The sequence below is a fragment of the Cellulosimicrobium sp. KWT-B genome, assembly GCF_002127155.1.
Taxonomy (GTDB): Bacteria; Actinomycetota; Actinomycetes; order Actinomycetales; family Cellulomonadaceae; genus Cellulosimicrobium; species Cellulosimicrobium funkei.
The window spans coordinates 1,141,969-1,372,654 of record NZ_NEDO01000001.1; the positions used below are offsets into that span (position 1 = coordinate 1,141,969).

General features: G+C 75.1%; 193 protein-coding genes and 1 pseudogene (2 of these 194 running past the window's edge). 78 read left to right on the forward strand and 116 right to left on the reverse strand.

The annotated features are described in order from the left end of the window. Window positions 1-708 carry the end of a hypothetical protein gene (locus B9L22_RS04990; protein ID WP_086149412.1) on the forward strand. 1,098 nt of this gene lie to the left of the window's left edge, so 708 of the gene's 1,806 nt are visible here — the last part of the coding sequence; the start codon falls outside the window, past its left edge; it ends in the stop codon at window positions 706-708. 37 nt (window positions 709-745) lie between these two features. Here B9L22_RS04990 and B9L22_RS20675 read toward each other — a convergent pair whose 3' ends face one another. Continuing rightward, the gene (locus tag B9L22_RS20675) at window positions 746-1,996 is read right to left on the reverse strand and encodes an SH3 domain-containing protein (protein WP_158097147.1); all 1,251 of its coding nucleotides are present in this window, start codon (window positions 1,994-1,996) and stop codon (window positions 746-748) included. 179 nt (window positions 1,997-2,175) lie between these two features. On the opposite strand from B9L22_RS20675, the gene B9L22_RS05000 reads away from it, so the two are divergent. Continuing rightward, window positions 2,176-3,543 carry a CoA transferase gene (locus tag B9L22_RS05000; protein WP_086149414.1) on the forward strand — a complete coding sequence of 456 codons (1,368 nt, stop codon included), beginning with the start codon at window positions 2,176-2,178 and terminating at the stop codon, window positions 3,541-3,543. Between the two features lie 15 nt (window positions 3,544-3,558). Here B9L22_RS05000 and B9L22_RS05005 read toward each other — a convergent pair whose 3' ends face one another. From B9L22_RS05005 to B9L22_RS05015, 3 genes are all read right to left on the reverse strand, one after another. After that, window positions 3,559-4,494, reverse strand: a complete 936-nt coding sequence (locus B9L22_RS05005) for a Ppx/GppA phosphatase family protein (protein WP_076403882.1) — start codon at window positions 4,492-4,494, stop codon at window positions 3,559-3,561. A gap of 98 nt (window positions 4,495-4,592) precedes the next feature. Continuing rightward, window positions 4,593-7,295: a GH92 family glycosyl hydrolase gene (locus B9L22_RS05010; protein WP_086149415.1), complete on the reverse strand. Its 2,703-nt coding sequence runs from the start codon at window positions 7,293-7,295 to the stop codon at window positions 4,593-4,595. Window positions 7,296-7,495: 200 nt separating this feature from the next. Next, window positions 7,496-8,869: a glutamyl-tRNA reductase gene (locus B9L22_RS05015; protein ID WP_086149416.1), complete on the reverse strand. Its 1,374-nt coding sequence runs from the start codon at window positions 8,867-8,869 to the stop codon at window positions 7,496-7,498. Between the two features lie 176 nt (window positions 8,870-9,045). Between B9L22_RS05015 and hemE the strand changes: the two genes are divergently transcribed. The 6 genes from hemE (at window position 9,046) to hemL (ending at window position 16,380) form a co-directional block, all read left to right on the forward strand. After that, window positions 9,046-10,086, forward strand: a complete 1,041-nt coding sequence (gene hemE / locus B9L22_RS05020; RefSeq protein WP_369824807.1) for a uroporphyrinogen decarboxylase — start codon at window positions 9,046-9,048, stop codon at window positions 10,084-10,086. Continuing rightward, window positions 10,083-11,555, forward strand: a complete 1,473-nt coding sequence (locus B9L22_RS05025) for an NAD(P)/FAD-dependent oxidoreductase (RefSeq protein WP_086149418.1) — start codon at window positions 10,083-10,085, stop codon at window positions 11,553-11,555. Before hemE ends, B9L22_RS05025 begins: the two co-directional genes overlap by 4 nt. Window positions 11,556-11,703: 148 nt before the next feature. Continuing rightward, window positions 11,704-12,831: a hydroxymethylbilane synthase gene (gene hemC / locus B9L22_RS05030; RefSeq protein ID WP_085386774.1), complete on the forward strand. Its 1,128-nt coding sequence runs from the start codon at window positions 11,704-11,706 to the stop codon at window positions 12,829-12,831. Continuing rightward, the gene (locus tag B9L22_RS05035; protein ID WP_086149419.1) at window positions 12,828-13,937 is read left to right on the forward strand and encodes a uroporphyrinogen-III synthase; all 1,110 of its coding nucleotides are present in this window, start codon (window positions 12,828-12,830) and stop codon (window positions 13,935-13,937) included. The genes hemC and B9L22_RS05035 overlap by 4 nt, the downstream gene beginning before the upstream one ends. Beyond that, window positions 13,934-14,968, forward strand: a complete 1,035-nt coding sequence (gene hemB, locus B9L22_RS05040; protein ID WP_086149420.1) for a porphobilinogen synthase — start codon at window positions 13,934-13,936, stop codon at window positions 14,966-14,968. The genes B9L22_RS05035 and hemB overlap by 4 nt, the downstream gene beginning before the upstream one ends. After that, entirely contained in the window at window positions 14,965-16,380 is a 1,416-nt protein-coding gene (gene hemL / locus B9L22_RS05045; RefSeq protein WP_081600255.1) for a glutamate-1-semialdehyde 2,1-aminomutase, read from the forward strand. Before hemB ends, hemL begins: the two co-directional genes overlap by 4 nt. Window positions 16,381-16,501: 121 nt before the next feature. On the opposite strand, the gene B9L22_RS05050 is transcribed toward hemL, so the two are convergent. The 4 genes from B9L22_RS05050 to B9L22_RS05065 all read right to left on the reverse strand — a co-directional run bounded on the left by B9L22_RS05050 (window position 16,502) and on the right by B9L22_RS05065 (window position 19,930). Next, window positions 16,502-17,146 (reverse strand): Abi family protein, encoded by a 645-nt coding sequence (locus B9L22_RS05050; RefSeq protein WP_158097148.1) that lies wholly within the window; start codon window positions 17,144-17,146, stop codon window positions 16,502-16,504. 357 nt (window positions 17,147-17,503) lie between these two features. Further along, window positions 17,504-18,106, reverse strand: coding sequence for an HdeD family acid-resistance protein (locus B9L22_RS05055; RefSeq protein ID WP_086149422.1), 603 nt, complete (start codon window positions 18,104-18,106; stop codon window positions 17,504-17,506). Window positions 18,107-18,265: 159 nt separating this feature from the next. Beyond that, a complete protein-coding gene (locus B9L22_RS05060; RefSeq protein WP_086149423.1) occupies window positions 18,266-19,363 on the reverse strand; it encodes a DUF2330 domain-containing protein in 1,098 nt (365 codons plus the stop codon). Window positions 19,364-19,447: 84 nt separating this feature from the next. Then, complete coding sequence (locus tag B9L22_RS05065; protein ID WP_021483345.1) at window positions 19,448-19,930, reverse strand: hypothetical protein; 483 nt, start codon at window positions 19,928-19,930, stop codon at window positions 19,448-19,450. A gap of 247 nt (window positions 19,931-20,177) precedes the next feature. Here B9L22_RS05065 and B9L22_RS05070 point away from each other — a divergent pair, with 247 nt between their 5' ends. The 3 genes from B9L22_RS05070 (at window position 20,178) to B9L22_RS05080 (ending at window position 23,781) form a co-directional block, all read left to right on the forward strand. Continuing rightward, window positions 20,178-20,516, forward strand: a complete 339-nt coding sequence (locus tag B9L22_RS05070; RefSeq protein WP_034654885.1) for a metal-sensitive transcriptional regulator — start codon at window positions 20,178-20,180, stop codon at window positions 20,514-20,516. A 24-nt stretch (window positions 20,517-20,540) separates the two neighbouring features. Beyond that, window positions 20,541-20,915, forward strand: coding sequence for a heavy-metal-associated domain-containing protein (locus B9L22_RS05075; RefSeq protein ID WP_021483343.1), 375 nt, complete (start codon window positions 20,541-20,543; stop codon window positions 20,913-20,915). A gap of 208 nt (window positions 20,916-21,123) precedes the next feature. Next, complete coding sequence (locus B9L22_RS05080) at window positions 21,124-23,781, forward strand: cation-translocating P-type ATPase (protein ID WP_086149424.1); 2,658 nt, start codon at window positions 21,124-21,126, stop codon at window positions 23,779-23,781. Between the two features lie 110 nt (window positions 23,782-23,891). Here B9L22_RS05080 and B9L22_RS05085 read toward each other — a convergent pair whose 3' ends face one another. Genes B9L22_RS05085 through B9L22_RS05100 form a run of 4 tightly spaced genes read right to left on the reverse strand, consistent with a single transcriptional unit; the run spans window position 23,892 to window position 26,737 of the window. After that, a complete protein-coding gene (locus B9L22_RS05085; RefSeq protein ID WP_086149425.1) occupies window positions 23,892-24,683 on the reverse strand; it encodes an ABC transporter permease in 792 nt (263 codons plus the stop codon). Continuing rightward, window positions 24,680-25,672 (reverse strand): ABC transporter ATP-binding protein, encoded by a 993-nt coding sequence (locus tag B9L22_RS05090; protein WP_086149426.1) that lies wholly within the window; start codon window positions 25,670-25,672, stop codon window positions 24,680-24,682. The genes B9L22_RS05085 and B9L22_RS05090 overlap by 4 nt, the downstream gene beginning before the upstream one ends. Next, window positions 25,669-25,974 (reverse strand): transcriptional regulator, encoded by a 306-nt coding sequence (locus tag B9L22_RS05095; RefSeq protein WP_021482836.1) that lies wholly within the window; start codon window positions 25,972-25,974, stop codon window positions 25,669-25,671. The genes B9L22_RS05090 and B9L22_RS05095 overlap by 4 nt, the downstream gene beginning before the upstream one ends. Then, the gene (locus tag B9L22_RS05100) at window positions 25,967-26,737 is read right to left on the reverse strand and encodes a hypothetical protein (RefSeq protein WP_086149427.1); all 771 of its coding nucleotides are present in this window, start codon (window positions 26,735-26,737) and stop codon (window positions 25,967-25,969) included. Before B9L22_RS05100 ends, B9L22_RS05095 begins: the two co-directional genes overlap by 8 nt. Window positions 26,738-26,918: 181 nt before the next feature. On the opposite strand from B9L22_RS05100, the gene B9L22_RS05105 reads away from it, so the two are divergent. The 3 genes from B9L22_RS05105 to B9L22_RS05115 all read left to right on the forward strand — a co-directional run bounded on the left by B9L22_RS05105 (window position 26,919) and on the right by B9L22_RS05115 (window position 29,327). Then, window positions 26,919-27,887, forward strand: coding sequence for an SPFH domain-containing protein (locus B9L22_RS05105; RefSeq protein ID WP_021482834.1), 969 nt, complete (start codon window positions 26,919-26,921; stop codon window positions 27,885-27,887). Beyond that, on the forward strand, window positions 27,884-28,303 hold the full coding sequence (locus tag B9L22_RS05110; protein WP_086149428.1) for a hypothetical protein: 420 nt from the start codon (window positions 27,884-27,886) through the stop codon (window positions 28,301-28,303). The genes B9L22_RS05105 and B9L22_RS05110 overlap by 4 nt, the downstream gene beginning before the upstream one ends. A 163-nt stretch (window positions 28,304-28,466) precedes the next feature. Next, a complete protein-coding gene (locus B9L22_RS05115) occupies window positions 28,467-29,327 on the forward strand; it encodes a CPBP family intramembrane glutamic endopeptidase (RefSeq protein WP_369824808.1) in 861 nt (286 codons plus the stop codon). A gap of 150 nt (window positions 29,328-29,477) precedes the next feature. Here the strand turns inward: B9L22_RS05115 and B9L22_RS05120 are convergent, their stop codons facing one another. The 5 genes from B9L22_RS05120 to B9L22_RS20680 form a co-directional block, all read right to left on the reverse strand. Then, window positions 29,478-31,208: an ABC transporter ATP-binding protein gene (locus tag B9L22_RS05120; RefSeq protein ID WP_086149429.1), complete on the reverse strand. Its 1,731-nt coding sequence runs from the start codon at window positions 31,206-31,208 to the stop codon at window positions 29,478-29,480. Beyond that, window positions 31,205-32,461, reverse strand: coding sequence for an ABC transporter permease (locus B9L22_RS05125; protein ID WP_086149430.1), 1,257 nt, complete (start codon window positions 32,459-32,461; stop codon window positions 31,205-31,207). The genes B9L22_RS05120 and B9L22_RS05125 overlap by 4 nt, the downstream gene beginning before the upstream one ends. Window position 32,462: 1 nt before the next feature. Continuing rightward, entirely contained in the window at window positions 32,463-33,584 is a 1,122-nt protein-coding gene (locus B9L22_RS05130) for an ABC transporter permease (protein WP_085386785.1), read from the reverse strand. Between the two features lie 114 nt (window positions 33,585-33,698). Next, window positions 33,699-35,345, reverse strand: a complete 1,647-nt coding sequence (locus tag B9L22_RS05135) for an ABC transporter substrate-binding protein (RefSeq protein ID WP_086149431.1) — start codon at window positions 35,343-35,345, stop codon at window positions 33,699-33,701. Between the two features lie 294 nt (window positions 35,346-35,639). Then, the gene (locus B9L22_RS20680; protein WP_086149432.1) at window positions 35,640-36,554 is read right to left on the reverse strand and encodes an HdeD family acid-resistance protein; all 915 of its coding nucleotides are present in this window, start codon (window positions 36,552-36,554) and stop codon (window positions 35,640-35,642) included. Window positions 36,555-36,724: 170 nt separating this feature from the next. Here B9L22_RS20680 and B9L22_RS05145 point away from each other — a divergent pair, with 170 nt between their 5' ends. The 3 genes from B9L22_RS05145 (at window position 36,725) to pntB (ending at window position 42,705) form a co-directional block, all read left to right on the forward strand. Continuing rightward, on the forward strand, window positions 36,725-39,529 hold the full coding sequence (locus B9L22_RS05145) for a lysylphosphatidylglycerol synthase domain-containing protein (RefSeq protein WP_233139728.1): 2,805 nt from the start codon (window positions 36,725-36,727) through the stop codon (window positions 39,527-39,529). 171 nt (window positions 39,530-39,700) lie between these two features. Then, window positions 39,701-41,299 (forward strand): Re/Si-specific NAD(P)(+) transhydrogenase subunit alpha, encoded by a 1,599-nt coding sequence (locus tag B9L22_RS05150; protein WP_086149688.1) that lies wholly within the window; start codon window positions 39,701-39,703, stop codon window positions 41,297-41,299. Continuing rightward, the gene (gene pntB / locus B9L22_RS05155) at window positions 41,296-42,705 is read left to right on the forward strand and encodes a Re/Si-specific NAD(P)(+) transhydrogenase subunit beta (RefSeq protein ID WP_086149433.1); all 1,410 of its coding nucleotides are present in this window, start codon (window positions 41,296-41,298) and stop codon (window positions 42,703-42,705) included. Before B9L22_RS05150 ends, pntB begins: the two co-directional genes overlap by 4 nt. 52 nt (window positions 42,706-42,757) lie before the next feature. On the opposite strand, the gene B9L22_RS05160 is transcribed toward pntB, so the two are convergent. The 9 genes and pseudogenes from B9L22_RS05160 to B9L22_RS05200 all read right to left on the reverse strand — a co-directional run bounded on the left by B9L22_RS05160 (window position 42,758) and on the right by B9L22_RS05200 (window position 54,388). Continuing rightward, window positions 42,758-43,345 (reverse strand): hypothetical protein, encoded by a 588-nt coding sequence (locus tag B9L22_RS05160; RefSeq protein WP_051028391.1) that lies wholly within the window; start codon window positions 43,343-43,345, stop codon window positions 42,758-42,760. A gap of 115 nt (window positions 43,346-43,460) precedes the next feature. Further along, window positions 43,461-44,363, reverse strand: a complete 903-nt coding sequence (locus B9L22_RS05165) for a CoA ester lyase (protein WP_304441580.1) — start codon at window positions 44,361-44,363, stop codon at window positions 43,461-43,463. A gap of 191 nt (window positions 44,364-44,554) precedes the next feature. Further along, window positions 44,555-45,028, reverse strand: a pseudogene (locus B9L22_RS05170) (MaoC family dehydratase); the annotation flags it as partial. A 105-nt stretch (window positions 45,029-45,133) separates the two neighbouring features. Next, window positions 45,134-46,309, reverse strand: coding sequence for an acyl-CoA dehydrogenase family protein (locus B9L22_RS05175; protein WP_085386792.1), 1,176 nt, complete (start codon window positions 46,307-46,309; stop codon window positions 45,134-45,136). Further along, window positions 46,306-48,693 carry a biotin carboxylase N-terminal domain-containing protein gene (locus tag B9L22_RS05180; RefSeq protein ID WP_086149435.1) on the reverse strand — a complete coding sequence of 796 codons (2,388 nt, stop codon included), beginning with the start codon at window positions 48,691-48,693 and terminating at the stop codon, window positions 46,306-46,308. Before B9L22_RS05180 ends, B9L22_RS05175 begins: the two co-directional genes overlap by 4 nt. Before the next feature lie 4 nt (window positions 48,694-48,697). Continuing rightward, the gene (locus B9L22_RS05185) at window positions 48,698-50,338 is read right to left on the reverse strand and encodes a carboxyl transferase domain-containing protein (RefSeq protein WP_086149436.1); all 1,641 of its coding nucleotides are present in this window, start codon (window positions 50,336-50,338) and stop codon (window positions 48,698-48,700) included. Then, a complete protein-coding gene (locus B9L22_RS05190; RefSeq protein ID WP_086149437.1) occupies window positions 50,335-52,053 on the reverse strand; it encodes a dihydrolipoamide acetyltransferase family protein in 1,719 nt (572 codons plus the stop codon). The genes B9L22_RS05185 and B9L22_RS05190 overlap by 4 nt, the downstream gene beginning before the upstream one ends. Further along, window positions 52,050-53,078: an alpha-ketoacid dehydrogenase subunit beta gene (locus tag B9L22_RS05195; protein WP_086149438.1), complete on the reverse strand. Its 1,029-nt coding sequence runs from the start codon at window positions 53,076-53,078 to the stop codon at window positions 52,050-52,052. The genes B9L22_RS05190 and B9L22_RS05195 overlap by 4 nt, the downstream gene beginning before the upstream one ends. After that, window positions 53,075-54,388: a thiamine pyrophosphate-dependent dehydrogenase E1 component subunit alpha gene (locus B9L22_RS05200; RefSeq protein ID WP_086149690.1), complete on the reverse strand. Its 1,314-nt coding sequence runs from the start codon at window positions 54,386-54,388 to the stop codon at window positions 53,075-53,077. The genes B9L22_RS05195 and B9L22_RS05200 overlap by 4 nt, the downstream gene beginning before the upstream one ends. Window positions 54,389-54,530: 142 nt before the next feature. On the opposite strand from B9L22_RS05200, the gene B9L22_RS05205 reads away from it, so the two are divergent. Beyond that, on the forward strand, window positions 54,531-55,007 hold the full coding sequence (locus tag B9L22_RS05205; protein WP_021482549.1) for an Lrp/AsnC family transcriptional regulator: 477 nt from the start codon (window positions 54,531-54,533) through the stop codon (window positions 55,005-55,007). 9 nt (window positions 55,008-55,016) lie between these two features. Here the strand turns inward: B9L22_RS05205 and B9L22_RS05210 are convergent, their stop codons facing one another. The 10 genes from B9L22_RS05210 to B9L22_RS05255 all read right to left on the reverse strand — a co-directional run bounded on the left by B9L22_RS05210 (window position 55,017) and on the right by B9L22_RS05255 (window position 73,144). Further along, on the reverse strand, window positions 55,017-56,060 hold the full coding sequence (locus tag B9L22_RS05210) for a glycosyltransferase family 2 protein (protein ID WP_043658914.1): 1,044 nt from the start codon (window positions 56,058-56,060) through the stop codon (window positions 55,017-55,019). After that, on the reverse strand, window positions 56,057-56,695 hold the full coding sequence (locus B9L22_RS05215) for a hypothetical protein (protein ID WP_043658912.1): 639 nt from the start codon (window positions 56,693-56,695) through the stop codon (window positions 56,057-56,059). The genes B9L22_RS05210 and B9L22_RS05215 overlap by 4 nt, the downstream gene beginning before the upstream one ends. Window positions 56,696-56,716: 21 nt before the next feature. Beyond that, window positions 56,717-59,236, reverse strand: coding sequence for a glycoside hydrolase family 3 C-terminal domain-containing protein (locus B9L22_RS05220; protein WP_086149439.1), 2,520 nt, complete (start codon window positions 59,234-59,236; stop codon window positions 56,717-56,719). A 216-nt stretch (window positions 59,237-59,452) separates the two neighbouring features. Continuing rightward, the gene (locus tag B9L22_RS05225) at window positions 59,453-62,446 is read right to left on the reverse strand and encodes a glycoside hydrolase family 3 C-terminal domain-containing protein (protein WP_233139732.1); all 2,994 of its coding nucleotides are present in this window, start codon (window positions 62,444-62,446) and stop codon (window positions 59,453-59,455) included. Window positions 62,447-62,644: 198 nt separating this feature from the next. After that, entirely contained in the window at window positions 62,645-63,061 is a 417-nt protein-coding gene (locus tag B9L22_RS05230) for a hypothetical protein (RefSeq protein WP_086149441.1), read from the reverse strand. A gap of 128 nt (window positions 63,062-63,189) precedes the next feature. Next, entirely contained in the window at window positions 63,190-65,589 is a 2,400-nt protein-coding gene (locus B9L22_RS05235) for a glycoside hydrolase family 3 N-terminal domain-containing protein (RefSeq protein ID WP_086149442.1), read from the reverse strand. 345 nt (window positions 65,590-65,934) lie between these two features. Then, a complete protein-coding gene (locus tag B9L22_RS05240; RefSeq protein ID WP_086149443.1) occupies window positions 65,935-67,317 on the reverse strand; it encodes an ATP-binding protein in 1,383 nt (460 codons plus the stop codon). Further along, a complete protein-coding gene (locus tag B9L22_RS05245) occupies window positions 67,314-68,027 on the reverse strand; it encodes a LytTR family DNA-binding domain-containing protein (RefSeq protein WP_031317155.1) in 714 nt (237 codons plus the stop codon). Before B9L22_RS05245 ends, B9L22_RS05240 begins: the two co-directional genes overlap by 4 nt. Before the next feature lie 174 nt (window positions 68,028-68,201). After that, window positions 68,202-72,446, reverse strand: a complete 4,245-nt coding sequence (locus B9L22_RS05250; protein ID WP_143317076.1) for an SCO7613 C-terminal domain-containing membrane protein — start codon at window positions 72,444-72,446, stop codon at window positions 68,202-68,204. 104 nt (window positions 72,447-72,550) lie between these two features. Further along, the gene (locus B9L22_RS05255; protein WP_086149445.1) at window positions 72,551-73,144 is read right to left on the reverse strand and encodes a TetR/AcrR family transcriptional regulator; all 594 of its coding nucleotides are present in this window, start codon (window positions 73,142-73,144) and stop codon (window positions 72,551-72,553) included. A gap of 112 nt (window positions 73,145-73,256) precedes the next feature. On the opposite strand from B9L22_RS05255, the gene B9L22_RS05260 reads away from it, so the two are divergent. Further along, the gene (locus B9L22_RS05260) at window positions 73,257-74,117 is read left to right on the forward strand and encodes an SDR family oxidoreductase (protein WP_086149446.1); all 861 of its coding nucleotides are present in this window, start codon (window positions 73,257-73,259) and stop codon (window positions 74,115-74,117) included. A gap of 19 nt (window positions 74,118-74,136) precedes the next feature. Here B9L22_RS05260 and B9L22_RS05265 read toward each other — a convergent pair whose 3' ends face one another. From B9L22_RS05265 to rpmF, 3 genes are all read right to left on the reverse strand, one after another. After that, window positions 74,137-75,069 (reverse strand): ketopantoate reductase family protein, encoded by a 933-nt coding sequence (locus B9L22_RS05265; protein ID WP_198947201.1) that lies wholly within the window; start codon window positions 75,067-75,069, stop codon window positions 74,137-74,139. Between the two features lie 69 nt (window positions 75,070-75,138). Beyond that, complete coding sequence (locus B9L22_RS05270) at window positions 75,139-76,449, reverse strand: YibE/F family protein (protein ID WP_233139734.1); 1,311 nt, start codon at window positions 76,447-76,449, stop codon at window positions 75,139-75,141. 94 nt (window positions 76,450-76,543) lie between these two features. Next, window positions 76,544-76,714 carry a 50S ribosomal protein L32 gene (gene rpmF, locus B9L22_RS05275; protein ID WP_009864893.1) on the reverse strand — a complete coding sequence of 57 codons (171 nt, stop codon included), beginning with the start codon at window positions 76,712-76,714 and terminating at the stop codon, window positions 76,544-76,546. A 167-nt stretch (window positions 76,715-76,881) separates the two neighbouring features. Here rpmF and B9L22_RS20170 point away from each other — a divergent pair, with 167 nt between their 5' ends. Further along, the gene (locus tag B9L22_RS20170; protein WP_021482679.1) at window positions 76,882-77,253 is read left to right on the forward strand and encodes a hypothetical protein; all 372 of its coding nucleotides are present in this window, start codon (window positions 76,882-76,884) and stop codon (window positions 77,251-77,253) included. Between the two features lie 188 nt (window positions 77,254-77,441). Here the strand turns inward: B9L22_RS20170 and B9L22_RS05285 are convergent, their stop codons facing one another. From B9L22_RS05285 to rpmB, 7 genes are all read right to left on the reverse strand, one after another. Continuing rightward, a complete protein-coding gene (locus B9L22_RS05285) occupies window positions 77,442-77,723 on the reverse strand; it encodes an HU family DNA-binding protein (RefSeq protein WP_086149447.1) in 282 nt (93 codons plus the stop codon). A 154-nt stretch (window positions 77,724-77,877) separates the two neighbouring features. Beyond that, window positions 77,878-79,293 (reverse strand): zinc metallochaperone AztD, encoded by a 1,416-nt coding sequence (aztD, locus tag B9L22_RS05290; protein WP_086149693.1) that lies wholly within the window; start codon window positions 79,291-79,293, stop codon window positions 77,878-77,880. 112 nt (window positions 79,294-79,405) lie between these two features. Further along, window positions 79,406-79,528 (reverse strand): type B 50S ribosomal protein L36, encoded by a 123-nt coding sequence (gene ykgO / locus B9L22_RS05295; RefSeq protein WP_021483271.1) that lies wholly within the window; start codon window positions 79,526-79,528, stop codon window positions 79,406-79,408. Continuing rightward, window positions 79,525-79,824: a type B 50S ribosomal protein L31 gene (locus B9L22_RS05300; protein WP_021483270.1), complete on the reverse strand. Its 300-nt coding sequence runs from the start codon at window positions 79,822-79,824 to the stop codon at window positions 79,525-79,527. Before B9L22_RS05300 ends, ykgO begins: the two co-directional genes overlap by 4 nt. Before the next feature lie 47 nt (window positions 79,825-79,871). Beyond that, window positions 79,872-80,177, reverse strand: a complete 306-nt coding sequence (gene rpsN, locus B9L22_RS05305; RefSeq protein WP_086149448.1) for a 30S ribosomal protein S14 — start codon at window positions 80,175-80,177, stop codon at window positions 79,872-79,874. Further along, on the reverse strand, window positions 80,177-80,344 hold the full coding sequence (gene rpmG / locus B9L22_RS05310) for a 50S ribosomal protein L33 (protein ID WP_021483268.1): 168 nt from the start codon (window positions 80,342-80,344) through the stop codon (window positions 80,177-80,179). The genes rpsN and rpmG overlap by 1 nt, the downstream gene beginning before the upstream one ends. Next, window positions 80,344-80,580, reverse strand: coding sequence for a 50S ribosomal protein L28 (gene rpmB, locus B9L22_RS05315; protein ID WP_021483267.1), 237 nt, complete (start codon window positions 80,578-80,580; stop codon window positions 80,344-80,346). Before rpmB ends, rpmG begins: the two co-directional genes overlap by 1 nt. 173 nt (window positions 80,581-80,753) lie before the next feature. Here rpmB and B9L22_RS05320 point away from each other — a divergent pair, with 173 nt between their 5' ends. From B9L22_RS05320 to B9L22_RS05330, 3 genes are all read left to right on the forward strand, one after another. Continuing rightward, a complete protein-coding gene (locus B9L22_RS05320) occupies window positions 80,754-81,974 on the forward strand; it encodes a GTP-binding protein (protein ID WP_086149449.1) in 1,221 nt (406 codons plus the stop codon). Between the two features lie 326 nt (window positions 81,975-82,300). Then, window positions 82,301-89,641: a DUF5979 domain-containing protein gene (locus tag B9L22_RS19925; protein WP_086149450.1), complete on the forward strand. Its 7,341-nt coding sequence runs from the start codon at window positions 82,301-82,303 to the stop codon at window positions 89,639-89,641. Window positions 89,642-89,808: 167 nt separating this feature from the next. Then, on the forward strand, window positions 89,809-91,716 hold the full coding sequence (locus tag B9L22_RS05330; RefSeq protein WP_086149451.1) for a sigma-70 family RNA polymerase sigma factor: 1,908 nt from the start codon (window positions 89,809-89,811) through the stop codon (window positions 91,714-91,716). A 27-nt stretch (window positions 91,717-91,743) separates the two neighbouring features. Here B9L22_RS05330 and B9L22_RS05335 read toward each other — a convergent pair whose 3' ends face one another. The 8 genes from B9L22_RS05335 to B9L22_RS05370 form a co-directional block, all read right to left on the reverse strand. Continuing rightward, entirely contained in the window at window positions 91,744-92,361 is a 618-nt protein-coding gene (locus B9L22_RS05335; protein ID WP_086149452.1) for a DUF1775 domain-containing protein, read from the reverse strand. Continuing rightward, window positions 92,358-94,070, reverse strand: coding sequence for a copper resistance protein CopC (locus B9L22_RS05340; RefSeq protein ID WP_086149453.1), 1,713 nt, complete (start codon window positions 94,068-94,070; stop codon window positions 92,358-92,360). The genes B9L22_RS05335 and B9L22_RS05340 overlap by 4 nt, the downstream gene beginning before the upstream one ends. A gap of 3 nt (window positions 94,071-94,073) precedes the next feature. After that, complete coding sequence (locus tag B9L22_RS05345) at window positions 94,074-94,808, reverse strand: YcnI family protein (RefSeq protein WP_086149454.1); 735 nt, start codon at window positions 94,806-94,808, stop codon at window positions 94,074-94,076. 181 nt (window positions 94,809-94,989) lie between these two features. Continuing rightward, on the reverse strand, window positions 94,990-95,526 hold the full coding sequence (locus tag B9L22_RS05350; protein ID WP_137279932.1) for a hypothetical protein: 537 nt from the start codon (window positions 95,524-95,526) through the stop codon (window positions 94,990-94,992). Between the two features lie 88 nt (window positions 95,527-95,614). Further along, the gene (locus B9L22_RS05355; RefSeq protein ID WP_086149455.1) at window positions 95,615-96,322 is read right to left on the reverse strand and encodes a copper resistance CopC family protein; all 708 of its coding nucleotides are present in this window, start codon (window positions 96,320-96,322) and stop codon (window positions 95,615-95,617) included. An 89-nt stretch (window positions 96,323-96,411) separates the two neighbouring features. Next, complete coding sequence (locus B9L22_RS05360) at window positions 96,412-97,083, reverse strand: hypothetical protein (RefSeq protein WP_143317078.1); 672 nt, start codon at window positions 97,081-97,083, stop codon at window positions 96,412-96,414. 10 nt (window positions 97,084-97,093) lie between these two features. Continuing rightward, on the reverse strand, window positions 97,094-97,780 hold the full coding sequence (locus tag B9L22_RS05365; RefSeq protein ID WP_198947202.1) for a Pr6Pr family membrane protein: 687 nt from the start codon (window positions 97,778-97,780) through the stop codon (window positions 97,094-97,096). A gap of 184 nt (window positions 97,781-97,964) precedes the next feature. After that, window positions 97,965-98,168, reverse strand: a complete 204-nt coding sequence (locus B9L22_RS05370; RefSeq protein WP_034655341.1) for a cold-shock protein — start codon at window positions 98,166-98,168, stop codon at window positions 97,965-97,967. 542 nt (window positions 98,169-98,710) lie between these two features. On the opposite strand from B9L22_RS05370, the gene B9L22_RS05375 reads away from it, so the two are divergent. From B9L22_RS05375 to B9L22_RS05385, 3 genes are all read left to right on the forward strand, one after another. Beyond that, a complete protein-coding gene (locus B9L22_RS05375) occupies window positions 98,711-99,985 on the forward strand; it encodes an amidohydrolase (protein ID WP_086149457.1) in 1,275 nt (424 codons plus the stop codon). Between the two features lie 78 nt (window positions 99,986-100,063). After that, window positions 100,064-101,578 (forward strand): putative glutamine/gamma-aminobutyrate antiporter GadC, encoded by a 1,515-nt coding sequence (gene gadC, locus B9L22_RS05380; RefSeq protein WP_086149458.1) that lies wholly within the window; start codon window positions 100,064-100,066, stop codon window positions 101,576-101,578. A 50-nt stretch (window positions 101,579-101,628) separates the two neighbouring features. Continuing rightward, window positions 101,629-102,051, forward strand: a complete 423-nt coding sequence (locus B9L22_RS05385) for a hypothetical protein (protein WP_086149459.1) — start codon at window positions 101,629-101,631, stop codon at window positions 102,049-102,051. 7 nt (window positions 102,052-102,058) lie between these two features. Here the strand turns inward: B9L22_RS05385 and B9L22_RS05390 are convergent, their stop codons facing one another. The 4 genes from B9L22_RS05390 to B9L22_RS05405 are packed head-to-tail and all read right to left on the reverse strand — an operon-like array spanning window position 102,059 to window position 109,670. Further along, window positions 102,059-103,252 (reverse strand): esterase family protein, encoded by a 1,194-nt coding sequence (locus B9L22_RS05390; protein WP_158097149.1) that lies wholly within the window; start codon window positions 103,250-103,252, stop codon window positions 102,059-102,061. A gap of 2 nt (window positions 103,253-103,254) precedes the next feature. Further along, window positions 103,255-106,596: a bifunctional lysylphosphatidylglycerol synthetase/lysine--tRNA ligase LysX gene (lysX, locus tag B9L22_RS05395; RefSeq protein ID WP_086149461.1), complete on the reverse strand. Its 3,342-nt coding sequence runs from the start codon at window positions 106,594-106,596 to the stop codon at window positions 103,255-103,257. Then, window positions 106,593-108,236 carry an APC family permease gene (locus tag B9L22_RS05400; RefSeq protein ID WP_086149462.1) on the reverse strand — a complete coding sequence of 548 codons (1,644 nt, stop codon included), beginning with the start codon at window positions 108,234-108,236 and terminating at the stop codon, window positions 106,593-106,595. Before B9L22_RS05400 ends, lysX begins: the two co-directional genes overlap by 4 nt. Before the next feature lie 27 nt (window positions 108,237-108,263). After that, on the reverse strand, window positions 108,264-109,670 hold the full coding sequence (locus B9L22_RS05405) for a glutamate decarboxylase (RefSeq protein WP_086149463.1): 1,407 nt from the start codon (window positions 109,668-109,670) through the stop codon (window positions 108,264-108,266). Window positions 109,671-109,846: 176 nt separating this feature from the next. Between B9L22_RS05405 and B9L22_RS05410 the strand changes: the two genes are divergently transcribed. Both B9L22_RS05410 and B9L22_RS05415 read left to right on the forward strand, forming a co-directional pair. Then, a complete protein-coding gene (locus B9L22_RS05410; protein WP_158097150.1) occupies window positions 109,847-110,521 on the forward strand; it encodes a TetR/AcrR family transcriptional regulator in 675 nt (224 codons plus the stop codon). Between the two features lie 127 nt (window positions 110,522-110,648). Further along, on the forward strand, window positions 110,649-111,413 hold the full coding sequence (locus B9L22_RS05415; protein ID WP_061269402.1) for a glucose 1-dehydrogenase: 765 nt from the start codon (window positions 110,649-110,651) through the stop codon (window positions 111,411-111,413). Window positions 111,414-111,452: 39 nt separating this feature from the next. Here B9L22_RS05415 and B9L22_RS05420 read toward each other — a convergent pair whose 3' ends face one another. Then, window positions 111,453-111,836, reverse strand: a complete 384-nt coding sequence (locus tag B9L22_RS05420) for a TraR/DksA C4-type zinc finger protein (protein ID WP_086149465.1) — start codon at window positions 111,834-111,836, stop codon at window positions 111,453-111,455. Window positions 111,837-112,013: 177 nt separating this feature from the next. On the opposite strand from B9L22_RS05420, the gene B9L22_RS05425 reads away from it, so the two are divergent. From B9L22_RS05425 to B9L22_RS05450, 6 genes are all read left to right on the forward strand, one after another. Next, window positions 112,014-112,943, forward strand: a complete 930-nt coding sequence (locus B9L22_RS05425; protein WP_086149466.1) for an NADP-dependent oxidoreductase — start codon at window positions 112,014-112,016, stop codon at window positions 112,941-112,943. A gap of 127 nt (window positions 112,944-113,070) precedes the next feature. Next, the gene (locus tag B9L22_RS05430; RefSeq protein WP_086149467.1) at window positions 113,071-113,535 is read left to right on the forward strand and encodes a hypothetical protein; all 465 of its coding nucleotides are present in this window, start codon (window positions 113,071-113,073) and stop codon (window positions 113,533-113,535) included. Window positions 113,536-113,689: 154 nt separating this feature from the next. Then, a complete protein-coding gene (locus B9L22_RS05435) occupies window positions 113,690-114,169 on the forward strand; it encodes an SRPBCC family protein (protein WP_061268360.1) in 480 nt (159 codons plus the stop codon). A gap of 126 nt (window positions 114,170-114,295) precedes the next feature. Further along, the gene (locus B9L22_RS05440; RefSeq protein ID WP_086149468.1) at window positions 114,296-115,540 is read left to right on the forward strand and encodes a sensor histidine kinase; all 1,245 of its coding nucleotides are present in this window, start codon (window positions 114,296-114,298) and stop codon (window positions 115,538-115,540) included. Further along, entirely contained in the window at window positions 115,537-116,202 is a 666-nt protein-coding gene (locus B9L22_RS05445) for a response regulator transcription factor (RefSeq protein WP_034656233.1), read from the forward strand. Before B9L22_RS05440 ends, B9L22_RS05445 begins: the two co-directional genes overlap by 4 nt. Before the next feature lie 151 nt (window positions 116,203-116,353). After that, entirely contained in the window at window positions 116,354-116,668 is a 315-nt protein-coding gene (locus tag B9L22_RS05450) for an SHOCT domain-containing protein (protein ID WP_086149469.1), read from the forward strand. Between the two features lie 83 nt (window positions 116,669-116,751). Here the strand turns inward: B9L22_RS05450 and B9L22_RS05455 are convergent, their stop codons facing one another. Together B9L22_RS05455 and B9L22_RS05460 are read right to left on the reverse strand one after the other, a co-directional pair. Then, a complete protein-coding gene (locus B9L22_RS05455; RefSeq protein WP_086149470.1) occupies window positions 116,752-118,272 on the reverse strand; it encodes a dicarboxylate/amino acid:cation symporter in 1,521 nt (506 codons plus the stop codon). Between the two features lie 443 nt (window positions 118,273-118,715). Beyond that, entirely contained in the window at window positions 118,716-120,701 is a 1,986-nt protein-coding gene (locus tag B9L22_RS05460; RefSeq protein ID WP_233139735.1) for a penicillin-binding transpeptidase domain-containing protein, read from the reverse strand. 295 nt (window positions 120,702-120,996) lie between these two features. Here B9L22_RS05460 and B9L22_RS05465 point away from each other — a divergent pair, with 295 nt between their 5' ends. Genes B9L22_RS05465 through B9L22_RS05475 form a run of 3 tightly spaced genes read left to right on the forward strand, consistent with a single transcriptional unit; the run spans window position 120,997 to window position 122,658 of the window. Further along, a complete protein-coding gene (locus B9L22_RS05465) occupies window positions 120,997-121,539 on the forward strand; it encodes a hypothetical protein (protein WP_085386826.1) in 543 nt (180 codons plus the stop codon). A gap of 34 nt (window positions 121,540-121,573) precedes the next feature. Continuing rightward, window positions 121,574-122,086 (forward strand): signal peptidase I, encoded by a 513-nt coding sequence (locus tag B9L22_RS05470; protein ID WP_051027640.1) that lies wholly within the window; start codon window positions 121,574-121,576, stop codon window positions 122,084-122,086. Beyond that, window positions 122,083-122,658 carry a hypothetical protein gene (locus B9L22_RS05475; RefSeq protein WP_086149471.1) on the forward strand — a complete coding sequence of 192 codons (576 nt, stop codon included), beginning with the start codon at window positions 122,083-122,085 and terminating at the stop codon, window positions 122,656-122,658. The genes B9L22_RS05470 and B9L22_RS05475 overlap by 4 nt, the downstream gene beginning before the upstream one ends. A gap of 21 nt (window positions 122,659-122,679) precedes the next feature. Here the strand turns inward: B9L22_RS05475 and B9L22_RS05480 are convergent, their stop codons facing one another. From B9L22_RS05480 to B9L22_RS05510, 7 genes are all read right to left on the reverse strand, one after another. Next, window positions 122,680-123,432, reverse strand: coding sequence for a hypothetical protein (locus tag B9L22_RS05480; RefSeq protein ID WP_086149472.1), 753 nt, complete (start codon window positions 123,430-123,432; stop codon window positions 122,680-122,682). Beyond that, window positions 123,429-124,925 carry a WXG100 family type VII secretion target gene (locus B9L22_RS05485; RefSeq protein ID WP_143317080.1) on the reverse strand — a complete coding sequence of 499 codons (1,497 nt, stop codon included), beginning with the start codon at window positions 124,923-124,925 and terminating at the stop codon, window positions 123,429-123,431. Before B9L22_RS05485 ends, B9L22_RS05480 begins: the two co-directional genes overlap by 4 nt. Window positions 124,926-125,076: 151 nt before the next feature. Continuing rightward, the gene (locus tag B9L22_RS05490) at window positions 125,077-125,367 is read right to left on the reverse strand and encodes a DUF1905 domain-containing protein (protein WP_086149474.1); all 291 of its coding nucleotides are present in this window, start codon (window positions 125,365-125,367) and stop codon (window positions 125,077-125,079) included. Window positions 125,368-125,453: 86 nt separating this feature from the next. Continuing rightward, window positions 125,454-126,656 carry a MalY/PatB family protein gene (locus tag B9L22_RS05495; RefSeq protein WP_086149475.1) on the reverse strand — a complete coding sequence of 401 codons (1,203 nt, stop codon included), beginning with the start codon at window positions 126,654-126,656 and terminating at the stop codon, window positions 125,454-125,456. Window positions 126,657-126,736: 80 nt separating this feature from the next. Then, complete coding sequence (locus tag B9L22_RS05500) at window positions 126,737-127,570, reverse strand: hypothetical protein (protein ID WP_086149476.1); 834 nt, start codon at window positions 127,568-127,570, stop codon at window positions 126,737-126,739. Window positions 127,571-127,760: 190 nt separating this feature from the next. Beyond that, complete coding sequence (locus B9L22_RS05505) at window positions 127,761-128,495, reverse strand: DedA family protein (RefSeq protein ID WP_086149477.1); 735 nt, start codon at window positions 128,493-128,495, stop codon at window positions 127,761-127,763. 104 nt (window positions 128,496-128,599) lie between these two features. Then, window positions 128,600-129,751, reverse strand: a complete 1,152-nt coding sequence (locus tag B9L22_RS05510; protein WP_021482721.1) for a serine hydrolase — start codon at window positions 129,749-129,751, stop codon at window positions 128,600-128,602. A gap of 101 nt (window positions 129,752-129,852) precedes the next feature. Between B9L22_RS05510 and B9L22_RS05515 the strand changes: the two genes are divergently transcribed. The 3 genes from B9L22_RS05515 to B9L22_RS05525 are packed head-to-tail and all read left to right on the forward strand — an operon-like array spanning window position 129,853 to window position 133,769. Next, window positions 129,853-130,872, forward strand: coding sequence for an LLM class flavin-dependent oxidoreductase (locus tag B9L22_RS05515; protein WP_086149478.1), 1,020 nt, complete (start codon window positions 129,853-129,855; stop codon window positions 130,870-130,872). 49 nt (window positions 130,873-130,921) lie between these two features. After that, window positions 130,922-131,149 (forward strand): hypothetical protein, encoded by a 228-nt coding sequence (locus tag B9L22_RS05520; RefSeq protein WP_086149479.1) that lies wholly within the window; start codon window positions 130,922-130,924, stop codon window positions 131,147-131,149. A 7-nt stretch (window positions 131,150-131,156) separates the two neighbouring features. Next, window positions 131,157-133,769 carry a LuxR C-terminal-related transcriptional regulator gene (locus B9L22_RS05525; protein ID WP_086149480.1) on the forward strand — a complete coding sequence of 871 codons (2,613 nt, stop codon included), beginning with the start codon at window positions 131,157-131,159 and terminating at the stop codon, window positions 133,767-133,769. Between the two features lie 28 nt (window positions 133,770-133,797). Here B9L22_RS05525 and B9L22_RS05530 read toward each other — a convergent pair whose 3' ends face one another. The 4 genes from B9L22_RS05530 to B9L22_RS05545 all read right to left on the reverse strand — a co-directional run bounded on the left by B9L22_RS05530 (window position 133,798) and on the right by B9L22_RS05545 (window position 136,823). Continuing rightward, window positions 133,798-135,411 carry a polyamine aminopropyltransferase gene (locus tag B9L22_RS05530; RefSeq protein WP_086149481.1) on the reverse strand — a complete coding sequence of 538 codons (1,614 nt, stop codon included), beginning with the start codon at window positions 135,409-135,411 and terminating at the stop codon, window positions 133,798-133,800. Window positions 135,412-135,413: 2 nt separating this feature from the next. After that, window positions 135,414-135,644, reverse strand: a complete 231-nt coding sequence (locus B9L22_RS05535; RefSeq protein ID WP_034656213.1) for a DUF350 domain-containing protein — start codon at window positions 135,642-135,644, stop codon at window positions 135,414-135,416. A gap of 79 nt (window positions 135,645-135,723) precedes the next feature. Next, complete coding sequence (locus B9L22_RS05540) at window positions 135,724-136,479, reverse strand: DUF4178 domain-containing protein (RefSeq protein WP_143317082.1); 756 nt, start codon at window positions 136,477-136,479, stop codon at window positions 135,724-135,726. Beyond that, window positions 136,476-136,823 (reverse strand): S-adenosylmethionine decarboxylase family protein, encoded by a 348-nt coding sequence (locus B9L22_RS05545; protein ID WP_061268374.1) that lies wholly within the window; start codon window positions 136,821-136,823, stop codon window positions 136,476-136,478. The genes B9L22_RS05540 and B9L22_RS05545 overlap by 4 nt, the downstream gene beginning before the upstream one ends. A gap of 196 nt (window positions 136,824-137,019) precedes the next feature. Here B9L22_RS05545 and B9L22_RS05550 point away from each other — a divergent pair, with 196 nt between their 5' ends. Further along, on the forward strand, window positions 137,020-138,792 hold the full coding sequence (locus tag B9L22_RS05550; protein ID WP_086149484.1) for a SpoIIE family protein phosphatase: 1,773 nt from the start codon (window positions 137,020-137,022) through the stop codon (window positions 138,790-138,792). Between the two features lie 137 nt (window positions 138,793-138,929). Here B9L22_RS05550 and B9L22_RS05555 read toward each other — a convergent pair whose 3' ends face one another. The 3 genes from B9L22_RS05555 to B9L22_RS05565 form a co-directional block, all read right to left on the reverse strand. Then, window positions 138,930-142,457, reverse strand: coding sequence for a LamG-like jellyroll fold domain-containing protein (locus B9L22_RS05555; protein WP_198947203.1), 3,528 nt, complete (start codon window positions 142,455-142,457; stop codon window positions 138,930-138,932). 315 nt (window positions 142,458-142,772) lie between these two features. Next, window positions 142,773-143,132 (reverse strand): UBP-type zinc finger domain-containing protein, encoded by a 360-nt coding sequence (locus B9L22_RS05560; protein ID WP_086149696.1) that lies wholly within the window; start codon window positions 143,130-143,132, stop codon window positions 142,773-142,775. A 47-nt stretch (window positions 143,133-143,179) separates the two neighbouring features. Continuing rightward, the gene (locus B9L22_RS05565; RefSeq protein WP_233139737.1) at window positions 143,180-143,872 is read right to left on the reverse strand and encodes a hypothetical protein; all 693 of its coding nucleotides are present in this window, start codon (window positions 143,870-143,872) and stop codon (window positions 143,180-143,182) included. A 241-nt stretch (window positions 143,873-144,113) separates the two neighbouring features. Between B9L22_RS05565 and B9L22_RS05570 the strand changes: the two genes are divergently transcribed. Continuing rightward, window positions 144,114-144,923: a carbonic anhydrase gene (locus tag B9L22_RS05570; RefSeq protein ID WP_086149485.1), complete on the forward strand. Its 810-nt coding sequence runs from the start codon at window positions 144,114-144,116 to the stop codon at window positions 144,921-144,923. A gap of 48 nt (window positions 144,924-144,971) precedes the next feature. On the opposite strand, the gene B9L22_RS05575 is transcribed toward B9L22_RS05570, so the two are convergent. After that, a complete protein-coding gene (locus tag B9L22_RS05575) occupies window positions 144,972-145,598 on the reverse strand; it encodes a hypothetical protein (protein WP_233139739.1) in 627 nt (208 codons plus the stop codon). A gap of 11 nt (window positions 145,599-145,609) precedes the next feature. Beyond that, complete coding sequence (locus B9L22_RS05580; protein ID WP_086149486.1) at window positions 145,610-146,758, reverse strand: zinc-dependent alcohol dehydrogenase; 1,149 nt, start codon at window positions 146,756-146,758, stop codon at window positions 145,610-145,612. Window positions 146,759-147,036: 278 nt separating this feature from the next. On the opposite strand from B9L22_RS05580, the gene B9L22_RS19930 reads away from it, so the two are divergent. From B9L22_RS19930 to B9L22_RS05590, 3 genes are all read left to right on the forward strand, one after another. Then, entirely contained in the window at window positions 147,037-147,180 is a 144-nt protein-coding gene (locus tag B9L22_RS19930; protein WP_158097151.1) for a hypothetical protein, read from the forward strand. Between the two features lie 131 nt (window positions 147,181-147,311). After that, the gene (locus B9L22_RS20685; protein ID WP_304441582.1) at window positions 147,312-150,257 is read left to right on the forward strand and encodes a helix-turn-helix transcriptional regulator; all 2,946 of its coding nucleotides are present in this window, start codon (window positions 147,312-147,314) and stop codon (window positions 150,255-150,257) included. Window positions 150,258-150,260: 3 nt separating this feature from the next. Continuing rightward, entirely contained in the window at window positions 150,261-151,052 is a 792-nt protein-coding gene (locus B9L22_RS05590) for a 2,3-bisphosphoglycerate-dependent phosphoglycerate mutase (RefSeq protein ID WP_086149487.1), read from the forward strand. Window positions 151,053-151,109: 57 nt separating this feature from the next. Here the strand turns inward: B9L22_RS05590 and B9L22_RS05595 are convergent, their stop codons facing one another. Both B9L22_RS05595 and B9L22_RS05600 read right to left on the reverse strand, forming a co-directional pair. Further along, window positions 151,110-152,303 carry a hypothetical protein gene (locus tag B9L22_RS05595; protein ID WP_086149488.1) on the reverse strand — a complete coding sequence of 398 codons (1,194 nt, stop codon included), beginning with the start codon at window positions 152,301-152,303 and terminating at the stop codon, window positions 151,110-151,112. Next, entirely contained in the window at window positions 152,300-152,983 is a 684-nt protein-coding gene (locus B9L22_RS05600) for a SigE family RNA polymerase sigma factor (RefSeq protein ID WP_233139741.1), read from the reverse strand. The genes B9L22_RS05595 and B9L22_RS05600 overlap by 4 nt, the downstream gene beginning before the upstream one ends. Before the next feature lie 165 nt (window positions 152,984-153,148). Between B9L22_RS05600 and B9L22_RS05605 the strand changes: the two genes are divergently transcribed. Together B9L22_RS05605 and B9L22_RS05610 are read left to right on the forward strand one after the other, a co-directional pair. Then, window positions 153,149-155,383 (forward strand): SpoIIE family protein phosphatase, encoded by a 2,235-nt coding sequence (locus tag B9L22_RS05605; RefSeq protein WP_086149489.1) that lies wholly within the window; start codon window positions 153,149-153,151, stop codon window positions 155,381-155,383. Window positions 155,384-155,525: 142 nt separating this feature from the next. Next, complete coding sequence (locus tag B9L22_RS05610) at window positions 155,526-156,635, forward strand: sigma-70 family RNA polymerase sigma factor (RefSeq protein ID WP_086149490.1); 1,110 nt, start codon at window positions 155,526-155,528, stop codon at window positions 156,633-156,635. An 11-nt stretch (window positions 156,636-156,646) separates the two neighbouring features. Here B9L22_RS05610 and B9L22_RS05615 read toward each other — a convergent pair whose 3' ends face one another. From B9L22_RS05615 to B9L22_RS05630, 4 genes are all read right to left on the reverse strand, one after another. Further along, window positions 156,647-157,129, reverse strand: a complete 483-nt coding sequence (locus B9L22_RS05615) for a DUF1269 domain-containing protein (RefSeq protein WP_021479816.1) — start codon at window positions 157,127-157,129, stop codon at window positions 156,647-156,649. Window positions 157,130-157,146: 17 nt separating this feature from the next. Continuing rightward, on the reverse strand, window positions 157,147-157,482 hold the full coding sequence (locus tag B9L22_RS05620; RefSeq protein WP_086149491.1) for an SHOCT domain-containing protein: 336 nt from the start codon (window positions 157,480-157,482) through the stop codon (window positions 157,147-157,149). Window positions 157,483-157,543: 61 nt separating this feature from the next. Then, window positions 157,544-157,975, reverse strand: coding sequence for a DUF6325 family protein (locus B9L22_RS05625; RefSeq protein ID WP_086149492.1), 432 nt, complete (start codon window positions 157,973-157,975; stop codon window positions 157,544-157,546). Window positions 157,976-158,024: 49 nt separating this feature from the next. Further along, on the reverse strand, window positions 158,025-158,432 hold the full coding sequence (locus tag B9L22_RS05630; protein ID WP_086149493.1) for a hypothetical protein: 408 nt from the start codon (window positions 158,430-158,432) through the stop codon (window positions 158,025-158,027). A 136-nt stretch (window positions 158,433-158,568) separates the two neighbouring features. Between B9L22_RS05630 and B9L22_RS05635 the strand changes: the two genes are divergently transcribed. Next, window positions 158,569-159,852 carry an AI-2E family transporter gene (locus B9L22_RS05635; RefSeq protein ID WP_233139742.1) on the forward strand — a complete coding sequence of 428 codons (1,284 nt, stop codon included), beginning with the start codon at window positions 158,569-158,571 and terminating at the stop codon, window positions 159,850-159,852. A gap of 45 nt (window positions 159,853-159,897) precedes the next feature. Here B9L22_RS05635 and B9L22_RS05640 read toward each other — a convergent pair whose 3' ends face one another. Together B9L22_RS05640 and B9L22_RS05645 are read right to left on the reverse strand one after the other, a co-directional pair. After that, window positions 159,898-160,569 (reverse strand): GAP family protein, encoded by a 672-nt coding sequence (locus B9L22_RS05640; RefSeq protein ID WP_086149494.1) that lies wholly within the window; start codon window positions 160,567-160,569, stop codon window positions 159,898-159,900. Window positions 160,570-160,728: 159 nt separating this feature from the next. Beyond that, window positions 160,729-161,226 carry a DUF1269 domain-containing protein gene (locus B9L22_RS05645; RefSeq protein WP_086149495.1) on the reverse strand — a complete coding sequence of 166 codons (498 nt, stop codon included), beginning with the start codon at window positions 161,224-161,226 and terminating at the stop codon, window positions 160,729-160,731. A gap of 179 nt (window positions 161,227-161,405) precedes the next feature. Between B9L22_RS05645 and B9L22_RS05650 the strand changes: the two genes are divergently transcribed. Together B9L22_RS05650 and B9L22_RS05655 are read left to right on the forward strand one after the other, a co-directional pair. Then, the gene (locus B9L22_RS05650) at window positions 161,406-162,743 is read left to right on the forward strand and encodes an ion channel protein (RefSeq protein WP_198947204.1); all 1,338 of its coding nucleotides are present in this window, start codon (window positions 161,406-161,408) and stop codon (window positions 162,741-162,743) included. Further along, window positions 162,727-164,514: a SulP family inorganic anion transporter gene (locus B9L22_RS05655; RefSeq protein ID WP_198947205.1), complete on the forward strand. Its 1,788-nt coding sequence runs from the start codon at window positions 162,727-162,729 to the stop codon at window positions 164,512-164,514. Before B9L22_RS05650 ends, B9L22_RS05655 begins: the two co-directional genes overlap by 17 nt. Window positions 164,515-164,609: 95 nt before the next feature. Here B9L22_RS05655 and B9L22_RS05660 read toward each other — a convergent pair whose 3' ends face one another. After that, a complete protein-coding gene (locus B9L22_RS05660; protein WP_086149496.1) occupies window positions 164,610-165,029 on the reverse strand; it encodes a phage holin family protein in 420 nt (139 codons plus the stop codon). 196 nt (window positions 165,030-165,225) lie between these two features. Here B9L22_RS05660 and B9L22_RS05665 point away from each other — a divergent pair, with 196 nt between their 5' ends. From B9L22_RS05665 to B9L22_RS05675, 3 genes are all read left to right on the forward strand, one after another. Next, window positions 165,226-165,921 carry a hypothetical protein gene (locus tag B9L22_RS05665; RefSeq protein WP_061268382.1) on the forward strand — a complete coding sequence of 232 codons (696 nt, stop codon included), beginning with the start codon at window positions 165,226-165,228 and terminating at the stop codon, window positions 165,919-165,921. 170 nt (window positions 165,922-166,091) lie between these two features. Continuing rightward, window positions 166,092-168,098, forward strand: a complete 2,007-nt coding sequence (locus B9L22_RS05670; RefSeq protein ID WP_233139748.1) for a histidine kinase — start codon at window positions 166,092-166,094, stop codon at window positions 168,096-168,098. After that, window positions 168,095-168,763, forward strand: a complete 669-nt coding sequence (locus B9L22_RS05675; protein ID WP_034655973.1) for a response regulator transcription factor — start codon at window positions 168,095-168,097, stop codon at window positions 168,761-168,763. The genes B9L22_RS05670 and B9L22_RS05675 overlap by 4 nt, the downstream gene beginning before the upstream one ends. 4 nt (window positions 168,764-168,767) lie before the next feature. Here the strand turns inward: B9L22_RS05675 and B9L22_RS05680 are convergent, their stop codons facing one another. The 3 genes from B9L22_RS05680 to B9L22_RS05690 all read right to left on the reverse strand — a co-directional run bounded on the left by B9L22_RS05680 (window position 168,768) and on the right by B9L22_RS05690 (window position 170,189). Next, window positions 168,768-169,145, reverse strand: a complete 378-nt coding sequence (locus tag B9L22_RS05680; RefSeq protein ID WP_086149497.1) for a VOC family protein — start codon at window positions 169,143-169,145, stop codon at window positions 168,768-168,770. A gap of 85 nt (window positions 169,146-169,230) precedes the next feature. Next, window positions 169,231-169,674, reverse strand: a complete 444-nt coding sequence (locus B9L22_RS05685; protein WP_086149498.1) for an acetyltransferase — start codon at window positions 169,672-169,674, stop codon at window positions 169,231-169,233. Between the two features lie 32 nt (window positions 169,675-169,706). Beyond that, the gene (locus B9L22_RS05690; protein WP_086149499.1) at window positions 169,707-170,189 is read right to left on the reverse strand and encodes an arsenate reductase ArsC; all 483 of its coding nucleotides are present in this window, start codon (window positions 170,187-170,189) and stop codon (window positions 169,707-169,709) included. Between the two features lie 135 nt (window positions 170,190-170,324). On the opposite strand from B9L22_RS05690, the gene B9L22_RS05695 reads away from it, so the two are divergent. After that, window positions 170,325-171,188, forward strand: coding sequence for a CPBP family intramembrane glutamic endopeptidase (locus tag B9L22_RS05695; protein ID WP_086149500.1), 864 nt, complete (start codon window positions 170,325-170,327; stop codon window positions 171,186-171,188). A gap of 10 nt (window positions 171,189-171,198) precedes the next feature. Here B9L22_RS05695 and B9L22_RS05700 read toward each other — a convergent pair whose 3' ends face one another. Next, entirely contained in the window at window positions 171,199-171,492 is a 294-nt protein-coding gene (locus B9L22_RS05700; RefSeq protein ID WP_086149501.1) for a hypothetical protein, read from the reverse strand. 109 nt (window positions 171,493-171,601) lie between these two features. Here B9L22_RS05700 and B9L22_RS05705 point away from each other — a divergent pair, with 109 nt between their 5' ends. From B9L22_RS05705 to B9L22_RS05715, 3 genes are all read left to right on the forward strand, one after another. Continuing rightward, a complete protein-coding gene (locus tag B9L22_RS05705; protein ID WP_233139749.1) occupies window positions 171,602-172,618 on the forward strand; it encodes a 5'-3' exonuclease in 1,017 nt (338 codons plus the stop codon). A gap of 84 nt (window positions 172,619-172,702) precedes the next feature. After that, the gene (locus tag B9L22_RS05710; protein WP_043656406.1) at window positions 172,703-173,500 is read left to right on the forward strand and encodes an alpha/beta hydrolase family protein; all 798 of its coding nucleotides are present in this window, start codon (window positions 172,703-172,705) and stop codon (window positions 173,498-173,500) included. A gap of 118 nt (window positions 173,501-173,618) precedes the next feature. Then, window positions 173,619-175,004, forward strand: coding sequence for an FAD-binding oxidoreductase (locus B9L22_RS05715; RefSeq protein WP_086149502.1), 1,386 nt, complete (start codon window positions 173,619-173,621; stop codon window positions 175,002-175,004). A 39-nt stretch (window positions 175,005-175,043) separates the two neighbouring features. Here B9L22_RS05715 and B9L22_RS05720 read toward each other — a convergent pair whose 3' ends face one another. The 4 genes from B9L22_RS05720 to B9L22_RS05735 all read right to left on the reverse strand — a co-directional run bounded on the left by B9L22_RS05720 (window position 175,044) and on the right by B9L22_RS05735 (window position 178,826). Beyond that, entirely contained in the window at window positions 175,044-175,619 is a 576-nt protein-coding gene (locus tag B9L22_RS05720) for a DUF4240 domain-containing protein (protein WP_086149503.1), read from the reverse strand. 69 nt (window positions 175,620-175,688) lie between these two features. Beyond that, the gene (locus B9L22_RS05725) at window positions 175,689-176,159 is read right to left on the reverse strand and encodes a protein-tyrosine phosphatase family protein (RefSeq protein ID WP_233139751.1); all 471 of its coding nucleotides are present in this window, start codon (window positions 176,157-176,159) and stop codon (window positions 175,689-175,691) included. Between the two features lie 117 nt (window positions 176,160-176,276). Continuing rightward, window positions 176,277-178,043, reverse strand: a complete 1,767-nt coding sequence (locus B9L22_RS05730) for an acyl-CoA dehydrogenase family protein (RefSeq protein ID WP_086149504.1) — start codon at window positions 178,041-178,043, stop codon at window positions 176,277-176,279. 102 nt (window positions 178,044-178,145) lie between these two features. Further along, window positions 178,146-178,826 carry a TetR/AcrR family transcriptional regulator gene (locus B9L22_RS05735; protein ID WP_086149505.1) on the reverse strand — a complete coding sequence of 227 codons (681 nt, stop codon included), beginning with the start codon at window positions 178,824-178,826 and terminating at the stop codon, window positions 178,146-178,148. A gap of 139 nt (window positions 178,827-178,965) precedes the next feature. On the opposite strand from B9L22_RS05735, the gene B9L22_RS05740 reads away from it, so the two are divergent. Next, window positions 178,966-180,531 carry a class I adenylate-forming enzyme family protein gene (locus B9L22_RS05740; protein ID WP_086149506.1) on the forward strand — a complete coding sequence of 522 codons (1,566 nt, stop codon included), beginning with the start codon at window positions 178,966-178,968 and terminating at the stop codon, window positions 180,529-180,531. A gap of 10 nt (window positions 180,532-180,541) precedes the next feature. Here B9L22_RS05740 and B9L22_RS05745 read toward each other — a convergent pair whose 3' ends face one another. After that, a complete protein-coding gene (locus B9L22_RS05745) occupies window positions 180,542-181,003 on the reverse strand; it encodes an Lrp/AsnC family transcriptional regulator (protein WP_021482652.1) in 462 nt (153 codons plus the stop codon). Between the two features lie 191 nt (window positions 181,004-181,194). On the opposite strand from B9L22_RS05745, the gene B9L22_RS05750 reads away from it, so the two are divergent. From B9L22_RS05750 to B9L22_RS05760, 3 genes are all read left to right on the forward strand, one after another. Then, window positions 181,195-182,631, forward strand: a complete 1,437-nt coding sequence (locus tag B9L22_RS05750; RefSeq protein ID WP_143317084.1) for an FAD-binding oxidoreductase — start codon at window positions 181,195-181,197, stop codon at window positions 182,629-182,631. Between the two features lie 116 nt (window positions 182,632-182,747). After that, complete coding sequence (locus B9L22_RS05755) at window positions 182,748-183,473, forward strand: HEAT repeat domain-containing protein (RefSeq protein WP_086149707.1); 726 nt, start codon at window positions 182,748-182,750, stop codon at window positions 183,471-183,473. Between the two features lie 161 nt (window positions 183,474-183,634). After that, window positions 183,635-184,270, forward strand: a complete 636-nt coding sequence (locus B9L22_RS05760; RefSeq protein ID WP_086149509.1) for a sugar O-acetyltransferase — start codon at window positions 183,635-183,637, stop codon at window positions 184,268-184,270. Between the two features lie 427 nt (window positions 184,271-184,697). Here B9L22_RS05760 and B9L22_RS05770 read toward each other — a convergent pair whose 3' ends face one another. The 6 genes from B9L22_RS05770 to B9L22_RS05795 form a co-directional block, all read right to left on the reverse strand. Beyond that, window positions 184,698-187,601, reverse strand: coding sequence for a hypothetical protein (locus tag B9L22_RS05770; RefSeq protein ID WP_198947206.1), 2,904 nt, complete (start codon window positions 187,599-187,601; stop codon window positions 184,698-184,700). A gap of 102 nt (window positions 187,602-187,703) precedes the next feature. After that, window positions 187,704-189,044, reverse strand: a complete 1,341-nt coding sequence (locus tag B9L22_RS05775; protein ID WP_086149511.1) for an ABC transporter substrate-binding protein — start codon at window positions 189,042-189,044, stop codon at window positions 187,704-187,706. Window positions 189,045-189,135: 91 nt separating this feature from the next. Continuing rightward, window positions 189,136-190,089, reverse strand: coding sequence for a carbohydrate ABC transporter permease (locus B9L22_RS05780; protein ID WP_086149512.1), 954 nt, complete (start codon window positions 190,087-190,089; stop codon window positions 189,136-189,138). Window positions 190,090-190,096: 7 nt separating this feature from the next. After that, window positions 190,097-191,032 (reverse strand): carbohydrate ABC transporter permease, encoded by a 936-nt coding sequence (locus B9L22_RS05785; RefSeq protein WP_086149513.1) that lies wholly within the window; start codon window positions 191,030-191,032, stop codon window positions 190,097-190,099. Further along, window positions 191,029-193,203: an alpha-galactosidase gene (locus B9L22_RS05790; protein ID WP_086149514.1), complete on the reverse strand. Its 2,175-nt coding sequence runs from the start codon at window positions 193,201-193,203 to the stop codon at window positions 191,029-191,031. Before B9L22_RS05790 ends, B9L22_RS05785 begins: the two co-directional genes overlap by 4 nt. A gap of 332 nt (window positions 193,204-193,535) precedes the next feature. Then, window positions 193,536-194,552 (reverse strand): LacI family DNA-binding transcriptional regulator, encoded by a 1,017-nt coding sequence (locus B9L22_RS05795; RefSeq protein WP_076403988.1) that lies wholly within the window; start codon window positions 194,550-194,552, stop codon window positions 193,536-193,538. 84 nt (window positions 194,553-194,636) lie between these two features. On the opposite strand from B9L22_RS05795, the gene B9L22_RS05800 reads away from it, so the two are divergent. Then, window positions 194,637-194,972: a YnfA family protein gene (locus B9L22_RS05800; protein WP_086149515.1), complete on the forward strand. Its 336-nt coding sequence runs from the start codon at window positions 194,637-194,639 to the stop codon at window positions 194,970-194,972. Window positions 194,973-195,029: 57 nt separating this feature from the next. Here the strand turns inward: B9L22_RS05800 and B9L22_RS05805 are convergent, their stop codons facing one another. After that, window positions 195,030-195,461, reverse strand: a complete 432-nt coding sequence (locus B9L22_RS05805) for a MerR family transcriptional regulator (RefSeq protein WP_021483088.1) — start codon at window positions 195,459-195,461, stop codon at window positions 195,030-195,032. 66 nt (window positions 195,462-195,527) lie between these two features. Here B9L22_RS05805 and B9L22_RS05810 point away from each other — a divergent pair, with 66 nt between their 5' ends. From B9L22_RS05810 to B9L22_RS05830, 5 genes are all read left to right on the forward strand, one after another. After that, window positions 195,528-196,796 carry an MFS transporter gene (locus tag B9L22_RS05810; protein WP_198947207.1) on the forward strand — a complete coding sequence of 423 codons (1,269 nt, stop codon included), beginning with the start codon at window positions 195,528-195,530 and terminating at the stop codon, window positions 196,794-196,796. A 132-nt stretch (window positions 196,797-196,928) separates the two neighbouring features. After that, window positions 196,929-198,068 (forward strand): RDD family protein, encoded by a 1,140-nt coding sequence (locus B9L22_RS05815; RefSeq protein ID WP_158097152.1) that lies wholly within the window; start codon window positions 196,929-196,931, stop codon window positions 198,066-198,068. 232 nt (window positions 198,069-198,300) lie between these two features. Then, window positions 198,301-198,549, forward strand: a complete 249-nt coding sequence (locus tag B9L22_RS05820) for a hypothetical protein (protein ID WP_086149518.1) — start codon at window positions 198,301-198,303, stop codon at window positions 198,547-198,549. Window positions 198,550-198,592: 43 nt separating this feature from the next. Beyond that, window positions 198,593-199,375 (forward strand): deoxyribonuclease IV, encoded by a 783-nt coding sequence (locus B9L22_RS05825; protein ID WP_086149519.1) that lies wholly within the window; start codon window positions 198,593-198,595, stop codon window positions 199,373-199,375. 3 nt (window positions 199,376-199,378) lie between these two features. Then, entirely contained in the window at window positions 199,379-199,792 is a 414-nt protein-coding gene (locus B9L22_RS05830; RefSeq protein WP_198947208.1) for a VOC family protein, read from the forward strand. 76 nt (window positions 199,793-199,868) lie between these two features. Here B9L22_RS05830 and B9L22_RS05835 read toward each other — a convergent pair whose 3' ends face one another. Beyond that, entirely contained in the window at window positions 199,869-200,450 is a 582-nt protein-coding gene (locus B9L22_RS05835) for a hypothetical protein (protein WP_086149520.1), read from the reverse strand. Between the two features lie 235 nt (window positions 200,451-200,685). Between B9L22_RS05835 and B9L22_RS20450 the strand changes: the two genes are divergently transcribed. The 5 genes from B9L22_RS20450 (at window position 200,686) to B9L22_RS19935 (ending at window position 204,163) form a co-directional block, all read left to right on the forward strand. Beyond that, window positions 200,686-201,372 (forward strand): YceI family protein, encoded by a 687-nt coding sequence (locus tag B9L22_RS20450; RefSeq protein WP_233139753.1) that lies wholly within the window; start codon window positions 200,686-200,688, stop codon window positions 201,370-201,372. Window positions 201,373-201,392: 20 nt separating this feature from the next. After that, on the forward strand, window positions 201,393-201,899 hold the full coding sequence (locus B9L22_RS20455; RefSeq protein WP_269467723.1) for a sigma-70 family RNA polymerase sigma factor: 507 nt from the start codon (window positions 201,393-201,395) through the stop codon (window positions 201,897-201,899). Further along, the gene (locus B9L22_RS05845) at window positions 201,896-202,615 is read left to right on the forward strand and encodes an anti-sigma factor (protein ID WP_086149521.1); all 720 of its coding nucleotides are present in this window, start codon (window positions 201,896-201,898) and stop codon (window positions 202,613-202,615) included. The genes B9L22_RS20455 and B9L22_RS05845 overlap by 4 nt, the downstream gene beginning before the upstream one ends. A 173-nt stretch (window positions 202,616-202,788) precedes the next feature. Continuing rightward, entirely contained in the window at window positions 202,789-203,907 is a 1,119-nt protein-coding gene (locus B9L22_RS05850; protein WP_051028347.1) for a glycosyltransferase, read from the forward strand. Between the two features lie 91 nt (window positions 203,908-203,998). After that, window positions 203,999-204,163 carry a hypothetical protein gene (locus tag B9L22_RS19935; RefSeq protein ID WP_158097153.1) on the forward strand — a complete coding sequence of 55 codons (165 nt, stop codon included), beginning with the start codon at window positions 203,999-204,001 and terminating at the stop codon, window positions 204,161-204,163. Between the two features lie 72 nt (window positions 204,164-204,235). On the opposite strand, the gene B9L22_RS05860 is transcribed toward B9L22_RS19935, so the two are convergent. Continuing rightward, entirely contained in the window at window positions 204,236-211,819 is a 7,584-nt protein-coding gene (locus tag B9L22_RS05860; protein WP_143317086.1) for a hypothetical protein, read from the reverse strand. Between the two features lie 388 nt (window positions 211,820-212,207). Between B9L22_RS05860 and B9L22_RS05865 the strand changes: the two genes are divergently transcribed. Further along, window positions 212,208-213,941 (forward strand): helix-turn-helix transcriptional regulator, encoded by a 1,734-nt coding sequence (locus B9L22_RS05865; RefSeq protein ID WP_086149524.1) that lies wholly within the window; start codon window positions 212,208-212,210, stop codon window positions 213,939-213,941. On the opposite strand, the gene B9L22_RS05870 is transcribed toward B9L22_RS05865, so the two are convergent. From B9L22_RS05870 to B9L22_RS05895, 6 genes are read right to left on the reverse strand one after another with little or no spacing between them, the layout of a single operon-like run. Then, window positions 213,857-214,675, reverse strand: a complete 819-nt coding sequence (locus B9L22_RS05870; protein ID WP_086149525.1) for a MerR family transcriptional regulator — start codon at window positions 214,673-214,675, stop codon at window positions 213,857-213,859. The two genes, B9L22_RS05865 and B9L22_RS05870, sit on opposite strands and share 85 nt — an antisense overlap. Window positions 214,676-214,722: 47 nt before the next feature. Beyond that, window positions 214,723-216,579, reverse strand: a complete 1,857-nt coding sequence (locus B9L22_RS05875; protein ID WP_086149526.1) for a sodium:proton antiporter — start codon at window positions 216,577-216,579, stop codon at window positions 214,723-214,725. A gap of 57 nt (window positions 216,580-216,636) precedes the next feature. Further along, window positions 216,637-217,083 (reverse strand): ATP-binding protein, encoded by a 447-nt coding sequence (locus B9L22_RS05880; protein WP_061268410.1) that lies wholly within the window; start codon window positions 217,081-217,083, stop codon window positions 216,637-216,639. 7 nt (window positions 217,084-217,090) lie between these two features. After that, window positions 217,091-217,426, reverse strand: a complete 336-nt coding sequence (locus tag B9L22_RS05885) for an STAS domain-containing protein (protein WP_051028350.1) — start codon at window positions 217,424-217,426, stop codon at window positions 217,091-217,093. Then, a complete protein-coding gene (locus B9L22_RS05890; protein WP_086149527.1) occupies window positions 217,423-219,438 on the reverse strand; it encodes a glycosyltransferase in 2,016 nt (671 codons plus the stop codon). The genes B9L22_RS05885 and B9L22_RS05890 overlap by 4 nt, the downstream gene beginning before the upstream one ends. Next, window positions 219,435-220,673, reverse strand: a complete 1,239-nt coding sequence (locus tag B9L22_RS05895; protein WP_158097154.1) for a PP2C family protein-serine/threonine phosphatase — start codon at window positions 220,671-220,673, stop codon at window positions 219,435-219,437. Before B9L22_RS05895 ends, B9L22_RS05890 begins: the two co-directional genes overlap by 4 nt. Window positions 220,674-220,904: 231 nt before the next feature. Between B9L22_RS05895 and B9L22_RS05900 the strand changes: the two genes are divergently transcribed. Both B9L22_RS05900 and B9L22_RS05905 read left to right on the forward strand, forming a co-directional pair. After that, the gene (locus tag B9L22_RS05900; protein ID WP_021483452.1) at window positions 220,905-221,420 is read left to right on the forward strand and encodes a DUF664 domain-containing protein; all 516 of its coding nucleotides are present in this window, start codon (window positions 220,905-220,907) and stop codon (window positions 221,418-221,420) included. A gap of 68 nt (window positions 221,421-221,488) precedes the next feature. Continuing rightward, window positions 221,489-221,824, forward strand: a complete 336-nt coding sequence (locus tag B9L22_RS05905; RefSeq protein WP_143317088.1) for a bifunctional 2-polyprenyl-6-hydroxyphenol methylase/3-demethylubiquinol 3-O-methyltransferase UbiG — start codon at window positions 221,489-221,491, stop codon at window positions 221,822-221,824. 290 nt (window positions 221,825-222,114) lie between these two features. Here the strand turns inward: B9L22_RS05905 and B9L22_RS19595 are convergent, their stop codons facing one another. After that, window positions 222,115-222,930, reverse strand: coding sequence for a hypothetical protein (locus B9L22_RS19595; RefSeq protein WP_143317090.1), 816 nt, complete (start codon window positions 222,928-222,930; stop codon window positions 222,115-222,117). Window positions 222,931-223,207: 277 nt separating this feature from the next. Between B9L22_RS19595 and B9L22_RS05910 the strand changes: the two genes are divergently transcribed. From B9L22_RS05910 to B9L22_RS05920, 3 genes are all read left to right on the forward strand, one after another. Next, window positions 223,208-223,639 carry a hypothetical protein gene (locus B9L22_RS05910; protein ID WP_086149530.1) on the forward strand — a complete coding sequence of 144 codons (432 nt, stop codon included), beginning with the start codon at window positions 223,208-223,210 and terminating at the stop codon, window positions 223,637-223,639. 100 nt (window positions 223,640-223,739) lie between these two features. Further along, a complete protein-coding gene (locus tag B9L22_RS05915) occupies window positions 223,740-224,111 on the forward strand; it encodes a hypothetical protein (protein WP_086149531.1) in 372 nt (123 codons plus the stop codon). 436 nt (window positions 224,112-224,547) lie between these two features. Next, window positions 224,548-224,916, forward strand: coding sequence for a PDDEXK nuclease domain-containing protein (locus tag B9L22_RS05920; RefSeq protein ID WP_076404009.1), 369 nt, complete (start codon window positions 224,548-224,550; stop codon window positions 224,914-224,916). Between the two features lie 172 nt (window positions 224,917-225,088). Here the strand turns inward: B9L22_RS05920 and B9L22_RS05925 are convergent, their stop codons facing one another. The 5 genes from B9L22_RS05925 to B9L22_RS05945 form a co-directional block, all read right to left on the reverse strand. Continuing rightward, window positions 225,089-225,805 (reverse strand): N-acetylmannosamine-6-phosphate 2-epimerase, encoded by a 717-nt coding sequence (locus B9L22_RS05925; protein ID WP_086149532.1) that lies wholly within the window; start codon window positions 225,803-225,805, stop codon window positions 225,089-225,091. Beyond that, complete coding sequence (locus tag B9L22_RS05930; RefSeq protein WP_086149533.1) at window positions 225,802-226,803, reverse strand: ROK family protein; 1,002 nt, start codon at window positions 226,801-226,803, stop codon at window positions 225,802-225,804. The genes B9L22_RS05925 and B9L22_RS05930 overlap by 4 nt, the downstream gene beginning before the upstream one ends. After that, a complete protein-coding gene (locus B9L22_RS05935) occupies window positions 226,796-227,719 on the reverse strand; it encodes a dihydrodipicolinate synthase family protein (protein ID WP_086149534.1) in 924 nt (307 codons plus the stop codon). Before B9L22_RS05935 ends, B9L22_RS05930 begins: the two co-directional genes overlap by 8 nt. Window positions 227,720-227,793: 74 nt before the next feature. Further along, window positions 227,794-228,636, reverse strand: a complete 843-nt coding sequence (locus tag B9L22_RS05940; RefSeq protein WP_086149535.1) for an ABC transporter ATP-binding protein — start codon at window positions 228,634-228,636, stop codon at window positions 227,794-227,796. Then, on the reverse strand, window positions 228,633-230,686 hold the 3' portion of the coding sequence (locus B9L22_RS05945; protein WP_086149536.1) for a dipeptide/oligopeptide/nickel ABC transporter permease/ATP-binding protein. It continues 46 nt past the right edge of the window; the window shows 2,054 of its 2,100 coding nt (coding positions 47-2,100); the start codon falls outside the window, past its right edge — the gene reads right to left on this strand; its stop codon occupies window positions 228,633-228,635. The genes B9L22_RS05940 and B9L22_RS05945 overlap by 4 nt, the downstream gene beginning before the upstream one ends.

The following is a 230,686-nucleotide window of genomic DNA, read 5'->3' on the forward strand; positions in this document are numbered from 1 at the left end:
TTCGACCTGTCGACGCCCGAGGGCCAGGCCGCCTACGACACCTACCTCGTCACCGGCGAGATCCCCGGCGACCCGTCGACCGGGATCTCCGGCACGACGACCATCCAGCGCGTCAACTACGACTCGACGTCGACCGTCGGCTTCGACACGCCCGTGGGCGGGGCCGAGTGGCAGATCGGCCAGAACACCGGGTCGCTCGTCGCGACGACCTACCCCGACGGCAGCACCGAGCAGCTCATGACCGCGACGTACGGCGACCGGGGCGACTTCCGCCTGTCGCAGTCGTTCGACGCCTCCGGCACGGAGGACCTCTCGGCGCGCACGTACTCGTTCGACGTCACGGCCGACGACATGTCGTCGCAGTACTTCAACACGCGCGACTTCTCCGGCTTCGCGCCGTCCGGCGAGGTGTCGCCCGGCCAGCAGGTGACGATGACGCTCACCGAGTCGCAGATGAACCGCCTCGCCGACAGCGTGCGGACCGCCGTCGAGAACGACGCCCTCGGCATGCAGACGCGGGCCGTCGTCACCGACTACGACATGAAGCCGCTCTCGGACCCGTACCAGCTCGCCACGAGCCTGGCCCGGGCGGCCGACTCCGACCTGGACCTCGTCATGATGATCAGCGAGATCAACGCCGCGGGCGACGGCTCGGTCACGGACCGCTCCGCCGCCCGGTTCCCCGGCACGGTGACGCCGGGGGGCTGACGCCGCGCCGCCCGGAGGGGCGCGGCGCCGGGTCGTCTCAGCGGGGCTTCTGCGCCGAGAGGTACGCGGTCGAGACGAAGCCCGTCCGGCCTCCGGCGGTCACCTTGAGCCACCCCTTCGAGGCGGTGCCCGCGTGCGTCACCGCGGAGCCGCGCGCGAGCCGCGCGACGACCTTGGACGAGGTCGACGCCGACGCCCGCAGGTTGAGGCTCGACGCGGTGACGTACGACGTCGCGGCCTGGGGCGGTGCCGGGGCGGGCTTCGCGGGCGCCGCCGGTGCGCTCGTCGAGGTGTACTGGGCGGAGACCCAGCCGGTCCGTCCGTTCGCGGTGACCTTGAGCCAGCCGCCCGAGGTCGACGCGACCGCGAGCTTCGTGCCCTTCGGGAGGCGGGCGACCACGGCCGAGGACGTCGTCGCCGACGCCCGCAGGTTGAGCGACGCAGCCGTGACGTACCGCGTCGCCGGCTGGGGCGCCGACGGCTTCGGCGCCGGCTGGGGTGCCGGCGGCTTCGCCGCCGGGGGCGTGCTGACCGGCGCGGGCTTCGTCGGCCCGATGCTCGCGGCCGGGACCCAGCCCGTCGTCCGCCCCGACGTGACCCGGCGCCACGTGCCGCTCTCGTCCCCGGGCTTGCCGACGACGGTCGCCCCGCGCGCGACCCGGGCGACGACGGCGCCGGTGCCCGCCCCGGCGCGCACGTCCACGTCGGCGTTCGTGTAGTAGGTGCACGACGTCGCGGTCGACCGGGCGGCCACGCGTGTCGCGTCGCGCCCGAGGTCGACGCCCTTGCCCTTGAGGTAGGCGAGCGGGTCGGTGTGCGACGCGCCCGACCCGTAGGTGCCGTTCCAGACCTCCAGGTGCAGGTGCGGCGAGGTGGAGATGCCGGTGGAGCCGACGTCGGCGATGCGCTGGCCGGCCTTGACCGTCTGCCCGGCCTTGACGTACTTGTCGCCGTCGATGACGTGCCCGTAGACGCTCGAGACCGTCTTCCCGCCGATGGTGTGCCGCAGGACGACCCACTGCCCGAACCCGCTGACGCTGCCCGCGCGCAGGACGGTGCCGTCGGCGATCGCGTTGATCCGCGTGCCGGAGGTCGCGCCGAGGTCCTGCCCGAGGTGCCAGGTCGACGCGCTGGCGACCGGCATGCAGCGCGGGCCGTAGTAGGAGGAGACCGAGTAGGTGCGCGCCCCCAGCGGCGCCACGACGGCGGCCGCCGCGCTCGCGCTCGGGGCGACGAGCAGCGCGCCGAGCCCCGTGGCGAGCGCCGTCGCCATCGCCACGCTCGCCACGCCCGACCAGCGCCTCGCGTTCCGAACCATCCTCTGCCCCCTGAAAAGAAATCAGACATACCCGGCGTGTCGGGTTGACACGCCTCAGGAACGGTAAGGCCAGTCCGCGGGGACCGCCAGATGGACGACCGTCCAACAGCGCCGAGGGCTCGACGGCGCGCGGGGCGTACCGTCGTGCCATGACCGTCGGGACGGGACGCGCGGACGACGACCTCCTCGCTGCGACGCTGCCCGTGCTCGGCCTCGCGCTCGCGTCGGTCGCGGCCGTGCGCGACGCCGCGGCGCGGGCGGGCGGGTTCGACCCCGGACCGGCCCCGGACCCCGAGCGCGTCGCGGCGGCGTTCGCGAGCGACCGGCTGCTGCGGGTCGACGGCGCTCCGGTGGACGGGTTCGCGCCGCTGTCCGGCTTCTTCCGCACGGCGGACGGCTGGGTCCGCACGCACGCGAACTACCCGCACCACCGCGCGCGGCTGCTCGCGCTCCTTGACCTGCCCGCCACGGTCGCGGACCCCCCGTCCCGGGACGACGTCGCGACGGCGCTCGCCGCGCGGTCGGCGCAGGAGGTCGAGGACCTCGCGGCCTCGGTCGGCGCGATCGCCGTGCGCGTGCGCTCTGCGGACGAGTGGCGCGCGTCCGCGCCGGGCCGGGCCGCGGCGTCGGGCCCTGGCGTGCGGACCGCGGTGCGCGACGACGCCGCTCCCCCGCGCCCGCTCGCCGTCGGGCCCCGGCCGCTCGCCGGCCTCCGGGTCCTGGATCTCACCCGCGTCATCGCCGGGCCCGTCGCGACCCGGACGCTCGCGCTGCTCGGCGCGGACGTCCTGCGCGTCGACCCGCCGGGCCTGCCCGAGATCGAGGTCCAGCACCTCGACACCGGGCAGGGCAAGCGGTCCGCGCTGCTCGACCTCGCGACCCCCGACGGCCGGGCCCGGGCCCAGGAGCTGCTCGACGCCGCCGACGTCCTCGTGACGGGCTACCGCCCGGGCGCGGTCGAGGCGTTCGGCCTGCGCCTGCCGGGTGGCGCGGTGCACGCGCGCGTCAGCGCGTGGGGCGACGACGGCCCGTGGGCCCCGCGCCGCGGCTTCGACTCGATCGTGCAGGCGGCCAGCGGGATCGCGCTCGTGGAGGGCACGCGGGACGGGACCGTGGGCGACACCTCGACCGCCGCGCCCGGCGCCCTGCCCGCCCAGGCCCTCGACCACGCGACGGGCTACCTCCTGGCCGCGGCCGTCGTCGACGCCCTCGCCGACCGCGCGGCCGACGGCCGCGGGCGCGACGTCGACGCCGCGCTCGCCCGCACCGCGCACGCGCTGCTCGTCGCCCCCGGGCGCGACCCCGCGCACGGGCCGCCGCGGACGCCGGGGGCGCGGTGCGTCGTCGGGCACCGGGTGCGCCTCGACGGCCGGGACGTCGAGGCGACGACGACCCGGCCCGCGCTCGACCGCCTCGCGGGCGAGCCCGTCGACGACTACCCGGCGCCGGCCCGGCCGTGGAGCGCGGACGCGCCGCGGTGGGCGACCCCGCGCGGCGCGTCCGGAGCCGGCGGCTGAGCGGGTCGCCGGACGTCAGGCGTGGTCGAGGCGGCGCAGGATCGCGCCCTCGCGCAGCGCCCACGGGCAGATCTCGACCTCGTCCACGCCGAGCGCGCGCATCGTCTCGACCGCGACTACCCCGCCCGCGACGATCTGGAACGTGCGCTCCGGCGTGATGCCCGGCAGCGCGGTGCGGCCCTCGGCCGTGATGCGCGCGAGCCGCGGCACCCAGTCCGCGAGCTGCGCGCGGCGCATCCGCCACCGGTCGTCAGGGCCGACGGCCTCGGTCTGCATGCCCGCGAGCCGCGCGAGCGAGCGGAACGTCTTGGACGTCGCGACGACGTGGTCCGGGCGCGGGAGCCGGGCGAACCGCGCGACGGCGGGCGCGAGCGTCGTGCGCACGTGCTCGCGCAGCGCCTCGACGTGCTCGGGCGCGGGCGGGTCGTCGGGCAGGAAGGCCATGGTCATGCGGCCCGCGCCGAGCGGGAGGGACACGGCGAGGTCGGGCTCCTCGTCGACGCCCGACGCGATCTCGAGCGACCCGCCCCCGATGTCGAGGACGAGCAGCCGACCCGCGGCCCAGCCGTGCCAGCGGCGCGCGGCGAGGAAGGTCAGGCGCGACTCGTCCTCGCCGGAGAGCACGTGGACCGGCTGCCCGACGCGCTCGCCGATCGCCGCGAGCACCTCGGGCCCGTTGGTCGCGTCCCGCAGCGCCGACGTCGCCATGGGCAGCATCTCGTCGACGGCCGACTCGCGCGCGAGCGCCATCGCGTCGTCGACGGCGGCGAGCATCGCCGCGACACCCTCCGGGGACAGCGACCCGTCGGGCCGGAGGTAGCGCATGATGCGCACGACCGTGCGCGCCCCCGCGGCCTGCACGGGACGCGCCGCGTACGCGGCGTCGACGACGGCGAGGTGCACGGTGTTCGAGCCGATGTCGAGGACGCCCAGGCGCGTGGTGGTGCTCACGCGGCGAGCCTAGCGGCGCGGCGAGGGCCGCCGTCGGGTGTCCTGCCCGACGACGACCCTCGTCCGGTGCGCGGCGCGCACCCGCGGTGGGGTGGCGGTCAGCCGCAGGCCAGCGCGTCGTACGCCGCGTCGACCGTCGTCGTCGTGCCGTCCGCGGCGACGACCGTGACGGTCGCCGTCCCGGCCTCGACGGACGCCGCGCGCGTCGTGAACGACTGGTAGGCACTCCTGCCCGGCTGCACGCCCCGGGCCGTCCGCTCGCCGAACGGCGTCGTGAGGGTCACGTCGAGCCGCGCGTCGGCCGTGCTGGTCGCGCGGACCGCGACGAACGCCCGGCCGCCGAGGCAGCGCGCGCTCGCCTCGACCTCGACCGGCGCGGGCGGGACGACGGCGGAGACCGACGGGATGCGGTCGGCCGCGCCGGTGCCCCACGTCAGGCCCGCGCTCGTGTCGGACAGGTCGAAGTCGAGCGTGCCGCCGTCCTGCAGCGCCGCGACGTCGAGCCACGCGGCGGTGTGCGTGACGCCGTCGACCTCCAGCCCGGCGACGTAGCTCGGGAGCTTCTCGTTCGCGCCCGCCGCGTCGATGCGGAGCGTCGCCCCGGCGTCGGTCGTGAGCGTCGCGGCCTGCACCTTCGGCGCGTTGAGCGCGAGGATCCCCGAGCCCGGCATGACGGGCTCGAACCCGAGCGACGCCATGACGTACCAGGCGGCGAGCGTGCCGAGGTCGTCGTTCCCGACGCCGCCGCCCGGGGTGTCCGGGAAGCGGTTGAGGTTGGCGGCGAGGACGTCGTTCGTCTTCCACGGCTGGCCCACGTAGCCGTAGAGCCACGCGTTCATGATCGTCGGCTCGTTGCCCGGGTTGTAGCGGATGGTCGTGTAGTACGAGCTTCCGCCCTTGGCCCACGTGCTCGGCGAGACGCCGGGGTTCGCGGCGAGCGCCGGCCGGTCGAAGTAGTAGTCGAGACGCTCGACGAAGCCGTCCTCGCCGCCCATGACCTCCTGGAGGCCCGCGACGTCCTGCGGCACCATCCACTGGTACTGCCACGGCACGCCCTCGTGGAAGCCGGAGCGCGTGACGTCCGTCAGCTCGGGCAGCGTGACGAACTCGCCCGTCGGGCGCTTCGCGTTGACCATGCCCTGGAAGCCGCCGGAGAGCTGGACGTCCGGGTTCCAGAGGTTGCGCCAGGTGCGACCCCTGTCGAGGAACGCCTGGCCGCCCTCGCGGCCCGTGCGCTCGGCCGCGGCGCCGAGGCTCGCGTCGGCGAGCGCGAGCTCGAGCGTGGCCGAGCCGCCGTGGCGGTACTCCTCGAACTGGCCGCCGAGGCCGCCCTCGTTCTCGGGGTAGAACGGCACGTGGCCGTGCTCGGCGTAGAACTCGGTGCTGCGCCGCCCGACGGACGCGACGTCGTCCGGCGGGGTCGTCGTGGCGTTCTCCACGAGGTAGTCCCACAGCTCGTCCGCGATGTCGTCGGGGACGGTGCCGAGCGCGAAGTTCTCGGCGAGCCAGGGCGTGACGGGGTCGCCCGCCATGATGTTGGTCTCCAGCGCGCCGAGCGACCAGCGCGGCAGCCAGCCGCCCTCGACGCGGTGCTGGTACATCGAGCGCACGATGTCCTGCGCGCGCTCCGGCAGCAGGAGCGCGTGCAGCGTCGCCTGCGTGCGGTACGTGTCCCAGAGCGAGAAGTTCTGGTAGTAGTCCCAGCCGTCGGCCTGGTGGACCTCGAGGTCCATGCCCCGGTACCGGCCGTCGACGTCGCTGCCGATCGTCGGAGACAGCAGGGTCTTGTAGAGCTGGGTGTAGAAGATCCGGCGCTGGTCGGGCGACGCGTCGATCGCGGCACGGCCCAGCTCCGCGTTCCACGCGTCGCGGGCCTCCTCGCGCACGGTGTCGAACGCGGCCTGCCCGCCCTCGTCGGTGGCCTCGGCCTCGCGGTTGGCGCGCGCGCCGTCGACGCTCACGAACGACACGCCCACGCTCACCTCGACGTCGCGGTCGGTCGTGGTGTCGAACACCGCGACGGCGCCGTTGTTGCCGCCCGCGACCTCGCTCGTCGTGGAGCCCGCGACGTAGCGCGCGTCGGTGCCCCACGTGCCGCTCGACGCGACCGGGCGGTCGAACGTCGCGCTGAAGAAGTACCGCTGCTTGTCCGGCGTGCCGCCGCAGAAGCCGCCGTTGTCGACCCAGCCCTCGAGCGTGCGGTCGTCGACCCACGTCACCGAGCTCGCGCCGGCGTCGCGCAGGGTCTGGCCCACGTTGAACGACAGGTGCGACGTCGTCGACGCGGGGAACGTGTAGCGGTGCGCGCCGACGCGCGTGGTCGCGGTGAGCTCGGCGTGCACGTCGTTCGCGAGCGTCACCTCGTAGAACCCGGCCGACGCGCGCTCGGTGCTCTTCTGGTCCTTGATCGCGATGAAGGAGCGCGACGTGCGCGGGGTCGCGCTCGTGTCCGGCGTGACGAGCAGCTCGCCCGCCGCGGGGCAGCCCGCGCTGTTCACGTGCCGGTGGCTGAAGCCCCACACGCGCCCGGCGTTCGTGCTGTACGACGTCGAGGCGTAGGAGTTCGTGTTGTCCGGGCTGAGCTGGACCATGCCGAACGGCACGGTCGCGCCGGGGTAGGCGTTGCCCTCGCTCTCGGTGCCGACGAACGGGTTGACCTCGAGCGTGAGGTCGTCGCCCGCGGCGGCGGTGACGGTGCCCTCGTCGGCGGGGGCGGCGCCCGCGGCGGCGGGCAGCAGGGTGCCCGGCGCGACGGCGAGCGCGAGCCCCGCGGCGAGCAGGGCGAGTCGTGGTCGTCTCATGCCATGTCCTCTTCGACGTGCGACCGGGCGTCGTCGCCCGGGGCGCCCCGGGGCCGTTCGGTCAGGTGCCGCCCGGGCCGCTCGTGGCGGGGCGACGGTGCTCCTGGTCGACGACGGGCGTCCGTCGGCCACCCTCTCCCGGCTATGACTGCGCTGTCAATCGGATGCCCGGGGCAGCGGGTCCGTCGAGCGGACGGGGCTCAGCGTGCGGCGGCGGCCTCGTGGACGAGCGCCTGGGCGTCCGCGACGACCGCGCGCTCCTCGGCCTGCGCCGCCGCGACGGCCTCCGCGCGGGCCGCGACGATCGCGCGGTGCAGGTCGGCGTGCACGCGGCGCCGCACGCCGCGCGCGATCTCGTCGGCCTCGTCCGGCTCCACCGGGTCGCCGTCCGCCTCGCGCAGCGCGACGACGTCGGCCACCTCGAGCGCGACGCGCCGCTCGGCGTCGGCCAGCAGGGCGACGACCGCCGTGTCCGCCGCTCGCCCGAGGCGCGTCTCCTCGAACGCCCGCGTCGCCTCGTCGACGATCGTGCGGGCCTGCGTCACGAGCTCGGACGCGATCGACGGCGAGTGCGCCGCGAGCGTCGCGAGGTCGTACAGGAGCACGCCCTCGACGTCGGCCACGCGCGGGTCGACGTCGCGGTGCAGCGCGAGGTCGAGCACGACCGTGGGGCGCGCGACGGGCTCGTCGCCCGCCCGCACCGCAGCCCGCTCGCGCGCTCGCACCACCGCGGCGGCGTCGAGCACGTGCTCGATCGCCTGCTCGCGCCGCTCGGAGCCCGGGCGCGCGGCGTCCGCCGCGAGCGCCCGCCCGCGCGCGCCGCTGCACGACACCACGAGGTCCGCGTCCTCGAGCGCCGCGACGAGGTCCGTCACGGCCTCGACGCCGCGCGCGGCCGCGAACTCCTCGGCGCGGCCGGACTGCGAGTAGACCCGCACGTCGTCGCACCCGAGCGCCCGCAGCGCGGCGAGGCTCGCGCCCGCGTACGACCCGGTGCCGATGAGGACGGCGCGGACCTGCGGCCACGGCGGCAGCTCGGCGGCGGCGAGGTCGAGCCCGAGCGCGACGACGGAGCGACCGGCCCCGCCGAGCGTCGTGTGCGTGCTGACCTTCTTGGAGGTGCGCGACGCCGTCTGGAAGAGGAGCTCGAGCGTCGAGGACGTCACGCCGTCGGCGTGCGCGGTCTCCAGCGCCCGCTTGACCTGGCCGGCGATCTCGCGCTCCCCCACGACCATCGAGTCCAGGCCCGACGCGACGGCGAACAGGTGCTCGGCGACCTCGGTCCCGGCGCGCGTGCGGAACGACGCGAGCGCCTCCGCCACCTCCACGCCCGACGCCTCGGCGACCATGCGCGCGACGTGCTCGGTCGCGTGCTGCACGCCGGTGCCGTCGAGGGGGGCGTCCACGTCGAGGTACAGCTCGAACCGGTTGCACGTCGCGAGGACGACCGCACCGGTGATCACGTCGCACGCCGCGACCGCGGAGCCGCCGATCGAGTGGGCCCCGGTGGAGAGTCGTTCCAGGGCGTCGAGGTCCAGCTCGTGGTGGCTGGCCGTGAGGGAGAGAAGAGCCACAGTGCCTCCGATTTAATCATTCCCCCGGGAGAGAGGCAGAATCGGTAGCTGTGATTCCTGTCGCCCTTTCCCCGGGCCATCCCCTGACCGACGGCCGCACGGACCGTTCCCCGCTCGTGCAGGCCCTGCGCGCGGGCACGACCGGAAAGCGCCCGGAAATCACACCCGTGTGGTTCATGCGCCAGGCCGGCCGCTCGCTGCCGGAGTACCGCGCCGCGCGCGAGGGCGTGACCATGCTCGACTCGTGCCTGCGCCCCGACCTCGCGTCCGAGATCACGCTCCAGCCGGTGCGCCGGCACCGCGTGGACGCGGGCATCTTCTTCTCGGACATCGTGGTCCCGCTGCGGCTCGCGGGCGTCGAGGTGGAGATCGCGCCGGGCGTCGGCCCCGTCATGGGCCAGGCGTACCGCACGCCCGACGACGTCGCCCGGCTCGTGGAGAGCGAGCTCACCGAGGACGCGCTCGCCCCGGTCCGCGAGGCCGTCGCGCTGACCGTCGACGCGCTCGGCACGACGCCCCTCATCGGGTTCGCCGGGGCGCCGTTCACCCTCGCCGCCTACCTCGTGGAGGGTCGGCCGTCGCGCGACCACCTCGCGGCGCGCACCCTGCTGCGCGGCGACCCGGAGACGTGGCAGCGCCTCGTCGACTGGGCGGCCGACCTCACCGGCACGTTCCTGCGGACGCAGGTCGAGGCGGGCGCGAGCGCGGCGCAGCTCTTCGACTCGTGGGCCGGCTCGCTCTCGCTCGCGGACTACGCGGCCGGCGCCGCCCCGGCGAGCACGCGCGCGCTCACCCACGTCGCAGACCTCGGCGTGCCCGTCGTCCACTTCGGCACGGGCACGGGGCACCTGCTCCCCGCCATGCGCGACGCCGTCGCCGCGGCCGGGGTGCAGGACGTCGCCGTGGGCGTCGACTACCGCACGCCGCTCGACGACGCCGCCCGACTCCTCGCCGAGGGCCACGCCCCCGTGCCGGTGCAGGGCAACATCGACCCCGCGCTGCTCGCCGCGCCCTGGGACGTGCTCGAGGCGCACGTCCGGGACGTCGTGCGCCGCGGGCGCACGGCCCCGGGGCACGTGGTCAACCTCGGCCACGGCGTCCCACCGGACACCGACCCCGACGTGCTGACGCGCGTCGTCGCGCTCGTCCACGCGCTCGCGGACGACGCTCCCGACAGCGCCCCCGACGCCGCCACCGAGGAGGCGACCCGACGGTGAGCACCGAGCCGACGACGCCCCGTCCGTCCGGACCCGCCGCACCGGAGGGGGTCGAGACCGCGGACGCGGTCGTCGTCGGCGCGGGCGTCGCCGGGCTCACCGCCGCACGGACGCTGCGCGCGCAGGGGTTGCGCGTCGTCGTGCTGGACGCCGCCGAGGTGCCCGGCGGGCCCGTCCGCGGCGGGGACCTGCCCGGCCTCGACGGCGTGCGCGTCGACCTCGGGGCCGAGTCGTTCGCGGCCCGGGGCACCGCCGTCGGCGACCTCGTGCGCGAGCTGGGTCTCGACGTCGTCGAGCCGTCGGGCGCGGGCGCGTGGGGCTACGCCGCCGGGCACGCCTACCCCCTGCCGCGCGCGGGCGTCCTCGGCATCCCCGCGGACCCGTGGTCGCGCGACGTGCGCCGCGCCGTCGGCCTCGGCGGGTCGCTGCGCGCGAGCCTCGACCGGGTGCTGCCCCGCCGGTTCACCGACCTGCGGACGCTCGAGACGTTCGCGCGGTCCCGCATGGGGGCGCGCGTGACCGAGCGGCTCGTCGCGCCGGTCGCCTCCGGTGTGCACTCCGCCCCGCTCGACCGGCTGGACGTCGCCGCGGTCGCGCCCGGGCTGCGCGAGGCGTTCGAGCGCGAGGGGTCGCTCGCGCGCGCCGTCGCGTCGATGCGCGCCCTCGCCCCCGCGGGGTCGGCCGTGCGCGGCATCGACGGCGGGATGCACCGGCTCGTCGAGGGGCTCGTGGCGGGGACCGACGTCCGGCTGCGCCACGAGGTCACGGGGATCTCGCGAGCCGCGGCCCCGGACGGCGGCCCCGGAACCTGGATGGTGCGCGCCGAGACCCCGAGCGGCCCGGTCGACCTCGCCGCGCCGCGCCTCGTCGTGACGACCCCGGCGCTCGTCGACGCGCTCGGCCCGCTCGTCGGGACGGCGGCCGACCTCCTGCCCGACCCGGAGCCCGGCGCGGACGTGCGGCTCGTCACGCTCCTGCTGCGCGCGCCCGAGCTCGACGACGCCCCGCGCGGGACCGGGCTGCTCGTCGCCCCGCCGCACCGCGACGCCGGGCGCGCGGCGCCGCCGTCGGACGTCGAGGCCAAGGCGCTCACGCACTCGACCGCCAAGTGGCCCTGGCTGCGCGACCGCGTCCGCGCCGCCGCCGGGCCGGGGCACCACGTGGTGCGCCTGAGCTACGGGCGCATCGGCGCGACGACGGAGCCGGACCTCGACCGGGTCGTCGTGGACGCGTCGCGCCTCTTCGGCGTCGACCTGCACGGGCGCGTCCTCGGCCACGTCGTCACGCGGTGGAACGGCGCGCTGCCCCCGCCCACGCCCGCGTTCCGGCGCGAGGTCGCGGCGTTCGTCGCGCGCGTGGACGCCGTGCCCGGGCTGGCCGTGACCGGTGGCTGGATCGCCGGGACGGGGCTCGCGTCGATCGTCGGCCACGCGCAGGAATGTGCCCGCGGCCTCGCGCCCGCGGGGTGAGGGAATCCCCACCGGATTGCGCGCCGGAATAGTCCCGAGAATTCCGCGCGAAATGACCTGACACATTGTCCGAAACTTCCTGACCGGGCGTCAGGACCACGTCACTCCCCGCGTCATTCCCGCGCCGTGACGTGCACATTTTCGTGGAATGCCGAAGTGGGGAGAGACTGGTTCCGTGAGTCCTGCAGGTACGACGCCCCTCCGCGTGGGCACGCGCGGCAGCGCCCTCGCGACGACCCAGACCGGCCACGTCGCCCGCCGCCTCGAAGAGCTGACCGGCCGCGACGTCGAGATCGTGCGCATCCGCACCGACGGCGACGTGCTCACCGGCTCGCTCGCCCAGATGGGCGGGACGGGCGTCTTCGTGACCGCGCTCCGCGAGGCGCTGCTCGACGGCCGGTGCGACGTCGCGGTGCACTCCCTCAAGGACCTCCCGACCGAACCCGCACCGGGGCTCACCGTCGTCACGCCCGAGCGCGAGAACCCGCGCGACGTCCTGTGCGCGCGCGACGGCCTGACCATCACGACGCTCCGGCGCGGCGCCCGCGTCGGCACCGGGTCGCCGCGGCGCGCCGCGCAGCTCCGGTCCGTCCGGCCCGACCTCGACGTCGTCGACATCCGCGGCAACGTCGACACGCGCCTCGCCCGGGCGCTCGGCGAGGAGGCCGACCTCGACGCCGTCGTGCTCGCGTACGCGGGGCTCGCCCGCCTCGGCCGGCTCGAGGCCGTGTCCGAGGTGATCGACACCGCGATCATGGCGCCCGCCGCCGGGCAGGGCGCGCTCGCCGTCGAGGTGCGCACGTCGTCGCTCGACGACCCGGTCCTCGCCCGCGCCCTGCACGACCTCGACCACGAGCCCACGCGCCTCGCCGTGCTCGCCGAGCGTGCGCTCCTCGGCCGGCTCGAGGCCGGGTGCGCGGCCCCCGTCGGCGCGCACGCCGTCGTGGAGGACGGCGACGTGGCCCTGACGGCCGTCGTCGCGCGGGTCGACGGCGCCGAGCAGCTCACGCACTCCGCGCGGGCCGCGCTCCCCCCGAGCACCGGGTCGCTCGCCGCCGCCGCGACCGCCCGGGACGACGTCGCGCGCGGGCTGGGCGCCCGCGTCGCCGACGCGCTCCTCGCCGACGGCGCCGCGCGCCTCGCGCCGCTGCGCGAGACCGGGGCGGGCACCCCTGTCCTCGACGCCCCGGCCGCGGAGGCCCCGGCGACCGACCGCGCCGTGGAGGCTGCCCGCGAGCAGCTCCGCGACGGCGGCTACCGCGGCGCGGCGGAATGAGCCCGGGACCGCTGCGCGACCCGTCGCGGGGACCCGCGCCCGTGGTGCCCCCGCTCCCGGCGCGCGGCACGGCGGGCGCGGTGGGCGCTGGGGACGCCGTGGAGACCGTGGACGCCGTGGGGCCGGTGGACGACCTGGACGCGGCCCGCCGGGCCGACGCGCTCGCCGGTCGGACCGTCCTGGTCCCGCGTGCGCCCGAGCGCGCCGCGGGCCTCGCGGCGACGCTCCGCGGCGCGGGCGCCCGCGTCCTCGTCAGCCCGGCGATCGAGCGCGCGCCCGTCGAGGACACCGCGCCCGTCGACGGTGCCCTCGCCCGCCTGGCCCACGGCGACTTCGCGTGGGTCGTCGTGACGAGCGTCAACGCGATCGACGAGCTCCTCGCGGGCGCCGCCCGCCAGGGCGTCGACCTCGGCGACGCGGCCCGCCGGGCCCGCTGGGCCGCCGTCGGGCCCGCGACGCGCCGCGCCCTGGAGGCGGTCGGCGTCACCGTCGAGCTCGAGCCCGACGAGAACTCCGCCCGCGGCCTCGTCGCCGCGTTCGCGACCCTCTCCCCGTCGGACCAGACCTCTACCCCGGCGGACCACGGCTCCACCTCGGGGGACCAGGGCTCTACCTCGGGGGACCAGGGCTCTACCTCGCGAGGTAGAGGTGTGGTCCTGCTGTCGCAGGGGGACCTCGCCGCGCCGACCATGCACGACGGCCTGCACGACCTCGGGTACGTCCCGCACGTCGTCACCGTCTACCGCACCGTCACGCACACGCTCGCGCCGGACGTCGTCGCGGCGTGGCGCGCGGGCGCGGTGGACGCCGTCGTGCTCACCTCGGGGAGCGTCGCGCGCGAGGTCGCGCGGCAGCTCGGCCCGCGCGACGACGTCGTGGGCGTCGCGATCGGCGACCCGACCGCCCGGGCCGCGCGCGACGTCGGGCTGCGGCTCGACGCCGTCGCGGAGCGCCCGACCGACGCCGCGCTGGCCGCCGCGCTCGTCGGCGCGCTCGCCGCCACCGGTCCCTCCACCCGCACGACCGCCGAGCCCGACGACCCGGCCGCTCCCCCGGCCGCCGGCACGACCGGCGTCGACCCGACTCCCGAAGGAGACCCCTCGTGACCCACCAGCTCCCCGCCGGGCACCACCGGCCGCGCCGCCTGCGCACGAGCCCGCGCGTGCGGCGGCTCGTCAGCGAGACGCGCGTGCACGCGTCCGACCTCGTGCTCCCCCTGTTCGTCAAGGAGGGCCTCGACGCGCCGCGCCCCATCTCGTCGATGCCGGGCGTCGTGCAGCACACCGAGGCGACGCTCGCGGACGCCGTGCGCGACGCCGCGCGCGCCGGGGTCGGCGGCGTCATGCTCTTCGGCATCCCGGCCGAGCGCGACGCGACCGGCACGCAGGCGGACGCCGAGGACGGCATCCTGCAGCGCGGCATCAAGATCGCGGTCGAGGCGGCGCGCGAGCACGCGAACGGCGGGCCGGTCGTCATGGCGGACACGTGCCTCGACGAGTTCACCGACCACGGGCACTGCGGCGTGCTGGCCGAGGGCCGGGACGGGGGCGTCGTCGTCGACAACGACGCGACGCTCGACCGCTACGCCTCGATGGCCGTCGCGCAGGCGCGGGCGGGCGCGGACGTCGTCGCGCCGTCGGGCATGATGGACGGCCAGGTCGCGGTGATCCGCGAGGCGCTCGACGCCGCCGGCTTCGACGACGTGGGCATCCTCGCGTACTCCGCGAAGTACGCGAGCGCGTTCTACGGGCCGTTCCGCGAGGCCGTGGACTCGGCGCTCCAGGGCGACCGCCGCACCTACCAGATGGACGCGGGCAACGCCCGCGAGGGCCTGCGCGAGGCCGACCTCGACCTCGCCGAGGGCGCGGACATGGTCATGGTGAAGCCCGCCGGGTCGTACCTCGACGTGCTCGCGGCGGTCGCGGAGATGTCGGCGGTGCCCGTCGCGGCGTACCAGGTGTCGGGCGAGTACGCGATGATCGAGGCGGCCGCGGCGAACGGCTGGATCGACCGGCGCGCCGCCGTCACGGAGTCGGTGCTCGGCATCAAGCGCGCCGGCGCGGACGTGATCCTCACCTACTGGGCGACGGAGCTCGCGGGCTGGCTGGACGAGAACGACGGAAGGACGCGGGCATGACGGACACGGGCGGTTTCGGGACGGCGGAGGCCGTGCAGGCGCAGGACGCCGCGCTGTTCGGCGCGCCGGGCGCGGGCGGGGCGGACAACCACGCCGCGTTCGTGCGCGCGCAGGGCGTGCTCCCGGGCGGCGTCAGCTCGCCCGTGCGCGCCTACGGGTCCGTGGGCGGCGACCCGCGGTTCCTCGCCTCGGCGCGCGGTCCGTACGTGACCGACGTCGCGGGCCGCGAGTACGTCGACCTCGTGTGCTCGTGGGGCCCGGCCCTGCTCGGGCACGCGCACCCCGACGTCGTCGCCGCGGTCCAGGAGGCGGCGGCCCGCGGGCTGTCGTTCGGCGCGCCGACGCTCGGCGAGGTCGAGCTCGGGGAGGAGATCCGCCGTCGGGTGCCCGCCGCGGAGCGCGTGCGCCTCGTGTCCACCGGCACGGAGGCCACGATGACCGCGATCCGCCTCGCGCGCGGCGTGACCGGGCGCGACGTCGTCGTGAAGTTCGCCGGCTGCTACCACGGGCACGTGGACGCGCTGCTCGCCGAGGCGGGGTCCGGCGTCGCGACGCTCGCCCTGCCCGGCTCGGCCGGGGTCACGGAGGCGACGGCGGCCGAGACGCTCGTGCTCCCGTACAACGACCTCGCGGCCGTCGAGGCGGCGTTCGCGGAGCGCGGCTCCGAGATCGCGGCCGTCATCACCGAGGCGTCGCCCGCGAACATGGGCGTCGTCCCGCCCGCGGAGGGCTTCAACGAGGGCCTGCGCCGCATCACGGCGGCGCACGGCGCGCTGCTGATCCTCGACGAGGTGCTCACGGGCTTCCGCGTCGGGCCGAGCGGCTGGTGGGGCCTCGAGAACGCGGTGCTGCGCGGCCAGGGCGCGGACGGCTACACGCCCGACCTGTTCACCTTCGGCAAGGTCGTGGGCGGCGGGATGCCCGTCGCCGCGGTCGGCGGGCCGGCGAGCGTGATGGACCAGCTCGCGCCGCTCGGCCCCGTCTACCAGGCGGGCACGCTCTCGGGGAACCCCGTCGCGGTCGCGGCGGGCCTCGCGACGCTGCGGCTCGCCGACGAGACGGTGTACGCGCGCGTGGACGAGGTCGCGGGCGTGCTGTCGGCGGCGGTGAGCTCCGCGCTCGACGCCGCGGGCGTGCCGCACCGCGTGCAGCGCGCGGGCTCGCTCTTCTCCGTGATGTTCGGCGAGCTCGCCGCGACCGCGGGGGTGCGCGACTACGCACAGGCCCAGGCGCAGGAGTCGTTCCGGTACCGCGCGTTCTTCCACGCGATGCTCGACGCCGGGGTCAGCCTGCCGCCGTCGGTGTTCGAGGCGTGGTTCGTCTCGGCCGCCCACGACGACACCGCCGTCGCCCGCATCCTCGACGCGTTCCCCGCCGCCGCGCGCGCGGCCGCGGAGGCCCGCCCCGCCTGACGCGTCCGGCCGGAGCGTCCCACCCGCCGAGCACGGGGTTGCTGTCGTTCTGACGCTCAGAACGACAGCAACCCCGTGGTCGGCGGGGCGGTGGCGACGTCTGAGACCGCCTGTCGCCGCGTCAGAGGCGGGGATCGGCGCGACGCACCGCGTCGACGCGCGACGTCGTGTCGATCCACCACCCCAGCCGCGGCTCGACGAGCTCCGCGAGCGAGATGATCCCCTGGTACTCGCGAGGGATGTCCAGGCCGAGCAGCGGCTCGTGGTGCGCGATCCGGTTGCGCAGGTCGCTCACGGCCGTCAGCTGCGCGTGGAGCGCGGTCCGCTGCGCCGTGGGAAAGGCTCTCTTCAGCGCGGGCTGCCACAGCGTGCGGTTGTAGTTGTCGGCGAACAGGTACGGCCAGAAGCCGAACGTGATCTCCGCGATGACGTGACCGTGCGTGGGCACCCTGCCGTTCCGGGACGCGAACTCTCGCGCCCTGGCGATCCTGGCCCTCGTCCCCCCGTTGAGCGGCACGGTGGGCGGTGAGTCGAGCCAGTCCACCCCGGCTCCTGCACGCTGCGTCAGCGCGTCGTCGATCCTGTTGCGGACCGCGACCTCCAGGTAGTGGATCGCCTCGAACAGCGCCATCGAGATGTCCAGGTTCCACCTGTACAGGTCGACCGCGGCCGGCACGTCACCCCCGGACGCCTGCTCGTACGTGGACGTCCGTGGTCGTGACAGCAGCCCGACCATCGTGCGTTGGACGGGCGGGTACATCGACATCCGTGGGCCCCCTGTTGAGCGACGTGCGTGCGAGTCGCTAGACTGTAGCCAACAGAGAGCCCCGGGAATCATGGCGACTCACTTCGGTGAGAGACCCCCCGGGGCCTTGTTGTCTCCCGGCACGGACAGTCGCTCGCGATGCGGCCCTCCACCCCGCCTCCGCAGGACGAGCCTCTGCGATCGCGCCTGATCCGGTCGACGCGAGCGCGTCAGCAGGCCTGCCGACGGCGAGCCACCCGGCGCGCTCACCCGCGGGAAACCGCCCGATCGCGACGACCGGCGCAGCGGTCGTGAGACACGCGGCCGCTCTTGCCGCCACGACGCCCGCTCGACCGGAGCGCGCCTGGGCCGGTCGGGTCAGTACGTGCCGGGTGTGGCCGCGCGTCCGGCCTGTCGGCCGAGCGAGCGGATCTGGACGCCGAACGCGATGAGCATGACGCCCCAGACGATCGCGAAGAGCGCGAGCAGCCACACGATCGACACGAGGCCGGCGTTGACGTTGAACAGCACGAGCAGACCGAACACGATGCCGAGCAGGCCGGCGACGACGCCCCAGCCCCACCCGCTCCCGGGCACCTTGCGCAGGTCGAGGCTCGCGACCGTCTGGAACAGGCCGTAGACCACGGCCCAGAACCCGACGATCCAGGTGAGCACGATCGCGGTCTTGCCCGGCCAGACGAGCAGCACGACGCCGACCGCGAGGCTCAGGACGCCCATCGTCACGAGCAGCGCCGTGCCGCTGCCCGTGCCGCGGCGCCGGACGCCCTCGACGATCTCGACGATGCCGTCGACGACGGCGAAGATGCCGATCACCCAGATGACGACGGCCGCCGTCTTGTCCGGCCATGCGAGCGCGATGATGCCGAAGAGGATGGCGAGCACGCCGCGGATCACCGGCCAGTACCAGACCTGCTTCGCGGTGCGCGAGAAGGCGGTGAGGATCGGGTCCTGGATCGTCATGGTCACTCCCCTGCCGAGGTGACGGGCCGGCTCCCGACGGCCTGGGCCCGGGCGCCTCCCGCTTCGCCTCCATGGAACACCCGGCGGTGCCGCATGTCGCGGCGAACCGCGCGTCTCGCCCGTACGGGGTGACCCGGGCAGCGGGCCGGGTCGCGTCGCTCAGGCGCGCGCGGGGTGCGGCGCGAGGGCGGGCGAGGGCGCGCGGCGTCGTCGGCCTCGCCAGACGACGAGCGCCGCGAGCGCGAGCACGCCGGCGAACGCGAGGACGGGCCCGGCGAAGAACGGCCCGATCCGCTTCTCGGCGACCACGGCGTACGTCGGGGTGAAGGCGACGTCCGCGGCGGCGGGGGCGAAGGAGAAGTCCGAGACGATCTGCGTCGCGGGCTCGGTGAACACCTGCTCGTGGGCCGTGACGAAGCCGCCGGCGGCGAGCAGCGCGGCGAGCTCCTGCGACGTGACGTCCGCCGGGTCGAGGCGCCCAGCGAAGCGCACGGTCGGCTCCTGCGCCTCGGCGGTCGGGTCGACGCGGTCGACGCGGTGGTCGGCCAGGACGTACGTGCGTGTGCTCTGGGTGTCCTCGGCGGCGGCGGACATGCGCATCGGGTAGACGAGCGAGCCGCTCGGGAACGTGACCCGGAGCGGCTGGAGCGTGCCGTCGAACGCGGCCGCCTCCTCGGGCGCGAGCCGGGCCGCGACGAACGACCAGCCCTCGCCGACGTAGGGGGCGAGGGCCGTCCGGATCGTCTCGGGGAGCTGGAACCCGCGCTCGGTGAGCCAGGCGTCGAGCGCCCCCGCGTCGGTCGCGCCGAGCGTCGTGACGTCGAGCGGCCCGAGCCGGACCTCGTCGAGCACCGTGACGCCCGCGCCCGCCACGGCGTCCGCCCCGCTCCCGAAGCCGAGCTCGGGCCACCACCGGGTGTCGGAGACGACGGCGCGCGGCCGGGTGAGCTCGTCGAGCTCGCGGAACACCTGCGGGTCGGCGAGCGCGACCTCCGCGGGTGCGGGCGTGGGCAGCAGCAGGCCGACCTCGGGCGCGTTCGACAGCGTGGAGAGCTCGACGAGCATCGTCTCGGTGGTCCCGTCCCACTGGAGGACCGCGGTCTCGTGGGAGACCGCCGTGTCGTACGCGGGCCCGTCGACGAGGCCGCCGCACGCGCACGCGCCCGCGGGCGGCGCGGCGACCACGCCGGTTCCCGCGAGCGCGACCGACACCACCGCCACGCGCAGCGCGCGTCGTGCTCCGGCTCCCCTGCCCATGCTTGGGAGGGTAGGTGCGTGCCCGGGGCACCGCGCGGCGGGCGCCGAATCGTGATGCCGTCGTGACGGCGTCGTGACCGGCCGTCAGCCCACGGCGGCGCTCACCCCGAGGTGCACGACGACGCCCAGCACCAGGGCCCAGGCCGCGACGGCCACGACGCCCCACGTGAAGACGCGGGCGCGCGGGGCCCCGAACCCGACCATCGCCGCGGCGGTGACGTGGCTCGGCAGGAGCAGCGGCCCGAGGAGGCTGACGCCGGGCACGCCGTAGCGGTCGAACACCTGCCGCATCCGCTGGCGCTTGGGCGTGGTCTCGACGGTCCGTCCGCGCGTGATCCCGCTGCGCGCGGCGCCGATGACCCAGACGACCAGGGCGAGCGCGATCGCGTTGCCGACGATCGCGACCGGGATGGCGACGAACGGGTTGACGCCCGCCACGACCCCGAGGACCGCCGCGCCCTCGGCCTCGACGTAGGGGATCGCGCCGGCGAGCAGGACCCCGACCCAGCGCAGGAAGGGCGGCAGGCCCTGCGTGAGGTCCTGGAGCCCGGTGACGATGTCGGTCATGGTGCGCCTCTCGTTGGTGGTGCCTCCAGCCTCGCGGCGGCACGGCGCCTGCGGCAGTGCGGCCCGTCACCGGACGGGGTGGAGTCCTCACCCGACGGGCATGACACGTGTCATGCGCCCGGTGGGGACCGTCGACCCTCCCGACGGATACCTCACGGGGGTATGATGGGCCGTACCCTGACGGGGTATCACCGCCGAACCACCCGCGCGGCGGGCGCGCTACCGCGTCCTGGACGAGGAGGAGAGCATGACCGACACGACCGAGGCGACGGCCGTCGAGCAGGAGCAGGCGGTCCACACCGGTCCGCACGGCTACGCGTCCGACAAGGAGGCGTACCTCAAGCGCATGCGCCGCATCGAGGGCCAGGTGCGCGGCATCGCTCGCATGATCGACGAGGACGTCTACTGCATCGACATCCTCACGCAGGTCTCCGCCGTCACCAAGGCGCTCCAGGCCGTGAGCATCGGCCTCGTCGAGGACCACCTGGGCCACTGCGTCGTGGACGCGGCCCGCCAGTCCGAGACGGAGGGCGCGGCCAAGGTCAAGGAGGCCGCCGACGCCATCGCCCGCCTCGTCCGCAGCTGACCACCCCACCACCCGAGGAGCACCATGAGCACCGTCACGACCCTGGGCGTCACCGGCATGACCTGCGGCAACTGCGTCGCCCACGTCACGAAGGACCTCGAGGCCGTCGCCGGCGTCGAGAACGTGAGCGTCGAGCTCCGCGTCGGCAGCACGTCCGAGGTCACGGTCTTCTCCGACGACCCGCTCGACGAGGCCGCGCTGCGCGAGGCCGTCGACGAGGCCGGGTACGAGGTCGCGTCGGTCGAGGTCCAGCAGGACGCGCTCGCCGCCCAGTACGCCGAGCAGGCGGCCGACAAGCAGGAGGCGCACGACTGCGCGTGCGGCTGCGGCACCGAGCCCGCCGCCGACGCTGCCCCCGCGACGAAGACGTACGACCTCCAGGTCCCGCCCCGCGCCTGACCGTCCCCGGTCCGCACCTCCCGGTGCCCGACGGCGGGACGCGCCTCGACCGCACGAGGCCGCGACCGTCGTCGGGCACCCCGGGTCCCGGTCGCCACCGCGACCCGACCCCCCCGCGCGCACCAGCAGCGCCGCGCACGCCGCGACGGCCACCACGCCGGACCACCGCGGCGACCTCGCCCCGCACCCCGTCGAGGAGCCCCACCCGATGACCGCACAGCCCGCGCCCACGTCGACCGCCGCACCCGGCGGAGCCGCGGAGGCCCGGCCCGTCGCCGAGGTCGACCTCGCGATCGGCGGCATGACGTGCGCGTCGTGCGTCGCGCGCGTCGAGAAGCGCCTCAACCGCGTCGAGGGCGTCACGGCGACGGTCAACCTCCCGCTGGAGACCGCGCACGTCGTCCTGGCGGCCGACGTCACCGACGCCGACCTCGTCGACGCCGTCGAGAAGGCCGGCTACACGGCCCGCGTCACGACCCGCCGCGCAGCCGCCGCGACCGACCGGGGCACTCCCCCGGCGGACCAGGGCGAGACGACCGCCGTAGCGACCGCCGAGGCGGCGGCGCGGCCGAACGACCCGGAGGCGGGCCCGCGCACCTCCGCCGACGACCCCGCCACCGAGCCGGCACCCGCCATCGGGCCCGACCGCACCGCCGGGCCTGACCGCGCCACCGCCGCACCCGACGACGGCGCCGCCCCGACCGACCGCGGCCTCGTGCTCGCGCAGCGCCTGCGCGTCGCGGCGGTGCTCACCGTGCCGGTCGTCGCGCTGTCGATGGTCCCGGCGCTGCAGTTCACCGGCTGGCAGTGGGTCGTCGCGGCGCTCTCGCTGCCCGTCGTCACGTGGGCCGCGTGGCCGTTCCACGCGGCGGCGTTCCGCGCGGCCCGGCACGGCGCGTCGACGATGGACACGCTCGTGTCGCTCGGCGTGGTCGCCGCGACGCTCTGGTCGCTGTGGGCGCTGCTGCTGGGCGGCGCGGGCGAGCTCGGGATGCGCATGGAGCCGACGCTCGTCCCGTCGCGCGGCCACGCGGGCGCCGCCCCGGAGCTCTACTTCGAGGTCGCGGCCGTCGTCACGACGTTCCTGCTCGCGGGCCGGTACGCCGAGCACCGCTCGAAGCGGCGCGCGGGCGACGCGCTGAGGTCGCTGCTCGAGCTGGGCGCGAAGGACGCGGAGCGCGTGCTGCTCGCCCCCGACGGCACCCCGCGCACCGGGCCCGACGGCGCGCGCGTCACCGAGCGTGTGCCCGTCGCCGACCTCGCGGTGGGCGACGTGTTCCTCGTGCGGCCGGGCGACAAGGTCGCGACGGACGGCGTCGTGCTCGAGGGGTCGAGCGCCGTCGACACGTCGCTGCTCACGGGCGAGCCGGTGCCGGTCGACGTCGGCCCCGGCGACGCCGTGACCGGCGCGACGGTGAACGCGGCGGGCGCGCTCCTGGTGCGGGCGACGCGCGTGGGCGAGGAGACGACGCTCGCGCAGATCGGCCGCCTCGTCACGCAGGCCCAGACGGGCAAGGCACCGGTGCAGCGGCTCGCGGACCGCATCTCCGCGGTCTTCGTGCCCGTCGTGCTCGTGCTCGCGGTGGGGACCCTGGCCGCGTGGCTCCTCGCGGGCGCCGGGACGCAGCTCGCGTTCACCGCCGCGGTCGCAGTCCTCATCATCGCGTGCCCGTGCGCGCTGGGGCTCGCGACGCCGACGGCCCTGCTCGTCGGGACAGGCCGGGGCGCGCAGCTCGGCGTCCTCATCAAGGGACCGGAGATCCTCGAGTCGACGCGCCGCGTCGACACGGTCGTGCTCGACAAGACGGGCACGATCACCCAGGGCGCGATGGCGCTCGAGGCGGTCGTCACGCCGTCGGGCCGCGCGCCGCTCGACCGGCTCGTGGCCGACGACCCGACGGCCGCGGACGCGCGCGACGCCCTGCGGCACGCGGGCGCGGTCGAGGCCCTCAGCGAGCACCCGATCGCCCGCGCGATCACCGCGGCCGCGCGCGACCTGCCCGCGGGCCCCCGGGCGTCGGACGACGGTCCGCGGGTCGGGGCCGACGGCGTCGCGGTGGGCTCGCTGCAGGCGTTCGACTTCCGCAGCGCCCCCGGCGGCGGGGTCGAGGCCGTCGTCCGGACCGCGCACTCGGGCCTCTCGGTGGGCACGGGCGCCGCGGGGCTCACCGCGCGCCGGGTGCTCGTCGGGCAGCCCGCGTGGCTCGCGCGCGAGGGCGTGACCCCGGAGCCGGCCCTCGACGACGCGTTCGCGACGGCCGAGGCGTCGGGGGCGAGCGCCGTCGTCGTCGCGTGGGACGGCCGGGCGCGCGCGGTGCTCGTGCTGCGGGACCCGGTGAAGCCCACGTCGGCCGAGGCCGTGCGCGAGCTCCGGGAGCTCGGCCTGCGGCCCTACCTGCTCACGGGCGACGGCGAGGGTGCGGCCCTCGAGGCGGCGCGCGCCGTCGGCATCGCGGAGACGGACGTCGTCGCGCGCGTCCTCCCCGACGAGAAGGTCGACGTCGTCGCCCGGCTCCAGCACGAGGGGCGCGTCGTCGCGATGGTCGGGGACGGCGTGAACGACGCCGCCGCGCTCGCGACGGCCGACCTCGGGCTCGCGATGGGGACCGGCACGGACGTCGCGATCGAGGCGAGCGACCTCACGCTCGTCCGCGGCGACCTGCGCAGCGCGGCGACCGCGATCCGGCTGTCGCGCCGCACGCTGCGCGTCATCCAGCAGAACCTCTTCTGGGCCTTCGCGTACAACGTCGCGGCGATCCCGCTCGCGGCGGCCGGCCTGCTCAACCCGATGATCGCGGGCGCGGCGATGGCCGCGAGCTCGGTGCTCGTCGTCGGCAACTCCCTCCGCCTCCGCCGCGCTGCCTGATACCCGGAACCGACACCCGCCGAGCACGGGGACGGCGACCGGAATCGCTCGGATCCGGTCGCCGACCCCGTGCTCGGCGGGAGGGGTGGGGGTCAGCAGGGGCGCGAGGGTCAGCGGAAGCGGCGGCCCTCGTCGCGGCGGTAGGCGCCGACCGCGAGGACGGCGAACAGCACCGTCCAGCCCAGGAGCACGAACCACGCCGCGCCGTACGCCGGCTCGCCCGTGAGGGCCTGGACGAGCAGGTCGCGGCCCGCGCGGGTCGGAGTGGCCTTCGAGATGGCGTCGAGCCAGTCGGGGAAGAGGAACGGCGGCAGGAACAGGCCGCCCGCGAACGCGAGCGGGAAGAGGATCACCTGCACGACCGGGAGCGCCGCCTTCGCCGAGAGCGAGTAGCCGATCGCCATGCCGAGCAGCACGAACGGCACGGAGACGAGCAGCACCGTCCCGACGCCCGCGAGGAGCTGGGTCGCGGTGACGCTCGCGTCGGTGAACAGCCAGCCGATGAGGATGAGCGGCACGAGGCCGAACAGCGAGAAGATCCCGCCGTTGAGCACGCGCGCCGCCATGCGCGGCGCGGGCCCTGCGGGCAGCGTGCGGACGAACGGGTCGAACGGCAGCTGCCGGTCCTCCGCGACGCCGAGCCCGTACGTGAACAGGCTCGCCGAGCAGATCGCGAACAGACCGAGCGACGCGACGGCCATGGTCGCCGCCACCGGGTCCTGGGCCACGGCCTTCTGCGGCACGACGAAGAAGAACATCGCGAGCGCCGGGAACAGCAGGTTGCCGAGCACCGCGACGGGCACGCGCACGGTCTCGAGGAACTGGTACTTGAGGTGCAGCCACGTGAGGCGCAGCGGCCCGGGCAGCGCCGCCGCCCCCGGGGTGGTGGTCGTGGTGGTCATCGGGCCCGTGCCTCCGTCGTCGGGGCCGCGTCGCGCGCGACCATCTGCTCGAACGCCTCCTCGAGGCTCGCGCCCCGGATCTCGAGGTCGTGGAAGTCGACGCCCGAGGTGACGAGCTCGCGGACGAGCGCGTCGGCGTCGGGCGTGTACAGCTCCTGGCGGCCGTCGCCGAGGCGGTCGGCACGCACGACGCCCGGGCGGTCGCGCAGGTCGACGGCCGACCCGACGACGACGCGCCGCAGGGACACGCGCCGCAGGATCGCGTCGAGCGAGTCGTCGGCCTTCACGACGCCCTGGTCGATGACGACGACGCGCTGGGCGAGCGCCTGCACCTCCTCGAGGTAGTGGCTCGTGAGCAGCACCGTCCCGCCGCTCGCGTGGTACGCGCGGATCGCGTCCCACAGCGCCTGCCGCGCGCCGACGTCGAGCCCCGTCGTCGGCTCGTCGAGCAGCACGACGCGCGGGCGGCCCACGAGCGAGAGCGCGACGGCGAGGCGGCGCTTCTGCCCGCCGGACATCGCGCCCGTCTGGCGGCCCGCGAGCTCGGTGAGGCCGAACTGCTCGAGCAGCTCCGCCGTCGGGACCGGGTCGGGGTAGTGGCCGCCGACGAAGTCCACGACCTCCCGCACCTTGAGCGTCGCGGGCAGGCCCGTCTCCTGCGGCGTGAGGCCGAGGCCGACGCGGCTGCGCGCGTCGCGCGGGTCGCCCCCGAGGAGCCGCACCGTCCCGGAGTCGGGCCGCCGCTGCCCGCTGACCAGGGACAGCAGCGTCGACTTCCCGGCGCCGTTCGGGCCGAGCAGCCCGACGAGCTCACCACCCCCGACGGTGAGGGAGACGTCGTCGAGCGCGACGACCGCGCCGAAGCGACGCGTCACGCGGTCGACGGCGACCACGGGCGGGGTGCGGTCCGTGCCCGACGGCGCGGGCTCGGCTCGGGCGGTCCGGACCGGGCCGGTGCGCGGGGCGCGCTCGGTGCGCTCGTCGCTCATGGTCGGGCTCCCTTCAGGAGGGCGTCGAGGGCGGTCGTGTAGTCCTCGAAGGCGACGCGACCGCGGGCGGTGAGGGACAGGTAGGTGGCGGGCGTGCGGCCCTCGTGCGTCTTGGTGACGGTCACGTAGCCGGCGTCCTCGAGCTTGCGCAGGTGCGTCGAGAGGTTGCCCGCGGTCATGTCGAGGAGCTTCTGGAGCTTGGGGAAGGACAGCTCGTCGCCCGTCGGGAGGGTGGCGAGCGTCGCGACCACGCGCAGCCGCGCGGGCGCGTGGATGACGGGGTCGAGCTCGGTCTCAGGCATCGGCCGCACCCTCCGCCGCCCGGGCGGGCACGGGGCGGGACGCGCGCCGCCGTCGTCGGACGCGCACGACCTGCTCGATCCCGGCCATGACGAGGAAGCCGCCGCCGCCCGCGAGCGCCATGACGAGGTAGGTGAGCGGCAGCCCGGCGAACGTCGCGACGGCCGCGGTGAGGAGGATCCACACGCCGAGGACGAACAGCCCGCGGTCGCCGAACGCGGCCGCGCCGCCGAGGTAGAGGAGGCCGACGACGACGCACGCGAACGCGTTGCTCGCGAGCGCCATGACCTCCTCGGACGCCCCGGCGCGGGCCAGCCCGCCGAGCACCAGGCCGAAGCAGACGAACCCGAGCATCCACGACCACCCGTACATCGCCCCGGTGCGGGCGCTCACGCCGCGCGTCCCGGCGGTGCGCGTGACGCTGTGGACGATCGTGAACGCGACGGCGGCCGCGATGAGGCTGAAGAAGACCCAGAAGGCCCACGGCTCGGGCTGGGCGCCCATGACCTGACCGGCGCCGCTCGTGACGCGGACCGTCGCGGTCCCGTCCGCGACCCGGACCGCGCTCGTCCACAGGCACAGGTAGCCGACGAGCCACGCGACGCCCCACGCGAGGAACAGCAGCCGGGAGTCGGGCTCGGTCGCCTGGCGCGCGCGCTCCTGCTGCTCGCGGATGAGGCGGAGCGTCTCGGCGGCGCCGAGGGACGGCGCGTCGGGCTCGCCGACGGCTCCGTCGTGGACGGTGTCGCCGTGGTCGGTCGTCATGGTGGCCTCTCGGTGGTGCGGGACGTTCCGGAAACTACTTTGCGCTGCAAACCTGTTTGTAGGTTCCCACACGCGGGCGCCATCGCGCAAGACCCGGGGGGACGGATGGCGGCGCTCCTCCGAAATGTGATATCACTTTGCTATACACGACGCGGCCCCGCCGCAGGAGAGGACGACCACCGTGACCGAGAGCGCAGCACCCCCGCAGGAGTCCGTCGGCGGCGAACCGACCGGCCGCCCCGTCGGCCACGACGGCACGCGCGTCGACGTCACAGAGCGGCCCGCCTGGTCCCTCGGCGCGGGCGGCGCGGCCGCCGTCATCGCGCTGAGCATCGTCCTGCTCCTCGGCGGCACGGGGCTCGTCGTGGCCGCCGCGGCGGAGGCCGGCAACCCCGCCGTGCTCATCACGCTCGGCGTCCTCGCGTTCCTCGCGGGCGTGCTCGTCCCGACCGGCGTCGCCGTCATCAACCCCGGCGAGACGGTCGTCGTCCAGTTCTTCGGCCGCTACCTCGGCACCGTCCGCACCACGGGTCTCGTCGCGACGGTGCCGCTCAGCACCCGCCGCCGCGTGTCCGTGCGCGTGCGGAACTTCGAGACGAGCGAGCTCAAGGTCAACGACGCCGACGGCAACCCCATTAACATCGCCGCGATCGTCGTCTGGCAGGTCGCCGACACCGCCAAGGCGTCGTTCGCGGTCGAGGACTACGACGACTTCGTCGTGGTCCAGGCCGAGTCCGCGCTGCGCCACGTCGCGATGTCCCACCCCTACGACGACGCCGAGGCCGGCGAGGAGTCGCTGCGCGGCGCGACGGAGGTCGTCTCGGCGGAGATCGCGGCGGAGGTCGCGGAGCGCGTCGTCGTGGCGGGCGTCGAGGTCATCGAGGCCCGCATCTCCAACCTCGCCTACGCGCCCGAGATCGCGCAGGCGATGCTCCAGCGCCAGCAGGCCGGGGCGATCATCGCGGCGCGCTCGCGCATCGTCGAGGGCGCGGTGTCCATGGTCGAGGACGCCCTGTCCCGCCTCGAGGCCGAGGACATCGTCACGCTCGACGACGAGCGCCGCGCGACGATGGTCTCCAACCTCCTCGTGGTGCTCTGCGGCGACAGCCGCGTGACGCCCGTCGTCAACACGGGGTCCCTGTACCAGTGACGCCCGTCGGGCCCACGCCGCCCGAGAAGCGCGACGCGCCCGACGACGGCGACCAGCCGTCGTCGGGCCGCGGCGTGCCCGCGGGCGGGCAGCAGGCCACGCCGGAGGGCGACGCACCCTCGCCGGGCGAGCAGGCGTCGTCGGGCACGGGCACAGCGCCCGGCGCGGGCGCAGACGCGGGCACGGGCACGGGCACGGGCACGGGCACGGGCCGAGCGCAGCGGCCGCAGCGCAAGTCGGTCCTCCTGCGCCTCGACCCCGCCGTGCACGACGCCCTCGCGCGCTGGGCCGGCGACGACCTGCGCAGCGTCAACGCGCAGATCGAGATGCTCCTGCGCCGCGCGCTCGACGACGCGGGCCGCCTCCCCCGCGACGTCCGCCCACCCCGCCGCCCGGGCCGCCCACCCCGCCAATAGCCCTTCCACCCGCCGAGCACGGGGTCCGCGACCGCTCTCGTCCCGATCCGGTCGCGGATCGCGTGCTCGCGGGGCGCTCCGCTCGTGGTCGGCGGACAGGTTTCGTTCAGGGGGCACCGAGGTGGGTTCCGGTGAGCGGTGCTATAACCGGACGGTGCCCGACCTGACCGCTCCCGGCTCGCCCGCCGCGCCCGTGCCCGGCCCGACGGCCGCCGTCGTGCCCGGCACCGCCGACGGCGCTCCCGCGCGCCCGGACCGCGCCACGCGCCGTCGTATCGGCGCGGAGATCTGGATCGTGCTCGGGCTCAGCCTCGGCAAGTCCGCGGTCTACGCGATCATCAACATCGTCGCGCGGCTCACCGCCGGGACCCCGCTCGGCGAGCAGTCCGCGAGCCTCAACGTGAGCCGGTCGGCCCGCCCGTACCTCGACCTCACCTACCAGCTCGTCGGGATCTTCTTCGCCGTGCTGCCCGTCGCGCTCGCGCTCTACCTGCTCAGCGCGCGCGGCCGGTCGGCCGTCCGCGCCATCGGGCTCGACGGCGCCCGGCCCCTGCGCGACGTCGGCTGGGGGTTCGCCCTCGCCGCGGCCATCGGCATCCCCGGCCTCGGGTTCTACGCGCTCGGCCGCGTCCTCGGCATCACGGTCGAGGTCCAGGCGTCGGCGCTCAACGCCGCGTGGTGGACGGTGCCCGTGCTCATCCTCGCCGCGCTGCAGAACGGCCTGCTCGAGGAGGTCATCGCGGTCGGCTACCTGTTCGAGCGCACGCGCGACCTCGGGTGGGGCCGCGTGAAGTTCGTCGTGTGGAGCTCGCTCCTGCGCGGGTCCTACCACCTGTACCAGGGCTTCGGGCCGTTCCTCGGGAACGTCGTCATGGGCGTCGTGTTCTCGTGGTTCTACACGTCCCGCTGGGGCCGGCACCGCGTCATGCCGCTCGTGATCGCGCACACCCTGCTCGACGTCGTCGCGTTCGTCGGGTACGCGCTGCTCCCCCTGGAGTGGAAGCAGTCCCTGGGCCTCGCCTGACGCCCGCCGAGCGAGAGCCGAGGTCGTCCGGAGCAGAGCCCCGGCCTCGTCCGCGGACCAGGGCCCTCCCCCACCAGACCAGGGCTCTCCCTCGGCAGACCACGGCTCTCCCCCGGCGGGCCACGGCTCTCCCCCCGGCGGGCCGGGGCGTCAGGCGCCGCGGAGCGCGCGGAGCTGCTCGCGGCGCTCCGCCTGGAGCACCGGGTCGGGCACGGGCAGGGACGCGAGGAGACGCTGCGTGTACTCCTCGCGCGGGCTGCCCAGCACCTCGGCGCCCGTGCCCTCCTCGACCAGCCGCCCGCGGTAGAGCACCGCGATGCGGTCGGACAGCAGGTCCACGACGGCGAGGTCGTGGGACACGAACAGGCTCGCGAAGCCCAGCTCGCGCTGGAGCTCGGCGAACAGCTCGAGCACGCGCGCCTGCACGGAGACGTCGAGCGCCGACGTCGGCTCGTCGGCCACGAGCAGCTCCGGGTCGAGCGCGAGGGCCCGGGCGAGCGACGCGCGCTGGCGCTGCCCGCCGGAGAGCTCGTGCGGGAACCGGTCGCCGTACGACCGCGGGAGCTGCACGGCCTCCAGGAGCTCGTCGACGCGCCCGCGCGCCGCCTGGGGCGACTCCGCGCGCCCGTGCACGACGAGCGGCTCCGCGACGCAGTCCGCGATCGTGAGCAGCGGGTTGAAGCTCGTCGCGGGGTCCTGGAACACGAACCCGATGCGCGGCCGCGCGGGGCGCAGCTCGCGCTCCTTCACGCCGTTCATCTCGACGCCGAGCACGCGCAGCGACCCGCCCGTCACCCGGGTGAGGCCGGCGACGGCGCGCGCGAACGTCGTCTTGCCGGAGCCGGACTCGCCCACGAGGCCGAGCACCTCGCCGGGCCGGATGGTGAGCGAGACGTCGTCGACCGCGGTGAAGCCGGGACGGCGCAGGCGGCCCGGGTAGGTGACGGTCAGTCCCTGCGCGGCCACCACGGGCTCCGCGTCCGCCCACCCGGCGTCGCGGGCCGACGCGCGGGCCTCGGCCCGCGCGGTCCCCTCGCCGACGCGCGGCACGGAGTCGAGCAGCGCGCGCGTGTACGCGGCCTGCGGGGCGGCGAAGAGCTCGCGCGCGGGCGCCTGCTCGACGACCTTCCCCTGGTACATGACCGCGACCCGGTCGGCGAGGTCCGCGACGACGCCCATGTTGTGCGTGATGAGCACGATGGCCGTGCCGAACTCGTCGCGGCACCGGCGCAGGAGGTCGAGGATCTCGGCCTGGACGGTCACGTCGAGCGCGGTCGTGGGCTCGTCCGCGACGATGAGCCCCGGGTCGAGCACGAGGGCCATGGCGATGACGATGCGCTGCTTCTGCCCGCCGGAGAACTGGTGCGGGTAGTGGTCGACGCGCGTCTCCGGGTCCGGGATGCCGACGCGCCGCAGCACGTCGACCGCGCGCCGGCGCGCCTCGCGCCGCGACACCTTCGTGTGCGCGCGGATGCCCTCGACGATCTGCCAGCCCACCGTGTACACGGGGTTGAGCGCGGCGGACGGCTCCTGGAAGACCATCGCGACGTCGGTCCCGCGGACCTGGCGCAGCCGCTCCCCGCCCAGCGTGACGACGTCGTGGTCGGCCGTCCCGGCCTTGTTCGTCAGCACGACGGCGCCGCGCGCCGTCGCGGTCGACGGCAGCAGGCCGAGGATCGTCTTCGCGGTCACCGTCTTGCCGGAGCCCGACTCGCCGACGACGGCCAGCACCTCCCCGGGCGCGACCTCCAGGTCGACGCCGTCGACGGCGCGCACGGCCCCGGCGTCGGTCGCGAACGACACCGCGAGGTCGCGGATCGTCACGACGGGGCGTGCGGCGTCACCGCTCTCGCGGCGGGTCGTCTCGGTCACGGCGCTCATCGCCGGTCCTCCGTCTCGTCGTGGGGCGCGTCCGCCGGAGCAGACGCAGTGCCTGTCGCCGAACCTGCCGCGGGGCTGTCGTCGTCCGGCGTGCCGCCGGGCCGCCCGTCGAGCCCGACGGCGTCGGGGTCGCGCTGCCCGGGGACGGCGGCGAGCTCGTCGGAGCGCGAGCCCGCGCCCTCGATCGCGTCGAGACCTCCGGGGCCGGCGGTGAGCGTGCCGCCCGGCACGACCGACGTCTCCGCGACGTCGCCCGACACCTCGGCGGACGCGCGGCGCGAGCGCAGCCGGGGGTCGGCGAGGTCGTTGAGGCTCTCGCCGACGAGCGTGATGCCGAGCACCACGAGCACGATCGCGAGGCCCGGGAAGAGGGCGGTCCACCAGATGCCGCTCGTCACGTCGGACACGGCCTTGTTGAGGTCGTAGCCCCACTCGGCGGCCGCCGTCGGCTCGATGCCGAACCCGAGGAACCCGAGCCCGGCGAGCGTGAGGATCGCCTCGGACGCGTTGAGCGTGACGATGAGCGGCAGCGTGCGGGTCGAGTTCCGCAGGACGTGGCGCACCATGATGCGCCGGTGCGGCGTGCCGAGCACGCGCGCCGAGTCGACGAACGCCTCGCCCTTGATCCGCACGACCTCCGCGCGCGTGACGCGGAAGTACTGCGGCACGAACACCACGGTGATCGAGAACGCCGCGGCGAGGATGCCGCCCCACATGCTCGACTGGCCGCCGGAGATGACGATCGCCATGAGGATCGCGAGGAGCAGGGACGGGAACGCGTAGATCGCGTCGCAGACCACGACGAGCAGGCGGTCGGCCCAGCCGCCGAAGTACCCGGAGACGAGCCCGAGCAGCACCCCGACGACGATCGAGGCGAGGATCGCCACGACGATGACGAGGAGCGCCGTCTGCGCGCCCCAGATGACGCGCGACAGGACGTCGTAGCCGCCGACGGTCGTGCCGAGCAGGTGCGCGGCGGACGGCGGCTGCTGCGCGCCGAACGGCCCGTCCGCGGTGCGGAGCTGGCTGTACCCGTAGGGCGCGAGCACGGGCGCGAGCGCGGCGGTGAGCAGGAAGAGGCCCGTGATGACGAGGCCCGTGACGAGCATGCCGCGCTGCAGCCCGACGCTCTGCCGGAGCTGGTGGACGACGGGCAGGCGCTTCCACCACGCGACGCGCCCGCGCTCGGGGACGACGGCGGGGACGGGGCCCCCGGTGCCCGGACCGGCCGGGACGACGGTCTCCGCGACCATGTCAGTACCTCACCCTCGGGTCGATGAGCGCCGCGATGATGTCGACGAGGAAGTTCGTGACCGCGACGATCACGGCCATGAGCACGACGATCCCCTGCACGGCGACGAAGTCGCGCGCCTGGAGGTACTCGGCGAGCTGGAAGCCGAGCCCCTTCCACTCGAACGTCGTCTCGGTGAGCACGGCGCCCGCGAGGAGCATCGCGACCTGGAGCCCGATGACGGTGATGATGGGGATGAGCGCGGGGCGCCACGCGTGCGCGCGCACGAGCCGGGACTCGCGCACGCCGCGCGACCGCGCCGCGACGACGTAGTCGGTGGAGAGCGTCCCGATGACGTTGGTGCGCACCAGCCGCAGGAACACGCCCGCCGTGAGCAGCCCGAGCGCGAGCGCCGGGAGGACGGCGTGCTGGAGCACGTCACCGACGATCGCCGGGTCGCCCGTCCGGATCGCGTCGATCAGGTAGAAGCCGGTCGGGTCGTCGAGGAACTGCAGCTCGATCTCCGCGTCGGTGGACGCGCGCCCGGACACGGGCAGCCAGCCGAGCCACACCGAGAAGACGAGCTTGAGCATGAGGCCGGCGAAGAACACGGGCGTCGCGTAGGCGAGGATCGCGGAGACGCGCAGGATCGCGTCGGGCACGCGGTCGCGCAGGTAGCCCGCGAGCATGCCCAGCGGGATGCCGACGACGAACGCGACGAGCAGGGCGTAGACCGCGAGCTCGAGCGTCGCGGTGCCGTACGTCGCGAGCACCTCGGTGACCGGGCGGTTGTCGCTGATCGTCGTGCCGAAGTCGCCGCGCACGATGCCGCCGAGGTACTCGAGGTACTGCACGACCACCGGGCGGTCGTACCCGGCCTCGTGGATGCGCTCGGCGAGCTGGTCCGGCGTGAGCCGGCCGCCGAGCGCCGCGGTGATCGGGTCGCCCGTGGCCCGCATGACCACGAAGACCGTGGTCACGAGGATGAAGACCGTCGGGATGATGAGCAGCGCGCGGACCAGGATGTAGCTCCCGAGCCCGCCGCCGCGACGGCGGGTCGTGCGCGGGGTGCGCACCCGCCCCGCGCGGCCGGGGCCGCGGGGCGCGTCCTCGCCGACGGGCACGTCGGTGGTGGTGGTCGTCATGTCGTCTCTTCCTCAGGTGCCCGGGCGTCGGCGTGGTCGCCGGTCCGGACGAGCGGTGCCCGGCCCTCCCCGCGGGTCGCGCGGGGAGGGCCGGGCGGCTGGGGCGGCTGCCGGTCAGCCCTTGGACAGCGCCGCGTAGCGGAACTTGAAGGACGGGTCCAGCGTGTCCTCGGCCCCCTCCACGTCCGTCCCGACGACCGCGACCTGCGCGCCCTGGAGGTACGGGAGCGTGGACAGGTCCGCCGCGACCTTGCTCTGGATCTCCTCGATGAGCGCGGTGCGCTCGTCGGCGTCGGGCGTCGCCGCCTGCTGGAGGATGAGGTCGTTGACCTCCTGGTTGGCGTAGTGGTTCACCAGGAAGTTCTCCGTGAGGAAGAACGGCGTGAGGTAGTTGTCCGCGTCGGAGTAGTCCGGGAACCAGCCGAGCTGGTACGCCGGGTAGACGTCGGACGTGCGCTCCTTGGCGTACGTGACCCACTCGGTGGTCTGCAGGTTGACCGTGAAGAGGCCGTCCTTCTCGAGCTGGTCCTTGATGAGCGCGTACTCGTCGGCCGACGACGGGCCGTAGTGGTCGTTCGAGTACTGCAGGTTGAGCGTCACGGGCGTCTCGACGCCGGCGTCGGTCAGGAGCTGCTGCGCCTTCGCGGCGTCGGGCTTGCCCGCGCCGTCGCCGTACATCTCCTTGAGCGGCTCGGCGGCGCCGGTGAGGCCCGCGGGCACGTAGGAGTACAGCGGGGTGTAGGTGCCCTTGTAGACCTGGTCCGAGAGCTCGTCGCGGTCGATGAGCGACGCGGCGGCCTGGCGCACGGCCAGCGCCTTGGCCGGGTCGGCCTCCGGCGTCTTCGCACCGAACGGCTGGGTGTCGAAGTTGAACGTGATGTAGCGGATCTCGCCGCCGGGGCCGTCCACGACCTTGACGTCGTCGTTGCCGCGCAGGTCCTCGATGTCCGTCGCGGACAGGCTGCGCCACGCGACGTCGATCTTGCCCTGCTGGATCTCGAGCTTCATGTTCGACGCCTCGGCGAAGTACTTCACCGCGACCTTGTCGGTCTTCGCCGGGCCGAGGAGGCCCTCGTAGCCGTCGTACGCCTCGTAGGAGACGAGCTCGTTGAACTTGTAGCCCGTGATCGTGTACTGGCCGGCGAACGCCTTGCCGTCGACGATGTCCTGGTCCGAGGTGAGCGCGTCGGCCGCGAAGACGTCCTCGTCGACGATCGGGCCCGCCGGGCTGGACAGGATCTGCGGGAAGAGCTGGTCGTTCTCGCTCTTCAGGTGGAAGACGACGGTCGTGTCGTCGGGCGTCTCGACGCTGTCGAGGTTGTAGAGCAGCGACGCCGGCCCGTTCTCGTCGTTGATCGCGACCTGGCGGTCGAACGAGAACTTCACGTCGGACGACGTGAGGTCGTTGCCGTTGGCCCACTTGAGGCCCGGCTTGAGCTTGACCGTGTACTCGGTCGGCGAGGTGAACTCGGCCGACTCCGCGATGTCGGGCTCGACGTCGGGGCTGCCGTACGGGGTGTTCATGAGGAACGGGAAGACCTGGTTCATCACGGCGAACGAGCCGTTGTCGTACGAGCCGGCCGGGTCGAGCACCGTGATCTTGTCGGTGGTGCCGATGACGAGCGAGCCGCTCGCCGAACCGCCGCCGTCCCCGTCGCCCTCGCCGTCGCTCGAGCCCCCGCCGCACGCGGTCAGGGTCAGCGTCACCGCCGTGATGCCGGCGGCCGCGGCGAGGAGCCGCTTCCTGGACACCGCTGTCATGTGTCTACCTCTTTCTCGGGTTTCTCGGGGTGCGAGACACCGGTGGCGCGACCTTGCACGCACCAGGACCCCGACCTGTCGGCGGAGTGCCGTGATTTCTAGCACAGTGCCGTGTCGCACAGGTGTCAGGATCGACAGAAACCCGGACAGAACGCCAGCGTTGTTACCCGGTCGTAACCCTGCGCCTCGGGCAACGGTCGTGACGTGAGACACACTCACGGCGGTCACGCCGTGGGTGTAAAGTCCCGCCCCTCTCGGGGCGCCCGGCCCTGGCGGACGACGGCCGAACGGCCCTCAGGAGCCCGCGCGGTCCTCCGGCCCTGCCGCCCCGGGACCACCCGCTGCCGGGCCGTCCGGAGCAGGCTCGACCGGGGCAGGCTCCACCGGGGCGGGGTCGGCCGGGGCGAGGTCGCTCGTCGGGGACGCGTCGGGTGCGGGAGCCGCCGGGTCGGCCGCAGGAGTCCCGGCGGGCGCCCCGCCCACGGCCGACGGCGGGGCGACGCCCGGGTGCACCGCGGCGGCGCCCAGCACCGACCCGCCCGTCACGACGACGCCGGCCGCGACCGCCTGTGCGCGCAGGTCGGCGAGCTCGCGCGCGACCGCCCGCACCGCGAAGCCGGACACCACGTGGATCGCCCCCGACACGAACGCGTACAGGGCGAACACCACCGTGACGAGGCGCAGCACGTCGAACGCGTCGAGCGGGCGCGTGACGAGGAGGATCCCGAAGAGCACCGACACGATCCCCACGGCGAGCATCCACGCCCAGCCGAGGTCGCGGTTGCGCACGAGCGCCGCCGCCCCGGCGATCGTCGTGATGCCGAGGACGAGCACCCAGACGGCGAGGACGTAGTACAGCGCCGTCGCGCCGAGGTCCGGCCACAGCGCCACCACGACGCCGAACACGACGTTGACCCCGGCCTGCGCGAGCCACCACGCCGACCCGACCTGCTTGCGGTGCACGAACCCCTGGACGGCGACCAGCACGCCGTCGGCCACGAGGAACGCCCCCAGCACGACCCGCAGGGTCCCCAGCTGCTCGAGGGGCTCGATCATGAGGAGCAGGCCCAGGACGACGAGGAGCGTGCCCCGGACGACGGGGAGCCACCACACCCGGCGGAAGGGGTTGCGCTCCTGCCCGCTCTCGTCCGGCGTCGCGGGTGCGGCGCCTCCGGCCTCGTCGCGCTGCGTCGTCGTGCCACGTGCCATGCCGACCTCCCCAGGGGTGCTCGCACCCCCATGCTAGGGAGGCCTTCCTCACACCCGCCCGTCGAACAACCCCCCACGTGCGTCGGACAAGCGGTCGAACCGGGCGAATCACCCGGAGGAATCGGCCAAATACCGCGCCTGCCGGGACCCCCGGACCTAGACTCGCAGGCATGTCCTCCCCCGCGCCCGAGCCGACGACGGGCGACACGCCCCACGGGGGCGCGGTCGTCGAGGTCGGGTCGCTCGCCGCGTCGGGCCGGCGTGACGCCCGTCCCCAGACCGGCGCGCTCGAGGCGCTGCTCGCCCCGCGCGACGCCGACGACGAGGGCACGGTCCGGGTCGTCGACACCGCCGAGCAGAGGGTCCGGCACCCGATCGACTTCGTCAACCTCGTGCTGTGCGCGGTGGGCGTCGCGGTCGTCATGCTCATGTCGGTGTACGCGCACGGCACCACCGAGGGCGTCGCGGAGGACGTGCAGAACTTCTCGGACGTGCTCGCCCGCGTGCTCTTCCTCCCGGTCACCGTGCTCGAAGGGCTCATCACGCTCTTCGTGCCGCTCGCGGTGCTGGTCGAGCTCGGTCTGCGCCGGCTGGGGCGGCAGGTCGTCGAGTCCATCGTCGCCGCGGCGCTCGGCCTGCTCCTCGGGGTGCTGGTCGTGCTCGCGCTGCGCACCTGGGGCTCCGACGACCTGATCCGCGGGCTCTCCGCGTTCATCGACGGGTCGTGGCAGCTCACCATCCCCGACTACCTGTACGTCGCCGCGATCGCCGGCCTCCTCACGGCCGCGGGCACGCGCACCCGGCGGCGCACCGTCAAGTGGTCGTGGAACCTGCTGTTCGTCGCGATCGGCGTCGTGCTCATCACCGGCCAGGTCTCGCTGCCGGGCATCATCATCACGCTGCTGCTCGGGCGCATCGCCGGGCTGGCCGTGCGGTACGTCTCGGGCGTCCGCAGCGAGCGCGCCTACGGGCCCGACCTCGTGGCCGGGGTCCGGCGCGCGGGGTTCTCCCCCGTGGCGCTCGTCCGCGTGCGCGACGTCACCGACGACGACGAGCTCGCCGAGGCGGCGGACGACCCGATCACGGAGGTCGACGCCGAGGGCCGGATCACGGCCGAGGTGCACGTGGGCGTGCTGCGCGCGCCGGGCGCGAGCGACGACGGTGGGACCGTCCTCACCGCCGACGCGGCCCTCGCGGCGCACCACCTCGGGGCCGCGCACCCCGACGAGAGCGAGGCCCCGCAAGGCACGGACGCCGCCCCCGAGCCGCAGGACGCCCCGTCCGACCCGGCCGCGATCGCGCTGACGCGCGCGGGCGACAACCGCGTCTACGCGATGCTCGCGGAGGACGACGTGCGCCGCGACGTCGTCGTGCTCGACGGCGACCGCCAGGTCGTCGGCTTCCTCACCCGCTTCTGGCGGTCGCTGCGCCTGCGCGGCAGCGAGGGTCGCGCCGCGATCTCGCTGCGCGCCGCCGCGGAGCGCACGGCCCTCCTGTCCTACGCCGCCCGGGCGGCCGGCGTCCGCACGCCGCGGCTCCTGGGCGTCGCCGAGTCCGCCGACTCGATGGTGCTGGTCCAGGAGCACGCGACGGGCGCCGTGTCGCTGCGCGACCTGCCCGTCGAGGACGTCACCGGCTCGGTGCTCAACGAGGCGTGGCGCCAGCTCCGCCTCGCCCACTCCGCGGGGATCGCGCACCGCGCCCTGACCTCCGACGTCGTGCTCGTCTCGCACGACCCGGCGACGGGCGCCCCGGAGGTGTGGCTCACCGGGTGGGAGCAGGGCGACATCGCGTCGTCCGAGCTCGCGCGCCGCATGGACCTCGCCCAGATGGTCGCGCTGCTCGCGCTGCGCGTCGGGGCGCAGCGCGCCGTCGAGTCCGCGGTGAGCGTGCTGCCCGACGACGACATCGCGGCCATCGGCCCGCTGCTCCAGTCGGTCGCCCTGCCGCCGAGCACGCGCGAGGAGATCCGGCAGGACAAGGAGCTGCTCAAGGAGCTGCGCGCCGCGCTCGTGGAGCGGCTGCCCGAGGCGGACGTCGAGCCGCAGCGGATCACGCGGTTCGGCGCCCGCACGGTGCTGACGATCGCGCTCGTGATCGCCGCGGTGACCGCGCTCGTCACGTCGTTCAACTTCGAGCAGATCGCCGAGGCCGTCACCGAGGCGAACCCGTGGTGGGCCGTCCTGTCGTTCGTCCTCGGCATCCTCACGTGGGTCGGCGCCGCGATGACGCTCACGGCGTTCTCGCCGAAGCGCCTGCCGTTCTGGCGCGTCAACCTGACCCAGGCGGCCGGCTCCTACGTCGCGCTCGCCGCGCCGGCGGGGATCGGCCCGGCGGCGCTCAACCTCCGGCTGCTCACGAAGCGCGGCATCTCGACGCCGATGGCCGTGGCCACCGTCGCGCTCGTCCAGGTGTCGCAGTTCGTCGTGACGATCCTCATCCTCGTGGTGCTGTCGGTCTTCACCGGCGAGGGCGGCCTCGTCCAGCTCCCCTCGACGACCGTGCTGCTCGCCATCGGCGGCGTCGCGCTCGCCGTGCTCGCGACGCTCCTCGTGCCCGCGGTGCGGACCTGGGCGCTCGCCAAGCTCCGGCCGACCGTCCAGCAGGTGTGGCCGCGGCTCTCGGAGATGCTCGGCCAGCCGGGGCGGCTCGCCGTCGGCCTCGCGGGGAACATCGTCATGACGCTCGGCTACGTGCTGGCCTTCGACGCCGCGCTCGCGGCGTTCGGGCAGGAGCTCGACCTCGTCGACGTCGCCGTGATCTACCTGGTCGGCAACGCGGCCGGCGCCGCCGTCCCGACGCCGGGCGGCCTGGGCACCATCGAGCTCGCGCTGACCGCGGGGCTCACCGCGGCCGGCGTCCCGGTCGCGCTCGCCACGTCGGCCACCCTCCTCTTCCGCGTCGCGACGTACTGGGCGCGCATCCCCATCGGCTGGTTCGCCATGCGCTTCCTGCAGAAGAAGGGCGACCTCTAGCCGCCACGCCCGGCCCGGGTGCGGTCGGCGCACCGCGCGGGCCGACGCCGCGGCCCCGGGGACGTTCGACCCGGGACGGCGCGGGCGGCCCCCGATAGGCTCGCCGCGCACCCGCCGTCCCCACCGGTCGCGCGCGTGCCGACGACGCCCGACGAGGTGAGGAGCCCGCACGTGAGGATCGGTGTCCCCCGCGAGGTGAGGGACGGGGAGCGGCTGGTCGCCGCCACCCCGCGCACGGTCGAGCGCCTGCGGGCGCTCGGGTACGAGGTGGTCGTCGAGCACGACGCGGGCGCGGGGGCCACGTTCTCCGACGCGGCGTACGAGGCCGCGGGCGCCGCGGTGGTCGACGCCGCGACGGCGTGGGGGGCCGACGTCGTCACCGCCGTGAACGCGCCCACCGACGCGCAGGTGGCGCTCCTGCGCCCGGGCGCGACCCTCGTCGCGATGCTCGGTCCCGCGAACGACCCGGACCTCGTGCGGCGCCTCGCCGACCACGGCGTGACCGCGCTCGCGCTCGACGCCGTGCCCCGCATCTCGCGCGCCCAGGCCCTCGACGTCCTCAGCACGCTGTCGAACGTCGCGGGCTACCGCGCCGTCGTCGAGGCCGCTGCCGAGTACGGCGGCATGTTCGCCGGGCAGGTCACCGCCGCGGGCAAGACGCCGCCCGCGAAGGTCTTCGTCATCGGCGGTGGGGTCGCGGGGCTCGCCGCGGTCGGCGCGGCCGCGAGCCTCGGCGCGCAGGTCCGCGCGTTCGACGTCCGGTCGGAGGCGGCCGAGCAGATCGAGTCCATGGGCGGCACCGCCGTGCGCGAGCCCGCGGCGCAGCAGGGCATGTCGGCCGACGGCTACGCGAAGCCGCTCACGCCCGAGCAGGAGGCGGCGGCCCTCGCCGTCTACGCGCGCGAGGCGGCCGACGCGGACGTCGTCGTCACGACGGCGCTCGTGCGCGGCCGGGCGCCGCGCACCCTCACGGCCGAGGCGGTCGCCGGGATGCGGCCCGGGAGCGTCGTCGTCGACCTCGCGGCCTCGGGCGGCGGCAACTGCGCGCTCACCGTGCCGGGCGAGCGTGTCGTGACCGAGAACGGCGTCGTGGTCGTCGGCTGGACCGACCTCGCGGGCCGGCTCCCGCAGCACACGTCGCAGCTCCTGGGGACGAACGTCGTGCACCTGCTCGAGCTGCTCACGCCCGGCAAGGACGGCGTGCCCGTCCTCGACCTCGACGACCCGGTCCAGCGTGGCATGACCGTCGCGCGCGACGGCGAGGTGCTCTGGCCGCCGCCGCCCGTCGCGGTGAGCGCCGCGCCGTCCCCCGCCGCGCCACCACCGCCGGACCCCGCCCAGGAGGCCGCGGACCGCGAGCGGGCCGCCGCGGAGGCCGCCGCCGCCGCGAGCCTGCGCCGCCGTCGTCGGACCGTCGGCGCCGCGCTCGCCGCGGTGCTCGTCACGCTCGCGCTGTCGTTCGCGCCGCCGTCGCTCGTCGGGCACGTCACGGTGTTCACGCTCGCGGTGATCGTCGGGTACTACGTCATCTCGAACGTCACGCACTCCCTGCACACGCCGCTCATGGCCCAGACGAACGCGATCTCCGGCATCATCCTCGTCGGCGCGCTCCTGCAGCTCGGCTCCGACGACTGGGCCGTCACGACGCTCGCGCTCGTCGCGGCGACGCTCGCGAGCATCAACGTGTTCGGTGGCTTCCTCGTCGCGAACCGCATGATCGGCATGTTCCGCACGGACGTCCCCGCCCGCGCGCAGGGGGTGGCCCGATGACCGCCACGTCCGTCGCCCAGGCCGTCTACGTCCTCGCGGCCGTCCTGTTCGTGCTGAGCCTCGCAGGCCTGTCGAAGCAGGAGTCCGCGCGCCGCGGCAACGTCCTCGGCATGGTCGGCATGGTCCTCGCGCTCGCCGCGACGATCGTCCTCGCGCTCGGCACGAGCGCCCGACCCGTCCTCGTCACCGCGCTGCTCGTCGCGGTCGTGCTCCTCGTGGGCGCCGCCGTCGGGACGTGGCGGGCCCGCCGCGTCGAGATGACGCAGATGCCCGAGCTCATCGCGATCCTGCACAGCTTCGTCGGGGCCGCGGCCGTGCTCGTCGGCTTCAACTCCTACCTCACCGCGCAGGCCGCGGGGCACGACGACGTCGCGCACCTCGTCGAGGTCTCGCTCGGCGTGCTCGTGGGCGCCGTGACGTTCACCGGCTCCGTCGTCGCGTTCCTCAAGCTGTCCGGTCGCACGCGGTCGGCGCCGCTCCAGCTCCCCGGCCGGAACCTGCTCAACCTCGGGGCGCTCGTGGCGAGCCTCGGGCTCGTCGCGTGGTTCGTCGTCGCGCCGTCCGTGTGGCCGCTGCTCCTGCTCACCGTCGTGTCGCTCGCGCTGGGCTGGCACCTCGTCGCATCGATCGGGGGCGGCGACATGCCCGTCGTCGTCTCGATGCTCAACTCGTACTCCGGCTGGGCCGCCGCCGCGGCGGGCTTCATGCTCGGCAACGACCTGCTCATCGTCACGGGCGCGCTCGTCGGGTCCTCCGGTGCGATCCTCAGCTACATCATGTGCCGGGCCATGAACCGGTCGTTCGTGTCCGTCATCCTCGGCGGCTTCGGGGCCGAGGAGGGCGCGGCCCCCGCGGGCGGCGAGGGACCGCAGGGCGAGCACCGCGAGGTGAGCGCCGACGACGTCGCGGCCCTCCTGCGCGACGCGCGGAGCGTCGTCATCACGCCGGGCTACGGCATGGCGGTCGCCAAGGCGCAGTACCCCGTCGCCGACCTCGTGCAGATCCTGCGCGACGGCGGCGCGCAGGTCCGCTTCGGCGTCCACCCGGTCGCGGGCAGGCTCCCCGGGCACATGAACGTGCTGCTCGCGGAGGCGCGCGTCCCGTACGACATCGTGCTCGAGATGGACGAGATCAACGACGACCTGGCGGGGACGGACGTCGTGCTCGTCATCGGGGCGAACGACACCGTGAACCCGGCCGCCCTCGACGACCCGGGATCGCCCATCGCGGGGATGCCCGTGCTGCACGTGTGGGAGGCGGAGCAGGTCGTCGTCTTCAAGCGGTCCATGGCGGCGGGCTACGCCGGGGTGCAGAACCCGCTGTTCTTCCGCGAGAACACCGGGATGCTCTTCGGGGACGCCAAGCAACGGGTCGAGGACATCGTGGCGGCGCTCCGCGCGGGCTGAGGGGCCGCGGGCGACGGGGACGGCGCGGGGCCCGCGGAGCGCGCGTCGGCGATCAGCCGGGCACGCGCTCCCGGGCAGGGGCGAACGTCAGCGACGGCAGCGTCTCGAGCGTCCGGTGCGCGGCGACGTAGTCCTTGAGGTCCCCGCGGAAGACGACGCGGCCCGGCAGGTCGAGCAGCGTCTGGGGCCGCACCTGCCACCGCTCGACCCCGAGGTCCCACACGCCCGCGCCGTGCAGCACGTGGTAGACGAACTCCGAGCAGAAGAACCGGTCCTCGGCCTCGTGCCCGCGGCCGAACCGCGCGCCGACGAGGCCGCGCACGTTGTACGAGAACGCGTGCGAGTCGAGCAGGAACTCGGTGATCCGGACGCGGATCGCCTCGTGCTGCTCGGGGGTCACGGGCACCGCGAGCACGACCCCCGGCACGACGTCCATGCCGCGGTACAGGCCGTCGTCGAACCGCTCGCGGCGGAAGCAGCCGACGAACGGGTTGCCCGCGCGGCGTCGGCCGAAGCTGAACATGAGGTCGAGCCCCTGGTCGAGCGCCAGGGAGGAGTGCGTGAACTCGTCGCGCGTCGCCAGCGCGATCGTCCGGGACAGGACCGTACGACTGCGGGACAGGACGACGTAGACGTTCACGCGAGTGACCATACGATGCCCGAGCCCGCAAGCGGAACGGGCGGAGCGGGGTATTTGTCCGGTCAGCCGTGACGAGGCGCCGTCGGCCGGGCCTGCGAGCGCGAGATCCCCGCGCTCACCCGTCCGACGGCGCCCGGTCGAGAACCACCCGGTCGAGGACCGCCCGCGCGTGCCGGAGGACCGGCTCGTCGACCATACGACCCTCGAACGTGAAGACGGCGCCCGCGCCGCCCGGGTTCGCGGCCGCGGCGTCGAGCAGCGCGCGGGCGTCGGCCACCTGCTCGGCGGTCGGCGCGTAGGCGGCGCGGATCACGGGGACGTGGCTCGGGTGGATGCACGCCGTCGCGGCGAACCCCGACGCGGCGGCGTCCTCGGCCTCGGCACGCAGCCCGTCGAGGTCGCCCACGTCGAGGTGCACCGCGTCGACCGCAGCCTTCCCCGCCGCACCGGCGGCGAGCAGCACCGCAGCGCGGGCGTGCCGCGCCACGTCGCGGTACGTGCCGTCGGGGCGCCGGCTCGACGTCCCCCCGAGGGACGCGACGAGGTCCTCCGCGCCCCACATCAGGGCGACGACCTCGGGCCTCCGGGCGAGCTCCGGCGCCGCGACGACGCCGGCCGCCGTCTCGCACAGCGCGAGGACCCGGACGCCCGGGAGGCTGGTCGCGAGCGCTCCGAGCGAGCCGAGCAGCTCCGGGCCCGACTTCGCGACCATCACCGTCCGCAGGCGCGTGTCCGCGAGCGCCGCCACGTCGAGCGCGTGCTCGGGCGTCCCGACGGGGTTCACGCGCACGACCGTGCGCGCCGGGTCGAGCGTCGCGGACGCCTCGACGACGGCGCGCCGCGCGGCGTCCTTGGCGTGCGGGGCGACGGCGTCCTCGAGGTCGAGGATCACGGCGTCCGCGCGGTCCGCGGCCTTGGCGAACCGGTCGGGCCGGTCGCCGGGGCAGAACAGCAGCGCGGGCCCGAGCCCGAACCCTGGCGGCGAGGCGGCGCGGTGCCCGACGCCGTCGGTCACCACGCGCTCTCCTCGTCGCCGCGTTCGAGGACGGGCTCGTGCACCCCCGCCGCGTGCTCGCCGAGCCCGGGGCCGTCGTCGCGCCCGGTGCCGGGCCCGGAGCTGTCGCCGGGATCGGCACCCGCCGTGCCCACAGCCGCGGGTCCGGTGGACGCCCCGGGGGACCGGGCGCCCGCGGGCACCGCCGCGGACGCCGCCTCGTGGGCGGCGCGCGTCCAGAAGAGCGCGGTGCGGACGGCGCGCGCGACGAGCACGCCGTCCTGGTTGAGGCCGCGGTGCTCGAGGGTCACGACGCCCTGTCCCGGCCGCGACGCGGAGAGCCGCTTCTCCACGACCTCCGTCTCGGCGTAGAGGGTGTCGCCGTGGAACAGCGGCTTGGGGAACTCGACCTCGCGGAACCCGAGGTTCGCGACGATCGTGCCCTGCGTGACCTGCCCGACGGAGAGCCCGACGAGCGTCGACAGCGTCATCATCGAGTTGACGAGCCGCTGCCCGAACGGCTGGGTCGCGGCCCACGCGGCGTCGAGGTGCAGCGCCTGGTGGTTCATCGTGAGCGTGGAGAAGACGATGTCGTCCGCCTCCGTGAGCGTGCGGCCGGGCCGGTGGCGGTAGACCACGCCCGTCTCCAGCTCGTCGTAGTACAGGCCCCGCTGGACCACCTCGCGCATGCTGCTCCTCCCCTCGTCCCTGACGTCGTCAGCCGCCGACCACGAGGTTGCTGTCGCGATGACCGTGAGGACGACAGCAACGTCGTGGTCGGCGTCGGTCCCGCGCTAGCCGTCCAGTCCCAGGCTCCTCGCGATGACCATGAGCTGCACCTCGGTCGTGCCCTCGCCGACCTCGAGCACCTTCGCGTCGCGGTAGTGCCGCGCGACGGGGTTCTCGTTGAGGAACCCGTAGCCGCCGAAGATCTGCGACGCGTCGCGCGCGTTCGCCATCGCGGCCTCGCCGCCCACGAGCTTCGCGACCGACGCCTCCGCCTTGAACGGCTTGCCGCGCACGAGCTTCTGCGCGGCGTCGAGCCACGCGAGGCGCGCGGTGTGGACGCGCGCCTGCATGCGGGCGAGCGTGAACGCGACGTGCTGGTTCTCCCCGATCGACCGACCGAACACGACGCGCTCGCGCGCGTACCGCAGCGCCTCCTCGAGGCAGCCCTGCGCGGCGCCGGTCGCGAGGGCGGCGAACGCGATGCGGCCCTCGTCGAGCGCGCGGAGGAAGTTCGCGTACCCGCGGCCGCGCTCGCCGAGCAGGTTCCCGGCGGGCACGCGGACGTCGGTCAGCGTGAGGGGGTGCGTGTCCGAGGTGTGCCAGCCGACCTTGTCGTACGACGGCCCCACCTCGAGCCCGGGGGTCCCCGCCGGGACGATGATGCTCGACAGCTCCTTGCGCACCTCGCCGTCCGGGCCGACCGTCTCGCCCGTGACGGCGGTGATCGTCACGAGGCTCGTGATGGGCGTCCCCGAGTTGGTGATGAACTGCTTGGACCCGTCGATCACCCACTCGTCGCCGTCGAGCCGCGCGGTCGTGCGGGTGCCGCCCGCGTCGGACCCGGCCCCGGCCTCGGTGAGCCCGAACGCCGCGAGCGCCCGCCCGGCGAGCAGGTCGGGCAGCCACCGCTCCTGCTGCTCGCGCGAGCCGTGCCGGTAGAGCGGGACGATCCCCAGCCCGACCCCGGCCTCGAGCGTCACCGCGATCGACTGGTCGACGCGCGCGAGCGCCTCGACGGCGAGGCACAGCGACACGTAGTCCTGGCCCTGGCCGCCGACGTCGCGCGGGAACGGCAGCCCGAACAGCCCGAGCTCCCCCATCTGCGCGATGATCTCCATCGGCAGGCGGCGTTCCGTGTCGTAGCGGTAGGCGGCGGGCGCGACGACGCTGTCCGCGAAGTCGCGCACCACCTGGCTGAGCTTCCGCTGCTCGTCGTCGAGCAGGACGTCGGCCTCGATCATGATGCTCCCTGGGTGTCGGGTTGCGGGACCGGGGCGGCGGGTTGTGCCGCCCCGGAGTCGTGAGGGTGGACGACGGCGACCACCTGGTCCCGGCGCACGAGGTCGCCGGGGCGCACGCGCACGTCGGCGACGCCGTCGTGCGGGGCGAGGAGCGGGTGCTCCATCTTCATGGCCTCGACGGTGACGAGGACGTCCCCGGCGGTGACGGGCTCGCCGTCCGCGGCGGCCGTGACGACCGTGCCGGGCATCGCGGCGCGCACCTCGGGGTCGGTCGCGCCGGGCGCGTCACCCCGTGCCCGACGGCGGTCGGCCCGCGCCCGGGCGGCGCGCTGCTCCCGGTCCGGGGCGGCCAGGGCGACGGTCCGCCCGTCGCGCCACACCCACACCGTCGCGGGCTCGCCGTCGGCGGGGGGTGCGTCGAGGGCGAGCCGCACGCGCTCCCGGACCCCGTCGACGGTGAGCCACCACGCGCCGTCGGCCCCGGGGTCGCGGGCGAGCGACGCCCGCACCGCGCGCGTCGTCGAGCCGGGCCACGCGCCGTCGTCGGGTGCCGGCACGTGCACGACGGCGTCCCCCACCACCCCGGACACCCGCACCTCGTGCGCGCCCCCGGCCGCATCGACGAGCAGGACCCGCCGCGCCGCCGCGTCCCCGTTGAGCCGCCACCCGTCCCCCACCCGCCAGGGATCGCCATCGGCAGCCACTCCGACGCCGAGCAGGCGGTCGTGGCCCGTCCCGCCCCCCGGACGAGCCACAACCACCTGCTCGACGAGGAACAGGGCTGCGGCGACGAGGTCGACCCAGTCCGGGCCGTCGGTCGGCGAGCCGACCTCCGAGGCGAGGGGGCGGGGGGTGTGCGCGCCGTCGTGGTCGGGCCTGGCGGGAGCGCCCGAGGAACGAGGGCGCGGAGGGTAGACGGCGCGCGCACCCCCCGGCCCCTCGCCGGACCCGGCCACAGACCCCGACCCCGACGCCACGAGCCGGTCGATCAGGCCGGTGTCGAGCCGGCCCGCACGGACGTCGTCGTCCGCGAGCAGGGACCGCAGGAACGCCGTGTTCGTCTCGACGCCCAGCACGACCGTCCGCGCGAGCAGGCCGTCGAGGCGCTCCACGGCCTCGTCGCGCGTCTCTCCCCAGGCGACGGCCTTCGCGAGCATCGGGTCGTAGTGCCCACCCACCACGGCACCGCCGGAGATCCCGGAGTCGAGGCGCAGCGGCGAGGCGCCCGGCCCGGCAGCGACGCCGCCGTCGTCGTAGACCAGGACCGACCCGGTGGCCGGGAGGAAGCCGCGGTCGGGCGACTCGGCGTAGAGGCGCGCCTCGACGGCGTGGCCGCGGAGCACGACGTCGTCCTGGGCCAGGCCCAGCGGCTCGCCCGCCGCGACGCGCAGCTGGAGCGCGACGAGGTCGAGGCCGGTGACCATCTCGGTCACGGGGTGCTCGACCTGGAGGCGCGTGTTCATCTCGATGAAGAAGAAATCGTCCGGGCTCGCGGCAGGGACGAGGAACTCGACCGTCCCGGCGCCGACGTACCCGACGGACCGCGCGACCTCGCACGCGGCCTTGCCCATGCGGGCGCGCTGCTCCGCGGTGAGGAGCGGCGACGGCGCCTCCTCGACCACCTTCTGGTGGCGGCGCTGGAGCGAGCACTCGCGCTCGCCGAGGTGGACCACGGTTCCGTGCGTGTCGGCGAGCACCTGCACCTCGATGTGGCGCGGCGCCTCGACGAGCCGTTCGAGCAGGAGCGTGTCGTCGCCGAACGACGACGCCGCGACCCGCCGCGCCGACGCGAGCGCGCCCGACAGGTCGGCCTCGGCGCGCACGACGACCATGCCCTTGCCCCCGCCCCCGGCGGACGGCTTGACGAGCAGCGGGAACCCGACGGCGCCCGCGGCGGCGAGGAGGTCGTCGTCGGACATCCCGGGCTCGCCGGCGCCGGGCACGACGGGCACGCCCCGGGCGCCGACGATGCTCTTCGCGGCGAGCTTGTCGGCCATCGCCTCGAGCGCGTCGACGCCCGGCCCGACGAACGCGATCCCCGCGCGCTCGCACGCCCGGGCGAGCGCCGGGTTCTCCGAGAGGAAGCCGTAGCCGGGGTGGACCGCCTCGGCCCCGGTCGCGACGGCCGCGGCAACGACGGCGTCGACGTCGAGGTAGCTCTGCGCGGCGGGCGCGGGCCCGAGCCGGACCGCGACGTCGGCCTCGCGCACGTGGCGCGCGTCGGCGTCGGCGTCGGAGAAGACGGCGACGGACCGCACGCCGAGGCGGCGCAGCGTGCCGATCACGCGGCACGCGATCTCGCCGCGGTTCGCGACGAGGACCGTGCGGAACCCGGGACCGTCGGCCTGTCGGGGCGTCGCGTCGTGGGGGCTGTGGGAGGTCATCGGCTCACATCCGGAAGAGGCCGAACCGGTCACCGGTCCAGGTCTCGGCGAGGGGCGTGCGCGCGCACACGCCGAGGGCGAGGCCGAGCACGCGGCGCGTGTCGGCGGGGTCGATCACGCCGTCGTCCCACAGCCGCGCGGTCGCGTAGTAGGGGCTGCCGTGCTCGTCGTAGTCGGCGCGGATGCCGGCGGAGAACGCGGCCTCCTCGTCGGGGTCCCACGTCTCGCCGCGCGCCGCGAGCTGGTCGCGCTTGACGGTCGACAGCACGGACGCGGCCTGCGGGCCGCCCATCACGGAGATGCGGCTCGCGGGCCACGACCACAGGAAGCGTGGCGAGTACGCGCGGCCGCACATCGAGTAGTTCCCCGCCCCGAACGACCCGCCGACGATCACCGTGAGCTTCGGGACGCGCGTCGTCGCGACGGCCGTGACCATCTTGGCGCCGTCCTTCGCGATCCCGCCCGCCTCGGCGTCGGTGCCGACCATGAAGCCGGAGATGTTCTGCAGGAACAGCAGCGGGATGCCGCGCTGGTCGCACAGCTCGACGAAGTGCGCCCCCTTGAGCGCGGACGCCGAGAACAGCACGCCCTGGTTCGCGAGGATCCCCACCGGGTGCCCGTGGATGCGCGCGAAGCCCGTCACGAGCGTGTCGCCGTACTCGCGCTTGAACTCGTCGAACCGGCTCCCGTCGACGAGCCGGGCGATGACCTCGCGCGGGTTGTAGAGGGCTTGGACGTCGGCCGGGACGGCGGCGTACAGATCCTCCCCCGGGTCCTGTACGGCAGCACCCGCCACGCGCGGAGGCTCGCTGGTCGCGACGTCCCACGCGGGCTCCGGGTCGGGCGGGAGCGTCGCGACGATGCGCCGCACGGTGTCGAGCGCGTCCTCGTCGTCGTCGGCGAGGTGGTCGACGACGCCGCTGCGGCGCGCGTGCAGCTCACCGCCGCCGAGCTCCTCGGCCGTGACCAACTCGCCGATCGCCGCCTTCACGAGCGGGGGCCCGCCGAGGAAGATCGTGCCCTGCCCGCGCACGATGACGGTCTCGTCGCTCATCGCGGGCACGTAGGCGCCGCCAGCGGTGCACGACCCGAGCACCGCGGAGATCTGCGGGATCCCCGCCGCCGAGAGGCGCGCCTGGTGGTAGAAGATCCGGCCGAAGTGGTCGCGGTCCGGGAACACCTCGGCCTGCCGGGGCAGGAACGCGCCGCCCGAGTCGACGAGGTAGACGCACGGCAGCCGGTTCTCGAGCGCGATCTCCTGCGCCCGCAGGTGCTTCTTCACCGTGAGCGGGTGGTACGTGCCGCCCTTCACGGTCGCGTCGTTGCACACGACCATGACCTGCCGCCCGCTCACGACGCCGATCCCGGCGACGACGCCCGCGGCCGGCCACGCGCCGTCGTCCACGCCGTACCCGGCGAGGGGCGCGATCTCCAGGAACGGGCTGCCCTCGTCGAGCAGGCGGTCGACGCGGTCGCGCGGGAGCAGCTTGCCGCGCGCCACGTGCCGGTCGCGCGCCGACGCCGGGCCGCCGCGCGCGACGTCCGCCGTGCGCTCGCGCAGCTCCCGCGCGAGCCCGCGCTGCGCGGCGTCGTTCGCCCGGGCCGCGTCCGACCCGGGCTCGACGGCGCTCGTCAGGACGGTCACGCGACCACCTCCTGCCGGTTCCCGGCGAGGAGCGCGAGCGCCGGGTCCTCCAGCAGCGCGCCCAGGTCGGCGAGGAAGCGCGCGCCCTGCTCGCCGTCGACCACGCGGTGGTCGAACGACAGGCTGAGCGTGACGACGTCGCGCAGCGCGACCTCGCCGTCGTGCTCCCAGGGCCGACGCCGCACCGCCCCCAGGCCGAGGATCGCCGCCTCGCCGGGGACGAGGATCGGGGTGCCCGCGTCGACGCCGAACACCCCGACGTTGGTGATCGAGATCGTCCCGCCGGTCAGGCGCTCGGGCGTCGTACGGCCGTCGCGCGCGGTGGTCGTGAGGTCGGTCAGCGCGACGGCGAGGTCGGGCAGGTCGAGCGCCTGCGCGTCGGGCACGTGCGGCACGACGAGCCCCCGGTCGGTCGCGACCGCGATCCCCAGGTGCACCCGTCGGTGCCGCACGATCTCCGCCGAGCCGTCGGGGAGGTCGCGCCACGCGCTGTTGAGCGCGGGGTGGCGCGGCAGCACGAGGCACAGCGCACGGGCCGCGAGCGCCAGCACGGTGATCCGCGCGCCGCGCGCGAGGCGATGGGTGCGCAGCCGTTCCAGGAGCTCGACGCTCCGCGTGACGTCCACCGTGAGGAACACCGTCGCGTGGGGCGCCGTGAACGCGCTCGCCACCATCGCCGCCGCAGTGTGCTTGCGCACGCCCCGCACGGGCACGACCTCCGCCTCGAGGCCGGCCGCGCGGCCGACGGCCACGCCCGTCACTGCACCCGGCGCCGAGAGGGGAGAAGTGGCCCCTCGGCCGCGGTCCGGAGGGGCCAGTTCTCGCTTCTCGCCGCTCGGTGCCCCCGGGCCGGCGGACGTCGCAGGGTGCTCGGGGTGCTCGTCGCGCGGTCGGCGTGCGACGTCGCGGTGGCAGCTCACCGCCGCGAGGACGTCCTCGCGCGTGATGAGCCCGTCGCGGCCGGAGCCCTCGACGCGGTCGATCCGCACGCCGAGCTTCTTCGCGAGCGCGCGCACCGGCGGCGTCGACCGGGGCCGCTCGCCGGTCACGGTGGTGCGGCGTGGCGCCTCGGCGAGGTCGGGCGGTGAAACCTGGGTCTCAGTCACCGCCCGCCGGGGTCGACGCGCGGGCCGCCCGACCCGGTCGGGTCGGGCCCCGTAGCCGACGAGGTTCGGCTCGGGCGCGTCGGTGGGGTCGGCCTGGGCGGCGGCCGGGTCGACAACCGGGTCACCGCCCGAGCGGGCCGGGCCGTCGGACAGGCCTCCCGCCGGGGCGGTCCCCATCCCGGCCACCGCCCCGGCGACCGCCCCGACCAGGGCGGGGACGGCGTCGGGCACCCGGGCCCGGACCCCGGCGGACGCGCGCTCCGGCCCGCCGACGGACGCGCCCACCGCGCCCTCGGCGGACCCGGGCGCCGCGGCGCCGTCCGCCACCGGGGCGGCACCGCCGCCGGACGCGGGGGCCGCGCCGTCGTCGACCTCGAAGGTGACGAGCGGCTCGCCGACGCTCACCGTCTGGCCCTCCTGCGCGTGGAGGGACGCGACGACGCCCGCGTACGGGGACGGGAGGTCGACGAGGGCCTTCGCGGTCTCGACCTCGGCGATGACCTGGTTGAGCTCGACGCGGTCGCCCGCGTGGACGTGCCAGCTGACGATGTCGGACTCGGTGAGGCCCTCGCCCAGGTCGGGGAGGCGGAACTCGCGCAGCGCCGTCATCGGGCCACCTCCGCGACGGGGCGCCCGGACGACGGCATGAACGGCTCGACGCGCCCCAGGACGCGGTCGACGCCGTCGAGGATGCGGTCGAGGTCGGGCAGGTAGTGGCCCTCGAGCTTCGCGGGCGGGTACGGCATGCCGTGGCCCGTGACCCGCACGGGCGGGGCCTCGAGGTACTCGAAGCAGCGGTCCGTCACGGTCGCGGCGATCTCCGCGCCGAGCCCGGCCTGGCGCGGGGCCTCGTGCGTGACGACGACCCGCCCGGTCTTGCGGACCGACGCCGCGACGGTGTCGTGGTCGATCGGCGACAGCGAGCGCAGGTCGACCACCTCGACGGACACGCCGTCGTCCGACGCGGCGACGGCGGCGTCGAGCGCGGTCCCGACGAGGCCGCCCCACGTGACGAGCGTGACGTCGTGGCCCTCGCGCACGACGCGGGCCCGGTCCATGGGCGGCGGGTCGACGGGGTCGAGGTCGACCTCGCCCTTGAGGTGGTAGCGCCGCTTGGGCTCGAAGAAGATCACCGGGTCGTCGCACGCGACGGCCTGGCGGAGCACGGTGTACGCGTCCTGCGGGTTCGCGACCGACACGACGCGCAGCCCGGCCGTGTGCGCGAACAGCGCCTCGGGCGACTCCGAGTGGTGCTCGGCCGCGCCGATGCCGCCGCCCACGGGGATGCGGATCGTGATCGGCAGGCGCACCTTCCCGCCGGTGCGGGCGTGCATCTTCGCGAGCTGGGACAGGATCTGGTCGAACGCGACGAACACGAAGCCGTCGAACTGGATCTCGCACACCGGCCGGTAGCCGCGGTACGCGAGCCCGACGGCCGTCCCGATGATCCCGGACTCCGCGAGCGGGGTGTCGAGCACGCGCCGCGGTCCGAACTCCGCCTGGAGCCCGTCCGTGACGCGGTAGACGCCGCCCAGGCGTCCGACGTCCTCGCCCATGACGACCACGCGGTCGTCGTCCGTCATCGCGCGGTGCAGCCCGGCGCCGAGCGCCTTCGCGAGCGTGAGGGTCGTCATCGCGCCTCCTCCCGGTCGAAGCCGGCGAGATAGTGCGCGTACTCCGCGCGCTCGCGGTCGAGCGCGTGGTGCGGCTCCGCGTAGACGTGGTCGAAGAGCGAGAGCGGCGGCGGGTCGGTGAGCGCGACGCACCCGGCGCGCAGCTCGGCGGCCGCCGCGTCGGCGACCTCCTGCACGTGCGCCGCGCCCGCGTCGTCGAGCACCCCGACGGCGCGCAGGTACGCCTCGAAGCGCGCGATCGGGTCGCGGCGCGTCCACTCCTCCACCTCGGCCGCGTCGCGGTAGCGCTTCGGGTCGTCGGCCGTGGTGTGCGGGCCCATGCGGTAGGTGACGGCCTCGATCAACGTGGGGCCGCCGTCGTGCCGGGCGCGGTCGAGGGCCGCGCGCGTCACGGCGAGCACGGCGAGGACGTCGTTGCCGTCGACGCGCACGCCCGGCAGGCCGAACCCGCGGGCGCGCTCCGCGAGCGGGACGCGCGACTGGAGCGCGACCGGCTCGGAGATGGCCCACTGGTTGTTCTGGCAGAAGAACACCACCGGCGAGCGGTACGTGGACGCGAAGACGAACGCCTCGTTGACGTCGCCCTGGCTCATCGCGCCGTCGCCGAAGTACGACACCCCGACCGGCAGCCCGGCGGCGGCGTCGACGCGGCCGGCGTCGACGTCGTTCTGCACGCCCATCGCCCAGCCCGTCGCGTGCAGCGCCTGGGCGCCGATGATGACCTGCGGCGACGCCATGCCGATCGCGTACGGGTCCCAGCCGGAGACCGCCACGCCGCGCCACACGCGCACGAGGTCGACGAGCGCCGCACCGCGCACCCGCGCGACGGCGTGCTCGCGGTAGGAGGAGAAGACGAAGTCGTCGTCGCGCAGCGCGCGCGCCGAGCCGACCTGCGCCGCCTCCTGGCCGAGGAGCGGCGGCCAGAGCGCGAGCTCGCCCTGCCGCTGGAGCGCCGTGGCCTCCGCGTCGATGCGGCGCGCCACGACCATGTCCTCGTGGAGCCGCAGCAGCGCCGAGCGGGCCGACGCGCGCGCGGCGTCGTCGGGCGCCGTGGGGTCGAGGTCCGCGAGCCACCGGTCGAGGTCCGGGTCGCGGTGGCGGGCGCCGTCCTCGTCGAGCACGCGCAGGGTCGGCGTCGACCCGGGGCCCGGGTCGGGCGGGTCCTGCCGCGGCGCGTCCTTGCGCACGTCGCGCACCACGTTCTTCCGGTCTGCTCGTGCGTCGCGCGGGGTTGCCGCCCGGTGACCGTCGTACGCCTTCGGCGGGGTCGCCGCCGTCGGTCCGGTCCGCACCGCAGGTTCGCTGGGCATCGTCGCCACCTCACCTCGGGGAGCCGGTCCTCTCCGTCGAGGACCGAGGTAGGGGGAACGTAACCCGCGTCACGCACATGGCTCCACCGACGCCTGACGCACCGTGCACTGTGACCGCTGTCACTCGGTTAGGGTGAGCACCATGCACAGCGCCGACGCTGTCGACCTCGACCTCCTGCTCGCGCTCGCCGACGACCCGCGGGCCACGATCGTCGCGCTCGCCGACCGGCTGCGGCTCTCCCGCAACACGGTCGCCGCGCGGCTCGCCCGCCTCGAGGCCGAGGGCGCGTTCCTCGACCTCGACCGGCGCATCGACCCGCACGTCCTGGGGCACCCCCTCACGGCGTTCGTCGAGGTGCAGCTCCGGCAGAAGGAGCTCGCGCGCATCGTCGACGACCTCGCGCGCATCCCCGAGGTCGTGCAGGCGTTCGGGCGCAGCGGCACCGCGGACCTGCGCGTCACCGTCGCGTGCCGCGACACGGACCACCTGTTCCGCATCGACGCCGCGATCCTCGCGATCGACGGCGTCGAGCGCACCGAGACGTCGCTCTCCATGGGCGAGCTCATCCCCTACCGGCTGCGGCCGCTCATCGAGAAGCAGCGCCGCGGACCGCGCTGACGGGGACGGTCAGCTGAAGCCGATCGCGCGCTGCGCGACCCGGTAGGCCAGGACCGTCACGCGCCGTCCCGCCGGACCGGGGAGGTTGGCGATCTGCCCGAGGCCCGACCAGCGCACCTGGTGGTAGAGCTGGGGGTCCTGGGCGCGCAGGCGCGACCAGAGCCGCTCCTTCTCCACGAGGCACGCGGGAGTCCCCGCGCGCACGAGCAGGATCGACGACACCGCGCAGATGATCTCCACGTAGTGCAGCAGGTAGCGGCGCAGGCGCCGGTCGGTCACCGGGGTCCGGGAGACGTGCTCGAGCATGAGCCAGTTGACGCGGAGCTGCTGGTCGAGCCGCTTGAGCATGACCGCCTCGTGCACGGACTGGTCCTCGCGGCCGATGAAGTACCGGTAGAGGTCGACGTCGAGGTAGTACAGCGTGCGGACGTGCGCGAGCGGCACCAGCGCGTACAGGTTGTCCACGTAGAACGTGTGCTCGGGGAGCCGCAGGCCCGCGTCGCGCAGCACCTGGGTCCGGTACATCAGCGCGTGCATCATCATGTACTGGCGCTTGGCGAAGCGGCGGGTCTGCGACCACGTGAGCACGCGCCCGCGCGGCAGCGCGCCGCGGTACCGGACGGCCGTCTTCACGCGCTTGCCGACCTTCTCGTACACGAAGTTGCTCACCAGCAGGTCGACGGGCTCCCCGCCGGGGGTGCCGGCGTCCACGAACCGGCGCACGAACCCGCGCAGCGTCGCGAGCACCTGGGCGAGCGCGGCACGGTCCACCCAGTCGTCGGCGTCCACGACCTTGAGGTACTCCCCGCGCGCGTGGTCGAGGCCGGTGTTGATCGCCGACCCGTGCCCGCCGTTGGCCTTGCGCAGCACGTGCACCTCGCCCGGGAACCGGTCCGCGTAGCCCTGGGCGAGCGCCGCCGTCCCGTCGGTGGAGCCGTCGTCGACGACGAGCACCTCCACCTCGGGACCGAACCCGACGAGCGAGTCGAGGGCGCGCGCCAGGTACGGCTCGGCGTTGAACGCCGGGACCACGACGGTCAGGAGCGGGGTCACGACGCACGCACCTCTCCGGCGTGCTCCGCCTCCGGCGCGGCCGGCGTCTCGGGCACCTGCTTGAAGATGACCTTGAAGATCGGGAAGAACACCCAGAACGAGATCGCGGCGTTGATGATCATCGTCGTGAAGTCCGCGAGGGTCTCGCCGGCGCCGCCCAGGCCCCACGTGTCGATGAACAGCTCGTAGATCGGCGTCTTGTACAGGCCCTGCGCGGCGGCCGCCGCGATCGAGATCACGACGTACGCGATGGTGTACCAGAGCGCGGCCTTCGCGACGGACGAGTTGGACTTGAACGTGATGGTGCGCTGAGCGAAGAAGTTGATCACCTGCGCCACCAGCAAGGTGATCTGCACGGCGAGGAAGTATGCCAGCCCCCCGCCACCGCCCGGGAGCGGGCCGGCGGCGTAGTCGAACACGTAGAACGTCGACCCGTCCGGGTTCGTCCCGACCGGCCAGACCTGGAACGCGACGTCGACCAGGGCGGTCATGCCGAAGACCCACTTGATGAGGGGCATGAGCGCGAGCTGCAGCACGGTGATGCCGTTGCTCAGCACGAGGAACACGACGAACTGCGCGGTCCCCGGTCGCTTCTCGGAGAACCGGCGCCAGGCGTCGCGGAGGCGGGTGAGCATGGGTGTTCCCTTTCGAGCGGGTCAGGCGTCGCCGCGCAGCGTGCGGGCGGTACGACGGTCGGCACGGCGGTTGCGGACGAACCCGCGCACGACGGCGCCGGTGCCGCGGAAGAAGTGGCCGTTGACGATGCGGACGATGCCGTCGACCATCGCGTCGTCGACCATGCCGCCGGTCATCTTCCCGATGGCCCGGAACGGCATGTTGAGCAGGAAGAGGACGTTGAGGTCCGGCGCGCCCTTGCGGTCCGCCGCGTCGCGCCGCCAGGACAGGACGCGGAACGCGAGCCGGGCGAGGGGCGAGCGCGCGTCGGCGAGGCGCGAGAGCGGGTCGTTCACGCCGAGCACCCCGGACCACGCCGCGGTCGGGACCGGTCGGCCGAGGAGCGCCGCGAACTGCGCGTCCGACACGTCGTGGACGCGTCCGGTGCGGTACGGCTCGGGCAGGTCGTCCTCGGTGCGCGGAGGCACCGTGCCGTCGAGCTCGACCGTCGCGCACAGCGGGAGGTCGTCGACGTGGGAGCCGACGAGCACCGACCAGGCACCCTGCTCGACCTGCCACGCCCCGGTCGCCACGTCCCAGTGCCGGAACGCCGCGTCCCCGAGGGGGACGGTGACCGTGCGCGACTCGCCCGGGTCGAGCTCGACGCGCGCGAACCCCGCGAGCGTGCGGTCCGGGCGGTGGACGCCCGGCGTCTCCCGGCGCACGTAGACCTGCACGACGTCCGCCCCCGCGACGGGCCCGGTGTTGGTGACCGTGACCGTCACGCCGACGGCTCCCGCGTCCGCGTCGACCACGAGGTCGGAGTGCGCGAACGTCGTGTACGACAGCCCGAAGCCGAAGGGGAACGCGACCGGGACGTCGGCGCTCGTGTAGTACCGGTAGCCGACGTACAGGCCCTCGCGGTAGACGGCGGTGCGCCCGGTCGCGGGGAACGACGCGGCGGTCGGGGTGTCCGCGAGCCGCACGGGCAGCGTCTCGGCGAGCCGCGCCGACGGGTTGACGGCGCCGGTGAGCACGTCGAGGACGCCCCCGGCCCCGGCCTGCCCCCCGAGGTAGCCGTGCACGAGCGCGCGAGCCGCGCCGAGCCACGGGGTGGAGATCGCGCCCCCGCCCGCGAGGACCACGACGGTCGCGGGGTTGACCGCGGCCACGGCCTCGAGGACCTCGACCTGCGCCGGGTGCAGCGCGAGCGTCGTGCGGTCCAGGCCCTCCGACTCGGCGATCTCGTCGAGACCGAGGAACAGCAGCACCGCGTCCGCGCCCTGCGCTGCCGCGACCGCCTCCTCGCGCAGCGCGGCGTCGGGCGTGCCGTCCCGGCGGAAGCCGGGCGCGAACGTCGTCAGCTCGAGCCCCGAGCCCTCGATCACGTCGAGCACGCTGTCGAGGCGCGTCGGGTTGACCGCGGAAGACCCGGAGCCCTGGTAGCGCGGGGTGCGCGCGAAGTCGCCGACGACCGCGACCCGGGTCCCCGCGGCGAGCGGCAGGATCGCGTCCTCGTTCTTGAGCAGCACCGCCGAGCGTGCCGCGACCTCGCGGGCGAGCACGTGGTGGGCGTCGGCGTCGACGGCCGGGGCGGTGCCCGGCTCGCGGGCCGCGGCGACGAGCCGCAGCACCTCCTCGGCGCGCGCGTCGAGGTCGGCCGCGTCGAGGCGGCCCGACCGCACGGCGTCGACGAGCCGGCGCGCCGAGCCCAGGCCGGCCGCCGGCATCTCGAGGGTGCCACCGGCCGCCGCGGCGGCGACGACGTCGTTCGAGCCGCCCCAGTCGGAGACGACGGCGCCGTCGAAACCCCACTCCCGGCGCAGGACCTGGGTGAGGAGGAACGGGTCCTCGTGGGCGTAGACGCCGTTGACGAGGTTGTACGACGACATGACCGTCCGGGGCCGGGCCTCCGCGACGACGATCCCGAACGCCGAGAGGTAGACCTCCCGGAGCGTGCGCTCGTCGACCACGGAGTCCGAGACCATGCGGCGCAGCTCCTGGGAGTTCACCGCGAAGTGCTTGGGGCACGCGGCGACGCCGTGGGACTGGATCCCGCGCACGTAGCCGGCGGCCATCCGGCCCGCGAGCAGCGGGTCCTCGGAGAAGTACTCGAAGTTGCGCCCGCCGAGCGGCGACCGCTTGATGTTGAGGCCCGGGCCGAGCAGCACGTCGACGTCCTGCGCCGCGGCCTCGGCGCCGAGCGCGGAGCCCACGCGCTCGGCCAGCTCGACGTCCCACGTGTTCGCCACGGCGGCCGCCGTCGGGAAGCACGTGGCCTCCTGCGAGGCCGCGATGCCGAGGTGGTCGGCCGCCCCGAGCTGCTTGCGGACGCCGTGCGGGCCGTCGGCCAGCCAGAGGGAGCGGACGCCGAGCCGCGGGAGGTCGTGCGTCTCCCACACGGTCTTCCCCGTCAGCAGGGCCGCCTTCTCCAGGAGCGTCAGGCTCGCGGTCGGGACGACGGCGGTCGTCGGCCCCGGGGTCGCGGCCGTCTCGCCGGCCGCGGCGGTGGTCTCGCCGTGGAGCTGCACGGTGCTCTCCTTGCGTGGTCGTGGGGTCATGCGGGGTGCGTCGGGCCGGTCCCGGGCAGGCCGGGGCCGGCCGTCGGCGGGTGCGCCGCGGACGGCGACTGGTCGGACGTGCGGGGCGGGGCCCGGGGCCGGACGGCCGTCCGGGCCCTGGCGTCGGGCCGGCGGTGGTGGGCGCCACCGGCCCGACGGCGCCGGGTGCCGGGTCTCCCGGGCGGTCGCCCGCCCGGGAGGCCCGGTGGTCACCGGCTACCGGGCGGCGGGGACCGCCGGCTCGGAGGCGGGTGCGGCGACCTCCTCGGCCGCCGACCGGTGCCGGCGGACGCGCCGGACCACGAGGAAGGCGCCGACCAGGACGAGCAGCCCGAGCAGGACGGACACGCCGATCTGGACGTAGACCCAGGTGGGCGGCGTGTACGTGACCGTCGCGCCGGGGGCGAGCCCGTTCATGGCGTTCGAGTTGGCCACCGTGAACAGGATGTTGTGGGTCGCGTTCCGGATGTCCGTGACGGCCTTCGCGGACGTCGTGTCGCCGAACGACTTCGACGGCTGGAAGGTGAGCGTCAGGTCCGTGCCCCCGTCGAGGCCCTCGTTGGGGTTCATGTACGGGTACAGGTTGAAGTCCGTGATCGCGAAGCCCTCGAAGCCCCACTCCCCGCGCAGCACGTCCGTCATGAGCGGCTTCGAGCCGCCCGTCCACGTCGCGCCGATGCGGTTGAAGGAGCTCATGATGCCGAGCGCCCCGACCGTCGTCTCCTCGATCGTGCCCTCGTCGTCCGCGATGTAGCGGACGTCCAGGGAGACGTCCTTGATCGCGAGCTCGAACGGCTTGAGGTAGATCTCGCGGATCGTCTGCTCGGTCGCCCAGGTCGCCGGGCCGTTGTCGACGCGGTTCGTCTCCTGCTCGTTGAGCGCGAAGTGCTTGAGCATCGTGTAGACGCCCTTGCTCGCCGCGCCGTTCGACACGGCGGCGGCCATGCGGCCCGAGAGGAGCGGGTCCTCCGAGTAGTACTCGAAGTTGCGGCCGCCGAACGGCGAGCGGTGCAGGTTCACCGCGGGCGCGTACCAGCCGTTGAGGCCCTTCTGCAGGGCCTCCTCGCCGATCATCGTGCCCATCGCGGTGCCGAGGTCGACGTCCCACGTCTGCGCGATGAGCACCTCGGACGGGTAGGCGACGCCGTTGATCGACGAGTTGATGAAGGACGAGAAGCCTGCCGGGCCGTCCGGCTCGACCGTCTGCGGCTTGGCGATCGAGGCGATCGCGGCCGTCTGGTACGCGCCGTTGAGGAGCATGTCCGTCATGTCGCCGACCGTCAGGGAGTCGAGCAGCTCCTCCCACCGCGGGTCGTCCTTGGGCAGGCCGCGCAGGTCGACGAGCGTCAGGTCGGAGCGCTCGCCCGTCGCCGGCATCTCGCCGTCGAACGCGGCGGCCTCGGCCTCGTGGTCCCAGGCGGCGAAGCCCTCCTGGGTGGCCTCGTCCGCGACCGACTGCTCGGCCGTCGGGGCCTGCGGGAACGTGCCCGCGAAGTCGGCGCGGGACATCGGGACGACCGTGCCGTCCGCGCCGTCGGCGCTGAAACGCGCGGAGACGTCGTCGAACCGGTTCGTCACCTCGGCGAGGTCCGACGCGCGGTGCTCCTCGCCCGTGTACACGACGTCGGACGCGACCGCGTAGGTGATCGGCTCGGTGCCCGCCGCGACGGTGTGGGAGTCGGTGCGCAGGCTGAGCGTGTAGTCGCCCGCCTCCAGGACGTACGCCTTCGCGCCCAGGTGGTCGTAGGACGCCATGTCCTCGACGGCGAGCTCGAGGGTCACCGTCTCGCTCGCGCCCGGCGCGATCGTCCCGGTCTTGGCGAAGTCGCCGAGGACGACCTCGGACTTCTCGATCCCGCCGGGCGTGTACGGCGCGGAGTAGTAGAGCTCGACGACGTCGCGGCCGGCGACCGTGCCCGTGTTCGTCACCTCGACCGTGACCGCGACGGTCCCGTCGACGTCGCCCGCCTCGGTGGCCGTGACCGCCCACGCGAAGTCGGTGTAGCTCAGGCCGTAGCCGAACGGGTAGACCACCGCGTCGTCGTAATCGATGAAGCCCTCGGCCGCAGCGGTCTCGTAGTAGCGGTACCCGACGTAGATGCCCTCGCTGTAGTTCACGAACGGCGCGTTGCTCGTGACGGTCGCGTTGGACGTCGCCTTCTCGACCGCCGAGACGGGGTAGGACGCCTCGACGTTCGAGTAGAAGAAGCTCCCGAAGTTGGCGAACGTCGGGTCGGCCGTGAAGTCGGCGGCCCACACGTCGACCGTGCGGCCGGACGGGTTGACCTCGCCCGTGAGGACCGACCCCAGGGCGTTGAAGCCGGTGGCGCCGGGCGAGCCCGCGAGGAGGATCGCGTCGACCTCCGGGTCGGCCTGCAGCTCGCCGAGCTCCAGCGTCGTGGACGCGTTGACGACCACGACGACCGTCTCGAAGCTCGACTTCGCGAGCGCGATCAGGTCCTTCTCGTCCTTGTTCAGCTCGAGCTGGTGCTGACCGGGCTCGGCGTGGTCGTCCCAGCCGGTCATGTCGCGCGTGAGGTCGCCGCCCTCGCCGCCGGGGCGGCCGATCGTGACGATCGCGGCGTCGCCGAACTCGGCGAACGTCCCGGACCGCGCCTCGTAGTCGCCGACGGGCAGCTCGCCGACGGTGTAGCTCGACGCGTCGGGGTTGTCCATCTCGATGTGGCCGCGCGGGTTCTCCGCCGCGAACGCCTCGATCGTGGCGTAGACCTCGTCGTTGACCGTGAGGCCCGCGTTCTCGAGGCCCCCGCGGACGGTCACGGCCGAGTTCGTGTCGACCGAGCCGGAGCCCGAGCCGCCGAACACCGGGTCCGCGGACGCGCGGCCCAGCATGGTCACGCGGGCGTCGGGCGTGAGGGGCAGCGCGCCGGCCTCGTTCTTCGCGAGGACGATGCCGCCGGCCGCGATCTCCTCGACGAGGGTCTTCGCGGCCTCGTCGACGGACTCCTGGCTGTCGTGCTCGGCCGTGTAGTACGCGGTGTCCCAGCCCGAGGACTCCTCGGAGTTGGTGAACGTGTAGGTGCCGGACCCGAGCTGGGACGCGACCCAGCCGCCTGCGACGTTGAGCGCGACGTTCGCGACGACGACGAGCACGGTCACCGTCGCGAGCACGGGGACCCAGATCCACAGGAACTTCTTGTTCGACATCGGTGTCCTGGCACCGTCGGCGTTCTTCGCCCTGGCGTTCACTGCATTCCTCCTCGAGTGCGGCCCGTTCCTCAGGCTAGGAGCGGGGTACGGCGCCGCCCGCCGCGGCTGCACGATCGGTCGTTTCTGCGGCACGGACGGTCGTCCGTGCTCGACCCGTGCCGTCCGGTGCCCCCGCCGCCCGCCTCGCCGTCCGCCCGGCGAGGCGGGCGGGGAGGCGGACGGCGGGGAGCGGTGCGGCTACTCCCCGGCCGGGGTGATGGTGCCGTCCTGGTCGATCTGCCACGTCTCGCCGGTCTCGGCGGAGTCGGCCTCGATCGTGTACTTCCCGTCCTTGATGTCGACCGTGCCCTGGACGCGCGAGGCGGCGTCGGAGGGGACGAACGGCACCACGAGGAGGCCGTACTTGACCGTCGGCTCCTTGACGTCGCTGGCGAGCATGATCTGCGCCCAGCTGTCGTCCTCCGCGAGCGCGTCGGCGACCGCCGTGCGCGCGTTCTCCAGGTCGGTCGCCACGTCGACGTCGGTCGCCTGGCTCTCGGACGACGACGGCCCGGCGGCGGAGTCGTCGCCGTTCCCGCACGCCGTCAGCCCGAAGGCCCCCGTGACGGCGACGAGCAGCCCGATCCCCGTGGTCAGCGCCTTGTTCCGCTTCACTTCCAGCTCCTTGGTTCGTTCGTGCCGCGGGCCCACCCCGCGGCCTGGTCGGGGTCGGACGGCGCCGGACGGGCGCCGTCCGCCCCGGGCGGGCGGCCGCTCGTGCGACCGCCCGCCCGTGCGGTCCGTCAGTCCGTGATCGGCCCGCCGTAGCTCAGCCCGAAGCCGTAGTCGTAGGCGTTGCCCGCGGCGTCGGTGTAGGGCGTCATGTCCTTCGCGACGTCCTCCTGCTGCGCCTCGACCGTGTCCATGTCCTTCGGGAGCTGGACGGGCAGGCGGCCCTGGGGCTCGTGGAGGCCGAGCACGACCTCGAGGAGCGCCTGGTCGCTCGTGCCGAAGCCGACGACGATCGCGTCGGACGCGGCCTCGAACTCGGCCGGGACGACCGGGTTGGTCGCCTTGAGGACGGTGACGACCGGGATGTCCTTGCCGGTCGCCTCGACGGCCGCCACGGCGCGCTCGAACGCGTCGAGGTCCGACTCGTTCGCGATCTTCGACGTGCTCCCGAAGTAGGAGCGGTTCTGGCGCGTGCCGTCCGGGAGCAGGTCGCCGGAGATCGAGGTCTGGCGCACGTTCGGGCCGTCCGCGGTGTACGGGCGGTACTGCAGCGACAGCGGGTACCAGGTGTCGTTCTCGAGGTCGTGCCCGATGTTCGAGAACGTGCCGCCGTTGTCCGGGCTGTCCATGCCGACGAGCACGAGGTCGACGTCCGACAGGTCGGGAGCGGTGTAGCTCGTGACCTTGTCGTCGGCGTCCGTGACGGCCTCGTCGGTGAGCACGGTGCCGAAGTACTGCTCGGCCACCTCGAGGTCGATCCCGGCGCCCTCGGTGTACTCGCCCGGACCGAACGAGCTCGCGAAGCCGGTGTTGTAGCTGCGCGGGATGTAGACGGTCTTGTCCTTCCACGCCTCGGCGTCCGCGGCGGTGACCGTCTCGCCGTCGTTCTTCAGCAGGACCACGGAGTCGAGCTGCGCCGCGTAGCCCGCGTCGACCTTGTCGTCGCTCGCCAGGACCGCCGTGGACTCGTCGAGGTCCAGGTACGCGTTCTCGTACAGGCCCGGGTTGAAGAACATCGTGAGGATGCGCGCGCCGGACTCGCGGAAGCGCGTGTCGGCGTCGACGTCGTTCGTGCCGGCCTCGAAGTCGGCCTGCCACATCTCGTGGGCCGCGAGGACCGGCGCGACGTCGTTGTTGCCGCCGAACATGTCGTGCCCGGTCTTGAGGATCTCGTAGTGGCGCTGCTCCTTGGTGAGGTCCTCGGCGCCCCAGCCGGTCGCGATGACCGCGCCCTCGTCGTTCATCCCGGTCGTGACGCCCCAGTCGGTGACGACGACGCCCTGGTAGCCGTTCTCCTCGCGGAGCAGGTTCATGCGCGTGTCGTCGTACGCCGTGCCGACGCGCTCGCCGAACAGCGGCTCGCCCTCGCCGTCGAGCGCGATCGAGTACGCCGACATGACGGCCGCGGAGTCGAGCGACCCGAGGAACGCCTCGGTGTGCGCGTCGAAGTTGCCGCCGGGGTAGACGCCGTACTTGCCGGCGTCGGTGTGGGCCTCGCGGCCGCCCTCGCCGGGGCCGTCGCCCGCCCAGTGCTTGATCATCGCGTTGACGGACTCGGGGCCCCAGCCGTCCTGGCCGGTCGTGCTCTGGTAGCCGTCCACGTAGGCGGCGGCCAGCTCCGTGTTCTGCTCGACGTCCTCGCCGAACGTGCCGCCGACGCGCAGCCACCGCGGCTCGGTCGCGAGGTCGATCTGCGGGCTGAGGGCCGTCGTGATCCCCAGCGCGCGGTACTCCGCGGAGGACATCTCGGCGAAGTTGTCCATGTGCTCGACGTCGAACGTCGCGGCGAGGCCGAGGTTCGACGGCCACCGCGAGATGTCGGCGCCCTCGGCGTTGTAGCCGCCGGAGCCCGCGGTCGAGCGCGGGTCGGAGGCGAAGTTCACCGGGACGTAGGGCTCGTCGGCGGTCGCGAGCGACTCGGCGTAGGCCTGCATCTCGTTGGCCCACGTGACGGTCGCCTCGACGTCGCTCGGGCCCGCGTGCAGGACGTTGCGCAGGTGGGAGTCCGTCAGGTACTCCTTCTGGGCGTCCGTGAGGCCGTCGGCCTGCGACCGCTCGTGCGAGCTGAAGAGCATGAGCCCCGCGATCTGCTCGATCGTGAGCTCCTCGGCGAGGGCCGCCGCGCGCTCCTCCGCCGGCTCGCGCCAGTCCTCCCACGTGTCGAGCGTCCCGTTCGCGTTCATGTCCTTGAACGCGAGCTCCTGGCCGTCGACCTCCTCGGTGAGGAGCTCGACCGCGCTGTCCTTGCCGTAGGAGAGCGTGGGCCCGTCGCCCGGGTTGTCGACGACCACGAAGGACGTGGTCCCGTCCGTGACCTCCCGGGTCGTGAACGCGTCGGCCGCGCTCTCGTCGTCCGTGGTGCCCGCCGTGCATCCCGCCGCGGCCACGAGCGCGAGGCTCGCGAGCGCCGCCGCTCCCTTGACGCGGCCCGCCCGGTTGTCGCGGTGTCCCGCCGTTGTCGTTGTCTTCATCGACCTTCCCTTGTCGTCTCCGCGCCCACCCGCTCCGCACCGACCCCGGCGACCCACCCGGAGGCGCGTGCGTGGCGCAGCGAGCTCTGCGAACCCGTCGAGGCCCGGGACGTCGTGGTCCCTGAGCCGCGCCGTCACGCTATGGACGCGGCGGACGGCGGGGGCGGCCTGGTGCACGAACCGTCGCTTTGCGTCCACGAACGGTCGTCGAGGTCACGGCCGGGTCACGGTGAGCGGGTCGCAAGTCCCGCCCGGAGGGGCCGTCCGGCGGCCTCCGACGCGGCGGTGCGTGGCCGCGCGGCGGTCCGTGACCCCGGCCGGGGTCCGTGGCCGCGGGGCGCGGGTCTACGCCGGGTGCGTGGCCGACGCCGCCTGCCGGGGCGAGCCCGAGGGCGGGCGGTCCTCCGGCATGGGCAGCAGGACGCGCAGGAGGAACCAGCGGTCCTCGGTGTTCACGGTCATCGACCCGCCGTACTTCTCCGCGGTGTACCGGATGGACTTGAGCCCGTACCCGTGCCGGGTGCGGTCGGCGCGCCGGGTGACGATGTCCCCGCCCTCGGTGCGGAGCTCGCCGGAGAAGTAGTTCTCGACCGTGAGCAGCACGAAGCGGTCGCGCGCGTAGACCGCGACCTTGATGATCCGCCGCTCCGGGTCGGGGACGGCCATGACGCCGTCGATCGCGTTGTCCAGGGCGTTGCCGAACACCGCGGCGACGTCCATCGCGGACATGAAGTCGAGCAGGGCGCCGTCGACCACGCACGTGAGGTCGATGTCCCGCTCCGCGCACTCCTGGCTCTTGGTCGTGAGGATCACGTCGAGCACGCCGTTGCCGGTGTCGGCCTGCCGGGCGTGGCCGGAGATGCTGGCCTCCAGGTGGTCGAGGTAGGACGCGCGCCGGCCCGGGTCCGCCTCGGCGCGGATCACCCCGATCTGGTGCTTGAGGTCGTGGTACTTGCGGTGGACGATCTGCATGTTCCGCTTCGACTGCAGGTACTGCTCGTGCTGCCGGCGCAGCATCTCGTCGATGGCGCGCACCTCGGACCGCGCCTGGTGCTGGAGCCGCTGGCCCTGCTGGGCGTAGAGGGCCACGAACCCGCACAGGTCGACGAGCGTGCGGATGTAGAAGATCTCGAGCCCGAGGCGTCCGCTGAACGGCGTGTTCGCGTTGAGGAAGCTGATGTTGCTCATGAAGAACGTGACGAGCGCGATCGCGACCGCCGACGCGAGCTCGCCGACCGTGACGTCGAGCTCCTGGTCGGGGCGGAAGTGGCGGGACTCGACGACGTACGCGACCCCGTACCCCACCGCGTACACGAGGACGAAGAACGCGACCTGCCAGGCGGTGCCGGGTCGGCCGTCGGGCAGGAAGAAGAAGCAGTGGACCTGCCAGTGCAGCGCCGCCACGAGCTCGGCGAGCACGAGCGCGCGCGCCGCGAAGTACCCCGCGTCGCGCGCCGAGACGCGGGCCGCCGCGACGATGAACCCGTACATGCACGCGACCGCGGCGGCCATCCCGACGGTCCACAGCTGGCGCGGGAGCAGGTCGGCGAGCGCCTGGACCCCGACCTGCGCGGCGAGGGCGGCGACGGCGAGCGCCACGAGCCGGGCCCGCGGCAGGCGCGGTCGGCGCAGGAGCACGTAGACCAGGCACGCGAGCCACTCCGCGAGGCCGGTCAGCGCGCGCGGGATGTCGGGCAGGGTCGCCATGAGGTCGGTCGCGGCGCTCATGCCCGTCGCGCCCCGAGGTAGTCGGTCAGCGCCGCGAGGAACGCCTTCTTCCGCGCCCGGCTGATGAGCAGGTCGTGCCCGCCGACCAGGAGCACGCTGCTGCCCTGGACCGCGAGCACGTGCCGCAGGTTCACGAGGTAGCCGCTGTTGCTCCGGAAGAAGTCCCGGCCCTCCAGCTGGGCCTCGAGCGCCTTGAGCGGCCCGACGACGGAGTGCCTCCCGTCCACCGTGTGCACGGTGGTGCGGTGCTTCGCGCTCTCGAGGAAGACGATGTCGTCGGTCGCGACGCGGGCCAGGCCGCCGTCGACCGCGAGCAGGAGGTAGTCGGCCGACCGCCGTCGGAGCCGGGCCACGGACCGCTTGAGCTCCTGGGAGAACGCGAAGTACCGCAGCGGCTTGAGCATGTAGCTCAGCGCGTCGACCTCGTACCCCTTGATCGCGTGCTGGGTCATGTTGGTGATGAAGATCAGGACGACGTCCGCGTCGACCTGGCGGATGCGGCGGGCGGCGCTGAAGCCGTCGAGGTTCGGCATCTCGACGTCGAGCAGCAGGATGTCGAAGTCCGGCCGGTACCCGGTGACCACCTGCTCGCCGTCGGCGAAGAGCGCGACGGCGAACTGCTCGCCGTGCTCCTGCTCGTAGCGTCGCAGGTACTCCACGAGCAGCGCGCTGCTCGCGGGGTCGTCCTCCACGATGCCGATCCTGATCACGATGCCGTTCTCCAGGGACTGCGCCCCCGGGGCGTGGCCCGACGACCGGACACCTCCGTGCGCCGTCGCGGCCTCGCCCCCGCCTACGTTGCCGATGAGCCCGCCGTCGTGCGGCGGATCCCGAACATTATGGGCCACCCGGCGGAGAAACGGGCCACCCGGTAGGGATTTCGGTCAGCGCAGGTCCCGGACGTACGCGGCGGCGCCGTCGTACGCAGCGATCCGCCGCTCGTAGTACGTCGCGATGATGAGCAGCAGGCCGCCCGCCGCGGCGAGCGTGAGCATCCACGGCCCGGCGGAGATACGCGTGCCGAGCTGCGAGACGAAGACCACGAGGATCTCGACCGGCAGCACCGCGACGCCCAGCAGGAACGGTGCCGCGAGGTGCTTGCGCGTCCCGACGAGGACCGCCGCGAGCGCGAGCACGACGACGAGCATCGCGCGCCACGTGCGCGCGTCGGTGTACGTCGCGAGCACCGACGGCCCGACGAGCGCGAGGAGCCCGGGCGCGAGGGTGCGCCACGACCCGACGACGCCGACGGGCCAGCCGCCGAGGGGCCGGGCCGTGCGCGCGGGCGCGGCCGGGAGACCGCTCGGTCCGCCCGCGGCGGTGCCCGCCGTGCCCGCGATTCCCGCCGTGCTCGTCGTGCTCGTCGTGCCCGCGGTGCCCGCCGCGAGCGCGAGGTAGCCCGCGACGAGGAGCCCGGCGCCGAGCGGGAGGGAGAAGACCTCGACGCGCAGCTCGCGCGGCGACCACGCGCCGATCGCGGCGACGAGGGCGAGCAGCCACAGGAACCACGCGGGCGGGAGGTCGAGCCGCCCGCGCACGGCGCGACGCACTCCCACCACGAGCACCGCGAGCAGCGCGACCTCGACGAGCCAGACCGTCGCGATGACGCCCCACACGGGCCGCACGTTCGCGACGGCGCCGACCACCACGAGCGTCAGGGCGGGCGCGACGGCCCAGCGCCGCGCCGCCGCAGCGCCGCGACCCGACGCCGCGCGCGCCGCGACGAGCCCGGCACCGAGCGCCACGCCGCCCGCCGCGAGCGCCCACGCGAACCCGAGGACGAACAGCGCGCCACCGCCGGGCACGTGGGCGACGTGCACCGACTCCACCGTCCCGGCGACCGCGGCGAGCACCGCGGCTCCGGCGAGCCGGAGTGCACCGGCCCGCCGCCACGCGCTGCGGGTCGTCGCGGCCGGGGCGACGCCGCCCGCCGTCGTGCCCTGCCGGAGCAGCACCGCACCGGCCACCGCCACCGCACCGGCGACGACGAGCAGCGACGCGCGGACGTCGCCCGCGCCCGGGGCCGCGCCCAGGACGAGCACCGACGGCACGACGAGCAGCACGAGACCCGCGCCCGCGAGCTCCCACCAGCGCCGCGCACGGCGAGCGAGGAGCGCGCCCACGACGACGGCGGCGAGCGCGGGCGGCGCGGTGTACGCCTCGACGAGCCCGACCTCGGCGGCAGCGAGCGCCGTCCACAGCGCCGCGGTGCCCAGGACGGCGGCGAGCCACCACTCCCCTCGCCGATCGCGGTCGCGGGCGGCGAGCCCTGCACCGACGGCGAGCAGGAGCAGCACGGCGACGGCGATCGTCGGCCCCGCGGCGGGGCGCCCGTAGGCGAGCCCGACCGCGATGGCCCCCGTCACGGCCGCGCTCGCCTCGACGGCGACGCGACCCGCGCCGAGGTCGAGCCGTGCCGCGAGCGGCCGGGCCCCCGCGAGGGCCGCCGCGACGAGGACGGCGACGACGGGCAGGACGACGGGCGAGCCGCTGCCCGAGAGCACGAGCGCGCCCGCGCTCACCACGGCGACCGCCGCCGTCGGGAGCACGAGGGCCGCGGCGAGGACGCGCAGCGCCGTCACCGAGCCCGGGCGCCGGGAGCCGACCAGCACGACCTCGAGAGCGAGCATCGCGAGGCACGCCGCGACGGACCAGGTGCTGCGCTCGTCGACGACGGTGAGCACGCCGAGCCCGAACGGCACGGCCGTCACGCCGAGGACCGCCCACCACGAGTCCCGGTCGACGCGCGGGGCGAGCGTCACCGCGAGCGCCGCGAGCGAGGCGACGCCGGACACCCCGCACAGCACGGCGACCGTCCCGGCGCCGCTCCACGCGAGCGTCACCCCGAGCACGAGCAGCGCGTACCCGTACGCGACCCCGACGAGGGGCGCGTGCAGGGCGCGCGGCGCGGCGGCGCGCGCCGCGAGCAGGAGCAGGCCGACGACGACGGCCCCGGCGGTCGCCGTCGGGCGCGCGACCCACGACCCGGCGACGAGGAGGACGAGCGCGAGGACCGTGCCCGCGACGGCGGCGGCGTGCGCGGCCCGCCGCTCGGACCGGCCGACGGGCAGCAGACCGTGGCGGACGGCGGTCCGCGGGCCGGGCACGACGCGCGCGACGGGGCGCAGGGCGCGTCCCAGCCCGCGCCGGACGGCGCGCACGACGGCCCCGGGAAACGGGGCGTCCGCGGCGGCCGTCGCCGAGCGGTCGGTCCCGGCGGGCGCGGCGGCCGGGGCCGGCCGCGCCGTCGCGACGAGCAGCACCGCGACGAGCAGCGCGAGCAGGACGAGCGACGTGACCCCTGCGAGGCGCGGGTCGAGCACGAGGGTGAGGACGAGCGCGAGCGCCGCCCAGGGCGCGAGCGCGCGCCCGGTCACGACGAGCGGCGCCGTCCCGAGCCGCGGCGCCCCACCGAGGAGGGGCGGCGCGGTCCGCGACGTGCGCAGCGGGAGCCGGGCCGCGACGAGCAGGACGACGAGCACGGAGAGGAGACCGACGAGCGTGCCGTCGAGCAGCGTCGCGCCGACGGTCCCGGGCGCCGTGCCCTCGCCCGCCAGCCCGGCGGACAGGACACCCACGCCCAGCGGCGCGGCGTCGAGCACGGTGCTCGTCCCCGCGGTCGGGGTCACGAGCACCTCGGCGGCCCGCAGGCCCGCGAGCGCGAGGGCGGGGCCCGCCATGACGAGCACGACGACGGCGGCCCCGAGCAGCGCGTCGGAGCGGCCGACCGCGGGGACGGGTGTCCGGAGCACCCCCGCCGACACGCGGCGGCCGGTGAGCACCAGCACGACGACCCACGCGAGCGCGCCGAGCGCGGGCGCGAGACCCACGAAGCCGACGCCGTCGCCCGTGCCGAGCAGCGCGCCGGCGAGCACCGCCGCGGCGCCGCCGACCGCGTACCAGCGCCGCTCGCCCGTCGTGACCCGGAGCAGCGTCGCGACGAGCGCCGCCCCGAGCGCGACGAGCGCCGCACCCGCTCCCCCGGGCAGCCCCGGCGGCGCGGCGACGGTGAGCCCGACGAGGACCGCGAGGAGCACGGCGACCGTGCGCACGACGCCCAGGAACCCGCGCTCCGCGCCGAGGGTGCCGCCCACGCGCGCGCCGGCCGCCGCGGCGACGGGGCCCGCGACCGCCGTCAGGCACGCCGTCACGAGGAGCGCGACGGCCCAGCCCCACGACGCCTGCGCCGCGGGCGCGGCGACCAGCGGCACGAGCGGACCGAGCACGACGGCGCCCGTCACCCAGGCCCGGACGCGCGCCCGCTCGCCCACGACGCCGAGGCCGACGAGCACGACGGCGAGCAGCGTCGCACGCGCCGCGGCGGCACCCACCGGGTCGAGCGCCCAGGCGCTGAGCGCGAGCTCGACGTCGACCAGCGCGAGCACCACGGCCAGCGCCGCGACGGCCTCCGCGGACGACCGCAGGCCGCGCGACCGCAGGAGCACCGCGGCGCCGACCGTGAGGGCGGTGACCACCCCGGTGACGAGGGCGCGCAGGGCCAGGTCGTCGGCGAACGTGAAGAACACGAAGACGACGGCGGCCACGGCGAGCAGCCCGGCCCCCGCCCCGGCGAGCACGGGCTGGAGGCCGACGGACCGCGCGGGCGCCGCACCCGGACCGACGCCACCGGCGCGCGCGCCCGCAGGCCCCAGCACAGGTACTGGCACAGGCACGACCGGGCCGGCCGTTCCGGGACGCGCCGGTCCACCCCGTCCGGCCACGGGCGACAGGGTCGACGAGCGAGGCCCCGCCGCGCCGCGCCCGGCCGTGTCGAGCGGGCGCATCGGCGGCGGGCCCGCCGGGGCACCCCAGCCGCCGCCCGCTGCTGCGCCGGGTCGGCCACCGCGCAGGGCGCCGGGGAGCGTGCCGGGCGGGGCCGCGACGGCGGCACGGGCGGCCCACGCGGCCGCCTCGGGCTGGGCGGCCCGGAGCGTGTCGAGGGCGGTCTGGCGCCGCCGGAGCGCGTCGGCCGCCTCGGTCGACGCCGCCGCCACCTCGAACGCGAGCGGCCCGACGAGGTCGAGCAGGCACCGGTCGCACCGCGACGACCGCAACGGCGCGGCGCACGCGGGGCAGGAACGCGTCTCGGGGAGTCGCGCCAGCGCGACGTCGACCCACGGCTCTCTCATGACGGACATCCTGGCGAACCTGTGAGGCGCCTGGGGACACGTCCACAGGGGGTCGCGTGGCGGTCCGGTGAAGAGCTCGGCCGTGGTCGAGGAAGAGGCGCGGGTCAGCGCGGGCGCAGCCCGCCCAGCGCCGTGTCGAGGACGCGGTCGACGTACTCGACGGTGAGCGGGCCCGTCCGCTGGAGCCAGCGGTTGAGCACCGGGCCCCAGACGAGGTCGACGGCGACGTCCAGGTCGAGGTCGGGGGCCAGCTCCCCGGACTCCTGCGCGCTGCGGAGCCGCTGCCGCTTGGCCTCGCGGAGCGGCTCGTCGAGGCGCTCGCGGTAGAGGTCCGCGAGCGCCGGGTCGTGCGCCGCCTCCGTGGCGAGCGCGCGCATGGGCGCGGCGAGACGCGGGTCCTCCAGCTCGGCGACGGTCGCGTGCAGCACGTGCCGCAGGTCGGCGACGAGGTCTCCGGTGTCGGGCAGGACCGGCGCTCCCCCGTCCTCGCCCTCGCTGAGCGTGAGGAACGCGTCGAGGACGATCGCGGCCTTCGAGGGCCACCACCGGTAGATCGTCTGCTTCCCCACGCGGGCGCGGGCCGCGATGCCCTCGATGCTCAGCTGCGGGTACGGGATCTCCTGGAGGAGGTCGAGCGCGGCGGCGAGGACGGCGCGGCGGGAGGACTCGCTGCGGCGCGAGGGATCGGGTGCGGCCATGGCGGCAGCCTACCCCGGCGAGACGAACCGTTTCGTCTTGGCGGCGGTCCTGCAACCCTCTACGGTCGGCATAACGAGACGGACCGTCTCGTCTCACTCGAAAGGAACCGTCATGCGACACACCTCCCCGCCGGTCCGGACCTGGTTCGTCACCGGCGCGAGCCGCGGCATCGGGCACGCGATCGCCGTCGCGGCGCTGGAGCGCGGCGACCGCGTCGTGGCCGCCGCACGCACCGCGTCCCGGGACGCCTTCGCCCCGGAGCACCACGACCGCGTGCTCGCGCTCCCCCTCGACGTCACCGACCGCGACGCGGTGGTGGCCGCGGTCGACACCGCCATCGAGCACCTCGGCAGGCTCGACGTCGTCGTGAACAACGCCGGGACGATGTCGATGGGCATGGTCGAGGAGTTCACCGAGGCGCAGGCGCGCGCGCAGCTCGAGGTGAACTTCTTCGGGGCGCTGTGGGTCAGCCAGGCCGCGCTGCCGCACCTGCGGCGCCAGGGCTCGGGCCACGTGCTCCAGATGTCGAGCATCGCCGCGCTCGCCGGCTTCCCGAGCACGGGCCTGTACAGCGCGAGCAAGTTCGCGCTCGAAGGGATGAGCGAGGCGCTCGCCCTGGAGGCGGCGCCCTTCGGGGTCTCGGTCACCGTCGTCCAGCCGGGCGGGTACTGGACGGACCTGTACGCGAGCATGACGACGACGACCCCGCTCGACGCCTACGCGCCCCTGCGCGCGGAGCTCGAGAAGCAGTGGGCGGACGGCTCGGTCGACAGCGACCCGCGGCTCGCCGCCGACGCGGTGCTCACGCTCGTCGACAGCGACGACCCGCCGCTGCGCCTCCTGCTCGGCAGCATGGTCTACGACCTCGCCCAGGGGATCTCGCGACAGCGTCAGGACACGTGGGCGGCCTGGGAGGACGTGAGCCGCGCCGCCGAGCACGCCGTCGCGGCGCCCGGCCCGGCCGCGGGATGAGCCCGCGCGCCGGGAGACCTCACGACGGTCGCGCTGAGCCCCCGAGACGCTCGACGAGCTCGCGCGTCAGGGGCGCGTCGACCCCCGCGCGGTCGGCGGCGCGCACGATCGCGCCGCCGATCGCGTCGGTCTCGAGCGGCCGGCCCGCCTCGGCGTCGCGCAGCATCGAGGACTTCGCGTCGGCCCCGAAGCGGTCGTAGAACGTCAGGGTGCGATCGGGGTCCGACGGCGCGCCGCTCGCCGCCGCGACGGCGGCGACCTCGCGGACGAGCGCCTCGAGCTCGGCCCGGTGCGTGGTCCGCACCTCGCCGATCGGGGCGCGGTGCGCCGTCGTGAGCAGCGCGAACGGCGCGAGGAAGCCGAGCTTCGCCCACATCAGCGCCGTCTCGTCGTCGTGCACGGTGGTGGGGATGCCCGCACCCTCCAGGAGCGCGCGCACGGCCTCGACCCGCTCCGGGGCCACCCCGCCCGGCGCGACGTCGACCTCGACGAACGCGCTCGTGTGCTCGATCTCGCCCGGCGCGACGCGCGTGGACTCGACGCGGACCGTCGCGGGGAGCACGCGCGCGGTGCCGTACCGCGCGCGCAGCGCGCCGAGGTGGTCGAGGCCGTTGAGCATCGGGACGAGCACCCCGTCACCGAGCACCTCCGGCGGCACGCGGTCGAGCGCGTCGTCGAGCGCGGTCTGCTTGACCGCCACCACGACGACGTCGACCGGGGCGTCGAGGCGCGTGGTCGCGCGCGCCGGCACGTGGAGGTCGCCCACCTGGCGGCTGCGCACGTGGATGCCGCGCTCCGTGAGGGTGGCCGCCGTCGTCTCGCCCGCGAGGAACGTCACCCGGGCGCCCGACCGGACGAGCAGCGCGCCGACCAGCCCGCCGACCCCGCCCGGCCCGAGCACCGCCACGTCCCGGCCGTCCCGGCCGCTCAGGCCGTCCGTCGTCTCCGTCACCGGTTGTCCTCTCGTCGTGCCGCCGGGTCACCCCGGTCGTCGTGCCCGCGCGGGCGGGCGACCCCGCCGTCAGGTCGCGGGGACCTCGACCCTACCCACGGGGACCGACCGCGCCGAGCCGGCGCCGGGCACGGTGAGCGCCGCGATGCCCGTGGTGATGGGGATCGCGAGGACGAGCCCGATCGAGCCGACGAGGGTGCGCACGACCTCCTCCGCGATCTCGCCCGACGTGAGGCTGGTCGCGAGGTTCTGGTCGGAGAGGTAGACCGCCATGAGGAGCGGCAGCGCGGCGCCGACGTACGCGAACGCGATCGTGTAGACGGTCGAGGCGATGTGGTCGCGCCCGATGCGCATGGCGCGCGCGTACAGCTCGCGCCGGGTCGCGAGCGGCGCGACGGCGCGCAGCTCCCACACCGCGGACGCCTGCGTGATCGTCACGTCGTTGAGCACGCCCATGCCGGCGAGCACGATCCCGCACAGCACGACCCCGCGGATCGAGAGCTCGGGCGCGTACTGCGGGATCCACAGGGACTCCTCCGACGTGAGGCCCGTGATGTTGGCCGCCCCGGATCCCCACCAGCCCAGCACGGCCGTGAGCACCAGACCGACGAGGGTGCCGAGCAGCGCCGTCGACGTCCGCGCGGTGAACCCGTGCGCGACGTACAGCACGACGAACATGACGAGCGACGACGTCACGAGCGCGACGCCCAGCGCGTCCTGCCCGGTGAGGAGCGCGGGCAGCGTGAACGACGTGATGACGACGAACGCCCCCGCGAGCCCCGCGAGCGCCGCGAGCCCTCGCCACCGTGCGACGGCGAGCACCACGACGGCGTACGCGACCGCGAGGACGCCGATGGGCAGCCCGCGCTCGAAGTCCATGAAGACGTAGGGCGTGCCGCCCGCGCCCGCGGCCTCGGCGATGTACAGGACGCGCAGGCGGTCGCCCTCGTCGAACCCGTAGGCGACGTACTCGGGCGGCGCGTTGACGGTGATCGCGTCGCCGCCCACGTCCTCGCCGCCCGCGCGGGAGCCCGCGTCGAGCCGGGCGGGCACCTCGCTCGTCGCCTCGTCGACCGGCCCGGTGACTGTCGCGCGCAGGACCGTGCTGCCCTCCGCGGCGACGGGGATGCGGGCGGGCACGTCCGCCGCGGCGGGCCACAGCGCGACGAGCCCGGCGAGCGTGACGAGCAGCGCGGGCACCAGGAGCGCGGCGAGCGTGAGCCGCACGCGCCGGGTCGCGGGCGCGGCCGGGCCGTGCGCGTGGGCGTGGGCGTGCGCCGGGGTGCGTGCGGTGCCGCGCGCCAGGACGTCGGGCACCCGCCGGGACCGCGTGCGGCGCTCGCCGCGCCCGGGCGTCTCGGGAGGGGTCGGTGCGCTCACGCGAGGATGCTGCCACGGCGGCCCGACGACGCCCGGCGGCACGCGCCGTCGGGCACCGATCGCGCGGGCCGGGCCGCCCGGGGCCCCCTCCGGCTCACTCGGGGAGCGTCACGTGGCCGCGGCGCACGCCGGCGACGAGGCGGCGCGGGAGGGTGACCTCGCGGCCGTCGACGACGACGGTCACGAGCTCGGGCACCTGCGCCTTCCACTGCGAGCGACGGGCGCGGGTGTTCGAGCGGGAGAGCTTGCGCTTGGGCACGGCCATGAGGGGTCCTTCCGGTGGGCGAGCGCCCAGCCTACCGGTTCGTGAGAACGATTCTCAAGACAGTCGGGCCGTCGGCCCGGCCCGGCGGTAGCATCCCCGGGGCCGCGCGCCCTGCCACGACCCGGCGCGACCGCCGCACCCGCCACCACGACGCACGAGGAGCCCTCATGGCCACGGTCGACTACTTCCTCTCCGGTGACCCGGAGGTCGCCAAGCAGCACCTGCACGCCGCGCTCCAGGAGCAGGGCTTCACGGTGACCACGCGCCCCACGGGCCAGTGGGCCGCCGAGCGCGGCAGCAAGCAGAAGACGTTCTGGCTCGGCGCGTTCGCCGGCAAGGCCCAGCACCTCGTCTTCACGGTCGACTTCATGGTCCACGGCGACCAGCTCGTCGCGCGCATCGACCGCCCCACCGGGCACGGCGCGATGGCCGGCGCCGTCGGCGTCGCGCGCTCGAACAAGGCGTTCGGCGAGGTCGACCAGGCGATCGGCACGCGCCTCACGCAGCACGGCATCCTCGCGAACGTCGTGCACGCCTGAGAACACGCAGGTCGCCGATCACGAGCCTCCTCGCGGTCGAGCACGTCGTTGGTGGCGCCATCACGCCGATGACGACGTCAACCCCGTGCTCGGCGCCGGGGGTGCGACGCACGAAGGCCCGGATCCCCTCACGGGGGTCCGGGCCTTCGTGCTGCTGACCGGGCCGGCGACGGCCGGTCAGCGGGACGTCACTTGGCGACGGCCTTCTTGAGCAGGCTGCCGGCGCTGATCTTCACGCCGTAACCGGCCGGGATCGAGATCTCCTCGCCCGTACGGGGGTTGCGGCCCGTGCGGGCGGCACGCTCGACGCGCTCGACGGACAGGAGGCCCGTGACCTTGACGGCCTCGCCGTTGCCCAGCGACTCGATGAGCACCTCCTGGAAGGCGTTGAGAGCCTTCTCGGCGTCCGCCTTCGACAGGTCGGCCTTGCTGGCGATGGCCGAGACGAGCTCGGACTTGTTGAGCGACATGCGAATCCCTTCTTCGGTTCACGACGCGCGGTGGTCACCACCCGTCGTCACGGTCTCAGTGTGCCAGCCGCGGGGCCGTGCACCGGGGACAACACTAGGGAACACGCGGAGTTTCGCGCGACTTCTCGCGGCTCTCGTCGTCGCGTGTCCTCGCTCAGCCGTCCTCGTGCTCGTGGTCGTGGTCCTCGTGCTCGTGGTCGTGGCCCTCGTGCTCGTCGTGCGCGGGCTCGTCGTGACCGTGGTCGCCGTCCTCGTGGGCGTGCTCGTCGGCCTCGTGGCCCCCCGTGGTGGCCGGCTTGCCGGTGACCCCGTTGAGCTCGTTCGGGACGACGTCGAGCTCCGCGCTCTTCCACACCTCGCCGCCCACGTAGTCGACCGCGTGGATCGCGCGACCGGCCGGGTCCGTGACGTAGGCGATGCCGTCCTGGACGAACAGCGTCGGTCGCGGCTCCTGCCACTCCTCGGGCTCCTCCCACGCGTCGACGACGGGGACGGACCGCACGACCGTGCCCGACTCCGGGTCGATGACGTGCAGCGAGCCGTCGGTGCCGAGCACGAGCGCCTCGCCCGCGTCGCCCCGCCCGAGCGAGCGGAAGGTGTAGCTCGCGGGCAGGTCGACGAGGCGCAGGCTCGCGTCGCGCGTGTCCACGAGGGAGACGCGCGTGGGCCGCTCGAGCTCCGCGTCGGGGTCGGACTTGTAGTCGCCGAGCACGACGGGCGACGCCTCGCTGCCCGCCTGGTTGCCGATGCGCCCGTAGGCGTCCGGGGCCGCGACCTTGGTGATCGCGCCGCCCGCGACGACGAGCACGCCGTCCTCGCAGCCGATGACGACGGCCTCGCCCGCGGCGACGGCCTCGCCGTGCACGCCGGGGCACTGGTCGTTCGCCGCGATCTCGTCGCCCGCGGCGTCGAGGAGCCGGACGCCGGTGCGCGCGTCCTCGGTGCCCTCGGAGACGACGAGCGAGCCGTCGGACAGCTCGACCGCGACGCCGTGGTGCGCCGCAGGGGTCGTCAGGGTGCGCGCGTCGTCGATGCCGTGCGGGTCGGCCACCGTGGCCGAGTCGAGCACGGTGATCTCGCCCGTGCCGTCGTCGAACAGCGCGGTGCGGCCGTCGTGCACGACGACGTGGCCCGGCTTCTCGGCCGCGTACGTCACGTCCGTGAGGACCGGGTCGGCCGTGTAGTAGTGCGCGTGGTCGCCGTGCGGCTCGGCCCAGGTGCCGGCGTCGAGCACCTGGAACCCGCCGGACGTCGAGACGAGCAGGTGCCGCCCGTCGCCCGCGGGGTTGAGGCGGTTGAAGCCGTCGAGCTCGAGGTCGTCGACGACCTCGAGCGTCGTCGCGTCGAGGACCTGGACGCCGCCGTCGTAGGTGATCGCGAGGCGGGGGGTGAGCGCCGCGGCCTCGCTCACGTCGGACGTGGCCGACGGCGCGGGCTCCGCCGCGTCGCCCTGCTCGCCCTCGGCGCCCGTGCCCTGCGCGCACGCCGCGACGAGCGTGAGCGAGAGGGCGAGGCCGAGCGCGAGGGCGAGCGGGCGGCGTCGGGCACGGGCGCCGGGAGGGGCCGTCACCCGGGCGGGATCGGCAGCGGCGTCGGTCGGGTCGGGTGCGGTGTGGTGCATGCGTGGTCGGCCGCCCGGACACCCGGGCGGCCGCTCCTCTCCGGTGGTGGTGGTGCGCTGGTCAGCCCTGACGGGCCTTCCAGCGCGGGTTGGCCTTGTTGAGGACGAAGGTCTTGCCGTGCCGGCGCACGACCTTCGCCCCGGGCTTGTCCTTGAGCGAGCGGAGCGAGGCGCGGACCTTCATCGCGCGCCCCCGCCCTGCGCGCCGCCGCGGGCGCCGTAGCGCTGGCGGAACTTCTCGACGCGCCCGGCCGTGTCCACGACGCGCTGCGTGCCCGTGTAGAACGGGTGGCTCGCGCTCGAGATCTCGACGTCGACGACCGGGTAGGTGTTCCCGTCCGTCCACGTCACGGTCTCGCGCGGGACGCCCGGGCCCTGCGGGTGGTCGCCCGCGAGGGTCGAGCGGGTCAGGAACGAGAAGTCGGCGGACTTGTCGCGGTAGACGACGGGCCCGTAGACGGGGTGGATGTCCTTCTTCATGGTGGTCTCCTTGCTGAGCCAGGGCCGGCCGCCGCCCGGGGCGGCGGTCACCAGCTCGACTTCGTGACTCCGGGCAGCTCGCCGCGGTGCGCCTGCTGGCGCAGGCGGACGCGGGAGAGCCCGAACTTCCTCAGGTAGCCGCGCGGGCGGCCGTCGACGACGTCGCGGTTCCGCGTGCGGGTGGCGCTCGCGTCGCGGGGCTGGCGCTGGAGCTCGCGCACCGCGTCCGCCTTCTCCTCGGGCGAGGACGACGGCGACGCGACGATGCGCTTCAGCTCGGCGCGACGCTCGGCGTAGCGGGCGACGACGGCCGCCCGCTGCTCGTTGCGCGCGATCTTCGACCGCTTCGCCATCAGCGCTCCTCACGGAAGTCGACGTGGCGGCGGACGACGGGGTCGAACTTGCGCAGGACCATGCGGTCCGGGTCGTTGCGGCGGTTCTTGCGGGTCACGTAGGTGAACCCGGTGCCCGCGGTGGACCGGAGCTTGATCACGGGACGGAGGTCGGTGCGGGTAGCCATCAGAGCTTCTCCCCTCGGGCGAGGATCCGCGCCACGACGGCGTCGATCCCCTGGCGGTCGATGGTCTTGATGCCCCGGGCGCTGACGCGCAGGGTCACGTGGCGACCCAGCGACGGCACCCAGTAGCGCTTCTTCTGGATGTTCGGGTCGAAGCGACGCTTGGTCCGCACGTGGGAGTGCGAGATCGCGTGGCCGAACCCGGGAGCGGTGCCGAGCACCTGGCAGACGGCGGACATGGCGGTTCCTCTCGGGGTCGGTCGGGGGGACGGGGACGACACTAGATAGTGAGAATCATTCCCGTCAAGACGCTATGCTGACCCGCTGTCGAGAACAGTTCTCAGGAGCAGGTTGTTCCCGAGCCGGCCGCCGCGCCTCCCGGGACGCCCCAGACCACGGATCGGAGCGCTTCATGCCCTTCTCGTCGCACCCCTCGCCGCACCCGTCGCCGGACCCCTCGCCAGACTCCTCGCCCGACGACACCCGCGTCGCCCTCAGCGTCCTCGCGACCATCGACCCCGTGCTGCGCGACAGCGCGGTGTTCGGGCTCGTCGTCGGCGCACCGCGGGTCGTCGCGCTCCGCCACGACATCCGGGCCGCCGAGGGCGCGCTGCGCCGGGTCGTCGTCGACGCGAGCGGCGTCGTCGAGGACGAGGTCGTGCCGCTCGAGCACGCGTGCCTGTCGTGCGCGGTCCGGGAGGACGCCGTCCCGACGCTGCGGCGGCTCGCGGACGACGGGCGCTGGGACCACGTCGTGCTCGCGCTCCCCGTGGCGGCCGAGTCGCTGCCCGTCGTGCGCGCCCTCGCCGCGCAGACCACCCCCGGCGGCGAGCTCGAGCGGCTGCGCCTCGCGACCGTGCTCGCCGTCGCCGACGTGGACACGCTCGAGCACGACCTGCTCGACGACGACCTCGTCGCCGAGCGCGGCGTCGGGCTCACGGAGGACGACCAGCGGGCCGTCGGGGAGGTGCTCGCCGCGCAGCTCGAGCACGCCGACCTCGTCGTGACGACCGGGGACCCCGTCGCCGCCGCGACCGGGGCGGGGCTCGTCGACCGGCTGCGCGGCGTCGGGACCCGCCGGGTCGACGGCCTCCACGCGCTCGCCGCCGCGGACCTCGCGAGGCGCACGCACGACCCGGTAGCCGGCGAGCGCCGGGCGCACCCGCTCGGCGTGCGGGGCCCGCTCCCCCGGCACGCGCGCCGCGCGGGCGACCGGAGCTGGACGGTCGAGCTGCGCTCGGCCCGCCCTTTCGACCCCGAGCGGCTGCTGCGTCGCATCGAGGACCTGGGCACGGGGCGGGTCCGGTCGCGCGGGGTGTTCCACGTCGCGAACCGCCCGGACTCGCTGTGCGCGTGGGACGGCGCGGGCGGCCAGCTCTGCATCGGCACGCTCGGCACGTGGGACGACGCGACCACCGCCGAGGGGCGGCCCGTCGAGCCGCACACCCGCGTGGTGGTCGTCGGCGCGACGCCGCCGGAGGGCGAGCCGGGCGAGGACGTGCGCGAGCGGGTCCTCGACGCGTTCCGCGACGTGCTCGCGACGCCGGACGAGCTGGCCGACGGCGGGCTGCGCTGGCTGGGGCGCACCGACGTGCTCGCGCCCTGGCTCGGGGCGCGGACGGACGCCGTCTGAGGTCGGGGACGGTCACGGCGGCCGCGACGCGCGGGCGGGCCCCGGGCGCGCGAGACACCCCGGAGACGGGAGAACCGGTGGCGATCCGCCGCGAGAGCTCCCCCCAGCGAAGCTCTCGTCGCGGACCGCCACCGGTCCAGGTGTGCCGCCACGTGACCCGTCGTGGCGACGTCCCCCACCAGTGCAAGAGCACCGGAGCGCCCGTTCGTGACGCGCGCTGCCAGTGATGTGGATCACAGTACGACCGGAAGCGCACCGGCGCGCGCCGACGTGACCCGCCTCACCTGCGGGTTCGCGTCATGGCCCGTGCCCGGACGAGTCCTCTCGTGTGGACCTCCTGGACGCGCGCCCAGATCGCCGGGCGCGCGCTCGACCACCGAACGAAGGACGCACTGGTGCACCACGGCACGCGACGGCTCGGCACACGACGGCACGACAGGCGACGACACACCTGGCGACGGCTGTGGGCGGCGGCCCTCGCGGTCACGCTCGCCGCGCCCCTCGCCCTCGCCGGGGCCGCGACCGCCACGGCGGCGGACGGCGACCCGCAGTACCTCGAGGTCAGCAAGCGGGTCGACCACAAGACCCTGTCCCCCGGCGACGTCTTCACGTACAGCGTCGGGGTCACGTGCTCCGAGACGACGTGCGTCGACGCCCTCCTCACCGACGCGCTCCCCGCGGAGCTTGCGGGCTACGAGCTCCAGGCCGTGCGCACCACGACCGGTCCCGTGCACGAGGTGTCGTGGACCGAGGCCGGCCAGCCCGTGAGCCAGCCCGCCGTCGTCGGCGCCGCCACCGCCGTCCACGTCGCGTTCCGCGACGAGACGCCCGCGGGCGTCGGCCTGACGCCGGGGGCGACGTTCACCCTGACCCTGACGCTCCAGGTGCCCGACGACGCCCGGCCCGGCGAGACGGACATCGTCAACACCGCCACGACCACCGCGGCGAACTCCGCACCGGACAGCGCGAGCGCGACCGTGCACCTCAGCGTCCCCGTCGAGACGGGCGTCGACCTCGCGAAGTCCTGGGACCCGGCGGCACGGACCTTCGAGGCGGGCGCGCCGTCGACGGTCACGCTCACGGCGACCAACACGTCGAACGTGCCGGTGGGCACGCTCGTCGTCACCGAGCCGCAGGCGTCGGCCGACGGCGCGGGCGCGCTCGACCCGACCAACCCGTTCGCGCTCACCGACCTCACGGCGCTCGCCGCCGACCCGCTGCCCGAGGGCGCGACGAGCGTCCAGGTCGACGCCTACGTGCGCTCCGACGCGGGCTCGTGGTCCTGGGTCACGGGCACTCCTGCCGCCGGCGCAGCCCTCCCCGCCGGCGTGGACCCGACCGCCGTCGGCGGCCTGCGGCTGACCTACGCCGGCGAGATCGTGCCCGGCGCCACCGCCACGGCGCGCCTCGACCTCACGCAGCGCGCGACGGACCGGGACGGTGCCGACCTGTCGGCCGCGACCCACGTCGTCGACAACGTCGCGACGGCCACCGCGACCGCCGAGGGTCGTGACCCCGTGACGGACACCGCGACGGCCCAGCACCGCGTCACGCCCGCGACCGTCGGCGTCGACGTCGTCAAGGACATCACTCCCGACCGCATCTCCGCGGGCGAGACGGCCACGGCCACCATCACGGCGACGAGCACGTCCGACGTCCCCGTCCGCTCCCTCACCGTCACCGACCGCGACTACTTCACCGACGGCGTCGTGCTCGGCGGCTTCAGCACGTTCTCGTGGCCCGAGGGCGCCGAGTCCGCCGACCTCGTGCTCCACCGCGCGGACGGCTCCACCACGACGGTCACCCTGACCCCCGGCGAGACGCCCGCCGTCCCCGGCACCGACGTGACCGGCTTCGCGGTGACGTTCACCGGGGCGATCGCGCCGCGCGCCGCCGCGACGCTCGTCCTCGACGTCGTCACGACGGAGGACGCCGCGGGCGACGCCGCCTCGCGCGCCACCCGCAACACCGCGAGCGCCGAGGTCGTCGCCCCGAACGGGCAGACCGCGACCGACGAGGCGAGCGACACGCTCGAGCTCGTCCGGCCCGCGCTCGACGCGACGCTCGACAAGACGGTCCGGCCGGGCACCGCCGTCGAGCCGGGCGCGCGGGTCGTCGCCGGCCTCGCCGCGCGCGTCGTCGGGACGTCCGAGTACGTCAGCCCTCGGACGTTCGTCGTCGAGGACGTCTGGGCCGGCGGCGCGGGCGAGTTCTGGGACGCGTTCGACCTGGCCGGAGTCGCGCCGACCCAGGTGCCGTCCGGTGCGTCGCTGACCGTGGAGGCGATCGGCCCCGACGGCTCGGCCCTGCGCGTGGCGGCGTTCCCCGCCCAGGAGGGCCCGTTCCTCGCGGAGCTCACGGCGGACGACCTGGCTGCGGCGCTCCCCGCGGGCGTCTCGCCGTCGGACCTCACGGGCGTCCGGTTCGTGCTCGAGTCGGCCACGGGCCTGCCCGTCGACACGAGCTTCACGCCGTACGTCGTCACGCAGGCGCGCGGCACGCTGCGCTCCGGCGGTGACGTGACCGCGCGGCCCGACGAGCCGACCGCGTTCGTGAACACGGCGACGGTGCGGGCCGAGGGCGTGACCCGCGGCGGCACCACGCTCACCGACGACGCCGAGGACACGGCGACGGCGCGCGTCGTCACCCGCGAGGGCACCGGCGCCGTCGGGATCGACAAGTCCTGGCTGCAGAGCACGGTCCCGTCCCAGTCGGGCGAGCAGCGCAGCACCGCGCTGGACTGGCGCGTCCGCGAGGGCTTCTCGTCGGTGACGGTCAGCGACCCGGCGGGAGACCCCGCCGACGTCGCCGGCACCGTCTTCGACGCGTTCGACCTGGTGCGCGTCGCGCCGGTCGACGCGAGCGACGTGCCCTTCAGCACCGGCTGGTACCTGCGCTACGACACCGTGACCGGGGTCGAGCTCTTCGTCGACGGCACGTGGACCGCCGTCGCGCCCCCGGCCGGGGGCTGGGTGCAGGACGGCCGGTTCGTCGGGCACACCCTGACCGGCGAGCAGCGCGCCACGGCCACCGGCGTGCGGCTCGTCCTCGCGGAGGACGTCGCCGCCCGCGAGGCCGCCCGGCAGCCGGGCGCCGCGCTCGACCCGTACGCGCCGCGGCCCGGCACGGGCGTCGCCGCGAGCAGCAGCGACCGCCGCTTCGTGCTCGACTGGCAGGTGCGCTCCACGACCCGCTCGACCGGTGCGTGGGTGACGCAGGAGAGCGCCCTCAACGCCGACGTCCCGGGCAGCGTCGTCAACACGGCGAGCGTCGAGGCGGTCCCTGCCGCGGGCGGCGACCCCGTCCGCGACACCGACTCCGCGACCGTCTCGCTCGTCGACCACGCCCCCGGCGTCGCGGTGACGAAGTCCGTGACCCCGACGCAGGCCGTCCACGTCCCCCGCGAGGGCTCGGACGCGCCGCGCCCCACGGCGACGTTCGCGATCCAGGCGCGGAGCACGTCCGTCTCGCACGCGTCCTTCGTCCGCATCACCGACCCCGCCGCGTGCTCCGAGACGGCGAGCGGCGTGGCGGGCTGCGAGGTGCCCGGCACGGCCGAGGCCGCCGTCGGCGACCCGTTCACGGCCGACGTGGACTGGCTGGCGCCCGACGGCGCGGCGAGCGCGTTCGACCGCTACGACGTCACCGGCGTGCTGGTCGACGCGGGCCTCGGGCACGAGGTCGACCTCGCGGAGAGCACGGCGTGGGTCCTGCACCGCACGGCGGACGGCGAGCACGCGAGCGAGCGCACGACGGTCGCCGACCTCGTGACGTGGGGCCCCGAGCGCCTCGCCGACGTCGTCGGCGTGAGCGTGACGTTCCAGGGCAGCGACCCCGCGGTCACCGGGGGGACGATCTCCGCGGCGAACCGCCTCACGCTCACCCTCGACACGGTCCTGCGCACGCACGTGCGCAGCACGGGCGAGCCGATCGCGCTGCGGGCGGGCCAGACCACCGAGGTCCCGAACCGCGCGTTCGCGCAGTCGTCCGACCCGGTGCTCGCGCCGGGCACGGCGACGGGCGACCTCGACGACGTGCGCGTCGTGCTCACGGGCGGCGACATCGACGTGGCGCCGACCAAGTCCGTGTCTCCCGCGGCGCTCACCGAGCCGTCGCGCCGCACGCCGGTGACCGTCACGCTCGGCGCGTCCTCCGGCACCCGGCCCGTGAGCACGCTCGCGCCGGCCACGGTCTGGCTGCGCGACGACGTCGCGTCGTCCCCGGAGTTCTGGGACACGTTCAGCTTCACCGGGCTCGGTGCGCTCACCGCACCGCACGGCGCCGACCGCGTCGCGGTCGACGTCTACGGGCCGTTCGGCACGGACGGCGCGCTCGCCTGGGCGCAGGGTGCACCGGCTGCCGTGGACGCACCGGTGGTCCCCGTGGGGGCCGAGGCGTACCCCGACGTCCAGGGCGTGCGCATCACCTTCTCGCGCGCCGACGGCGGCTTCTTCAGCCCGGACGTCCCCGCGCCGGCCTGGGACGCGCGGGCCGCGTTCACGGTCGTGCTGCGCGACACCGCCCGGTCCTCGGGCGACCCGGTCGTCCTGGACGGGTCCGTCGACAACACCGTGACGGTGCGCAGCGAACGCCTGGACGGCGAGGCGTCGGCCGAGCGCAGCACGAGCGCGACCGTCTCCCTGTCTCCCGGGACGCGCGAGCTCGCGGTCCGCAAGGTCGCCAACGAGGGGAGCCGGACGGTCTCGGTCGGCGCAGCCGTCCCGTGGGACCTGTCGTTCACCAACACGGGCACGGGCTACCTCACGCTCACCGAGCTGCGCGACACCCTGCCGACCACGCTCGTGCACCCGGGCGACCCGGCGCCGTCGTACGCGACGTCCGAGGGCGGGCTGCTGTCCACGGACGTCGCGCTCGCCGTCGACGGGCGAGACCTGGTCCTCACGTGGCCCGAGGACGGCCGCGTCATGGCGCCGGGCGAGACGTTCCGCGTGCGGCTGTTCCTCGAGCTCCAGCCGGGGCTCGCCTCGGGCCAGCGCGCGACGAACCAGATGACGGTACGGACCGACGAGGCGCTCGACACCTGCTCGGGTCTCGACGGTGCCGCGACGACCCCGGCCTGGGGCAGCGACCCGCGCACGTGCGGGACGACGGACTTCGTCGCCCCCGTCGACGGGCCGAACCTCTACAGCGTCAAGGGCGTGCGGGGCGCGGTGGACGGTGCGACGAACCCGTCCGCCCCGGGCACCGCGTGCCGTCCGACGCTCGAGGCGGCCGGCGGCGCCTGGTACCGCACGCCGTGCGTCGCGAACAGCGTCGTCGGCGGGACGGACGACTGGCTCCTGCACGTCGTCAACGCGGGCACGACCCCGGTCGAGGAGATGGTCCTGTTCGAGCAGCTCCCCACCGCGGGCGACCGCATGCTCCTGACCGGCGCGTCGCGCGGGTCGACCTACCGCCCCGTCCTCACCGGCATGCCGGGGCTCACGGCACCCGACGGCACGACCGCCGTCGTCGAGGTGACGACGAGCGCGGACGTCTGCGCGGGCACGTGGCGCGACCTCACGACGCAGGCGGTGTGCGAGCAGAACGGCGAGACGTGGGCCCCCGCCGACGACGCGACCGACTGGTCCGCCGTGACGGGCCTGCGCGTCTCGCTCGACTTCCGCACGACCGCGAGCGGACGCCTCGACAGCGGTGAGGTCGTCGACGTGACCTACTCGACGGTCAACCGCATGGCGTCCGACGCGACGCCGGGCGGGGTCGCGCCCGTCGCCCCGTCGGGCCCGGACGTGGCGTGGAACCAGTTCGGCGTCAAGTGGCGCTACACGGGCGAGACGACGTTCGAGCGGTTCGCGCCGAGCCAGGTCGGCGTCGCCCTCCCGACGGGCGCCCTCCGCGTCGACAAGCAGGTCACCGGCGACGCCGCGGGCTACGCGCCCGGCGCCTACCCGGTCGACGTCGTGTGCGCCGTCGACGGCGTGACGCTCGACCTCGGTGACGCGGCACGGCTCTCCCTGACCGTCGAGGGCGGGCTCACGGCCCGCGTCGACGGCCTCCCGGTGGGGACGGAGTGCACCGTGTCCGAGGGCGGCGCCCTCGGCGAGCACGGCGAGACGACGCGCACCGGTTCGCCGGCGACTGTCGCGATCGACGTCACGACGTCCCCGGAGTCCGACGTGCCGGCCACCCAGGTCGTCACGGTCGGCAACGACTACGCGTTCTCGGGCCTGTCCGTCACCAAGCAGGTCGACACCGAGGCCACGCAGGAGGAGCTGGGGCCGTTCGACTTCACGCTCGTCTGCACGGCGGCCACCGGCGCGCCCGTCACGTTCGACGCCGCCGGCTCGACCGAGCTGCGGTTCACGATCGGGGCCGGGGAGACGTTCACCGCGCCGGAGGGCACGATCCCGGCACGCGCCACGTGCGTCGTCACCGAGACGACCACGGACGCGCCGCAGCGCGTCGTCGTCACGGGCGACGGCGTGACCGACCACGGGGACGGGAGCGCGGACGTGCTCGTCGGCACGACCCCTGCCGAGGTCGTCGTCCACAACGGGTACGACGCGGGCGTCGTCCGCGTGACCAAGGAGGTCGACGGGGCGGGCGCCGCCGCGTACGGCGTCGGGCCGTTCGGGTTCGACATCGTCTGCACGCGGGACGGACGCACGGTGCTGGAGGAGTCGTTCGACCTCGACGCGGGCGGCAGCCGGACCTTCGGGACGTTCGTCGCCGGGACGGAGTGCGTCGTCGAGGAGACGACGGCGGGCGGGGCGACGCGCTCGGCGCTCGCCCCGGCCGACGGGCGGGTCGTCGTGGACGGTCCCGCCGAGGCGGGGACGGTTCCCGAGGCGGTCGTCACGGCGACCAACACGTTCGACGTCGCGGACCTCGAGGTCGTCAAGACCGTCGAGGGCGCGGGCGCCGAGCTCTGGGGCGCCGGCCCGTTCGAGGCCCAGGCCGTGTGCACCTGGGACGTCGACGGCGACACGCGCACCCTCGCGCTCCCGGCCGAGGGCCGCCTGGCCCTGACGGCCGCCGGCGGCTACCGCGCCGCCGTGCGCGACCTGCCCGTCGGGGCGGGGTGCGTCGTGACCGAGACGCGCACGGGCGGGGCGACCGCCACCGCCATCAGCGCGGACGGCGCCGTCGTGGTGGGCGGCGACGAGCCCGCCGTCGTGACGCTGACGAACACGTTCGACGTGGCGTCGGTGGGCGTCACCAAGCGGGTCGAGGGCGCGACGGACGCGCCGGGCGCCGAGGGGCCGTTCACGGTCCGCCTGGTCTGCACGCGCGAGGTCGACGGCGAGTCGGTCGCCCTCGACGTGCCCGGGGGCGGCGTGCGCCACCTCGGCGCGGACGAGACGGTCACGTACGCCGACCTCCCGGTCGACGCGTCCTGCGCCGTCGAGGAGTCGGCGACCGGCGGGGCCGCGGCCACGCAGGTCGCGGTCACCACGCCGGGCGAGCCCGGGACGACGGTCGACGGAGCGTCGGCGGACCTCACGGTCCGGCCGGGTGCGGCGGTCGTCGTGACGAACACGTTCGACGCGCCCGCCGGGACGCCCGGCGGCACGACGGACGGCGCCGGGAACGGGCTGGCGACGACGGGGGCACGTCTCGGGGCGGTGGCCGCGCTCGCGCTGCTCCTCGCCCTCGGCGGCGCGGCGCTCGTGCTCGCACGACGACGCCGGGGCCCCGTCGCCTGACGCGGCCGCTCGGCCCCGGACCGCCACGCGGTCCGGGGCCGAGCCGTCTCCCGCTCCGGGACCGCGGGCTGCATGAACCTCACGCCTGGAACCGCGTCATGATCCCGGCCCGGGAGCGTCTTCCTCCCTGAGGGCCGCCGGACGGAGGCGGCCGGGACGGGAGCGGCGTGCACACGCAGGACCTGACGGAGCTCGGCGACGAGCAGCTCGCCGACGCGGTGCGCGCGGGCCGCGCGGAGGCGTTCGCCGTGCTCTGGGAGCGGCACGCGGACGCCGGGCGCGCGGCGGCCCGCCGCCTCACGGCGACGTACGACCCGGACGACCTCGTCCAGGAGGCGTACCTGCGCGTGCTCGGCGCGCTGCAGTCCGGCCACGGGCCGACCGGCCCGTTCCGGCCCTACCTCTACACGACGCTGCGCAGCGTCGCGGCGAGCTGGGCCCGCACGCCGGACCCGACGCCCGTCGAGGACGTGCCCGAGGTCGTCGACCCGCGCGACCTGTCGACCGAGGTCCTCGAGCGCTCGGTGACGGTCCGCGCGTTCCGCCGCCTGCCGGAGCGGTGGCAGGCCGTGCTCTGGTACACCGAGGTCGAGGGGATGGAGCCGCGCGAGGCGGCACCGCTGCTCGGGCTCTCGGCGGGCGCGACCGCCGCGCTCTCCTACCGCGCCCGCGAGGGCCTGCGCCGCGAGTGGCTCCAGGCCCACGTGAGCAGCGACGCGGTGGCCCCCGAGTGCCGCTGGACGGTCGAGCGCCTGGGCGACCGCGCGCGCGGGTCGCTGTCGCGCGCCGCGCAGGACCGCGTCGAGGAGCACCTCACCGGGTGCCTGTCGTGCTCGATCCTCGCGGAGGAGGTCGACGACGTCGCCTCGCGCCTGCGCATCGTCCTCCTGCCGCTCGTCCTCGGCGTCCCGGCCGCGGTCGACGCCGCGACGGGCGCGCTCGCGGCGACGACCTCCGCGCCCGCCACGGCGACGGGCCCGGCGACCGGCACGACCGGGGCTGGGGGCGCCGGGGCGGCGTCCGGCGCCGGGCCCGGGACCGCCGCCGCGGGGGCCGCGGTCCCCGGTGTCCTGGTCGGCGCGCTCGCCGCGGTGGTCGTGGCGGCCGTCGTCGGCGTGCTGGCCGTGGCGCGGCCGTGGTCCGCCGCCGAGCCGCCTTCCGCAGCGGCCGGGCAGCCGTCGTCCGCTCCCGGTCTCGCCGCGCCGCTCCCCGTCCTGCCGGACGGCGACCCGGCGGAGAACGACGCGGACGACGTGCCGGTCGCGACCGAGCCGGACGCCCCCGCCGGGGCGGGCGACCGCCCCGAGCCGCCCGCCGCGGGCGTCGACGCCCCGCCCGTCTCCCGTCCGGACGAGCAGGACGCGCCCGGAGCCGGCGAGACCGTGCCCGAGCCGGGCCCGCCGTCGGTCGAGCCCGCCGTGCCGACCCCGCCGGAGCCCGAGCAGCCCGGTCCGGAGGAACCCGCGCCCGAAGAGCCCGGGCCCGAGGAACCGGCGCCTCCGGCACCCGTCGTCGACGAGGCGCCCCCGGCCGGGACGCTCACCGTCTACCCCGCCCTGCGCGGCACCGGGGAGCCCGGGGCGCGCGTGCGGGCGCTCGACGCGGCGGGAGCGGTCGTCGGCACGACGACCGTCGCCGCCGACGGCCGCTGGGCGCTCGTCGCGACCGGGCTCGGCGCCACCGGGGAGCACGTGCTCGACGTCGTCCAGGACGTCGACGGCGTCGTCTCCGCCGCCGCCGCGCCGCTCGGCCCCTACGTGTTCAACCTCCCGCGCGTGCTGTCACCGGGCCCCGGCGAGACGGTCCTCGGCGCGCGCGAGACCGCGCCGTGGGAGGACCCGCGCTTCTCCGTCCTCGTGACCTTCGCCGGCACCGCGGGCCTGGTCGTCGAGGCCTTCGTCGACGGGGCTTCGACCGGCAACCTCCATGAGCTCGGCGACGAGCCCGCGGTGCGCCAGGTGCGCGGCCTCGCCCCGGGACCGCACACGTTCGGGATCCGGTTCGTCGAGCCGGCGTCGGACGCCGCCGGGTTCGGGCCGACCGTGAGCGTCGGCTTCACCGTCGCGGGCCCCTGAGCGCGGGACCCGCGACGGCTGCGGAGGTCACCCCCGCACGCGCCGGCGGGACCACGCCCCGCCCGCGACGCCGACGACGCCCGCCCCGAGCACGACCGCCCCGACGAGCGGGCCGGTCGGCGTCGGGGACGCGCCCGCCACGACGGGCGCGGGGGCGAGCGACGCCGCCGTCGCGACGAACGTGGGTGCCGGACGGGCGCCCGCCGGGTCGGTGTCCGTCCACGCGTACGACGCCCCCGACGGGCACTCCTGCACCGTCGGGAAGACGAACGCCTGCCCGGGCTCGCCCGTCACGCGGACGTCGAGCGTGAAGGCCGCGCGCTCGCCGTCGGGCACGGCCTCGCCGGCCCACGCGACGGCGTCGTCCGTCACCTCGGCGGTCCAGCCGGCCGGCTGGCCCGCGTCCAGCGCCTCGACGCCCGCGGGCAGGGTGACGCGCAGGGCGTCGGTGGGCTCGCCGTCGCACCCGTGGTCGAACGTGAACGTGAGCCGCGACGTGCCGTCGCCGCGCGGCTCGACCGTCTCGATGAGCACGTGCGCGGCCGCGGGCGTGGCCGTGAGCAGGGCGAGCGCCCCGGCGGCGGCCAGGGCGAGGAGGGCGCGCGCGCCGCGGTGCGGCCCGGGCGGCCGTCGGTCGGGGGTCATGAGGTCACCTCCAGGGGGATGCGGACGATCGGGTTCTCGTACTTGGACGTCCGCACGCTCACCTCGAGCGTCCAGGAGCCGGGCATCGGCAGGTCGAGCGTCGCCTCGTACGCGCCCGGCCCGGTGCGCGTGAGCGGGCGCGAGAACGGGCCGAGCGCCGGGTCGGCGAGCGTCGTGGCCAGCTCGGGCACCGCGACGGGCTCGAACGGCGCTCCGTCGGCGTCGAGCAGCTCGATCTCGAGCGCGTTGACGCCCACGCGCCCCGGTGTGACGCGCGCGCGGAGCGTGCCGTCCCCGAGCTCCTCGACCACCTCGACGCCGGAGGTCGCGGCGTCCTGCGCGGACGGCGCCGCCGGGACGACCGGGCTGCGCGAGACGAGCACGCCCGTCGCGGCGAGCACGAGCACGAGCAGCGCGGCCTCGACCGCGACGGTCCGGCCGAGCCGACGGCGCGCGGTCGTCGCGGTCGTGCCGCCCGCCGCACCGGCACCTCCGGGCCCGGCGACCTCGAGGACGAGCCGGTACCGGTTCCACGCCGCGATGCCGACGAGCACGAGCGCGACGCCGACCTTGACGAGCAGCGTCCGGCCGTACGTCGTCGAGACGAGCACGTCGAGGGTGCCGAGGATGCGCCACCCGAGGACGGTCCCGGTGACCGCGAGCGCGAGGACGACCCACGCGCCGAGCGCGGAGAACCGCGCCACGGTCACGCCCGCGCGGCGGGCGTCCACGTGGGCGGACGGCGCGAGCACGAGCGCGAGCCCGACGACGCCTCCGAGCCACACCGCCCCCGCCGCGACGTGCAGCGCGTCCGCCGTGACGACGAGCCACGGCGGCCCGAAGGTCCGCGTGTGGCCCACGAGCACCAGCGATCCCAGCGCGAGCGCGGCGGCGCCGAGCACCGTGCCCGCGGGCCACGCGGCCCGGGTCTCGCGCGCGGCCCGGGGCGCGAGCAGCGTCGCGGCGACGAGCCCCGCGAGCCCGAGCGCGCCCGCCACGGTGGTGTCGGAGGCGAGGCCCGCGGACCACGTCGCCGGGTCCGCGAGCGCGCCCAGCCCGCCGCCCGCCTGCCAGGCGGGCGTGAGCGGGACCGCGAGCACGGTCCCGACGGCCGCGACGCCGAGCGCTCCGCGCCGGACGCGCTGGACCCGCCGCCGCAGCACGGGGGCCGCGCCGGGCGAGACGTGCAGCACGAGGAGCTCGAACGCGACGAGCCCCGCCACGAGGAACGTCCCGGCGTAGACGGCGGCCTGGTCGAGCGCCCGGACGGCGACGAGCGCCGCCGTCGGCTCGGCCACGCGCGCCTCGACCGCGGTCGTGCTCGGCGCGCCGACGGAGAACGTGAATGCCCCCGCCACGGGGTGCGTGTCGAGCGACACGACGCGCCAGCTGACGACGTAGGTGCCGTCGCCGAGGGTCGTGCCGGGCGTGACGACGAGCGCGTCGTCGACCGCGGCGACGTCCACCTCGACGGGGGTGCCGTCGGCCGCGAGGACGGTCGTGGCGCCGGGGACGACCTGGACGGGCTCGTTGAAGGTGAGGGTCAGCGCGTCGGGCGGCGCGTCGAGGACGGTGCCGTCCTGCGGGTCGGTGCCCACGAGGACGGCGTGGGCCGCGGCCGGGCCGCTCGCGAGGATCGCGAGCAGGACCGCGGCCGCGGCACCGACGACGACGGCCACCGCCCGGCGCAGCGCCAGGGGGCGGCCCACGGGTCAGGCCCGCGGGCGCGAGCGCACGAACCCGAGCAGCCCGAGCACGAGGCCGGCCGCCGCGAGGACGAGCGCCGTCCACGTGACCGCGGGGGCCGGGCCGCTCGACGTGCTCGCGGCGGCCTCCGTCGCCTCGCCGTCCGCGGCGGCCGGCTCGGCGGTCGCGTCCGCCGCGGCGTCCTGGGTGCCGTGCGCGTCGCCGCCGGTCGCGGCCGTCAGCTCGAACAGCGGGGCGGGCAGGTCGAGCTCCTCGCCGTCCTCGCCGTCGGCCGGGACCTGCACCCAGGCGCTCTCGCCCTCGGCGCACTCCTGGACGGTCGGGAAGACGAGCGTCTCGCCCGCCGCGTCGGGCAGCTTGAGCGACAGCACGAACGCGTCGCGGTAGCCGTCGGGCAGCGGTGCCTTCGCGGTGTACACGACCTCCGCGACGCGCTCGGTGTACTGGCCGCCGTGCCCGTCGTCGACGGGCTCGGCGAGGTCCTCCATGACCTTCTCGACGTCCCAGCCGGGGTTGACCGTGGGGGTCACGGTGACGACCTGCTCGGGGACCTGGACGGAGACCTTCGTCGTCGGGGAGTCGCCGCAGCCGTGCGGGACGCCGAACGTCAGGAGCGCGTAGGAGCCCGCCTCGGTCGTGTCGGGGGTGACGGTGACGTGGGCGGACGCGGCGGCCGCGCCGGTCACGACGAGCCCGGTGGTCAGTGCGGCGGCGCCGACGGCGCGCAGGGTCTTTCGCATGGTGGTGCCTTTCGGGGAGAGGTGCGGGGAGAGGGGACGCTGCTCCGGCGGGCACGACGGCGCGCCGCGCCACGGGTCGGCGGAGCCGGCCGGCGGCGGGTGGGCGGTTGCGCAGGCGCGCGGGAGCGGGACGCCGCGGACGTCGTCGGGCGACGGCGTCCGCGGGGGCGTCCGGGAGAGGTCAGGCGGGAAGGGGCGGCCCGCGCCCGGGCGCGGCGCCGCGCACGAGCAGGTCGCGCACCGTCGGCAGCGCGCCGACGGCGGGAGGGGCCGCGAGGACGACGACGGGCCGCGGGCGGCCGGGCACCCGGCGTCCCGCGAGCCACGTCCACAGGCGCCACAGCACGGCGTCGCCGTACCGCAGCACGAGCGCGACGGCGAGCGTCGCGACGGCGTGCGCGCCGAGCATCGCGAGCGGCGAGGAGGAGTGCGCGTGCGCGGCCGCGTCGGCCGGGGACAGCGCGGCGCAGCGGTCGAAGACGACGTGCAGCACGAGCTGGCCCGCGCCGAGCAGGCCGAGCAGCCGCGGCAGCCCGACCTCGCGCCGGGTGAGGGGTCGCACGGCGACGGCGGTGAGGACCGCGAGGACCCCGAGCGGGACCGCCCCGGGGTCGGTGCCCCCGGCGAGGCCGTGCGCGACGACGGACAGCCCGACGACCGCGGCGGCGAGCAGCAGCACCCGCACGCCGCGGAGCACCCCTGCTCCGGGCGACGTCACGGACGCACCCTAGCGGGAGAAGGGGCCCCGGCGGCAGGGGCCGGCGCCGCCCTCTCCGCGCGGGAGAGGGCGGCGTGCGCCGGCACGGTCAGCCCTGCGGGTCGTGCGGGGCGCCGTCGTCGGTGCCGGCGTCCGGGCCGGGGCCCCGACGGCGCAGCACGACCACGACGACGACCGCCGCGGCGACGACGAGCGCGCCGAGCCCCACGAGCACCGGCAGCAGCGACGAGGTGCCGTCGTCCGCGGTCTCGGCGGCGTCGGTCGTCGTGGTCGCGGAGGGCTCGGTCGTGGTGCCGGTCGTCGGCTCCTCGGTCGCGGTCTCCTCCGGCGTCGCCGTGTCCGTCGCGGGGTCGTCCGTCGCGGGCGCCTCCGGCTGGGCCGCGACGGCGAACGCGAACGTGCCCTCGATCGGGTGCCCGTCGGACGAGACGACCCGCCACGCGACGGTGTACGTGTCGCCGCCGAGCGCGACGGCCGGGTCGATCGCGAAGGTCGCGGTGCTGCCGTCGATCGTGGGCGCACCCTGCGTGACGACCGTGCCGGCCGAGTCGGAGACGACGACCTGCGGCTCGACGGGGAGCGGCTCGGTGTTGAAGGTCAGCGTGATCGCCGCGGGCGGGGCCTCGAGCTGTGCGCCGTCGGCCGGGTCGGAGGTGAGGAGCCGGTCGTGCGCGGACGCCGGGCCGGCCGTGAGCGTCGTGACCGTCGCGGTGAGGCCGAGCGTCAGGGCCGCGGCGGCGAGAAGGGCGAGCAGGGTGGGCAGGGCCGACAGCGGTCGGCGCAGGGAGAGGGTCATGAGGTTCTTCCGTCCGAGGCGCGGCCGGTGGCCGCACGGTGGTGCCCCGGGGCCCGGTCGTCGCCGGGTCGGCCTCGTCGGGTGCCGCGTCAGTGCGCGGCGAGGGGGCGCAGCAGTGCTCCCGACGGACCGTGCGCCCGCGGCGGTCCGCGCGTCGGGGCCCGGAGCGACCGCCACACGCCGACGACGCGCACCGGGCGCGCGAGGACGACGCCACGGCGGCCGGGGACCGTCGCGCGGGCCGGGAGCGGGAGCGCGCCGCGCGGGGTCACCCACGTGAGGAACCGCTCGAGCGCCCGCTCGCCGTGCGCCAGCACGAGGGCGAGCACGACCGTCGCGGCGGCGTGCGCGGCGACCATCCACGTGCCCGACGCCGCGAGGTGCTCCGGGTGCAGCGGGGACACCGCGCCGTCGGCCGACGGCACCGCGCACACGACCGCGCCCGACGACGCCGCGAGGTGCGCAGCGTGCCCGGCTCCCCCGCCGACGGCGTGGCACGACCCCGGGGTCAGGACGGTGAGCGCCTGGTGGAGCGCGAGCTGCGCACCCCCGAGGAGCACGACGAGCCGGGCGGGCGTGAAGCGCAGGCGGGCGGCCGCCGTCGTGCCGGCGAGCGTGAACGCGGCGAGCGCCGCGAGGACCAGCGGGTCCGGGAGAGCGCCTCCGGCGGCGCGGTGCGCGAGCGCCGTCAGCGCGAGCACGAGGGTCGCCACGAGCGCGGCGCGGGCGACGCGCAGCGGACCGACGACCGGGGAGGGCACGACGGCCACCCTAGCGCGAGGTGTCCACGCCCTCGGCCCGGGACCGCTGCGACGCGGGGGCCGGGGCGGGCCGGCGCTCCGCGTACCGGCCGATCGCGGGTCCGGTCGGCAGGAGCCGGTCGATCCCGACGATCACGAGCCCGAGCACGAGGAACCCCGCCCCGTAGAGCACGACGTTGACGAGCAGCCCGGTCCAGCCGAGCGCGTCGAGGTCGACGAACCCGTACGGGTACTCGCTGCCCGGGCTGACGAACCCGCGGACCGTCGTGAACGCGAAGTACGCGAGCGGGTACAGGAGCCAGCGCGCGGCGTCGAGGCCGCGCAGGCGCCGGTGCGCGTCCAGCAGGAGGAAGTCGGCGACCACGGCGAGCGGGAGCACCTCGTGCTCGATCTGGCCGTCGGTGAGCCCGAGGAAGACGGCGGGCGCGCCCGGGTCCTCGGGCGCGAGCACGAGCCACGACACGAGGCCGGTGATCGCGGCGAACAGCGTCACCCCGCCCTTCAGCCACCCCGGCGGCTGCGGGCGGCGCAGGAGGGACGCGACGCCCGCCCAGGCGAAGACGACCGCGATGAGGAAGCCCGTCTGGTTCGTGAAGTAGACGAGGCCCTCGATGTCCCCGTCGCGCCAGATCGCGCGCGTCCCGACGAGGGCGAGGACGACGAGGAACAGCCGGAACAGTCCGACGACGACGTGCATGCGGGCTCCTTCGCGCGCGGTGTGGCTCCGGTCGAGAGCCTAGTCCCCGCGGCCGGGGCACGACCGCCGTCGGGCACCGCCGCGCGCGTCGGGGTCCGGGCACGCCGAAGGGCCGCGCACGAGGCGCGGCCCTCCGGTGGAGATCGTCACCCGCGCCGGCGCGAGGCGCCGGGCGGGTGCGGGATCAGAGTGCCTGGATGTTCGTCGCCTGCGGGCCCTTGGGGCCCTGCGTGACGTCGAAGGAGACGCTCTGGTTCTCCTCGAGCGAGCGGTAGCCGCTCGACTGGATCTCGCTGTAGTGGGCGAACACGTCCGCGGTGCCGTCGGAGGGGGCGATGAAGCCGAAGCCCTTCTCCGCGTTGAACCACTTCACGGTGCCTGTAGCCATGGTGTTTTCCTTCGTCGAGACGACCGGCCCACGTGCGCGGGTCCGGGTGCCGCGCCCTGCAGGGCGTCGGCGGTTCGGGGTGTGGTCGCGGCGGGAGCCCGCAGGGCGACCGGGCGGGGCGCTCAGATGGCGCCGCGCGTGCTCCAGGGCGGCGACGACGGTCACGGGCCGCGTGAAGCGGTCGTGGACGTGGAAGCCGTCCGGGCGTCGGGTGACCATCCCGGCGTACTCGCCGTCGGCCGTCGCGACCCACAGGTCGTCGTCGGCACGGCGCAGCACGAGGTCTGGTCCGGGCGTGCCCGCGGCCGCAGGAGCGGTCGCCGGGCGATCAAGGATGGTGGAAGAAGTGATGCGTTTCTCTGCTCTCGCTCCGCGCTCGTGGGCGGAGATCGTCGTCGGCAGCGTCTGCTGCCCGGCGCCCGCGGTCGTGCTTCGATGCCGAGGACCGAAGATCGTCGCGAGACCCTGCTCGCGACCTGGGCGCAGCCTTCAGGCTACACGACGGCGTGAGACGAGTGGTCGCCCCGGGCGATGATGGGGGCATGACGACCTCCTCCACCCCCGCCCGCACCGCCCCTCGCACCGCGCGCCGCAGCGTCGCCGTCGTCAACGGCTTCGTCGTGCCCGTCGCGTCCGACCCGATCGAGAACGGGACCGTCCTCGTCGAGGACGGGGTCATCACCGCGGTCGGCGCGGACGTCGTCGTGCCCGACGGCGTCCCGACCCTCGACGCGCGCGGCCGCTGGGTGCTGCCCGGCTTCGTCGAGGCGCACGCCCACATGGGCGTCATGGAGGAGGCCGAGGGCTGGGCCGGCAACGACACGAACGAGATGACCGACCCGAACGGCGCGGCGCTGCGCGCGATCGACGCGATCAACGTCGAGGACGAGGGCTTCCGCGACGCGCTGGTCGGCGGCGTGACGAGCGCCGTCGTGAAGCCGGGCTCGGGCAACCCCATCGGCGGGCAGACCGTCGCGATCAAGACGTGGGGCGGTCGCACCGTCGACGAGCAGGTGATCCGCGAGGCGGTCTCCGTGAAGTCGGCGCTCGGCGAGAACCCCAAGCGCGTGTACGGGGACCAGAAGAAGACGCCCTCGACGCGCCTCGGCGTCGCGAAGGTCATCCGCGCCGCGTTCGTCGACGCGCAGAACTACGCCGCGCGGCGCGACGCGGCCGAGGCGAAGGGCGAGCCGTTCGACCGCGACCTCGCGAAGGAGACCCTCGCGCGCGTCCTCGCGGGCGAGCTGTACTGGGACCAGCACACGCACCGCGCCGACGACATCGCGACCGCGCTGCGCCTCGCGGACGAGTTCGGCTACCGGCTCGTCGTCAACCACGGCACCGACGGCGCGGCCGTCGCGGACGTCCTCGCCGAGCGCGACGTGCCGGTGATCTTCGGCCCGCTGTTCACCTCGCGCTCGAAGATCGAGCTGCGCAACCGCGACATCGCGAACCTCGGGGCGCTCGCCCGCGCGGGCGTGCGCGTCGCCATCACGACCGACCACCCCGTCGTGCCGATCAACTTCCTCGTGCACCAGGCGTCGCTCGCGGTCAAGGAGGGCCTCGACCGCGACACCGCGCTGCGCGCCCTCACCGTGAACCCCGCGGCCTTCCTCGGTCTCGACGACCGCGTCGGCGCGCTCGCGCCGGGCCTCGACGGGGACGTCGTCGTGTGGTCGGGCGACCCGCTCGACGTGACGTCGCGCGCGGAGCACGTGCTCATCACCGGCACCGAGGTCTACACGTGGGACGCGGCGGCGGCCGACGGGCGCGGCGCAGGCCGCGTCGTCGAGCGCGGCGAGCGCTTCCGGGCCTGACGCCGGCCCCGCTCGCCGGTCGCGCGCGGCGTCGCTAGCGTTCCCCCGAGGGCCGTCGCGCCCGCCGAGGGGGACGCCATGGCCCGGACCGCCACCTCGCAGCACCCCGCCCGGCCCGCCGCGGCGACCATCACGGCCACGTCGCTGGTCATGCTCAACGTCGCCGCGGTGGTCAGCCTGCGCGGTCTGCCCGCCGAGGCGGAGTACGGGCTCTCCTCCTCGTTCTACTACCTGCTCGCCGCCGTCTGCTTCCTCGCACCCGTCGCCGTCGTCGCGGCCGAGCTCGCGTCCACGTGGCCCGAGGAGGGCGGCATGTTCCGCTGGGTCGGCGAGGCGTTCGGGAGCAGGTGGGGGTTCCTCGCGATCGCGATGGTCTTCGTCGAGGGCTGCATCTGGTTTCCGACCGTCCTCACGTTCGCCGCCGTCACCCTGGCCTACACCGGACCCGACGCGCGGTTCGACGAACGGGTCGCCGACGACCGGCTCTTCGTCCTCGCGATCGTGCTCGTCGTGTTCTGGGCCGCGACGCTCATCGCCCTGCGCGGCGCGTCCGCGTTCGCCCGCACCGCACGCTGGGGCGGGATCGTCGGGACGCTCGCCCCCGCCGCGCTGCTCGTCGGGCTCGGCGCTGCCTACCTCCTCAGCGGCGAGCCGTCCCGGACAACGCTCTCCTGGGGCGCGTTCGTCCCGGACCTCACGCGTCTCGACAACATCGTGCTCGCCGCCGGGATCTTCCTCTTCTACGCGGGCATCGAGGTCAACGCGGTCCACGTGCGCTCGATCCGGCGGCCGGAGCGCACCTACCCGCTCGCGATCCTCGTCGCCGCGCTCGTGGCCGTCGTCGTGCTGACCCTCGGCACGCTGACGATCGCGGTCGTCGTGCCGCAGCAGGACATCAGCCTCACGACGAGCCTGCTCCAGGCGTTCGACCACCTGCTCGCCTGGGCGGGGATCGGCTGGGCCGGGCCGGTCGTCGCGGCGATGCTCGCCGTCGGCGTCCTCGCCGGCGTCACGACGTGGGTCGCCGGTCCCGCCACGGGCCTGCACGCCGTCGCGCGGGCGGGGTTCCTCCCGCGGTGGTTCCACCGGACGAACGACCGCGGCATGGCGACGAACATCCTCCTGGTCCAGGCGCTGGTCGTGACCGTGCTCTCGGTGCTGTTCGTCGTCATGCCCTCCGTGCAGTCCGCGTACCAGCTGCTGAGCCAGCTCACGGTGATCCTCTACCTCGTGGCGTACCTCCTGATGTTCGCGGCGGTCGTCGTGCTGCGCCGCACGCAGCCCGACCGCCCGCGCCCCTATCGGGTGCCGGGAGGCCGCGTCGGGGTCTGGGCGGTCGGCGGGCTCGGGTTCGTCGCGTCGCTGCTCGCGCTCGTCACGAGCTTCGCCCCGCCCGGCCAGGTCGCGGTCGGCAGCCCGACGACGTACGTCGTGCTGCTCGTCGCGCTCGCCCTCGTCTTCGTGGCCCTCCCGCTGCTCCTGTACCGCGCCCGCACACCGGCCTGGCGGGACGACTCGTCGACGTTCGCGCCCTTCACCTGGCAGTCCGCGGACGCCGACCCGAGCCGGGGCGATCCCGGCCGGCAGGGGTGACGGTCGCGGTTCCCGTGGCGCGAAGCCGCGCGGCGGCGGACCATCGGAACATGCCTACCCGACCCTCTCCCCGCCCTCGCAGCGCCGCGACCGGCCCGGTCGTCGGTCTCGTCGTCCTCGTCGGGGCGCTCGCCGCCTGCTCCGGCCCCGGCCCGGGCGACAAGGACGTCGAGTACGACTCGCTCGACGCGCTCCACCACGCCGCCACGTCCGCCGGCCTCACGTGCCTGTCGTTCACGACCGAGAGCACGGACAGCGAGGACGTCGAGCTGGGCGCGTGCGACGACACGACGCTCCTCGCCGTGTTCGCCGACGGGATCGCCGAGGACGAGTTCCTGGCGTTCCTGCCGCGTCAGCCCACCGAGGAGGGCGAGGCCGCGCTGGCCGGGCCGAACTGGGTCGTGCTCGGCGACACCGGCGACCTGCTCGAGACCCAGGCGGGCATCGGCGGGCAGTTCCTCACCGACGAGTGACGCGGCGTCAGCCGCCGCCCGCCATCTGCCGCTGCGCGAACACGAGCCCGTACGGGAGCGCGGTCGCGGCCATGGCCCACGTGTGCGCCTGACCGGGCTCCTCGCGGAGCTCGACGGTCTGCCCCTGGTCCTCGAGGTCCTGCGCCATCCGCCGCACCGTCGTGAGCGCCTCCCCCGGCGCGTCCTGCCCGGAGTCGAGGAAGACCGGCATCGGGTGCGTGAACGTCATCGTGGGCAGGTAGGTCGTCGGGGTGTTCGCGTCGATCTCCGCCTGCGTCGAGAGCATCGTCCGTTCCGGCCCGGGGCCGGGGTTCCCGTAGGGCTCGATCGCAAGGATCGCCCCGAACAGGTCGAGGTTCCGCAGACCCACGTTGAGCGCGCAGAACCCGCCCGACGACATGCCGCCGAGGACGCGGTGCTCGCGGTCAGCGAGCGTCGGGTACGTCGCGTCGACGGTGTCGACGACGGTCGTCGTCAGGTACGTCTCGACCTGCTCGCCGCCCGTCGTCGAGTCGAGGCACTCGGTGTCCAGCCCGCCCGGCCCCGTGCCGTTCACCGTGGGCGCCACGACGATCGTCGGGTCGACGAGCCCGCGCCGGACCAGCACGTCCATCGTGCGCGGCACCCGCCCGGCGGCGAACCAGCTGCTCGGGTCGTCGGGCGACCCGTGGATCAGGTACACGACCGGGTAGCGGGTCGAGCCCTCGGGGTCGAACCCCGGCGGGAGGTACACCCAGGCGTCCTCGTCCGCGATCTGCTCGGCGGCCGTCCCCGGGATCGCGAGCGTCCGCACCTGGCCCCGGTCCGCGCCGCCCGGCGCGTCGGCCGACAGGTCGGTCAGACCCAGCGCGACGAGCTGCACCCGGGCGGCCCCCCACGTCGGGACGTAGCCGGAGTAGGCGTTGGCGCCGACCGCCAGGCCCAGCACGAGGGACAGCGCACCGAGCGTCGCGAGGGACGCCGTCGCGACGCGCGAGCGCCACGGCCGGCGCGCGTCCTCGCCCCTGGCCCGCCGCTCGTGCCGCGCCCGGGCGCCGCGCCGCGCGCGGACCACGGCCCACGCCACCGCTCCCGCCCCGAGCACCGCCAGCACGACGGCGACCGGGTAGCTCGTCAGGTACGTCTCGGCAGGCTGCAGCTCGCGCAGCACGGCCGCGGGCAGGGCCGGGTCGGTGTCGGGGACGGGGAGGCCGGTCGCCACGGTCAGGACCGGCGCTGCGGCTTCACGAACGGGAAGGCGAGCGTCTCGCGGATCGACGCCCCGATGATCGTCATGTAGATGCGGTCGACGCCGAGGCCGAGCCCGCCGGTGGGCGGCATCGCGAACTCGAGCGCCGAGAGGAAGTCCTCGTCGATCTCCATGGCCTCCGGGTCGCCCGCCGCCGCGAGGAGCGACTGCTGCGTGAACCGCTCCCGCTGGTCGATCGGGTCGATGAGCTCCGAGTACGCGGTGCCGAGCTCGGCGCCGAACGCGACGAGGTCCCAGCGCTCCGCGAGGCGCGGGTCGCGGCGGTGCACGCGGGTGAGCGGCGACGTCTCGACCGGGAAGTCGGTGTAGAACGTCGGCTCGACCGTCTGGCCCTCGACGAGGCGGTCGTACATCTCGTTGACCACCGCGCCGTGCGTCTCGTCCTCGCCGACCTCGATGCCGAGCCGGGCGCACAGGGCGTGCAGCTCCGCGTCGGGGGTGTCCGGGGTGACCTCGGCGCCGACGGCGCGCGAGACGGCGTCGTGCACGGTGACGACGGGCCACTCGCCGTCGAGCCGGACCTCCGTGCCGTCGGGTCGGCGCGACACGGCGTCGCCGTGCACCGCGACCGCGGCCGCGACGACGAGCTCGCGCGTGAGGTGCCGCATCGTCGTGTAGTCACCGAACGCCTGGTACGCCTCGAGCGACGTGAACTCCGGGTTGTGCGTCGCGTCGGCGCCCTCGTTGCGGAAGTTGCGGCCCAGCTCGAAGACGCGCTCGATGCCGCCGATCGCGAGCTGCTTGAGGAACAGCTCCGGGGCGATGCGCAGGTACAGGTCCATGTCGTACGCGTTGATGTGCGTGCGGAACGGGCGCGCGTTGGCGCCCCCGTGCACGCGCTGCAGGATCGGCGTCTCGACCTCGATGAAGCCGCGCTCGACGAGCGACGAGCGCAGCGAGTGCACCGCGGCGGAGCGACCGCGGAGCGTCACGGACGACCGCGTGTCGAGCGCGAGGTCGACGTGGCGCAGGCGCATGCGCGTCTCCGGGTCGGCGAGCCCGCGGAACTTGTCCGGCGGCGCCTTGAGCGACTTCGACGCCATGACCCACGACCCCGCGTGCACGGACAGCTCCCCCGTCCGGCTGCGCGCGACGGTCCCCGTGACGCTCACCTGGTCCGCGAGGTCGACGACGCGCCGCCAGAGCGCGAGGTCGGCGGCGCCGTCGGCGGTGAGCATGACCTGGCGCTCGTGGTTCTCCTCGCGCAGGACGGCGAAGACGACGCCCCCGAGGTCGCGGAGCCGCACGACGCGCCCCGAGACGGACACCTCGTGCCCGAGCAGCAGGTCGTCGACGTCGGCGAGCCGGTGCGTGCGCGGCACGGCCACGGGGTACGCGGGCATGCCGGACGCCGCGAGCACGTCGAGCTTGGCGCGGCGGGCGCGCTCCTGGTCGGTGAGCCGCCGGGTCGGGACGTCGAGCGCGAGCAGCGCGTCCTCCTGCTCGCGCACGGCCGCGCCGAGGGCGGCGTCGGCCGTCGCCACCTGCTGGGTCCCGGTGCCGCCGCGGGCCCCGGGCCACTGCGGCACGAAGCCCTCGGCCTGCCCCGCCGCGAGCGACACGGACGTGAGCTGGGCGGGGGCGGCGTAGCAGAGGTAGCGCGTGCGCCAGCGCGGCTCGTACTTCTGGTTCGAGCGGTAGAGCTGGTCGAGCTGCCACCAGCGCGACGCCGTGAGGACGAGGCGGCGCAGGAAGCGCTGGAAGGGGCTCGCCGCGACCGACTCGCCCTGCTCGATCAGGCCGCGGAACATCGCGAAGTTGAGCGAGACCCGGTCGATCGCCATGCCCGCGCCCTCGCTCGCGAGCGTCGAGATCATGAGCTCCGTGACGCCCGGCACCGCGTCGGGAGACCGGCGCATGTAGTCGAGCGAGACGCCCTTGCGCCCCCACGGGACGAACGTGAGCAGGCCGCGCGGCGCGCCGTCGCGGTCGTGCGCGGTGACGACGAGCACGCGCGGGTCCCGCGGGCTGCCGAGGCGCTCCAGGGCCATCGAGAAGCCGCGCTCGTCCTCACCGTGCCGCCACGCGTCGGCGGCCTGGGCGAGCGCCGCGAGCTCGTCCGCCGGGATCTCGCGCTGGCGCCGCAGGCGCACGGTGTACCCCTCGCGCTGGGGCCGCGCGACGGCGTGGCGCACGGGCCGCATCGACGGCGACGCGAGGTCGAAGGAACGCGTCTCGACGATCGCCTCGTCACCCATCGTGAGGACCGCGAGCCCGGCGTCGCGGTAGGCGCGCGCGCCCTTCTCGCTCGCGGAGAGCACGCCCGGCGCCCACCCGTGGCGCCGTGCGTACGCGAGCGTGCGCTCGATCGCGTCGGGCCACGACGCCGGGTCCCCGAGCGGGTCGCCCGCGGCGAGCAGCACGCCGCTCACCACGCGGTACGACACGGCGGCGCGGCCGTCGCCGGAGAAGATCGCGTCGCGGTCGTCGCGCGTCGCGAAGTACTCCAGCGAGTCGTCGCTGGGGTGCTCCAGGAGCAGACGACGCACGGCGAGCTCCTCGTCCGGGGAGCGCGCGGCGTCGCGCGGGCCGGTCCGCAGGAACACGAGCACGGCGAGCAGGAGCGCGGCGCCCGCGAGCAGGCCGCCGACGAGCGCGAGCCAGCCCGGCGCGCCGCCGTCGATGGCGAACGGCTCCTCGTGCGGCGACAGCCCGACCGAGACGCTCAGGGCCCAGCCGAGCCGCGCCGACTGGTCGTCGAGGCTCGACGGCACGACCTGGAGCAGCGCCCACACGACGCCGGTCGCGACGGCGAGACCGAGCACGAGGACGAGCGCCGCCGTCCACCACGCACCCCGGGCGATGCGGGCGGGGAACGCGTGGCGCGCGGCGACGAGCACCACGACGAGCACGAGCCCGACGAGCCCGCCCGCGTACGCCGTCCAGTGCACGTCGTCGAGCACGCCGGCCGCCGGGTCGATCCGGTCGAGCACGATCGCGAGCAGCATGACGAGCGCGGACGGGAGCTGCCAGACGAGGACCACGAACCACAGCGCGGCCCGGCGCCGGCGCAGGAAGCCGCTCGCGACGAGCCCGACCACGACCGCGGAGAAGAGCGACGGGTACGACGGCACGTTGGTGACCGACAGGACCTCGGCGACCGGGCGCTCGGCGTGGTGCGCGACGGGGCGCAGGATCAGCGCGACGAGGAGCCACACCGCGTAGACCTCGAGGATCCGGCCGCCCCAGCGCGCGACCGTCTCCGCCCAGGGCGACGCGACGGCGGGCGGCGCCGAGGTGCGCCGTCCGCCGTCCGGGGTGGGCGTCTCGCGCCCGACGGTGGTGGTACCCGTCACGTGGTCTCCTCGGGGTCGTGCAGGGTGCGGGCGGGCGCCGGCGCGGGCTGCGCCGGCGGGTTGACGAGGACGTCGTCGGCGGTCTGCCGCTCCGCCGCGGTACGACGGTCCCACGTGGGGCGCCGCAGCGCGTAGAAGAGGAGCGGCGGGCCGCCGAGCACCACGACGACCCCGGCGACCACGATCGGGTAGGCGGTCTCGGAGAGGCCGCTGAACCCGGACGGCCGGACGAAGGCGAGCACGAACGCGGCCGCGCACGCGACGAACCCGAGCCCCGCGACGAACCGCATCGCGGGCGTGCGGTAGGTGCGGACCACGTCGGGCTTGGTGCGTCGCAGCCGGATCGCCGCGGCGAACATGAGCATGTACATGACGAGGTAGAGCGCCGCCGCCATGTCGACCAGCGCGATGAACGCGGTGTTGCCGTTCGGCACGAGCACGAAGAGCAGCGCGAGCAGCGTGACGATCCCGCCCTGCACCGCGAGGATGCCGATCTGGACGCCGGCCTTGTTCCGCCGCTGGAGCGCGGGCGGGAGCAGGCCGGTCCGGGCCGCGGCGAGCAGGCCGCGCGACGGCCCGGCGATCCACGTGACGACCGACGCGAACGCCCCGAGGGCGATGAGGAGCGAGATGACCGGGGTGCCCCAGCTCATGCCCCAGTGGTCGAAGAACGCCTTGAACGCGAGGTTGATGCCGTCGGTCACGCCGAGCGCGGACTTCGGGACGGCCACGGAGATCGCGAGCGTCGGGAGGATGAAGACGCCGAGGATCAGCACGGTCGCGATGGCGATCGAGCGCGGGAAGCCGCGCCCGGGGTTGCGCAGGTCGTTCGCGTGCACCGCGTTGACCTCCATGCCCGCGTACGCGAGGACGTTCGAGACGATGAGCACGATGGACGCGATCCCGGTCCACGGCGGGATGACGGCGGACGCCTCGAGCGTCGTCTCCGAGCGCTCGCCGGTGCCGAGCCAGACCGCACCGAGCACGATGAGCAGGACGGCGGGCAGGATCGTGCCGAAGATGCCGCTCCACGACCCGACCTTGGCGAACAGGTTCCCGCCGGCGAGCGTGATGAGCGTCGACCCCCAGTACAGGACGAGGATCACGACGGCCGTGTAGAGGCCGTTCTGCGTGAGACCGGGGTCGCCCACGACGAACGACAGGCTCGCCGCGATGAACGCGATCTGCGTGGGGTACCAGACGACGTTCTGGATCCACTGGAGCCAGATCGCGACGAACCCGGCCCGCTCGCCGAACGCCTCGCGCACCCAGGTGAAGACGCCGCCCTTCCAGCCGGTCGCGAGCTCGGCCGCGACGAGCGCCGTCGGGACGAGGAAGAGGATGGCCGGGACGATGAAGAGCGTCACCGAGCCGAGCCCGTACGACGCCATCGCCGGCAGCGAGCGCAGCGACGCGACCACCACCACGGTGAGCATCGCGAGCTGCACGACCGACATGAACGTCGTCGCGCCCGCGGCGGGCGCCCCGATGGCGGGCCCCGTGTGGCCCGGCGGCTGCCGGGAGCCGGGCGACCCGTACGGGTGCGGCCGGACGTGCGCCGCCGTCGGCGCGTGCGTGCCGTCGGCCCGGACGTGAGGTCCCGAGCCGCCGGGCGGATCCTGTGCTGCCCCCTGTGCCATGGTCCGTCCTTCCCGCGGTCGCCCGGGTCAGTGGTGGAAGTTGGAGCGCTGGCCCTCGGTCGGCATCGGGCCGGTGAGGGCGTCGAGGAGCGCGACCTCGTCGCGCAGGTCCGCGAGGAACGCGGACGCCAGGTCGTGGCTGAAGCCGTTGCGCACGACGACGCGCTGGACGGTGAGGTCCGTGAGGTCGTCGGGCATGGGGTACGCGGGCACGAGCCAGCCCTTGGTGCGCAACCGCTCCGACAGGTGGTAGAGGTCCCAGTTCTTCGTGTGGCCCTCGCGCAGGCGCCAGGCGAACACGGGGATGTCCGAGCCGTCGTTCCACAGCTCGAACGCGGGCATCTTCGCGATCTCGCCGGACAGGTAGAGGGCGACGTCGCGCGACGTGCGCTGCACGGCCTCGTAGCCGGTGCGCCCGAGGCGCAGGAAGAGGTAGTACTGGAGGAGCACCTGCGCGCCGGGGCGCGAGAAGTTGAGGGCGAACGTCGGCATGTCGCCGCCGAGGTAGCTCACGCGGAACACGAGGTCCTCCGGCAGCGACTCCGTGTCGCGCCAGACGACCCACCCGAGGCCCGGGTAGACGAGGCCGTACTTGTGGCCCGAGGTGTTGATCGACGCGACGCGGGGGACGCGGAAGTCCCACTCGAGGTCGGGCTGGAGGAACGGGGCGACCATCGCGCCCGACGCGCCGTCGACGTGGATGGGCACGTCGAGGCCGGTGGACTCCTGGATCCGGTCGAGGGCTGCGGCGATCTCCGTGACCGGCTCGTACATGCCCGTGTAGGTCACGCCCATGATGGCGACGACGCCGATCGTGTTCTCGTCCACGTACGTCTCGAGGTCGTGGCCGTCGAGGACCTTGTGGTCCTCGGAGATCGGGACGTAGCGCGCCTCGACCTCGAAGTAGTTGCAGAACTTCTCCCAGCACACCTGGACCGCGCTCGAGAGCACGAGGTTCGGGCGATCGGTGGGCTTGCCGGCGGCGCGGCGGGCGTGCTGCCAGCGCCGCTTGAGGGCGAGACCGCCGAGCATGCACGCCTCGGACGAGCCGATGGTCGACGTCCCGATGGTGTGCTCCGGGTCGGGCGCGTGCCACAGGTCGGCGAGCATCGTCCAGCACCGCGTCTCGACGGCCGCCGTCTGCGGGTACTCGTCCTTGTCGATCATGTTCTTGTCGGCGGCCTCGAGGTACAGCCGCGCGGCGTGCTCGTCCATCCACGTGCCGACGAACGTCGCGAGGTTGAGCCGCGCGTTCCCGTCGAGCATCGCCTCGTCGTGGACGATCTGGTACGCCGTCTCTTGGAGGGACTCGTCCTCGGGGAAGCGGAACTTGGGCAGCGCCGTCGCCTCCCCGGGTCTGGCGAAGACCGGGTTGAGCTCGACGACGTCGGGTTCTCCGGTGTGCCTCTCGGCCCGGCGCGTGTTCGTGACCATGTCCGCCCCCTCGGGTTGGTGTGGCCGCGGACCTGCGGCCGCTCTCCCGACGGTACGACCGCGGTCCCGGGACCGCCTCTGGGCGGGTGAGATAGACAACACCTGTTGCTTAAGTGATTGCCTCGGCGTAGCGTCGAAGACGACACAGCGCACGGCACGACGCGGAGGAGGTGGCCGTGGACAAGCGCACCGCCCGCACCGCCGCGGCCCTGCGGACCGCGATCCTCGCGCTCGCCGCGGAGCAGGACGTCACCCGGCTCACGGTGTCCGCCGTCGCGGCCCGCGCCGGGATCAACCGCGTGACGTTCTACGACCACGCGTCGAGCCCGTCCGAGCTCCTCGCGCGCGTGCTCGGCGCCGAGCTCGACGCGATCCGCGACCGGTTCTTCGCCGACGTCCGGGCCGCCGAGACGGCCGACGACGTCGCCGCCCGCTCCCGCGAGGTCGTCGACCACTGGAGCCGCGCGCTCGTCGTGCACGTCGAGGCCCACCTCCCCGTCTACGAGCGCGCGCTGGAGGGTGGCCTCAGCGCGCCGCTGTTCCGGCTGCTCGCGAGCCACGTCACCGGCACGCTCGTCGAGCACCTGCACGCCCACCCGGGCCTCCTGCCGTCGGCCCCGGCCGGCACCCCGGCCGGAGTCCCGGCCGGAGTCCCGGCCGACCCGCCGGCCGGAGCCGCGACCACCGCGACGGCCGACGTCGCGGCGCGCGCCTTCGCGACGTACGTCGGCTTCGGCACGGTCGGCGCGCTCGAGGTGTGGCTCGCCACGCCCCCTCCCCGTGACCCCGGGCTGTTCCCGAGGGTCGCCCGAGACGCCCTGCCCGCCTGGTGGACCACGCCGTCGCCCTGACGAGCCGTCCCCTCCGCCGGTCGACCGCGGTCCCCGGCGGGCAGGTGCGCACCACACCCGCGCGACGACGCCCCCGCTCACGAGGCGGGCCGACGCCGCCGTGCCCTGCAAGGAAAGGAGCCCCACCATGGGCAGCACTCCCGGAAGGGTGCAGAACAAGGTCGCGATCGTCACCGGCGGCACCGGCGGCATGGGCGTCACGAACGCGCGCGCGCTCGTCGCCGAGGGCGCGAAGGTCGTGGTCGCTGACCTCGACGACGCGAAGGGCGAGGCGCTCGCGCGCGAGCTCGGCCCCGACGCCCGCTACGTGCACCTCGACGTGACGAGCGAGGACGAGTGGGCGGCCGCCGTCGCGGCCACGCTCGACGCGTTCGGGCGCGTCGACGTGCTCGTCAACAACGCGGGCATCGCCAACGGCGGCCCCATCACGGAGTTCGACGTCGCCGCGTGGCGCCGGATCATCGACATCAACCTCACCGGCACGTTCCTCGGGATCCGCGCGGTGTCGCCGATCATGGCGAAGGCCGGCGCGGGGTCGATCATCAACATCTCGTCGGTCGAGGGCATGCGCGGGAGCGCGGGCCTGCACGGCTACGTCGCGTCGAAGTTCGGCGTCCGCGGGCTGACGAAGTCCGTCGCGCTCGACCTCGGCCCGTACGGCGTGCGCGTCAACTCGGTGCACCCGGGGTTCATCTCGACGCCCATGACCGCGTCGCTCAACCCGGACGATCTGCTCATCCCGCTCGGCCGCCCCGCGGCGCCCGAGGAGGTCTCGCGCATGATCGTCTTCCTCGCGAGCGACGAGGCGTCGTACTCGACGGGCTCGGAGTTCGTCGTGGACGGCGGCCTCATCGCCGGCGTCCCGTCGAAGAAGGGCCACGGCCAGCTCTGACCCGGCCGCGGCAGGCCCGGTCGCGGCGGGCCCGGTCGCTCAGTGCACCGCGGCCGCGCACGCGACGCAGGTCCGCGCCGTCGGGCGCGCCTCCAGGCGCCCGGCGGCGATCTGCTGCCCGCACCCCGCGCAGACGCCGTAGGTCCCCGCGTCCAGGCGCGCGAGGGCGGCGTCGACCTCCTCGACCCGCGCGGCCGCGTCGCGCGCGAGCGCGTCCACCTGGGCGCGCTCGAACGCGATCGTCGCGCCGTCGGGGTCGTGCTCGTCGTCCGCGTTGGAGTCGCGGGACGCCTCGACGATGCCCGCGACGTCGGCGCGCAGCGCCCGCAGGCGCTCCGACGCCTCCGCGCGCACGGCGAGCAGCCGCTCGCGCGCGGGCCGCGGGTCGAGCGGGTGGCCGGGGACCTCGGGTGGTGTCGTCATCACCCTCCTCAACGCTCGGGACGGGGTGAAACCGTCCCGGACGGGGACTCCTGCCCACGTCCGCCGCATGACAGCGGCGGTCCGCGATGGAAGAGTGGAACCGCCCGGCCACCCCGGGGCCACCGCGCGGACTCGCCCTCGCGGTGGGCGACCGACGGCGAGACCACGGGGGTCGGCATGAGCACGGTCGTCGTCTTCGAGGAGTTCGGCGGGCCCGAGGGCCTGCGGGTCGACGACGAGAAGGTCGGCGCTCCCGGCCCCGGCCAGGTGCGCGTCGCGAACCGCGTCGTCGGCGTCAACCCCGCGGACCTCAAGCGGCTCGCCGGCACGTTCGGTGGCCGCGTCCCCGGCGTGCTGGGGTTCGAGGCGGCCGGGGTGGTCGACGCCGTGGGGCCCGACGTCCCGGACCTCGCCCCCGGCGACGAGGTCGTGTGGCACGGCACGGGCGCGCAGCGCGAGCTCTCGCTCGTCCGCGCCGACCACGTGCGGCGCAAGCCGTCGTCCGTCCCGTTCGACCAGGCCGCGGTCCTGCCCGTCGCGGCGGCGACCGCGTTCTCCGCGCTCGTGCAGGCCGACACCGGCGAGGGCGACGTCGTGCTCGTGCACGGCGCGAGCGGGGGCGTCGGGTCCGCGGCGGTGCAGATCGCGACCGCGCTCGGCGCCCGTGTCGTCGGGACGGCCTCGCCCGCGAACCACGACTACGTGCGCGACCTCGGTGCGACGCCCGTCGCGTACGGCCCGGGGCTCGTCGACGCGGTCCGCGCGCTGCCCGACGGGCTCGACGAGGTGAGCGTCGTCGTCGACCTCGTCGGCACGGAGGAGACCGTGGCCGCGACCGTCGCGCTCCTGGGCGAGCACCTCTCCCCCGCCGACGCCGACGACCCGCCGAGCGCCGTGACCGTCGTCGGGACGGACGCCTCGCGCGCCGCCGGGATCGCCGACAAGGTCGACGCGAAGGGCGCCCTCGACGAGGTGCTGGCGCTCGCGGAGGACGGGCGGCTCCGGGCGGAGGTCTCGGCCCGGTTCCCGCTCGCCGAGGCCGCGGAGGCGCTGCGCCTCGTCGCTGAGGGGCACGTGCGGGGGAAGGTCGTCCTCGACGTCGTGTGACGCGGCGCGCTCCTTTGTGACGCTGAGCACAAGCTCACCGCACGAGCCGCGGGATTCCGCGGCTCCCGCCACGGCGACCGCTCAATCTTCTTGCGCCCCGCGTGCGCCAGAGTGTGGAATCGTTAGCATGCGTAAGCTTCTTGCCGCCACCGCGGCGCTCTCCTGTGCCCTCCTGCTGGCGTCCTGCGCCTCGCCGACCGACCCGGCGAGCGACGACGCGGCGACCACCCCCGCGACCGAGACCACGACCGAGGCGGCCCCCGAGGTCACGCCGGCCGTCGTCGCCGTCACCACGACGTGCAGCACCTTCTACGGCGGCGAGTACTCCGCCGAGCGCCTCGTCACCGAGACGACGCCGCTGCTCGCCACGCCGGACGACGAGGACGCCGCTGCCGCGATCTACACGACGCGCGAGCGCATCGCCGCGGTGCAGAACTTCGCCGACCCGGAGCTCCAGGAGAACCTCAACGGGATCAAGGCGCCCTTCGAGGCCGCCGTCCAGGGCGAGACGGTCAGCACGTCGAAGCTCCAGGCGTCGCTCGACGCGTTCCGCGCCCAGTGCGTCGAGGCCGGGTACGCGTTCGCGTCCTGACGCCACGCGCCGCGGTCCGGACGGCCCGTCCCTCGTCGGGGGGCGGGCCGTCCTCGCGTCCGGGGCCCGCTCGCGCCCGGGGGCGCGCCGGTGCCGGGCTCGTCGCGACCTGAGGCGGGCGGCGAGGCGCCGCCCGGCGTGGGAGCATCCGACCATGCCCGTCGTCGAGTCCTCGCTCGTGGTCCCCGTCGACCCCGCGACGGCGTTCGCCGTCTCGCAGACGACGGGCGCCGTCCGCCTGCGCTGGGACCCCTTCATCCGCCACCAGCACTTCCTCGACGGCGCGACCGCGCCCGCGAAGGGCGTGCGGACCTTCACCCGGCACCGCAGCGGGCTGTCCATGGTGAGCGAGTACGTCTCGTACAACCCGCCGACCAACGTCGGCATGCGCATGGTCCGTGGCTCGTGGTTCTTCGAGAACCTCGCGGGCGGCTGGCGCTTCGCGCCCGACCCGGCCGGCGGCACGCGCGCGACGTGGCGGTACAGCTTCCGGTGCCGGCCGCGCTGGCTCGCCCCGGTCGCCGAGCGCGTCGGGTCGTGGGTGCTCCAGCGCGACGTCGACCGGCGCATCGCCGGCTTCGCGCGCGGGTGCGCCGACCCGGTCGTGCTCGACGCGGTGCACGACGGCGCCTGACGCCCGCGTCTGCGCCCGTCCGCCGCCGCGCGGCACCCGGGGCCACGCGGCCCGGCACCCCGGGACGACGTCGCCCGGCACCCCGGTCGGACGCGGCCCGGCCGCGCGCGGCGTAGCGTGCGACGCATGGGCCCGCTCGACCGCCGCCGCCCCCGGGCGTTCCTCGCCGTGGTGCTCGCGGTGGTCACGGTCGCCGGCACGGCGGGCGCGACGCACGGCCAGCCCGGTGCCCGGCCGCTCGACGCGGCGGCGCTCGCGCTCCTCCTCGTGCCCCCGCTCGCCCTCGTGCTCCTCGTGCGGTGGCCGGTCGTCGCCGTCGTCGTGTCCGTGGGTGCCGCGGGCACGTTCCTCGTCGCCGGGTACGCGTGGGGCCCGGTGCTCGCCGGTCCCGTGGGCGTGCTCGTGGGGGTGCTGCTCAGCGGACCCGCGGTGCGCGCGCGCCGGGTCGCGTGGGGCGGGGCGGTGCTGCTGGCGGGTGCGGTGGTCACGGCGGCGGCGCTCCGCCCGGACGCGCCGCCCCCGGCGACGCTGCTCGGCGGGACGGCGTGGACCGTCGTCGTGCTGCTCGTCGCCGGGACGGTCCGCGACCGGTCCGCGCGCCTCGCCGCGGCGCGCGAGGCCGAGCGCCTGGCGCGCGCCGAACGGGAGCGGACCGCCGTCGCCGACGAGCGCCTGCGGATCGCGCGCGAGGTCCACGACGTGCTCGCGCACTCGCTGTCCGCGATCACCGTCCAGGCGGGCGTCGGGCTGCACCTGCTCGACCGCGACCCCGAGCAGGCCCGCGGTGCGCTCACCGCGATCCGCGCCGCGAGCACGGAGGCGCTCGACGAGGTGCGCGCGGTGCTGGGCGTCGTGCGCGGCGACGCGGGCGACGACGGCGCGCCCCTCGCCCCGACGTGGGACCTCGCGGCGCTCCCCCGGCTCGTGCGTCAGGCGGAGGGCGGCGGCCTCGCGGTCGCGCTCGACGTCGACCCGGCCGCCGCGGGACTGCCCGACCGGCTCGCGGGCGTCGTCTACCGCGTGGTGCAGGAGTCGCTGACCAACGTGCGTCGGCACGCGCACGGTGCCACGCGGGCGGACGTGCGGGTCGCGGTGCGTCCCGCGCCGCACGGCACGGTGACCGTGACCGTGACCGACGACGGCGCCGCCCCGGGCGCGGAGCCGGAGCCGGGCTACGGCCTGCGGGGCATGCGCGAGCGCGTCGAGAGCGTCGGCGGCTCGCTCTCCGCCGGCCCGGCGCCGTCCCCCTCTGGACGTGGCTTCCGCGTGCGGGCAGTCTTTCCCTGGCCGGGCTCCCCGCCCGGGCCGGGCACCGCCGGACGGTCCGACGCGGCCGACGACGCACCGCCGCAGCGCGAGGAGGCACCGTGATCGACGTCGTGCTGGCCGACGACCAGGCCCTCGTGCGGGGTGGCTTCCGCGCGCTCATCGACTCCGAGGACGACATGCGCGTCGTCGCGGAAGCCGCGACCGGCGACGACGCGGTCCGCCTCGCGCTCGAGCACCTGCCCGACGTCGTGCTCATGGACATCCGCATGCCCGGTCTCGACGGCCTGGAGGCGACGCGGCGGATCGTCGCCGATCGGGCGGCGTCGCACGTGCACGTCGTGGTCGTGACGACGTTCGAGCTCGACGAGTACGTGACCGACGCGATCCGCGGCGGCGCGAGCGGCTTCCTCGTCAAGGACACCGAGCCGGTCGACCTCGTCCGGGCGGTGCGCGTCGCCGCGCGCGGCGACGCGCTGCTCTCGCCCACCGTGACCCGGCGGCTGCTGTCGCGCGTCGCGGACGCGACGCGCGCCGTCGGGCCGGTGCGTGGTGTCGAGGAGCTCACGCCGCGCGAGCACGAGGTGCTCGTCGCGGTCGCGGGCGGGCTGTCGAACGAGGAGATCGCCGGGTCGCTCTTCCTGTCGGAGTCGACCGTGAAGACCCACGTCTCGCGGGTCATGGCGAAGCTGGGCGCGCGGGACCGGGCGCAGCTCGTCGTCGCGGCGTACGAGTCGGGCGTCGTCCGTCCGGGCTGGGCGGGCTGAGCCTCCGACCGCCGCGGGGGTACCCGGGGACGAGCGAGGTCGGCACGCCCGGGTGACGACGCGGCGTCGGGCGGGCGCGAGCCTGGGGGTGCGGCCGGCGGACGGCCGCCCTCGCCGGGACCGGCGAGGCGCACCGACACCGGAGGTCGTCATGCTCACCGCACTCACCGGGGCCGCCGGCGCGCTCCCCACGGACGCCGTCGCGTCGTGGGGGCACGCCGGCTGGGGGCCCGGGCCGTGGTGGTTCGTGTTCCCCCTGCTGTGGTTCCTGCTCTTCGCGTCCGTGGTCTTCCTCGTCGCCCGCCGCGCGCGGCGCGGCTGGGGTCCGGGCGGTCCCGGCGGCTGGCGCGCCCCCGGCCCTGACCCGGTCGCGATCCTCGGCGAGCGGTACGCGCGCGGCGAGATCGACGAGCAGGAGTACCGCTCGCGCCTCGCCGTCCTCCGGGAGGGCCACCCCCACCCCTGACGCCGAAGACGACGTTGCTGCCGTCATCCCGCGGACAACGGCAGCAACGTCGTGCTCGACGGCGAGGAATCGCCTGGTCGGCGTCAGGCGGAGGCGCCCACGCGCTCCTTGGTGCCCGACGGCGCGGCCTCCCCGGCCTCGGCCGGCGCCAGGGACTCCGTGGTCGCCTCGGACGACGCGTCGTCGTCCTCGTCCACGAAGAGGTCCTCGGCCGTGGCGGCCTCGTACTGCTCGAGGTCGAGGATGCCCTCGCGCTTCGCCACGATCGTGGGCACGAGCGCCTGGCCCGCGACGTTCACCGCGGTGCGGCCCATGTCGAGGATCGGGTCGATCGCGAGCAGCAGGCCCACGCCCGCGAGCGGCAGGCCCACGGTCGAGAGCGTGAGGGTCAGCATGACGATCGCGCCGGTGAGGCCCGCGGTCGCGGCGGAGCCGACGACGGACACGAACGCGATGAGCAGGTAGTCCGTGATCGACAGGTCGATGCCGAAGATCTGCGCGACGAAGATCGCCGAGATGGCCGGGTAGATCGAGGCGCAACCGTCCATCTTCGTGGTCGCGGCCAGCGGCACGGCGAACGACGCGTACTCGCTCGGCACGCCGAGGTTGCGCTCGGTGACGCGCTGCGTCACGGGCAGCGTGCCGATCGAGGAGCGCGAGACGAACGCGAGCTGGATCGCGGGCCATGCGCCCCGGAAGTAGCTCGAGATCTTCAGGCCGTTGGTGCGCAGCAGGATCGGGTAGACGACGAACAGCACGACCGCGAGGCCGACGTAGATCGCGACGGCGAACCACGCGAGCGACGCGAGCGACGTCCAGCCGTACGCCGCGATGGCGTAGCCGATGAGGCCGGCGGTGCCGATCGGCGCGAGGCGGATGATCCACCACAGCACCTTCTGCACGATCGCGAGCGCGGAGCGGTTGAACGCGAGGAACGGGTCCGCCTTCTTGCCCGACTTGAGCGCCGCGATGCCGATGACCAGCGCGACGACGAGGATCTGCAGCACGTTGAAGCTCACGGACGTCGACGCTGCTCCGGTGAGCGCGCCGTCGTCACCGGTCTCGAGGCTCGTCGAGGCGCCGAGACCCAGGACGTTGCCCGGGATGAGGCCGTTGAGGAAGTCGAGCCACGTGCCGGTGCGGCCCGGCTCGGAGGCCGCGTCGAGCGAGACCGACGCGCGGTTGCCCGGCTGGAACAGCAGGCCCAGGCCGATGCCCACGGCCACGGAGATCGCGGCGGTGATGGCGAACCACAGCAGCGTCTGACCGGCGAGGCGCGCGGCGTTGGTGACGGTCCGCAGGTTCGCGATCGACGCGACGATCGCGGTGAAGATCAGCGGCGGCACGACCGCCTTGAGCAGCGTGACGAACGACGAGCCGATCGTGTCGAGCGTCGTGGTGAGGCCGTTGGGGACCTCGCCCGCGGCGTCCTGCGGGCCCATGGCGAGGGCGAGGGCACCGAGCCCGACGCCGACCGCGAGACCGAGCAGGATCTGCACGCTGAACGAGGGGAACCGGCGCTTCTTCTTCGCGGGCGCGGAGGCCGGAGCCTGCTTCGCCTGCGGGTCGGCCTGCGGGGAGGCCGTCGAGGGGGTCGAGGACACGGAGGACCTTTCGGGGTGACGCGGGCGCACGAGCGCCCGCTCTCGGGAGAGGGGCTCGGGACGTCGTCGCGGGGCGCCGGCAGCAGCGCGGCCCGGGCAGGGACGCAGGCACGGAGGTGGCCTGCGGCCTGACGGGGGCGCGCCACGCGCGTCAGCGGCTCAGGTCGCGAGGCGACCCGGGGTCCTGACGGGTGTGCGGAGGCGGGGAGGCGTCAGCGGCGACGGGGGGTCAGCGACACAGCGCGCTGGCGACTCGACGGAGGTCGACGTCGCGGCGCTGGGTGAGCTGCCAGGCAGGCACGCTGACGAACACGGAGGTTCTCCCGGAACGGTGGGTTCTCGCTGGACGCGGGCATACGGACGCCCGCGGCAACCGATCATACCCGCTCGTGGACAACCGTCCGGCGGCCGGACCTATTCCGGCCGCCGGAGAGCGGCGGGCGTCAGGCGTTCGGCGCGTCGAGGAACGCGTGCATGAGCGGCCCCGCCGTGACGGCACCGCCCTCGCCCGTCTCGACGAACACGGCGACCGCGAGGTCGCCCTGCGTCGCGATCATCCACGCGTGGGACTGGCTGCCGTCGCCGTACTGCGCCGTGCCCGTCTTCGCCCCGGGCTCGCCCGGCAGGTCCTGGAGGATCGACGCCGAGCCGTCCGTGACGACGCCGCGCATGAGCTCGCGCAGCGTCGCGGCCTCCTGCTCGGTGAGGGTCGAGGCGGGCTGCTCCTCGGCGACGGTCTGCACGTCCGGGTGCACGAGGACCGGCGCCACCGTGCGCCCGGCGGCGACGCTCGCGGCGACCGTCGCCATCGCGAGGGGCGACGCCTGGACCTTGCCCTGCCCGATCATCGACGCGGCGTGCTCGGTGCCCTGCGAGTCCGTCGGGACGTCGCCGAAGAACGCGGGCGCGCCGAGCTCGGACTCGACGCCCAGCCCGAGCGAGGCGGCGGCGTCGTGCAGCGCCTGCTGGGACACGGCCTCCCGCTGCCCGATCATCGCCGTGTTGCACGAGTTCGCGAACGCCGTGCGCAGCGGCACGTCGCCGAGCGCCGCCGTCGGGTAGCCGGGCACGTTCTGGAACTCGCGGCCCTCGACGGTCAGCGTGGGCGGGCACGAGACGGTCGTGTCCGGGGTGAGGCCCGCGCGCAGCATCGCGAGCGTCGTCGCGACCTTGAACGTCGAGCCCGGCGCGTACTGGCCCGTCGTGGCGGTCGAGAGCCCCTCGCCTGCGGTCGAGCTCGCCGCCGCGAGGACGGAGCCCGTCGAGGGCTGGATCGCGACGATCGCGCTCGGCCCCTGCCCGGCGAGCAGCGCCTCGGCGGCGACCTGCATGTCCGGGCGCAGCGTCGTGCTCAGCGGCACGCCGTCCACCGGCTCGACCGAGAACACCTCCGTCGGCTCCGCGTCCGCGTCCGCCTCGCCCGGCACGACCTCGATCGACAGGCCCGGCACGCCGCGGAGCTGCTCGTCGTACTGCCGCTGGAGACCGGAGATGCCGACCTGGTCGCCCGCGGCGACCGCGCCCTCCGACTCCTCGACGATCTCCGCCGTCGCCTCGCCCACGCGCCCGAGCAGGGGACGCGCGAACTCGCGCGTCGGGGCGAGGGGGATCGCGTCGTCGATGACCGCGACGCCCTCGATGCCGCGCGCCGCGTCGACGTCGACGCCCGCGGTGTCCTCCGCGCGGACGGTGATGGCCTCGACGAACGCCTTCTCCCCGGCGCCCGCGACGCGCTGCGCGTACTCCTCCGGGTCCAGCCCGACGACGCCCGCGAGCGCCCGCGCCGCGCCGTCCCACTGGGCGGAGCCCACGCGCGTCTTGTCGACGCCGATCCGGTAGACGGGACGGTCCTCGACGATGGGGACGTCGTCGGCGCCGAGGATGCCCGCACGGACCGCCGGCACGCGGCTCACCGCGAGCCGGCCGCCCTGGCCGAGCTCGGGGACGAGCACGTCCGGCTCCCACACGACGTCCCAGGCGCCCGGGCCGTCCTCCCCCTCGCCCGGCTCCGCGAACGTGAGCTCCGCCGTGGTGGTGTACTCCCACGCCTGGTCGCCCGCGACCTCCCAGCGGTAGGCGAGTGTCGCCGTCGCGCGGTCCCCCGCGTCGTCGCCCTCCTCGTCGACGTCCACCGACTCCACCTCGACCGTGCGCTCGTACGGCGCGAGCGGCTCGAGCACCGCCTCCAGGTGGCCCTGGACGTCCTTCGCGGCGCCGTTGCGGAACTCCAGCGCGCTCACGTCGCCGGCCTGGAGGGCGTCGGCGAGCGCGTTCGCGGCGTCGGACGCCTCCGGGCGGTCGGGCGTGCACGCCGCGAGGGGCAGGGCGAGGACGGGGACGAGCGCCGCGGCCGTCGTCCAGCGGGCGGTCCTCCCGCGCACCCGGCCGTGCGGGCCGGACCGACCGTGGTCGTGCGCGACGCTGCTCACTCGTTGCTCCCCTGCTCCGTACCGTTCGGGACGAGACGGACGCTACCCGACGGCACCGACGCCCCCGGCACCGACGGCCGGACCGGACCGGTTCGTCCGCCGCTTCTTCACCTCCCGCTCCTCCTCCCCGTCCCGCGGAGCCGCGGCGCGTTCCCCTCTTCCCGCACGGCCGCACGGTGTCCGCGCAGGTGGGCGGGGGTGCGCGCGGGTGCGCGCCGCGATCCCTGGACGATCCTGCGCCTTTCCTGAGGAACAGGTGCGCCAGCGTTGAGGAGGACTCCGTACTTTTCGAGTCATGACTCTCCACACCCCCGAGACGACCCCCGCCCCGCGCCGCGACAAGCGCCGCGCCTTCGCCGCCTTCGGGCTGGCGGCCCTCGCCGTCGGCGGCATCGGGGCGGCGCTCACCAGCGCCGCCTGGACCGACAACGCGTTCTTCACGGCGCCCGCGACGGCCGCGACCTTCGACCTCCAGGGGTCGCTGGACGGAACCACCTGGAAGGACTCGTCCGACCCCGAGGCGATCGAGCTCGTCGTGCCGTCGGACGCGCTCGCGAACCTCCTGCCCGGCCAGACGCGCACGATCGACCTGTGGGTGCGCAACGAGAGCTCGGTGAAGGCCGCGCTCACGTCCAGCGTCCGCTTCGCCTCGGGCTCGACGTTCACCACGAACCCCTCCGCCTCCGTCTCCGGCCTCGCCACGACGCTCGACGCCGCCGGCGGCACGTCCAGCGACCAGTTCCGGCTCACCGTCACGGCACCGAGCGACTGGGCGCCGTCGAACCAGGGGGCCACCGGGACGCTCGTCGTCACGGTCTCCGCCACCGCGACGGCCTGACCCGACGCCGGACGCAGGAGGAGGAGAACCACCGATGCAGGTACTGCGGCGCGGGGCCGTCCTCGTCCTGTGGGTCCTCGCCGCCTTCGGGCTGGTGTGCGGGGCGGTGTGGGGCGCGACCGCGGCGGGCCTCATCAAGCCTCTCGTCGTGATCTCCGGCTCGATGGAGCCGGGGATCATGACGGGCGACCTCCTGGTCGCCCGGCCGGTCCCGGCGGCCGACCTGGCCGTCGGCGACGTGGTGAGCCTGCCCAGCGAGCTGACCGGCGACCTGGTGACCCACCGCGTCGAGGCCGTCGAGCAGACGGGCGACGACCGCTACACCGTCAGCATGAAGGGCGACAACAACGCCTACGCGGACGCCCTGGACTACACCGCCTCGGGCGACGTCTGGAAGCCCGCGGTCCAGCTCGCCGGCTGGGGCACCGCGATCGTGCGCATGACGACGCCCGCCGTGGCGGTCCCCCTCCTCGTCGGCCTGCTCGGCCTGCTCGGCCTCACCCTGCTCGTCCCGCCCGCACCGCGGCGCGCGCCGGTCCGCCGGTGACCGGCGCCCGGAACGGCCGGCGGGCCGGCGCGACGGCCGGTCTGCCGGCCGGGCGCCGCACGCTGAGCATGCTCCTGGCGGTCCTGACGCTCGTGACGGCGTCGTGGTGGGGGGTCGCGCACGCGGCCGTCGGGCCCACGACGGCCGCGTGGACGGACCAGGCACGGGCCGCCGCGCCCGTCTCCGCCGGCCGGTGGCAGACGACGACGGCCGGCACGTGCGTCGCGCGCGGCGAGGGACGCACCGTCCTCTCCGGCTGCACGGTCCGCTCGATCTCGTTCGAGACGTGGGGCGAGCCGGGGAGCCAGGTCCGCAACTACTACGTGGCCTTCACCGTGCCCGCGGGCACGCGGTCGGTGTCCTTCGACGTCGACCTCCGGGCCGCGACCGGCCAGGAGACCTCGTGGCGGTGGAGCGGCGCCCACGTCGTCGCCGGGGGCCAGTTCACCCCGCAGCAGGGCTGGACCTGCGCCGACCTGCCGCGCGTGCGCGGGGAGGGCGCCGACTGGCAGAACCCGATCTACTTCCAGGTCGCCGAGCAGGGCGGCGGGGGCGCGTCGGCCTGCCCGTGACGGGCGCCGTCGTGGCGCGCGTCAGTCCGGCGTGACCGGGCTGATCACGTACCAGAGGCGCACGGACCCGTCGCCCCCCGGCCCGGGCTCATGGCTGATCTGCACGGACGTCTCGACGTCGCCGTTCGACCCGTTGATGCCCGTGCGGGCCCGCGTCCCGCCCGCGCGCGACGCGTCGAGCGACGCGGGCAGCTCGTCGAGCCACCGGTCGACCTGCGACCGGGGGAAGCCCAGCACCTGCGCGTCGGCCACGAGCTGGTCGTGCACGGCCTGGCCGCCGGAGAGCGTGCGGAACACGTTGATCGCGCTCACGTACCCGCGCCGGGGCTGGATCGTCAGCTCCTCGGCCGTCGTGGTCCACGTGCCGTCGGGGAGCGTCAGCTCGACCTCGGCCGCGCGGTCCGGCACCTGCACGACGGCCATCGACTCGCCCAGCCCGACGGACTCCGCGGTGATCGGCCTGCTCACGTCCCAGCGCACGGTCTCGCCCCTCTCGATGTCGTCGATCGTCGTCGTGCCCGCCTCGCCCCCGCCGCCCTCGCCGCCCCCGCCGCCCTCGCCGCCCCCGCCGCCCTCGCCGCCCGAGCCGCCCGACGACGTCGGGCCTCCCGGGGCGGTCGTCCCGCCCGGTCCGGTGGCCGCGTCGTCCGGGTCGCCGAACGTCACGGTGCACCCCGTCAGCACGAGAGACCCGGCGAGCGCCCCCGCGAGCAGGACCGCGGCGACGCCGGCCCTCGGCGCCGTCCCGTGCGCGCGACGGAACCCCCGGCTCACTGGTCCACGTCCACGTCCCACTCGGTCAGTCTGTCAAGGATGCGCCCGATGCGGGCGGGGTTCGTGAGCCGGTAGTCGGCGATCCGGTCGGACACGTCGGTGCCGATGATCTGCGCCGCCTGGTCCGGGTGCTGCGTGACGAGCTGTTGGTAGGCGGGCAGCGTGTCGTTCGAGATGTACTCCCAGCGGGTCGCCTGGTCGGCGATGTTGCCGCCCGGCAGCGGCGTCTCCACCGTCACGGTGCCCTGCACCGGGTTGTCGAACGTGATGCCCGTGAACGGGATCCCGAGGTTCTCCGGGCCGGGCGTCTCGACGCTCACCGTGAAGGGGTCGTGCTGCGCGTACGTGCCCGCGCCGGGGATCGACGGCTCGCCGACGAGCGTCATGAGGTACGTGAACGCCTCGCCCGTGACCGGGTGGTCGCGCATGGTCTGCCAGTCGTCGGCGATGATCTGGTTCTGCTCGCGCCACAGCAGCGCGGTGTTGCCGTCCGCGAGCGCCTGCGCGTCGCCCGCCCGGCCCGCCTCGACGTCCGCCCACGCCTGGTACGCGGCCCCGTCGATGACGCCGGCCTCGAGCAGCCGCTCCATCTCCTGCATGCCGCCGTTCAGGTACGCCTCGTGCATGACGGCCTGGTCCACGAAGATCTCGCGCTGCATCGACAGGAACTGGTTCTCGTAGAAGCCGAGCTCGGCGTCGGACATCGTCGCGATCGCCTCGAGCGCCGCCCGGTCGACGCCGGGCGGCAGCGCCCGGGCGCCGCTCGCGACGCCCTGCGCGAGCTGCCGCATCATGTCGAGGTCGAAGAACCCGGCGGCGAACGACGGCCCGATCATCGCCGCCATGCCGGCCCACTGCATCCACGGGTTGTCGAGGTAGAGCTCGCCGTAGTACGTGTAGACGCTCTCGATGATCTCCCGGTTGGCGGACGCCCCCGCGGACGGATCCCAGTCGGCGAAGTCGAACCCCGCCTCGCCCGCGGCGACGCGCGTCCAGTGCGTGACGGCGAGCTCCGCGAACCCCGGGGAGTCGGGGTCGACGCCGAGCCGCACCATCTGGTCGTAGAGCGCCGCGACCTGCGCGTCCGTCGCGTCCTCGAGCCAGGCGGCGCGCTCGCCCGCGTCCATCGCGGCGTACTCGCCCGGCGTCGGCGTGGGGACGGTCTGCTGGGGCCCGCCCGGGCCGGACGTGGGTGTGCCGCCCGGGCCGGCGAGGGCGCCGCCGTCGGCGCTCGCGGACTCCTGCTGGTCGGCGTCCGTCGCGAGGCGGTCGGCCGCGGCGTCGAGGAGGCTCGCGGTGCCGGTGAGCGAGGGCCCGAGGGTGGTGGCCCACTCGCTGCGGAACTGCGCGGCGTCGGGCCCGTCCCACCGGGTCGCGGCCTCGACGACGGCCGCCACCTGCGCGCGGTGGGTCCGCAGCGCGTCGGCGCCGGAGCGCAGGCCGGACGCGAGCGCGCGCAGCGCACGGACGTCGGCGCCCCACATCCCGCTCATGCCGTCCCCTCCCGCCCCTGCGCGTCCCCTCACGCGCACGCGTCGACGCCTTCGTCCTCGACGGTCGCACGCCGACGGTACGCGGCCGGGTCGGCCGCCGCGATGGGGACAACTGCCCATGCCCGGACGGGGCGGCGCGCGGCGGCGCGCCTCAGCTCAGGCGGCGCTCCAGCCGCACCACGACCGTGTCACCGACGTCCTTGCCGAGGCGCTCGCGCACGCCCGCGTTGAGCGACAGCATCAGCCCGCCCGACCCGGTCGGCATGAGCCCCACGTTGCGCAGCGCGACGTGGTCGACGGTCGCGTCCACGCGGACCGCGCGCAGCGACCCGAAGAGCTCGCGCGCACCGGGCACCTCCACGCAGGGCCACGTATCGCCCTTGATGTCGACGCCGACGGGCGCGGTGAACGTGTGGTCGAGGAGGACGGGCTCGAACGGCATCGGGTGCTCCGGTGGGTCGTGCGGTCGTGGTCGGGGAGTCTGACCGGTCGAGGGCCGAGAACTCGTCGGTCGTGGTCGAGCGACGTTCAGGCGTCCCGCACCGACGCGCCCATGCGCTCGACCGCCTCCGTGAGCACGTCGACGCCCGTCGCGAGGTTGAGGCGCACGTGCCCCTGCCCGCCGGGGCCGAACCGGCGCCCGTCCTCCAGCGCGACGCGCGCGCGGTCGAGGAACCACGACCGGGGGTCCGCACCCGCCGGACCGGGCAGCCCGCGCGCGTCGAGCCACGCGAGGTACGTCGCCTCGCCGGGCCGGTAGCGCACCGCGGGCAGGTGCTCCGCGAGCAGGTCGGCGAGGAGCCACGCGTTGCGCTCGACGCCCGCGAGGACGTCGTCGAGCCACGCCTCGCCGTGGTCGAGCGCCGCGACGTGCGCGAGCACGGACACGTGCTGGACGCCGTGGCTCGCCTCCTCGGGGATGCGCCGCAGGTCGTCGGCGGCGTCCGGGCCGGCGACGGCCGCCGCCGCCTTGAGGCCCGGCAGGTTCCACGCCTTCGACGCGGAGACGATCGCGACGGCGGAGTCCGCCCCGGGGACGGTGAGGAGCGGCGTGTGGGTCGTCGTGGGGCGCCCGTCGAGCCCGGGCCGCGTGAGGGGCGCGTGGATCTCGTCCGCCACGACGCGCACCCCGTACCGCGCGGCGAGCGCCAGGCCGGCCGCCAGCTCCGCGCGCGTGTGCGCGGTCCCCGTCGGGTTCTGCGGGTTGCACACGAGCCAGACGGCGCGACGCCCGCTCCCCGGGCCGTCACCGTTCGTGGCGGCACCGGTCGCGTCGGCGAACGCCCGCTCCAGGATGTCGAGGTCGAGCCGCCCGTCGGTGCCCAGCGGCGCGTCGACGACGCGGCGCCCCTCGTTCGCGGTGAAGCCGTAGAACGGCGGGTACACGGGCGGGTTGACGACGACCGCGTCGCCCGGGGACGTGAGGACGCGCAGCACCTCGACGATCGCGACCATGACGTCGGGCAGCGTGCGCGACGTCGCCGCGTCGAGCGTCCAGCCCCAGCGGCGCCGGGCGAAGCGCGCGTACGCCTCGCCGTACGCGGTGCCGACGTCGTACCCGGTGTCGCCCGAGCGCAGGGCGGCCGTCACGGCGTCCACGACGGCGTCGCACGGCGCGACGTCCATCTCGGCGACGAACAGCGGCAGCACGTCGGGCGCGAACGTGCGCCACTTGACCGACGTCCGACGGCGCAGCTCGTCGAGCGTGAGGACGTCCAACGGTGTGCGCATCGTGCCCCTCCTCGGTGCGGGCCGAGCGTCTGCCCGGCACCGGTCGGCGGGCCTGCCCCGGTCGGCCGACCCGGCCCACCCTAGGCGGGCTCGGGCTCCGTCGCCGCGGGCGCGCCCTCCTCGGCCGCGGCGTTCGCCGGGCTCGTCGCGAGCACGACGCACCCGCCGACGGCGGCCAGCGTCGCCACGACGGCGGGCACCGCCCAGCCCGACCGCACGACGTCGCCGAGCACGGCGAGCCCGACGATCCCCGGGGCGAGCACCTCGATCACGGAGACCGTCGCGGCGACCGTCCCCACCGCGCCCCGCTCCAGGGCACGCAGGTAGGCGAGCGCGCCCGCGGCGCCGCCGAGCACGATCGCGAGGGCGAGCGGCTGGAGCACGGTGTCGAGCAGGTCGCCGGACGCGTGCGCGCCGCGCGCCGCCACGGCGGCGACCGAGTAGCCGAGGCCGCCCAGGACGGCGAGCAGCACGGGGTGCCCGCGTCGGTACGCGGCGGCGGTGCCGACCGCCACGACCACCCCGGCGACGTTGACCCAGGTCGTGAACCCGGCCGGCGGGTGCGTCGCGGGCTGCTCCCCCGCCGCGAGCGCCAGCACCACGAGGCCCGCGACGACGACGCCGATCGACACGACGTCCGTGCGGCGCAGCGTCGCGCCGAGCACGAGGCGGGCGAGCAGCACGACGGCGACGAGCGACGCCGCGACGACGGCCTGCACCACGAACAGCGGCAGGTGGTCCAGGGCGAGGAGGGAGAGGAGCCAGCCGACGCCGTCGACCACGAGCCCGCCGACGACGAGCGGCTGGGCCACGGCCGCGAGACCGTGGGCCCGGCGCGTCGCGACGGCCTGCATGATCGTGCTCACCGCGTACAGGAGGCTCGCGGCCACGGCGGCGAGCAGCGAGAGGATCACGACGCGGACCCGGGACCGGCGACCGCGGCGGGCGCGACGTGGGCCGCGCGCACGGGCACGCTGGGCCGTTCGGTCGGGGCGGGCACGTTCCGATCATCCGCCACGGCGCCGCGCACCGCGCGGGCGGGACTCCCGGCCCGCCGGACGTCGGGCCGAGGTGGTCAGGCGCCGCCGCGGACGGACGCCGTGGTCAGGCCTCGTCGCGCGCGGGCGCCGCGTCCCGACGGCCGCGCGCGTGGGCGGGGCGCTCGTCGTCGTGCACCCAGCGCCAGACGCGCGTCACGACGAACCACACGACCGCCGCCGCGACGACCGCGATGACGACCTTCTGCAGGACGCCCGCGTACTTCTCGACGACGTGCCACTGCTCGCCGAGCGCGTACCCGGCGTAGACGAAGATCGTGTTCCACACGGCGCTGCCGGCGGTGGTGAGCGCGGTGAACTTCCACAGGGGCATGCGCTCCACACCGGCGGGGATCGAGATGAGGCTGCGGAAGATGGGGATGAAGCGGCCGAAGAAGACCGTCGCGCTGCCGTGCCGGAGGAAGAACTGCTCGGTGCGGTCGACGTCCTCGACCTTGACGAGCGGGAGGCGCTCCGCGATCCACCGCGTGCGCTCGCGCCCGATGATCGCCCCGACCGCGTAGAGCGCGAGGGCGCCGACGACGGACCCCGCCGTCGTCCACAGGATCGCCTCGACGAGACCGAAGCTCCCCTGGCTCGCCGTGAAGCCCGCGAGCGGCAGGATGATCTCGCTCGGCAGCGGCGGGAACAGGTTCTCGAGCGCGATGGCGATCGCGGCCCCGACCGGGCCCAGCGTCTCCATGAGGTTGACCGCCCAGCCGGCGACGCCGTCGAGAGCGGGCTCCGCCGTCGTGGCGGCGGGCACGGCGGCCGTCAGGGCGGCGGAGAGTCCGGAGGGCATGGGTCACGAGCCTAGGCGAGCGGCCCGTGGCGCGAGCGCCGATGCGGCCGGGAGGGTGTGGAGGTCTCGTGCGGAGGCGCGGGACGCGCGGGGGACCGGCCCGCTCAGCCGCGGACGAGCTCGTCGAGGCGGCGGATCGGGTCCCAGGCGCCCGCCTCGCTGTTCGACAGCACGACGACCGTCACGCCCGGCGCCCCGGCCTGCGGCGACGCGTCCGGGCCGTCCGCGGCGGCCACCGGGTCCGGGTAGTGGCGCAGGATCGCGCTCGCCCCGGTGTTGATGCCGTCCTTGTACGCCGAGCGCACCGACCCGTCGGCGAGCAGCTCGAACTCGAGCCCGAAGCCGTAGTGCACGCTCGGGGCGGGCTCGGCCCCGTCCGTGTCGTCCGCGCCGTCGTCGTGCAGCACCTGCGGGGTGAGGAACGCGCGCGTGAGGTCGGGCGGCAGGAGCTCGCCGCCGCGCACGGCCGCCCAGAACCGGGCGAGGTCGCGCGCCGTGACGTGCGCGCCGCCGTCGGGCGAGCCGACGGGCGGGTAGGAGTAGACGTTCTGCCGCCACCCGGTGACGGGGCCGTCGTCGTCCGGGCCCTCGTGCACGGGCTCCCAGCCCTCCGCGACGTCCGGCTCGGCCTCGTCCATGCGGAAGAACCCGGAGCGGTCCATGCCCGCGCGCGCGAACACGTGCTCGCGGACGTGCTCGCGGTACGTCGTCCCGGTGACGGACTCCAGCGCGAGGCCCGCGAGGACGTAGCCGACGTTGCAGTACCGGCACCCCTCGCCGGGCGCGAAGTTCGGCTCCTTGTGGACGAACCCGGGCAGGAAGTCCGCCGTGCGCGTCACGGAGTAGCTCGGTCGGTCGACCCACAGCTCCTCGTACGACTCCCCCGCCTCCTCGTCGGCGTCGTCCGCGATGCCCGACGTGTGGGTCAGCAGGTGCCGGATCGTCACCTCGCGCGGGATCGTCGTGCCCGCGAGGTCCACGTGGTCGTGGACGCGGTCGTCGAGCCCGAGCCGGCCGTCGCCCACGAGCTGGAGCACCGCGACGGCGGTGAACAGCTTGGTGACGGACGCGACGTCGAACCGCGTGCTCGTGCGGACCGGGACGCCCCAGCGGCGCGACGCGACGCCGTAGGCGCGTTCGAGGAGCACCTCGCCGTGGCGTTCGACCCGTACGACGCCGGAGAAGTCGTCGGCGTCCGCGGCGGAGCGCAGGTGCGTGTCGAGGGCGGCGAGGGCGGCGTCGTCGAGCGCGGTCATGGCCCGACCGTAGGCGGGCCGGGGCGCTCCCGGCCAGGACTTTTGTCCCGGAGAGCCGCACGTCGTCACGGGTGGGAGCGCTATCACGGTACGGTCGCCGCATGGCGACCTCGACGACGACCCCCGCGCTCGGCGTGATCCTCCCGCGGGAGCTCCCCGCCGACCTCATCGTGCCGTTCGCGCGCCGCGCGGAGGAGGTCGGCCTCGACGAGCTGTGGGTCGTCGAGGACCTCACCTTCCACGGCGGGATCGCGCAGGCCGCGACGGTCCTCGCCGCGACCCAGCGCCTCACCGTCGGCATCGGGATCCTGCCCGCCGCCACGCGTGCGCCGTCGACCGCCGCGATGGAGGCCGGCACGCTCGCCGCCCTGCACCCCGGCCGCCTGCACCTCGGCCTCGGGCACGGCATGTCGGCGTGGATGCGGCAGATCGGCGTGTGGCCCGCGAGCCCGCTCGCGATGCTCGAGGAGACCACCGCGACCGTGCGCGCCCTGCTGCACGGCGAGCGCGTCAGCGTCGCGGGCCGCTACGTGTCCGTCGACGACGTCGCCCTCCACGCCCCGCCCGCCTCGCCGCCGCCCGTGCTCGCCGGCGTGCGCGGCCCGCGGTCGCTCGAGGTCTCGGGCCGCGTCGCGGACGGGACCATCCTCGACATGCCCGTGACCCCCGAGTACCTCGCCGTCGCGCGCGCCGCGATCGACGCCGGGCGCGCGAGCGCCGGGGACGCGGCCCCGCCCGCGCACCGCGTCGTCGCGTTCTCCGTCGGCGCCGTGCACGACGACGTCACGACGGCCCGCGAGATCGTCCGCCCCTACCTCGCGGTCCTCGGCGAGGCCGACTGGTCCGCCCAGATCGACCCGCTGCCCTTCGCCGACGCGTTCCGCGCCCTGCGCGACGCGAGCGCCACCCCCGACGACTTCGCCGCCGCGATGCCCGACGCGTGGGTCGACGCGCTCGCCGTCGTCGGGTCGCCCGAGGCCTTCCGCGCACGGCTCGCCGAGCTGGGCGCGGGCGGGGTGTCGAGCGTCGTCCTCGTCGCCACCAGCGCCGACCCGGCGCGCCCGGACGACCCGTTCGGCGCGCTCGACGCGCTCGCCGCGGTGACCCGCCCCGCCGTCTGACGGCGGCCGTCGACCTGCGAGACCGCGCCGGAGAGCCGACCATGGGCAGGTGAGCGAGTACGCACCGACCTACACCGAGACCTGGCCCCTGCTGAGCCCGGGAGACCGCCGTCGGCTCGAGGAGCTCGACGACCTCGAGACCGACATCCTCCGCCAGCTCTCCGAGGCGTTCGCCGACGAGGTGGACGCCCCCACGCTCGGCGAGGTCCAGGTCGAGCGGCTGCGGGTCTACCGCGACGCGCAGGCCCGCGCACAACGGCAGCGGACACGCGCCTGACCGCCCCGTGAGCGCCCCGGGGCCGCGCGCGTCCCTCGTCGACACCGTGCTCGGCGCGGTGCGCGAGGGCACGTCGGTCGTGGTCTCCGGGCTGCCGGGCTCCGGCCGGTCCACGCTCCTCGCGCGCGTCCGGGCCGCCGTCCTCGACGACGACCGGCACGTGCTGTCCCTCGCGGGCGTCGGCCCCGGTGCCCCGCGTCCGCTCGAGTCGCTCGTCCTCGCCGGGGTGCTCGACGCCGCCCCCGGCCAGCCCGTGTCGCTCGGGCGCGCGGTCGACGCCGTCGAGCGGGCGCTCGGCACCGGGCCGGCGGTCCTCCTCGTGGACGACGCCGACGCGCTCGACGACACGTCCGCGGCGGTGCTCGGGGCGGTGTCGGCCCGCCGGGCCGCGCTCGCCGTGCTGAGCCAGCGCCCGCCCTACCCGGCGCCGGCGGTCGAGACCGTGCTCGACGGCCGGCCCACGACCGTGCTGCCGATGCCGCCCCTCGCCTTCGAGGAGATCCACGCCACCGCGAGCGCGCTGCTCGGCGGCGACCTCGACGCGGGCGTCGCCGGTCGCCTCTACGGCCTGTCCGGCGGCCTGCCCGGCCTGGTCCGGTCCGTCGCCACCGAGGCCCGGCGAGCCGGTCGCCTCGTCGAGGAGTCGGGGACCTGGGTCGCGCGCCGCGACCTCGTGACCTCGGCGCTCGCCGGTGACGTCGGCCGCCTCATCAGCGGGCTGTCGGCCGAGGAGGTCGACGGCGTCTGGGCGCTCGCGGCGACCGGCGCCGCGGAGCTCGCGACGGTGCACCGGTTCCTGCCCTGGCCCGTCCTCGTCGCGCTCGACGACCACGGCCTGGTCCGCTTCGTCGAGACGGAGGGTCGCACGACGGTGACGCTCTACCCGCCGCTCGTCGGGGATCTCCTGCGCCAGTCGGGGGGAGCGCGGGCGCTGCGCGCGGCGGAGCAGGTCGCCGACGCGCTCGGCAGCGGCAGGGCGGACGAGTGGGACCCCCTCGCGCGCACCGTCGACGCCGCCGTCCCGACCGGCTGGGCCGCGTCGCGCGAGTCGGCGGCCATCCTCGGGCGTGCCCTGCGCCGGCACGCCGCGGCCCAGCTGCTCGCGAGCCGGGACGCGTGGGAGCGCACCCCGACCACGCGGAACACCGTGCGGTACCTCGAGGCGCTCGTCAACGACGACGCGTCGCCGGACGTGGTCGAGCGCGTCCTCGCGCGCGCGCACGACCTCGTCCCCGAGGAGCCCGGCCGCGGGAGCTTCCTCGTCGCGTGGGAGGCCGTCTACCGCGCCGTCGTGCGGCACGAGCGCGACGCAGCCCTCGCGCTCCTGGAGCCGGCCGGGACCACGGAGGCCGACGACGCCGTACTGGTCGCGGTCGCCCAGCACGTCCTGCTCGCCGTCGGCGACGTCGCGGGCTCGGGGCCGTCCGCCGAGCCCCCGCCCCCGCTCCCCCGTCCCGCGGCCGACGAGAGCGCGGAGCCGCCGTCGACGGCGTCGCTGCTCGTCGGGCCCGGCGACGTGGTGGGGCTCGTCCGCGCCGAGGTCCTGCTCGCCCGGGGCCGGTGCGACGACGCGTCCGAGGTGCTCGACGACCTCGTCGTGCCGCAGGCGGCCGACCGCCAGGACGGCGCCTCGTGGCGCTCGTTCACGCTCCTGTGCGCCGGGGACGTCGAGGCGGCCGTCGAGCGCTCGCGCCGCCTCCTGGACCAGGCGCGGGACCGGTTCGCGGTCTGGGAGATCGAGCCCCACGGCTACGTGATCGCCCTCGGCCTCTACCTCCAGGGCCGGTTCACGACCCTGCGCGAGCACCTCACGAGCGTCTTCGCCGCCGGCGCGCACGCGCCCCTGCGCCCGAGCACGCGCGCGGGCCTGCGCTGCCTCGGCGCCGAGCTCTCGCTCCGGGAGGGGAACGTCACGAGCGCGCGCTCGCTCGCGCACCAGCTCGACGCGCTGCAGCTCCTCGCGGCGTCCACGCCGCTCGCCCGGCCGCACCCGCTCGCCGCGGAGCTCGCGCTCGCGACCGGCCAGGCCGGGCCCGAGGCCGCGACGCGCGCGGCGTGGGAGCTCGTCGAGGCGATGGACCGCCGCGGGTACCTCCTCGCCGCCCTCTTCGACGCCGCCTGGCTCGTGACCCTCTGGCCCGACGCGCGCCGCGCCCGGCGGGTCGCGGAGCACGCGGCCGCCGCGCAGGGCACCCTCCTGCCCGCCCTCGGCCGCTACGTCGCCGCCGCCGCCGACCGCTCGCCCGAGGCGCTCCTCGCGGCCGCCGACGACCTGCGCGCCCGCGGCCTCGTGCTGCACGGCACCCAGGCCCACGCGACCGCCGTCCGGCTGCTGCGCGACGACGGTCGCACGGCCCTCGCCACCGATGAGGCGCACCGGCTCCACGCCCTCGTGGCGACCGCGGGCGAGGAGCTCGGCCTGCTCGTGCCGCCCGTCGCGCCCGTCGACACCCTGAGCCCGCGCGAGCGCGAGGTCGCCCGGCTCGTCGCGCGCGGGCTGAGCAACAAGGACGTCGCGCGCGAGCTCGTGCTCAGCGACCGCACCGTCGACAACCACGTCTACCGGATCTTCCGGAAGCTGGGCATCACGTCGCGCGACCAGCTCCCGTCCGTGCTCTGACGCGCGTCGTCGTCCCGCCGGCGCCGCGTCAGTAGCGCCAGGCCCGCATGTCCTCCTGGTACGTGCGCTGGACGGTCGGGGACAGCAGGGTCGACGGCGGCAGGTCGCGGGGCGGGTTGTCGGCCGGGAGGCGCGTGGTCGCCGCGAGGGACGTGGCGTCGTGGAAGCGCAGCCCGTCCGGGAGGGGCGTGCGCGCGAAGGGGCCGGGCACGGCGTCGGCCGGTTCGCCCGGGAGCGAGAGCGCGAAGCCCCACTCCCCGAAGGAGGGGACGTTGACCGTGAGCGGCACGACGGTGCGCCCGGGCGCCGCAGCGCGGACGGTCGAGACCACCTGCCAGAACGCGTCGGGCGTGAAGTACGACGACGTCGCCTGCGTCGCGAACGCGCCGCCGGGCCGCAGGTGCGCGGCGACCATGCCGTAGAACTCCTGCGAGTACAGCTTGGCGACGCGCTCGGACGACGGGTCGACGAGGTCGACGAGCACGACGTCGAACGTCTGCGGCGTGTCCTCGACCCAGCGGAACGCGTCGGCGTTGACGACCGTGACGCGGGGGTCGTCGAGCGCATGGTCGTTCACGGCGGTGAGGAGCCGGTTCTCGCGCGCGAGGTCGGTGACGGCGGGGTCGAGGTCCACGAGCGTGACCTCCTGGACCGAGCCGTAGCGCAGGACCTCGCGCGCGAGGAGGCCGTCGCCGCCGCCGAGGATCGCGACGGACGCGGGCGCCGCGACGGACGTCATCGCCGCGTGCGCGAGCGTCTCGTGGTACCGCGCCTCGTCGACGGAGGAGAACTGGAGCTGGTTGTCGAGGTAGAGCCGCGTGTCGCCCTGGTACGCGGTGACGACGACCTGCTGGTAGGCGCTGCGCTCCTGCGCGACGACCGGGTCCTGGTACATCCCCGCGCTGATACGCGCCTCGAGCCACGACGACGCCGCGAACCCGGCGAGGAGCACGACGAGCGTGACGCCCGCGAGCACCGACCACCGCGGCGGGTGGCCCATGCGCGCGAGCATGAAGCCCGCGACGGCGACGTTGAGCACCGCGACCGCGAACGCGGTGCGCACGAGGCCGAGGTACGGGAGCAGCAGGAAGGGGAACAGCAGCGACGCGGCGAGCGCGCCGAAGTAGTCGAGCGCCAGCACCTTCGACAGCAGCGAGACGGAGCCCTCGCTCCCCCGCTCCTTGAGCACCGCGACGAGGAGCGGGATCTCGACGCCGATCGCCGTCCCGATCGCGAGCGACAGCACGACGAACACGACCCACGCGAGCTCCGTCGTCGCGTACGCCCAGAACAGCGCGAGCACCGACGTCCCGCCGAGGAGCGAGAGCACGAGCTCGTTGCGCACGAAGCTCAGCCCCGCGGTGCGCTGCAGGCGCGGCGCGAGGAGCGAGCCGAGGCCCATGCCGAACAGCGTGAGCCCCGTCGCGACGGAGAACGCGACGACCGAGTCGCCGAACAGGTACGACGCCGCCGTCCCGAGGATGAGCTCGTAGACGAGCCCGCCGACGGCGACGAGGAGCGCGGCGGCGAACACCGTCGGGCGGTCGAGGTGGCGCGCCCCCGACCGCCCGGTGGGCGGGCCGGGGTCCGCAGCGTCCGCCCCGGGCGGGCCGCCGGGCGGGACCTCCTGCTGGTCGAGCACGGTCAGGAGCTGATCGTCCCCGCGATGATGAGGCCGATCGCCACGGCGAGGCCCGCGATCATCACGCCGAACGCGACGTTGTGCTCGTCGACGAGCTCGCGGTGCAGGTTGAGCCGGAACACCTTGTTCGCGACCACGAGCGTGACGAGCAGCAGCACGATGCCGAGCACCGAGTAGAGGACGGTCGAGAAGAAGGACCAGAGGAACGCCAGCGGGGCGGCGGCTGAGATCACGGGGTCTCCCGGGTTCGGGTCGTGGGACGGGCGGACGGGTGCAGGGGTTCGGGGCCGGGACGAGCGCGCGCGGGACGGGTCACTTGCCGAGCCCTCCGCCGCCCCCGCCGTAGACGGTGCGCCGCACGCACGTGCCGTCGTCGGTCGTGCCGACCTGGCCGGTGGTGGGCGACGTCGTGACGACGGAGCGGGGCGTGCACGACGCGCTGCCCGACGCGGCGCGGGCGGCGCACGACCCGAGACCGAGCAGCATGACCGCCGCGACCGCGAAGGCGACGAACCGCCCGCCGGGGACCGTGCGCGGCGCGACGCGACGGCCGAACAGGCGCTGCTGCTCGGCGGCGTCGAGACGGCGCCCCTGGTAGACGGACGTGACGGGGCCGAGCGGTCCGGTCGTGCGCTCGATCGACACGATCGTCCCGTGGGCCGAGAGGTCGACGTACTCGACCTCCTGCCCGACGGCGAACGGCTCGGCGAACTGCCCCTCGACGTGCTCGACGCGCCCCGTCCCGTGCTCGCGCACCGTGAGCGTGTGCTGGCGCCCCTCGAACGTCAGCCCGAGGGTCCGGCCGGTCTGCAGGCCCGAGAGGTCGACGACGGGCGGCCACGCCTCGGTCGGGTGCAGGAGCGTCACGTCGCGCGTGTCGTGGTCGTACTCGACCCAGACGTCGGAGCCGTCGTGGGCGAGGAGCTGCCACTCCTCCCACGTGAACGTGGAGCCGCCGTGCACGGTCGAGAGCACGGCGACGGCGCGCGGCGTCGCGCGCTGCGGCGGGGCGCCGACGAGGTCCTCGCCGACGCGCATCGCGAGCCGCGGGCGGGGCGTCCTGCTCACACGAGGCTCCGCACGGCGACGTCGGCGGCGCCGAGCTCCGCGGCGAGGAGCGCGCGCACGTCGTCCGTGAACGTGGCCGACGCCGGGGCGCGGCACGTCGTGAGGGTCACGTAGGCCGTGCCGTCCTCGGGCCAGGTGTGCACGGCGAGGTGCGACTCCGCGAGCAGCAGCACGACGCTGGTGCCCTGCGGCTCGAAGCGGTGGGACACCTCCCCGAGCGGCGTCATCCCGGCCTCGCGGACGATCGCGTCGAGGCAGCGGCGGACGGTCGGGTCGTCGTCGAGCAGCGCCGGGTCCGCGCCCGTCACGTCGAACACGTGGACGAGGTTGCGCTGCACGTCCACGCCCCTGTCGGTCTCGGTCTTGCCGGCCGGCGCGGGCGAGCGGCCCGCGGTCCGGTGGCCGCCGTCGGGCCGCGCACACCCTAGCCGACCTGCGGCGTCGGCCGACGGGCGGACCCGCCGCGCGAGACCGGCCCCCGCCCGCACGGGCGGACGCCGTCCAGGGGGCGGGCGACGGCCGTTCGCCTACGATGCGCGGATGGATGCCGAGTGGTTCGTCGACGCCACGGCGCAGTGCGCCGTGGGTCGGCAGGCGCGCGAGGTCGCGTGGGAGCGGACGCCGCTGGGCCCGCCCGACGAGTGGCCCGAGGCGCTGCGCCACGCCGTCCGCCTGTGCTTCTCGACGCAGTTCCCCGTCATGCTGGTCTGGGGGCCGGACCTCACGCTGATCTACAACGACGGCTACGAGGAGATGCTCGGCACCGCCAAGCACGCGGGCGCGCTCGGCGCCCCGGCAGCGGTGGTGTGGGCGGAGATCTGGGACGAGGTCGGGCCGCTGTTCGACGAGGTCCTGCGCACCGGGCGGGCGTCGTCGGACCGGGACCTGCACCTCGTGATGAACCGCTCCGGCTACGACGAGGAGACGTTCTTCACCTTCTCCTACAGCCCGCTGCGGGACGACGACGGCCGCATCGCGGGCGTGCTCGACATCTCGACGGAGACGACCCTGGCGGTCGTCAACCAACGCCGCCTCGCGATGCTCGGGGAGCTCCAGGGCGCGCTCCCGACGACGTTCACCGACCTGGCGACGTTCGGCCGCCCCGTGCTCGACGTCCTCGCCGGGAGCCCCGACGTCGCGCGCGCCGCGTTCTACGACGTGCGCGGCGCGCGGCCGCGCGAGGTCGGCTCGGTCGGCCCCGACGCGGAGCCGGCGGAGACCCGCCTCGTCGAGCGCGTGTTCCGGACCCGCCAGCGCGTCGTCTCGCAGGGTCTCGTCGTCAAGCCGCTGCGCGACGCGGTGCGCGGCGGCGTGGCCGGGATCCTCGTGCTCCGGGCGAGCCCGCTGCGCCCCTGGGACCGCGACTACGCGCGGTACCTCGCCGGCCTGGCCGGGACGGTCGGGGCGGCGCTGCGCGACGCCGTCCGCCTGCGCACGACGATGGACGCGCTGCGGCTGCGGGTCGAGCGCTCGGAGGAGCAGACGGCGCAGATGCGCGAGGTCGCGCTCGCGCTCCAGCAGGCGGTGCTCACCGATCCGCCCGACCCCGACCACCTCCAGGTTGCGGTGCACTACCAGCCCGCCGCGCTCGACCGCGACATCGGCGGCGACTGGTACGACGGGTTCGTGACGCCCGACGGCGCGACGACCCTCGTGGTGGGCGACGTCGTCGGCCACGACCTCGCGGCGGCGGTGATGATGGGGCAGCTGCGCGGGCTGGTGCGGGCGATCGGCTACGACAGCGGGGAGTCGCCGGCGCGCGTCCTCGAGCGCGTGGACACGGCGGTGCAGGGGCTCGCGCTGGGAAGCGGCGCGGTCGCGACGCTGGTCCTCGCGCGCATCGAGCAGAGCCCGGAGCAGCGTCGCCGCGGGGCCCGGACGGTGCGGTGGTCGAGCGCGGGGCACCTGCCGCCGATGCTCGTGCGCGCGGACGGCCGCGTCGACACGCTCACGCGGCGCAACGACCTGCCGCTCGGGCTCTCCCCGGGCACCGTGCGGACCGAGCACACCGTCGAGCTCTACCCGGACGACACGCTCGTGCTGTACACCGACGGGCTCGTGGAGCGTCGCGGCCACAACCTGCGCGACGACCTGGCGGACCTCGCCCGCGCGCTGGAGGGCACGCACCGCGGGCCCATCGAGGAGGTCGTCGAGGCGGCGCTCACGCGGATGCTGCCGGGGCCGGGCGAGGACGACGTCGCGCTCGTCGTGCTCCGGACCGGCCCGGAGGACGCCCCGGTGTCCGGGACCGCCGAGATGCCGGGCGAGACGTCCGCGGAGATGTCGTCCGAGCGCGGAGCGCCCGTGGCCTGACCGGTGCGACGACGGGCTCCCGGGGTCTCACGACGGGGTGCTGCGGTCGCACGGGGGGTACGACGAGGTGTCGTCCCCCGCCCGTGACGGGCGGGGGACGACCCCGGCCGGTGCCGCGCTGCGGCGCCGGTCGGCCGTCAGCCGCAGGTGGTCGCGGCGTACGGCGCGACGACCTCCGTGCTGACCTGCTCGCCGTCGACCGTCGCCGTGGCGGTGACGGTCGCCTCGCCCGCCTCGGCGGACGGGGCGCGCACCGCGAACGACTGGTACGCGTTCGCCCCCGGGGCCACGGCGGTGAACGCCTTCGTCCCGAACGGCGTGGCGAGCGTGACGTCTACCGGGACGTCCTCGCCGTTCGTCGCGCGCACGGCCACGTAGGCCTTGCCCGCGAGGCAGCGGGTCTCGGCCGTGACGGTCATGTCGAGCGTCGGCTCCTCGCCGTCGTCGCCGGCGTAGACCTGGGCGACCTCGGCGTCGGACAGCGCGCGGTCGAAGACGCGCACGTCGTCGATCGTGCCCGGCCAGTAGTCGACCGGGTTGCCGCTCCACTGCCCGCGCCCGATCGTCAGCGGGCCGGACGGCGTGGTGCCACCGCACACGTCGGACTGGCCGACGAGCTCGCCGTTGACGTAGAGCTTGAGCTTCTGGTCGGCCGCGTCGCGGACGCCCACGACGTGGTACCAGTCGCCCAGCACGGGCTGCACGACGTACTCCGCGCGAGGCTCGCCGTCGTACGAGAAGGCCCACCGGCCGCCCCCGCCGTACTGGAGGTAGAACGCGCTCGAGCCCGTGACCGAGTCCTGGCCGACGATCGTCGACCACGCGCCGCCGGGCGTCTTGTCGAGCTGCGCCCACGCCGAGATCGTGTACGAGCCGGTCGTGTCGACGACAGGCCCCTCGGTCGTGAACGACTGGTTCGTGCCGTTCAGCCTGATCGCGGACCCGCTGTCGCCGTGACCGGCGACCCACGTGCCGGTGCCCGACGCCGCGTGGTCGCCGACGCCGTCGGCCGCCGTCGTGCCCTGGCCCTCGTCGAACGACCAGCGGCCCGTGCCGGTCAGGCCCGGGGTGCCCGGGTCCACGGGCGCGGAGCCCTGCACCGCCGCCGCGACGACGCGCTCGTTGACGTCCTTGACGCGCGCGGCGTCCATCTTGAGGACGCGCCGGTCGTACGTCCAGAAGCCGTTCAGCTCGTTCTCCACGTCGGAGATCTCCGTGTACACCGAGCCCGACAGGTAGCACTGCGCGGGCCGCACGAGCTTCTCCGTGTTCTGCACGTACGCGTCGGTCAGGGCCTCGCTGTTTGCGACGCCCCCGTACGGGTTGGCGGACACGCCCGGCCACATGTGGCCCGGGACGCTCATCGAGAAGCCGCCGTGCTCGCCGTCGATCGCGGCGCGCGTCGCGTCCGGCTTCGGCAGGGCCGGGCCGGTGTACTGGTGCCAGTCGATGATGTCGCCCGTCTTCGAGTCGCCCTTCGACGCGCAGCAGTTGTAGCCCGAGTGCGTGTTGAGGATCCGGCTCGGGTCGTAGGCGTCGATCGTGTTCCCGATCCGCGCCGTGTCGGCCAGGTTCCACTCGCCCCAGCCCTCGTTGAACGTCACCCAGCCGACGATCGACGGCACCGAGCGGTGCTGGTCGATGATCGTCTTCATCTCCTGCTCCCAGAAGACGCGCGACGCCGGGTCCGTGTCGCCGTTGTTGAACCACCCGCTCGGGATGTCCTGCCAGACCATGAGGCCCAGCGTGTCGGCGTGGTGGTACCAGCGGGCCGGCTCCACCTTGATGTGCTTGCGCACCGTGTTGAAGCCCAGGTCCTTGTGCGCCTGGAGGTCGAACACGTACGCCTCGTCGGACGCCGGCGTGTAGATGCCGTCCGGCCAGTAGCCCTGGTCGAGCGTCGACATGAGGAAGGTCCTCTCGCCGTTCAGCAGGATGCGTTGGACGCCGTCCACCTCGGAGACCTCGATCGAGCGCATGCCCGCGTACGACGCCACGGTGTCGGTCGAGTCCCCGTCGGTGAGCGTGACGTCGACGTCGTAGAGGTACGGGTCGTCGGGCGACCACAGGTGCGCGTCCGGGATCTCGACCGCGAGCAGCTCGTTCGCGGCGCCGGTCGCGGTGCCGACCTCGGTGCCGTCCGCGTCCCGCACGACGGCGGTGACCTGGGCGGCGTCGGACGCGGCGGCCGACTGTGCGGTCACCGCGAGGACGCCGGCCTCGACGTCGGGCGTCGTGACGACGGCGTCGATCGCCGCCGCCGGGACGGGCTCCATCCACACCGTCTGCCAGATGCCCGACGTCGGGGTGTAGAAGATGCCGCCCGGGTTGAGCGTCTGCTTGCCGACGGCCTGGTTGCTGCCGTCCGTCGTGTCGACGACGCGCACGACGAGCTCCTGCTCCGTGCCCGCGACGAGCGCGTCGGTGACGTCGAACGAGAACGCGTCGTAGCCGCCGCGGTGCGTGCCGACCTCCTGGCCGTTCACGTATGCCGTCGCGACGTAGTCGACCGCGCCGAAGTTCAGGCGCAGCCGGTTGTCGCTCCCGACCGCCCAGTCCTGCGGCACCTCGAACGTGCGGCGGTAGAACATGTCGTCCTCGCGCCGCTCGATGCCCGAGAGCGCGGACTCGACCGCGTACGGGACGACGATCTCCTCGTCGAGGTCGCGGCCGCTCGGCACGGCGTCGTCGGACTCCGCCGCCTCGAACTGCCACACGCCGTTGAGGTTCTGCCACGCGTCGCGCGTGAGCTGGGGGCGCGGGTACTCCGGCAGCGGGTTCGTCGGGTCGAAGTCGTCGGCCCACGGGGTCTGGATCCGGAACTCCGAACCGTTGGTGACCGGCAGGTTGAGCGGACCGACCTTCTCGCCGCCGACCGTCAGGTCGCCCTCGCCGTCGTAGACGAGGCGCGCGGTCGACGCACGGTCGACGGGCTCGGCGAGCGTGATGCCCAGGACGTCGCCCTGCGCCGCGACCTGCGCGACGGGCCACGCGAGCTGGTCCACCTGCACCTTGAGGTGGTCGACGAGGCTCTCGTCGACACCGCCCGCGGCGCCCTCGAACGCCACGTTGAGGCTCGTGCCGTCGCTCTCGAGCGCGGCCTGCGCGGGGAAGACGACGAAGTCGTCGGGGTACGTGAAGGCGTCGGTCGGCACGATCTCACGTTGCTGCGAGGGGCTCTGCCACCGCAACCGGAGGTGCGACCCGCCGGTGTTCTGGAACATCTCCATGCGGAACGCGTACTCCTGGCCCGCCTGGAGCTGCACCGGCGCGGACGTCTGCTCGACGTCCCAGTCGTCGACCCAGTGGTCGATGACGAGCCGGTCGTCGATCCACAGCCGGAACCCGTTGTCGCCGATCGCCGAGAACGTGTACGCCTCGCTGTAGTCGGGCGTGATCTGGCCCGTCCAGCGCGCGGACGTGCGCTCGCCGCGGCCGGTGAGCTCGGCGAACGTCGGGACCAGGTTGGGGAACTCGATCCGCTGGTCGGGGATCGTGGCCTTGAGGTCGGTGAGCGGCCAGCCGGGTCCGCCGGACAGGAAGTACTCGCCCTTGAGCCCGTTGTCGAGGGCGAGGTCCTGGGCCGCGACGTCCTGCGTGGCCTCGTCGGTCGGGGCCGACGGCGTCGCGGTCGCGCCCGCCGCCGTCGCCACGGCCAGGGGCACCGTGAGCGCGGCGGCCAGTGCCGCCGCCAGGATCCTCGCCGGTCTGCCCCGTGGGGGTGCTACCGCTGTCATGGACTGCATCCGTGCTTCCTCCTCGTCGAGTGAATCCAGGGACTGCACGACGCGGCGGCGAACCGGGCACCGATGCTCCGGCGGTCGCCGTCCTTGGCGCACCGCACAACGTCTCCCCAGAATCAAACAACTTCCACCAGAAAAAGACAACACGGCACAGCACAGAACAACCGATCGGCCGTCACGAGGCGTCAGTGCTCGCACGCAAAAGCCCTCGGCCAGGGGCCGAGGGCTGCGGAGGGATCAGCGGTGGATGAGCGACGTCCAGTCGGGCGGCACGCGGTCGGCGGGGCCGGGCGACCCCTGCTCGGGCGGGCGGGACAGCGGCGCGGCGAGGTGCGGGCCCTCGAGCACCTGCTCGGTCTCGAAGTCCCAGTACCACTCCTCGCCCGGCTCGAACGAGCGCATGAGCCGGTGGCCGGTCTCGTCGTAGTGCGCGGTCGCGTGCTGCGCGGGCGACGTGTCGCAGCAGCCCACGTGCCCGCACGTCGCGCACCGGCGCAGGTGCACCCACCAGCCGCCGGCCTCGTCGCACTCGGCGCACCCGGTGCCGCTCGGGGGCACCTCGACACGTACCGCGGTGGCGAGGGCGGCCGCGAGCACAGGGTCGTCGAGACCCTCGCCGTTGACGTTCGGCGCGCGGTCCGTCGTCACCGCGCCCCCGCCCCGGCGGCCCGGACGACCGGCGCCCACGCCTCGGGGTCGAGAGCAGGCGCGGGTTCTGCCGCAGCCCAGGCGCGGCAGTCGTCGATCGTCGCGGAGAGCAGCGCGCGCAGGCGCTCGTCCGGGTCGCTCACGCACGCCTCGGCGATGCCCTGTACCGCCGCGGAGATGATGCTCGGTGCGGCGTCGCGCACGAACCGCGTGGGCCGCAGTCGCGCGCCCTCGCAGAACCGCTGCGCCCACCGCGCGGTGCGCGGGCAGCTCGCGAGCGCGTCGGCCGACTCGGCGCTCAGCGTGCCGGCAGGGCGGTCGTCGAGGACGTCGAGCATCTTCTCGGCACCGATGATGGCCACCGCGAGCGTCTGCTGCCGGTCCGCCGGGGAGATCGGCAGCGCCGTCACGGCGGCGCGCAGCGCGATGCGCACGTCCCAGTGCGGGTCGTCGCTCGTGAGCCCGATGACGGACGGGATGAGCGGCGCGAGCCTCGGACGCTCCGGGTCGACCGTGAGGTCGTTCACGGCGCGCGCGAGCATCGCGAGCAGCGGATGGGTGCACCGTGGATGGTCGCTCCAGCGCTCTCCCGCGAGATACGACGCGAGCTCCATGAAGCACGCACCCTTCTTCGGGTTGCGGTGCTTGCCACGGCCCAGCATCGGCAGCATGTCGTAGGTGTCGGTCACGAGGTCACCCCCACAGCGGGTCCGGTCCTTCGTCCAGTCTGCGCCGGGGTCCCGCCGTTGGCAACGGGAGGAGTGACGCAGGACACACCACGATCGGTACGGGTCGTCCCGTACCGGTGCGCGCGGCCGTGTACGGAGACCACGTAGGGGTGTTGTCCAGCGTCTCGGGACGCTCCTAGCGTCCTGGACGCGACCGAGCGACCGCCCGGCCGCGTCGGAACGACAAGGGGAGGCGTCGAGGATGACTCGTGCCGTGCGCAGGACCGGAGTACGGGCGACCGCCGTGGGCGTCGCCGTCGTGGCGACGGGCTTCCTGGTCCCGGCGTCCGCCTCGGGCGGCTGGGACTACGCCGAGCGAGGACCGGAGACCTGGGGCGACCACTACCCGGCCTGCGAGGGTGCCGCGCAGTCGCCGGTCGACATCCGTCGGGGGTCCGCCGTCGACGCCGACGGCACTCCCGTCGAGGACGTCACGCTGGACTACGCGCGCTCGAGCGAGGTGACGGTGCGGCACACCGGGCACACCGTGCAGGTCGACGTGCCGGCCGGCGCGGGCACGCTCGACGTGGGCGGCACCGCCTACGAGCTGCGTCAGCTCCACTTCCACACGCCGAGCGAGCACCGGCTCTCCGGGGTGGCGCAGCCCGTGGAGCTGCACCTGGTCCATGCCACGCCGGACGGCGGCCTGGCGGTCGTGGGCCTGCTCTACCGCGAACGTGCGGCGGACGCGGCGCTGCGCCCGGTCCTGTCCGACCTGCCAGAGTCCGCGGAGGACGACGCGCGCCGGGTCACGCTCGCCCTCGACCGCGTCGTCCCGGACGACCTGGACGTCTACTCCTACGCGGGGTCGCTCACGACGCCGCCCTGCTCCGAGACCGTCACGTGGTTCGTGGCGCAGGACGTCCGCTCGCTCTCGTCGGGACAGGTGAGCGGGTTGGAGGAGCTCTTCGACGGGCCCGAGTTCCCCCAGGGCAACGCGCGCCCGGTCCAACCGCTCGGCGGACGACCGGTCCTCGCGACGGAGCTGGAAACGGAGCTGGAGACGGACTGACCGCGGACCGCGTCACCGCGTCCCGCGCCGCCGGTCTCGGTGCCGGTCTCAGTGGCGGGCGCGGCGCGCGAGCGCCCGCAGGGCCCACACCCCGACCCCGGCCGCCGCGACCCACGGCCCCGCCACAATGACCGGGTCGAGGACCTGGTGCCGCGTGTCGACCCGCCCGCGCCGCGACCGGATCCCGTGCCCGTGGATCTCGCCGACGACGCCGGTCTCGGTCACCGGGTCGTCCGGGTGCAGCGAGGCGAACGACCGCAGGTGGCTCTCGACGGCGTCGACGCGGTCGCCCGCGAGGAGCAGGAGCCAGTGGGCGGCCCGGCCCTCGCTGAACCGGCGGTACGCATACCGCCGGACCGCCCCGGACGCCCCGTGCAGCGGTGCCGACGTGCCGAACACGGGGGTCAGGTGCGCGTGCTCGACCGACCGCTCGCGCGGCCGGAGCTCGGGCTGCTGCTCCGGGACGTCCCAGTGGGCACCCGTGGCCGCGGGGTCGTAGACCTCGCGCGGGTACGACGGCCGGTCCCTCGGGTCGAGGTCGACGCCCCAGCCGGGGACGCGAGCACGGAGCGCGTCGGCGTCCACGGGTCGCCGTGCGGGGCCGGCGACGTAGGGCGTCTCGGTGGCCGGGGGCCGGGTCGCGGTGGTCGGGTCGAGCGGTGCGGCGTGCGTCATGGTGCTCCTCCTCAGTCCTCGTCCACGACGACGACGGGCTTGATGCACCCGTCGAGCTTGGCGGAGAAGATGTGGTAGCCCTCGGCGATGTGCTCGAGCGGCACGTGGTGGGTGATGACGTCGCGCGGCGTGAGGTAGCCCGCGCGGACGTGCTCCAGGAGCCGGGGCCACTGCCGCTTCACGGGGGCCTGGTTCATGCGGAGCGTGAGCCCCTTGTTCATCGCGTCGCCGAACTTCACCGACGTGAACAGCGGGCCGTAGGCGCCCATGACGGAGACGGTGCCGCCCTTGCGCACGGCGTCGATCGCCCAGTTGAGCGCGACCGGCGAACCGGCCTGGAGCTTGAGCTTCGCGCTCGTGACGTGCTGGAGCAGGTTGCCGTCGGCCTCGGCCCCGACGGCGTCGATCACCCGGTCGGCGCCGAGCCAGTCCGTCTCCTTCTTGAGGTGCAGGACGACGTCGTCGACCTCGGTGAAGTTCACCGTCTCCGCGAGCGCGAACTCGCGGGCCTTGGCGAGCCGGTAGTCGAGGTGGTCGACGACGATGACGCGCGCCGCGCCGAGCAGCCACGCCGTGCGGGCGGCGAAGAGCCCGACCGGGCCGGCGCCCAGGACCACCACGACGTCGCCCGCCGCGATCTCGGCGAGCTGCGCGCCGAAGTACCCGGTCGCGAGCGCGTCCGTGCACAGGAGCGCGTCCTCGGGGTGGAGCCAGTCCGGGATCACCGACGGCCCGACGTCCGCGAAGGGGACGCGGACGTACTGCGCCTGACCGCCGTCGTACCCGCCGGTCGTGTGCGAGTAGCCGTAGATGCCGCCCACGGCCGTCGCGTTGGGGTTGACGTTGTGGCAGTTCGAGTAGAGGCCCCTCGCGCAGAAGAAGCACGAGCCGCAGTAGATGTTGAACGGCACCATCACGCGGTCCCCCACGCTGAGGTTCCGCACCGACGGGCCGACCTCCTCGACGACCCCGACGATCTCGTGGCCGAACGTGTGACCGACCCGGGTGTCGGGCATCATCCCGTGGTAAAGGTGCAGGTCGGAGCCGCAGATCGCCGCCCGCGTGACCCGGACGACGGCGTCGTTCGGGTGCTCGATCACCGGCTCCGGCTTCTCCTCGACCCGGACCTTGTACGGCCCGCGGTACGTCATGGCTCGCATCGTGCCTCCTCGGTGCTCGGCTGGTCTCCCCAGCCTGCGCGCGACCCCCTCACCCGCATCTCAGGGCGGGGAGCACCGCGACCGCCCCAGGACCGGACACGGACGGACGCGCCGGTGCCTTAGACGCGGGAGCCCACCTCAGACGCCTCAGGCCACGGGCGACGCCCGGCCTAAGGCACCCCCGGACGAACGGTGCGCGGTCGACCGATGCGACGGCCCGGTGCTCAGGACGACTGTGAGTGTCGGACAGGCAGGGAGCCTGGGAGACGGGGACGACCATGAGCACGCACATCGATCCGACGTTCGACGCGGACCTCGAGTACCGCGCCGAGCGCCTGCGGGCGGACCTGCGGCACGACGAGCCCGCGCTGCTGCACTGGTGGCGCGGCCGTCGTCGTCGCCACGACCACCCGGCGCGGTGACCGCGCCGCCCGACGCCGCCGACGAGGTACCTCTCGCCGGCGGCGTCGTCGTGTCCGGCGAGGTCTCCCGTCCGGCCGGGGGCGGCCGATCGGCTGGTCACGTGTCGGTGCCCGCTGCGAGGATGGGGACCGTGCCCCGACCCTCCACGCGCGCGCCCTTCGTGGCCCGCGCGGCCGAGCTCGACGTGCTCGCCGCGGCGGTCGAGCGCGCGCGCCGCGGCGAGCCGGGCGTCGTGCTCGTCGGTGCGGACGCGGGGGTGGGCAAGACGCGCCTCCTCACGCGCGCGGCGGAGCTCGCCGCCGGGACGGGCGCGACGGTGGTGTGGAGCCACTGCGTCGACCTCGGCGAGGTCGGCCTCCCCTACCTCCCCTTCTCCGAGGCGCTCACGACACTGCGCGCCCAGCACCCCGCCGTCGACGAGACGGTCGCGGCCCGTCCCGCGCTCGCACGCCTGCTCGACGCCGGCACCCCGGCCGACGACGAGCAGAGCCAGGGCGAGCGCCTCCAGCTCTTCGAGAGCGTCGCCGCCGCGATCGCGGCGTCCGGGACCCCCGAGGCGCCGCTCGTGCTCGTCGTCGAGGACCTGCACTGGGCGGACCCGTCGAGCCGCGACGTCCTGCGCTTCGTCGTCGCACGCCTGCGCGCCGAGCACGTCCTCGTCGTCGCGAGCTACCGCGCGGACGACCTGCACCGCCGCCACCCTCTGCGCCCGGTGCTCGCGGAGCTGCTGCGCCACCCGCGCGTCGAGCACGTGCAGCTCTCGCCCTTCACCGAGCGCGAGCTGCGGGAGTTCACGACGGCGCTCGCCGGCAGCCCGCTGCCGCCCGCCGCGTTCGAGTCCGTGCGCACGCGCTCCGAGGGGAACGCCTACTTCGCGGAGGAGCTCGTCGAGTCGGGCCTGGGCGACGAGCTGCCGTGGTCGCTCGCGGACGTGCTGCGCGCCCGTTTGGAGGGGCTCGACCCGGCCGTCCAGCACCTCGTGCGCGTCGCGTCGGTCTCGGGACGCCAGGTGAGCGAGCCGCTCCTGCGGGCCGCGCTGGCGCGGGACACCGACGAGGGCGAGCCCGCGGACCGGTCGTCCGGGCGTCCGTTCGACGCCGCGCTGCGCGAGGCCATCGCGCACCACGTCCTCGCGGTCGAGGGCGACGGCGCGCGCGACACGGTCGTGTTCCGGCACGCGCTGCTCGCCGAGGCGGTCGCGTCCGACCTGCTCCCGGGCGAGCGCGTCGGCGTGCACCGCGCGTACCTCGCGGCGCTCGACGACGACCCGGCGCTCGGCTCCCCCGCCCTGCGGGCCCACCACGCGCTCGCCGCGCACGACCTCCCGGCCGCGCTCACCGCGTCGCGCGCCGCGGCGCGCAAGGCGGCGCGCGTGCTCGCGCCCGCGGAGGAGCTGCGGCACCTCGAGCAGGTGCTCGCGCTGTGGCAGGCCGTGCCCGACGCCGCGACCCTCCTCGGCGAGGACCGCGTCACCGTCGCGCTCGCCGCCGCCGGTGCCGCGAGCCGCGCGGGCGAGCCGGACCGCGCGGTGGCGCTGGCGCGCCGCGTCGTCGAGGGCACCGCCGACGACCCGATGCGGCAGGCGTCGCTGCGGCACGTGCTGTCCCGGTACCTGCTCGGCACGGAGGAGGTCGAGGAGACCCTCGCGCACACCGAGGCGGCGCTCGCCGTCCTGCCCGTCGAGCCGCCGTCGCTCGACCGCGCGTGGACGCTGGCCATGCGGGCGCGCGCCGCGATGAACGCCGACCTCGACGAGCTCGCCGCCGAGGTCGCGGCCGAGGCGATCGACGTCGCGCACCGCCTCGACGCGCCCGACGTGGAGGCCGACGTGCTGACCACGATGGCGATCCTCGAGGTCGCCGACGACGACCGCGCCGCGGTGCTGCTCGCCCAGGCGCGCGAGCGCGCGGTCGAGGCGGGCGACATCCTCACCGAGCTGCGCTGCTGGTACAACATCGCCGCGAACCGCTACTACGCGGGCCGCATCGACGAGGCCCTCCAGGTCACGGAGGACGGCCTCGACCGCGCGCGGGCGACCGGTCTCGGGTGGAGCGCGTACGGCGTGGAGCTGCGCCTGTTCCGCGACCTCGTCCGGTACGTGCTCGGCGACCTCACCCCCACGGACACCGCGGGCGAGACCATGCCCGAGGGCTCCGCGCCGCAGCTCTCGTGCGTCCAGCTCTACGCCGCCGTCGCGCGCGGCGACGCGGACGCGATCGCGCGGGGCACCGCGCTGCGGCGCGACTGGTTCCGGGACGGGCAGATCGCGCTCATCTCGGGCGGCTGCTCGATCGACGCCCTCACGTGGGCCGGGCGCCGCGACGAGGCGGTGGCGCTCGCCGTCGAGCTCGTCGACCACCTGGGCCGCACGTGGAGCGACTACTTCCTGGGCCGCATCTGGATCTCCGCCCTCGCGCTCGCCGCGCTCGCCGACGCCGCGGACGCCGCGCGCCTCCAGGGCGCGGCGGGGGCCGCCACGGTCCGCGAGCTCGTCGCCCGTGGGGCCGAGCTGCTCGACGCCGCCCGCACGACCGCCGAGCGCGGCCGCCCCCGCGGGGGTCGGCTCGGGCCGGAGGGCCGCGCGTGGCTCGCGCGCGCGGCGGCGGAGCACTCGCGCCTCACCGGCACGGACGACCCCGCGCTGTGGGAGGAGACGACGCGCCTCTTCGACTACGGCTACCGGTACGAGGTCGCGCGGTCCCGGTTCCGGTGGGCCCAGGCCCTGCTCGGGGCGGGCGACCGCAACGCCGCCGAGATCGAGGCGGCGCAGGCGCTCGAGGAGGCCGAGGCCATGGGCGCGGCGCCGCTCGCCGAGGCGGTCCGCGCGCTCGGGCGGCGCGGTCGCCTCGACCTGCCCGGCGTCCGCCGATCCACGACGGCCGTCCTCACCGAGCGCGAGGAGGAGGTGCTGCTGCTCGTCGCGCAGGGCCTGACCAACCGGCAGATCGGCGAGCGCCTGTTCATCTCCGGGAAGACCGTCAGCGTGCACGTGTCGAACGTCCTCGCCAAGCTCGGCGCGTCAGGGCGCGCCGAGGCCGTCTCGCTCGCGCACCAGCGCGGGCTGCTCGAGGTCTGACGCGTGGACCCGTCGCCCGGGGCGCTCGTGCTCGTGCGGCACGGGCAGAGCACGTTCAACGCGGGCGACCGCTTCACCGGACTGCTCGACGTGCCGCTCTCCGACGTCGGGGTCGCCGAGGCACGCCGCGCGGCGCGGCTCCTCGCGGACGCCGTCGCGCGCGAGCCCGCGCTCGCCCCGCGGCGCGTCGTGACCTCGCCGCTCGTGCGCGCGTCCGCGACGGCCGCCGTCGTGGCCGAGGCCCTGCCCGGGCCCCCGCCGCTCGCGGTCGAGTGGCGGCTCGTCGAGCGGCACTACGGCGCGTTCACCGACAAGCTGCGCGACGTCGTCCGCCGCGACTACGGCGAGGCCGCCTACTGGCGCTACCGCCGGTCGTACCTGCACCGGCCGCCGCCGCTCGCCGACGACGACCCGGCGCGCGCCCTCGTCGACGACACGCTCCTGCGCCTGCCCGACGCCGCGCGCGCCACCCTGCGGCCGGACGCCGAGTCCCTCGCGGACGTCGTCGAGCGCCTGCGCCCCTTCTGGGCCGCCACCTGTGTGCGGCTCCTGCACGGGGAGGTGGCGCTCGTCGTCGGGCACGGCAACTCGCTGCGCGCCCTGTCCGTGCTCGTCGACGACCTCACGCCCGAGGAGGTCCAGGAGCTCGACGTGCCCACCGGGCACCCGCTCGTCCACCGCTTCACGGCCGGGCCCGACGGCGCGCTCGTCCCCGAGGTCCGCGGCGGCACCTACCTCGACGCGCAGGGCGCCGAGCACGCGGTCACGGACCTCCGGGCCCGCGGGGGCACCTGACGGGCTCGTGCCGCCCGCGGCGGAACCTGGAGCCGAGCCCCCGCGCCGGGGTGGCGGTCACGGTCCGGCCGCGATCGCTTCGGCCCACTCCGCGAAACGCGCCGACGAGACCAGAGACACGTCGATCTGGCACTGTCGCCAGGCGTCCCCGTCCACACCGCTCGGGTCGAGGCCCCAGCGGCTCGGCAGCACGTCCGGCTCGGCCCCCCGCGCGGCGAGGCACGTCCGGAGCCCGGTCTCCTGCTCGTCCCTGGGCTCGGCGATGACCGGGAGGAGGCGGTCGAGGACCGACCGGTCGAGCACGGAGGGCGGCGCCTCGACCGGCACCACCTCGCGTGTCGACGGGTCGTACGAGAACCGGCAGGCTCGGTCCTGGCGCGGGTCGGTCAGCGGCGAGCCGCAGGTGTCGAGGGAGTTCGAGGTCCCGTCCGAGTACGTCGTGGAGGACAGGACGCCGCGGACGTCCGTCACCCGCCCCGCCTCCGGCCCGAAGAGCGCGGCGTTGAGGAACACCCCGCCCGCCCAGGCGTCGGGGAGCCGGAACGTCGGGCCGGTGGCGCCCGGCGGCTCCCCGGCCACGGCCACCCACGTCTGATGGCGGTCGCGCTCCCACGACGGGTCCGACCCGGCCGAGGTGCTGGACGACTGCACGCTCAGCACGAGCCCGTCCTCCCCGCCGGCACGCTGGAGCAGCATCAGGTGCTGGAAGCCGTCGTGCACGAGGGTCCCGGCGTCGTCGCCCCGGCGCAGGGCGGCGAGGTCGTCGTCGTCTCCCGCGAGGACCCGCAGACCCCGCGCATCCTCGCCGGCCGACGGCGCCGGGTCGTACTCGACGAGGAACCGCTCGCCGTCGCGCCACGCGCCGAGACCGAGGTCGAGGACGTACGTGCCGTCGTCGCGCAGGTACGTGGCGGGCTCGGCGACGGCGACGACGCCGGGCGCGACGTCGACCGTGGTCGGCTCGTCGACGAGCACCTCGTACCCCGGGGAGCCGGTGACGACCTCGCGCGCGAGCTCGCGCACGCCGCCGGGGCCGCCCGCCGTGACGACGCCCGTCCCGACGAGCCCCAGCGCGACGACGCCCGCGACCCCCGCGAGGGACCGGCGGCGCTGCGCACCGCGCCGGCTCGACCGCAGGACCACGTCGAGGTCGAGCGTGGAGGGCGGGACGGCGTCGTCGGCCGTGCGTCGCAGCCGCAGGAGGAAGTCGTCGTCGGGCGGGGTGGGCGTCGAACCGGTCTCGCGGCTCATCGGGCGGTCCTTCCGCTGGTCGTGGTGGCGCCGTCGGCGGGGGCGCCGAGGAGGGTGCGGAGCCGGGCGAGGCCGCGCGACGCCGTCGACTTCACGGTGCCGACGGGCATGCCGAGCTCGGCCGCGACCTCGTTCTCGCTGAGGTCGAGCAGGTGGCGCAGCACGACGACGCGCCGCTGCCGGACCGGGAGCGCGAGGAGCGCGCGCACGACGGCGTCCCGGTCGTCGACCGCGGCGGTGCCCGTCCCGCCGTCGCGCCCCACCGGACGGGCTGCTCGCTCGGCGGACGAGAGCTCGTCCGGCCCGGCGAGCACCTCGCGCCGGGTGCGGCGCCACGTGTCGATCCGCAGGTTCGCCAGGACGCGGCGTGCGTAGGCGAGCGGGTCGCGCTGCGCCGCGCGGGGCCAGGCACGGTAGGTGCGCTCCAGGGCGTGCTGCGTGAGCTCCTCCGCGCGGTGCCGGTCCCCGCACAGGAGGTACGCCATGCGGTGCAGCGGGTCGCGGGCCTCGCGCATGAACGCGGTGAACTCCTCGTCGCGCGTGCGGCGGGCGACCACGTCGACCTCGAGCGGCGCCTCGGGCGGCCACCCGTCGTCGGGCCCGCGCTCCTCGTCCCCGAGCACCCCGTCCCCCTGCTCGAGCACGAGCTCGTACCGCCCGGGGCGGTCCCGCGCGCTCACCGTGCCACCCTGCTCGGCGGGCGGCCGCCGTCGTGTCGTCGTCTCACGAGCGGAACACGCAGCACCTGCCCGCGACGTTCCCTTCTGTCCGATTTCACCCCCGGCGCCGCGCCGCGCTGGGCGGGTTGCGCTGTTTGACCAGGCTCGTCCCGGTGATACTGGACCATGACCGACGCCCAGGCGATCCACGAGCTCGTCCAGGCGGGGCTCGCCGAGCCCGCGGCGGACGAGTCGTTCGACCGCTTCGCGCGGCTCGTGCACCGGCAGCTCGGGGTGTCGTCGGCGCTCGTCACGCTGGTCCTCGACGACGAGGCGGTGCTGCCCGGCGCGCACGGCGTGCCCGAGCCGTACCAGTCGGCGCGCCGGACCCCCCGCAGCCACACGTTCTGCCAGTTCGTGGCGAACGAGGCGCGCCCGCTCGTGGTCGAGGACGCGCGCACCGTCCCCCACCTGGCCACGCTGCGGGCCGTCGACGACATCGGGGTCGTCGCCTACGCGGGCTTCCCGATCTTCGACCCGCAGGGCCGTGCGGTCGGGTCGCTGTGCGCGTTCGACCCGCGGCCCCGCACCTGGTCGGACGACGAGCTGGCGACGCTCGCGGACCTGGCGTCCGCGTGCACGTCCGAGCTCCGGCTGCGCCTGGCGCAGGCCCGCGCGAAGCGCATGCAGCGCGTCGCGCTCGCGGCGAACAAGCGGTCGCGCCTGCTCCTGGAGCTGTCCGAGTCGTTCGCCGCCGCGACGTCCGTCCGCGACGTCGCCGAGCGGCTGGCCGCCGTCGGGGCGGCCATCGGCGCGCGCTACGCCGGGCTCGCCCTGCTCGACGGCGGCGGCACCCGCCTCGAGTTCACGACGCTGGACCACCTGGAGCCGGGGGTTCCGGCGTCGTTCCGCCGCATGCGCGTGGACGCGGACCGGGCCGCGTCGACCGCGGCGCGGACGCGCGAGCCCCTGTTCTTCCGCGACCACGTGCAGTACGGCGAGCGGTTCCCCGAGGCCGCGTCGCTCATCGCGCCCGACACGGTCGAGGCGCGCTCGTTCGTGCCCGTGCTCGCGGACGACCGCCTCCTGGGCGTGGTGGCGCTCGCGTGGGACACGGTCCGCGAGTTCGACGACGACGCCGTGAAGACGGAGACGACGATCGCGTCGTACGTCGCGCACGCCGTCGAGCGCGTCCGGCTGCTCGAGGAGCGCCACCGCGTCGCGGCGACCCTCCAGGCCGCGATGCTCACCGAGCTGCCGCCCGTGCGCGGCGCGGAGCTCGCGGCGACGTACGCGTCCGCGACCCGCACGGACCAGGTCGGCGGCGACTGGTACGACGCGGTGGTGCTCGACGACGACGCGTGCGTGCTCATGATCGGGGACGTCACCGGGCACGACATGCGCGCCGCGGCGCAGATGGGCCAGCTCCGGTCGATGCTGCGGACGTTCGCCTGGTGCCAGGACGAGCCGCCCGCCGTGCTGCTGCGCCTGCTCGACCGCGCGAACCGCGGGCTCGCGCTGCACTCCAGCGCGACGGCCGTCGTGGTGCGGCTCGACCGCACCCCGCAGGGGTTCGACCTCACGTGGTCGAACGCCGGGCACCCCCCACCCCTCGTGCTGCGCGCCGACGGGACGGTCGACCCGCTCGAGTCCGCGCCCGACCTCATGCTGGGGGTGCTGCCGAGCACGCAGCGGCACGACCACCGCACGCGCCTCGCGCCGGGCGACACGCTGCTCCTCTACACCGACGGTCTCGTCGAGCGCCGCGGCACGTCGTTCGCGGAGCGCCTCGCCGGCCTGCGGTCCGTCCTCGGCGAGCACGCGGGCACCGCGACGTCGGCCGTCCCGGACGCGCTCGTCCGCCGCCTCGTCGCCGACCAGCGGGACGACGTCGCGGTCCTCGCCCTGCGCGTGCGGCACACGGTCCCGCGGGCGCCGGCGCCCGGGCGCCCGTCGGTGCTGACGCGGCCGGTCGAGCACACGTCGACGGCGATCGGCCCCGCGCGGCGGTGGGTCGACGACGTGCTCGAGAGCTGCGACGTGTCGCCCGCGGTCCGCCGCGTCGCGATGCTCCTGACGAGCGAGATCCTCACGAACGCGGTGCAGCACGGCACGACGCCGGTCCGGGCGGAGCTCGAGGTCGGGCACCGGGTGGTGCGGGTCGGCGTCGAGGACGGGTCGACGGCGCTGCCGAGGCTGCGCTCGCCGCGGCCCGAGGAGACGGGCGGCCGGGGGGTGCAGTTCCTCGAACGGTGCGCGTCGCGCTGGGGCGTCGACCTCCACGACGACCCGGCCGACGGCGGCACGGCCGAGGGTGACCCGGCCGGGGGCGGCAGGACCGGCGGCGGTGCGGCCGGCGACGACGCGGTCGACGGCCGCGCGGCCAAGACCGTCTGGTTCGAGCTGGACCTCGACGGCTGACCCGGACGGTCGTCCGGTGCCCCTGTGCGGTGTCGGAGGGCGGCGGTAGCGTGTGTGAGGTGGGCCACTCCCCCCGGGCACCGCGCGCGATCCCGTGACCCCTCGTGCACGTCGAGACGACCGAGTCCTGAGAGGAAGCACCATGACCGACCTCGCCACCCCCGCGACCCTGCGCGGCGACGCCACCGCGACCGCCGCCGGGACCGCCCCCGCGACCGCCGCTGGGACCACCCCCGACCCGCTGCCCGACCGCGAGCACCTCGACGCCGTCCTCGACGGCCACCGGCGCGAGCTCACCGGCTACTGCTACCGCATGCTCGGGTCGTCGTTCGAGGCCGACGACGCCGTGCAGGAGACGTTCCTGCGCGCGTGGCGGTCCTACGACCGCTTCGAGGGCCGCTCGGCCCTGCGCTCGTGGCTGTACCGCATCGCGACGAACGTGTGCTTCGACGCGCTCGGTGCGCGCAAGCGGCGCGAGCGCCCGATGGGCCTGGGCGGACCCCAGGCCCCGGAGCTGGAGAACCTGGGCCAGGTGCTGCCGGAGGAGACGTGGGTCGAGCCCGTCCCCGACGACCGGGTGCTCCCGCACGACGGCGACCCGGCGCAGGTCGCGGTGGGGCGCGAGACCATCCGCCTCGCCTTCGTCGCCGCCCTCCAGTTCCTGCCGCCGCGCCAGCGCGCGGTGCTGTTGCTGCGCGAGGTGCTGCGCTGGCAGGCGAGCGAGGTCGCGGAGCTCCTCGACACGACGGTGGCGTCGGTGAACAGCGCGCTGCAGCGCGCCCGCGCCACGCTCGCGGCGCGCGCGCACTGGGACAGCTCGGGCCTGGGCGACGAGACGGGGTCGGCCGCGCCGGTCGCGGCGAACGCGGGCCTCGGCGACGAGGAGAAGCTTCTGCTCGAGCGCTACCTCGACGCGTTCGAGCGCTACGACATGGACGCGCTGGTCGCGATCCTGCACGAGGACGCGACGCTGTCGATGCCGCCGTACCCGCTGTGGATGCGCGGCCCGGCGGACATCGTCACGTGGATGACAGGCCCGGGTCACGAGTGCGAGGGCTCGCGCATGGTCCCGGTCGCGGTGAACGGCACGTTCGGGTTCGGCCAGTACCGCCGCGCGGCCGACGGCGGTCACGAGCCGTGGGCGCTCCAGGTCGTCGAGACGGAGGGTGGCCGCGTCACGGCCATCAACGCGTTCCTCGACACGGCCTCGTGGTTTCCGCTGTTCGGGCTCCCGGAGCGCCTCGACGACTGACGCGCCGAGGGTCAGCCGAACGTCTCGAGGAGCGTGCTCCGCTCGGCGTCCGTGAGGTTCGTGGCGACGAGCGTGCCGTGGACCCCGTGGAACCGCTCGCCGACGCGGTCGAGGTCACCGTCCTCGGTGACGACGAACAGCGCCGACGTCCCGGGCGTCACGCCCTCGCGGATGCGATCGAGCTGGTCCTTGTCGATCCCCACGGCCTCCATCGCCTTCGTCGACGCGCCGATCGCCGCCCCGGCCGCGGCGCCCAGCACGGGCGCGAAGAACAGCGACCCGAGCAGCAGGCCCCAGAAGGCGCCCCAGCCCGTGCCGCGCCACTCGTCCTGGTGGCCGTGGCGCGTCGTCGGCTTGGCCGCGCCCTCGGGCCACGACACGACGGCGGTGTCGACGATCTTGACGGCGTGCTCGGACGCGGAGTCGTGGAGGATCCGGGACGCCGCGTCGGCGCCCTCGGGGGAGTCGAACTTCCAGACGGTGAAGGTGGCCATCGTTCTCTCCGTTTCTCTCAGCCGAGCAGCTTGGCCTTGGCGGCGGCGAACTCGGCGTCGTTCAGGACGCCCGAGGAGTGGAGCTGACCGAGCCGCTCGAGCTGGTCGAGGAGGTCGTCCTGCACCGACGCGGGAGCGGGCTGCGCGTACTGCGCCGCGGCCTGCTGCGCGGCCGCCTCGACCCTCGCCTGGTCCTGCGCGGCCGCGGCCCGCTGGGCCTCCCACGACTCCTGGGCACGGTTCGCCTGGTGGCGCTGCACGGCTCCCGCGGTCGCGGAGGCCGTGCCCGCGATGACGGCGGTGCGGGCGGCGGTCCCGATGAGCCCGGGGCGCCCGAATCGTCGGACGAGCATGTGGTCACTCCTGTCTGTCGGACGGGTCGGCGCCCGGGCAGGGACGCCCGGGCCGAGCGGGTCAGCCGTCGGCGAGCGCGAGGTCGGCGACCTCGTTGACCACCTCGGCGGGGACGCGCTCGCTGAGGAGCACGACGCCGTCGGCGGTGCGGGTCGCGGCCACCAGGGCACGCGCCCACGTGTGCTCGACGACGAGCACGACGGCGGACGTGCCCGGCGCGAGACCGGCCGCGACGTGGTCGAGGTCCTCCTCGGCCGCGAGACCGGCCGCGGTGAGCTCGACGTCGGTGATCGCGAGCTCGTCGCCGAGGTCGGTCACCTCGAGCACCTCGACGTCGCCGTCGCGCGAGCGCCGGACCACGGCGAGGTCGAGGAGCGTGACGGTGCCCTGCGCGAGCACCTCGAGGACGGCGGCCTGGATGCCGTCCGGGATGCGCTCGGTGGGGAACGCGACCGCGACGATCTCGACCGGGCCGAAGGTGGACGTTGCCATGGGGTGCTCCTGTCAGCAGGCCGAGGGCGGGGTGGTGCGCAGCAGGCGGTCAGCGGGCGGCGCGCTCGGCCTCGTCGCCGTGGACGACGAGCGCCCACAGGACGAAGACGTCGAGCACGATCGTGATGAGCGACCACCACGGCGTGACCTGCAGGGTCGTGAACTGCGCGATCGCGTTGACGACCACGAGCACGATCGCGACCATGCGCGCCCAGCCCTTGCCGGACAGCAGGGCGAAGCCGGTGAGGACGAGCAGCACCCCGATGACGAGGTGGATCCAGCCCCACGTCGACACGTCGAGGACGACGATGCCCGCGTCGGAGACGCCGACGAGGCTGTTCGGGGAGAACACGGCGACCAGGCCGCTGATGGCGTTGAAGAAGCCGATCGTGACGAGCACGATGCCCGCGAACCAGACCCAGCCGACCCATGCCGTCACCTGTGACGAGCGTGCCATGCCATCCTCCTGAGAACCGTGGAGCCCCGACCGGACGAGCGTGCGGATCGATCGTGGCACCGGCCGCCCGGTTCGGCATCCGGAAGGTCGGCGCGTCCCGGGACCGCTGCCCGGCGGCCCCGCTAGGTTCGTGGCCATGACGACGCCGCCCTCCACCGACGACCCGTGGTCGGGCGTCCCGGACGCCGGCACGCGCCCGGTCCAGCACGACTCGCGGCGGCCGCCGCGCTGGGTGCCCCGCGCGCTCGCGATGGCCGTCGTCGCGGTCTTCGTCGGCGTCTTCGCCTGGTACGCCCTCGGTCAGCTCAAGGCGCTGGGCGTCAACATCCTCATCGCGTTCTTCGTCGCGCTCGCGCTCGAGCCGATCGTCGTGTGGCTCGTGCGGCACGGCTGGCGGCGGGGCGCGGCCGCCGCCGTCGCGCTCCTGGGGTCGCTCGTCGGGATCCTCGTCGTGCTCGCCCTGTTCGGGAACCTGTTCGTCCAGCAGCTCGTCCAGCTCGTCCAGTCGATCCCCGCGCTGTACGCGAGCATCCAGGACTTCGTCGCGGACCGCTTCGACGTCGTCATCCCGGACTCCGACGACCTCCTCAAGCAGGTCATCAACGACTTCGGCGACGACGTCGCGTCCGGCGCGATCGTCGTGACGACCACGATCGTCGGCGGGGTCTTCGCGAGCCTGACGATCCTCCTCGTCACCTACTACCTCCTCGCCGCGGGACCGCGGTTCCGGGCGGCCGTGTGCCGCTGGCTCACGCCGAACCGGCAGGAGGAGGTGCTGCGCCTCTGGGAGATCACCCAGGTCAAGGTGTCGGACTTCATCAACTCGCGCATCGTGCTCGCCGCGCTGTCGAGCGTGTTCACGTTCGTCTTCCTGCTGATCCTCCAGACGCCGTACGCCCTGCCGCTCGCGGTGTTCACGGGCGTCGTCTCGCAGTTCGTCCCCACGATCGGCACGTACATCGGCGGCGCGCTGCCCGTCGCCGTCGCGCTCACGTCGCAGGGGCTGCCGCAGGCCCTGGGCGTGCTCGCGTTCATCATCGGGTACCAGCAGCTCGAGAACCTGTACTTCTCCCCCAAGGTCTCCGCCCGGGCGCTGGAGATGAACCCGGCGGTGAGCTTCGTCGTCGTGCTCGCGTTCGGCGCGGTGTTCGGCGCGCTGGGCGCGTTCCTCGCCCTGCCCATCGCCGCGACGATCCAGGCCGTCGGGAACACCTACCTCCAGCGGCACGAGCTCATCGAGTCGCACATGCTCCACGACCCGGACGCCGAGGGCCACGGCCCGGGCCGGGGCAAGGGGGACGGGAAGGGCGACGGCAAGGACGGCGACGGGCGCACCGCCCGCCGCCGACGCCGCAACCGCGAGGCGAACCTCGAGGCCGAGCGCACGGTCGACGAGCGGCGCGCCGAGGGCATCGACTAGCGGGACGGTCCGCGCCGACGGCACCCCCGGCCGGGCGCAGCGCGGTCAGAGCGCCGCGATGCCGTCGCCGAGCAGCTTCGCCCCGAGGACGAGCAGCAGGACGGCCATGATCACCGCGTTGTTGTGGGTCATCCAGGCCTTGAGCGCGTCGAGCATCGCGGCCGCGCGGGAGCCCATGAAGAGGTAGATGAAGACGGGCGCCGCCACCCCGATGCTCGCCACGACGGCGAACACGACGGCCGCGACCACCTGGGCGGTCGTGTCGTCCGGCGCGGCCGACGCGATCGCGGCACCGCCCGAGACGACGAGCAGCAGGTTCTTCGGGTTGACCGCGCCGAGGAGCACGGCGAGCCCGGCCGCCTTGACGGGCGTGAAGGCGTCGATCGCGGCCATCCAGCGGGGCGCGGGCGGGTCGACGCCGTCGCGCGGGCGCCCGCGCCACTGCTTGAGCGCGAGCAGGAGCAGCAGCACGCCGAGGACGAGCTTGAGGATGGCCGCCCACAGCGGCGGTCCGCCGTCCTGCGGGACGGCGGACCCCGCGACCAGCGCGACGACGAGCGTCACCGCGCCGACCGCGGCGAACCAGCCGACGAGGAACGCGAAGGCGTTGGCCTTCGCGCGCCCGCTCACGAGCATGAGCACGACGGCGACGATCGGCAGCGGGCTCACGAGCACGCCGACCGCGATGGGGAGGGACTGGCCGATCGCCGCGCCCATGGGCGGCCTCCTTCGTGGTCCGGTCCCGGGTGGGACCGCGGGAGCTACGGGGACGACGGCGCGCGGACGGAGGCGCGCGGGCGGGCGAGGTGCCCGACGGCGTCACGCACCGCCGTCGGGCACCTCACCCGTGCGGCATCGCCGCGGGCCCTCGACCGCTCAGGCGTTCTCGTCGAAGGCCGCGCGGAGCTTGGCCTCCTCGTCGGCGGAGAGGTTCGTCTGGATGAGCTCGCCGTGGACGCCCTCGGCCTGGAGCGCCTCGTGCACGCGGTCGATCACCGCGCCCGACGTGAGGACGAACAGCGCGGACGTGCCCGGCGTGACCTTGCTGCGCACGGAGTCGATGAAGTCGTCGTCGATGCCGACGTCCGTCAGCGCGCCGGCGATGGCGCCGGACGCCGCGCCGATCGCCGCGCCCAGGAGCGGGACGAAGAACAGGAGCCCGAACAGCAGGCCCCAGAACGTGCCGCCGAGCGCCCCGACGGCGGTCGTGTTGTTCCCCTGGCGTGTCTTCGGCTTCTTCTTGCCCTCCTCCCAGGACACGGTGGCCGCGTCCTGGACCTGGATGAGCTCCTGCTTCTGGAGGGCGAGGAGCGCGTCCTCGGCGCGCTGGGCGCCCTCGGGGGTGTCGAACTTCCACACGGTGAGCGTTGCCACGTCAGACCTCGTTCCGGATCGTTCGTTCGGCGGGGGCGCGCCGTCGCGCCCCGTGACGCGTCGAACGTATCCCCGCCTCCCGGGTCGCGCGCGGCGAGCGTCGAGGACCCGCGCAGCGGCGCGGTGGGGGTGCTGCGGCTCCGGATGCGGTGCGACCACCCCCGTGGTTCTCTTCCCGTGTGTCCGACGCGCCGGCTACCGGGACGACGTCGGGTCGCCTCCTGCGCTCCGTGGTGCCGGCCCTCGTCGTCGGGATCGTCAGCGCCCTGACGCTCCTCGCGCTCTCCGAGCTCGCGACGTGGATCCAGCACCTCGTGTGGGACCGGCTGCCGGAGGCGTGGGGGGTCGCGAGCACAGGGACGTGGTGGACCGTGCTCGTGCTCACCGTCACCGGGCTGCTCGTGGGCGCCACGGTCCGGTGGGCCCCGGGGCACGCCGGCATCGACCCGGCCACGTCGGAGCTCGTCGCCGCCCCGCTCCCGCTCCGGGCCCTGCCCGGTCTCGCGCTGGCCCTCGTCCTCGGTCTCGCCGGCGGGGTGAGCCTCGGGCCCGAGAACCCGATCATCGCCCTCAACGTCGCGCTCGCCGCGTGGTTCCTCTGCCGCCCCCGGTTCGGCGTCCCCGTGCCGGGCGCCGTTGCGCTCGCGCTGGCGGGGACCATCGGCGCGATGTTCGCCACCCCCGTCGCCGCCGCGCTCGTCCTCACGGAGAGCTTCGCGGAGCGCGGCGGGCAGAGCGGCCCCCTGTTCGACCGGCTGTTCGCGCCCCTCGCCGCGGCCGGCGCGGGAGCCGTGACCATGACCGCGGTCGGGGCCCCGACGTTCTCCGTCGACCTGCCCGACTACCCCGGCCCGGCCCTCGGCGACGTCGCGAGCAGCGTGCTGATCGGCGCCGTCGCCGCCCTCGTCACGGCGCTCGCCGTGGCCGCGCTGCCCGTCGTGCACACGCTGTTCCACCGCCTCCGCAGCCCGGTGCTGGCGCTCGGCGCGGGCGGTCTGGTCCTCGGTCTCCTCGGCGTCCTCGGCGGACCGCTCACGCTGTTCAAGGGCCTCGACGAGATGAAGGAGCTCGCGCAGCAGGCCGACACGTACGCCTGGTCCACGATCCTGCTCATGGCCGTCGTCAAGGTCGCGGCCCTCGTCGTCGCGGCGGCCGCCGGGTTCCGCGGCGGCCGCATCTTCCCCGCGGTCTTCATCGGCGTCGCGCTGGGCCTCTCGGCGTCGTCCCTCGTCCCCGCCGTGCCGCCCGCGATCGCCGTCTCCGCCGGCGTCCTCGGCGCCGTCCTGGTCGTGGCGCGCGACGGCTGGCTCGCCCTCTTCATGGCGGCCGTGACCGTCGGCGACGTCCACCTGCTCCCCGTGCTCTGCGTGGCCGTCCTGCCGCTGTGGCTCGTCGCCCGCTCGATGCCCCCGCTGCGCGTCGACCTCCCCCCGGGGACCCCCGAGTTCCCCGCGCTCGCCACCGCCCCCGGCCCGGCGCGCACGGCGGAGGGTGGTGGTCGTGGCGGAGCGCGGTGACGACGACGCGACGTCCGGCACCGGGGCCGAGGCCGAGGCCGAGGTCCACGCCGACCCCGCGGCCGTGCCACCACCCGGGCGGCGCGGGGCGGCCGGGATGCTGCGGCGCGCGGGACGGCCGACCCGCTCCGACGTCGTCTCGGGCATGGTGACCGGGCTCTTCTCCATCCCCGAGGGCATGGCGTACGCCTCCATCGCCGGGTTCAACCCGGTCGCGGGCCTCTACGCGGGCATCGTGCCCGCGATCGTCGGCTCGATCACCGCGCGGACCGTCCTCATGATCACGACGCTCACGAGCGCCATCGCGCTCACGTCGCAGAGCGTGCTCGCGTCCGCCGGGCTGGAGCCGACCGACCCGGCCAACGTCGCCACGCTGACGATCATGGTCGGCCTGGTGATGCTCGTGCTCGGCGCGCTGCGCCTCGGCGCCGTGATGAGCTTCGTGTCCAACGCCGTCATGGTGGGCTTCTCGACCGGCATCGCGCTCCAGATCATCACGGGGGTCCTCGGCGACGCGACCGGGTACGACCCGCGCGGCGACAACCGGCTGTACCAGCTCGGCGACTGGCTCGTGCACGTGACGTCGTGGGACCTCGCGTCCACGCTCGTCGCGGCCGGGACCGTCCTCGTGTGGGCGCTGGCCCGGTCGGTCCGCCGCCTCGTGCCCGTGGCGCTCCTCGTGTCCCTCGTCGTCGTGACCGTCGTCGTGGTCGCGGCGGGCATCGACGTGCGCCAGGTCGCCGACATCGCCTCGATCCCGTCCGCCCTCCCCGGCCTGTCGCTGCCCGACCTCTCGGTCGCGCCCGCGCTCGTCGGGGGCGCCGTCGCCGTCGCGCTCGTCGCGCTCGCGCAGGCCGCGTCCATCGCGCCGTCGATGCCCAACCCCGACGGCTCCCGCTCGGACACCGACGCCGACTTCCGCTCGCAGGGCTGGGCGAACGTGGCCGGCGGCCTCTTCCAGGCGCTGCCCAGCGGCGGCTCGATGTCCCGCACGGGCGTCGCCGCCGAGGCGGGCGCCCGGACCCGCTGGGCGGGCGTCGTGAGCGGCGTGTTCCTCGCGCTCGTCGTGCTGCTCCTCGGCGGCCTGGCCGAGCTCATCCCCATGCCGGTGATCGGCGGGCTCATCCTCGTCGTCGGCGGCGAGCTCGTCTGGGGCAAGCGCCACGAGATCCTCCTCGTGCTGCGGACGTCGCCCCTGTCGTCGCTCGCGATGGTCGTCACGTTCGCCGCGACGACCCAGCTCCCCCTCCAGCAGGCCATCGTCCTCGGCGCGGTCCTGTCGCTCCTGCTGTACTGCGTCCAGGCGGCGCGCCAGTCCCGCCTCGTCCTGCTCACCCGAGAGCCCGACGGGCGCTGGCGGACGTCGCGGCGCACGCCCGCGCGGCTGCGCTCCGGCGAGGTCACCGTGCTCGAGTTCTCGGGGACGTCGTTCTTCGCCTCGCTCCCCCGCATCGAGGACCAGTTCCCCGACGGCTCCGGCGCCCGGCGCGCCGTGCTCGTCCTCGTGCTCCGGACGCTTCCCGACATCCCGTCCTCGGCGGTGATCGACCTGTTCCACCGCACCGCCCGACGGCTCGCCGCGCAGGGGAACCGGCTCGTCCTCGCCGGGGTGACACCCGCGATGCGCAGCCTCCTGGAGCGGACCGGCACCGTCGACGAGCTGGGCGCCGACGCCGTCGTCGACGCGACCGACGAGGTCCTGGGAGCGCTGGAGGCCGGGTTCCGCGACGCCGAGCGCTGGGCGCGCCGGGAGGACGACGGGTCGGCCTAGGCGACCCGTCGTCGACGGCGGCCTTTCCGGCGCGTCGCGGCTTCTCGGCGGGCGGTCAGCGGCTGGTCAGCGGCGCGGGACCGGCGCGGACGGCGTCAGCCGCGCGCCGTCGCCTCGCGGATGCGCTTGTCCTCCTGGCGGCGGTCCCACCAGCGGGTGAGGACGAGCCACCCGAGCAGCCAGCCGCCGAGCGCGCTGATCAGCCAGACGACGACCGTCACCCCGATCCACGTGGAGGCCCCGGAGATCTCCAGGCCGTCGCCCACGAGCGTCGCGATCCACAGCGCGAGGAACGTCGACACGAGGCCGATGCCGCCGAGCACCGCGGACGCGTACTTGCGCGCGATGTTGAACACGAAGGGCGCGAGCACCCCCTGGGCCACCGCGAACACGAGGACGGCGACCGTGAACCCGGAGGTGTGCACCGTGACGCCGTCGAAGACGTTCGCGGCGACGAGGAGGCCCACGGCGGCGAGGACCACGTTGATCGCGAAGCTCAGCAGGAACCGGATCATGCCGCAACCGTCCCGCCGCGCGGGAGGTTCCGCAACCGCTGGTGCGGCGCGGGAGTCCCGCCCCGTGCGACCTGCCCGGGAGGTCGGGACACCTGCCCCTGGGGCCCGGGACGCCGCCCGGCCGACGCTGCGGAGGCCGTCGCACCGCGTGACGGGCCCCGGCCGCGGGAGGCGGCCTCGAACGGAAGGTCGTCCCATGCAGGACAGCTCGCTCACCACGCCGTCGGCGGTCGCCGACGGCACGCCCCGCCGCGCCCGCGGCACGACGCCCCGCGCGTGGGCCTGGACCGGGGTCGTCGCCGGCGTCCTCGGCCTGGTCTCGATCCAGTCCTCGATGGCGCTCGGCATCAACTGGGAGGAGACCGCGGGCGACGCGGAGGCGATCGTCGCCGACCTCTCCGGCCGCACGGGCACGCAGATCGTGTTCCACACCGCGACGATCGCGTGCGCGCTGCTCGTGCTCGTCTTCGCCGCCGGGCTCAAGCGACGGCTCGACGGGCAGGCGCCCGCCGGGTCGATCCTCCCGACGGTCGCGGGCTGGGGGCTCGTGCTCGTCTCCGTCGCCGGGCTGCTGGGCTCGGGCCTCGACACGCAGTTCCTGTTCGGCCTCGGCGACACGGCGCTCATCGTCCCGGAGTCGGGCGCGTTCTACAGCGACTGGGTCGCGACGATCCCGTGGCTGTGGGTCGGCGCGGGCGTCGCGGGCGTCGCGCTCGGCGTCGCGGCGCTGCGGCACGCGGCCGCGCCGCGCTGGCTCGGCGTCGTCGGGTTCGTGCTCGGCGGGCTCGCCCTCCTCACGGGCGTGTCGCCGCTGCAGTACATGGCGGGGTTCGTCGGCCCGATCTGGCTCCTCGTCACCGCGCTCGGCTTCGCCCTCGGGGACCGGCGCTGAGCGCGACGCGCGAGATCGGCGACGCGCGTCGAGATCGGCGGGTCCGGTCGGGATCGGCAGCATGGACTGCCGATCCGGCACGGGACCGCCGATCTCGCCGTCGTCCACGGCCGGGTGATCTCCCGCCCGGGCCCTTCTCGCCGCGCGTGCCGCGGCCCTACCGTGGGCCCGTGGCCGAGCCCGGGCCCGGCCGCGCCGGGATGCCCCGCACGGGCTGGACGATCGGCGTCCTCGCCTGGGTGCTCGGCGTGTCCGCGCTCGCGCTCCAGCTCACCTCCGGCGTGCCGCTCCTGCTGGGCGACCTGCTGTTCGTCGTCGTGGACGCGACGGTCGCGCTCGTCTACGGCACGGTCGCGGCGGTGATCCTCGTGCGGCGGCCGCACGTCGTCGGGTGGCTCGTGGCGCTCGCCGCGATCGGCGGCGGGGTCGCTGCCCTGGGCGGCGGGTGGCGCAGCTACGCGTCGACCCACCCCGGCCTGCCCCCGCTCACGCCTCTCGCGGACGCCTACGGGTGGGCGTGGGTGCCGGGCACGGTCGGGCTCTTCGTCCTCGTGCCGTGGTTCGTGCGCGGCGGGCGGCTCGGCGCGGGCGCGTGGTGCGGGGTCGCGGGCGGCGTCGCGTCCATCACCTGCTTCTTCCTCGCTCCCTCCGACGACCCGCGCCCCGCGATCGTCGGCGTCGTCGTCATGGGGCTCGTCACCGCGGGCGCGACGGCGTGGCGCCGGCTCCGCGGGCCGGTCGAGGAGCGCCGCGGGCTGGGCCTCCTCGCGCTCGGGACCGCGCTCATGGCGCTGTCGTTCCTCCCGCTGCTCGGCACGTGGGCCGACCCGGACGTGCTCCTCGCGCTCCCCCTCACGCACCTCGCGTGCCAGGCGCTGTTCCCCGCCGCGATCCTCGTGTGCGTGCTGCGCAACCGGCTGTGGGGCATCGACCTCGTGCTGTCGCGCGCGACCGTCGCCGCGATGCTCGCGGTCGGTCTCGCCGTCGTCTACGCGGTGGTGGTCGTGCTCGCGACGACCGTCGTCGACGGCCCCGCCGCGCAGGTCGTCGCGGCGGTCGGGATCGCGCTCGCGGTGCAGCCCCTGCACACGTGGCTGCGGCACCGCGTGCGCACGCTCGTCTACGGGGAGGGGAACGACCCGGGCCGGGCGGCGCTGCGCGTCGGCCGCCACCTGTCGTCCGCGTCGACGGCCGACGACCTCGTCGTGAGCCTCGCCGTCGGCGTGCGCGAGGCGCTGCGCCTGGAGAGCGTGACGATCGAGCGGTCCGCGCCCGGCCCGACGACGTCCGGCAGCCCCGCGGGCCCGGCGCCCTGGGCGGGCCCCGGCAGCCATCCGGTGGGGGACGCCGTCACGCTCCCCGTCGAGCACGGCGGCCGCGTGCTCGGCCGGGTCCACGTCGTCGCGCGGGCCGGCGAGCGGCTCGACGCCCGGACGCGGGACGCGCTCGAGCAGCTCCTGCCCGTGCTCGGCGCCGGTCTCGCGCTCGCCCGGGGCGCGCACGAGCTCGAGGAGGCGCGCGACGCCACGACCCGCGCGCGCCTCGCCGAGCGGCGCGTGATCCGCCGGGAGCTGCACGACGGCGTCGGGCCGTGGCTCGTGGGCCTGCGGCTCGGGCTCCAGGGCGCGCGGAACACGCTGCGGACCGACCCCGAGGCCGCGGCCGCGGTGCTGGACGCTCTCGGTGTCGAGGTGGCGCAGCGCGTCGAGGACGTGCGGGCGCTGTCCCGCAGCCTCCTGCCGCCGTCGCTCGACGAGCACGGTCTGGAGGTCGCGCTCGGCGAGCTCGCGGGGCGGCAGGCGCTCGGCGGGTTCGTCGTGGACGTGCGCTGCGACCCGTGCGGGGGCCTCGACCCGCGCGTCGCCGCGGCCGCGTACGCGATCGCGAGCGAGAGCGTCGTCAACGCCGCCCGGCACTCCGGGGCGCAGGAGTGTCGCCTGACGGTCCGGCTCGGGGACGGCGCGCTCGTCGTCACGTGCGAGGACGACGGCCGGGGCGTCGCGCCGGACGCGGTGGCCGGCGTCGGCTCCCGGTCGCTGCGCGAGCGGGCCGACGAGCTCGGCGGCCGGCTCGAGGTCGCCGCGGTGCGGCCCGACGGCGAGCGCCCCGGCACGCGCGTGCGCGCCACGCTCCCGCTGGTCCCGGCCGGGGCGCTCGCGCGCGGAGCAGCGTCGTGATCCGGGTCGCGGTCGTCGACGACCACCCGGTGTTCCGGCTCGGCATGGCCGCGCTGCTGGACTCGTTCGACGGCGTGCGCGTCGTCGGGAGCGCGGCGTCGGCGGCCGAGGCGCGGGCGCTGCTCGGTCTCGGCCCCGGCGGGGCCACGGGCGCCGAGGCGCGGGCCGACGTCGTGCTCCTGGACCTCGACCTCGGCGACGGGTCGGGCGTGGACGTGACGCGCGACCTCGTGCGCGCGGACCCGGCCGCGCGCGTGCTCGTCGTGACGATGCACGAGGACGAGGACGCCGTCGTCGCGGCCGTGCGCGCGGGGGCGCGCGGGTTCCTCGTGAAGTCCGCGAGCCCCGCGGAGGTCGAGCGCGCCGTCCGCGCGGTGGCCGACGGCGCGATGATCCTCTCCCCGTCCGTCGCCGACCGGGCGATGGCGTACGTCGTGGGCGGGCGCTCCGCCGTGCGCGCGCCGTTCCCCCAGCTCACCGACCGCGAGCGCGAGGTGCTCGACCTCGTCGCGGCCGGCCTCGACAACGCGTCGATCTCCCGGCGGCTCGTGCTGAGCCCCAAGACGGTGCGCAACCACGTCGCGAACGTCCTCGCCAAGCTCGCCGTCCGCGACCGCGCCGCCGCGATCGTCCGGGCGCGCGAGGAAGGACTGGGCGGCGGCTGACGCGTCAGGCGTCGTCGTCCTGGATGACCGACAGCACGTTGCCCGCCGGGTCGGTGAACCACGCGATGAGCGGGCCGCCGCCACGGAAGACGAAGTCGTCGTCCGTCTCGACGGGCGTGCCCGCGTAGCGCTCGAACTCCACGCCGCGCTCGCGGAGCGCCGCGACCGTGCCCGGCACGTCGGCGACCGGGAAGTTCAGCACCGTGAACGCCGCCGGGGCGTGGGCCTCGCCCTTCGGGTAGACGAGCACGCGCGCACCGCCGCCGATCTCGAGCCAGAGCATGTCGTCCCCGCTGACGGTGAGGCCGAGGTCGTCGGCGTAGAACCGCCGCGCCGCGTCGACGTCGTCGACCGAGAACCCGCTGAACGCCGTGTCGAGCACGTCTCCTCCTGAGGTCGCGCGGGCCGGTGCCCGCTCTCCCCAGGGTCGACCGGCCGCAGGCCACCGACTCATCGGTCGCGCGGCGTCAGGCCTCGCGGCGCAGGTGCAGCAGCGGGAACGGGCGGCCCTGGTCGTCCGTCTCCGACCGCCCGGTCACCTCGAACCCGAGCGCCCGGTAGAAGCCCAGCGCGCCCGAGTTCTGCTCGTTGACGTCGAGCTCGACGACCGGGTGACCGCGCCCGACCGCGTCGAGCAGCGCGCGGCCGATCCCGCGCCCGTGCAACGCGGGGTCCACGAACAGCATCTCGACCCGGTGCCCGACCGTCCCGGCGAACCCCGCCACCCGGCCGTCGACCTCCGCGACGGTGAGGTCGACGGCGCCGAGGTACTCGTCCCGGACGGCGGACTCCAGCTCACGCACGTCGTCGGGGCCGAGGAAGTCGTGCGTTGCCTCGACGGCGCGCCGCCAGACGTCGACCAGCGCGTCCGTGTCGTCGGGGCGGGCGGGTCGGAGCACGGGGAGGTCCATGGGACCAGCCTGCGACCTCGCGGCGAGGAGGCTCAAGCGGATTGCTCGCCCACCGGCGCGAGGCCGAGGGAACCGAGCAGCGCGACGACGCGGCGGCGGATCTCGTCGCGGATCGGGCGGACGGCGTCGAGGCCCTGCCCGGCCGGGTCGTCGAGGACCCAGTCCTCGTAGCGCTTCCCCGGGTAGAACGGGCACGCGTCGCCGCACCCCATCGTGACGACGACGTCGGACGCCTGCACGGCCTCGGGCGTCAGGACCTTCGGCTGCTCGCCGGTGAGGTCGACCCCGACCTCGCGCATCGCCTCGACGGCGACGGGGTTGATCCGGTCGCCCGGCATCGACCCCGCGGAGCGCACCTCGACGGCGCCGCCGCCGAGCTCGCGCAGGAACCCGGCGGCCATCTGCGAGCGCCCCGCGTTGTGGACGCACACGAACAGCACGCTGGGGCGGGTCGGTGTGGTGTCGTGAGCCGGGCCGCGGGTGGTGGGACCGGGCGTGGCGTCGGGGGCGTCCATGCCCTCAGTCTGGCGGACCCGCGGCGCCTCGCCGCGCGCTCCGGGCGTCCGCTCCCTACGCTCGCGGTGTCGGCCGCGGGCCTCCGCGCCCGGCCCGGCCGTCGCCGACGGTCGTGGCAGCGGACGAGGAGAGCCATGACCCATCTGACCGGAGCGGTCGAGCAGGCGTCACCCCGGTCCGGCTGGCAGCGGTTCTGGGACCGCGGCGGCTGGTGGCGGGCCTTCCTGTTCGCGGTCCTCTACATCGCGGTGTACCTCGCGGTCGGGCGGCTCGTCGGCGCCACGGGGCTGCGCCCCGACAGCGGCGACGACCTCCTCGACTCACCCGGCTCCGTCTTCTTCGGGCTCCTGCTGCCGATCCTCGTCATGGGCCTGCTGCTCGTGGTCTTCCTGCGGACCGTGCGCTGGCGGAGCGAGGTGTTCGGGCCGCAGCCGGTCGCGGGCCGCCCGTGGATGTGGGTCGCGGTCGTCCTCGTGCTCGTGCCCGTCGTGCTCCACCTCCTCGCGACGGACTGGGGCGCCTACGACGTCACGGTGGTCCTCACGGTCTTCGCGCTCGGGCTGTGCATCGGGTTCGCGGAGGAGGTGCTCGCGCGCGGCATCGCGGTGGCGATGCTGCGGCGCGCGGGCTACGGCGAGCGCGCCGTCATGGTGCTCTCGTCGCTCCTGTTCGGGCTGCTGCACGCGACGAACCTCGTCTCCGGCCAGTCCGCCGTGGCCGTGGGCGTCACGGTCGTCTACGCGTTCGGCTTCGGCACGATGATGTACCTCTCGATGCGCGTCACCGGCAGCATCGTGCCCGCGATCCTCCTGCACGCCGCGACCGACCCGACGACGATGCTCGCGACGGGCGGCGTCGACGCGCACGGGGCGAACAGCGGGTCGGAGGCCCTCAACGGGATCGCGGCGGCGTTCAACGTCATCTTCCTCGTCGTCGGGGTCGTCGCGATCTTCTTCGTCTCGGGCCGCGCGAGGACGGCGGCGAGGACCGAGGCCTGACCCCGGCTCGTCAGGACCGCCGACCGCGCAGCGCGATCGCCGGACCCGAGAAGAGCGCGATGCCCAGCACGAACCCGATGTCGTACCAGGTCCCGTTGTTGTCGACCTCGTAGATGCTCACCGTGTCGGTGAAGAGGGACACGATGAACGTCACCGGCAGGATCGCGCCCTGCCACAGGCCCCACCAGAACCCGTAGCCCCCGGGGTTCGCGGCGACGTTCGGCCCGGCCGCGCACGCCCCCAGGAGCAGGAGCACCGCGAGGCCGAGGGCCGTGCCGGCTGCTCGTCGCGTCGTCGTGGGCATGTCGCTCACCTCCGGGCACCAGTGAACCGCTCGCGCCGCCCGACGGCCAGGCCGGCCCGCGCGACGCCCCGGGGAGACCGGTGTCGGGGCCGTGCGGCAGGATGACCGCATGACGCAGAGCACGGACGACGGCGCCCCCGCGAGCAGCGACGCCACCCCCGGCGGCGAGCTCATGCTGCTCGACACCGCGAGCCTGTACTTCCGGGCGTTCTTCGGGGTGCCGGACTCGATCAAGGCGCCGGACGGCACGCCCGTCAACGCGGTGCGCGGCCTGCTCGACATGATCGCGACGCTCGTCACGGACCGTCGTCCGACGCGCCTCGTCGCGTGCTGGGACGTGGACTGGCGGCCGGCCTTCCGGGTCGAGGCGATCCCCTCGTACAAGGCGCACCGCGTCGCGGAGGTCGTCCCGGGCACGACGGGCGTCGAGGAGGTCCCGGAGAAGCTCGTCGCGCAGGTGCCGGTCATCGTCGACGTGCTCGCGGCGCTCGGCATCGCGCGCGTCGGGGCGGCGGGCTACGAGGCGGACGACGTCATCGGCACCCTCACGGCGCGCGAGGTCGCGCGCCGCGCGGCGGCGGGCGCGACGCCGGACCCGTCGGGCCGGGCGGCGGTCGAGGTCGTCACGGGCGACCGCGACCTGTTCCAGCTCGTCGACGACGCCGCGGGCGTGCGCGTGCTCTACCCGACGAAGGGCGTGAAGAACCTCGACGTCGTCGACCAGGCGCGCCTGCGCGAGCGGTACGGCGTCGCGACGGGCGCGGCCTACGCGGACATGGCGGTCCTGCGCGGCGACCCGAGCGACGGCCTGCCGGGCGTCCCGGGCATCGGCGAGAAGACGGCGGTCGCGCTCCTCGGGAAGTACGGCGACCTCGCGGGCGTGCTCGCGGCGCGCGACGCGGGCGACGCGGGACTGACGGCGACCCAGCGCCGTCGGCTGACCGAGGCGGCCCCGTACCTGGAGGTCGCCCCGCTCGTCGTGCGCGTCGCGCCCGACGCCCCGCTGGGCGACGTCGACGACGCGCTGCCCACAGCCCCGGCCGACCCGGACGCGCTCGCCGAGCTCGGCGAGCGCTGGGGACTCGGGACGTCCGTGCGCCGTCTGCTGGACGCGCTGCGCGGCTGAGCGGCCGCCGCCCGTCCGGAGGGCAGACTGGGTCCGCCGCCGCGGACCGCCGGCGGCCCGTCCGACCCCGCCGGGAGGCGACCCGTGGCTCTCGTCCGCTGCAGCTTCTACTCCGACGTGCTCGAGGTGAGCACCTCGATGACCGTCGTGCTCCCCCAGGCCACGACGACCCAGATCGGCATGGCCGGGTCGGCGAGCGCGCGCGCCGAGGGCGCCCCGGTGCTCTACCTGCTCCACGGCATGAGCGACGACGAGACGATCTGGACGCGCCGGACGTCGATCGAGCGGTACGTCGCCGACCGCGGGCTGGCCGTCGTCATGCCGCGCGTGGAGCGCAGCTTCTACGCCGACGAGGTGCACGGGCACCGGTACTGGACGTTCCTGTCCGAGGAGCTGCCGAGCCTCGTCGACCAGTTCTTCCGCGTGTCGACGCGCCGCGAGGACACGTTCGTCGCGGGGCTGTCGATGGGCGGGTACGGCGCGTTCCGCTGGGCGCTGCGGCACCCCGAGCGGTTCGCGGCGGCGGCGAGCCTGTCCGGGGTGCTCGACCTCGCCGACGAGTCGTACCGCGAGCGGCGCCTGCCGGACATCGAGCGCGTGTTCGGCGACCGCGAGATCGCCGGGTCGGACGACGACCTGCTCGCCCTCCTGCGGCGCGCCGCGGCCGAGGGCCGCACGGCCGACCTCCCCGAGCTGTTCCTCGCGTGCGGGACGGAGGACTTCCTCGTCGACGGCAACCGGTCGTTCGAGCGGGTGGCCGATGAGTCCGGCGTGGCGCTGCGGTCGGAGTTCTCGCCCGGGACGCACGAGTGGGGCTTCTGGGACCGCACCATCCAGGACGTCCTCGACTGGCTGCCGCTGGCCGGGACGCCACGAACCTGAGGCGGCGCCCTCCCTACCCCTCGGGCATGTCACAGACCGTGCCCGCGCGTCGTCGTCCAGGTGACCTGACCGCACCTCCGGCCGTGCAGCGCGCACACCGACGAAGGGGACCAGCACCATGACCGCCTCCACCACGCTCTCGCCCACCGACGTCGCCGCGCTGCGGGACCGCGTCACGGGTCGCGTCCTCGCACGGGGCGACCTGCCCGACGGCGGCCCGACCGCCGCGGAGGCCGTCGCCGCGCACAGCACGCTCGTCGCGCACGACCCCGACGTCGCGGTGCTCGCGGAGACGGAGGCCGACGTCGTGGAGGCCGTGCGCTTCGCGGCCCACCATGGGCTGCCCGTGCGGTCGCACGCGACGGGCCACGGCGAGTCGTCGCCGATCACGGACGGCGTCGTCCTCGGGACGAGCGGCCTCGCGGGCGTCGAGGTCGACCCGGCGTCGCGCGTCGCGCGCATCGGTGCCGGGACGCGCTGGAACGCGGTCGTCGACGCGGCCGCGGAGCACGGGCTCGCGCCCGTCACGGGCTCGTCGACGTCCGTCGGGGTCGTCGGGTACACGCTCGGCGGCGGGTACGGGCCCCTGACGCGCAGCCACGGCCTGACGTCGGACCGGGCGCGCGGCTTCCGCGTCGTGCTCGCCGACGGGTCGGTCGTCGAGGCGGGCCCGGACACCGAGCCGGACCTGTTCTGGGCGCTGCGCGGCGGCAAGGGCGGGTTCGGCGTCGTGACGCGGCTCGACCTCGAGCTCGTGCCGCTGCGCACGCTGTACGCGGGCTCGCTCACGTTCGACGCCCCGCACGTCGAGGACGTCCTGCGCGGCTGGGCGGCGTGGACCGCGACCGCGCCCGACGACGTCACGACCTCGGTCGCGGTGCTCGCCCTCCCGGACCTGCCGTTCGTCCCGGAGCACCTGCGGGGCCGCACGGTGCTCGCCCTGCGCTTCGCCTACCCGGGCGACCCGGCGGAGGGCGAGCGCCTCGCCGCGCCGCTGCGGGCGCTCGCGCCCGCCCTCGCCGACACCGTGGGCGAGCTGCCCGTGACGGCCGTCGCGACGATCCACGCCGACCCGGAGGACGCCGGGCCGTCGTGGGTCTACGGCGCGGGCCTGCGGGAGGTGGACGGGGATTTCCTCGACCGGTTCCTCGCCGAGCTCGGGCCGGGCAGCGGGTCGCCGTTCGTCGCGGCCGAGCTGCGGCACGTCGGCGGCGCCGGGGCGCGCGACGTCGAGGGCGGGTCCGCCGCGGGCGGACGCACCGCCGGGTTCCTGCTGAGCCTCGTGGGCGTCAACCCGCCGCGGCTGCCGGACATGGTCGCCGCCGCCGCCTCGTTCGCGCAGTGGTCGCAGCCGTGGGCCGCGACGGAGACGAACATCAACTTCCTGCCCGGGCCCTGGACGGACGACGCGCTCGCCCGGGCCTGGTCGCCCGAGACCGCGGCACGCCTCGCGTCGGTGCGCGCGGCGTACGACCCGACGGGCCTGTTCGCCTGGCGCGTGTGATCCGGTCCGCCCCCGGCTCCCCGGGGGCGGACCGCCCCGTCACACGGCGAACAGGGCGGTGAGCCGCGGGAGGCGGCGCGCGTTCTCCTCGTCGTCGTCGAAGTCCCACTGCTCGCCGGCGGGCTCGGTGCGTGCCCGTACCGACGACGTCCGCTCGCGCGCCGCGTAGTACGCCTCGTCGTCCTCGCCGGTCGCGCGGGACCACGCGTCCCTCACGAGCGAGTCCAGCGACTCGAACCCGAACCAGGGCGACCCGCCGTCGGCCATCGCGGCGACGACGGGATGGTCGGCGAGCGTGTCCGGGTCGGCCAGGGTGCGCTCGAACACCGCCCGGCCGGCGAGGACGAGCCCGTCGCGGAAGTCCCTGAACCCGTCGTCGCTGCACCCGCCCTCGACGAGGTAGGCCGCACCCCACACCGGCCAGGCGTAGGCGTCGTTCGCCACGTCTCCCGCCACGTCGACGAACGCCAGGATCTCGTCCGCGGTGAGGCGCTCGACGAGGAGGTCGGTGAGGGCGCCGGGCAGCGGGTCGTCCTCGGCACCGCGGTCGTCGGCACCCGCACCCGCCCGCTCACGCGCGGCGTCGACGATCTCCCAGAAGGTCTCTCGATCCATGCACCGGACGGTACGACCAGGCACCCACGGACGATCGCTCCCTGGCACGCCACTGTCCCGGAGCCGGATCTACGGGACCGTGCTGGCCCCGGTGCGGCGGACCCAGCGGCGCTGCCACGGCGTCTCGACGGCGCGGGGCCGGTAGTGCGCGCGAACCCAGGCGACGGCGTCGTCGGGACGGACGCCACCCCAGACGGCGAGGAGCGCGAGCGCCGTGCCGGTGCGGCCGGTCCCACCCCCGCAGGCGACCTCCACGCGCTCGTCGGGGGCCCGCTCGTACGCCTCGCGCAGCACCGCGACGGTGTCCGGCGTGGACCGCGGCAGCGCGAAGTCCGGCCACCGGACCCAGCACGACTCCCAGGGCTGCGACGGCGGCCGCCCTCCGGTGAGGTAGACGCCGAGCTCCGGCTCGTCGCCCGGCCCGGGCAGCCCCGCGCGCAGCCCGCGACCCCGCACGCGCCGTCCGTCGGGCAGCTCGAGGACGCCGTCGCCCCGTTCCCACGAACCCACGTGCCCCTCCTCGCCGACGAGGGCGCTCACCGACGCGAGGACCCCTTCTGGTACGGCCCGATCACGGCCTCGATCTCGGGCCACCGCTCTCCGAGACCGTAGCCGAGCAGGACGGGAGCGGTGCTCCAGACGCGAGCCGGCCGCCGGTCATGCGCCCGCGTGCCGCGCGAGGATCGCGTGCGCGTCGGTGCCGCGCGGCAGGACGCCGTACCCGTGGCCGCGGTCCTCGCCGAGCCGCGCGGCGACGAACGCGTCGGCCGTGCCCGACGGCGCGTGCCGCACCACGAGCGACGCCTGGAGCGCGAGGGCGAGCGACTCCACGACGCGACGGGCCTGCGCCTGCTGCGCCCCGGCGTCGGCCCCCGCGACCTCCGCGAGCAGACGGCGCGTGCGCGCGACGTGCGCGTCGAGGACCGGGTGCGCGCCCGCCGTCGTGGCGAGCTCCGCCTCGAACGCCGCGACGGACGCGGGCTCGCGGCCCATGGCGCGGAGCACGTCGAGCGCGATGACGTTGCCCGACCCCTCCCAGATCGCCATGACCGGCTGCTCGCGGTAGCGGCGCGCGAGCGGGAACGCCTCCGTGTACCCGTTGCCGCCCAGGCACTCCATCGCCTCGTACGCGTGGTGCGGCCCGCGCTTGCACACCCAGTACTTGCTCACGGCGGTCGCGAGGCGGCGGAACGCGCGGTCGTGCTCGGACTCGCCGTCGTGCGCGGCGGCGAGGTGCACCGACGTGAGCGTCGCGGCCTCGGACTCGAGCGCGAGGTCGGCGAGCACGGCGGTCATCGCGGGCTGGTCGACGAGCGCCGCGCCGAACGCGGTGCGGTGCCGCGCGTGCCACAGCGCCTCGGTGACCGCCTGGCGCATGCCCGCGGCCGAGCCGTGCACGCAGTCGAGCCGCGTGCGCGACACCATCTCGATGATCGTCCGCACGCCGCGCCCGGGCTCCCCGACGAGGAACCCGACGGTGCCGTCGAGCTCGATCTCCGACGACGCGTTCGACCGGTTGCCCAGCTTCTCCTTGAGGCGCTGGATGCGGAACACGTTGCGCGTGCCGTCCTCCAGCACGCGCGGCACGAGGAAGCACGACGGCGCGGCCTCCCCGCCGCGCGCGGTCCCGCCCGGGACCTGGGCGAGCACGAGGAACGCGTCGGACATCGGCGCCGAGCAGAACCACTTGTGCCCCGTGAGCAGGTAGGCGCCGTCGGCCCCGGCGGGCACGGCCGTCGTCGCGTTCGCGCGCACGTCCGAGCCGCCCTGCTTCTCCGTCATCGCCATGCCGACGAGCACCCCGGGCTTGCTGCCCGGGGCCGCGAGGGCGCCGTCGTAGCCGCGGGAGAGCAGGCGCGGCTCCCACACCGCGGCGAGCGACGGCGCGTGCCGCAGCGAGGGCACGGCCGCGTGCGTCATGGAGACCGGGCACGCGTGGCCCGGCTCGACCTGGGCGAACAGCGAGAAGACCGCGCCCCGCACGACGTTCGCCCCCGGCCCGGGCTCGGCCCACGCGCTCGTGTGCGCGCCGTGCGCGACGGCCGCCCCGATCACCTCGTGGTACGCCGGGTGGTACTCCACCTCGTCGATGCGGTGGCCCCGGCGGTCGTGCGTGCGCAGCACGGGCTCGTGGACGTTCGCGAGCTCGGCCGCGCGCTGGAAGTCCCCCGTCCCGACGAGCGCGCCGACCTCGACGAGCCGGTCCTCGCCCCACGCCCCGCCGTACGCGTGCACCGCCTCGCGCAGCACGGGGTGGTCGAGGTACTCGTTGACCCCCTCGCGCTCGGGCGGCTGGTTGGTCACGCGGTGGGTCGTGCGGGGCGCCGGGTGCGGGACGGCGGTCGCGGCGTCGGTGACGCCTGCGGTCCCGGTGGTGCCGGCGGCCCGGGTGGGGGTGTCGCTGCGGGTGTCGGTCGGGGTCACGGTGTCCTCCTGCGGCTCTGCGGGTGGCTCGGGGTCGGTGCGGCGGTGCTCGGGTGCGGCCCGGACGGGTGGGTCAGGCGGATGGGGGGTCGGGCGGGCAGGTCAGGCGGGGGCGGGCGCCACCGCCCGGGCGCCCACGGCACCCAGGCAGAAGCGCTGGATCGTGGCGACGACGGCGTCCCGCTCGCCGGGGGTCGGCCCGGGGCCCGTGGACCCGCCGTCGCGGGCCGCGGCGAGCGGCGACAGCGGACCGGTGAGCGACTCCCCGACCGCCCCGACGAGCGCGGTCGCGACGACCGCGACGTCCTGGTCGGGGATCTCGCCCGCCGCGACGCCGTCGCGCACGACGTCCGCGAACGTCGTCGCGTACGCGCGGCGGTACTCGAGACGCGCGGCATCGACGGCCGGGTCGACGGGCTCGAGCAGCAGCGCCCACGCGAGCGTCGGGCCGCGCAGCGCGCGCCGCGCGAACGTGTCGACGGCGCGGGCGAGGCGCACCGCGGTGCCGCCGCGGGGCGGGTCGTCCGGGCGTGCGGCGGCGGCCGCGCGCACCGCGTCGAGCTCGACGTCGGCCGCCTGGCGGAACACCGCGACGAGCAGGTCGGCCTTCGTCGGGAAGTAGGAGTAGACGCCGCCGGTGCTCACCCCGGCGCGCGCCGCGAGCGCCTGCACGCTCGCGCCGGCGAACCCGTGCTCGGCGACGATCGTCCGCGCCGCGTCGAGCAGGGCGTCGCGCTTGCGCTCGCGGGCGGCGCGCGTCGCCGGGGTCTCGCGGTAGGGCACGGGTCCTCCGTCGTCGTCGGGTGAACCGCCTCGGGGCGGCTTCCACGAAGAATTGAAGCATGATTCAATTCATCGCGGTACCGGCCGCCGGGCCGGAGGCGTCGAGGACGACGCCGCGCACGACGTCGAGGAGGACGACATGCACCTGGGCAGCATGCTCGAGAGCACGGCACGCAAGGTCCCGACCAAGGAGGCCCTCGTGCTGGGCGAGCGCCGGCTCACGTACGCCGAGCTCGACGCGGCCGCGCGCCGCGCGGCAGCCGTCTTCCGGGACGCCGGCGTGCGCCCCGGCGACCGCGTCACGGTCATGACCTACAACACGCCGGGATTCGTCGTCGCGGCGTTCGGCCTGTGGCGCGCGGGCGCCGTGCTCGTCCCCGTCAACCACAAGCTCCAGGCGCCCGAGGTCGCGCGGCTCGTCGCCCACAGCGGCGCCGTGCTGGGCGTCGCGGACGCGAGCCTCGCCCCCGTCGTGACCGCCGCCGCGCCCGCGGTGCCGTGGCTGTGGACGGAGGCGGACGCCGTCGGGCAGGACGCGGGAGGCGCGGAGGGGACGCCGGGGGACGACGACTTCGACGCGCTCGTCGCGGCCGCCGAGCCGTGGGACGGCGTGCCGCCCGACCAGGACACCATCGCCCAGGTGCTCTACACGTCCGGCACGACGGCGGCCCCCAAGGGCTGCGAGCACACCCACCGCGGGCTGAGCTCGGTCGCGGCCTACACGACGGCGGCCGTCGGGCTGCGCGCGGACGACCGCTTCCTCCTCGCGATGCCGATCTGGCACGCCTCGCCGCTCAACAACTGGTTCCTGTCGATGGTGTTCCTCGGCGGGACGACCGTGCTGCTGCGCGAGTACCACCCGATCGAGATGCTGCGGACCGTCGAGGCCGAGCGCACGACCGCGTTCTTCGGCGCGCCCATCGCGTACGTCGCGCCGCTCCAGGTCGCCGCCGCGCAGGGCATCGACCTGTCGACGTTCGACCTGTCGAGCGCGCGGCTGTGGCTCGCCGGGGGCGCGCCCGTCGGCGCCGACACCGTGCGGGCGATCCGCGCCGCCTACCCGGGCGAGCTGCACCAGGTCTACGGCATGAGCGAGATGGGGCCGGTCGGCGCCGCGCTCGGCCCGGCCGACCAGGAGCGCAAGGCGGGCTCGATCGGGCACGCGGGCATGCCCGGCGTCGACGTGCGGGTCGTGGACCTCGACGGGAACGACGTCGGCCCGGGCGGGACCGGGGAGATCTGGCTGCGGTCGGACACCCGGATGGTCGGCTACCTCGACGACCCGGAGGCGACCGAGGCCGTGCTGGTCGGCGACTGGTACCGCACCGGCGACGTCGTGCGCGTCGACGAGGACGGGTACCTGTTCATCGTCGACCGGCTCAAGGACGTCATCATCACGGGCGGCGAGAACGTCTACTCCCAGGAGGTCGAGGAGGCGCTGCGCGGCTCCCCGGAGGTCGCGGACGTCGCCGTCGTCGGGCGGCCGCACGCCGACTGGGGCGAGACGGTCGTCGCGTTCGTCGTCCCCGCGCCCGGCGCCGAGCCGACGCTCGACTCGCTGCGCGCGTTCCTCGCCGACCGGCTCGCACGCTACAAGGTGCCGCGCGACGTCGCGCTCGTGACCGAGCTCCCCCGCAACCCCTCCGGCAAGCTCACGAAGCACGTCCTGCGGTCACGCGTGCGGGAGGGGACGACGGTGGCGTGAGGCCAGGGCCTCAGGGGCGCGCGTGCTCGAAGATCACCGTCGTGCTCGTCCCCGCCACCTCGGGGCGCACGCTGAGCGTCCGGGACACCAGGTCGCGCAGCGCGTCCGAGTCGGCGACCGCGACGTGCAGCAGGAAGTCGCGGTCGCCGGTGACGAAGAAGACGCCCTCGACGTCGGGCAGCGTCAGCAGGTAGTCGCGGAACGCCTCCAGGCCCTTGCGCGCCCCGGCCTGGAGGCGGATCGCGATGAGCGCCTCGAGCCCCCGGCCGAGCGCCGCGGGGTCGACGTCGGCCCGGAAGCCCCGGATCACGCCGCGGTCCACGAGGGCCCGGACGCGCGCGTGGCACGTCGAGGCGGCGATCCCCACCCGGGCGGCGACCGCCGCGTTCGTGGCACGCGCGTCGGTCGCGAGGACGTCGAGGATGCGGCGGTCGACGTCGTCCAGCGCGGGCGGTCGAAGATCCTTCGGCACGGTGGGCCTCCCCTGGTCGGTGGGCGAACGTCGGGACGGCGGCGGCAGCCCCGAGCGACGATCCTTCGGCACATCTTGCCGCACACCGAAGGATCCACCACGCTGTGAGTCGTGCGGCACCATCCCGCCGCACACCAGCCACGCGCCCGCCTCGCCACCCGCGGGGCGGGCGTCGGTCGAAGGAGCCCGGCGTGAGCACGACCTCTCGTCCCCGTCCCCGTTCCCGCGACGCCCGGTCGGCACCCCCCGGCCGCGCGCCTCGCACGGCCGTCGTCGTCGGCGCCGGCATGGTGGGGCTCGCCACCGCGTGGCACCTCCAGGAGCAGGGCGTCGAGGTGACCGTCGTCGACCGCGAGGGCGTCGCCGCGGGCTCCTCGTGGGGCAACGCCGGGTGGCTCACCCCCGGCATGGCGATGCCGCTCGCCGACCCGTCCCTGTGGACGTACGGGCCGCGCGCCCTCCTCGACCCCGCCGCTCCCCTGCACGTCCCGCTGCGGTTCGACCCGCGCCTGTGGACGTTCTTCGCGCGCTTCATGGCGCACGCGACGCAGGCCCGCTGGGACCGCGCGATGGCGGCCCTCACCCCGATCGACCGCGTCGCGCTCGACGCGTTCGACGAGCTCGCCGCGGGCGGCAGCCTCGGCCACGGCGTCGAGGCCGGCACGACGCCCGGCCCGTTCACCGTCGCGTTCGAGCACGTGCGCGAGGCCCGGCCCTTCCTGCGCGAGCTCGAGCACGTCGCCGCCGCCGGGCAGACCGTCCCCGTCCGGCGCGTCGAGGCCGGGGAGCGCGCGCACCAGCTCACCGACCGCGTCTCCACCGTCTACGCCCTCGAGGGCCAGCGCTTCCTCGAGCCCGGACCGTACGTCCACGCGCTCGCCGACTCCGTGCGCGCCCGCGGCGGCACCATCCTCACCGGCCTCGACGTGCTCGACGTCGAGCCCGGCCGCCTCGGCGCGTGCGTCTTCGCGCGCGCCGTGCACCCCGACGCCGCCCGGCACCCCGCCCTCGTGGGCGCCGGGGCGAGCAGCGGGTCCGGGGCGACCGACGGCGTCGGGCCGGACGCCGGGGTGCCGCGCCGGGCCGGCTCCCCCGCCGACCGCGAGGAGGGCGTCGTGCTGCGGGGCGACGCCGTCGTGCTCGCGACCGGCGCGTGGCTGCCGTCGCTCGCCGCGCCGCTCGGCGTGCGCACGCGCGTGCAGGCCGGACGCGGCTACTCGTTCACCGTGAAGACCGACGAGCCCGTCGAGACGCCGATCTACCTGCCCGCGCGCCGCGTCGCGTGCACGCCCTACCAGGGCCGGTTCCGCGTCGCGGGGACCATGGAGTTCCGCGGCCCGGACGAGCCGCTCCAGCCCCGGCGGATCGAGGCGATCCTCGCGTCCGTACGACACCTGTTCCAGGGCGTCGACCTCGACGACCGGCACGACGAGTGGGTCGGCTCGCGCCCCGTCACGCCCGACGGCCTGCCGCTCGTCGGCGCGACGCGCACGCGCGGCGTCTACGTCGCGGGCGGCCACGGCATGTGGGGCATGGTGCTCGGGCCCGCGACCGGCCGGGCGCTCGCCCACCTCGTGACGACCGGCGAGACCCCCGACGAGATCCGCGCGTTCGACCCGCTGCGCTGAGCCCGGCGGCCGCGTGGTCTCGGACGGCTCCCGGCCCCCGGCTCGCGGCTCGCGGCTGGCCGAGCCCGGCCGAAAGACCCTGTCGGGCGGGGCCGCCACGTTCTAGCGTGGTCGGCATGACCGTGCGAGAGGAGCACCGGGCCGCGCTGCGCGCGCTCGACGGCGACCCGGCGGCGGTGCGCGCGCACCTCACCGCGGGGTCGGGGCTGCCGGGCCCGCGCGCGAACCTCGAGCTCCTGGGCGCGTTCGCCGACGTCGCGCCCGTCGAGCTCGTGCGCGCCCTGGCCGACGACCCCGACGAGTACCTCCGGTGCTGCGGGACGTGCGGGCTGGGCCGGCTCGTCGTCGAGGCCTCCGCCGACGCGCGCGCGGAGCCGACCGACCGGCTGCGCGCCCGCGCGTCGGACGGGTCGTGGCGCGTCCGTGAGGCCGCCGCGATGGCGCTCCAACGGATCGGCGACGCCGAGCCCGCCACGCTCCGCGCGCTCGTCGCGTCGTGGGTCGCCGACCCCGACCCGCTGGTCCGCCGCGCCGCCGTCGCCGGGATCTGCGAGCCGCGCCTCCTGCGGGACCCGTCGACCGCGACCGCCGCGCTCGACGCGTGCGCGGCCGCGACCGCCTCGATCGGCGCGCTCCCCGACGACGCGCGCCGCGACCCCGACGTGCGCACGCTGCGCCAGGCCCTCGGGTACTGCTGGAGCGTCGCCGTCGTCGGGGACCCGGCCACCGGCGTGCCGCGGTTCGCGGCGCTGCGCGGGTCGTCGGACCCGGACGTGGCGTGGGTCGTGCGCGAGAACGAGAAGAAGGCGCGCCTGCGCCGCGTGCTCGACCCCGCGTCCTGACCGGCGCCGGGAGCCGCCCCGGCGAGGGCGTGCCGGCGACGGCGTTCCGACGACGGCGGCCCGGCGACGGCGGCCCAGAGAGGTCGAGCCCGAGGAGTCTTGCGTCCCTTCGCGCGCGCCTATATGTTTAACCGAAATACTAATCACGACGAAGGAGTCCGATGAGCAGCACGACCGAGCCGACGACGAGGATGGCCGAGCTCTCCGCCACGGACGAGGACCTCCGCAGCCTGCTCTCCGGCGGATGGCTGCGCTACCGCACGTCGCCCGCGCTGCAGGAGCTGACCCGCGACGCGCACGCGACGTGCGCCCGCATCGGGCGCGTGTACTTCGAGGACGTCGACGAGGCACGCCGCCTCTTCCACCGGCTCGTCCCCGGCGCCGAGGAGGGGATCGACTTCCGCCCGCCGCTGACGATCGACTACGGCGACCGGCTGCTGATCGGCGCGCGCACCTTCATCAACGCCGACTTCATGGTCATCGGCGGCGGCCTCGTCACGATCGGCCCGGACTGCCTCATCGGCCCGCGCTGCTCGATCTACACGCCGAACCACGCCGAAGACGTCGTCCGTCGCCGCGAGGGCTGGGAGCGCCCCGAGCCCGTCACGATCGGGAGCAACGTGTGGATCGGCGGCTCGGTCACCATCACGCCCGGCGTGACGATCGGCGACGACAGCATCATCGGGGCCGGGTCCGTGGTCACGCGGGACATCCCCGCGGGCGTCGTCGCGGTCGGCAACCCGTGCCGACCCGTCCGCGCGATCACGACGGACCCCGCGGACACCACCGCCCGCTGAACGGCACCCGCGCCCGGGCGACGGCGCCCGGCGCGCACGACGACGCAGTCACCGACCAGCCGGCGCCCGGCGCCGGCGGAGAGCAGGAGCCATGCAGTGTGCAGAGTGCGGGACCACCCCCCGCGACAGCCGGGTCGCGACGGCCGTGTGCAGCGAGTGCGGCGCGGCCACGTGCGCGGAGCACACCCACGAGGTGAGGATCCGGATCCCCGCCACCTCCGTGGGGAACCCCGTCGTGCGGACGGCACGACGCCTGCGGTGCAGCGAGTGCACCCACCTGGCGGAGCCGCTGGAGCAGGTCCGGCGGTAGCCGCCCGGCGCTCCCCTCGGGCCTCGGCACTCGTGCCCCCTGGGGAGCACGTCGCTCGGGCCCCGCACGGTCCACTCCCGTGCGGGGCCCGAGCGACGTCGGTCGACCGTCAGGCGGTCAGCCGCAGTCGAGCGCGTCGTACGCGACGTCGTACCGGCCGTCGCGCCCGTCCGTCGACGCGGTCACCGTGACGGTCCCCGCCTCGAGCCGGGCCGCGCGCACGGCGAACGACTGGTAGCCGGAGCGCTCGGGCGCGACCGCCGCGAAGTCCCGGCTGCCGTACGCCGTGACGACGGCGAGGTCGACCGCGGACGGCTCCTCGTTCGTCGCACGCACGGCGAGGTACGCGGTGCCCGCCAGGCAGCGCGGCTGCACCTGGACCTCCACCGCGACGCCCGGCGAGGACGCCCCGTTGCTCACGTCGAGCACGAGGGGCGCGAGGGCCAGGGTGTCCAGGTTCGGGGCCCAGCCCGTGGCGTTGCCGAGCGTCAGGGCACCGTCGTCGGTGGTCAGGTCCAGGGCCACCGTGTGGGTCCAGAAACCCTTCCACGAGTAGTTGTGCCGGAAGGCGCCGCGCGTGGTGCCGCCGCCGGCCTCGCTCACGTCGAGGAAGCGCGTGATGACGTCGGTGTTGTACGCGTGCCCGGTGTTCTTCTCCGCGTTCGCGTACCGCACCACGAGGTCGTACTGGCCAGCGCCCACGCCCTCCGCGCGCGGCCACACGGCGACGCTCTGCTCGCTGCCGCCCAGCCAGGAGACCTGCCGTCCCGACACGTCGGTCGGCTGCGCGACCGACTCCAGCCGCGCACCGCCCGAGAGCTGGAGCACGTCCTCGGCCTCGACCGTCTCGACCGACGCGTCCGACCCTGCCGCACGCGTGGTCGTCAGCGCACCGAGCGAGATGCCGCCGGGCGCGCTGACCGCGAGCTCCGTGATCCCCTGCGCGAGGTGCACCCGCGCCGACGAGGTGCGCGCGCCGGCGGCGTCGGCCTCGAGGCCCACGACCTCCCGGCCGTTGAGCCGCAGGCCCACCGTGGTCGGTGCGTCCGCGGAGTAGTCGAGCGTGACGTCGTAGTACCCCGTCTCGCGCGCGGCCACGTAGAACGTCGCGGTGCCGTCGCCGCCGACCTGCACCCGCCCGGCCTCTCCGGCGTCGTAGGAGACCGACGCGCCCTGCAGACGGGCGAGGTGGGCAGGGTAGGTCGTCGTGTCCGGGCCGTCCACCCGCTCGAGGTCGAACCGGTCGAGCGTGACGTTCGCCCCGGGCAGCACGGTCGACCCGTCGGCGCTCGCGCGCACCGACAGCTCGCGCGCACCCGCCTCGAGCTCCACCAGGACCTCCGCCTTGCCGCGATAGGAGTCCGAGAACCCCGCCTCGTAGCGGATCGTCCCCGCCGGAGCCCCGTCGACGAACAGCGCGTGCGAGCCCGGCCCCACGTTCGGCCCGTTCACCCCCGCGATGACGCCCAGGCGGTACGTGCCCGTCGTCGGGACGTCGACCGTCCACGACGCCGACGCGCCCGCCGTCGTGAACCCGCGCACGTCCTTGGCGCCCGAGGCCGCGAACGTCCACGCGTCACCGGCCGGCCGGTCCACGACCGTCAGCCCGGACAGCCGGGTCGACTCCGCCTCCACGCGCTGCCTCCACGTCGTGTCCGCCACGGGCGCCTCGTCGAGGGCCGGCGTCACCACGACCTGGTAGGCGGAGTGACGGTCGTCGTTCGGGACGACGACCTGCACCGCGCCGTCGACCACCGATGCGCGCTCGGCGACCACGACCGGCGGCGCCAGGGCCTCGCCCTCCTGCCCGGTGAACTCCGCCCGGCGCACCTGGACGTCGACCTCGTCGCCGAAGACCTCCGTGTCGACCCCCGACACGTCGAGGCGGACGTCCTTCGAGCCGCCGCCGAAGAGCACCGTCGCCTGGCGCTTCTCGGCGTCCACGGCGGCGAGCCCCTGCAGCGTGTCGACCGTGTTCAGCGCCGGCGGGGTGAGCTCCACGGTCTCCCCCGTGAGGTCGCCGTACCACTTGAGCAGCCACCACGCGCCGTTCGCGCCGTTGTTCTTGGCCATGTTGTCGTTGAGGTTGCCCGCGAACGTCCAGTACGCCGTCTGGGCGTCGACCTTCTCGTCCTCGAACATCGAGATCCACTGCACCAGCTGGCCGGGCACGCCCATGTCGCGGCGCATCGCGTACTCCGTGATGTTCACGGGCAGCGGGCCGACGCCGACCTCCTGCTCGATCCGGCGGAACTCGGCGAGGTGCGAGCGGAAGGTCGCGAGGTTCTCGACCCCGAGCTCGTGCCAGGTCCACATGTCCGGCAGGACGTCGTTGGCCTTCGCGTAGGTGAGGATCTGACGGGTGCTCGTCCCGTGCCACCACGCGTCACCGGGGCCGGCGATCCTCGCCTCCGGGTAGACCTCCTTGATGGTCTCGTAGGCGGCCTTCCAGTCCGCGAGGAACGTGTCCCGCATGACGTTCCAGTCGCCGTACCAGTTGATGCCGTCGGGCTCGTTGAACGGCGTGAAGACGTACCGCTCGGGGTAGTCGGACTCCTCGACGATGCTCGTCACGACGGTGCGGACGATGTCGAGGTACGTGTCGAAGTCCTCGGGACGCTTGCCGCCGTTGTAGGCCCAGTCGGGGTAGTAGTCCTGGATGTTCACCATCAGGTACTCGCCCCCGTTCTCGAAGAGCGAGCGCTCGACGTCGAGCGGGTCCCCGTTGGGGTGCTGCGCGCCGTGCGGCGCCTTCTGGGTGACGTTGGTCGGCCGGGCCCCCGCGATGATCGGGTCGGTGGGCACGCCGTCGTCGCCCAGCCCGTAGAGCATGCCCGAGGCTCCGCCCTGCACCGCGCCCGTCGACGCTGCCAGGTCGACGGCCAGGACCTCCACGTCCTCCGCGGCCGCCGCGCCGGGCAGCACGGTCACCGCGCCGGTCGCCACGACCACGGACGCGGTCAGCCCCGCCGTGAGCCGGCGGAGCATCCTGCGCCCGCCGTCCGCTCTCCTGCCGTGCATCTGTCCACACTCCTTCGTGCTGTCGGGGAGCGGGGCGGCCGGGACGACCGCCCCGCCGACGGGGTGCGGCGACTCCGCCGCACCGCGCCGTCGTGCTGGTGCTCAGTCCGCGAGGACCGCGTTGATCTGCTCGTTGGCCTCGGTCAGCGACGACGCGTCCGTGTTCCCGAGCGCGATGTCCTCGAAGGCGACCGACGCGATCGCGTTCACCTCGCCGGCCCGGACGGTGATCGGCGGGAGGAACGTGCGCCCGTCCTCGCGGTAGCTGAAGAACGCCGAGACGTCCCAGCCCTTCGCGTCGAAGGCCTCCAGCGCCTTGTCGGCCGAGCCGGGGATCGCGGGGAACACGACGGCATGCTCGGCGACGACGTCCTGGCACGCGCTCGACCCGAGGTACTTGACCCACTCCCACGCAGCGTCCTGCTTCTTCGACGACGCGCTGATCGAGTCGGCGACGCCGTTGAAGAGCGAGGCGCGGTCACCCGTCGGCCCGACCGGGCCGGGCGCGATCCCGACGTCGACGCCCTCGAGCGCCTTGAAGGTCCCCGTCGCCCACGAGCCGTTGGTGCCCATGGCGACCTTGCCGGAGCCCACCTGGGTGAGCGTCTCCTCGGAGAACACCCCGGCGGCCGGCGCGTAGCCCTTGTCCGCGAGGCCGTAGAACCAGTCGACGGTCTTCTGGAACTCGGGGTCGTCGAAGTTGTAGCGCGTGCCCCACGGGTTCTGGTCGAGGTAGTCCCAGTCGAGCGACCCCGTGAAGTTCGCCCACTGCATCTGGCCCGTCTCCTCGAAGTTCGGGTTGATGCCCAGGCCGTAGACCGCGACGTTCGACTTGTCGAACCCGGCCTCGTCACCGCGCACGCCGTTCGCGTCCACCGTCAGGTGCGCGACGATCTGCTCGAACGTGCCGCCGTCGTCGGGATTCCAGTCGGCGGCCCAGAGATCCTCCGCCGTGTAGCCCGCGTCGGCGACGAGCGCCTCGTTGTAGAAGAACGCGGTCGTGTCCCAGTCCTTCGGCAGGCCGTAGAGCGAGCCGTCGGCATACCGCCACGGGTCGACGAGGCCCTCCGCGTAGACCGACGTGTCGACCGAGTCCTCCTCCACGAGGTCGTCGAGCGCGACGATCTGGCCCTGCGCCGCGAACTCGCCGTACTTCGACAGGTGGTCGACGAACACGTCCGGGCCGGAGCCGCCCACGAAGGAGGCGGTGAGCTTCGTCCAGTAGTCGTCCCAGGCGAACTGCTCGATCTTGATCGTGATGTCCGGGTTTTGCTCCGTGAACGCGGCCGCGCACTCCTGGTACGCGGGCACCTGGTTCGAGTCCCAGAGCCAGTACGAGACCTGCTCGCCCGACCCTCCCGAGCCCGAGCCGCCTCCCGACGAGCACGCACCGAGGGCCAGGACCAGGCACCCCGCCACCACGACGTGGACAGACTTTCGCATCGTTGTTCCCTTTCGCAGACATCCGCGTCGATGGTGCGGAATGGTTGTCGGGTCCGACGGCCGCCGGCCCGTGCCCCCTGGTGCCGAGCGGCTACTTGATCCCGGTGAAGCCGATCGAGTTGACGATCCTCTTCGCGAAGGCGAGGAAGAGCAGGAGCATCGGCAGCGCTGCGAGCAGCGTCGCCGCCATCAGCCCCGCCCAGTCCGGGGACGCCTGGGGGGACTGCGCCCGGAAGATCCCGAGCGCGAGGGTCAGGACTCGTGAGTCGTCGGACTGGCTCACGAGCAGGGGCCACAGGTAGTCGTTCCAGGCCGTGATGTACGTGAGGACCGCGAGCGTCACCACGGCGGGCGACGCCATGGGCAGCACGATGGTGAAGAACGTCCGGAACCGGCCCGCGCCGTCGAGCTTTGCCGCCTCCTCGATCTCGAAGCTGATCCCGGCGAAGAACTGGCGGAGGAAGAACACCGCGAACGGCGTCATGAGCATCGTGGGGAGCGCGATGCCGGGCAGCGTGTCGAGCAGTCCGAGGTCGCGCACGAGCAGGAAGTTCGGCAGCAGCGTGAAGATGGTCGGGACCATCAGGCCGGCGAGGAAGACCGCGTAGACGGCGTCGCGCCCCGGCCAGCGCAGCCGCGCGAACGCGTACGCCGCCATCGCCGAGAAGAACACCTGGCACACGGTGACGAGCGTCGCGACCACGACGGAGTTCACCAGGTAGCGCGGGAAGTCCATCGAGGCGCCGGACCCGCCGTCCGCGAGCGACTCCTGCGCGGTGGCGAGCCCGAGCGCGCGGCGGAAGCCCTCCCCGCTGAACCCGACCGGCAGCGGGTCGGCCGCTCCTCCCGGCAGCGCGGCGTTCGTGGACAGCGCGGTGCGGAGCATCCAGTAGAAGGGGAAGAGCGTCACGACCAGGAGGAGCGTGAGGACGGCCCAGCCGAGGACCCGGCCCGGCGTGGTGCGACGTCGGCGCCGACGGGGTGCCGGCTCGGGGTGGGCAGGTCCGGTCGGCGTGGCGACGGGAGCGGGAGCTGTGGTGGTCATCGGTACCTCACGCCATGTCGTTCTGGTTCGCCCGGGTGAGCCGGAACTGGACGACCGCGATCGCGGCGAGCACCACGAGCAGCGCGACCGACATGGCCGACGCGTACCCGAAGTCGTACCCGCGGCTGAAGGCGACCTCGTAGATGTAGTACTGGATGACGTTCGAGGCGTTCGCCGGCCCGCCCTGGGTCGCGACGGAGACGGTGTCGAACACCTGGAACGAGCCGATCATCGTCACGATGAGCACGAGGCCCAGGTACGGGCGCAGCAGCGGCATCGTGATCGACCGGAACATGCGCAGCTCGGACGCGCCGTCGACGCGGCCCGCCTCGTAGAGGTTCTCGGGGATCGTCTGGAGGCCCGCGAACAGCAGGAGCGCCGTGTAGCCGAGATGGCGCCACACGTTGACGAGGGCGATCGTCGGGATCACGAGCGACTGGTCGCCGAAGAACATGATGCGGTCGCCGCCGAGCGACTCGACCAGCTCGTTGACGAAGCCGAGCTGGTAGTCGAGCAGCATGAGGAAGAGCATCGCCGCGACGACGTTGGACACGAGGTAGGGCGTGAGGATGATGCCGCGGACCACCAAGGACCGCGTGAGCCGGTGCATGAGGACCGCCACCACCACCGCGAGCACCGTCTGGAGGCCGATGTTGAGCAGCACGTACCAGACGGTCACCTTGAAGGCGTTCCAGAACACCGGGTCCGCGACCATCCGCTGGTAGTTCTCGAGCCCCACGAACCCGCCGGTGTTGAAGGCGGTCGAGTCGGTGAGGCTCAGCCAGATCCCCCGGAGCGTCGGCCACAGGAAGAACACGACGAACCCGATCCCGGCGGGCAGCACGAACAGCAGGGCCGCCGGCAGGTTCCGCAGCTCCTGCGACCGGCGTCGCGCCGTCGGAGGGGCGGCCGCCCGCCGCGCACCCGTCACCTGCGTGGTCATCGCTCCACCTCCACGTGGATCAGCACCGCCTGGTCCGGGTCGAGCGCGGGGACGCTCAGCCCGACGGACCCGAGGGCCGCTCCGCTCAGCCGGAGCCCGCCCGCCCACCACGCGGGCGCCGACCGCGGGTCGTCGGCGCGGACCACCGACGGCCCGGACGGACGGACGACGTAGGTCGCGTCGGGGTCGAGACCGGGGAGCTGCACGCGCCCCGCGGGCCACGTCACGTGGCGCTCGCGCAGCGTGATCCCGTACAGCGCCTCCGTGCGGTCCGGGCTCACCGCGCCGTGCAGCCACAGGTCACCCCCCTCCAGCGACCGGCGCACCACGCGGCCCGTGTGCACGAGGTGGCGCACCTGCTTGTAGTGCTCGACCCAGTCGGCGAGCTCGCGCCGCTCCGCCTCGGTGGCCTCCGAGAGGTCCCACTCGATCCCGAAGTGGCCGAAGAGCGCCGTCGCCGCGCGGAACGACAGGTCGAGCCGGCGCCCGGTCGTGTGCGCCCGGTCTGCCCCCACGTGGCTGCCGACCAGCTCGGGCGGGAGGAGCTGCGCCGTCCAGCGCTGGATCTGCTGCCGCTCGTGGGCGTCGATGCAGTCCGACGCCCAGACCCGGTCGGTCCGCTCGAGGATCCCGAGGTCGACGCGCGCTCCGCCGGACGAGCAGGACTCGATCTCGAGCCCCGGGCACCGTGCGCGGACCTCGTCGAGGAGGCGGTACGTCGCGAGGGTCTGCTCGTGGACCCCCGCCCGACCGGTGCGCGTCGAGCCCGCGTCGACGAGGTCGCGGTTGTGGTCCCACTTGATGAAGTCGACACCGTGCTCGCGGACGATCGCGACGATGCTCGACAGCACGTGCTCGTACGCGCCCGGGTGCGAGAGGTCGAGCACCTGCTGGTGCCGCGCCTCGACGGGGAGCCGTCCCTCCACCTGGAGGATCCACTCGGGGTGCCGCCGCGCGAGGTCGGAGTCGAGGTTCACCATCTCGGGCTCGAACCAGAGGCCGAACTCCATCCCGCGCCCCTTGACGTGCCGGACGAGGTCGGCGAAGCGCCCCTCTCCCCAGACGTCGTCGGACACGGTCCAGTCGCCGAGGCCCGTGGCGTCGTCCCGACGCCCGCCGAACCACCCGTCGTCGAGGACGAACCGCTCGGTCCCCACCTCGGCCGCGAGGTCGGCGAGCTCCTTGAGCCGGTCGAGGTCGTGGTCGAAGTACACGGCCTCCCACACGTTCATGACGACCGGCCGCGGGGTGCGCGGGTGCCCGGGCCGTGCGCGGAGGTGGTCGTGGAAGCGCGCGGCGAGCGCGTCGAGACCGTCAGCGTGGCTCGCGTAGAGCCAGGGGCCCGTGTACGACTCCTCCGGAGCGAGCTCGACCTCGCCGGGGAGCAGCAGCTCGCCCCCGAGGAGGAGCCGACGCCCGTCGAAGGTCCGCTCTGCGGAGACGACGTGGTTGCCGCTGAACGCGACGTGGACTCCCCACGCCTCCCCGGCGTCGAACCCGAAACCGGGCTCCCCCGCGACGAGCACGGTCGCGGCGTCCGCGCCGGTCCGGCCGTGCCGGCCCTCGCGGACGTGGGAGCCGACGACGAAGGAGGACCGCTGCGGGACCCGCTCCTTGGCCCAGCGACCGGCGAGGTCGAGGAGCTCGTCCGCCGTCGTGGGGACGGGCAGGGCGAGCCGCAGACCCTCGAGCGCGTAGGGCCGGGCGGCGACGTTGGTGACGCGGCCGCGGAGGCGGAGCAGCCCGGAGGGCAGCATCTCCAGCTCCAGCCCGAGGCGCAGCCCCGCGTCCGCGTCGCGCGCCTCGACGACGACCGCACCGCCGTCCCGACGCTGGTCGACGTCGATCCGGACCGGGCGGAACCGCGGCGACCAGCTCGCGCCCGCGCGGTGCCCCGCGAGTCCCGGCGTGCCCGTCCACCCGGTCCAGGACTCGGGCAGCAGCGAGACGCGGACGCCCTGGTCGACGCCGTTCGTCGCGAGGACGGGGCGGGTCGCGCGCTCGAGGGCCTCGAGGTCCTGCCGGCTCTCGCCGATGTCGGAGCCCCAGTGCAGGACCTCGGGCAGACCGTCCTCGGGGAGCAGCAGGACGACGGCGGCACCCGCCGCCGCCAGACGCACCACCCGGGGCCAGACGGGGGTCCCGCCCGCGTCACGGACGTCCTCGGCCATCGTTGTGCTCACCACGTACGCGCACTCCCTCGTCGCCCCGCACCGGTGCGGGTCCTGCAAACGTTGGTCAGAAGTTAGCGCACACATCCGGGGTTCTGCAAACGTCGGTCAGAATGGCGACGACCCATCGGCGTGGTCGCGACGCGAGAGAAGGCCTCGGGCCGGGGGCAGACACGTCGGGCCGCGCCGTCGGGGACGGGTGCGCCAGACCGAGCGGCCCGGGAGCACGTCAGGCGCGCGGGGTCTCAGGCGCGCAGGGGTGTCAGGCGCGCGGGGGTGTCACGCGCGCAGGGGTGTCACGCGCGCGACATCGGGCGCTCCGGGGCGTGGGGTCAGGCGCGCGGCGGCGCGGCGCTCTCCCGGACGACGAGCGTGGGCCGGGTCGCGCTGTCCTCCGGCGGCTCGCCCGTCTCGACCCAGCGCGCCAGCATCCCGAAGGTGCGCCGTCCGAGGTCGACGAAGTCCTGGGCGACCGTCGTCAGCGGCGGGCTCCACATGCGCGCGAACGGCTGGTCGTCGAACCCGACCACGCTGACGTCCTCCGGGACGCGACGCCCGCGCTCGGCCAGCGCCCGCATGACGCCGATCGCGAGCTCGTCGTTGCCGCACAGGACCGCGGTGACGTCGGGGTCGTCGGCCAGTCGCAGCCCCGCCTCGTAGCCGGAGTCGGGGTCGTAGCTCGCCTGGACGACGTCCGGCCGCTCGACCCCGGCCGCCTCCAGCGCGCGTCGCCACCCCCAGCTGCGCCCGCTGCGCGGCCGGGTCGCGGGGATCGCGACGTGGTGCACGGTGCGGTGCCCCAGGCCCAGGAGGTAGCGCGTCGCCTCCTCGCCGCCCGCCTGGTCGTCGAGGAACGCGTGCGGTCGCGGCCCCTGCCGGCGTCGCGCACCCGCGGCCGCCACGACGGGCAGCGCCTCCGGCAGCGCCTCGAGCGTGCGCACGCCGAGCGAGTCGAACTCGACCACGATCGCCCCGGCGAGCGACTGCGACAGGACGAGGTCGACCGCGCGGCCCAGGTCGCGGGGGGCCTCCGACTCCACGACGGCGATCGAGACGACGTAGCCCGCGGCGCGTGCCGCCTCCTCGATCCCCTGGAGCGTGGCGGCGTAGCCGTAGCGCAGCGTGTTGCGCGCGAGCACCGCGACCGTCGACCTCCGCCCGCTGACGAGCGTCTGCGCAGCGGCGTTGGGGCGGTAGCCGAGCTGCGAGACGGCGGCCTGCACCTTGTCCCGCAGCCTCGGGCTCACCGGGGTACGTCCGGTGAGGACGCGCGACACCGTCGAGACGCTCACCCCGGCGAGCTCAGCCACGTCGGAGAGCACGGGCGGCTGGTGTCTGGGAGTCGTCACCCCGGAAGGCTACGCCGAATCCCGACCTACGTTTGCACGAAAGGACACCGCCACGGCGCACGCACTCCCCCTACGCTGGCGCGCATGGACCTCGCGCGCTCGATCCCGCTGTTCGTGCTCGCCGCGGTGCTGGAGATCGGCGGGGCATGGCTCGTGTGGCAAGGGCTGCGCGAGCACCGGGGCTGGCTGTGGATCGGGGCGGGCGTCGTCGCGCTCGGGCTCTACGGCGTCGTCGCGACGCTCCAGCCGGACGCGAACTTCGGGCGCATCCTCGCCGCGTACGGCGGGGTGTTCGTCGCCGGCTCGCTCGCGTGGGGCATGGTCGTGGACGGCTTCCGCCCGGACCGCTGGGACGTGGCCGGCGCACTGCTGTGCCTCGCCGGCGTCGCCGTCATCATGTACGCCCCACGCCCCGAGTGACCGAGGCCCCCCGTCCACGCCCCTGCCCATCCCCCGCCGAGCACGACGTCGCCGTCGCTATCCGGCGGACGACGACAGCAACGTCGTGCTCGACGAGGCGCTCCCGGCGACGCGGTCCTCCGGGCGCTGGGCGAACGGGCGGATGCGGTCGAGATAGTCGGCGATCGCCTCGCGGTTCTTCTCGAGGATGCGGATGCGGTCCTCCAGGCGCGCGAGCTCGGTCTCGAGGAGCGCGATCTTGTCCGGGTAGGCGTTGTGCAGGTGGATCTCCGGCGCGTTGCCGAGGCACGGCAGGAACTCCTTGATGATCTTCGTCGTGAACCCCACCTCGAGGAGCCCGCGGATCTGCAGCACGCGGTCGACGAGGTGCTCGCCGTACTCGCGGTAGCCGTTCTCTGCCCGCTCGGGCGTGAACAGGCCCTGCTCCTCGTAGTACCGCAGGAGTCGCGTCGGGGTCCCGGTGCGCCGGGACAGCTCGCCGATCCGCACGTGATCCTCCTCACCGGGTCGTGTCGCTTGACCTTCACATCAATGTCAGACATCGATGCTAACCCCATGTCCACGACGAGCACACCCACCACCGGCCCCACGGCCGCCGCCGTCCCGGGCCCCGTCTCGGCCGCCGTCCCGCGCCCCGCCTCGGCCGACACCCCGGCGACCCCGATGACCCCGGTGACCCCCGGCCGCCTGCCCGTCGCCGCGCTCCTCGCGCTCGCGGCGTCGGGGTTCCTCACGCTCCTCACCGAGATCCTCCCCGCGGGCGTGCTGCCCGCCATGGCCGCCGACCTCGGCGTCGGGGCGGGCGCGGCCGGGCAGACCGTCACCGCGTTCGCCGTCGGGGCGATCGTCGCCGCGATCCCGCTCACGCGCGCCACCGCGCGGTGGGACCGCCGCACGCTGCTGCTCGTGGCGGTCGCGGGGTTCGTCGTCGCGAACACCGTCACCGCGGTGTCGTCGTCGTTCGCGCTGACGCTCGTCGCGCGCTTCGCCGCGGGGCTCGTCGCCGGGCTGACGTGGGCGCTCCTGCCCGGGTACGTGCGCCGGATCGTGCCCGCGGACCGCGTCGGCCGCGCGATGACGATCGCCATGGCCGGGGGTCCGCTCGCCCTGACGCTCGGCGTCCCCGCCGGGGCCGTGCTGGGCGCCGCCGTCGGGTGGCGCTGGACGTTCGGTGTCCTCTCCGTCGTCGGGGTCGCGCTGCTCTCCTGGATCCGGCTCGGCGTCCCCGGCGCGGCGGGCACCCCGCGCGGCGCGCAGCTCGCGATCCGCGCCGTCCTCCCCCGCCCCGGCCTGCGGCCGGTGCTGCTCGTCGCCGGGCTCAACGTGCTCGCCAACACGTCCCTGTACACGTACGTCGCGGTCCACCTCGCGCACCTCGGCCAGGGCTCGCGCACCAGCGCGCTGCTCCTCGTCCTCGGCGCCGCGTCCGCCGGGGCGCTCGTGCTCGTCGGGGCGCTCATCGACCACCGCCTGCGCGCCCTCACCCTCGGGTCGGTCGTCGTCTTCGCCCTCGCGATGCTCGTGCTCGGCCTCGCCCCGACGTCGACCGTCGTCGTCGTGCTCGCCGTCGCCGCCTGGGGTGCCGCGTTCGGCGGCGCAGGGACGCTCTACACGACCGCCGCCGCCCGGGCCGCGGGCGACGGCGCCGACGTCGCGCAGTCCGCGCTCGTCACCGTGTGGAACACGTCCGTCGCGCTCGGCGGTGCCGTCGGCGGCGCGGCGCTCGCCGTCGCGGGACCGGGCGGCCTCCCGTGGGTCTCCCTCGCGCTCATGGTCCCGGTGCTCGCGACCGTCGCCCTGGGTCGGCGGCACTCCTTCCGCTGAGACGGCCGCCGAGCACGAGGACGCTCCGCGTCGAGCACGAGGTTCCCGGCGTCCTCGCCACGAGAACGCCGGGAACGTCGTGCTCGGCGGGAGGGCGTGGTCACCGGGGGCGCGCTGTGCCAGGATGCGCGCGTGGCCATCGACGCCCCGACCGGCAGGGGGCCGACGCACGCCGTCGGAGCCGGAGACCTCGACGACACGCTGCCGGAGCTCGAACCCGCGCACGGCCCCTACGCGAGCTGGTCGCGCCGGGTCGTCGCGTCGCTGCTCGACACCGCGATCGCCGCGACGGTGCTGTTCCTCGCCGTCGGGCCGGCCTACGAGGTCGCCTGGATCCCGACGATCAGCTTCGGCGTGAGCACGGAGGCACCGGTGCCCGGCGGGGGCTGGTGGGCCTTCGGCACCGCGGCCGCGCTCCTCGCCCTCCAGGCCTGGACGGGCGCGACCCCCGGCAAGCGGACGGTGGGGATCGTCGTCGTGCACGACACCACGGGTCGCCCCGCGGGCCTCGTGCGCACGGTCCTGCGGAGCGTGGCGCACATCCTCGACGCGCTGCTCTACATCGGCTTCCTCCGCCCCCTGTGGAACGCGCAGCGCCGCACGTTCGCCGACTCGCTGTGCAGCACCGTCGTGCTCCGGCGCGTCCGACCGCCCGTCCCGTTCCTCGGCCCGGGCACCGGTCTCGGCGGCCCGACGCCGTCGCGCGTCGTGACCGGCGCGGCGACGGTCCTCGCGGCGGGCAGCGCCGTCTTCATGCTCGGGCCCGCCACGTCCACCACCGGCGACCCGGAGATGCAGTCGTGCACGCCCGAGGTGGCCGCCGGGTCTCCGCTGACGGTCAGCAACATCGACGTGTCCGGCTGGTCGGAGGCGGGCACCGTGACCCGCTGGGGCGTGACCCGCACGGACCCGCTCCCCGCCTGGGCCGGCGAGGAGGCGGGCCTCGAGGCGGCGTTCACCGTCGACGTCGCCCCGGGGACGACGCTCGACGGGCCGCTGGACGGCGCGCTCGTCCTGCGCCTCACGACGTGGCAGGGCGACGAGCTGGGCGAGTTCCGGTCGTCCTTCCGCGTGGAGCAGACGCCGGATGACGGGCCAGCGTGGGAGTCGGTCGAGCCCACGTCGCCGGGCTCCGGCCTCGACGCGGTCCACGTGCCGGCGGGGACGGTCGACCTCCTGCCGGCGGCCTGGCGCTGGGAGGCCTCGGTGGTGGTCGACGGCGAAGAGGGACCGCAGACCATCGCCACCTGCGGAGCCCGCGCCCCCTCCTGACCCGGCCCCCCGCTGCCGTCGAGCACGGGGTCGGCGACCGGGATCGGGCTCGGGCGGTCGGGAACCCCGTGCTCGACGGCCGGGTGGGACCGCAACATCGCCGAAACGTCCAGGACGACCGGGGGAAACGTCGCGGTCGCACGATGAGGGGGCGCCGGGCGGCGAGCCCGGCGCACCAGCATCGTCCCGACCCTCCGCCGCCCCGCGCGACGGAGTCCCCGAGGAGGCTCCCGTGCCGGACAACCGCCCGCTCTTCTCCGCACCGTCCGCCCCGACGTCGGCCGGCCCGACGACCACGACGGCGCACCGCGCAGCCGACCACGGCGCCGCGCCCGACCTCAACGTCCACGGCGAGCCGCGGCGTCGGGCGAACCCCGGCGACGAGCTGACGGTCGACCCGACCGACCGCCGTCGGCGCGCCCGCGCGGCGCTGCTCGACCTGCGCCGTGACGTCATCCGGAGGAGCTCGACCGGCTGGTGACGAGCGGCCGCGCGCGTGGGCGGCGCCGCGTAGGTTGGTCCCCATGCGGATCGGAGCCCACCTCGACCAGTCGGACGTCATCGCGCAGGCAGCGAGCATCGGCGCGGACGTCGCCCAGATCTTCCTCGGCGACCCCCAGTCCTGGAAGGGACCGGAGTTCACGTTCCCGGGCGGCGCGGAGGCCCTGAAGGACGCCGCCGCGGCGGCGGACCTCGAGCTCGTCGTGCACGCGCCGTACGTCATCAACGTCGCGAGCCCCAACAACCGCATCCGCATCCCGAGCCGCAAGCTGCTCCAGCAGATCGTGGACGGCGCGGCGGCGGTCGGCGCGACGGGCGTCGTGGTCCACGGCGGGCACGTCACCGCGAAGGAGGACCCGGCGAAGGGCTTCGACAACTGGCGCAAGGCGATCGACGCGCTCCAGACGGACGTCACCGTGTACATCGAGAACACCGCCGGCGGCGACTTTTCGATGGCCCGCCGCCTCGACCGCATCGAGGGCCTGTGGGCGGCCGTGCAGCAGGCCGACGGCGCCGAGAACGTCGGGTTCTGCCTCGACACGTGCCACGCGTGGGCGGGCGGCATCGACCTCACGATGGCGGTCGACGACGTGCGCGCGATCACCGGCCGCGTCGACCTCGTCCACCTCAACAACAGCCGCGACACCGCGGGCTCCGGCGCCGACCGCCACGCCGGCCTCACGGGCGGGACGATCGACCCGGAGCTCCTGCTCGGGGTCGTGCGCGCGGCGGGCACGTCGGTCGTCTGCGAGACGCACGCCGACGTCCCGGCCGACGTCGCGTGGCTGCGCGAGCAGGTCGGCTGAGCCGTGGGAGACCCGCGCCCGCTGCGGCTCCGCAACGTCACCGTCGACGCGCGCGACCCGCGCGCGCTCGCGGAGTTCTACCGGCGCCTGACCGGCTGGGCGTACACGCCGGGCCACGAGGTCGCCGACCCGGCGGGCGACGACTGGCTCTCGCTCCAGGTCCCGGGCGGCGCGTCGCGCCTCGCGTTCCAGCGGTCCGACGCCGAGGTGCGACCCTGGCCCGGCGGGGCGCGCGTGCACGTCGACCTCGACGTCCCCGACCTCGACGCGGCGCACGAGCACGCGCTCGCCTGCGGCGCGCGCCCGCTCACGGGCACGCCGGAGGACGAGGGCCACCCCGACGACCTGTTCCGCGTCTACGCGGACCCGGAGGGCCACCCGTTCTGCCTGTGCTCGCCGCCGCTCGACCACCCGTGAGCGGCCGGTGCAGGGCCGCCCGGCGCGAGGCCGGTCCCCGCAGGACCAGCCCGCGCGCGACCGGCCGGCGCACCGGTCAGTAGCCCGACCCGGCGGCGGGGGCCGCGTCCATGATCTCGGTCCCGTCGGGCGCCACGACGTGCCAGACGCCGTTCACGCCCTGGCCGGTGACGTCGCCGGGGCCGGTGTCGGCCGCGTACGTGTAGACCGGGCGGCCGTCGACGGTGACCTGGAGCTCGCCGTCGACCCCGGTGATGGTGCCGACCTCGCCCGTCACGCCGTCGACCTCGGGGTCCGCGCTCGCCGCGTGGACGGCGGGCCACGCGGCGGCGCACTCGCCCTCGCACGCGCTCGTGCCCGAGCCCTTCGTGTCCTTGTCGTAGTAGTAGACGGTCATGCCCTGGCCGTCGACCACGACGGTCCCGAGCGAGGAGTCCGCCGTGCCGAGCGCGACGTCCGAGGAGCCGCCGCCCGCCGAGCCGTCGGAGGTCGAGCCGTCGGTGGTCGAGCTGCCCGTGCTCGATCCCGACGGGCTGGAGCCACCACCCCCGTACAGACCGCCTCCCCCGCCGGAGCACCCGGCGAGGGTGGCGGCGAGCAGGGCGGTGACCGCCCAGGTGGTGGCGGCCGGGACACCGGTAGTCAGGGTGCGTCGCATGTCGACTCCTCGGAAGGACGGTCGGGGTCGCGAGCACGGCCCCTACTCTCACGACGGCGCGGCGCGCCGCGAGGTTCACCGGCCCGCCCGCGCGTCGGTCCGCACGCCGCACGCCCGTCCGACGGCCCGTCCGACCGCCGGCCGCGCACCGTCGACGGGGGCCGGGTGAACCGATCGGGCCGCTGCCTCGTCTCCCAGGTGACGGAGTCGCAGAGGATGATCGGAAGGGGCAGACGTGCGCAGGAGGACGAAGGTGCTCGTGGGGGTCGGGGTCGGTGTCGTGGTGCTCGGCGGTGCGGCCGTCGCGTTCGGCCCGGGCCTGTACGCGGACTGGTCCAACCGCGCGGCGGCCGAGGAGCCGACGCTCGACGCGTCGTCGGGCGACGGCGCCACGCTCGACCCGGCGGACCTGGCCGGTGCGTGGACGGTCGGGGACGGCTCGTACGCGGGGTACCGCGTGCACGAGGTGCTGCAGGGCGAGGACGTCACGGTGACCGGCCGGACCGACGAGGTCACGGGGTCGTTCACCGTCGCGGACGGCGCGCTCACCGCGGCGTCGATCGAGGTCGACATGGCGAGCGTCGCGACCGACGAGCCGCCGCGCGACGCGTACTTCCGGGGCGACGCGCTCGAGGTCGGGACGTACCCGACCGCGACGTTCGAGCTGACGAGCCCCGTGGACCTGCCGACCGGGTCGGGCGACGTCGAGCTCGCGGGCGACCTGACGATCCACGGCGTGACGCAGGCCGTCACGGTCGAGGCGCAGGTCGGCCCGACCACCGACGGCGTCCAGGTCGTCGGGAGCGTGCCGATCACGTTCTCCGACTTCGACGTGGAGGCGCCGAGCCTCGGGTTCGTCACGGTCGACGACGCGGGCAGCGTCGAGTTCGGCCTCGACCTCGTGCGGTCGGCCGGGTCGTGACCGACGGGGAGGTGCCGCGCGTGCGCGCCGACGCCGACGACCTGCTGCGGGCGGTCCACGCCGCGCACGGGCCGGCGCTGGAGCGCTACGTCGCGCGCCTCACCGACGACCCGGCGCAGGCGCAGGACGTGGTGCAGGAGACGTTGCTGCGCGCGTGGCGCCACCCCGAGGTGCTGGAGCGACCGGAGGGCTCGGTGCGCGCGTGGCTCTTCACGGTGGCGCGCAACCTCGTCGTCGACGAGCTGCGCAGCGCGCACCACCGCCGCGAGCTCGCGAGCGCCGACGTGCCCGACCGCGGCGAGGCCGACGCGACCCAGGCCGTGCTCGACGCGTGGCTCGTCGCGGACGCGCTGGTCTCGCTCTCGCCCGAGCACCGGGCGGTCGTCGTCGACGCGTACTACCACGGGCGCTCCGTGGCCGAGATGGCGTCGGCGCACGGTGTCCCGCCCGGGACGGTGAAGTCCCGCATGCACTACGCGCTCCGCGCGCTGAGGCTCGCGCTGCAGGAGAAGGGAGTCTCGTCATGACCGCCACCCCGGACCCGTACCGCGAGTGGGACGCCGCCTACGTGCTGGGCTCGCTCAGCCCGCGCGACCGGCGCGCGTTCGAGCAGCACCTCGCGACATGCGCGGCGTGCCGCGAGGCCGTCGCGGAGCTCGCGGGCATGCCGGGCATCCTCGGCATGCTCACGGCCGAGCACGCGGACGCGCTCGTCGACGACGCGCGCACCGACGTCCCGGCCGAGGCGTCCGGCGGGGCGGGGGGCGCCGTCGTGCCGCTCGCGGTGGTGGCCGCGAGCGCCCGGCGCCGCCGCACCCGACGGCGGTCGCTCCTGTCCGTGGCGGCGGTGGGCCTGGTCGTCGCGGGCGCCGCGGGCGGCGCGGCGGTGACGCGGTCCGACGACGTCCCGCCCCCCGCGACGTCCGGCACGACCCAGGTCGCGCTCGAGCCGGTCGGCGGCGCGGACGTGCGCGCCGAGCTCACGCTCACGCCGGCCTCGTGGGGCACGCGCCTCGACTGGTCGTGCTCGTACCCGGCCGGGGTCTGGGAGGACGGCGCGACGTACGAGCTCGTGCTCGTGGACGACGACGGCACGCGCTCGGTCGTGGCCACGTGGTCCTCGACGGAGGCGGGGAGCTCGTCGGGCCTGGGTGCGTCGTCGGCGGTGCCGGTGGACGGGATCGCGCGGCTCGAGCTCGGGGTCGTGGGGGTCGACGGCGCGCTCGCGGCCGCCGACGTCTGATCCCGGCCCGCCTCCCGAGGGCACAACCCTCAGGAATGCCTCTGGTTGAACGCTCAATCGGACTTCCGCAACGCTGAGCCAGACCTCGCCGACCCCCGCGCCGGCCCCGCGGGAACGCTGAGGCGACCGCCGGAGGCTCCTTGTCGACAGCACTCGTCGACCTGGAGCCTCCGGTGAACACCACTGCCCCGCACACCCCCCGCCACCGCGCCGAGGCGGCCGCCCGTCCCGCGGACGGGCCCGCCGTGCGCGTCGTCGTCGTCATCCCCGCCCACGACGAGGAGCAGGCGCTCCCCGCCACCGTCGCCTCGCTCGCGGCCCAGACGCGTCGCCCCGACCGGGTGCTCGTCGTCTCGGACAACAGCACGGACGCGACCGTCGCGGTCGCCCGCGCCGCCGGCGCGGACGTCATGGAGACCGTGGGCAACACGGCCCGCAAGGCGGGCGCGCTCAACCAGGCGATCGCGACCACGACGGAGGACGTCGTCATGGTCCTCGACGCGGACACGACGATCGCCCCCACGTTCGTCGAGGAGGGGCTCGCCGTCCTCGCCTCGGCGCCCGAGGTCGCCGCGGTCGGCGGCGTGTTCCGCGGTCGGCCGCCGCAGGGCTACCTGCAGCACTGCCAGGCCAACGAGTACACGCGCTACGGCGTGCAGGTGGACCTCACCGGCCGCACGGCCGTGCTCACCGGGACCGCCGCGCTCGTGCGCCGCACCGCGCTCCAAGAGGTCGCCGACGCCCGCGGCTCGGTCCTCCCCGGCGAGCGCGGCGACGTGTACGACCGGCACGCGATCACCGAGGACTCCGAGCTCACCCTCGCGCTGCGCACGCTCGGCCACGAGCTGCGCTCCCCCGTCACGATGAGCTGCACGACCGAGCTCATGCCGACGGCCGGCGACCTCCACCGGCAGCGCGTCCGCTGGTACAAGGGGATGCTCGACAACCTCGCCGAGTACGGGCTCACGCGCACCACGTGGCGCTACGTCGGGCAGCAGGTCATGCTCGCCGTCGGCACGCTCATGATGGCGGCCTACCTGCTCCTCACGGTCGTCACCCTCGTGACGGGGACCTTCACGCTGTCCCCGCTGTGGGCAGCCGTCGGGCTCGTCTTCGTCGCGGAGCGCCTCGTCACCGTCTGGGGCGCCGGGCGGCGCGCACGGCTGCTGGCCGCGCTCGTGCTGCCGGAGCTCCTCTACGACCTCGCCCTGCAGCGCGCGTTCCTGCACGCCGCAGCGCTGTTCGTCACGCGGCGCCAGACGACGTGGAACCACGTCGCCGCCACCGCCTGACCCTCACCCCTCCCCTCGCCGACCCGCCCCGTCGCGCACGCGACCGGGACGTCCTCGGCATGCCCTCACCCGTCCCGGAAGGACTGCAGCCATGTACAACTCGACCCTCGCCCAGACCGCCCCCGTCCTCGCCGTCACCGGCGTCGCGACCGCGTTCCACGTCGTCGCGGCCTGGACGCTCCTCGTCGCGGGCCTCGCGCTCGTCACGACGGCGCGCGTCCTGCGCCGCCGGGCCGCCGCCCGCGCGCAGCGCTGAGAGACGGCCGACGAACAGCCCTGCCCACGACCGGTGGGGACGGTCGTGGGCAGGGCCTTCCTCGTCGCGCCGTCAGCCGACGGCGTTCCGGCGCCGGGCCGCGGCCACGGCCAGGAGGCCGAGGAGCAACAGGAGCGCTGCCCCGCCGGCGACCCACGCCAGCGTCGCGCCGGTCGTGGCCAGCGACCCGCCGGGCTTGCCCGGCGTGCCCGGGTCGCCGGGTCGGTCAGGCGTCGCGCACGCCTGGGCGGCGTCGGTCAGCCCGTTGTGGCCGATCCCGGCGGTGTTGGCGAACCCGCCGCTGCCGTCGGAGCCCGGCTCGGGGCAGGTGAACGTCGTGTCGTCCACCTGCTCCGTGTCGAGGGTCGCGACGACCTCCACCCGGTAGGTGTGGGTGGCCCCAGCGGCGAGGCTCACGCCGGTCGCCACGACGTTGGCCGGGTCGCCCTGCGCGCCCTGGCCCGTCCAGGAGCCCGACGGCGTGACGCCGTCGGGCGCCGAGGTGACCGTCGCGCTCCGGACCTCGATGCCGGCGCCGTAGCGCAGGCGGTCGGTGAGGTCGTAGACCCCGGCGGCGGCGCCGTCGTTCGTGGCGGTGACGGTGTAGGCCACCGTCCACGACCCGTCGGGACCCTTGACCGGCGCGCCGTCCGTCGACTTGGTGATGTCGACGGAGGGCACGGGCGCGCAGTCGGTGTCGGTCTGCGTCCCGCCCGTCTCGTCCGTGAGCGTCGCCGCGTTGTTCAGCCCCTGCTCGGTGAGGTTGCCCCCGGGAGCCGCGGTGCACGCGGGCGAGCCCGTGCCGTCGTCCTCCACGTCCGTGAAGTGCAGCGGCACGACCGCGATCACGGTGACGCGGTAGACGTGCGGGGCGTACCCCTCGTCGTCCAGGCCGCCGATCACGACGTCGGTCGCGATCCGCCGGTCGGTGTCGCCGTCGAACCCGTCGTTCAGGGTGACGCCGTCCGGACCGGTCACCGCGACCGAGTCGACGGTGATGACCGGGGCGAAGAGCAGCTCGTCGTCCAGGTCGTAGGTCGTGGCCTCCCCGCCGACGTTGCCGACGGTGAGGTCGTAGACGACCTCCCACGTCCCGTCGCCGGTCGGTCGAGCGGAGACCAGCGCCTTGTCGAGGGTGGGCTTGCCCGGACGCACGCACTCCTCGTCCTGCCCTGGGACGCCGTTCCAGTCCACGGCCGCGACGTTGTTCAGCCCGCCGGGCACCGTGCCACCGTCCGTGGTGCACACGTCCGTGTCCGGGATCTCGACGTCGGACAGGTCCGCCGCGTACCGCACCGTGACCGTGTAGGTGTGCACGACCGGGCCCGTGCCGGCACCCGCGATGGGCTGACCGGTCACGATCCGGACGTCCTCGAGGCCGTCGAAGCCCTCGTTGACGCCCACGGACTCCGGCGCGTCGGTGACGACACCCTGCACACCGACGACCGTCACGCCCGCACCGGGGGCGAGCGTGTCGTCCAGGTCGTAGACCCCGGCACCCGGGCCCCGGTTGGTCACCGTGACCTCGTACACCACGTCGTACACGCCGTCCTCGCCCTCGACCGGCGTCACCGCACCCGAGAGGGACTTGGTGATGTCGAGGAGCGGGAGGGTCGCGCACACGTCGTCGTCCTGCGTCTCGCCGTTGTGCGTCAGCGTGCCGGCGTTGGCGAGACCACCGGTCTCGCCGGACCCCGGCTCGGGGCAGGCGAGCGTGTCCGGCGTGACCGTCGCGGCATCGAGCGAGACCACGACCCGCACCTGATAGGTGTGCGTGGCACCGGCCTCGAGCGTGGCCGCCGTGGCGACCACGTTCTCCTCCGAGCCCGCCTCGCCCTGGCCGGTCCAGCCCGCGTTCGGCTCGACACCGTCCGGCGCCGTGGCCACCGTCGCCGACTCGACGACGATGCCCTCGCCGTACTGCAGCCGGTCGACCACGTCGTAGTCGCCTGCGGCCTGGCCCGTGTTGGTGGCCACCAGGTCGTACGTGATGGTCCACGTCCCGTCGCCGTTGCCCGTCGGGCCCGCCGAGATCGACTTGTCGAACTCGATCAGCGGCAGCGAGGCGCACACCTCGTCCTCGACCACGATCCCGTTGTGGTCCAGGCTCGTCGAGTTCGCCAGACCACCGTTCTCACCGCTGCCCGGGGGCGGGCACTGCAGGGCCACCGGGTCGATCGTGGCCTCGTCCATCTGGACGGTGACCTCGACCTGGTACGTGTGCGTGCCCCCCGCGGCCAGCTCGATCCCCGAGGCCACGAGGTTCGCCGGGTCCGCGTCCTCGGCGCCCAGGCCCGTCCAGTCGGGATTCGTCTCCACCCCGTCCGGAGCCGTGGTCACCGCCGCGTCGAGGATCTCGATCCCGTCGCCGTAGTGCAGGCGGTCGAACACGTCGTACTCGCCCGCCGCGCCACCGACGTTCTCGGCCACGACGTCGTAGACGATCGTCCACGTCCCGTCACCGTTCGGCGTCGGGCCGGCAGAGATGGTCTTGTCGACGGTGATCGCCGAGATCGTCACGCACGCCTCGTCCGAGTCGGGGATGCCGTTGTGGTCGATCCCCGCGGAGTTGGACAGACCGCCGTCCTCCCCCGTCCCGGGCGCGGCGCAGTCGGTGACCGCGGGAGCACCCTCCGTGCCCTCGGCCAGCGCGATGACGACCTGCACCTGGTACGTGTGCGACTCGCCCGCGGGCAGGTTCACACCCGTGGCGATGACGTTCTCCGGCGCGCCCTCGGCGCCCAGGCCGGTCCACGTCGGGGACGGGGCCACACCGTCCGGCGCCGAGACGACGGCCCCGGACACCACGGTGAGGTCGCCGTCGGCCGTCATGCGGTCCGTGACGTCGTACGTGCCGTCGGCCGCGCCGGAGTTCGTCGCGACGACGTCGTACGTCACCGTCCACGTCCCGTCACCGTTCGGCGTCGGGCCCGAGGAGACCGTCTTGGTCACGTCGACGAGCGGCAGGGTGGCGCACACGTCGTCTCCCCGGGTCTCGCCGTTGTGCGTGAGCTCGGTGGCGTTCGCCAGCCCGCCGTTCTGGCCCGAGCCGGGCTCGGGGCACTGCAGCGCCTCCGGGGTCACGACCTCCCGGTCGAGCGAGACGACGACCTGCACCTGGTACGTGTGCGTCGCGCCCGCGTCCAGCGTGACGCCCGCCGCGACCAGGTTGTCGGCCGAACCGGCCGCTCCTCGACCGGTCCAGCCCGTCTCGGGCTCGACACCGTCGGGTGCCGAGGTGACGGCGGCCGACTCCACGACCACTCCCTCGCCGTACAGCAGCCGGTCGACCACGTCGTAGTCCCCGGCGGCCTGCCCGGTGTTGGTGGCGACCAGGTCGTAGGTGATCGTCCAGGTCCCGTCGCCGTTCGGCGTCGGGCCCGCCGAGATCGACTTCTCGATCCCGATCAGCGGCAGGGACGCGCACACGCCGTCCTCGGCCACGATCCCGTTGTGGTCGAGGCTCGCCGAGTTCGCCAGACCACCGTCCGCACCCGACCCGGGCGGCGGGCACTGCAGGTCTGCCGGGTCGATCGTGGCCTCGTCCATCTGGACCGTTACCTCGACCTGGTAGGTGTGCGACGCGCCCGCGGCGAGCTCGACGCCGGACGCCACGAGGTTCTCCGGGTCGGCGTTCTCCGCGCCCAGGCCGGTCCACCCCGCGTTCGTCTCGACCCCGTCCGGTGCCGCGGTGACCGCGGCGTCGACGATCTCGATGCCGTCGCCGTAGTGCAGGCGGTCGAACACGTCGTACTCGCCCGCCGCGCCGCCGACGTTCTCGGCCACGACGTCGTAGACGATCGTCCACGTCCCGTCACCGTTCGGCGTCGGGCCCGCGCTGATCGACTTGTCGACGACGATGTACGCGATCGCCACGCACGCCGTCGCGTCGTCGGTCAGGTCGTTGTGCTCGACCGTCGCCGCGTTCGACAGGCCGCCCGGAGAGGCCCCGGGCTCGGCCGAGCACGGCGTGATCACCGGCGCGCCCTCGACGCCCTCGGCGATCCCCAGCACGACCTCGACCTGGTAGGTGTGCGTCCCGCCCGCGGGCAGGACGACGGCGGAGGCGATGACGTTCTCCGGGGCACCCTCGGCGCCCAGGCCCGTCCACGCCGCGTTCGGCGTGACACCGTCCGGGGCGGTGACCACGGCGCCCGAGCGGACCTCGAGGTCACCGTCGGCCGTCATGCGGTCCGTCACCTCGTAGGTGCCGTCGGCAGCGCCCGCGTTCGTCGCGACGACGTCGTAGGTCACCGTCCACGTCCCGTCACCGTTCGGCGTCGGGCCGGCGGAGACCGTCTTCGCGATGTCGATCGACGGGATCGGCGCGCACGCCTGGTCCTCCTCGGTCTCGCCCTCGGGGCCGGTCAGCCCGGAGGTGTTGTTGAACCCCTGGTCCGCGTCGGACCCCTCGGCGGGGCAGGCGGTCGGTGCGTCGGCGCCGGAGCCGGCGCCGTCGAGCTGCAGCGGCACGTCGGCGAGGACGGTGACGCGGTAGACGTGCGGGGCGTAGCCCTCGTCGTCGTTCCCGGCCAGCGGCACGTCCGCCGCGATGAGCGTGCTGCCCTGGCCGTCCCACGCCGGGTCGGCGAGGACGACGCCGTCGGGCGCCTGCGTCACCGTCGCGGAGACGATCGTCGCCTGGTCCGTGAAGTGCAGCGCGTCCGTCAGGGAGTAGGTGGTCGACGGGGTCTGCGTGTTCGACACGACGACCTCGTACACGACCTCCCAGCGACCGTCGCCGACCGGGGTGGCCGAGACGACCTCCTTGGTGTGCGTCGGCGTACCGACGACCACGAACCCGGCCGGGTCGCAGTTGATCGTGGGCTCGACGCCCGAGTCCGCCGGCACGTCCGCGTCCGCGCACGCCGTGTTCACGACGGAGTCGGCGACGGGCTCGGTGAGCTCGATCTCGAACTCGTGGCTCTCGGTCGCTCCCGGGGCGAGGGACTCGATCGTGAACGACCCGAGCTCCGGCTGCAGGTCGTCGGAGACCGCGACGTTCGTCAGCGTCCCCTGACCCGTGTTCTCCACGACGATCCGGTAGCGGACCGTGTCGCCGACGCGGAACCGCGGGTAGTCCAGCGGGTCGTTCGCGTCGCGCCACTCGCCGTCGGCGTCCTGCACGTACTTCTTCAGCGACGCCGAGTAGTAGTTCGCGATCGAGGTCGACGCCGACGTGCGCATGACGAGGCGCGTGTTCTCGGCACGGCCCTGCGCGCGGTTCACGAGGACGTCGCCCCCGACCATGCCGTCGGTCACGACCGGGACGTCGAGCGTCAGCTCGCCCCGCGCCGGGAGGGCGCCGGTGATGACGCGCACCGCGGTGGCGTCGGGGGTGTACGTGGTGCTCCACCCGACGGTGTTGCCGGTGGTGCTGCCCGCCGAGCCGTTCGTGGCGTCGGCCGGGTCGTCGGTGAGCGTCGCCGGGTCGGCGGTCGTGTAGTAGACGGTCCCCCCGACCGAGGACGTCACCGGGCCGTCGAGCCGGTACGAGCCCGAGAACGCGGTCCCGCGGCCGTCACCCACGTACGGGAGGATGTCGATCACGTCGACGAACTCCTGCGGGAGGGGATCCTCGGAGCGCACCAGCACGGTCCACGAGCCCGCGCCCGCGCCGTCGCCGGCGAGGTTGGGGATGAACGCCTGGTCGGCGGTCTTGATGATCCGCGTCAGCCCGGACTCGTTGACGACGACCGTCGCGGTCGCGGAGTCCGACTGCACGCCCTCCGCCGAGGCCGTGACGGTGTTGACCAGCCGCTCACCGCCCCCGATGTCGTCGGCGTACTCCACGTCGTAGGTCAGCGACTGGGGAGCGTTCGTGGGCACTCCGTCCAGGGTCCAGGTGAGCACCTGCTGGCCGGAGCCGTTCGTCGTGGCGACCGGCTCGGGGCTCGCCGAGCCCGCGACGTACGTCGCACCGAGCGGCAGCGTGTCCACGAGCTGGTAGTCGTCCACCGTCGGGGCGACCGCCCCGGTCCCGTTCGCGGAGTAGCTCAGCGTATAGGTCGCCTGCCCGCCCGGGTCGACCGTCGTCGGGAGCACCGACTTCGCCACGTCCGGCGTGACACCGACGATCCGCACGATGTCTCGACCGGACTGCGCGAACGGGTAGCGGGCGTCGGGGGTCAGCGCCGCGCTCGGCCCGGCATCGCTCGCCGACCTCGACCGCGCCGCGTTCACCCAGGCGTTCGTCGCGGACGACGGGTTGATGTACGACCCCCAGGTCCACACGTCCTGGCCGACCTGGGCGCTGGGCAGCAGCCGCTGCGTCGCCTGCAGGACGAGATCGCGCTGCCAGCGTGCCGCCGTCATCGAGTACGTGGCCCGGACCGCCTTGACGGTCGACAGGTCCGCGGGGCGGGTCGTGGTCCAGCCCGTGGTCCCCTCGCACGTGAACGCGTTCGGGTCGTAGGACGCGCTCGCGGGGTTCACCAGCGCCGAGGTGCCGACGTAGTAGGCGACGGGCAGGCCGGCGGGCTCACCGGTCGTCCCGTTGTCGAAGCGCGTGACGGCGCCCGTGAACTCCACGTACCGCGTGTCCAGCACCAGGCAGAGACCACCCTGGGTGGAGCTCTGGTTCTGGACGTTCGGGTAGAGCACACGCACCCCCGAGCCGAGCTCCGACTCCGGGGCGACGCGGTAGGTGTCGGACCAGACGGTCGCGCTCGAGCCCGTGTAGACGGGCTGCCACGCGTGCGACCAGACGCCCGTCGTCCAGTTCTTCGCCGTGGTGTTGTTCGCGGGGTCGTCGTTCGTCGTCTGCCCGTCGACCGCGGTGTAGGTCGGCGCGCTGGACGTGACCGAGATCTGCCCCGCGCCCGCCGTCGTGACGACCCGCAGCTGGATCTGCCCGGACGCGACCGCGACGCGGTCCGTCGGCAGCGGGTTCCCGGCCGAGTCCGTCGTCGGCACCTGCGCGTGGCTGTAGTCGATCCCGGCCAGCGTCAGCGTGTACGACGTCGAGCTGTTGCGCGTGAGCGTGCAGGACCCGACGGACGGCGCCACCTGGCTCGCGTCGTGCGTCCCGCCCGACCACGGGTGCCCGGTCGCCGTCCCGCTCGTGAACGCCGAGCAGGCCTGCGGCCCGACCTGCGTGGCCGCGCCCAGGCTGTTGGAGACCGTGAGGTCGTAGCTGACGGGGTCCTGACCGGCGGGGCTGTTCGGGCCGTGGAACAGCGTCCAGTTGAACGTGAAGTCGCGGGACGTGTCGTTGCGCGTGCTCCCGGACACGCTCTCCACCCAGTGGATGTCCTGCACGAACCCGTTCTGCACGGGCAGCTCGGGCAGCGACGTCTGCTGGTCGGCGATCGTGGCGCCCGCGCTCACGGTCTCCCCGGACACGGCCGTCACGCGCATCGGCGTGGTCAGCGAGAACGCCGTGCCCTCGGTCTGCGTCCCCACGTTGCACACGAGCGTCGAGCCGTCCTCGGAGACGCTCGACGCGGGGTCGACGCCCTCCACGAGGCACGCGGGCGGGAGCGCGTCGAACACCGCTCCCTGAGCCGCGACCGTCACCGTGACGTTCTCCACCGGCGCGTTGCCGGGCGCCGCCGCGTCGTCGTTGAGGTTGAACCACCATGTGGCGGACACCGCGTCACCCGTCTCGAGCGTCGCGGGCGTGGTGTCGGCCCAGGACCCCTCGAGCTCGTACACGGTCGCCGCCGTCGCGGGCAACGCCGCGGCCGTGAGGCCCGCGCCTCCCAGGACCAGGGCCGTGACGCCACCGATCAGGCGACGTGCACGCGCCCCTCGCCACCACGAACCGGTGCGGGCGTGCCGGGCGCCGCGGGGTGCCGCGTGCCTGGCGGGTCGCCCGCCTGCCGCGGCCGCGGCGTCTCGCTCGAAACCTTGCATGGGGTCCCCTTCGTCGTGCGCACGCGGCCTCGCGTGCACGGTCGTCACCCCATAGGACCCGTGCCACCGAGGGCTATGACGAGCGTGACCTGGGAAATCACCTGTCCCATCACCAGTTCCGTGAAGGAATTCACCCGGCCTGCGAGACACGCTTGCAGAACCCGGGACGTCCGCCAGGATCACGGCTATGACAGGCGCCAGAGACGTCCCGCGGAGCCGGGAGAAGATCCTGCGGACGCTCGACGCCGGCGACCTCGACGCCCTGGAGACGGTGTTCGACAGGCTCTGGTACGACCTCCCCGACCGCTTCGCGCGCGAGCTCCTGACAGCGCTCGCACGCGTCCCTCCCGAGGTGCTCGACCGTCGCCCGCGCCTCGGCCACCTCGTGCTGCTCGCCCAGAGACGGCGCGACCACGAGCACGACGACGAACGCAGCATGTCCCGGCTCGTGCGGCACTACTCGCGGGCCGGCCTGCGCCACAGCAGGCGGCTCAACGGGTTCACCCGCCTGCACGACGTCCTCTCGGCCGGCACCGCGGCCGTCGTGGGCCTGCGGCACCGGCGCGACCACGACGCCTCGACGCGGGTCGGCACGTGGGTCGACCAGCGGACGACGCTCCTCATGACAGGAGGCCCGCTCCCCTGGACCGCGGGGCGCCCGGACGCGCGGCCGGGCTGGCTGAGCGCGCAGCGCGGGATCACCGCGATGCTGGCGGGTGCGACCGACCTGGCGACCCAGCACCTGCGCCGCGCGGCCGACGAGGCGGGCGACGAGCCCCACGGACACTTCGCCCGGGTGAGCGCGGCGTCGAACCTCGCGCTCCTGTCCGCCTACCGCGGCCACCACGACCTCGCCCGCGAACAGCTCGCCGTGGTCCGCGACGCCGCACCGTTCCCCCGATGGATCGCCGGAGCGCACCTGCGCGGCGAGGCCCTCGCGCGGGCGCACCTCGCGATCCACGAGGGCGACCCGGCGACGGCGCAGAGGATCCTGCGCGCGATGGACCCGTCCTCTCCGGCCGCGGGCGAGCTGTGGGCCTTCCTCGCGTCCGCGCGCGCGAGCCACGCCGCCTTCTACGGCGACCCCCTCCAGGGCCTGCGGGAGCTGGACGAGGTGCGTCTCGTGCACGGGATGGTCGACCCCGACCCGGGGTCGTTCGTCGGGCGGCTGCTCCTGCGGGCCGAGGCGAAGCTGCTCCTGCGCGCCGGCGGCGCGGGCCGCGTGCTCCACCTGGCCCACGGGTCCGAGGAGGACACGACCGAGTGGCTGGCGAACCACCACGCCTGGGCGCACCTGTCGGTGGGCGAGCACTACGAGGCGATCGGCCTCGCCTCGTCCGCCATCCACCAGGCATCCCTGTCACCGACCGACGCGCTCGACCTCCACGTCGTCCTCGCGGTCGCCCACCTCCGCGCCGGGCGCGAGGACCGCGCGCGGAGCTGGTTCCAGAAGGCCCTGCGGCTGCGGTCGTCTCCCGAGCACGCCGCCCCGTTCCTCGCGCTCGAGCCGGACGAGCGGCGCACGCTCGCCGAGCTCGCGGACACCGCGGACGTGCTGCCCCGGGGTGCCGTCGAGGCGCGCAACACGCCCCCGGTCACGCTCGCGAGCCGGCTCTCCCCGCGCGAGAGGAAGGTGCTGCGCTCGCTCAGCGAGGGCTTCACGGCGGAGCAGACGGCGGCGCGGTTCAACGTGTCGGTGAACACCATCCGCACCCAGATCCGCACGCTGTACCGCAAGCTCGGCGTGTCGAGCCGCCGCGAGGCGATCGCGATCGCGCAGGAGGCCGGGATCCTCGCCGCGGCCCGGGGGGAGGCCGTCGGGCGGTCGGAGCGACGCTACGCCCCGGGTCGGCGAGCCGCGACGGGCACAGCGACCTCCATCACCGGGCCGGGACCGCCTGCCTCCCAGGTCGGCAGGTAGACCTCCCGGTCGTCCCCTGCGGGCACACCGCCCGCGAGCGCCCGCCCGGACGCCAGGTAGTCGTGCACGAGGACCAGACGTTCCTGGTCGCGGGCCTCCGCGGCCGTGAGCGCGACGTACGCCTCCTCGTGCGCGTCGTCCGTCGTGAGGGCGAAGCCCGACGGCGGCCGCACGGGCGCGGGGACGGGCACCCGGAGCGTGAGGCGGGCGGCGTACCCCTCGGTCGCGCGCTCGTGGAGCTCGACGTAGGGGTGGCCGGCGAGGGGCAGGTGAGCGGCGCGCAGCACGGCGAAGACCGCTCCGGTCGCCTCGGGCAGCACGGACGGCAGCTCGGCGAGCGTCGCGCGGCGCTCCGTCCCGAGCACGAGCCGCTCCGGCACGTGCCGTCGGTGCACCACGACGTCCAGCCGTGGCGCGCCGACGAGCGCGGACCGGACGTACTCCGCCGCCGTCAGCGACGCCGCGAGCGCCGAGCGGCGGTCGCTCCACACGGCGTCGAACGCGGGGACCGGGTCGGGGGCGGCGAGCACGTCGCCCACCTCGGCGAGCGACAGGCCGACGCCCCGCAGGAGCCGGACGAGGCGGGCGCGCTCCACCTGGCCGCCGTCGAGCAGCCGCGGCCCGTCCGCGGAGGTGCGGCGCGCGTCGAGGAGCCCGCGGTCGACGTACATCCGGACGGCCTTCTCGCTCAGCCCCGTCGCGCGCGCCACCTGACCCGTCGTGTACTCGTCCATGCCCGCGACGCTAGGGCCTTCCCCTGGGGCAGCCGCAAGGGGTCGGCTCAGTCGTCGTCGCCGGGCACGTAGGGCCCGCGGCGGAGCTCGAGGTCGATCTGCTCGGCGTCCAGCAGGTCGAGCGCGTGCCGCAGCGCCTGCGAGCTGTACGCGCCGGACGTGCGCGCGTCGAGCAGCGCGACGCGCTGCGCGGCGATCGCCCGGAGCCGCAGCTCCTTGTACTGCGCGAACAGGTCGGCCGACGTCGCGGCGTCGGTGTCGCGGTTCTCCAGCTCCCGCACGACGTCGCGGCGCACGCGGGCGACGACGTCACCGTCGTAGGTGGTGCCGTCGGCGCGGCGGAGGTCGGGCGCGTCGATCACGGCCACGGCCGCGCCGTCGAGCTCGGCGCGCACGGCGCCGCGGTCCTCGTCGGCGCGCGTGGAGCCGCCCGAGAGGCCGAGCCGGCGCACGACCCACGGGAGCGTGCCGCCCTGCACGACGAGCGTCCCGGCCGCGACCCCGAAGGCGACGAGCACGAGGAACGAGCGCTGCGGGGTGTCGAGCGGGAGCGTCTGCGCCGCGGCGAGCGTCACGACGCCCCGCATGCCCGCCCACACGAGGAGCGTGCCCTCGCGCCACCCGAGCCGCTCGGCCGTCAGGTAGTCGATGTCGGCGGCACGACGACGCAGCGACGTGCGGATGCGTCCGAGGCGGGCCTGCGGCACCTCCTTCGGGCCGCCCGTGCGCGCGACCTCGCGGTGCCGTCCCGAGGGCTCGACCGTGGCGAGCGGTGCCTCCGCCGGCCCGAACCGCGCGTCGAGCTTCTCCTGCATGCCCTCGATCACGTCGCGCATCGACTCTCCCCGCCGCGCGCGTCGCGCGAGCGACCGCAGGAGCGTCGCGACGTACGCGGAGCGCACGACGAGGATGACGACGGCAGCGAGCGCAGCGATGCCGACCGCGCGCCACAGGCTGCCGTGGGCCTCCTGCACGTCGGTGACCAGCGCGAACAGCTCGAGCCCCATGAGGAGGAAGACGGTGCCCTCGAGCAGCAGCTCGACGGTCCGCCAGTTCGACTCCTCGGCGAGCCGGTGCTGCGGCCGCAGGTACTTCGCGGCGCCGTTGCCGGTGACAAGACCCGCGGTGACGACGGCGACGAGGCCCGACGCGCCGAGCTCCTCCGACGGCAGGTAGGCGAGGAACGGCACGACGAAGGACACCGCGGTGCTCAGCGCGGGGTTGGCGAGGCGGCGCCGGACGAAGAGGCCCAGGAACCCGACGAGGAACCCGACGAGCACGGCGACGACGACGGCGAACACGAAGTCGCCCGCGACCGACCACAGCGACACGCGGGTGGCGGACTCCCCGGTCGCGACGGCGATCCCGATCCCGGCGATGGCGGAGCGCAGGAGGACGAGCGCGGACGCGTCGTTGAGCAGGCTCTCGCCCTCGAGCAGCGTGACGACGCGGGGTGACGCGCCGAGCCGTTTGACGATGGACGTCGCGACGGCGTCGGTCGGGCTGACGATGGCGCCGAGCGCGAAGCCCGCCGCGAGCGGGATGCCGGGGATGAGCCACGTGAAGAGGTAGCCGAGGAGTGCGGTGCTGAGCAGGACGAGCACGACGGAGAGCCCGCTGATCGCGGTGAAGTCCCGCCGGAAGTCCATGGTGGGCAGGCCGACGGCCGCCGAGTAGAGCAGCGGCGGCAGGATCCCGGCGAGGATCCACTCGGGCTCGAACTCGATCTCGGGGACGGCGGGCACGAAGCTCACGACGACGCCGACCGCGACGAGCACGAGGGGCGCGGCCACACCCGCCTTCGGCGCGAGCGCGTTGACCCCGACGATCGCGACGACCGCGAGCGTCCCGACGACGATGAGGGAGAGGATCTGCTCCTCGGTCAGGCTGAACGGGAACTCCATCTGCACCTCCGGCTACCGGCGCCGCGCCCGGGTCGGCGCGCGCGGGACGCCCCCACGCTAGCCGCCGGGGCCGCCCCCGGCGGTGCGCACGCGGCGTTCGAGGCGCCACTCGTTGCCGGAGGTCCCCGCGACCCAGCGGTGCTCGAGCCGGTCGACGCACGCCCGCGCGAGCGCGAGCCCGCGCCCGGACTCGGCCTCGGGGGGCGGCATCGTGCGGTCAAGGTCGACGTCGGCGGCGGGCGCGGTGTCGCGCAGCACGACGACGACGCGTCCCGCCCCGGCGTCGAGCTCGGCCCGGACCTCGACCGTCTCGGGTGCGGGCGAGTGCCGCACGATGTTCGCGGCGATCTCCGTCGTGGCGAGCTCGACGGCGAGCCGGTCGTCGGCGGGCACCCACGGCGCCTGGCCCCAGAGCGCGGCGAACGCGTCCGGGAGGGCGTCGAGCCACGGCGGGGACGCGGTCGCGCTCAGCACGACGAGCGGGGCGTCGTCCGGCGGGGTCACGCGGGGGTCACCCGTCGGCGAACGCGCTCGCCGCGTCGTCGTGCACGCGCAGCACGCGGTCGAGGTTCGTGAGCCGCAGGACCGTCGCCACGGAGGGCGCGGCGTTCGCGAGCCGCAGGTCTCCGCCGGCCGCGCGCGTCGTGCGCAGCCCGCCGACGAGGGCGCCGAGGCCCGAGGAGTCGACGAACTCGAGGCTCCCGAGGTCGACGACGAGCCGTGTCCGGCCCGCCTCGACGAGGTCGGTGACCGCGTCGCGCAGCTGGGGTGCCGTGGTGAGCGTGAGCCGCCCCCGCGGCACGATCACCGCCCCCGTCTCCTCGAGCGGTGTCACGTCGAGCTTCACTGGTCCTCCGTCCGTCGTCCGGTCATCGTCGTCTCCGGCACGGGCTCGCGCGGCGGGCGCGGGCCGGAGTACCGCGCGGCGGGGACGAGCACCCCGAGCACCGCGAGGTCGTACGCCACCCAGGCGAGGGTGACGAGGGTTGCGCCGAGGTCGGCGTCGAACGCGACGAGGCGCACCGTCCCGACGACGGCCGAGACCACGAGCAGCACCATGGCCGTGAGCTGGGGCCAGATGGTGCGCCAGGCCGGCCGGTGCTCGCCGGTCCGCGTCTTGGGGGTCACGACGAACCCGAGCGGGCGGCCGAGGACGACGTTCGCGAACGCCGTCCAGCAGGCCCGGATCCACACCGGGAAGAGCGCGAGCGAGTACTGCTGCCCCCGCCAGGTCCGCACCCCGCGCGCCACGACGAGGAACAAGAGCTGGTTGAGCACGAAGTACGGCACGAAGCGCACGAAGAAGTCCGTCCCGAACGCCTGCACCGGGAGGATGCCGAAGCACAGGTACACCATGGGCGCCGCGAGGTACGCGAGGGCGGCGAAGCCCGCGAGGTAGCTCCACATCGTCGCGAAGTACATGAGTCGCTGCCCCACGCGCAGCCCGCGCAGCGTGAGCGGGTTCTCCCGGAGCATCACCTGCACCGTGCCCTGCGCCCAGCGCAGGCGCTGCTGGAGCATCGTCGGCATGTCCTCGGGCGCCAGCCCGTGGGCCAGCACCTCGTGGTGGTAGACCGACCGCCAGCCGAGCGCGTGCAGCCGCATCGCGGTGGCCATGTCCTCGGTGACGGAGATCGTCGCCATCGGCATGACGGCCTGCGCCTCGTCGCTGCGGCCGACGTCGACCGCGTCCGCGAGGCGGCGCACCGCCTCGACCGCGACGAGGGGCGAGAGGTCGCGCCGCGCGAGCCGGTCGAGCGCCTCCTCGTCGACGACGAGCTGGCCGATCTCCTCGTCGACCTGGAGCGGGCCGCCGGACACGAGCTCGGGCTCCACCGTCGCCAGCTCCGCGCGCAGCGCCTCCACCTGACCGGCGACGACGCTGCGCGACGCCTCGTCGACGCGGCGCTGGAACCGGTAGGTGACGTCGGCGGCGGGCTCCCCCGCCGCGAGGGCGCGGCGGGCCTCGTCGGCCTCCGCGCGGAGCCGCTCGACGGCGGTCCGTACCGCCGGGTCGGCCGCCTCCGGCGAGCGCGCCGCCCGGGCCAGCACCGAGCCCGCAGTGCGCAGCGCGCGCCGCACGCCGACCGTCACGCCCCGTACGTAGCCGACGACGCCGAGCTGCATGAGCGCCTCGCGCCGCAGCACGGCGTTGGAGCCGCAGAAGAACGCGGCGTTCCACCCGTCCTTCCCCTGCTGGATCGGCCCGTAGAAGAGCGGCGCCTGGCTCCCGAGGGGGTCGGCGTCGTCGACGTTGACGAACCACTGCGGGGTCTGGACGATCGCGACGCGCTCGTCCGCGGTGAAGTACCCGACCGTGCGGTCGAGGATCGCCGGGTCGGGCACCTGGTCGGCGTCGAGCACGAGCAGCAGCTCGCCGTCCGTCTGGAACAGCGCGTTGTTGAGGTTGCCGGCCTTCGCGTGCCGTGGCTTGCCCGCCCAGCTCGCGCTGCGCGTGAGGTACCCGACGCCCGCCTCCGCGGCGGCGGCCCGCATGCTGTCGCGCGCGCCGTCGTCGAGGATCCACGTGCGGTGCGGGTACCGGATGGCCCGGGCCGCGCGGGCGGTCGTGAGGACGAGCTCCTCGGGCTCGTCGTACGTCGTGACGAAGACGTCGACCGTGACGCCCTCCGGGGCGGGCGGCGGCTCGCCCCGCTCGCGCAGGCGCCACATCGTCACGCCGAAGAGGGCGGTGTCCACGAGGCTGTACGTCTCGGCCAGCACGAGCGGGACGGCGATCCACCAGTGCGACCACGCCACGGAGTCGAGCCACCGCCACGCGACGTAGTTGACGCCCGTGACCAGCGCCAGCACGACGAGCACGCGGATGAGCACGAGCCGCCGCGCGGAGCCCCTCATGCCGCGACCCGCTCGACCACGAGGACCGTGAGGTCGTCCCCGACGTACCGCCCCTCGGCGAGCCCCACCAGGACCTTGAGCGTCGCCGCGGCGTCCCCGGCCTGCCGGACCTCGCGGGCCGCACGCGCGAGGGCGGGCCCGTCCGGGACGGGCAGCGGGACGTCCGGGTCGAGGAGGCGCGGGTCCCCGCCCGGGACCCCGAGGTCGGCGAGCAGGTCGACGAGCCCGTCGCTCACGACGACGAGCCGGTCGCCCGGGTCGAGGGTCACGTGGTGGACGGCCCGCGCGGTACCCGGCGCGACGCCGAGCGGCAGGCCGTCCGCCTCCAGGCGGTGGATGCCGCCGTCAGGCCGCAGCACGCTCGCCAGGCCGTGGCCCGCGTCGACGTACGCCAGCCGACCGCTGTCCCGATCGACCGTGGCGCACCAGGCGGTGACGAACGACCCGACCTCCTCCAGGTCCGGGGCGAGCAGGTCGTCGGCCGTCTCGACGCCCGCAGCGAGCGACGGCGACCGGAGCGCGGGCCGTAACGCGGCGCGCGCCGACGCCGCCACGATCGCGGCGGGCATGCCCTTGCCCATGACGTCCGCGACGACGAACCCGGCGCCGTCGGCCGTCGTCGTCCAGTCGTAGAAGTCGCCCCCGACGCCGCGAGCAGGCAGGCACCGCGCGGCCACCCGGTAGCCCTCGAGCTCCGGGGCGCGGCGCGGGAGGAGCCCGCGCTGGACCGCGCCCGCCCGGTCGAGCTCGACGTCGTGCTGGAGCTCCCCCTGGACCCACAGCGCGAGGTCGCGCAGCAGGGAGCGGTCGGCGTCGTCGAACCGGCGCGGCCGGGTGTCGATGACGCACAGCGTGCCGACCAGCTCGCCGCCCGGCGCCGCGATGGGGTGCCCGGCGTAGAACCGCAGGTGCGGGTCGCCGACCACGAAGGGGTTGTCGGCGAACGTGGCGTCCTGCGCCGCGTCCTCGACGACGAGCGTGCGGTCCGCACGGATCGTCACGTCGCAGAACGCGCCCTCGCGCTGCGCGACCGGGCCGTCGAGGCCGACGAAGGCCTTGCGCCACTGCCGGTCCGCGTCCACGAGCGTGATGCTCACCGTCGGGACGCCGAACAGGCGCTGCGCGAGCCGCGTCACGCGGTCGAACCGTTCCTCGGGCGAACTGTCGAGCACCCCGAGCCGCTGGAGCGCCAGGACCCGCGTGCGCTCGTCCTGGAGCGCGTCGGTCGTCGTCAAAGTCTCTTCCCCCTGCTCGTCCCCTGCGTCGAGACGCGACCTCCCGACATCTATCACGGAGTGCGGCGCGCCGCAGGGGCAGGAGACCGTCCGCACGTCCCGGACCTGGACCTTCACGCGTCCACGCCGCCGCGCGTCCTCGCGTGAGGCCGCTCCGGTCGCGAGCGTCCCGCGGTCCGGAGACGCTGCCAGAGGCGACGAACCGCCGGGCACCCGAGGAGAGGGAGGACCGTGGACGCGATCACCGTGCTGGAGGACCTGTTCGGGAGGATCGGGCCGACCGCGACGCGCGCGGTCGACGGCCTCGGCGAGGACGCGCTCACCGCGCGCGTCGACCCGGGCGCCAACACGATCGCGTGGCTCGCGTGGCACCTCGCGCGCGGGCAGGACGCCCAGGTCGCGGGCGCCGTCGGGCGGGACCAGGTGTGGACGCGCGACGGGTGGGCCCGCCGGTTCGACCTGCCGTTCGACGACGGCGCGACCGGATACGGGCAGTCGGCCGACGACGTCGCGCGCGTCCGCGCGCGCGACGACCTGCTGCTCGGCTACGTCCACGCGGTCCAGGTCGAGTCCCGCGACGTGCTCGCGTCCCTCACCGCCGACGACCTCGACCGGGTCGTCGACGAGGCGTGGGACCCGCCCGTGACGCTGGGCGTCCGGCTCGTGAGCGTCGCGGTGGACGCCCTCGAGCACGCGGGCCAGGCCGCCTATCTCCGAGGAGTGCTCGAGCGCACCGGGCGCGCCTGACGCGGCGCCGGATCACGGGGCGTGGCGCGACCGCCGAGCGCCAGGATCTGCGGTCGTCGGGTCGGACGATGGGGAATCCGATGCACTTCGACGCGCTGGCGGACTCCTACGGGTCCGCTCGTCCGCCGTATCCGGCCGAGCTGTGGGAGCGGGTGCGTCGGACGGGCCTGGTCGCGCCGGGCCGGCGAGCGGTCGACCTCGGCGCGGGCACCGGTGAGGCGACCGGGCCGCTGCTCGCAGCGGGGGTCGACGTGGTCGCCGTCGAACCGGGCACGCAGCTCGCCGCCGTGCTCGCGGCCCGTCACCCGACGGCGGAGGTGGTTGTCGCACGGGCCGAGGACGCCGAGCTCGGACGAGCCGCGTTCGACCAGATTCTCAGAGAGCCGTTGAACAGCGGCGCGTGACATATGGGAGGTTATGGGCACTGAACTAGTGCACGTTGCATCAGATGCACGATCTCGCACCCCACGGCAAAGTCCGCGTCTGTGCAGGTCAGCGCGCCAGTCGCCCTCTCGTGCCTGCCGCCGGGTTCTCCCGGCCCTTGCCGTGTTGCCGCAGATCACTGCAGCCGGTCCGTCAGCGCCCGCCTGACGTCACGCTCCGCCAGGCGCTCGATCGGGCCCAGGGGCTCGAACACGTGCGAAAAACCCTGGTGACGCGAACTGCGGTTCGACAGCACAGGAACATTTGAGAGCTAGACCTCAACGAGCCATTCCTGCTTCCCTGGCCAACGACTGAATGCTCCTCGATGGGCGGTGACACGTTGAAGGGCCGGTAGCGACCCTAGAACCTCCGCATCCACAATCTGGCCACAGTCGGCAACGAGCAACTCCTCCAACTTCCTGCACTCGGCAAGGGGCGCCAGACTGACAGTCCTTTCTGACCACTGCGCACGAGGAGGCTGGACGCTTAGTCGGCGCAAGCCATGGAGCGATCGAAAGCAATCAAACGACGCCGCCGCCGCACCCTCAATGTCAACCTCTCCGATACCTTCACTCCCATCCAGGCCAAGTTCAGGGACGACCCCGCCGACCGACTTCTTGAAATCAAGTCGCAGTCGGCGAAGGCTCGGAATTTTCGCCAGGTCAAGCCGGCCGCTTGTCGCGATCGCTTCGAGCCCTAGGAACTCAATACGGCGAAGAGCAGAAAGGTGGCCGACGATCGAGGAGGCGGGGATTGAGAGAGAGGCGATTCGCTCGATACTGGACGAGACCACGGGTTCCGCGAGGCGTCCATCCAACCAAAGAACCTCGAGACTTGAAAGCAGACCCTCCGGGAGTGGTCCGATAAGTCGGCGGGTCTGCACCTGCAAGAACCGCAACTTCAGGCGCTCGAGCGCGCCCAATTCAAGAACTCCACGCGACTGGCGTTCGGGGAGGACTATGAGGCCATCCACGCCCGCGCGACTCAGTTCGCTTATGTCCTCGCCCGACGGCTGCCCGTAGATCTCAGCGGTCCGGTATGGACCATGGATGCCACCAGCATGAAATTCAAATACGGGAAATCTCATTGCGTCACCTCGCAATTTGGAACCCACTATTCAACAGCCGACCGCCCTTTTTAAAGAACCCGCCGAGGGCGCGATGCCGAATTCGAATCAACGCATCCTCAACCGCATCCATCGCGTACCCCTTGCCAATACTGTGCGTTCGAACTGATGCGATACTCTGGACAGTGTATCCCTTCTCTTTGAGCGATCCACGCTTTCTGAAGTGGGCGTGGATTCGCTTGTGCATGTTCTTCGCCTGACCAATGGACTCCCACCGAACCGACGAAGCGGCAACCGGGTGAACCTGGCCGAGGACATCGCAGCTCAGCAGCCCTCCCCAGTCGACCCGCCAGAGGTCGACGCGCTGGACGATGCCGCGATCTGCACCGCCTACGGCGACGTGATGACGATCGCGGAGAACGCCGATCTCGCCCTCGCCGAAGGCCGCACGGAGGCGCAGGAGCGTGACGGCTGGTACCGGCTGGCGACCCGCGTACTCGATCGCTTGCCCTCCGCAGGGGACAGCGCGGTGCAGACGGCGATCGGTGAGCTGAAGGAGATCGCGCCGGTGACGTCCGGAGCGTTTGGGGAGTCGACCGGTGTGGCTCCCCCGAGTGGAACGACGTCCAAGGCGACCTCGGCGACGCGTGCGACGACCTCGGTGCACCGCTGGCGATCACGATGTTCACCGGCGGATGATGCAAGACCAATGCCCAGAGACGTCCACTGATCCGAGCACGCAGGGCCATAGCGCCTTCACGAGACGCGGGTAGCGTCAAGACGTGCGGAGTCGAAGCGGCAACGGGAACGCGAGCCGTCTGCGTAGCGTCGTGATCCCCGGCCTGTCCCTCCTGGTCTTGACCGCCGCGGCCGCCAGCTTGATAGGGGTTGTGCTCTCCGGTGTCGCGCATCATGCGACCCCGGTGGCTGAGGACGCGGTGCGGACCGCTCGTGGGGTGACGGAGGCTGACGAGCTGCGCGTGGCGTCGCTCGTCGACCGGGCTGCGAGCTGGCCAGGAGTCGAGAGCGTCTCAGGTCCAGAGCGCATTCGCCGCGACTTCCTGGAAAGCACGGTCAGCGTTCCTCTGGATGTCGTGGTCCGTGACGACGTGTCCAGGGACGACCTGACCACCCTCACGCTGGATCTCTGCAGAGCGTCACGGGCGGGTCTGGCCTCTCGCGATGCAGTTCCGCTTCTCTGAGATTCGAATCGGCAGTCGCCGGAGTCACCTGCAGCGCCCCCGCGCACGCCGATGCGATTGGGGCCTTGCTCTACGAGGTGGCGGCTCGAGGAGACGCCGACGGGCTCGAGTGGATCTCGCTCAGCATCGCCGGAACTGAGGAAGCGTCTCCCCCTCTGGTGCGGATCGGTCTATGGCCCGCCGACCCGGCGAACGGCACCCGACTAGAGACCGAGTGGTCTTCGATGGCGTCAAGGCTTGGCTTCTCACCGGCCGAGGCCGCGGTGCGGGACGATCCGGCACCGCGGACGTCGGCAACTGGGGGCTGATCGTCGCTGACCGCGATCCCCTCCAGGTGTGGCCCAACTCTCCTTGCCGCTCGAAAGCGTGCCGTGCCTCCGTCGCGCCCCCTTGATCGCCAGCGAAGGAGGAATCATCGTCTGGTCGTTTCGATGCCTTGATCTTCCACGTCGACCAGCTGCGCTACGTCGTCGTCGAGCTCAAGGTCGGCGAGTTCGACTCAGGACACGTCGGCCGGCTCGGCACCTACGTCGCCCTCGTCGACGACCGACTGCGCAAACCCGATCGCCACGCCCACACCGTCGGCATCCTCCTCGTCGCCGGCCCCAACGAAGCCATCGTCCGCCACGCCCTCGCCGGCGCACCCGCACCACTCGCCGTGGCCAACTACACCTACGACAGCCTGCCTCCCGACGAGCAAGCTGCACTTCCCCGGGCCGACGAGCTCACTGCGATCCTCGAGCACGACCTCGGCGACGAGCCCGCACACCAGACGTCACGCAGGTTCTCGGTGTCGCCGAGGTAGGTCGCGACGGCGTCCATCGCGTCCCCGATCCTCTGCAGCGGCGTGAACCAGCCGTCTCGGCTCGTGCCGGGCCACAGGGTGCGGCGTTCGAGGAGCAGCCACCGGTCCGAGCGAGCGTGCTCGTTGCCGCTGTGAAGCCCCTCCTCACCGAGCGCCTCGGCGCAGCACCGCGTCAGGCAGACGGCGCCACCGCGTCGACGAACCAGGACGTCAGAGTCGTGGGGTGGGTGATCGCGGTGCCCACGCACACGGCGAACGCGCCGCGCGCCATCGCCTCGGCGGCCTGGGCGGGGGTGTGCACACGACCCTCGACGACGACCGGGAGGGCGCAGGCCGCGACCATCTCGTCGACGAGCGCGAGGTCGGGGCCGTCGGTCCGGGGCCGCTCGCCGGTGTAGCCGGAGAGGGTCGTGCCGAGCAGGTCGACGCCCGCGTCCTGGGCGGCGAGCGCGTCGTCGAGCGACCCGCAGTCCGCCATGACGAGCGCGTCGGTCGACTCGCGCAGGCGTGCGACGGTCTCGGCGAGCGTGAGTCCGTCGGGGCGGGGCCGGCGCGTGCCGTCGAGCGCGACGACGTGCGCGCCCGCGTCCGCGACCGCGACGGCGTGCCGGAGGGTCGGGGTGATGAAGACCCCGCCGTCGCCGTCCTTCCACAGCCCGACGACGGGCACGTCGACCGCCGCGACGACGGCCGCGACGTCGTCCAGACCCTGCACGCGGACGGCGGCCGCGCCCCCGGCGACGACGGCGCGCGCCATCTGCGCCGTGGTGCGCGGGTCGCGCAGGGGCTCGCCGGGGTAGGCCTGGCAGGACACCGTGAGGCGTCCGCGCATCGCGTCGAGGACGCGCTCGCGCGTCCAGGGGGTCCGGTCGTGCTGCTCCGCGCTCATCGCGCTCCTCCGTCGGTCGTGCGGTCGTCGAGCAGGTTCCACGCGCCGCGCGCCGCGCCGACGACCGCCGCGACGTTCCCGAGCGCAGCGGGGCGCAGCGGGAGGTCGGCGAGCACGTCGACGACCTCCGCACGCAGCGCGTCCTCGAGCGCGGACCACCACAGGTCGCCCGCGCCGGCCATGCCGCCGCCCACGACGACCACCTCCGGGTCGAGCACGGTGACGACCCCGGCGACGGCGCGGCCCACGGCGCGGGCGGCGTCGCGCACGACCGAGGCCGCGAGCTCGTCGCCCGCGTCGGCCCGGGCGACGACGTCGCGCGTGTCGGGGCTGGTCGCGTCCCCACCGAGCGCGAGGTAGCGGCGGTGGACGGCCGGGCCCGCCCCGATGGCCTCCAGGTGGCCGGTGCGTCCGCACGGGCAGCGCAGGAGCTCGGCGCCGGGGACGGGGACGTGCCCCAGCTCGCCCGCGACGTGGTGGGCGCCGCGCAGGGGACGCCCGTCGAGCACGACGGCGCCCCCCACGCCGGTCCCGACGGCGACGAGCAGCGCGCTGCGCGCGCCCGCGGCGGCGCCGCGCCACACCTCGCCGGCGGCGTGCGCGTCGACGTCGTTCTCGACGAACACGGGCAGGTCGGCGTCCGCCGCGAGGTCGGCGAGCCGACGGCGCAGGCCGCCCGCGACGTCGGTCCCGGGCCAGCCGGGCAGGGTGTCGGTCGCGGAGACGATCACGCCGCGACCGACGTCCACCACCCCGGCCGTGCCGACCCCGAGCGCGCGCAGGCGCGCCGCGCCCGGCAGCGCGGCGACGACCTCGCGCACGACCCCGGCGACGGCGTCGAGCACCGCGTCGGGGCCGCCCGCGGCCGGGGTCGGCACGGCGAGCACGGGACCGAGGGTCCCGTCGGCCGCGACGGTCGCAGCGGCCGTCTTGGTGCCGCCGAGGTCGACGCCGACGACGACCGTCGGCGCCGCGGCGACCGGGGAGGCGTCAGCCACGCAGGAGCCCCGCGGCGCGCGTGATCTCCTCGACCCGCGCGGCGACGTCGTCCGCGAGCGGCTCGACGGGGAACGCGAGGGTCTCCGTCGCGATGAGCCCCTGGCGCTGCGCGGCCACCTTGAACGCCCCGACGCCCGCGGCGTCGCCCGAGCGGCCGCGTGCCTGGAACACGATCTCGAACAGCGCGGCGATACGGTCCTGCTCCACCCGGGCATCGTCCCACTTCCCGGCCTGGGCGAGGTCCCACAGGCGCACGTAGCCGCCCGCGTCGACGTTCGCGAGGCCCGGCACGACGCCGTCGGCGCCGAGCAGCAGCATCCCGTCGACCACGACCTCGTGCCCCGTGAAGAGCGCGAGGGGCGAGCCGGCCGCCGCGTTGGCGGCGACGAGGCGGCGGAAGCCGACGTCGTCGCCCGACGAGTCCTTGACGCCCGCGAGGACGCCCTCGGTGCCGAGCCGGACGAGCAAGTCCGCGGGCAGCTTCGTCCGCACGCGCACGGGGATGTCGTACGCGAAGAGCGGCACGTCGACGGCGGCGGCGACGGCGCGCAGGTGGCGCTCGATCTCGTCGAGGTCGTTGAGCGCGTAGACGGGGGCGGTCGCGACGACCGCGTCCACCCCGCCCCCCACGAGCGCCTTCGCCTGCTCGACGACGCGTGCCGTCGTCAGGTCGATGGCGCCGCCCATGACGGGCACGCGGCCCGCGGCCGTGCGCACGACGGTCCGCACGACGACGTCGCGCTGCGCGTCGGTGAGGTAGGCGACCTCGCCGGTCGACCCGAGCACGAACAGGCCGTGCACGCCCTCGGTGACGAGGTGGTCCACGAGACGCTCGAGGGACGCGACGTCGACCTCGCCCTCGGTCGTGAGCGGGGTGAGGACGGGCGGGACGATCCCGCGGAAGGGGGTGGTCACGAGGAGCTCCGGTTCTGGGTTCAGCGGTGTGGTGGTCGGGGTGGTGCCCGGCGTCGGGCGGGGCGCGGCGGCGCTCACAGGAGCGCGGGCGCCGCGCCGAGGAGGGTGCGGGTGTAGTCGTCCTGCGGGTCGTCGAGCACGCGCGCGGCGGGGCCGGACTCGACGATGCGGCCGCCCTGCATGACGACGATCTCGTCGGAGACGTGGCGCACCGTCTGGATGTCGTGCGAGATGAAGACCATCCCCAGGTCGAGCTCCGCCTTGAGGTCGGCGAGCAGGTTGAGGATCTGGGCCCGCACGGACACGTCGAGCGCGGACGTGGGCTCGTCGGCGACGATCACGTCCGGCGAGAGCGCGAGGGCGCGCGCGATGGCGACGCGCTGGCGCTGCCCGCCGGAGAGCTGGCCGGGCAGCGCGTCGAGCGCCGACTCGGGCAGCCCGACGAGGTGCACGAGCTCGCGCACGCGCGCCTCGCGCGACGCGGCGTCGCCGACGCGGTGCACGTCGAGCGGGTCGCGCAGGGCGTCCCGCACGCGCATGCGCGCGTTGAGCGCGGTGGCCGGGTCCTGGAAGACGACGGACACGACCCGCCCGACGTCGCGCCGCACGCGCGTCGTGTACTTGTCGACCGGCCGCCCGCGGAAGCGGATCTCTCCGGACGTCGGCGCCTGCAGCCCGACGAGCACCTTCGCCATGGTCGACTTGCCCGAGCCGGACTCGCCGACGATCCCGAGCGTGCTGCCGCGGCGGACCGCGACGCTGACGTCGTTCACCGCGTGCACCCGGTTGGCCTTGAAGAGCGTGCCCGTGCGGGCCTTGAAGACGACGTGCACGCCGCGCAGCTCGACGACGGGGGTGTCGCGGTCGGTCGCGGACCCCCGCTCCGCGGTGGTCGGGGTCTGGTCGGTGGCGCTCATCGCGTCCCTCCGGTGGTGATCGGGGCGGGGCCACCGCCCGCGACGGCGCCGACCGGCTCGTCCGGCGGCATCGCGACGAGGTGCTGCCCGTCCGCGTCCACGGCGCGCAGCACGGGCCGCACGTCGAGGCCGCGGTCGGGGCGCGACGAGCGCGGCGCGAACCGGTCGCCCGTCGGGAAGTCGCGCGGCGACGGGACCGTGCCGGGGATCTGGTGCAGGCGCGTGGAGCGCTGCTCGATCGAGAGCACCGCGCCGAGCAGGCCCTGCGTGTACTCGTGGCGGGGGTCGGTGAGCAGCTCGCTCGTCGGCGCCTGCTCGACGACCTGCCCCGCGTACATGACCGTGATGCGGTGCGCGATCTGCGCGACGAGCGCGAGGTCGTGGCTGACGAACACCATCGCGAAGCCGAGCTTGACGCGCAGCTCGTCGAGCAGCGCGACGACCTGGGCCTGGACGGTGACGTCGAGCGCCGTCGTCGGCTCGTCCGCGATGACCAGCTTCGGGTCGCGCGTGAGGGCCATGGCGATGAGCACGCGCTGGCGCTGCCCGCCGGAGAGCTCGTGCGGGTAGCTCTTGAGCGTGCGCTCCGGGTCGAGGCCCACGAGCTCGAGGAGCTCCTCGGCCGTGCGGGTCCCGCCGCGGCGCGTGAGCTGCTTCATCTGCGCACGGACGAGCATCGACGGGTTGAGCGAGCTCAGCGCGTCCTGGTAGATCATCGCGATCTCGGTGCCGCGCAGCGCCGCGCGCTCGCGGTTGCCCATCGCGAGCAGGTCCTTGCCGCCGTACCGGATCTCGCCGCTGATCTGCGCGGAGGGGTCCAGCAGGCCCATCACGGCGAGCGAGGTGATCGACTTGCCGCAGCCGGACTCGCCGACCAGCGCCATCGTCTCGCCGGGGCGGACCGAGAAGGAGACGTCGTCGACGACCGCGACGTCCCCGTGGCGCGGGAAGCGGATGGACAGGTTGCGCACCTCGAGCAGGGGCTCGGCGTCGCCGCCGTACACGGGCCGGTCGGTGCGGGCCGACTCGGCCGCGCGCAGCGTGGCGAGGCGCGAGGCGAGGGGCACGGCGCGCCCGACGTGCGGGACGTCCGGCTCGACGTCCGGCACGACCGGCTCGGACTCGGCGAGGCGCGCCTCGTCCGCCGTCTCGACCGGCTCGTCCGCGTCCATCGCGGTGAGCTCGGCGGCGACGGCCGCGTCGTCGGAGTCGGTCGCGACGGCCTTCGCCGGGGTGGCGCGCGTCGCCCGCGGGGCCGCGACCATGGCGTCCGTCATGCCCTCGGAGAGGATGTTGAGGCACAGGACGGTGAGCATGATGGCCAGGCCGGGGAAGAACGTCGCCCACCAGTAGCCGCCCATGACGAGGTCGCGGCCGGCGGCGATGATGTTGCCCCACGAGGGCTCCGGGTCGGGGACGCCCGCCTGGATGAAGGACAGCGACGCCTCGAAGACGATCGCGTCGGCCACGAGCACGGTGGTGAACACGAGCACGGGCGCCGCGCAGTTGCGGGCGACGTGCTTGGCGAGGATCCAGGCCGTGCGCGCGCCCATGACGCGGGTCGCGGCGACGTAGTCCTCGCCGTACTGGTCGAGGATGTTGGCCCGCACGACGCGCGTGAGCTGCGGCGTGTAGAGGAACGCGATCGTCAGCACGAGCACGGGCAGCGAGCGGCCGAAGACCGAGACGAACACGGCGGCCAGCGCGATGCCGGGGAACGACATGATGATGTCGAGCACGCGCATGAGGGTCTCGGAGACGCTCTTGCGGGCCGTCGCGGCGACGGCGCCGAGCACGGCGGCCGCGGCGAGCGCGATGGCGGTGGCACCGAGGCCGATGACGAGCGAGTACCGCGCGCCGTAGACGACGCGGGAGAAGATGTCGCGGCCCTGCCGGTCGGTGCCGAACCAGCTCTCCGCGCTCGGGGGCTGGACGGGCGTGCCGGTGGCGAGCGGGTCGTGGCTCGCGACGAGCGGCGCGAAGACGGCCGCGAGCGCCACGAGGAGCACGAACGCGAGGGAGATCTTGGACCCGAGGGGCAGCGCGCGCA

Bases quoted from the DNA above. Each gene is read 5' to 3' on its own strand.
- B9L22_RS05100 (WP_086149427.1), bottom strand. From the start codon at position 26,737: ATGACGACCGACCACGGCGACACCGTCCACGACGGAGCCGTCGGCGAG.
- B9L22_RS05420 (WP_086149465.1), bottom strand. From the start codon at position 111,836: ATGACGACACCACCCGAGGTCCCCGGCCACCCGCTCGACCCGCGGCCC.
- B9L22_RS05810 (WP_198947207.1), top strand. From the start codon at position 195,528: ATGTCCACGACGAGCACACCCACCACCGGCCCCACGGCCGCCGCCGTC.
- B9L22_RS05485 (WP_143317080.1), bottom strand. From the start codon at position 124,925: ATGAGCGGGATGTGGGGCGCCGACGTCCGTGCGCTGCGCGCGCTCGCG.
- hemE (WP_369824807.1), top strand. From the start codon at position 9,046: ATGCGCCAGGCCGGCCGCTCGCTGCCGGAGTACCGCGCCGCGCGCGAG.
- B9L22_RS05865 (WP_086149524.1), top strand. From the start codon at position 212,208: ATGACAGGCGCCAGAGACGTCCCGCGGAGCCGGGAGAAGATCCTGCGG.
- pntB (WP_086149433.1), top strand. From the start codon at position 41,296: ATGACCGCCACGTCCGTCGCCCAGGCCGTCTACGTCCTCGCGGCCGTC.
- B9L22_RS05320 (WP_086149449.1), top strand. From the start codon at position 80,754: ATGCCCTTCTCGTCGCACCCCTCGCCGCACCCGTCGCCGGACCCCTCG.
- B9L22_RS05075 (WP_021483343.1), top strand. From the start codon at position 20,541: ATGAGCACCGTCACGACCCTGGGCGTCACCGGCATGACCTGCGGCAAC.
- B9L22_RS05425 (WP_086149466.1), top strand. From the start codon at position 112,014: ATGAGCACGGTCGTCGTCTTCGAGGAGTTCGGCGGGCCCGAGGGCCTG.
- B9L22_RS05620 (WP_086149491.1), bottom strand. From the start codon at position 157,482: ATGCTCGTCCGACGATTCGGGCGCCCCGGGCTCATCGGGACCGCCGCC.
- B9L22_RS05010 (WP_086149415.1), bottom strand. From the start codon at position 7,295: ATGAGACGACCACGACTCGCCCTGCTCGCCGCGGGGCTCGCGCTCGCC.
- rpmG (WP_021483268.1), bottom strand. From the start codon at position 80,344: ATGGCTACCCGCACCGACCTCCGTCCCGTGATCAAGCTCCGGTCCACC.
- B9L22_RS05205 (WP_021482549.1), top strand. From the start codon at position 54,531: ATGCACAGCGCCGACGCTGTCGACCTCGACCTCCTGCTCGCGCTCGCC.
- B9L22_RS05720 (WP_086149503.1), bottom strand. From the start codon at position 175,619: ATGGATCGAGAGACCTTCTGGGAGATCGTCGACGCCGCGCGTGAGCGG.
- B9L22_RS05220 (WP_086149439.1), bottom strand. From the start codon at position 59,236: ATGACCCCACGACCACGCAAGGAGAGCACCGTGCAGCTCCACGGCGAG.
- rpmF (WP_009864893.1), bottom strand. From the start codon at position 76,714: ATGGCCGTGCCCAAGCGCAAGCTCTCCCGCTCGAACACCCGCGCCCGT.
- B9L22_RS05630 (WP_086149493.1), bottom strand. From the start codon at position 158,432: ATGGCACGCTCGTCACAGGTGACGGCATGGGTCGGCTGGGTCTGGTTC.
- B9L22_RS05550 (WP_086149484.1), top strand. From the start codon at position 137,020: ATGGATGCCGAGTGGTTCGTCGACGCCACGGCGCAGTGCGCCGTGGGT.
- B9L22_RS05095 (WP_021482836.1), bottom strand. From the start codon at position 25,974: ATGCCTGAGACCGAGCTCGACCCCGTCATCCACGCGCCCGCGCGGCTG.
- B9L22_RS05775 (WP_086149511.1), bottom strand. From the start codon at position 189,044: ATGCGAAAGTCTGTCCACGTCGTGGTGGCGGGGTGCCTGGTCCTGGCC.
- B9L22_RS05785 (WP_086149513.1), bottom strand. From the start codon at position 191,032: ATGACCACGCAGGTGACGGGTGCGCGGCGGGCGGCCGCCCCTCCGACG.
- B9L22_RS05470 (WP_051027640.1), top strand. From the start codon at position 121,574: ATGCAGGTACTGCGGCGCGGGGCCGTCCTCGTCCTGTGGGTCCTCGCC.
- B9L22_RS05625 (WP_086149492.1), bottom strand. From the start codon at position 157,975: ATGGCAACGTCCACCTTCGGCCCGGTCGAGATCGTCGCGGTCGCGTTC.
- B9L22_RS05595 (WP_086149488.1), bottom strand. From the start codon at position 152,303: ATGAGCCGCGAGACCGGTTCGACGCCCACCCCGCCCGACGACGACTTC.
- B9L22_RS05090 (WP_086149426.1), bottom strand. From the start codon at position 25,672: ATGAGCGACGAGCGCACCGAGCGCGCCCCGCGCACCGGCCCGGTCCGG.
- B9L22_RS05125 (WP_086149430.1), bottom strand. From the start codon at position 32,461: ATGGTCGCGGAGACCGTCGTCCCGGCCGGTCCGGGCACCGGGGGCCCC.
- B9L22_RS05195 (WP_086149438.1), bottom strand. From the start codon at position 53,078: ATGACGACCCTCACGCTCGCGAAGGCGCTCGGCGCCGGGCTGCACCGC.
- B9L22_RS05635 (WP_233139742.1), top strand. From the start codon at position 158,569: ATGACGACGCCGCCCTCCACCGACGACCCGTGGTCGGGCGTCCCGGAC.
- B9L22_RS05770 (WP_198947206.1), bottom strand. From the start codon at position 187,601: ATGCACGGCAGGAGAGCGGACGGCGGGCGCAGGATGCTCCGCCGGCTC.
- B9L22_RS05715 (WP_086149502.1), top strand. From the start codon at position 173,619: ATGACCGCCTCCACCACGCTCTCGCCCACCGACGTCGCCGCGCTGCGG.
- B9L22_RS05120 (WP_086149429.1), bottom strand. From the start codon at position 31,208: ATGAGCGCCGTGACCGAGACGACCCGCCGCGAGAGCGGTGACGCCGCA.
- B9L22_RS05300 (WP_021483270.1), bottom strand. From the start codon at position 79,824: ATGAAGAAGGACATCCACCCCGTCTACGGGCCCGTCGTCTACCGCGAC.
- B9L22_RS05430 (WP_086149467.1), top strand. From the start codon at position 113,071: ATGCGTAAGCTTCTTGCCGCCACCGCGGCGCTCTCCTGTGCCCTCCTG.
- rpmB (WP_021483267.1), bottom strand. From the start codon at position 80,580: ATGTCCGCCGTCTGCCAGGTGCTCGGCACCGCTCCCGGGTTCGGCCAC.
- B9L22_RS05465 (WP_085386826.1), top strand. From the start codon at position 120,997: ATGACTCTCCACACCCCCGAGACGACCCCCGCCCCGCGCCGCGACAAG.
- B9L22_RS05145 (WP_233139728.1), top strand. From the start codon at position 36,725: ATGTCCTCCCCCGCGCCCGAGCCGACGACGGGCGACACGCCCCACGGG.
- B9L22_RS05405 (WP_086149463.1), bottom strand. From the start codon at position 109,670: ATGGTCACGAACACGCGCCGGGCCGAGAGGCACACCGGAGAACCCGAC.
- B9L22_RS05870 (WP_086149525.1), bottom strand. From the start codon at position 214,675: ATGGACGAGTACACGACGGGTCAGGTGGCGCGCGCGACGGGGCTGAGC.
- B9L22_RS05890 (WP_086149527.1), bottom strand. From the start codon at position 219,438: ATGAGGGGCTCCGCGCGGCGGCTCGTGCTCATCCGCGTGCTCGTCGTG.
- B9L22_RS05050 (WP_158097148.1), bottom strand. From the start codon at position 17,146: ATGTCGATGTACCCGCCCGTCCAACGCACGATGGTCGGGCTGCTGTCA.
- B9L22_RS05085 (WP_086149425.1), bottom strand. From the start codon at position 24,683: ATGACCACCACGACCACCACCCCGGGGGCGGCGGCGCTGCCCGGGCCG.
- B9L22_RS05695 (WP_086149500.1), top strand. From the start codon at position 170,325: ATGACCCATCTGACCGGAGCGGTCGAGCAGGCGTCACCCCGGTCCGGC.
- B9L22_RS05580 (WP_086149486.1), bottom strand. From the start codon at position 146,758: ATGCGAGCCATGACGTACCGCGGGCCGTACAAGGTCCGGGTCGAGGAG.
- B9L22_RS05905 (WP_143317088.1), top strand. From the start codon at position 221,489: ATGGGGAATCCGATGCACTTCGACGCGCTGGCGGACTCCTACGGGTCC.
- B9L22_RS05345 (WP_086149454.1), bottom strand. From the start codon at position 94,808: ATGCGAAAGACCCTGCGCGCCGTCGGCGCCGCCGCACTGACCACCGGG.
- B9L22_RS05780 (WP_086149512.1), bottom strand. From the start codon at position 190,089: ATGACCACCACAGCTCCCGCTCCCGTCGCCACGCCGACCGGACCTGCC.
- B9L22_RS05215 (WP_043658912.1), bottom strand. From the start codon at position 56,695: ATGCTCACCCGCCTCCGCGACGCCTGGCGCCGGTTCTCCGAGAAGCGA.
- B9L22_RS05240 (WP_086149443.1), bottom strand. From the start codon at position 67,317: ATGAGCGCCGCGACCGACCTCATGGCGACCCTGCCCGACATCCCGCGC.
- B9L22_RS05180 (WP_086149435.1), bottom strand. From the start codon at position 48,693: ATGACCTCCCACAGCCCCCACGACGCGACGCCCCGACAGGCCGACGGT.
- rpsN (WP_086149448.1), bottom strand. From the start codon at position 80,177: ATGGCGAAGCGGTCGAAGATCGCGCGCAACGAGCAGCGGGCGGCCGTC.
- B9L22_RS05235 (WP_086149442.1), bottom strand. From the start codon at position 65,589: ATGAAGACAACGACAACGGCGGGACACCGCGACAACCGGGCGGGCCGC.
- B9L22_RS05415 (WP_061269402.1), top strand. From the start codon at position 110,649: ATGGGCAGCACTCCCGGAAGGGTGCAGAACAAGGTCGCGATCGTCACC.
- B9L22_RS05200 (WP_086149690.1), bottom strand. From the start codon at position 54,388: ATGCCCAGCGAACCTGCGGTGCGGACCGGACCGACGGCGGCGACCCCG.
- B9L22_RS05925 (WP_086149532.1), bottom strand. From the start codon at position 225,805: ATGAGCGCGGAGCAGCACGACCGGACCCCCTGGACGCGCGAGCGCGTC.
- B9L22_RS05435 (WP_061268360.1), top strand. From the start codon at position 113,690: ATGCCCGTCGTCGAGTCCTCGCTCGTGGTCCCCGTCGACCCCGCGACG.
- B9L22_RS05495 (WP_086149475.1), bottom strand. From the start codon at position 126,656: ATGCGCACACCGTTGGACGTCCTCACGCTCGACGAGCTGCGCCGTCGG.
- B9L22_RS20680 (WP_086149432.1), bottom strand. From the start codon at position 36,554: ATGGCACGTGGCACGACGACGCAGCGCGACGAGGCCGGAGGCGCCGCA.
- B9L22_RS05130 (WP_085386785.1), bottom strand. From the start codon at position 33,584: ATGACGACCACCACCACCGACGTGCCCGTCGGCGAGGACGCGCCCCGC.
- B9L22_RS05760 (WP_086149509.1), top strand. From the start codon at position 183,635: ATGAGCAGCACGACCGAGCCGACGACGAGGATGGCCGAGCTCTCCGCC.
- B9L22_RS05440 (WP_086149468.1), top strand. From the start codon at position 114,296: ATGGGCCCGCTCGACCGCCGCCGCCCCCGGGCGTTCCTCGCCGTGGTG.
- B9L22_RS05055 (WP_086149422.1), bottom strand. From the start codon at position 18,106: ATGACGATCCAGGACCCGATCCTCACCGCCTTCTCGCGCACCGCGAAG.
- B9L22_RS05080 (WP_086149424.1), top strand. From the start codon at position 21,124: ATGACCGCACAGCCCGCGCCCACGTCGACCGCCGCACCCGGCGGAGCC.
- ykgO (WP_021483271.1), bottom strand. From the start codon at position 79,528: ATGAAGGTCCGCGCCTCGCTCCGCTCGCTCAAGGACAAGCCCGGGGCG.
- B9L22_RS05705 (WP_233139749.1), top strand. From the start codon at position 171,602: ATGACGCAGAGCACGGACGACGGCGCCCCCGCGAGCAGCGACGCCACC.
- B9L22_RS05800 (WP_086149515.1), top strand. From the start codon at position 194,637: ATGGACCTCGCGCGCTCGATCCCGCTGTTCGTGCTCGCCGCGGTGCTG.
- B9L22_RS05450 (WP_086149469.1), top strand. From the start codon at position 116,354: ATGCTCACCGCACTCACCGGGGCCGCCGGCGCGCTCCCCACGGACGCC.
- hemC (WP_085386774.1), top strand. From the start codon at position 11,704: ATGCCGAAGTGGGGAGAGACTGGTTCCGTGAGTCCTGCAGGTACGACG.
- B9L22_RS05285 (WP_086149447.1), bottom strand. From the start codon at position 77,723: ATGTCGCTCAACAAGTCCGAGCTCGTCTCGGCCATCGCCAGCAAGGCC.
- B9L22_RS05640 (WP_086149494.1), bottom strand. From the start codon at position 160,569: ATGGGCGCGGCGATCGGCCAGTCCCTCCCCATCGCGGTCGGCGTGCTC.
- B9L22_RS05515 (WP_086149478.1), top strand. From the start codon at position 129,853: ATGGCGACCTCGACGACGACCCCCGCGCTCGGCGTGATCCTCCCGCGG.
- B9L22_RS05610 (WP_086149490.1), top strand. From the start codon at position 155,526: ATGACCGACCTCGCCACCCCCGCGACCCTGCGCGGCGACGCCACCGCG.
- B9L22_RS05490 (WP_086149474.1), bottom strand. From the start codon at position 125,367: ATGCCGTTCGAGCCCGTCCTCCTCGACCACACGTTCACCGCGCCCGTC.
- B9L22_RS05615 (WP_021479816.1), bottom strand. From the start codon at position 157,129: ATGGCCACCTTCACCGTCTGGAAGTTCGACTCCCCCGAGGGCGCCGAC.
- B9L22_RS05510 (WP_021482721.1), bottom strand. From the start codon at position 129,751: ATGACCGCGCTCGACGACGCCGCCCTCGCCGCCCTCGACACGCACCTG.
- B9L22_RS05665 (WP_061268382.1), top strand. From the start codon at position 165,226: ATGCAGGACAGCTCGCTCACCACGCCGTCGGCGGTCGCCGACGGCACG.
- B9L22_RS05940 (WP_086149535.1), bottom strand. From the start codon at position 228,636: ATGAGCGCCACCGACCAGACCCCGACCACCGCGGAGCGGGGGTCCGCG.
- B9L22_RS05605 (WP_086149489.1), top strand. From the start codon at position 153,149: ATGACCGACGCCCAGGCGATCCACGAGCTCGTCCAGGCGGGGCTCGCC.
- B9L22_RS05135 (WP_086149431.1), bottom strand. From the start codon at position 35,345: ATGACAGCGGTGTCCAGGAAGCGGCTCCTCGCCGCGGCCGCCGGCATC.
- B9L22_RS05260 (WP_086149446.1), top strand. From the start codon at position 73,257: ATGCGACACACCTCCCCGCCGGTCCGGACCTGGTTCGTCACCGGCGCG.
- B9L22_RS05355 (WP_086149455.1), bottom strand. From the start codon at position 96,322: ATGACCCTCTCCCTGCGCCGACCGCTGTCGGCCCTGCCCACCCTGCTC.
- B9L22_RS05660 (WP_086149496.1), bottom strand. From the start codon at position 165,029: ATGATCCGGTTCCTGCTGAGCTTCGCGATCAACGTGGTCCTCGCCGCC.
- B9L22_RS05825 (WP_086149519.1), top strand. From the start codon at position 198,593: ATGCGGATCGGAGCCCACCTCGACCAGTCGGACGTCATCGCGCAGGCA.
- B9L22_RS05365 (WP_198947202.1), bottom strand. From the start codon at position 97,780: ATGCACGTCGTCGTCGGACTGTTCCGGCTGTTCCTCGTCGTCCTCGCC.
- hemL (WP_081600255.1), top strand. From the start codon at position 14,965: ATGACGGACACGGGCGGTTTCGGGACGGCGGAGGCCGTGCAGGCGCAG.
- B9L22_RS19930 (WP_158097151.1), top strand. From the start codon at position 147,037: ATGAGCACGCACATCGATCCGACGTTCGACGCGGACCTCGAGTACCGC.
- B9L22_RS05175 (WP_085386792.1), bottom strand. From the start codon at position 46,309: ATGATCGAGGCCGACGTCCTGCTCGACGACGAGCAGCGGAAGCTCAGC.
- B9L22_RS05790 (WP_086149514.1), bottom strand. From the start codon at position 193,203: ATGGCCGAGGACGTCCGTGACGCGGGCGGGACCCCCGTCTGGCCCCGG.
- B9L22_RS05700 (WP_086149501.1), bottom strand. From the start codon at position 171,492: ATGCCCACGACGACGCGACGAGCAGCCGGCACGGCCCTCGGCCTCGCG.
- B9L22_RS20170 (WP_021482679.1), top strand. From the start codon at position 76,882: ATGGCCACGGTCGACTACTTCCTCTCCGGTGACCCGGAGGTCGCCAAG.
- B9L22_RS05385 (WP_086149459.1), top strand. From the start codon at position 101,629: ATGCCTACCCGACCCTCTCCCCGCCCTCGCAGCGCCGCGACCGGCCCG.
- B9L22_RS05060 (WP_086149423.1), bottom strand. From the start codon at position 19,363: ATGGGCAGGGGAGCCGGAGCACGACGCGCGCTGCGCGTGGCGGTGGTG.
- B9L22_RS05740 (WP_086149506.1), top strand. From the start codon at position 178,966: ATGCACCTGGGCAGCATGCTCGAGAGCACGGCACGCAAGGTCCCGACC.
- B9L22_RS05575 (WP_233139739.1), bottom strand. From the start codon at position 145,598: ATGACGCACGCCGCACCGCTCGACCCGACCACCGCGACCCGGCCCCCG.
- B9L22_RS05835 (WP_086149520.1), bottom strand. From the start codon at position 200,450: ATGCGACGCACCCTGACTACCGGTGTCCCGGCCGCCACCACCTGGGCG.
- B9L22_RS05570 (WP_086149485.1), top strand. From the start codon at position 144,114: ATGACTCGTGCCGTGCGCAGGACCGGAGTACGGGCGACCGCCGTGGGC.
- B9L22_RS05375 (WP_086149457.1), top strand. From the start codon at position 98,711: ATGACGACCTCCTCCACCCCCGCCCGCACCGCCCCTCGCACCGCGCGC.
- B9L22_RS05070 (WP_034654885.1), top strand. From the start codon at position 20,178: ATGACCGACACGACCGAGGCGACGGCCGTCGAGCAGGAGCAGGCGGTC.
- B9L22_RS05370 (WP_034655341.1), bottom strand. From the start codon at position 98,168: ATGGCTACAGGCACCGTGAAGTGGTTCAACGCGGAGAAGGGCTTCGGC.
- B9L22_RS05255 (WP_086149445.1), bottom strand. From the start codon at position 73,144: ATGGCCGCACCCGATCCCTCGCGCCGCAGCGAGTCCTCCCGCCGCGCC.
- B9L22_RS05065 (WP_021483345.1), bottom strand. From the start codon at position 19,930: ATGACCGACATCGTCACCGGGCTCCAGGACCTCACGCAGGGCCTGCCG.
- B9L22_RS05875 (WP_086149526.1), bottom strand. From the start codon at position 216,579: ATGGAGTTCCCGTTCAGCCTGACCGAGGAGCAGATCCTCTCCCTCATC.
- B9L22_RS05690 (WP_086149499.1), bottom strand. From the start codon at position 170,189: ATGGACGCCCCCGACGCCACGCCCGGTCCCACCACCCGCGGCCCGGCT.
- B9L22_RS05000 (WP_086149414.1), top strand. From the start codon at position 2,176: ATGACCGTCGGGACGGGACGCGCGGACGACGACCTCCTCGCTGCGACG.
- B9L22_RS05755 (WP_086149707.1), top strand. From the start codon at position 182,748: ATGACCGTGCGAGAGGAGCACCGGGCCGCGCTGCGCGCGCTCGACGGC.
- B9L22_RS05035 (WP_086149419.1), top strand. From the start codon at position 12,828: ATGAGCCCGGGACCGCTGCGCGACCCGTCGCGGGGACCCGCGCCCGTG.
- B9L22_RS19595 (WP_143317090.1), bottom strand. From the start codon at position 222,930: ATGAGATTTCCCGTATTTGAATTTCATGCTGGTGGCATCCATGGTCCA.
- B9L22_RS05190 (WP_086149437.1), bottom strand. From the start codon at position 52,053: ATGACGGCGCTGCGCGAGTTCCGCCTCCCCGACCTGGGCGAGGGCCTC.
- B9L22_RS05335 (WP_086149452.1), bottom strand. From the start codon at position 92,361: ATGACCCCCGACCGACGGCCGCCCGGGCCGCACCGCGGCGCGCGCGCC.
- B9L22_RS19935 (WP_158097153.1), top strand. From the start codon at position 203,999: ATGTACAACTCGACCCTCGCCCAGACCGCCCCCGTCCTCGCCGTCACC.
- B9L22_RS05685 (WP_086149498.1), bottom strand. From the start codon at position 169,674: ATGGACCTCCCCGTGCTCCGACCCGCCCGCCCCGACGACACGGACGCG.
- B9L22_RS05505 (WP_086149477.1), bottom strand. From the start codon at position 128,495: ATGCCCTCCGGACTCTCCGCCGCCCTGACGGCCGCCGTGCCCGCCGCC.
- B9L22_RS05250 (WP_143317076.1), bottom strand. From the start codon at position 72,446: ATGAGAGAGCCGTGGGTCGACGTCGCGCTGGCGCGACTCCCCGAGACG.
- gadC (WP_086149458.1), top strand. From the start codon at position 100,064: ATGGCCCGGACCGCCACCTCGCAGCACCCCGCCCGGCCCGCCGCGGCG.
- B9L22_RS05845 (WP_086149521.1), top strand. From the start codon at position 201,896: ATGACCGCCACCCCGGACCCGTACCGCGAGTGGGACGCCGCCTACGTG.
- B9L22_RS05400 (WP_086149462.1), bottom strand. From the start codon at position 108,236: ATGGCACAGGGGGCAGCACAGGATCCGCCCGGCGGCTCGGGACCTCAC.